Genomic DNA, 230,686 nt, shown 5'->3' with positions numbered 1-230,686 from the left:
GGAGCCCCGGGCCCGGACGGCTCCGGTGCTCCGGGGGGCGGTGGTCCGGATGCGTAATCCGCTGCGGTACCGCGTGTGGTGGACGACCCGGCAGAAGATCGTCACCTCCGTCGTCGTGGGCGCCCTGCTGGTCACGTCCGTCTGGTACGGCGTGGGCCGGCTCACCGCCCCCGAGGACCGCTCCTGCGCGGCGGGAGTCAGCCGCCCGCAGGACAGCGACGAGTGCATCGGGGTGTCCGGTGACGGCTACGACTTCGAACAGCCGCAGCTGACCTCGGTGGCCGCGGCGATCGGCCGGGAGAACCGCTCGCTCAAGGCGGGCGGGTACGCGACCGTGGCACTGCTGCTCCCGCTGACCTCGACCGACACGTCCATGCGGACGAAGGTCCTGCACGAACTCCAGGGCGCGTTCGCCGCGCAGTACCGGGCCAACCACCACGCCAACGGACAGGTGCCGCAGATCCGGGTGGTGCTCGCCAACACCGGGAGCAACAGCCTGCAGTGGGAACCGGTGGTGGCCCGGCTGCGGACGATGACGGACGCCCCGGACCAGCTGCGCGCGGTGTCCGGGGTCGCGATCAGCAGCACGCAGAACAAGGCGGCGGTGAAGAGGCTGACCGACGCCGGGATTCCGGTCGTGGGCACCACGATCACCGCGGACGACATCGCCAACGGCCCGGCCGGCGACCCGTTCCCCGGCTTGGCCCGGGTGTCGCCGACCAACCGGGACGAGGCCCGTGCGCTGGCCTCGTTCGGCGAGGTGAAGGCGGACAGGGCGCTGCTGGTGCAGGACACCCGCAGCGGCGACCACTACACGGACACCCTGAAGTCGGCGTTCAGCACACTGCTGAAGGGGTCGAAGTACGAGCCGCAGCTGTTCACCTCGCGGAAGGACCCGTACGACGAGGGGACGACGGCCAACACCTTCGAGCAGATCACCCATCTGATCTGCGACACGGACGCGGACACGGTGTTCTTCGCCGGCCGGCACGTCCAGCTGCGCCAGTTCGTCAACGCGCTGGGCGCGCGGGGCTGCCAGAGCCGCCGGTTCACGGTGCTCACCGGGGACGAGGGCTCGTATCTGGGCGACGACAAGAAGCTCGACCGGGACGCACTGCGGCGCGAGGTGACCGTCCGCTACGCCTCCTTGGCGCACCCGGACGCCTGGCCCACCGTGGCGGCGGGGAAGAAGCAGCCGACGGGCGGTTCGGCGGCGGACTACCGGGCGTTCGTGGACCTGCTGGCCGAGGTGGGGAAGAAGCCGGCCGGCCCGGTCGGGCCGACCGCGCACGACGACCTGACCGACGGGCAGGTGATCATCGCCCATGACGCGATGACGCTGGCGGTGGCGGGCATCCGGCGGGCGACCACGGACGGCAAGGAGCTGCCGGGTCTTGAGGACGTGGGCGGCCAGTGGCCCCGGGTGAAGGGGTCGCTGCGGGTGCGGGGGGCCAGCGGCTGGATCTGCCTGGACAACCACGGCAACCCGTACAACAAGGCCGTGCCGGTGGTGGAGCTGGCGCCGGACGCGCCGCACCAGCGGTTCGCAGCGCTGGCCTGGCCGGAGGGGAAGCCGCCGGACGCGCGGTGCCTGCCGCCGTCCGCGGCGCCCTGACCGGGAGGACGACGACGGCTGCCCGCCCCCGCCGGAGCGGGGACGGGCAGCCGTGGTGTGTCCGCGGGAGGTCTCAGACGCCGGCGTAGGAGTGCTTGCCGGTGACGAAGATGTTCACGCCGTAGTAGTTGAAGATCCAGCAGCCGAAGGCGATCAGCGCCAGGTAGGCGGCCTTGCGGCCCTTCCAGCCGGCGGTGGCGCGGGCGTGCAGGTAGCAGGCGTACGCGACCCAGGTGATGAAGGACCAGACCTCCTTGGGGTCCCAGCCCCAGTAGCGGCCCCAGGCGTCGCCCGCCCAGATCGCGCCCGCGATGATCGTGAACGTCCACAGCGGGAAGACCGCTGCGTTGATCCGGTACGAGAACTTGTCGAGGCTCGACGCGGACGGCATCCGGGAGAGCACGGACTGGGCGAAGGCGCCCGGCTCCCGGCCGTTGGCGAGCTTGTTCTCGTAGCTGTCGCGGAACAGGTAGATCAGGGTGCCGATGCCGCCGATGAAGAACACGGCGCCGCAGATGATGGCGGTGGAGACGTGGATCCACAGCCAGTACGAGTGCAGCGCGGGCACCAGCTGGTCGCTGGAGGTGTAGAGGACCGTGGTCGCGAGGCCGAGGTCCAGCAGGACGGCGGTGACCAGGATCAGGCCCATCCAGCGGACGTCCTTCTTCAGGGCGAGCAGGATCAGGTACGCCCCGACCGCCACCGTGGAGAAGGTGATGGAGAACTCGTACATGTTGCCCCAGGGGGCGCGCTGCACGGACAGGGCGCGGGCGACGACCCCGCCTGCCTGGACCAGGAAGGCGAGCACGGTCATGGAGACCGCGATCCGCCCGTAGAGGTCGCCCTTGAAGGTGCCGCCCGCGGCACCTGGCCCGTCCGGCACGTCGCGCGAACCGGCCGCGGAGCGGGTGACGATCTTCGGCCGCTCCAGGACGGCGGTGCCGCCCTTCTGGGCGACCTGGACCTTCACCGCGCCGGCGGCGCTCTCGGGCGTCAGCTCGGCGGCGGTGCGGCCGACCTTGCTGCGGGAGCCGAACACCCACTCGGCGATGTGCGCGAAGAAGGCCAGGGTGTAGACGGCCATCGACGAGTAGATCAGCACATTGCTGGTGTGTGCCAGGCTCTCGTTGGTTGCGGCGGCGAGATTCACTTCTCAGCCCCTTCGGAAGGTTCTGCGGAGGACGCGGCGACGACGGGGGTGCCGGAATCCGGATCGGTGTCGGGGTCGGTGTCTGAGCCGGGCGCGGTGGGCGCGACGGCGTTGAGCGTGACCGCGAGATCGGCCAGCTCCTCGGGAAGCTTCGCGGACTCGCTGCGGCCGAGCCCTGCCATTTCGACGACGGTCACACCGTCGCCGCCGCGCACGGCCCGGATCCAGACCCGGCGCCGCTGGATGAAGAGGGAACCGGCGAGTCCGGCGATCGCGCCGATGGCCCCGGTGAGCGCCCAGCCGCTGGCGGGCTGCTCGGAGATCTGGAAGCTGGCCCACTCATGGAGCCCCTCGAAGGTGATCGAGCCGGCGCCGTCGGGCAGCTTCATCGTCTCGCCGACCAGCAGCCGCTGCTTGAGCTGCTTGCCCTTGGAGTCCTTGAACTCCTTCATCTTCGACTTGTCGAGCTGGTAGACGTTCTGCGGCAGTCCGGAGTCGACGCCGAGGGAGCCGTGGTAGCCGTTGAGCGCCAGGACCGGCATGTCGGCGGCCGGGAACTGCGAGAACATCGTGCCCTTGCCGCTGCCGGCGAAGGTCGGCACGAAGAAGGCCTGGAAGCCCAGCTGGTCCTTCTTGCCGCTCTTGTCGCGGTAGCCGTCCATCACCTTGATCGCGCCGGACGAGGTGACGTTGTTGTCGAGGGGCAGCAGCGGCACGGCGGCCTTGTAGACCTCCTTGCCCCTGCCGTCCTTGACGGAGACGACGGGCGCGTAGCCGTGGGCGTTGAGATAGACCTTGGTGCCGTCGACGACGAGGGGCTCGTTGACCTTGATGACGGACTTCTTGTCCTTGCCGTCGACGCCCTCGGAGTACGTGATGTGCGCCTCGTACGTGCGCGGCGTGCCGATCTGCGGGCCGCTGCGCTCGTACGTACCGATGAAGTCGTCGAGGGTGAAGCTGAAGGGGGCCAGCGAGTCGTTGTCGAAGAGCGAGCCGGACTTGAAGTCGTCGTACTGGGTGATCGTGTTGGAGAACCCGTCGCCCTCGACGACGAGCTTGCCGCCCTCGGACTTGAAGAGCTGTCCCCAGGCGAAGGCCACCAGCATCACGATCAGCGCGATGTGGAACATCAGGTTCCCGGCCTCGCGCAGATAGCCCTTCTCGGCGGCGACCGCGTCCCCGTCGACGTGGGCCCGGTAGCGGCGCCTGCGCATCATCTTCAGCGCGGCCTCGTGGACCTCGGCGGGCTCGGCCTCCGTGCGCCAGGTGGTGTACGCGGGCAGCCGGGTCAGGCGCCTGGGTGCGCCCGGCGGGCGGCTGCGCAGCTGGCCGACGAACGTGCCGGTGCGCGGCACGATGCAGCCGATGAGGGAGATGAACAGCAGGATGTAGATCGCGGAGAACCACACCGAGCTGTAGACGTCGAAGAACTGGAGCTTCTCGTAGATCGGCGTGACGGTGGTGTGGAGCCCCTTGAAGGTCTGCACCTTGAGCTCGTCGACGCTGTTCTGCGGGATCAGCGAGCCGGGGATGGCGCCGAGCGACAGCAGGAAGAGCAGGATCAGCGCGACCCGCATGGAGGTGAGCTGGCGCCAGAACCAGCGCGCCCAGCCGATGATCCCCATGGCGGGCAGGCCGGCCAGGGACTCCTCGCGCGGGGCGGTGGAGAGCTGGGAGCCGGCGGCGCCGAGTTCACGGGCGGTCTCCCGGTCCTGCTCCGCGCGCACCTCCCGCTCGTCGGGGCGCTCGCGCTCCTGCGGAGGGTTGGACTTGGTGTTGCTCATCGGAACTCAGATCCCCACCGTGAAGCCGTTGGACCAGCCCTGCAATTCCTGCATCATGCTGCCCCACGCGCCGGTCAGCAGGAGCAGCCCGGTCACGATCATCATGCCGCCGCCGATGCGCATGACCCAGGCGTAGTGGCGCTTGACCCAGCCGAACGCGCCGAGTGCCTTGCGGAAGGCGACGGCGGCGAGGACGAAGGGCAGACCGAGGCCGATGCAGTACGCGACGGTCAGTATCGCCCCGCGTCCGGCGGTGCCCTGGTCCATCGCCAGGATGCTCACCGAGCTCAGCGTCGGCCCGAGGCACGGCGTCCAGCCGATCCCGAAGAGCGCGCCGAGCAGCGGGGCGCCCACCAGGCCGGTCACCGGCTTCTTGTGGATGCGGAACTCGCGCTGGGTCATCCACGGCATCAGGCCCATGAAGAAGACGCCCATGAGGATCATCAGCACGCCGAGGACCTTGGTGAGCGGTCCGCTGTTCTCCTGGAGCGTGTCGCCGAAGTAGCCGAAGAGCGCACCGCCGGAGACGAACACGGCGGTGAAGCCGGCCACGAACAGCGAGGCTCCCGCGACCATGCGGCCCCGCCGGGCGTCGGCCAGGTCGGCGCCGCTGACCCCGGTGACGTAACTGAGGTAGCCGGGGACGAGCGGCAGGACGCAGGGCGAGAAGAAGGAGACGAGCCCGCCGAGCAGGGCGATGGGCAGGGCGACCAGCAGGGCTCCGCTCAGGACCGTCTCGTTCTGCGTGGCGGCGGCGAGGGTGATCACCTGATCACTTCTCCGCGATCAGCGGGTCGATCATCTTGCGCAGCTTGGTGGCGTCGAGCGCGGCCAGGGAGCGGGCGGCGATCTTGCCGTCCCGGTCGATGACGACGGTCGACGGAATGGTCTGCGGGCGGAGCGTGCCCTTGGGGAAGCGGAGCATGAGCTTCCCGGTCGGGTCGTAGAAGCTGGGGTAGGTCACCCCGAAGTCCTGCTCGAAGCTGACCGCCTGGGCCCGCTCCGGGTCCCGGGTGTTGATCCCGAGGAACTGGACGCCCTGGCCCTCGGTGTCCGCGGCGACCTCGGCGAAGTGCTTCGCCTCCGCGCGGCAGGGGCCGCACCACGAGCCCCAGGCGTTCAGGACGACGACCTTGCCCTTGTAGTCGGCGAGGTTCAGCGCCTTGCCCTCCAGGGACTTGCCGTCGAGCTTCGGAGCGGCGGCGCGCTCGCCCCTGGCCACGGTGGAGATTCCGCCACTGCCCGTGACGAAGTGCGTGTCGCCGCCACCACCGGTCTTGTTGTCCGAGCTGCACGCGGTCAGCGTGAGTGCGAGCGCGGCAGCCGCCGCGGGGGCGGCGAGCAGGGTGAAGCGGCGTCGGGATGCGCGGCCATAGCTCATGTGAAAAGTTTCGCATGGCGGTTTCGGGGATCTTGGGCACCCCCCTCGGTGCCCGTAAAGCCCGTTGTCAGGCCTGTTTAAAGAAGGTGTTCCAGCCACCGTCGGGTGCCTGACCGACCTCCAGCGTACGGAGCTTGGCAAGGACCGCCGGGTCCTGGACGTCGAGCCAGTCGACGAACTGCCGGAAGGAGACGAGGCGCACATCGGGCTTCCCCGCGATGTGCTTGAGCACGTCCTCGACGGCATCCATATAGATGCCGCCGTTCCACTCCTCGAAGTGGTTTCCGATGTAGAACGGCGCACGGTTCGTCTCGTACGCGCGCTGGAAACCGTTGATGTACGACTGGGTCGCCTGATCGCGCCAGCCCGGATACCGGGAGGGCATTCCCTTGGTCGAATTCTGCGACTGGTTGGCCAGGATGTTGTAGTCCATCGAGAGCACCTCGAAGGTGTGCCCGGGGAACGGGATGCCCTGGAGGGGCAGGTCCCAGACGTCCATCCGCTTGGTCGGCCACACCTGGGTGCCGCCGGGCGAACTGGCGTCGTAGCGCCAGCCGAGCTTCTTCGCGGTCGGCAGCAGATTGTCCTGTCCGAGCAGACAGGGGGTGCGGCCGCCGATGAGTTCCTTGCGGTAATCGAAAGGCAGCGGGTCGAGGTCGGTCCAGCCGGTGTTGGTGCGCCATTCGGTGACGAAGGAGACCGACTGATCGATTTCGCTCTGCCACTGGGAGGCCGACCAGTTGCCCACCGATCCGGAGCCGCCGCAGAAATGCCCGTTGAAGTGCGTGCCGATCTCATGGCCGTCGAGCCAGGCCTGGCGCACGTTCTTGAGCGTCTCCTTGATGTGACCGTCGGTGAGATAACCGATGTCGGAGGCGCCGATGGGGTTGTTGGGCGGGCGGTAGAGGGTTTTCTTCGATTCGGGCAGCAGATAGAGCCCGGAGAGGAAGAAGGTCATCGCCGCGTCGTGTTCCTTGGCGAGTTCCAGAAAGCGCGGGAAGAGTCCGTTGCCGACCTCGCCGGCACCGTCCCAGGAAAAGATCACGAACTGCGGCGGCTTCTGGCCGGGTTCGAGCGGCACGGGCGCGGACGGCTGGTGCGGCTGCTTCCCGGTGTCGGCGGTGGAACCGTCCCCGATGGAGCGGACGTCCTTCTTCGCGGGTTTGCCCTTGACCGCGCCGTCGGCACCCTTCTCCCCCTTGGCGGGCCCGGACCGGCCCGTATCGGACGAGCCGGACGTACTGCAGCCCGCCACCCCGATGGCGGCCGCGGCCCCAAGTCCGGCTCCGATCAAACCCCTTCGGCTGATGTCGCGCATGCCGTTCCCATCTGCGGTCGTTTTGCCTCAAGTCCATACAAACTGCCAAAGGCTTAGATGGGTGAAGCAACACGAGGGTTCCCCGAATTAGCACACAATTCTTTACGGAACCAGACCCTGGCCATGACCGAACACAAGACCGACCACAAAACCCCCGCAAAAACGGCACGCCGAAACCCCGAACGGCATAATTCCGCCCGGTTGGGTCACAAACGATCAGGAACGGTCCGGGAACACCCAGATAAAGCCCGTCGAGGGGTCCCCCATGCCCGTGAGGTCATGGGGGAGATTGAGGACAAAACGCCCACCGGGTCGCACCCGGGCCCACCACCGGCCACCCCGGGGCGGACCCGAATCCGAAGACCCCCGGCCCAGGGGCCGGCTACGCGCCGAACCCCTTGGACGCCCCCTTCACCGGCTTCGCCCCCGCCAGCAGATGCGCCGGCACCAGATCCCGCGCCGGCTCCGAGTACCCGACGGACACGATCTTGTCGCCCTGGTACGTGAAGCTGGTCAGCGAGGCCAGCGTGCACTGCCGCTTGCGCGGGTCGTGCCACAGCCGCCGCCGCTCCACGAAGCTCCGCACGATCCAGATCGGCAGCTGGTGGCTGACGCACACCGCCTCGTGACCGCGGGCCGCGTCCCGCGCCGCGTCCAGGGCGCCCATCATGCGGACGACCTGCTCGATGTACGGCTCACCCCACGACGGCCGGAACGGATTGGTGAGGTGCTTCCAGTTGTCCGGCTTGCGCAGCGCCCCGTCACCGACACCGAAGGTCTTGCCCTCGAAGACGTTGGCGGCCTCGATCAGCCGCGCGTCGGTCGCGAGGTCCAGCCCGTGCGCCTTGGCGACCGGCGTGGCCGTCTCCTGGGCCCGCTCCAGCGGGGAGGCGACGACATGCGTGATGTCGCGCTTCTCCAGGTGCTCGGCCACCCGGTCGGCCATCTGCCGGCCGAGCTCGGAGAGGTGGTAGCCGGGGCGGCGCCCGTACAGCACGCCCTCCGGGTTGTGCACCTCTCCGTGGCGCATCAGGTGGACGACGGTGATGTCCTTGCGTCCGGTGTCGCTGCTGGTCTCGCTCATGCGGTGGCCTCCGATGCGGCGCGGGCTGCGGCGGGCAGCGCGGCGGCGATCCGCTCGACGGCCCGGGTGTCGTGGGCCGTGGAGACGAACCACGACTCGAAAGCGGACGGCGGGAGGTAGACGCCCTGCGCCAGCAGCGAGTGGAAGAACGGGGTGAAGCGGAAGGACTCCTGCTGCTTGGCGTCGTCGTAGTTGCGGACGGGCCGGTCCGTGAAGAACACGGAGAACATGTTGCTCGCCGCCTGCACGGTGTGGGCGACGCCCTCCTTGTCCAGGGCCTGGCTCACCAGCCCGCGGATCTCCGCGGAGACCGCGTCGACCTTCGCGTACGCGGCGTCGTCGAGCAGGCGCAGCTGGGCGAGTCCGGCGGCGGTGGCGACCGGGTTACCGGACAGCGTGCCCGCCTGGTAGACCGGGCCGGCCGGGGCCAGGTACGCCATCACGTCGGCGCGCCCGCCGAACGCCGCGGCCGGGAAGCCGCCGCCCATGACCTTGCCGAACGTCATCAGGTCGGGCACCACCCCGTCGACGCCGAACCAGCCGGCCTTCGACGTACGGAACCCGGTCATGACCTCGTCGGAGATGTACAGCGCGCCGTTGGCGGCGCAGAGCGCCTTGAGCCCCGCGTTGAAACCGTCCAGCGGCGGCACGACGCCCATGTTGCCCGGCGACGCCTCGGTGATCACACAGGCGATCTCGCCGGGCTGCGCGGCGAAGGCGGCCCGTACGGCCTCCAGGTCGTTGTAGGGCAGCACGATCGTGTCGCCGGCCTGGGCGCCGGTGACCCCCGGCGTGTCCGGCAGACCGAAGGTCGCCACCCCGGACCCGGCGGCGGCGAGCAGCGCGTCGACGTGACCGTGGTAGCAGCCGGCGAACTTCACGATCTTCGCGCGGCCGGTGAAACCGCGGGCGAGGCGGATCGCGGACATGGTCGCCTCGGTGCCGGACGACACCAGCCGTACCTGCTCCACGGGTCCGACCCGGGCCACGATCTCCTCGGCGAGCGCGACCTCGCCCTCACCGGGCGTACCGAACGAGGTGCCGCGGGCGACGGCCTCCTGGACGGCGGCGATCACTTCGGGGTGGGAATGGCCGAGAATCATCGGCCCCCACGAGCACACGAGGTCGACATACTCACGACCGTCGGCATCAGTGAGGTACGGACCGGTGCCGGACACCATGAAGCGGGGCGTACCGCCCACGGCCCGGAAGGCACGTACCGGAGAGTTCACGCCACCGGGCGTCACGAGGGACGCGCGGTCGAAAAGCGTCTGCGAAACTGGGGCGTCATAGGGAAAGCTCACACATGCCATGGTGTCAGAGCCGCGGACGGACTTGCGGACAGGTGTTTCACCGCACGTTCGCGGGGGAGGTCACTGACACGATGATCGGGTTGCGCGGCGGGGGCTGTGTCTCCTAGTTAGTAGTCGGGTGGATGAGATATGCATCGCGGTGGCGGAGTGGGCGAAGGGACCGACGACCTGGGGCCCGAGCCTGCCCGGCGAGGTCGGCACCGGCGCGAGGCTGAGCGCAAGCAGGGCATACAGGCCGGCGGTGCGCAGGTCGGAGCCGGAAGCAGGAGTGGTGGCCGGGTGGGGGTGACCTACAAGTATTTCGGGGCACCCGACGGCGCCACTGCCGCACGCGTGCCCATTTCCATGCGCCCGGAGGAGCTCGGCGGCGACGAGCTCGGCATGGGCGGCATGTTCACCAAGATCAAGCCGGAGACGGTGGCCGCGATGGTCCTCACCGGCATACAGGGCATACCCCTGCACAAGGTCCCGCCGCTGGAGCTGGTCGTCCTGCACCCCGACTACGCGGTGGTCAAGCTCCCCATGACGGTCGTGGACCCGCTGCGCGGCGTGGGCGAGGAGTCCGTGGGCGCGGCCGCCTTCATCTGGTCGACGGTCCCGGACCGCGGCGGCCCGCGTGACGCGTTCAACGTCTACCAACTGCTGCACGAGTGGCAGGACTTCAGCCACCGCCTGCACGACGCGGGGCACCAGGCGTACTGCCTGGTCTGGCCCTGACCCCGCCCCTGGTTCTTCCCGCTCCGGTACGGGCCGGGCCCGTACCGCACCGGGCCGGCCGGGCGCGCCCGCGGGGGGCGGCACCGGTTCCACGCGAGGCCCGCACGAGGCCCGTGCGGCTCCGCCGACCAATCCGGCAGGGCGTTCGCACCGAACCACTCATGTAAGCCGACGCAATCCCGCGGCGGCACAACCGCCACGACGGTCACTCCCCGCCCACCAGGTGAGAACCATGGCACCAACCCGGCAGCTGCTCAGCCGAGACCTTCCCCCGCTCTTCGAGACGCCCGACCTCCCGGGCGCACAGATCCCGGTCCCACAGGGACACTGGTGCCTGGAGAGCGACGCCGACATCTCCGCGGCAAGCCCGGAGACGCAGTCGCCCCCGCCCCCGTCGTCACCCGCGTCACTGCTGCCGTCGCCGTCGCTGCCGCCGTCCCCGTCGCGGTATCCGCACCCGTGTCCGTCGCCGTGGGAACAGGCTCCCGCCGAACGCACACGCCGCTGATCGGCCCTCCGCCGAACACACGGCCCAGAACACGTCACCCAGGGCGCCCACCTGCACGAAGGGCGCCCTTCGGCCATTCATATCCGGCCATTCATTGGCCGAAGAATGATCTTCAGCTGACCTGCCGATCCTGCCGATGCAGGAGGCATCGACACTGAAGGAGGCCTGCCATGGGCGACACTCTGCTGGCTCTGTCCATTCCTGTGCTGGTCTTCGCCAGCGGCATCTACGCGGCATGCGAGAGCTGGTGGCGGCGACGGCACCCCGCGCCGCCGTCCCCGTACACCCATCAGGCGGCCCGGCTGGCCGAGCGCGCGATGCTGGTGGACGCCGAGAGGATCGTGGACGGCGCCTACGAAACCCTCGGCACGCTCTACGACGGCCCGACGGCGACGGACACACACATTCCGGCCACCGGCGTCACGCCCGGGGCGGCTGCCAGTCAGGGTCCCGACCGGTCAGCGCCAGCACCCGCGCGAAGGGGCTAGCCCCGTCCCGTACAGGGAAGGGCTCGCCGAACACCTTCGCCTCCCGCGCCTTCGGAGCCATCCCCTCCAGGGCGGGACCGAGCTCGTCCACCACCGCGGCCTCCGGCTCGAAGTCCTGGCCGGTGGCCCGGGCCAGGTCCCACGCGTGCACGGTCAGGTCGCCGAGCACCATGTGCCCGACCGTCCGGGCCGGGAACCCCCTGGCGCCCGCGGTCCCCTCCTCCGCGCCCGGCGCGGCCCACGCCGCGACCAGCGCGTCCGTCTTCTCGCCGAAGCGCTCCCGCCAGTCGCCGGTGACCGCGTCCGCGACCGCACCGGACTCCGTGTCGTGCCGGGCCCCGAGCGCGGTGAAGTTGACGACCACCTGGACGAGGTGACCGGCCAGGGCACGGACGTCGTACTCCGCACACGGAGTGGGGTCGTCCAGCCGGCTGTCGTCGATGCCGCGGATCACGGGCAGCGCACTGCCCGCCGCCGCATCCAGGAGTTCACTGATCTTCTTCATGACCCGACCATGCATCGGACGGGCCTCCGGGTCTTGAAGAAACGCGACAACCGGGACACGGCCGCGGACGCGATCTAGGATCGGCAGTCATGTCCGGCCCCCGAAGTCCCCGTCGCGACACCCGCGGCATCGTCGACGCCACCGAGCTGTTCACGCACGTGCGCTTCCGGCGCCGCGAGCCGGCCCCCGAGCTGCGCCCGTACCTGGAGCACTACTGGCTGATCGACTGGGACCTGCCCGAGCCGTACGCCTCCCATCTGGTCCCGCACCCCAGCGTCAACCTGGTCTTCGAGCGGTACGCCGGCTGCGGCGACGAGGAGGGCGGGTTCGCGGAGGTCTCGGGCATCGGGCTGGAGCTCTTCACGCAGAAGCTGGAGGGGCGGGGGCGCGTCTGCGGTGTGCAGTTCAGGCCCGGTGGCTTCCGGCCCTTCGCGCCGGACCGGCCGGTGTCGGAGTGGACCGGACGCCGGGTCCCCGCGCCCGAGGTGTTCGAGCCGCCCGCCCCGCCGTCGGCCGTACTGGATCCGGAGCAGGAGGACGCCCGGGTCGCGGCGCTCGACGCCTACCTGCTGGCGCTCGGCCCCGAGCCTGATCCGCAGGCCGACCGGGCGATGGCCCTCGTCGACCTGGTGCGCACCGACCGCACCGTCCGCCGCGTCGACGACCTGGCGCACGCCGAAGGCCTGTCGACGCGGTCGCTGCAACGGCTCTTCGCCACGTACGTGGGCGTCGGCCCCAAGTGGGTCATCCTCCGCTACCGCATCCACGAGGCCCTGGAACGCGCCGAATCGGACCCGGAGGTGGACTGGGCGGGTCTCGCCGCGGACCTCGGCTACAGCGACCAGGCCCACCTGGTCAGGGACTTCACGGCCACGGTGGGCGTACCTCCGACGCTGCTCAGCGCCCGCTGACCCGGCCGGGCGGACGAACGGCCCGCCGGGTGTCGGCGGCGCGTCCTACAGTTCTGGAATGGAGCGCACCACAGCATCATCCGTACGGATCGAGCCCTGGTCGGAGGGCGACCTGGAGCTCCTCCGCCGGGCCAACGCACCGGAGCTGATGGACCACCTCGGCGGCCCCGAGTCCGAGGAGCAGCTCATAGGGCGCCATGGCCGCTATGTGGCGCTGAGCGCGGACCGGACGGGCCGGGGCAGGATGTTCCGCATCGCCCTGCCCGGCGAGGCCGAGGCCGTGGGCACCATCGGCTTCTGGGAGCGCACCTGGCAGGGCCAGGAGGTGTATGAGACGGGGTGGGCGGTCCTCGCGGAGTTCCAGGGCCGCGGCATCGCGTCGGCGGCGACGGCGGCCGTGGTGGAGCAGGCCCGCGCCGAGCACCGGCACCGCTACCTGCACGCCTACCCGTCCGTGGCGAACGCCCCGTCGAACGGGGTGTGCCGCAGGGCGGGCTTCACCCTGATCGGTGAGTGCGAGATCGAGTACCCGCCGGGACATCCCCTGCTGACCAACGACTGGCGCCTGGAACTGCACCCGGGCCGCTGACGGGGCCCGGGAGGACGGGGCCCGGGAGGGAGCCATCCAAAGCGTTTGACGGGCGGGGGCACCTCCTGGATATTTGTCTGCGTCACGCAGCTTATGCGCCACGAAGGCGATCGGTGCGATGCCCTCGTCACCCCGAGACCATCACCGCACCTCACCCCTTCGCCCCGACAGAGGAGATCCACCCCCGTGCCCATCACACCCACCACACCCACCACGCTCGTCACCGGCTCCCGCGGCCGCGTCGGCTCCGCGCTCGTCCGGCTCCTCCACCGAGGAGGCCACTCCGTGCGGGCCGCCTCCCGCCATCACAACGACCTCGTCCTGCCGGCCGGTGTCCCGTCCGTGGCCTGCGATCTCGGCGACCCCGCCACGTTCGCGGCCGCCCTCGACGGCGTCGGCTCCGTCTTCCTCTACGCCGAGCCGTCCCGCATCACCGACTTCCTCGCCGCCGCACGGACCGCCGGCGTCGGGCACATCGTCCTGCTCTCCTCCAGCGCGGTCCTCGCCCCCGACGCCGCGACCAACCCGATCGCGGCCTCCCACCACGCGGTGGAACAGGCCCTGGCCGGCTCGCCCGTCACCGCGACGCTGCTGCGCCCCGGCGCCTTCGCGGGCAACGCCCACCAGTGGGCGGAGTCCTTCCGGTCCGGCCGCACCGTCGAACTGCCCTACCCGCGCAGCCGGACCAGCCCCATCGACGAGGCCGACATCGCCGAGGCGGCGCTCGCCGTCCTCACCGACCCCCGCCTGCAGGGCGCGGCGTACCACCTGACCGGCCCCGCGTCCCTCACCGCCGCCGAGCAGGTCGCGCTCCTGGCCGAGGCGGCGGGCAGGCCCGTCACCGTCGAAACCGTCAGCAGGGACGCCTGGAAGAAGGCCGTGTCGCCCTTCATGCCGGAGGTGATCGCCGAGGGGCTGCTCGACTACTGGGCCGCCACCGAGAAGTCACCCGCCGATGTCACCGGCGACCTGCGGAAACTGACCGGCCGTCCGGCCCGTACGTTCGCCGACTGGGCCACCGGGAACGCCGCCGCCTTCCGCCCCTGACCCGGCGGGCCCGCCCGGTCAATCCCGTGGCCCGCTCCCCCGCCCCGATGGCATCCTGACCGGGTGAACGGACCCGAGATCCACTTCGAAGTCGCCCCCGGACTACGGCTCTTCGTCGCACACAACCGCCGGCAGGGCCGGACCGCCGTGACCACCGACGGATCGTCCACCCTGGGCCACGTCGTGGAATCGCTCGGAATCCCCCTCACCGAGGCCGGACAACTCCTCGTCGACGGACACCCCGTGCCCGTGTCCCATGTCCCCGCGGCCGGCGAACTGGTCGAGGTGCGGGCCGTACGACGTCCGCAGCAGGTGCCGGGCGCGCCCCTGCGATTCCTGCTCGACGTCCACCTCGGCACGCTCGCGCGGCGGCTGCGGCTGCTCGGGGTCGACGCGGCCTACGAGAGCGAGGACATCGGGGACCCCGCACTGGCCACCCGCTCCGCGAAGGAGCGGCGGGTCCTGCTCTCCCGGGACCGGGGGCTGCTGCACCGACGGGAGATCTGGGCGGGGGCGTACGTCTACAGCGACCAACCGGAGGCACAGCTGCGGGACGTACTGGAACGGTTCGCTCCGGCGCTCGCCCCCTGGACGCGGTGCACGGCATGCAACGGACCGCTGACGGCGGCGGACAAGGACTCGGTCGGCGCACGGCTGGAACACGGCACGCAGCGCTCGTACGACGTCTTCGCCCGGTGCACGGAGTGCGACCGGGTCTACTGGCGCGGCGCCCACCACGCCCGCCTGGAGGCGATCGTCACCGAAGCGGTCCGCGACTTCGGCGGCACCGCCGACGCCGGTTAGCAGCGCCGACCACCACCTCTAACCGGCGTCGCCGTCGCGCAGGGTCTCGATCTGGACCGCGCTCAGCTCCACCGTCCGGCGCATATGGGCGATGAGCAGCGCGACCTCGTCGTCGTCGTACGCGTCGAACATGGCGGCCCAGCCGCCGTTCAGCCGCTCCCAGACGGCCCCGAACTCCGCCATCCGCCCGGGCACGGTCTCCACGAGCACCCGCCGCCGGTCCGCCGTGTCCCGGGCGCGGGTCACATAGCCGGCCCGCTCAAGCCGGTCGACGAGCCGGGTCGCCGAGCCCGTGGTGAGCCCGGTCAGCTCGGCGATCCGGCCCGTGGTGACGGGCGCGGCCTCCAGGCCGAGCAGGTTGAGGCACTGCAGATCGGTGGGGTGGAGCCGCAGGTGGTCGGCGACGGCCTGGTTGAAAAGCGCGTAGGCGGCCATGTAGCGGCGCGAGGTGACGGACAGCTCGGCGAGCAGGGCGCTGCGGCGGGGGTCGGGGGACTTCTGCGGCATGCGGAGAGTGTACGAAGCAGACACCGCCCCGCCTCCGCCTCCACCCCTGGCCGGCTCGCCTCCCCCCGGCCGGCTCTACGGCTGCCCGGCGGTCAGATAGCGCTGGATGACGGGTGCGAGCCAGGCGATCAGCTCGTCGCGGTCCATCGACACCGCGGGCTCGATGCGCAGGACGTAGCGCGCGAGCGCCATGCCCAGGAGCTGCGAGGTCACGAGCGCGGCACGGCGTGGCGCCTCGGCGGGGTCGGGGCAGACCGCCGCGGCGACCGGGCCGAGCTGCTCGGCGAAGACGGCGCGCATCCGGCCGGCGCCGGCCTCATTGGTGGCGCCGACCCGGAGCAGGGCGGTGAGCACGTCGTCCCGCTCCCAGCGGTCCAGGAAATGGCCGACGAGAACGGCGCCGATATGCCGGCCGGACACCGCCCCGAGCTCGGGCATCCGCAGGTCGATCACCGAAACGGCGGCGAACAGCCCCTCCTTGTTCCCGTAGTAGCGCATCACCATCGACGGGTCAATGTTCGCGTCACGGGCGATGGAGCGGATGGTGGCGCGCTCGTACCCGTCGGCCGCGAAACGCTCGCGGGCCGCTTCGAGGATCGCGGCCTTCGTGGCATCGGAGCGGCGATGCGTACTGGGAGCTCTTGTCGCCATGCCAACGAATGTAGGCCAACAACCGTTGACACGCCAGCCGTACGGATCTACATTCACCAACAAGCGTTGGCCAACAAGCGTTGACACTCGACCCAGGGGAGACAGCCATGACCAGCAACTCCGAATCCACCACCGGCATCAGCACCACCCCCGACACCGTCGACGTGCTCGTCGTGGGTGCGGGCCCCACCGGACTCCTGCTCGCCGGCGACCTCGCCGCCCAGGGCCTGTCGGTCACCGTCGTCGAGCGCCGGCGCCACGAGGCGGGAAACGTCACCCGGGCCTTCGCTGTCCACGCCCGCACGCTCGAACTGCTCGACACCCGCGGCCTCGCCGACGAGCTGGTCAAGACCGGCACCACACTGACCGGGCTCCGCCTCTTCGGCCGGCTCGGCCTCGACCTGTCGCGGCTGCACACCCGGTTCCCGTTCCTGCTGATCACTCCGCAGTACGAGGTGGAGCACCTGCTGGAGCGCCGCGCCCGCACCACCGGTGTCGACTTCCGGTACGGGGCGGAGCTGACGGACCTGGACCGGACGTCCGGCGCGGACACGGTCACCACCACGATCCGCGCCGCCGACGGCACCCGGACCCCGCTCACCGCCCGCTACGTCGTGGGCACCGACGGGGTGCGCAGCTCGGTGCGCCAGGCCCTCGGACTCCCCTTCCCCGGCGAGTCGGTGATCCGGTCCATCGTCCTGGCCGACGTCAGGCTCACCGAGGAGCCGGCCTCCCTCCTGACGGTCAACGGAGTGGGGGACGCCTTCGCCTTCATCGCACCCTTCGGCGACGGCTGGTACCGCGTGATGGGCTGGGACCGCACCCACCAGGCGGCCGACAGCGACCCGGTCGAGCTGGACGAGCTCCGCGGGATCGCCCGGCGCGCGTTCGGCACCGACTTCGGGATGCACGACGCCCGCTGGATCTCCCGCTTCCACAGCGACGAGCGCCAGGTCCCGGCGTACCGGGTGGGACGCGTCTTCCTCGCCGGCGACGCCGCACACGTCCACTCGCCCGCGGGCGGCCAGGGCATGAACACCGGCCTCCAGGACGCCGCCAACCTCTCCTGGAAGCTGGCCGCCGCGCTGCGGGGGCACACGGCCGGCACCGAGGCGCTCCTGGACAGCTATCACGCCGAGCGCCACCCGGTCGGCACGAAGGTGCTCCGCGCCAGCGGCGCGATCGTCCGCCTCGCGATGGCCCGGAGCCCGCTCCAGCGCACCGTCAGGACGCTGGTCACCCGGGCACTGTCCGTCGTCCGCCCGGCCTCCGACCGCGCCATCGGCATGATCTCCGGCATCGGGATCGCCTACCCGGCACCGCGCGGCGCCCACCGGCTGACCGGGAAGCGCGCACCCGACCTCGACCTGACGGAGGGGCGCCTGCACCAGCTGCTGGCCGAGGGGAAGTTCGTGCTCGTCACCCCGGCCGGGGTACCCACGCCCACGTCACCGGCCCCGCTCCTGCACACCCACTGGACGGGTGACCGGACGACCGTCCTGCTGGTCCGCCCCGACGGCTACATCGCCTGGGCGGGCGAGCGGACCGACCCGGCGGCCCTGACGGCCGCGCTGACCCGATGACCCCCGGCTCAGAAGACGTACTCGTCGCCGGTCGCGGGCGCCAGCACCTCGTGCTCACTGTTCTGCGAGTTCCGGTCCGTCGCCCCGCCGTTCCACACCGTGTCGACCCGGACGACCACCTCCGTCGGCCGGCCCGCGAGCTGCAGTTCGAGGGCGAGCTGCCGCTGCTCGGAGCCGTCCGCGTGCAACTCACCCGTCCGGCACAGCACGGTCGACCGGTCGGCCTGCAGACACTCCTGCGGCAGCTCCTGCCGGCCCGCGAGCGGCACGGAGACCCGCAGCCGCACCGTCACTCCGGCCAGGTCGGAAGGCCCGCGGTTCTCGCTGCGCAACCAGATCCCGAGCCCGCTGCCCCACAGCGAGACATGCCCGTGGTGCGACACATCCGCCTCCGGCGCGATGCTCCGCACCACCGGTGCACCGACGGCCGCCGCCGTCCCGCCCACACCCGGCGCCATCGTCGACGCCATTGCCGCCGCAGCGGCCACCCCCAGCACAGCCTTACGCGTCACTAGCATGCCCTGAAGATACAGATCATCACGAAACATCCATATTTACCCACCGGTTCGGCGCGTCCCGGATCCCGCCCGCCGCAGCCGCCGACCGCCCCGCTGCCTATCCTGGCCCTGTACCGATCAGCTGTCCGAGGAGCACGCCATGGCCGCATCCCCCATCGCCGTCATCACCGGAGCGAGCAGCGGCATCGGTGCCGCGACCGCCCGGCAGCTGGCGGCCGCCGGCTTCCGCGTCGTGCTGACCGCCCGCCGCAAGGACCGCATCGAGGCGCTGGCCGCCGAGATCACCGCCGCGGGCCACGAGGCCACGGCCTACGCCCTGGACGTCACCGACCGTGCCGCGGTCGACGAGTTCGCCACCGCGTTCCGCGGCCTGGCCGTCCTCGTCAACAACGCGGGCGGCGCACTCGGCGCCGACCCCGTCGCCACCGGCGACCCCGCCGACTGGCGCCAGATGTACGAGACCAACGTCATCGGCACGCTCAACGTCACCCAGGCCCTGCTCCCCGCCCTCACCGCGAGCGGCGACGGCACCGTGGTCATCCTCTCCTCGACCGCGGGCTTCTCCGCCTACGAGGGCGGCGGGGGCTACGTGGCCGCCAAGCACGGCGAACACGTCCTGGCCGAGACCCTCCGCCTGGAGATCGTGGGCACCCCGGTCCGCGTCATCGAGGTCGCCCCCGGCATGGTCAAGACGGAGGAGTTCGCCACCACCCGCTTCCGCGGCGACGAGGAGAAGGCCGCCAAGGTCTACGCGGGCGTCGACGCCCCCCTCACCGCCGACGACGTGGCCGACACGATCACCTGGGCCATCACCCGCCCCAGCCACGTGAACATCGACCTCCTGGTGGTCCGCCCCCGCGCCCAGGCCTCCAACTCGAAGGTGCACCGCACGGTCTGACCCGCGCGCAGCCGGGGCGAGAGGACCCCCGTCCCCCTCGCCCCGCCGCCCGCCTCAGCCCTTCACGCAGATGACCTGCTTGAGCTTCGCGACGACCTCGACCAGGTCGCGCTGCTGGTCGATGACCTTCTCGATCGGCTTGTACGCACCCGGGATCTCGTCCACGACGCCGGAGTCCTTGCGGCACTCCACACCCCGCGTCTGCTCCTCCAGGTCCTTCGTCGAGAAGCGGCGCCTGGCGGCGTTCCTGCTCATCTTCCGGCCCGCGCCGTGCGAGGCCGAGTTGAAGGACTTCTCGTTGCCGAGGCCCTTCACGATGTACGAGCCGGTGCCCATGGAGCCCGGGATGATCCCGAAGTCACCGGAGCCGGCCCGGATGGCCCCCTTTCGGGTGACCAGCAGGTCCATGCCGTCGTACCGCTCCTCCGACACGTAGTTGTGGTGACAGGAGATGACCGGTTCGAAGGCCACCTTGGCCTTCTTGAACTCCTTGCGGACCACGTCCTGGAAGAGCGCCATCATCACCGCGCGGTTGTGCTTCGCGTACTCCTGCGCCCAGAAGAGGTCGTTGCGGTAGGCCGCCATCTGCGGGGTGTCCGCGATGAAGACGGCCAGGTCACGGTCGATCAGGTCCTGGTTGTGCGGAAGCTTCTGCGCCTGGCCGATGTGGAAGTCGGCCAGTTCGTTGCCGATGTTCCGGGACCCGGAGTGCAGCATCAGCCAGACCGAGCCGGCCTCGTCGAGACAGAATTCGACGAAGTGGTTCCCCGCTCCGAGCGTTCCCATCTGCTTTGTGGCACGTTCCTGACGGAATTTGACCGCATCGGCGATGCCGTCGAACCGCTCCCAGAAGCCGTCCCAGTCGGTCGCCGCGAGGCCGTGCAGCCGGCCCGGGTCCACCGGGTCCTGGTGCATCCCGCGGCCCACCGGAATGGCCTGCTCGATCCTCGACCGGAGCCGCGACAGGTCCCCGGGCAGGTCGTTGGCGGTCAGTGAGGTCTTCACCGCGGACATTCCGCAGCCGATGTCCACGCCCACCGCCGCCGGGCAGACCGCACCGTGCATCGCGATCACCGAGCCCACCGTGGCGCCCTTGCCGAAGTGGACGTCGGGCATCACGGCCAGGCCCTTGATCCAGGGCAGGGTGGCGACGTTGCGCAACTGCTGCATCGCGACGTCCTCGACCGAAGCCGGGTCGGTCCACATCCGGATGGGAACCTTCGCACCCGGTACCTCTACATACGACATAATTCCTCGATTCCCCCGAAAAGTCTGAAAGCGCAAAACCGGTGCCAAGATCGGCAAATGAGGCGGCCAACCGGCCATCACGGCAGCGCGTGCGATACACATTGTGTCCATCGGCCGCCATCGAGCGGCAACCGTTTTTCGCGCGAAGGGAGCCCAGGACCGTGCGACGAATGGCGTACGTACCCGGCGCCGTGCTGATCGCGGCACTCGTGGCCGGCTGCAGTGCCGGCGACGAAGGCGACGCATCCGCCACCGACAGCAAGCCCGGCACCCTGACCGCCTCCGCCGCACCCCCGGGCAAATACCGCACCCTCCCCGAGGCCTGCCGCTCCATCCCCCTCGCCACCCTGAAGGACCTGCTGCCCGGCGCCGCGCAACTGGCCGAGGCCCAGCAGGAGAAGGTGTTCGAGGGCACGCCCACCGAGACCTTCGACACCGACCGCCGGGTCGGCTGCGGCTGGAAGTCCGACGGCGCCGACGCCTCCCGCAGCATCGTCGTGGACTTCGAGCGCGTCGTCTCGTACGACCCGTCCGTGAGCGACGACGACCGGGCCCGCGAGGTGTACGCGAAGAAGGAGGCCGCGGCGCACCTCCCCTCGGCCTCCGTCGCACCCGGCGACACGGAGAAGGGGGACGCCGCCGGCTCCTCGGAGTCTCCGGCGGACTCCTCCTCGAAGAGCACGGCGGACGCGAGCGCGGACCCGAAGGACGGCACGGACCCGGCCCCGGACCCGCAGGGCAGTACGGACGGCGCGGACACCGGCGGTACGGCCGACGGCGGCACCGAGGACGGCGCGGACGGCGGGCCCGCCGAGAACCTCCAGCCCCGTGTCCTGGACACGCTCGGGGACAGCGCGTTTCTGGACGATCTGCTCACCACGGCAGGTTCCACCGCACAGCACCGCACGGTGAGCGTGGTATTCCGCACATCGAACGTCATCGTCACCATCGAGTACACCGCGCAGCCGGCCCTCGCCACCGAGGTCCCCGACAGCAAGGAACTGCAGGAGAAGGCCCAGGCACTGGGCGAGAACCTGGTCGACAGGTTCAGCGAGTAACCCCGCTCCCGGCGGCCCCGGCGGGTCGCCGGACGCCCCGCGGGGCTCCCGGCCGAGGCGGCATCCGGTGGCCGTCCGTCGTACCGTGGCCCTCCGGAACCACCCGCACGTCCACCGACCCGTCCGCCCACCGACCGTCCGGCAGCCCGACCGCCACGGCCACCCGAGTGAAGGAACCATGCACCGATCAGCTCCGCGACTCACCCGCATACTCGCCTGCGCCGCCGTCCCGGTGATGCTCGTCGTCGCCGGCTGCTCGTCGGACTCCGACGGCAAGAAGGACGACGCCTCGTCCTCGTCCGCCGCACCGGACGCGACGAAGACGGAGGCGGCGGTCGCGCCGGCGAAGTTCGCCGAGCTGCCCGACCCGTGCAAGGCGATCACCGCGAAGACGGTCAAGTCCCTGGTCCCCTCGGCCAAGACCAAGAGCGGCACCCGGGGCAAGACCAGTGACGCCTCCGCCCGCGGCGGCTGCTCCTGGAACGGCCTCGACGACAACGGCGTCAAGGGCTCCCAGTACCGCTGGCTCGACGTCTCCTTCACCCGCTTCGGCTCGGACCAGGCCCTGGGCAGCGGCGCCGACCGCGCCGGGAAGGACTTCACGAAGCAGGTCGCCAAGGCCCAGGCCGCCGAGGGCGCGAAGAAGCTCGTGACCGCACCCGTCAGCGCCATCGGCGACCAGGCGACCAAGATCACGTACGACCTCACCAAGACGGGTGAGGACTTCAAGTACGCGACGGTCGTCGCCCGTACGGGCAACGTCGTCGTCACCCTCAACTACAACGGTGCGGGCTACGCGGGCGCCAAGACCCCCTCGGGCTCCGACGTCCTGGAGGGCGCCGAGAAGGCCGCCAAGGAGGCCGTCGCCGCGGTCGCCGCCGCCAACGGGGGCGGAACGGCGAGCGGATCGCCGAAGCCGTCCCAGTCCGCCGGTTCCGCGGACGACGACTCGGACAAGGACGCGGGCAAGACACCCGCCAAGGCTTCCTCGAAGGCCACCGCCAAGACCACCCGCAAGGCGACCGCCAAGACCTCCGGCTGACGGCGGCGAAGCCCCAACACCCCAGCACACAAGCGGTCTTGCGAAGCCCGGTTCTCACCCGAGAACCGGGCTTCGCCCCTCCCCGCGCAACAGACCGCGCCGGCATGTGCCAGGCTGTGCCCGCCAGAACTCGAAGGCGTCCCGCTGGACCGGACGTCGGAGACGAAGAATTGGGGAGGGGTCGCGGGTGGCCGCGATGCAGCTGACACGCACGCACCGGATACTCATCGGGCTCGTGGTCGCCGGTGCGGTGCTCATCGCAGCGATCGGTTTCGCGGGCTCGTACGCCGCCGTGCGCGAGCTCGCCCAGCAGAAGGGCTTCGGCAACTTCTCGCTCGTCTTCCCGATCGGCATCGACGCCGGCATCTGCGTCCTGCTCGCGCTGGACCTGCTGCTGACGTGGCTGCGCATCCCGTTCCCGCTGCTGCGCCAGACGGCCTGGCTGCTGACCGCGGCGACGATCGCGTTCAACGGCGCGGCGGCCTGGCCCGACCCGCTCGGGGTCGGCATGCACGCCGTGATCCCGGTGCTGTTCGTCGTCTCCGTCGAGGCCGCCCGCCACGCGGTGGGCCGGATCGCCGACATCACGGCCGACAAGCACATGGAAGGGGTCCGCCTCACCCGCTGGCTCCTGTCCCCCGTGCCGACGTTCCGGCTGTGGCGCCGGATGAAGCTGTGGGAGCTGCGCTCCTACGAGCAGGTCATCAAGCTCGAACAGGACCGGCTGATCTACCAGGCCCGCCTCCAGGCCCGCTTCGGCCGCAACTGGCGCCGCAAGGCCCCCGTCGAGTCCCTGATGCCGCTCCGCCTCGCCAAGTACGGCGTCCCGCTCGCCGACACCGGCCCCGCCGGACTCGCCGCCGCGGGCATCGAACCCGCTCTGCTGCCCCCGGCCCCCGCGCAGGCCGCCGTCGCGCAGACCGGCGTCGTGGAGCCGGCCGCCCCGCAGCCCGAGCTCGTGGGCGCGCACCGGCAGGAGCAGTACGCCGAGCCGATTCCCGGGGAGTGGGCCGAGGAGCAGCAGGCCCCGCAGCCCGCCGAGGGCCCCGGTTCGCACGAGAGCCCGTGGTTCGCGGCGCAGGTCCCGGACGGGGCGTACGAGGGTTCGTACAACCCGACGTACGTCGAGGGTCTCGAACCCACCCCGGTCATGATCCCGTCGGGTCCGGGCGGCCGGACCAGGCCGCTGGGCAACGTCGGCACGATCGGCGCCGTCCCCGGCCCCCGCAACGGGCAGGAACAGCCGACCGCGGAGGCGGCCGAGGCCGTCGCGGCACAGCCCCAGGCGCAGGCGCAGTCCCAGGCGCAGATTCCGGTCCAGGAGCAGTTCCCGGTCCAGGAGCCGCAGCCGAAGCCCGTCGTCGAGGCCGCCGACGAGTGGGCCGAGGAGTGGGCGCAGGAGGACGCGGAGTTCAGCGAGATCGCGTACGAGGTCTTCGCCGCGTTCGTGACGCAGCACAGCACGTACCCCAGCATCGAGGTCCTCGACATACACCTGTCGGACGGCCACAACGTGCGGCACCCGCGCAGCGCCGCCCTGCTCCGCCAGCTGATCCAGGGCTTCAAGAACCGCTACCACGCGGAGCTGGAGGCCGACCACATCGCGTGAGCCGGCGAGGCCGCGCCGGCGGCACCCGGCGCGTACGGCGAAGGGCCGCTCCCCACCGTGGGGAGCGGCCCTTCCCGTTCACTCACACACTCATGCGCCGAGCAGCCTGCGCACCCGGTCGGCCCCGACCGCGAGCAGCAGCGTGGGCAGTCGCGGGCCGGTGTCCCGGCTGACCAGCAGCCGGTACAGCAGTGCGAAGAACGACCGCTGGGCCGTCTTCAGCTCGGGCGTCGGCTTGGCGTCGGCCTCCAGACCGGCCAGCACCTTCGGCACGCCGTAGACGAGCGTGGTCAGCCCGTCGAGCGACCAGTGCGTGTCCAGGCCCTCCAGGAGCAGCCGCAGCGACTCGCGTCCCTGCTCGTCCAGCGAGCCGAGGAGTTCCTTGTCCGGCTCGTCGCGGACGATGGTGCGGGCCTCGGCCGGGACCTGGGTGGTGATCCAGTTCTCGGCCCGGTCGAGCCGCGGCCTGACCTCGTCCAGCGAGGTCAGCGGGCTCGACGGGTCGAGCTCGCTGAGGATGCGCAGCGTCTGGTCCTCGGCTCCGGCGGTGATGTCGGCGACCGAGGCGAGGGTGCGGTACGGCAGCGGGCGCGGGGTGCGCGGCAGCTCACCGGCGGCCGTCCCGGTCGCCCGGGAGTGCGCGGCGGCGTCGGCCGGCAGCACGGAGCCGTCGGCGACCTTGCGCTCCAGCGAGTCCCACTCGTCGTAGAGCCGCTGGATCTCCTGGTCGAAGGCGATCTTGAAGGACTGGTTGGGCCTGCGGCGCGCGTACAGCCAGCGCAGCAGCGGCGCCTCCATGATCTTGAGCGCGTCGGCCGGGGTCGGCACGCCGCCCTTGGAGGAGGACATCTTCGCCATGCCGGAGATGCCGACGAAGGCGTACATCGGGCCGATCGGCTGCACTCCGTCGAAGATCTCGCGGACGATCTGGCCGCCGACGACGAACGACGACCCGGGCGAGGAGTGGTCCACCCCGCTCGGTTCGAAGATCACGCCCTCGTAGGCCCAGCGCATCGGCCAGTCGACCTTCCAGACCAGCTTGCCGCGGTTGAACTCCTTGAGCCGGACCGTCTCGGCGAAGCCGCAGTCCGAGCAGGTGTAGTTCAGCTCGGTGCTCTCGTCGTCGTACGACGTGACCGTCGTCAGGTCCTTCTCGCAGTTGCCGCAGTAGGGCTTGTACGGGAAGTAGCCGGCCGAGCCGCCGCTGCCGTCGTCCTCGTTCGCCGCGCCGGAGCCCGCCTCGGCCTCGAGCTCCGCCTCGTCGACCTTCTTCTGCTGCGGCTTCTTGCCGCCGCCGGCCGCCGGGTCCTTCTTGGTCCGGTAGCGGTCCAGGACGGCGTCGATGTCGGCGCGGTGGCGCATCGCGTGCAGGATCTGCTCGCGGTACGTGCCCGCCAGGTACTGCTCCGTCTGGCTGATTCCGTCGTACTCGACGCCGAGCTCGTCCAGGGACGCCGTCATGGCGGCCTTGAAGTGCTCGGCCCAGTTCGGGTACGCGGATCCGGCCGGGGCGGGCACCGAGGTCAGCGGCTTGCCGATGTGCTCGGCCCAGGACGCGTCCACGCCCTCGACCCCGTTCGGCACCTTGCGGAAGCGGTCGTAGTCGTCCCACGAGATCAGGTGCCGGACGGTGTGCCCGCGCCGGCGCACCTCGTCGGCGACCAGGTGCGGGGTCATGACCTCGCGGAGGTTGCCCAGGTGGATCGGTCCCGACGGGGAGAGGCCGGACGCGACGACGACCGGTTTGCCAGGCGCACGACGCTCCGATTCGGCGATGACCTCGTCCGCGAAGCGGGAGACCCAGTCGGTCTCGGTAGTGCTCTGACTCTGAGCCACGGTCGGCACGTCCTTCTCTCTTGTAGGACTCATTGGGGCAGAGGCCATTCTCCCAGGTACCACCCACAGCGCGAAAACGGCTTTACGCCCCGTGGGATACTTGGCGTCATCCCCTGTACTCCTACGGAAACGGCAGCCAGCTGATGGCCTCGGTCAATTCCCTCGCTTCCACGCTCCAGCAGCAGCTGGCGGACGCCCTGACGGCAGCCCTGCCGGATGCCGGTACCGCGGACCCGCTGCTGCGCCGAAGCGACCGGGCCGACTTCCAGGCCAACGGCATCCTGGCGCTCGCGAAGAAGCTCAAGGGCAACCCGCGCGAGCTGGCCGCCCAGGTGACCGGCGCCCTCCCGGCGACGGACCTGATCAAGGACATCGAGGTCTCCGGGCCCGGCTTCCTGAACATCACGCTCTCGGACAGGTCGATCGTCGAGACGCTCGCCGCCCGTGCGGCGGACGCGAGCGGCCGGCTCGGCGTGCCGCACGACAGCGCCGCCGGCACCACCGTCATCGACTACGCCCAGCCGAACGTGGCCAAGGAGATGCACGTCGGTCACCTGCGGTCCGCCGTGATCGGTGACGCGATGGTGCGGATCCTGGAGTTCACCGGTGAGTCCGTCGTCCGGCGGCACCACATCGGCGACTGGGGCACCCAGTTCGGCATGCTCATCCAGTACCTGATCGAGCACCCGGACGAGCTGGACCACCAGGGCGGCGAGGGCGACCAGGCCGACGGCGAGGCCGCCATGTCGTCGCTGAACCGGCTCTACAAGGCCTCGCGGGTGCTGTTCGACTCCGACGAGGAGTTCAAGGCCCGCTCGCGGGACCGGGTGGTCGCGCTCCAGGCCGGTGAGCCGGAGACGCTCGCCATGTGGCAGCGGTTCGTCGACGAGTCGAAGATCTACTTCTACTCGGTCTTCGACAAGCTCGACATGGAGATCAGCGACCCCGACATCGTCGGCGAGTCCGGCTACAACGACATGCTGGAGGAGACCTGCCGGATCCTGGAGGAGACGGGCGTCGCGGTCCGCTCCGAGGGTGCGCTGTGCGTCTTCTTCGACGACGTGAAGGGCCCGGACGGCAACCCGACCCCGCTGATCGTCAAGAAGACGAACGGCGGTTACGGCTACGCGGCGACCGACCTCTCCGCGATCCGCGACCGGGTGCAGAACCTCAAGGCGGACACCCTGCTGTACGTGGTGGACGCGCGGCAGTCCCTGCACTTCAGGATGGTCTTCGAGACGGCCCGCCGGGCCGGCTGGCTGAACGAGGACGTCAAGGCGCACCAGCTCGCCTTCGGCACGGTGCTCGGCAAGGACGGCAAGCCGTTCAAGACCCGTGAGGGTGTCACCATCCGGCTTGAGGACCTGCTGGACGAGGCGGTCGAGCGGGCGACGGCCGTGGTCCGGGAGAAGGCCGGGAAGATCGGCCTGTCCGAGGACGAGATCGTCGAGAACGGCCGGTACGTCGGCATCGGCGCCGTGAAGTACGCGGACCTGTCGACCTCCGCCGTGCGCGACTACAAGTTCGACCTGGACCAGATGGTGTCGCTGCACGGCGACACGTCGGTGTACCTGCAGTACGCGTACGCGCGGATCCGGTCGATCCTGCGCAAGGCGGGCGACGCGAAGCCAGCCGCGCACCCGGAGCTGGAGCTGGCCCCGGCCGAGCGGGCGCTCGGTCTGCACCTGGACCAGTTCGGCGAGGTGCTGTCCGAGGTGGCGGCGGGCTACGAGCCGCACAAGCTGGCCGCGTACCTCTACCAGCTCGCCTCGCACCTCACCACGTTCTACGACCAGTGCCAGGTCCTGAGCGACGAGAACCCGGCCGAGGTCGTCGAGAACCGGCTCTTCCTCGTCGAGCTCACCGCCCGCACCCTGCACCAGGGGATGGCACTGCTCGGCATCAGGACCCCCGAGCGCCTCTGATCACCTCGCGCACCGGCAGACAGAGGGCGGGGCCCGGCACACGGAAGTGTGCCGGGCCCCGCCCTCTTCGCGCCGGCGGCTACTCGGGCCGGCCCAGAGCCCACCCGGAGACGTCCGCCAGCCGGCCGCGCCACAGGGGCAGCCGGAGCGGGGCCGTACCTCCGAAGACGAGCGTGGCGTCCCGCAGATGGATCCAGCGCGGCAGCTGCCGCACGTCCTCCTCGGCCCGCAGCTCGTTGATCCCCTGGTCCACCGTCTCGGGAAACTCCGCGATGAGGTTGGCGCCCTCCCCCTCGACCTGGCGCAGGCTCCTGGCCCAGTCGGCCTTCCACGCCTCGTGGCCGATCACGTCACCGTGCAGCACTCCGGCCGGCACGGTGAGGGTGAGCGGGAGCCCGGAGCGCATCTCCCTGTCGAGGAGCTGGATCAGCAGCTGGAGCTGGAGATCGGGCACGGGCTCGATCACGACCGCGGTCGAGTCCGGCGCGAGTTCGACGGACTCGTTCATGGTGACTTCCCTTCGCAGCGGATCACGTGTGTCAGGCACACCTGCCCGGAAACCGGCGGCGCACGCATTCCTCACCCCCCGTGTTACTCCCCCTGTTCCTCTCCCGTCCCATCCGCGCAGAGAATTCCGGATACACCGCAATGCCCCGGGTACACGGAGGTGGTACCAGCCTCCACTCACGACACACGGGGTGAGAAAAATGACCGACCAATGCGCCGCCGCTCCCCATTCCGTCGCCGGAAGGGAAATCGCGCAGTACTCGGCCCCACCCCGCCGGGCGGCAGAAGCACGCGCGGCCGCCACCGCCTTCGTCGCGCAGCTCAACCCCGCGCCGTCGGCCCGCGCGATCCAGAACCTGCTGCTTCTCTCGTCGGAGCTGGTCACGAACGCGATCCAGCACGCCGGTTCCGTCACCGCCCTCTCCTTCAAGGCGGACAACGGCGCACTGCACGTCCGGGTCGCCGACCCGAGCCCCGCACATCCGCAGTCCCGCGTCCCGGACATGACCGGCCGGACGGGCGGCTTCGGCTGGCCGATGATCCTGCGGCTGGCCCACCGGGTCACCGTCCGTCCGCTCGGCAACGAAGGAAAGATCATTCTTGCCGTGCTGGCTCGCTGACCGCATCGGAATTGCGTCGCGGATTCCACTCGACCGCATGTCTCAACTCATGACGGGCACAAGAGAATTCCAGCACCGAACCGACAATTCAACGGGAGAGTGCAATGACGCATGACAACAGTTCGTACTCCGCCCCCGCCGCCCGGTCCGGCACCAATGGCTTCGCGGTGGCGAGCCTGATCTGCGGCATCATCGGTCTGCTCTTCTTCGGCATCATCCTCGGCCCGGTGGCCATCGTGCTCGGCGTCGTGGCCCTGCGCCAGCAGGCCGCGAGGGGCGGCACCGGCATGGCCAAGGCCGGCCTGGTGCTCGGTGTCATCGACCTGCTGATCGTCGTCGTGCTCATCATCGCGGCCAGCAACGGCGGGTTCAGCTGGTACGTCGGCGGCTGACGCCACCGGCCCCGCACCCCGCCCGACCTGCGAACCTTCCCCCAACAGCCATTGACCGGCCGTCGGCCGGCAGGCGATAGTGACGCGGCCGATCTCTCGTCGGCCGCGTCACCAGGGGTGGGGATCTCATGCAGGACACCGAGGAAGACACGTCGCCCGCAGCGGCGACGGCGGCGGCTCAGGCCGCCCTCAACGGCGGAAGACCCGCCGACGCCCGGGCGCACGCGGCCGCCGCGCTGGAGCGGTACGGCCCCGATCCGGCGCTCTGCCTGCTGCTGGGCCGCGCCCATGTCGTCGAGGACGAGGACGACCACGACGACGAGGCCGAACGCGTCTACCGCCAGGGCCTGGAGGCCTTCCCCGACGACCTGGGTCTGCTCTCCGCGTACGCCGAGCTCTGCCTCGCATCCGACCCGCTCGACCACCCCGGCCGCCACGCCCGGGGCCCCGTGCTGGCGAACCGGATCATCGAACTGGCCCCCGACTCACCCCAGGCGCTGCACGTGGGCCGGCACGCCCGCGGCGAGATCCTGGTCCTCCCGGACGCCGGCAACCCGGCGCCCGCGGTCATCGCCCACATCCAGCGCCATGACGTCCGCGCCGCCCTGGCCGCCGCGCCCGACCTCGCCGACGCCGCCTGGCTGGCCGGCGAGCAGGCCGTCCGGCGCCCCTACGACCGGCGCCTGGCGATCCTCGCCGAGACCCTCGCGGCGCTCGAACGCCCCGGCCGCCGACTGCTCCTGGCCCACGTACGCGCCCCGCTCCCCACCCTGCTCACCGTGGCGGTGCTCGCCGCGACCCTCACGGCCAGCCGGGCCGCGTACCATCTGCCGGCCTGGGTGGCACTGATCGCCGTCCTGCTCTTCGTGCCGGGCGCGATGCTCCGGCGGCTGGAACGGCACGCCCGTGCCCGCGGCCTGGCCCGCCTGCTCACACCCCCGGACGGGGCGGAACTGCCGGACAGCCCGCTGCCACCGCCGCCCGCCTTCAGCTCCCGCGAACTCGTCGTGAACCTGGCGGTCCTGGTCATCGTGGTCTGCTCGGCCGCGTCGCCCCTGCTGTGGACACCCCCGGAGAACACCGACTACCCGCACTACACGGCCACGGCACCGGACACCCTCCTCGGCGCTCCGCTGCTCTCCACGCCGCCGGGCGGGGACGGTGCCGACGCCGAACCGGACACGGTCACGGTCATCCCGGACGACTTCGGACCCGGCACGTTCATCTACGTCTACGGAACCGCCCAGCAGATGGCGGCGAGCAGCGCCGAGCCCCTCGCCTTCGTCTTCGGAGCGACCGGCGATTACCACAACACCCCGACGGACGCGGTCCGTGCGTACGAACAGGGCCTCTCCCGCTCCGAATCGACGATCAACGACGTCTGGGACGCTCCCCCGGGCGCACACGGCGGCCGGCTGCGCTGCGCCGCGTACGCCACCGACGCCGAGGACAAGGGCGCGCACACCGCCTGCACCTGGCTCGACCGGGGCAGCTCCGGCACCATCGTCCTGAACAAGGCCGGACTGGACCGCGACACCGCCGCCGCGATCGCGCGCACGACCCGGGACGCGATCCTCCAGGTGGACACGTCCGGGACCACGCAGGCCGCCGCCCTGACTCCGGTGACGCGGTAGGCGCACCCGTACAGATTTCTTGTACGGGTCGCCCAGGCGTGAAGTACGGGTGCGGGTGGGGATTGGGACCGTATGCACCCCAGGAATCGGCAGCGCAGGAACGCGTCGGCCATGAAGCTCGTGGGCAAACTGGTCGGCCGCTTCCGCGTCGCCTCAGGTCTGACCCAGGCCCAACTGGCCGACCGCGTCAAGGTTCAGGTGGAGACGGTCGCCTCCATCGAACAGGGCCGCCGGGCGCTCCTCCCGGACCTGGCCCTCCAGTTGGACCGGCTCCTGGACACGAAGGGGGCGCTGGAGACGGCGGTGGAGAACATGCCGGAGGTGGACCTGATCCCGGCGTGGGTCGAGCAGTACCTCGACCTGGAACGGGAGGCGCTCGCCCTGTCCTGGTACGACAACCAGGTCATGCCGGGGCTGCTCCAGACCGAGGCCTACGCCCGCGCGGTCTTCCGGAACCGGGTCCCCGTCTTCAGCGAGGAGAAGATCGCGGACCAGACGGCGGCCCGCCTGGAGCGCCAGGAGATTCTGCGGCGCAGCACGCCACCGACGATCAGCTTCGTCATCTGGGAGCCGGTCGTGATGCTTCAACTCGTCGACGACGAGGCGCACTACGAGCAGCTGCACCATCTGCGGCAGTGCGCCGCGCTGCCGGGGATCTGTCTCCAGGTGCTACCTCTGAGCCGCCGGACTCATGCAGGGCTCAACGGCCCCTTCATCCTGCTGGAAACACCGGACTACCAACGCGTCGCGTACTCCGAAACGCAGCGCGGCAGCCTGCTCGTCGCCGACCCCGACGAGGTCAGCATCCTGTCGCAGAAATATGCGATGCTGCGAACTCAGGCCCTCAGCCCCGAAGACTCCGTGGGCCTGCTGGACAGTCTGCTGGGAGAGCAATGAGCACTGCACGCGCGTGGTTCAAGTCCAGCTACAGCGGCGACGAAGGCGGCGCCTGCCTCGAAGTCGCGTACGACTGGCAGAAGTCCAGCCACAGCGGCGACGAAGGCGGCCAGTGCGTCGAGGTCGCCGCCCACCCCGCCGCCGTCCACGTCCGTGACTCCAAGAACCCCGAGGGCCCCGCGCTCAGCCTCGCGCCCGCCGCCTGGGCCGCGTTCACCGGGCACGTCGGGGACCTCGGGCACGTCGGGGTCTGAGCGTGCCGATTGTCAGTGGCGGGCTCTAGGGTTTCCGGTATGGCGACGCTTCCGAATCCGCTCCGTTCCCCGGCCGACGCAGGGCTTCAACTGCCGCCCGGCACCTTCGTAGACGCCACGATCGACGAGGTGTGGCACGAGCCCCTGCTCTGGTACGCGGACGCGCCCGCGGCCCTCGGGACCTGGGCGGCGCTGCGCGCGTCCGGGCGGCCCGTCGGGCTGCTGCCCGTGCTGATCGACGGCGGGATGCGCGACCAGTGGCCCGAGGCCTGGGATCTCGGCCCGGCCAGGACCTCGTATCCCGGCGACCACGACGCGGAAGGGGTCCTGAGCGAGATCTGGGAGGCGTACGCCCCCGAGGAGCTCGGTCTCGACGACTCGGCGGCCGAGTGGCCGGGCCTGGCGCCCGTCCCGGCCGAGGAGGCGACCGAGGACCCCGACGCTTCGTCGGCGGGCCTCGCGGACTTCCTGGCGGACCCGGGCGGCCCGATGACCGGCCTGCGGGCGGCGCTCGTGCCGGCGCGCCGCAGCGCCGACATACCGGCGGCGATCGGCTGGTCGGGACCGCTCAACCATGAGAACGACGTGGCGCGGCTCTGCGCGGTGCTGCGTTCGTGGGAGGACCGGTTCGGGGCGCGGGTCGTGGTGCTCGGGTTCGACACGATGGTCGTCTCGGTGAGCCGCCCCCCGACCACCATCGCCGAATCCGAGGCGCTGGCCGCCGAGCATTTCGCGTTCTGCCCGGACAACATCCAGCAGTCCACGCTGAACAGCCTGGACGCGTACGCGGAGAAGGCCCTGCTCAACCAGCAGACCTGGTCCTTCTGGTGGGACTGAGCGGCTGACGGGCTGGGACGCACGGCCGGTCCGGTGCCGCCGGTACACACGTACAGCGGCACCGCAGCGGCCGCTGTCAGTTGCCCTGCCCCTCCAGCGACTCCGAGATGTCCTCCCACTCGGCCTTGTCCGGCCGGTATTCGTACACGGGCCGGTCCCGCATGCTCGCCGTGCGGAACGGCTTGCCGCCGTCGTCGATGCGCACCGTCCCGCTCCGGCCCCCGCTGGACCACTCCAGCTCCAGGTACCAGGTCACATCGTGGGCCTCCGTGTGCGCGTTGAGGTGGAACACCTCCACGTCGGTGGAGCTCACCCGGTACGGGAAGTTCTTCGCCGGAACGACCCGGCCGGCGTCCTCACCGGCGACCGGCATGGAGACGGGCTGCCGGTCGTCCAGGTCGATGTTGAACGTCTGCGGCACGATGCCGCCGCCGCAGCCCTCCCCCATCGAGAAGGCGGGCCAGTCGTTCGCGGGGGCCTGTGTCACCACGCGGACATGGAGGGCATTCAGCACGACCGCCTCCTGCGAGGCGCCCTGCAGGGTGAGTTCGAGGAGCATGTCGCCCCCGTCCACCCCGCCCAGCTGCGCGGACCAGCTGCGCCGGTCCTGGATCGCGGGCACCGGCGGCATGGAGCGGGGGTCGCGGTCGAGCAGGTAGTACTGCCCGCAGGGCGAGTCCCAGTTGTACGAGCTGATGGTGGCGGTCACCGGCACCCCTTGGGGCGCGGCCGGTTTCCCGCCCTTGCTGTCTGCGCCCTTGGGGGCGGTGGACCTCGTGGCCGTGGCGGACGGGGTCGCGGAGCCGCTGGTCGCGGACGCGGAGGGCTTGGAAGGACTCGGGGACGGAGATCCGCTGCCGCTCCGGCTCGGGGTGGCCGGTGAGTTGGTGCCGGTCCTGTCCATGCCCTCGTCGTGTGTGCGGTCGCCCGTGTAGTTGCTGATCGCCAGTGCGGCGGGAACGGTGAGTGCGACGACCGCGACGGCCGCGAGCAGCACGCGCAGCCGTTTGCCGGACAGCCGGCCGCCCGGGGGCCGCGCGGCAGCCGCCCACCCGGAATCCGGTGTCACGTCCTCGCCCATGGATTCCGGCGCGGCCGCCGCAACCGGTGCCTCCCCCTGCGCCGGCGCAGCTTCCGGCACCGGCACCGGCACCGGCACCGGCTCCGGCTCCGGCTCCGGTTCAACGTCCGCTTGCGGCTCCGTCACCGGGACGGACTTCGTCTCCGGCTCCGGTCCCGGTCCCGGCTCCGGCTCCGGCCGATCCACCACCGCCACCGGCTCGACCGTCCCCGCGGGCTCGTCCCTGCGTGCCGCCCCCCGCCGCTTCGCCTCGTCGGCGAGGATCCACTGCCGGTGCAGCGCCACCAGTTCGTCGGACGACGCACGGCACACCCGCGCGAAGCGTTCGACGGGCGCGTAGTCGTGCGGGACCGCGTCTCCGTTGCAGTACCGGTGGATCGTCGAGGTGCTCATGTGCAGCTTCTGGGCCAGCGCTCCGTAGCTCAGCCCCGAGCGCTGCTTCAGCCCCCTGAGCAATGCGGCGAAGTCCTGGATCTCCGTGCCCACTCTGACCGTTCCCCTCTCCTACCCTCCCGGAACGACGTTCCAGGCAGGTGATGTCCTCGCAGGTCAGAGGCCGTTTTTCCGTTCCGGCGTCCCGTACCGGCCGGCATCCGTTGCCACCGGATCCGCGGGCCGGACACGATGTGGGAACACACCGCAGCGGCACCCCGGAAAGGGCGAGCAGCGCGACTCGTACATCCATCACCTGCCCGTCCCCGGGAGCCGCCGTGCGCACTCGTCCCCGACTCAGCCTGACCGATGCAGTGGCCGCGGGAGTCCTGATCGCCTCTGTCGCGACCGTCATCGCACTCCTGCTGCACCTCTGACCACACGTCATTGTCCAGTACACCGGTCAGCACCCGGCGCACCAAAGCGGCGCCCCACATTCCACAGCACGTTCCGAAACAGCTTCCGCACCACCTTCCGCACAGAAGAGGCCTCTCATGCGTACTGCTCGCTTCCGCCGCGCCGCCCGTACCTCCGCCCTCGGCGCCGTCGCCCTGATCGCCTCGCTGTCGCTGACGGCCTGCCAGGGCGACGACGAGGCGGCCTCCGTCAGCCCCTCCGCGACGGCCGGCTCGTCCTCCCAGTCCCCGGCGGAGAACTCCGGCGCCTCCGGCGACAAGGGCACGGCGGCCCCGGACACCGATCAGGGCAAGGACTCCGCCGGTTCGGGCTCCGGTTCGGGTTCCGGTTCGGGCAAGGGCTCCGGCTCGGGCTCGGGTTCCGGTTCGGGCTCCGGTGACAAGGCGTCCAAGCCCGAGCCGGCGGGCGACGGACAGGCGGCCACGGTGACCTGCACCGGGAAGAACACCAAGCTGTCGATCACCGCGGTGGAGCGGCCGGTCAACCACCTGCTGCTCACGATGACCAACACCGGCTCGAAGGCCTGCAACGCCTACTACTACCCGTACCTGAAGTTCGGCGCGGCCCAGGCGGTCCCGCAGACCTTCGAGGACAGCAAGCCGCAGGCCGTCGCGACGATCAACCCGGGTGAGTCCGTCTACACCGGCGTCATGACCTCGGCGGCCGACGGCAGCGGCTCGGGCGGCTACTCCACCAAGGACCTGAGCGTCAGCTTCCAGAACCGCGACGGCAACTCCGACGGCACCGGCCCCGCGGTCTCCGTGCCGCTGGGCAAGAGCGTGTTCGTGGACAGCAGCCTGAGCGTCACGTACTGGCAGATGAGCATGAACGACGCGCTCACCTACTGAGCCCACCGGACCACTGACGACGGCACGCCTCGATGGGCCCCCTGCCATCGAGGCCATGGCCATGCCCGGGGCGAGGCCGTGGCCGTGACGCAAGGACACTGAGTACGACAACTCATGTGGCGGCCGCGCAGACCGAGTTGACTCGTACACATGCCCGACGACATTCTGACTGCCCCGCAGCCGCGCACCTGGATCGCCGCACTGGTCTCGACGCTGGTGACCCTGCCGCTCGCGGGCCTCGCCCGGTTCTTCGGCGCGCTCTCGCCGATGGCCTGCGACTCCTGCTCGGACGCCCAGTCCGACCGCTTCGACGCCAGTTTCGACCTCGCCTGGCCCCTGCTCTCCGGCGGCCTCGTGCTGTCCCTGCTCCTGCTGTTCACGAGCTGGGTGCTCAGCAGCAGCCGGCCGCCCGCCGCCGTCCCGGTCGCCGTGCTCGCACCCGTCACGGTCGTCGTCACCTACGTGGCGTTCGCCGCGATGATCGACTGGCCCTGAGCAACAACGGCCCGGCCGGGACAGGCCGGGCCGGGAGCTCTAGCGGCGGCCCAGCTTCTGCGCGACCTCCGTCGCCCAGTACGTCAGGATCATCTGCGCGCCCGCCCGGCGGATCCCGGTCAGGCTCTCCAGGATCGCCGCGTCACGGTCGATCCAGCCCTTCTCGGCGGCGGCCTCGATCATCGCGTACTCGCCACTGATCTGGTACGCGGCGACCGGCACGTCCACCGAGTCGGCGACCTTCGCCAGGACGTCGAGGTACGGACCGGCCGGCTTGACCATGACCATGTCCGCGCCCTCCTCCAGGTCGAGCGCCAGCTCGCGCATCGACTCACGGAGGTTGGCCGGGTCCTGCTGGTACGTCTTGCGGTCGCCCTTGAGCGAGGAGCCGACCGCCTCGCGGAACGGGCCGTAGAACGCGGAGGAGTACTTCGCCGTGTACGCGAGGATCGCCACGTCCTCGTAGCCGGTCTGGTCCAGCGCGTCGCGGATCACGCCGACCTGGCCGTCCATCATGCCGCTGGGGCCGACCACATGGGCGCCCGCGTCGGCCTGGACCTGGGCCATCTCCGCGTACCGCTCCAGCGTCGCGTCGTTGTCGACCCGGCCGTCCGCGGTCAGCACACCGCAGTGACCGTGGTCCGTGGTCTCGTCCAGGCAGAGGTCGGACATGACGACGAGATCGTCACCGACCTCCTCGCGCACCGCCCGCAGACCGAGCTGGAGGATGCCCTCCGGGTCGGTGCCCGCCGTGCCGCGGGCGTCCTTCTTCTCGTCCAGCGGCACACCGAACAGCATGATCCCGGAGACGCCCGCCGAGACCGCGTCGACCGCGGCCTTCCGCAGGGTGTCCAGGGTGTGCTGCTGCACGCCGGGCATGGCCGAGATGGCGACCGGCGCGTCGATGCCCTCACGTACGAACGCGGGCAGGATCAGATTCGCCGGGTCGAGCCGTGTCTCGGCGACCATCCGCCGCATCACGGGAGTCGTCCGCAGCCGCCGGGGGCGGGAGCCGGGGAAGTTTCCGTACACAGTCATCCTTCGAGACTAGACCCGTACGCAGCACGCTCTTACCGACACCTCCGCCGGGAAAAGGCGGCGGAAAACGGGGCGGGGCCCGGCCGCTTCACGAGGAAGCGGCCGGGCCCCGCACAGGTCACCCGCAAACGCCGGATCAGGTCGTCGTACGACGCCGCCGCGCGCCCGGACGGCGCTCGCTCGGCCGCGTCACCGGGTCACCGGCCTCCTTCGCCGCGTCCCGGCGCTGCGCACCGAACTCGGCGAGGGCCTCGGCCAGCTTGTGCACCGAGGGTTCCGGGGACAGCACGTCGACGCGCAGGCCGTGCTCCTCGGCGGTCTTCGCCGTGGCCGGGCCGATACACGCGATGACCGTCACGTTGTGCGGCTTGCCGGCGATGCCGACCAGGTTGCGCACGGTCGAGGACGAGGTGAAGAGCACCGCGTCGAAACCGCCGCCCTTGATGGCCTCACGCGTGTCGGCGGGCGGCGGCGAGGCGCGGACCGTGCGGTACGCGGTGACGTCGTCGACCTCCCAGCCGAGCTCGATGAGACCGGCCACCAGCGTCTCGGTGGCGATGTCGGCACGCGGCAGGAAGACCCGGTCGATCGGGTCGAAGACCGGGTCGTACGGCGGCCAGTCCTCCAGCAGACCCGCGGCGGACTGCTCACCCGAGGGCACCAGATCCGGCTTCACACCGAAGTCGACGAGCGCGGCGGCGGTCTGCTCGCCGACGGCCGCGACCTTGATCCCGGCGAAGGCACGGGCGTCCAGCCCGTACTCCTCGAACTTCTCCCGGACCGCCTTCACCGCGTTGACCGAGGTGAACGCGATCCACTCGTAGCGGCCCGTGACCAGGCCCTTGACCGCGCGCTCCATCTGCTGGGGCGTACGCGGCGGCTCGACGGCGATCGTCGGGACCTCGTGCGGCACGGCGCCGTACGAACGCAGCTGGTCGGAGAGCGACGCCGCCTGCTCCTTCGTCCGCGGCACGAGCACCTTCCAGCCGAACATCGGCTTGGACTCGAACCACGCGAGCTGGTCGCGCTGGGCGGCGGAGCTGCGCTCGCCGACCACGGCTATGACGGGCTGGTGCCCGTCCGGGGACGGCAGGATCTTGCCCTGCTTGAAGACCTGGGCGATCGTGCCGAGCGTCGCCGTCCAGGTGCGCTGACGCGTCGTCGTGCCGGCGACGGTCACCGTCAGCGGGGTGTCGGGCTTGCGGCCCGCCGAGACCAGCTCGCCGGCGGCCGCGGCCACCGCGTCGAGCCGCGTCGAGATCACGCACGTGGAATCGCTCGCGCCGACCTCGCTCCAGCAGCGGTCCGAGGCGGTACGGGCGTCGACGAACCGGACGTCCGCGCCCTGCGCGTCACGCAGCGGCACCCCGGCGTACGCGGGCACGCCCACGACGTTGGCGACACCCGGCACGACCTCGAAGGGAATGCCCGCGGCGGCGCAGGCCAGCATCTCGCCGCCCGCGTTCCCGTCCAGGCCGGGGTCACCGGAGACGGCACGGACGACCCGCCTGCCGCCCTTCGCGGCCTCCATGACAAGATTGACCGCATCCCTGAGAACGGGAACACCGGCGGCTGTTGACTGCACGTCAACAACCGTCAGCTCAGGCGTGCTTACGCCTGCCCGCGCATGGCAGCGAACGACGCCGAGAACGTCCGGCTCGGCGACAAGAACGTCCGCGCTCGCAAGCGCCTCGACGGCGCGCAGAGTCAGCAGTCCCGGGTCGCCGGGACCGGCGCCGAGGAAGGTGACGTGCCCTGCGGACAGGACAGGAAAATCGGATGCGGCGGGGCCGGTGGGGCTCAAAGTGCTCGCTCCCCCATAAGACCGGCCGCACCCTTGGCAAGCATGTCGGCCGCGAGTTCGCGACCGAGCGCCGCCGCGTCGTCGTGCGACGTGGGAACGGGACCGGTGGTGGACAGCTGCACGAGCGAGGAACCGTCGGTGGAACCGACGACACCGCGCAGGCGCAGTTCGTTGACAGCCTGACCGTCGGCCAGGAGGTCGGCCAGCGCACCCACGGGTGCGGAGCAGCCGGCCTCCAGGGCGGCGAGCAGGGCACGCTCGGCGGTCACGGCGGCCCGGGTGTACGGGTCGTCGAGCTCGGCGAGCGCGGCGGCGAGGTCCGCGCTGGTTGCAGCGCATTCGATCGCCAGTGCTCCCTGGCCGGGAGCGGGCAGAACGGTGTCGACCGACAGGAAGTCGGTCACCTCACCGCTCCGTCCGAGGCGGCTGAGTCCGGCCGCGGCGAGTACCACCGCGTCCAGTTCACCGCTTCGTACGAATCCGATACGCGTATCGACGTTGCCGCGGATCGGCACGGTCTCTATGTCGAGGCCGTGGCTCCGGGCGTACGCGTTGAGCTGCGCCATGCGGCGCGGCGATCCGGTGCCGATGCGGGCGCCGGGCGGCAGCTGCTCGAAGGTCAGTCCGTCGCGCGCCACCAGTGCGTCGCGCGGGTCCTCGCGCACCGGCACCGCGGCCAGCACGAGGCCCTCGGGCTGGGCGGTCGGCAGGTCCTTCAGCGAGTGGACGGCGAAGTCCACCTCGCCGCGCAGCAGCGCCTCGCGCAGCGCGGCGACGAACACGCCGGTCCCGCCGATCTGCGTGAGGTGCTCCTTGGAGGTGTCCCCGTACGTGGTGATCTCGACGAGCTCGACGGCCCGCCCGGTCACCTCGCTGACCGCGTCGGCCACCAGGCCGGACTGCGCCATCGCCAGCTTGCTGCGCCGGGTCCCCAGCCTCAGCGGCTGGCTGGCCCCCGCGCCCGGGGGTGAGTTGTCGGTCATGACCGCCCTCGATTCGGGTCGTTCAGGTCTGCCCGGGAGACGGCGGCGACCGTCTGCGGGTCGAGGTCGAAGAGTTCCCGCAGTGCGTCTGCGTACCCGGCGCCGCCGGGCTCGCTGGCGAGCTGCTTGACCCGCACGGTGGGCGCGTGCAGGAGCTTGTCGACGACGCGGCGCACGGTCTGCGAGATCTCGGCGCGCTGCTTCTCGTCCAGGTCGGGGAGGCGTCCGTCCAGCCGTGCGATCTCGCCCGCGACCACTCCGGCGGCCATCGTGCGCAGGGCGACGACGGTGGGAGTGATGTGGGCGGCGCGCTGGGCGGCACCGAAGGCGGCGACCTCGTCGGCGACGATGGTGCGCACCTGGTCCACATCGGCGGCCATCGGGGCGTCCGCGGACGCCTCGGCGAGCGACTCGATGTCGACGAGGCGCACACCGTCGAGGCGGGCGGCGCCGCCGTCGATGTCGCGCGGCATGGCGAGGTCCAGCAGGGCGAGGCGGACGGGGCCGGTGGACTGGGCGGGCACGGTGACCCGGCGCACCGCCCTGGCCTGCGCGATCGCGGTGGCGGAACCGTTCTCCACCCAGGCGGCGTGCTGCTGGTCCGGCTCGGCGGACGGCGCCGGCACGGGCGCGACGGGCGCCTCGGCCGCGGCGTCCGTGGCGTCGAAGTCCAGCCCGAGCGCCCCGGCGACGGCCTCGGCGCTCAGCACGATGCCGGTCGCGCCGGTGCAGGAGACCACGACATCGGCACGTGTCAGTTCGTCGGAGACCGCGGCCATCTCCACGGCGTGGGCGGCCACCCCCGTACCGCCGGCCTGGCCCAGGATCTCGACCAGGCGGTCGGCGCGGGCGCGGGTGCGGTTGGCGACGACGATCTCGGAGACGCCGGTTCGGGCCAGGGTCGCGGCGGCCAGCGAGGACATCGAGCCGGCGCCGATCACCAGGGCGCGCTTGCCCTTCGCCCAGGCTCCGGTGTCGCCGCCGTCCGCGAGCTGCTCCAGGCCGAAGGTGACGAGCGACTGCCCGGCCCGGTCGATCCCGGTCTCGCTGTGGGCGCGCTTGCCGACCCGCAGGGCCTGCTGGAACAGGTCGTTCAGCAGCCGGCCGGCGGTGTGGAGCTCCTGCCCCAGCGCCAGCGCGTCCTTGATCTGGCCGAGGATCTGGCCCTCGCCCACGACCATCGAGTCCAGCCCGCAGGCCACCGAGAAGAGGTGGTGGACGGCCCGGTCCTCGTAGTGCACATAGAGATACGGAGTCAGCTCGTCCAGCCCGACCCCGCTGTGCTGGGCGAGCAGGGTGGACAGCTCGGCGACGCCCGCGTGGAACTTGTCCACGTCGGCGTACAGCTCGATGCGGTTGCAGGTGGCGAGGACGGCCGCCTCGACGGCGGGCTCCGCGGCGAGGGTGTCCTGGAGCAGCTTGGCCTGGCTGTCGGCGGCCAGCGCGGCCCGCTCCAGCACGGAGACGGGGGCGCTGCGGTGGCTCAGCCCTACGACGAGAAGACTCATGCCGGCATCACGGCGGGCATGTCCCCGTCGGGTCCCTTCCGGCTGCTGGTCGTGGCGCGCACGGGCGGCGCGGCCGGGTCGGGACCGCCGTCGGCGGCCTCCTCGCCGGCCTTGCGCTGCTCGTGGAAGGCGAGGATCTGCAGCTCGATGGAGAGGTCGACCTTGCGCACGTCGACGCCGTCGGGCACCGAGAGCACGGTCGGGGCGAAGTTCAGGATGGAGGTGACCCCGGCGGCCACGAGCCGGTCGCAGACCTGCTGGGCGGCACCGGGCGGCGTGGTGATCACACCGATCGAGACGCCGTTCTCGCTGATGATGCGGTCCAGGTCGTCGGCGTGCTGGACGGGGATCCCGGCGACGGGCGTGCCGGCCATCGCGGGGTCGGCGTCGATCAGCGCGGCGACCCGGAAACCACGGGAGGCGAAACCGCCGTAGTTGGCGAGCGCGGCGCCGAGGTTACCGATGCCGACGATGGCGACCGGCCAGTCCTGGGTCAGGCCGAGTTCGCGCGAGATCTGGTAGACGAGATACTCGACGTCGTAGCCGACGCCGCGCGTCCCGTACGAACCGAGATAGCTGAAGTCCTTGCGCAGCTTCGCGGAGTTGACCCCCGCCGCCGCGGCGAGCTCCTCGGAGGAGACCGTGGGGACCGAACGCTCGGAGAGCGCGGTCAGCGCGCGGAGATACAGCGGAAGTCGGGCGACGGTGGCCTCGGGAATTCCTCGGCTACGGGTCGCCGGTCGGTGATTTCGGCCAGTTGCCACGGTGCTCCTGCGGGATGAGCGGGGCTGCAGGCGGCCGTATGTCCCAAGACCGCCCCGTCGAATGCAGGCTATGTCTTTGTGAACGCGTGCACAAAGATAGTGTCCGTTTTGTCCGGTCAAAGTGACCGGGGTCACGCGCATCCGTCGCGCGATCCAGGAACCATGGATCGCATCAGCCCGTTGCAGGCCCGAAGGGGGCAAAGCGGTACACACTCCTCACAGCCACGCCCCCGAGACCACTCAAAACGCCCACGATGGTAACCGGGTTTCACTCAGGAAAGCAGCGCGCTGCGCAGTCTTGCCGGGTCCACGCGCCAGAACGTGTGCTGTTCGTTATCTACGAGCACCACGGGGATCTGCTCCCAGTACTCCTTGTACAACTCCTCGTCCCGGGTGATGTCCTTCTCCTCCCAGGACGCCCCGGTCTCCTCGCAGACCGCCCGCACCACCGCCCTGGCGTCGTCGCAGAGGTGACACCCCGGCTTCCCGACCAGGGTCACCACGCGGTCGGCGGGCTTCTTCTTCGTACGACGCAGCAGGGCACTCATGCCTCTTATTCTGCGCCGCCCGCGGACCTCATCCGGCCTTGATCCGATACGCCCGCATTCGCCCGTTTAACACGTCGGCCTCCGAGAGTTCACGCCGCCGCATCCCCGCAGGTCCGGAAGGAGCGGACCGACTGGTTATGCTCACCGCATGGCCGCTCTTGGATGGCTCACACCCCGTAGGCGCTCCGCGACAGCACGGAGCGTGCTGGCAGGCGAAGCGGCGGCGGAGGCAGCACGCAAGTCCTCGCTCGACGCCGAGCAGTCCGCCGGCACCGAGGACGCCGCCGCCTCCGGCGCACCGGAGGAACCCGAGTTCCCCGTCGTCGGCGACGACCGGGCCGCCGCCTTCTTCGACCTCGACAACACCGTCATGCAGGGCGCGGCGATCTTCCACTTCGGCCGCGGGCTGTACAAACGGAAGTTCTTCGAGCGCCGCGAACTCACCCGGTTCGCCTGGCAGCAGGCCTGGTTCAGGCTGGCCGGCGTCGAGGACCCCGAACACATGCAGGACGCCCGCGACAGCGCCCTGTCCATCGTCAAGGGCCACCGCGTCTCCGAACTGATGTCGATCGGCGAGGAGATCTACGACGAGTACATGGCCGACCGCATCTGGCCGGGCACCCGCGCGCTCGCCCAGGCCCACCTCGACGCCGGCCAGAAGGTCTGGCTGGTCACCGCCGCCCCGGTGGAGACCGCCACGATCATCGCCCGCCGGCTCGGCCTGACCGGCGCGCTGGGCACCGTCGCCGAATCGGTCGACGGCGTCTACACCGGACGCCTGGTCGGCGAACCGCTGCACGGCCCCGCGAAGGCCGAGGCGGTACGCGCCCTGGCCGCGGCCGAGGGCCTGGACCTGTCACGCTGCGCGGCGTACAGCGACTCGCACAACGACATCCCGATGCTGTCCCTGGTCGGACACCCGTACGCGATCAACCCGGACACCAAGCTCCGCAAGCACGCCCGCGCCCGGGACTGGCGGCTGCGCGACTACCGGACCGGCCGCAAGGCGGCCAAGGTCGGCATCCCGGCCGCCGCCGGCGTGGGCGCCCTGGCCGGCGGCACCGCCGCGGCCGTCGCCCTGCACCGCCGCCGCCGCTGACACACCGCCGGACGGCCCGCCCCGCGGGCGGTCCGCCGGGGCCGGGCCACGCCCGGCCCCCTGCCGCCAAACGGGACCCCGGACCGGTGACCGCTCCGGCCAGTCGGATTACCCCCACCCGACCACAACCTGTCGCCCCCGCAGGCAGATCCCGAAGTAATTCGATCAATAACCGGTCACGATGTGCTACTTGATGCGTCGCGTAGTCGCTACAGAAGCGACGTAATCGATGATTTGAGCAACTGGGTGTAGCACTGCCTGTACGAAGCGTTATTCTCCTCAGACGCATTCCGGAACCCGCTGCTCACTACGACGAGTGACGGTTTCGCACTGCACGTGATGGAAGCTCTGCCTCTGGGAGTCCCGTGTACCCACACGTCGGGGTTGACGCCTCGGGCCTGGCTACGCTGCGCGCAACGGTCGCCGACCGCTTGCGCGGCTTCGTCCCCACCGCGTACGCCGTACCCGCCTTTGCCACCCCTGCACCTGCCGGCCCCTGCTACGCCCTGGCCGAACGCGGTGCGGCGGTCGGAAGACGCAGCAACCGCGGCGCAACGACCACGTCCACCGTTCGTCGGCCGACCGCCGACAGCGACAGCGCGCGCATGATGGATCTCGTCGAGCGCGCACAGGCCGGTGAGGCTGACGCCTTCGGCCGCCTATACGACCAGTACAGCGACACCGTGTACCGCTACATCTACTACCGGGTGGGCGGCAAGGCGACAGCGGAGGACCTCACGAGTGAGACCTTCCTGCGCGCCCTGCGGCGCATCTCCACCTTCACCTGGCAGGGCCGCGACTTCGGCGCCTGGCTGGTCACCATCGCTCGCAACCTGGTCGCCGACCACTTCAAGTCCAGTCGTTTCCGACTGGAAGTGACCACCGGCGAAATGCTCGACGCCAACGAGGTCGAGCGCAGCCCCGAGGACTCCGTCCTGGAGTCCCTCTCCAATGCCGCACTGCTGCAAGCCGTGCGCCGACTCAACCCCCAGCAGCAGGAGTGCGTGACCCTGCGCTTCCTGCAGGGCCTCTCGGTCGCCGAGACCGCCCGGGTGATGGGCAAGAACGAGGGCGCGATCAAGACCCTGCAGTACCGCGCCGTCCGCACCCTCGCCCGGCTCCTTCCGGACGATGCCCGCTGACCGCACCCCGGGCCGAATCACTCTCGGCGATATGTTCATCACGCACTGGTCCGATCATCTTTCGTGCGTAACCCAAGTGCCGCGCTGCTCGTTGTGCCGGTTGCAGGCCCCCTGTCGTCACGCCATGTCCGCAGACACTCACTCATATGTGTGGAAGCGCTCAAGGCGTGCAACCTTCCGGACCCTCAGGGGAGTCGACCGTCATGACGAGAGGAGGTGCCGCCAGTGATCGCAAACGTTTCGGCACACCGGCGGGCGAACGCCTTCGCCCAGGCCCTGGAGGAGCAGTCGCTCCGCGGTGCGGCGGCCGTACAGCCCGAGGACCCGGCCGACCAGGCCGCCCCCGGACCGCTGTTGGCCCTGGCGAACGGCCTCGGTGAACTACCGAAGCCGGAGTTGGATCCCGAGGTCAAAGTGGTGCAGCGAGCCCAGCTCGTCGCCGCCATGGAGGCCATGTTCGCCGCGGGGGGCGCGTCCGCGGACCCCACGGTTCCCGAACAACGGGGCAAGGGGGCCCACCGGGCCTCCCCACTCCGCAGACTGCGCCCCAGATCGCGCTGGACGAAGGGCCTCGCAGCCGGCGGGCTCACCGTCGGTGTGGCCGCGGGAGCCTTCGGCGGCGTGGCCGCCGCCAGCTCCGACGCCCTCCCCGGTGACTCGCTCTACGGGCTGAAGCGCGGCATGGAGGACATCCACCGGGGCCTCGCCGGCAGCGACACGGACCGCGGCGAGGTCTATCTGGACCAGGCATCGACCCGGCTCAGCGAGGCCCGCAGGCTGATGGAGCGCGCCCGCTCCGGCGACCTGGACCACGAGCAGCTCGGCGAGATCAGACGCACGCTCAACGGCATGACCCACGACGCCACCGAGGGCCACCGCCTCCTCCACGCCGCCTACGAACGGGACGGCACGATCGGCCCGATCCAGACCCTGGACTCCTTCTCCCGCTCCCACCGCGACAGCTGGAGCAGCCTCCGCGACCGCCTCCCCGTACAGCTGACCGACGTCGGCAACCAGGTGAGCTCGGTCTTCGCGGCCATAGACGAAGAGGTCGCGCCGCTGCAGTCCCTGCTGCCGCGCGCCCCGGAGACGAGCGGCGCGGCCCAGGATTCCGGCGCCCCCGGCACCGGCACGGACCCCTCGGCCCGTACCGACACCCCCTCGTCGCCCTCGTCCCCCGGCCGGACGCACGAGAGCAGCAAGGGCAAGGACACCTCCCCGACACCGTCGGACTCCGGCAGCACCCCGGCGGACGGCCTGATCGCGGGCGGCACGGACGGTCTCCTCGACCCTCCCTCGCCGAGCGCCACCAGCCCGTCGAAGGAGACACCGAGCACCACCCCGTCGCCGGACGTCACCCTGCCGCCGCTGATCCCCGGCCTGATCGGCGGACTCGGCATCGACGCCCAGGACGACCGGAACTGACCCACGTCGCCGGACGGGCCGATCGAGCCCGTCCGGCGAACGAGGTCACCCCCGCGCCCGAATCCGGGCGTACCTCAGAAGAACACCGACCTCCGCTGCACCAGCAGCTTGTACAGCGTGTGCTGGATCTGCTCCCGCACCTGATCCGTCAGGTTGAACATCAGCATCGGATCCTCCGCCGCCTCCAGCGGATATCCGTCCGTCTGAATCGGCTCACCGAACTGGATCGTCCACTTCGTCGGCAACGGCACCGCCCCCAGCGGCCCCAGCCACGGGAACGTCGGCGTGATCGGGAAGTACGGCGTGCCCAACAGCCGCGCGAGCGTCCTGGAGTTGCCGATCATCGGGTAGATCTCCTCCGCCCCCACGATCGAGCACGGCACGATCGGCACCCCGGCCCGCAGCGCCGTCGACACGAAACCGCCCCGTCCGAAGCGCTGCAGCTTGTACCGCTCGCCGAACGGCTTCCCGATGCCCTTGAAGCCCTCCGGCATCACCCCGACGACCTCGCCCTGCCGCAGCAGCCGCTCCGCGTCCTCCGCGCACGCCAGCGTGTGCCCCGCCTTGCGGGCCAGCTCGTTGACGACCGGCAGCATGAAGACCAGGTCGGCGGCGAGCAGCCGCAGATGCCGGTCGGCCGGATGGTTGTCGTGCACGGCGACCTGGAGCATCAGCCCGTCCAGCGGCAGCGTCCCCGAGTGGTTGGACACGATGAGCGCCCCGCCGTCCGACGGAATGTTCTCGATGCCCTTCACCTCGACCCGGAAGTACTTCTCGTACACCGGCCGCAGCACCGACATCAGGACCTGGTCGGTGAGTTCCTTGTCGTAGCCGAACTCGTCGACGTCGTAGTCGCCCGTGACCCGCCGGCGCAGGAACGCGAGCCCGCCCGCGATCCGCCGGTCCCAGCCGCCGCCTGCCGCGTCCTCAGGGGCCACCACGGCCTCCTCCGGCTCCTCGGGCGACAGAGCGGCCTCCAGCTGCCCCGGAAGGGCGCTGACGGACCCTGTGCCGCGTCCCGAGGGCCGCCGGCGCGCAGCGCGCGGCAGACCCCCCGACCGCGAACGGTCGTCGTCGAACGGAATGACCTTGGCATCCGCCATCGTCGGTGCGCTCCTCTACCTGGCGCTCGGGGTCGGGTGGGTGTCGCCGTCGGACCCGGTGATCTGCGGGGCCCCGCCGGTCCCGCCGGCGAACGGCATCGCGGCCAGCCGGTCGACGGCCCGGCCCACCGCCTCGGGCGGCAGCAGCCCCGGCCCGCGGCTGCGCGCGAACTCGGCGAACGTCTCCGCCGTGGAGAACCGCGGCCGGAAGCCGAGCGTCTCGCGCATCTGGACCGTGGAGACCACCCTGCCATGGGTGAGCAGCCGGATCTGTTCCGGCGAGAAGTCCGTCATGCCGACGGTACGCAGCGCCTGGCCGACCCAGGTGACCGCGGGTAGCAGCAGCGGCATCGTCGGCCGCCCCAGCCGCCGCGAGCACTGCGACAGCAGCAGCACCCCGTCCCCCGCGATGTTGAACGTCCCGCTGTTCAGCGTCCCGCGCCGCGGTTCACCCGCGGCGATGCCGAGGACGTCGACGACGTCGTCCTCGTGGACGAACTGGAGCCTCGGGTCGTACCCGAACACCGTCGGCAGGACCGGCAGCGACAGATAGTCGGCGAGCGGCGAGTCCGGGTCCGGACCCAGGATGTTCGCGAACCTCAGCACGCACACGGCCACGTCGGGCCGCCGGCGCGCGAAGCCCCGTACGTACCCCTCGACCTCCACCGCGTCCTTCGCGAAACCCCCGCCGGGCAGGGCCCTGGGCGCGGTGGTCTCGTGGAAGACCGCCGGGTCGCGCGGCGCGGAGCCGTACACACCCGTGCTGGACTTCACGACCATCCGCCGCACGGACGGCGCCTTCTGGCAGGCACCGAGCAGCTGCATGGTGCCGATGACGTTGGTCTCCTTGACCGCGGTACGCCCCTGCGGCCCGAGCGCCTTGGCGCTGACGTCCAGGTGGACGACCGTGTCGACGGAGTGCTCGGCGAGGACCCGGGCGATGGCGGGCTGGCGGATGTCCGCGCGGACGAAGACGGCGTCGCCCAGCTGATGCCCGGGCGCGACCGCGTCGACCGCGATCACCCGGTCCACGTCCGGATCACGCTGGATGCGCCGCACGAAGCGGCCGCCCAGCTGCCGGGCCGCTCCCGTGACGAGCACGACCTTCCCCAAGATCAGCGCCTTCCGTCGGTCTCCCGTGAAGTGAGTGGGGGGACTCCTGCGCGGAGCCGTTTCCCCCGGTCGTCACCGTAGCGGTTCGATGTTGCCCTGTGATGACTGCGCGGCGCTCTTCTCCCGCGTCGTGGCCCGAATGTCCGCAGGGTCCGGACAGCACCGCAGCCCTCCCGCCGTGTCGGCGAAAGGGCTGCGGATTTCACGAACTGCGTTCGCTTACTTCTTGTTGCGACGCTGAACGCGCGTGCGCTTGAGCAGCTTGCGGTGCTTCTTCTTGGCCATCCGCTTACGCCGCTTCTTGATAACAGAGCCCACGACTACCCTCGCTCACTTCTTCTTCACTGGTGCGGGGCGTCTGGGCCCACACGACCTACGTCGGCCTAGCCTACCCGCCACCGGGTGAGGGGCGTAATCCGAGGGGAACGTCAGGCCGTCCCCACCCCCACGAACGACTCGCGGAGATACTCGTGAACCGCTTGCTCCGGCACCCGGAAGGACCTGCCCACCCGGATCGCCGGCAGATGACCACTGTGCACCAAGCGGTACACGGTCATCTTCGACACTCGCATGACCGAGGCGACTTCCGCCACGGTCAGAAACTTGACCTCGTTGAGAGGCCTCTCGCTGTCAGCAGCCATGACCCACCTGTACCTTCCGCACCGGACGCGCACCGGCTTCCCCTCCGGTGACTCTTCGTCGTTGTGCGCTCACTCCCCAGATTAGGGGCGGGTGATGCGAGTGGGGAAGAGGAGAGACGATCGGCCGCCTACTGTGACAGACACGCCCGATTGAGTACATAGCGCGTGAGCGGCAGGTAGTACGCGGACCGCACGGCATCGTCGAGCGGAACGGCGACCGCCACCCGGCCCTCCGCCTCACCGACGAACAGCGCAGGATCGTCCGTATCGGCCAGGCCGATCGCCTCGATACCCAGCTGACCTGCCCCGCAGACCCAGCCATGGTCTCCCACGACCAGTTCCGGCAGCGGCCCCCGGGAGTCCGCCGCGGCCTCCAGAGCCACCCTGACCGGCAGGGGTGAGTGGGAGTGTGCGCCGGTACCACCACCGGGCACCCGCACGCCGGGTTCGCGCACCAGCGCGACTCCCCGTACGTAGTCGAGGTTGTACGTGCGTACGCCGAACCGGGTCGTTATGTCGATACATCGCCCCTGCGCCGGGGTGAGTACGGTGCACCCCGCCGCCGACAAGGCGTCTGCCAGCGCTGCGTAGAAACCGAGCAACCGGTGCGGATGTCCCGTCCCGAACAGCACCGGCGCCCGCCGGGCCGCCGCGTCCGACAACCGCCCGGCGAAGGCGTCGAGCCCCGCCAGCGTCCGCTCCGGATCGATCACGTCGGGACCCGAGACATGCGCGGGATCGTCCGAGACCCCGCACCTGTCGGCCATCAGCCGCAGCAGCTCCCGTTCCCCCCAGCCCCGTTCGGGGTCGAGGCCCAGCGTCACCCGCGGATCCCTGGCCGCGAAGAGCCGATAACTCCGCAGACTCGTCTCCCGCGGGGTGGCGACGGACCCGGCAAGCCGGGCCGCCAGCAGATGCGCACGCAGCGCTCCGGTGCTCAACACCCTGCCGATGCTGCCCCACCGACGCCGCCCCTGGGCCAAAACCCGCGTTACGCCCCACAGTTGGCGTAACCCGTGCGTCCCGGCGGCCCGGCCCTCAGGTCAGCAGCCCCCGCAGCGGGAACGCCGCCCGCCGGGTCGCCAGCACCGCCTGGTCCAGCCGGTCCGCCGGGTCGTAACCGTCCTCCCACGCCTTCCACGACGGGGTGCGCCCGTCCGTCATCCGGGCCGGCCCCAGCTGCCGGGTCCGGGCGTAGACCTCGTCCCGCCACGACGACGGGATCACCGACTCCGGGTCCACGGGCGCGTGCGCGGCGATCCCCACCAGATGCGTCCAGGACCGCGGCACCACATCCACCACGGCATAACCGCCCCCGCCGAGCGCCACCCACCGCCCGCCGTCCGCGTACTCATGAGCCAGGTCGTGGCAGGCCGCCATCACGGCCCGCTGCGCGTCCAGCGACACCGCGAGATGGGCCAGCGGGTCCTCGAAGTGCGTATCGGCCCCGTGCTGCGTCACCAGCACCTGCGGCCGGAAGTCCGCCAGCAGCTCCGGCACCACGGCGTGGAACGCCCGCAGCCACCCGGCGTCCCCCGTCCCGGCCGGCAGCGCCACGTTCACCGCACCGCCCTCCCCCGCCCCGGCGCCGGTCTCCTCCGGCCACCCGGTCTGCGGGAACAACGTCCGCGGATGCTCGTGCATCGAGATCGTCAGGACCCGCGGGTCCTCCCAGAACGCCGTCTGCACCCCGTCCCCGTGGTGCACGTCCACATCGACGTACGCGACCCGCTCCGCACCGAGCTCCAACAGCCGCGCGATGGCGAGCGCCGGGTCGTTGTAGATGCAGAAGCCGGCCGCGGCGCCGGGCATCGCGTGATGGAGCCCGCCGGTGAAGTTCACGGCGTGCCCGGTCTCGCCCCGCCACACCGCCTCGGCCGCCGCCACCGACTGCCCGGCGATCAGCGCCGACACCTCGTGCATCCCGGCGAACGCCGGATCGTCCGTCGTCCCGATCCCGTAGCCCTGGTCCGCGGACCGCGGATCGGCGGACGCGGCCCGCACCGCCGCCACGTAGTCCGAGCGGTGCACGAGCCGCAGCGTCGAGTCCCCGGCCGCCTTGGCCGCGACCACGTCCACCGCCCGGTCGAGCCCGAACGCCCGCACCAGCCCCATCGTCAGGGCAAGCCTGACCGGGTCCATCGGATGACTGTCCCCGAAGTCGTAACCCGTTACTGCGTCATCCCACATCAACTGTGCGCGGCCGCTCATGCCCGCCACCGTATCGGGCGGGCTCCGCGCCGAACGACTTGGCGTACACGAGCGTCGCGAGCACCAGCACCATGGGCACGAGCATCGCGCCCCGGTAGCTCCACGCGTCGCCGAGCGCCCCCACCAGGGGCGAGCCGACCAGGAAACCCACGTAGTTGAAGATGTTCAGCCGGGCGATCGCGGTGTCGCTCGCCCCGGGGAACATCCGCCCGGCGGCCGCGAAGGTCTGCGGCACGATCACACAGAGCCCGAGCCCCAGCATGGTGAACCCGAGCATCCCCACCCAGGCACCACCGGCCACGGCCACCACACCGAACCCGGCGGCGGCCAGCACGCTCCCGCCCCGCACCACGGCCACGGCCCCGAACCGCCGCACCCCGAGGTCCCCGACGGCCCGCCCCAGCAGCGTCGTCACCATGTAGACGTTGTACGGGACGGTAGAGAGCTGCTCCGAGCTCCCCAGCACGTCCTGCAGGTACTTCGCGCTCCAGTTGGAGACCGTCGAGTCCCCGATGTACGCGAAGCACATCACCAGACAGAGCGGCATCAGCAGCCGGAAGGACACCGCCCCGGCCTTCCCCCGCTCCTCCCCGCTCCCCAGCTCCTCGTCCTGCTTCCCCTCGACGTACCACCGGCTCCCGATGAACGCGACGGGCAGCAGCACCACGACCGCCGGAAGGTACGAGACCAGCAGCGACAGATCCCAGTGCGCCCCGGCCCACGCCATGGACGCCCCGGCGATCCCGCCCAGGCTGTACGCGGCGTGGAAGCCCAGCATGATGGAACGCCCGTACGCCCGCTGGAGGCTGACCCCCATCATGTTCATGGAGGCGTCCAGCGCACCGACGGACAGCCCGAACACACCGAGCGCCAGGGCCGCCTCCCACACCTCGCTCCCGGCACCGACACCGAGCAGCGCCAGCAGCACAAGCGGCTGCGCCCACCGCAGGACCACCCTGGGCCGCACCCTCGCGACCACCTTTTCGGTGACCACGCTGCCCACACCGGCCAGGATCGGCACCGCGGCGAGGAACACGGGCAGCAGGCCGTCGGATATCCCGTACCGGTCCTGAATGGCGGGGATCCGCGTCACGAGGAGAGCGAACGTGACGCCTTGCACGAAGAAGCTCAACGCAAGGGAGGCTCTGCCGTGCCGCAAACGTGCATCTGTCATGGGCGCGAGCGTAGGGCCAGTTTCTACCCATGGGTAGATGAGTCAGGCAAGCAATTCCGGCAGCTGTCCCATGTCGGAGAAATGCCCGGTCACCCCGGCCAGCCGGTCCGCCGGCATCATCGACGTGAAGCCGTACACGTCCATGCCCGCGGCCCTCGCCGCCTCCACGCCGAGCGGGCTGTCCTCGATGACGACGCACCGCTCGGGCGCGACCCCCATCCGCTCCGCGGCGTACAGGAACAGGTCGGGCGCCGGCTTCCCGCGGCCCACGTCCTCCGCACTGAAGATCCACTCCTCCTCGAACCACTGGTCGAGGCCGGTCTTGTGGTGCCCGACGCGGATCCGCTCGTGGCTCCCCGAGGAGGCGACGCAGTACGGGACGCCTTCGGCGACGAGCTTCCCGAGGACGTCCTCGGCGCCCGGGACGGGTTCCAGCTCCCGCTGGAACGCGGCGAAGATCCGTGAGTGGAGCGTGTCGTCGAAGTCCGCGGGCAGCTTCTCGCCGCCCCTTTCCTCGACGAGGTCGTGTACCCGGTGCACGGCGGCCCCCATGTAGTCCCGGAGGGACTCCTCGTACGAGGTGGGGTGCCCGAGCTCCGTGAGGTAGCCGGCGAGGATGGTGTTGGAGATCGGCTCGCTGTCCACGAGCACACCGTCGTTGTCGAAGATGACCAGTTCGTAGCGCATGCCACGACCTTAAACGGTCAGAACGCAGAAAAGCCCCGTGCCACAAGGGCACGGGGCTCAACCATTTTAAAAGGAGTTCGGCGGCGTCCTACTCTCCCACAGGGTCCCCCCTGCAGTACCATCGGCGCTGAAAGGCTTAGCTTCCGGGTTCGGAATGTAACCGGGCGTTTCCCTAACGCAATGACCACCGAAACACTATGAAATTAACCAACACCGGAACAAAACACGGCCGTTCGTTATTTCAGAACTAACACAGTGGACGCGAGCAACTGAGGACAAGCCCTCGGCCTATTAGTACCAGTCAGCTCCACCCGTTACCGGGCTTCCACATCTGGCCTATCAACCCAGTCGTCTACTGGGAGCCTTAACCAATCAAGTTGGTGGGAATACTCATCTCGAAGCAGGCTTCCCGCTTAGATGCTTTCAGCGGTTATCCTTTCCGAACGTAGCCAACCAGCCATGCCCTTGGCAGGACAACTGGCACACCAGAGGTTCGTCCGTCCCGGTCCTCTCGTACTAGGGACAGCCCTTCTCAATATTCCTACGCGCACAGCGGATAGGGACCGAACTGTCTCACGACGTTCTAAACCCAGCTCGCGTACCGCTTTAATGGGCGAACAGCCCAACCCTTGGGACCGACTCCAGCCCCAGGATGCGACGAGCCGACATCGAGGTGCCAAACCATCCCGTCGATATGGACTCTTGGGGAAGATCAGCCTGTTATCCCCGGGGTACCTTTTATCCGTTGAGCGACAGCGCTTCCACAAGCCACTGCCGGATCACTAGTCCCGACTTTCGTCCCTGCTCGACCCGTCGGTCTCACAGTCAAGCTCCCTTGTGCACTTACACTCAACACCTGATTGCCAACCAGGCTGAGGGAACCTTTGGGCGCCTCCGTTACTCTTTAGGAGGCAACCGCCCCAGTTAAACTACCCATCAGACACTGTCCCTGATCCGGATCACGGACCCAGGTTAGACATCCAGCACGACCAGAGTGGTATTTCAACGACGACTCCACAACCACTGGCGTGGCTGCTTCAAAGTCTCCCACCTATCCTACACAAGCCGAACCGAACACCAATATCAAACTATAGTAAAGGTCCCGGGGTCTTTCCGTCCTGCTGCGCGAAACGAGCATCTTTACTCGTAGTGCAATTTCACCGGGCCTATGGTTGAGACAGTCGAGAAGTCGTTACGCCATTCGTGCAGGTCGGAACTTACCCGACAAGGAATTTCGCTACCTTAGGATGGTTATAGTTACCACCGCCGTTTACTGGCGCTTAAGTTCTCAGCTTCGCCGACCCGAAAGTCAGCTAACCGGTCCCCTTAACGTTCCAGCACCGGGCAGGCGTCAGTCCGTATACATCGCCTTACGGCTTCGCACGGACCTGTGTTTTTAGTAAACAGTCGCTTCTCGCTGGTCTCTGCGGCCACCCCCAGCTCAGGAAGCAAGTTCCCTCACCAGTGATGGCCCCCCTTCTCCCGAAGTTACGGGGGCATTTTGCCGAGTTCCTTAACCATAGTTCACCCGAACGCCTCGGTATTCTCTACCTGACTACCTGAGTCGGTTTAGGGTACGGGCCGCCATGAAACTCGCTAGAGGCTTTTCTCGACAGCATAGGATCATCCACTTCACCACAATCGGCTCGGCATCAGGTCTCAGCCTTAATGTGTGACGGATTTACCTACCACACGGCCTACACCCTTACCCCGGGACTACCACCGCCCGGGCTGGACTACCTTCCTGCGTCACCCCATCGCTTACCTAGTACAAGTCTGGTTCGTCGGCTCCACCACTACCCTCAACTCCGAAGAGATCGGGCCGGCTTCACGGACTTAGCATCGCCTGATTCAGTATTGGGCGTTTCAAAGCGGGTACCGGAATATCAACCGGTTGTCCATCGACTACGCCTGTCGGCCTCGCCTTAGGTCCCGACTTACCCTGGGCAGATCAGCTTGACCCAGGAACCCTTAGTCAATCGGCGCACACGTTTCTCACGTGTGTATCGCTACTCATGCCTGCATTCTCACTCGTGAACCGTCCACAACTCGCTTCCGCGGCTGCTTCACCCGGCACACGACGCTCCCCTACCCATCCCAGCAGGCGTTGGCCCTTAATGCTGGAATGACACGACTTCGGCGGTACGCTTGAGCCCCGCTACATTGTCGGCGCGGAATCACTTGACCAGTGAGCTATTACGCACTCTTTCAAGGGTGGCTGCTTCTAAGCCAACCTCCTGGTTGTCTCTGCGACTCCACATCCTTTCCCACTTAGCGTACGCTTAGGGGCCTTAGTCGATGCTCTGGGCTGTTTCCCTCTCGACCATGGAGCTTATCCCCCACAGTCTCACTGCCGTGCTCTCACTTACCGGCATTCGGAGTTTGGCTAAGGTCAGTAACCCGGTAGGGCCCATCGCCTATCCAGTGCTCTACCTCCGGCAAGAAACACACGACGCTGCACCTAAATGCATTTCGGGGAGAACCAGCTATCACGGAGTTTGATTGGCCTTTCACCCCTAACCACAGGTCATCCCCCAGGTTTTCAACCCTGGTGGGTTCGGTCCTCCACGAAGTCTTACCTCCGCTTCAACCTGCCCATGGCTAGATCACTCCGCTTCGGGTCTTGAGCGCGCTACTAAATCGCCCTATTCGGACTCGCTTTCGCTACGGCTTCCCCACACGGGTTAACCTCGCAACACACCGCAAACTCGCAGGCTCATTCTTCAAAAGGCACGCAGTCACGACGCACCGAGTAAACTCGATGCGCGACGCTCCCACGGCTTGTAGGCACACGGTTTCAGGTACTATTTCACTCCGCTCCCGCGGTACTTTTCACCATTCCCTCACGGTACTATCCGCTATCGGTCACCAGGGAATATTTAGGCTTAACGGGTGGTCCCGCCAGATTCACACGGGATTTCTCGGGCCCCGTGCTACTTGGGTGTCTCTTAAACGAGCCGTTAATGTTTCAGCTACGGGGGTCTTACCCTCTACGCCGGACCTTTCGCATGTCCTTCGCCTACATCAACGGTTTCTGACTCGTCTCACAGCCGGCAGACTATGAAAAAGAGATCCCACAACCCCGCATGCGCAACCCCTGCCGGGTATCACACGCATACGGTTTGGCCTGATCCAGTTTCGCTCGCCACTACTCCCGGAATCACGGTTGTTTTCTCTTCCTGAGGGTACTGAGATGTTTCACTTCCCCTCGTTCCCTCCACACTGCCTATGTGTTCAGCAGCGGGTGACAGCCCATGACGACTGCCGGGTTTCCCCATTCGGACACCCCCGGATCAAAGCTTGGTTGACAGCTCCCCGGGGCCTATCGTGGCCTCCCACGTCCTTCATCGGTTCCTGGTGCCAAGGCATCCACCGTGCGCCCTTAAAAACTTGGCCACAGATGCTCGCGTCCACTGTGCAGTTCTCAAACAACGACCAGCCACCCATCACCCCACCCTTACAGGCGAGTTCACTGGGGCCGGCAACCGAAGGACGACCTTTACGGCCGTACCTTCAGATACCCAACAGCGTGCCCGACCCGACCGATCACCCTCACGTTCCACGCCGAAGCAGTACTAGTGAAAACAACCTGTCGTGCCGAATAGTCAACGTTCCACCCATGAGCAACCAGCACCGAACATTCGCCGGTGTACTGGCCTCTGACCGAACCGAGGTCCGGTAAGAAGTGCTCCTTAGAAAGGAGGTGATCCAGCCGCACCTTCCGGTACGGCTACCTTGTTACGACTTCGTCCCAATCGCCAGTCCCACCTTCGACAGCTCCCTCCCACAAGGGGTTGGGCCACCGGCTTCGGGTGTTACCGACTTTCGTGACGTGACGGGCGGTGTGTACAAGGCCCGGGAACGTATTCACCGCAGCAATGCTGATCTGCGATTACTAGCAACTCCGACTTCATGGGGTCGAGTTGCAGACCCCAATCCGAACTGAGACCGGCTTTTTGAGATTCGCTCCGCCTCGCGGCATCGCAGCTCATTGTACCGGCCATTGTAGCACGTGTGCAGCCCAAGACATAAGGGGCATGATGACTTGACGTCGTCCCCACCTTCCTCCGAGTTGACCCCGGCAGTCTCCTGTGAGTCCCCATCACCCCGAAGGGCATGCTGGCAACACAGAACAAGGGTTGCGCTCGTTGCGGGACTTAACCCAACATCTCACGACACGAGCTGACGACAGCCATGCACCACCTGTCACCCGACCACAAGGGGGGCCGTATCTCTACGGCTTTCCGGGCGATGTCAAGCCTTGGTAAGGTTCTTCGCGTTGCGTCGAATTAAGCCACATGCTCCGCTGCTTGTGCGGGCCCCCGTCAATTCCTTTGAGTTTTAGCCTTGCGGCCGTACTCCCCAGGCGGGGAACTTAATGCGTTAGCTGCGGCACCGACGACGTGGAATGTCGCCAACACCTAGTTCCCAACGTTTACGGCGTGGACTACCAGGGTATCTAATCCTGTTCGCTCCCCACGCTTTCGCTCCTCAGCGTCAGTAATGGCCCAGAGATCCGCCTTCGCCACCGGTGTTCCTCCTGATATCTGCGCATTTCACCGCTACACCAGGAATTCCGATCTCCCCTACCACACTCTAGCCTGCCCGTATCGACTGCAGACCCGGGGTTAAGCCCCGGGCTTTCACAACCGACGCAACAAGCCGCCTACGAGCTCTTTACGCCCAATAATTCCGGACAACGCTTGCGCCCTACGTATTACCGCGGCTGCTGGCACGTAGTTAGCCGGCGCTTCTTCTGCAGGTACCGTCACTTTCGCTTCTTCCCTGCTGAAAGAGGTTTACAACCCGAAGGCCGTCATCCCTCACGCGGCGTCGCTGCATCAGGCTTTCGCCCATTGTGCAATATTCCCCACTGCTGCCTCCCGTAGGAGTCTGGGCCGTGTCTCAGTCCCAGTGTGGCCGGTCGCCCTCTCAGGCCGGCTACCCGTCGTCGCCTTGGTAGGCCATTACCCCACCAACTAGCTGATAGGCCGCGGGCTCATCCTTCACCGCCGGAGCTTTTAACCTTCCCCCATGAGAGAGAAAGTATTATCCGGTATTAGACCCCGTTTCCAGGGCTTGTCCCAGAGTGAAGGGCAGATTGCCCACGTGTTACTCACCCGTTCGCCACTAATCCACCCCGAAGGGCTTCATCGTTCGACTTGCATGTGTTAAGCACGCCGCCAGCGTTCGTCCTGAGCCAGGATCAAACTCTCCGTGAATGTTTTCCCGTAATCGGGTAGACACACACGAGAGCGGAACGGTCAGGTCGGAATAAGACCGACCGTTCACTGTGTCCTCGCTGTGTTCATTGCCTACCAGGCCGGTAAAGGCCTGTTAGGACTTTCAAAGGAACCTCGAACCTGCCGAAGCAGGTCGGGGTATCAACATATCTGGCGTTGACTTTTGGCACGCTGTTGAGTTCTCAAGGAACGGACGCTTCCTTTGTACTCACCCTCTCGGGCTTTCCTCCGGGCGCTTCCCTTCGGTCTTGCGTTTCCGACTCTATCAGACTCTTTCGTGTCCGATTCCCGGTCGAAGCGGGCCTCGCATTTTCCGCTTTCCAGTTCTTCGCTTTCGCGTTTCCCTTTCCGGCGAGTCCGACTCTATCAGATCCTTTCGGGCCTGATTCCCAGTCAGTGGGGCTTGTCTTCCCGGTTGTTGGGCCGTTCCGACGAGTGAGACATTAGCGGATTCCAGGGCCCCGACGCTAATCGGGGTCACGTTCCTTCGAACGCGGATTCCTCATTTCGCATAAGCGCACGCAGAGGCAGGCGACAGCTGTCGCTCGCTCGTTGTGGTTACTGCGGAATGGCTGTCCGGGGACCGACCGAGGTCGGCGCTCACGTCGGACAACTCGGAGCACATTACGGATGCCGAGGGGGTGTGTCAACCCCGGTCGCCGCCGGGGTGCGGTGGAAGGCCAGGCGGTAGTCCCGGGGGCTGGTGCCCAGGTGGGTGGCGAAGTGCTGGCGCATGGTGATCTCGCTGCCGAACCCCGTGCGGCGGGCCACCTCGGGCAGGGGCAGGTCGGTGCGCTCCAGCAGCTTCTGAGCTGCGGCGATGCGCTGGGTGATGAGCCAGCGCAGTGGAGTGGTGCCGGTCGTCGCCTGGAAGTGGCGGGCGAAGGACCGGGAGGACATGCCGGCCCGTGCGGCCAGCTCCGCCACGGTGTGCGGTTCCGCCAGACGGGTCAGGGCGAAGGCCCGTACGGCGGCGAGCGTGTCGGCGTCGCGGTCGGTCTGCGGTGTGGGGTGCTCGATGAACTGGGCCTGCGTGCCGGTACGGAACGGTGCCGTGACCATCGAACGGGCGATCGTCGCCGCGGTCTCGGCGCCATGGGTGTTCCGTACGAGATGGAGGCAGAGGTCGATGCCCGCTGCCGTGCCGGCGGACGTCCAGAGGTTGTCGTCGTGGACGAACAGGGCGTCCGGGACGACGGTCACCTCGGGATGGCGGGTGCGCAGGAGGTCCGTGAGGTTCCAGTGGGTGACGGCACGGCGGCCGTCGAGGAGGCCCGCCTGGGCCAGGGTGAACGCACCTCCGCAGAGCGCGGCGATCGGTGTGGCGCGGGCGTGGGCGCGGCGCAGGGCTTCGAGGACCGGTTCCGGGGCCGGCGTCACATGGTCGTCGAGGCCGGGGACGACGATCAGGTCGGCTCGGGCCAGCCAGTTGAGCGTGCGGTCGGGGGTGAGGGTGAGTCCGCCGCGCAGGGGGATGGGGGCGGTGGTGGCCGCCGTGCGGTGCAGGGCGAAGGGCGGGACTCCGCGGTCCGTGCGGTCCACGCCCCAGACCTCCGTGATCACCGAGACGTCGAACGCGCGGACGCCCGGGAAGGAGACCAGGGCGATCCGGGAGGGGGCTGCGGGGGTTGCGTCGGGCGTCCCGGTGGTGGTGGCCATGGTGGCAGTAAAGCATCGGTCGATGGCTTTCCGACCTCTGGGCGCACGGGTCCGGGCGCGGCAGCATCGTTGTCATGGAGATCGCGGAGAACGCAGCGCTGGTTGTGGTGGACGTACAGCAGGGGTTCGAGGAGGAGGCGTACTGGGGGCCGCGGAACAATCCCTCGGCCGACGAGAACATCGCCGGGCTGATCGACGCCTGGCAGTCGGGCGGGCGGCCGGTCGTGTTCGTACGGCATGACTCGCCGAAGCCGGATTCGCCTTTGCGGGTCGGATATCCGGGAAACGGCTTCAAGGCCTATGTGGAGGAGCGACGGGGGAAGGGCGGCGGGCCCGAGCTGTTCGTGACGAAGAGCGTGAACTCGGCGTTCTACGGATCGCCGGATCTGGGAGCGTGGCTCGGCGAGGCCGGGGTGCGGCAGATCGTGGTGGCCGGGATCCAGACCAACATGTGCGCGGAGACGACTGCGCGGATGGCGGGGAACCTGGGGTACGAGGTGTTCTTCGCGCTCGACGCGACGTACACCTTCGACGGGGTGGGCCCGTGGGGGTGGACGCTCGGGGCGGAGGAGCTGGCGCGGGCCACCGCCGTGTCGTTGCACGGCGGTGGGTTCGCGGAGGTGGTGCGCAGTGCGGAGCTGATCGCTGCCGCCGCCGGGTAGGTCAGCCGTTGCCGGAGGCGAGTTCGCGGCTGCGGTCGCGGGCGGCTTCGAGGGCCGCGATGAGTGCGGCGCGCACGCCGTGGTTCTCCAGCTCACGGATGGCGCTGATGGTGGTGCCGGCCGGGCTGGTGACGGCCTCGCGGAGCTTGACCGGGTGTTCGCCGCTGTCGCGGAGCATCACGGCGGCTCCGATGGCGGCCTGCACGATGAGGTCGTGGGCCTGGGCGCGGGGCAGGCCGAGCAGGATGCCGGCGTCCGTCATCGCCTCGACGAGGAAGTAGAAGTAGGCGGGGCCCGAGCCGGAGAGTGCGGTGGCCGCGTCCTGCTGGGACTCGGGGACGCGCAGGGTCTTGCCCACCCCGCCGAAGATCGCCTCCGTGGTGGCGAGGTGATCGGTGATGGCGTGGCTGCCCGCGGAGATGACGGACATGCCCTCGTCGACCAGGACGGGGGTGTTCGGCATGACCCGCACCACCGGGGTGCCCGGGGTGAGGCGCTCCTCGATGAAGGCGGTCGTGATGCCGGCCGCGGCGCTGATGACCAGGCGGTCGGCGGTGAGGTGGGGGGACAGTTCGTCCAGCAGGCGGCCCATGTCCTGGGGCTTGACCGCGAGGATCAGGATGTCGGCGCGCTTGGCGGCCTCCGCGTTGGTGACCGCGTCGACGCCGTAGCGGTCGTGGAGTTCGGTGGCTCGCTCGGAGCGGCGGGTGGTGACCAGCAGGTTCGCCGGGCGCCAGCCGGCCCGGATCATTCCGCTGAGCAGGGCCTCGCCGATCTTGCCGGTGCCGAGGACTGCAACTGTCTGGGTCATGCGGTTCCCTCCGGGCGGTGCTCACGGTTGCTCGTGCCGCCATCCTCGCACCGGCCCGTCAGGTGGTGCGGCGGCGGAGGGTGGCTGCGCCGAGGGCGAGGACGAGGAGGGCGCAGCCGGCCACGACCACGACGTCGCGGACGAAGTTCCCGGTGATCTCGGTGTGGTGGAGGACCTCGTTCATGCCGTCGACGGCGTACGACATGGGCAGCACGTTCGAGATCGCTTCGAGGACGGGTGCCATCTGGTCGCGGGCGATGAAGAGTCCGCAGAGCAGGAGCTGCGGGAAGATCACGGCCGGCATGAACTGGACGGCCTGGAACTCGGAGGCCGCGAAGGCCGAGACGAACAGGCCGAGGGCCGTGCCGAGCAGCGCGTCGAGCAGGGCGACCAGGAGCAGCAGCCAGGGCGATCCGGTGACGTCGAGGCCGAGGGCCCAGACCGAGATGCCGGTCGCCAGGAGCGACTGGACGATGGCGACGGCTCCGAAGGCGAGGGCGTATCCGGCGATCAGGTCGCCCTTGCCGAGCGGCATGGCGAGGAGCCGTTCCAGGGTGCCCGAGGTGCGTTCGCGCAGGGTGGCGATCGAGGTCACCAGGAACATCGTGATCAGCGGGAAGATGCCGAGGAGCGAGGCGCCGATGGAGTCGAAGGTCCGGGGGCTGCCGTCGAAGACGTAGCGCAGCAGCGTGATCATCACGACCGGGATCAGCAGGAGCAGCGCGATGGTGCGCGGGTCGTGGGTCAGCTGGCGCAGGACGCGGGCCGCGGTGGCGAGGGTGCGGGCGGCGCCGAGTGGCGCGGTGCCGGTGGCCGGGGTGGTCGTGGTGCTCATCGGGCGTTCTCCTGACGGGTGGCGGCCGCGTCGACCAGGTGGAGGAAGGCTTCTTCGACGGTGTCGGTACGGGAGTCCGTGCGCAGGGCCTCGGGGGTGTCGTCGGCGAGGATCTCGCCCTCCCGCATGAGGAGCAGCCGGTGGCAGCGCTCGGCCTCGTCCATCACGTGGGAGGAGACGAGGAGGGTGGTGCCGCGGTCGGCGGCGAGGCTGTGGAAGAGGTTCCAGAGGTCGCGTCGGAGCACCGGGTCGAGGCCGACGGTCGGTTCGTCGAGGACGAGGAGTTCGGGGGTGCCGAGGAGGGCGACGGCGAGGGAGACGCGGGTGTGCTGGCCGCCGGAGAGGGTGCCGGCGAGGGCGTCGGCGTGGCTGGTCAGGTCGACCTCGGTGATGGCGCGGGTGACGGCCGCGCGGCGGTCGTCACGGTGCCGGCGGCCCGGCCGGAGGATCGCGGCGAAGTAGTCGAGGTTCTGCCGGACGGTGAGGTCGGTGTAGACGGACGGTGCCTGGGTGACGTAGCCGATCCGGGGGCGGAGGGTGGGGTGGCCCGCGGGGCTGCCCAGCACGTCGAGGGTGCCGGTGACCTTGGCCTGGGTGCCGACGACGGCTCGCATCAGGGTGGATTTGCCGCAGCCGGAGGGGCCGAGGAGGCCCGTGATCCTGCCGGGTTCGACGGTGAAGTCGAGGCCCTTGAGGACGGTGCGGCTGCCTCGTACGACGGTGAGGCCGCGGGCCTCGATGGCGGCACCCGAAGAATTCATCATGTGATGAATTTTGGTCCCGGCGGGGCGCCGCCGTCAAGGGGGCTCGTTGGGGGCCGGGTCCTTGTTGTGGGGTGCCGCCGGTCCGGGTGCGGGTCTTTGTCCTCAAGCGCCGGACGGGCCGGCTTTGTGCGGGTGCCCCGCGGGGCGGCGCCGTTGCCCGGCGGGTGGGGGTGGGGCCCCTCCGGGGCGTCTCCTCAGAAACTGGCGTGGCAACGCACTCCGTTGCCGGGGCCGGGTAGTACGCCAATTTCCTGCGGGGACGCCCCTGCACGACCCCACCCGACGCCGTCGTGCGCCCGCACCCCCGGTGGCACCACCGGTGGAAGAACCGGGGGTGCGGGCGCACGACGGGCGGGGCCGGGGGCCTGCAGGGGAGTCCCCGCAGGACGACGAACACATACCGGGGTTTCGCTGCGTGGGACTGGAAACGTTCGTCGTTCGAGGAGACGCCCCGGAGGGACCCCGGACCCCCACCCACCAGCGCGGGCGCACCCCGCGGGGCTCGGCACCCCCACCAAGCCCGTCCGGCGCTTGAGGACAAAGACCCCAGCCCCGGACCGGGGCGAACGACACGGGCGCGCGGTCCACCTTCGCCGGGGGCCGGCCTACTTGCGGCGGGGCTTCTTCGCCTTCGCGGTCTTGCGGGCCGCCGGGTTCCCCGTCCGGGACGAGCGGCGCTTCGCGAACCGGGCCTGGGCCGCCTCGTACTCCGCACGCCGCAGCTTCTCGCCCGGCGCCTCGGAGAACGTACGGAAGAAGTACGCGAGCAGCGAGCCGACGAAGCCGATCGTCTTGAGACCGCGCAGCGCGTCCTCGCGGCCCGGGTCGGCCGGGCGGCGGCTGAAGCCCTCCCACGTCCTGCGGAAGGCGATGGCGCTGCAGATCGCGAACATCAGGACGACCAGCAGGCCGACGAAGCCGCCGATGTCGGCGATCTCCAGGCCCTGGAAGGCGAACCGCAGCACGAAGCAGGAGGCGACCGCGGCGGCGAGCGAGCCGATGGCCGCTCCGACGCGGCGGAGCCCGTAGTTGCCGTCGTGCGCGACCCAGGTCGTGCCGAAGAAGCGCAGGGGCTCGGGCTGCGGGCCGGGGGTGGTCGCGGGGGCTCCGGCGGACGCCGTGCCGGAGTCGGTGGCGCCGGGAGCCGTGCCGTCGGGGATGTCGCTGTTCTCGCTCACGAGGTCGATTATCCCAGGGAAGCGCCCCATGTCCGGATCCCTCCCGGGAGGGATGTCCGGCCCCTCCTGGGAGGGACCGGACGGACGAGGGTGGCTCAGCCCAGCTTGGAGACGTCGCGGACGGCGCCGCGGTCCGCGCTCGTCGCCATGGCCGCGTAGGCGCGCAGCGCCGCCGAGACCTTGCGCTCGCGGTTCTTCGGCGCGTACACGCCGTTCAGCGCCTCGCGGCGGGTGGCGAGCTCGGCGTCGGGGACGAGGAGCTCGATCGAGCGGTTCGGGATGTCGATCCGGATCCGGTCGCCGTCCTCGACCAGCGCGATCGTGCCGCCGGACGCCGCCTCGGGCGAGGCGTGCCCGATCGACAGGCCCGACGTGCCGCCGGAGAAGCGGCCGTCGGTCACGAGTGCGCAGGTCTTGCCGAGGCCCCGGCCCTTGAGGAAGGACGTGGGGTAGAGCATCTCCTGCATGCCGGGGCCGCCGCGCGGACCCTCGTAGCGGATGACGACGACGTCGCCGTGCTCGATCTCCTTGCGGAGGATCTTGTCGACGGCCTCCTCCTGCGACTCGCAGACGACCGCCGGGCCCTCGAAGGTCCAGATCGACTCGTCCACGCCGGCCGTCTTCACGACGCAGCCGTCGACGGCGAGGTTCCCCTTGAGGACCGCGAGGCCGCCGTCCTTGGAGTAGGCGTGCGCCACGTCGCGGATGCAGCCGCCCGCGGCGTCCAGGTCGAGGGTGTCCCAGCGCTCGGACTGCGAGAAGGCGGTCGCGGAACGGACACAGCCCGGGGCCGCGTGCCACAGCTCGACGGCCTCGGGGGACGGGGAGCCGCCGCGGATGTCCCAGTTCTTCAGCCACTCGGCGAGCGTGTCGGAGTGCACCGAGTGCACGTCCTCGTTGAGCAGACCGCCGCGGTGCAGCTCACCGAGGAGGGCGGGGATGCCGCCGGCCCGGTGGACGTCCTCCATGTAGTACGTACCGCCGGGGGCCACGTTGGGCGCGACCTTGGACAGGCACGGGACGCGGCGCGAGACCTCGTTGATGTCGTCCAGCCCGTACGGCAGCTGCGCCTCCTCGGCGGCGGCCAGCAGGTGCAGGATCGTGTTGGTCGAGCCGCCCATGGCGATGTCCAGCGCCATCGCGTTGTCGAACGCGGCGCGGGTGCCGATGGCGCGCGGCAGGACCGTCTCGTCGTCCTGCTCGTAGTAGCGCTTGGTGATCTCGACGACCGTGCGGCCGGCCTCCTCGTACAGCGCCTTGCGGGCGGTGTGCGTGGCGAGGACGGAGCCGTTGCCGGGGAGGGAGAGGCCGAGGACCTCGGTCAGGCAGTTCATCGAGTTGGCGGTGAACATGCCGGAACAGCTGCCGCAGGTGGGACAGGCGTTCTCCTCGATACGGAGGATGTCCTCGTCCGAGATGCTCTCGTCGACCGCGTCACTGATGGCGTTGACCAGGTCGAGCTTGCGGACCGTGCCGTCCACGAGGGTGGCCTTGCCGGCCTCCATCGGACCGCCGGAGACGAAGACCGTGGGGATGTTGAGGCGCATCGCGGCCATCAGCATGCCCGGGGTGATCTTGTCGCAGTTCGAGATGCAGATCAGCGCGTCCGCGCAGTGCGCCTCGGCCATGTACTCGACGGAGTCGGCGATCAGGTCACGGGACGGGAGGCTGTACAGCATCCCGGCGTGACCCATCGCGATGCCGTCGTCGACCGCGATGGTGTTGAACTCGCGGGGCACCGCGCCCGCGGCCTTGATCGCCTCGGAGACGATCCGGCCGACGGGGGCGAGGTGGGTGTGGCCCGGGACGAACTCCGTGAAGGAGTTGGCGACCGCGATGATCGGCTTGCCGATGTCCTCGCTCGCTACGCCCGAGGCGCGCATAAGGGCGCGCGCGCCCGCCATGTTGCGGCCGTGGGTGACAGTGCGGGACCTCAGCTGGGGCATCGTCTCTCGCTCCTTCGACAGAAAAGACTGCTTCTGAGCGTACGCCTCCGGTGCCAAGATCTGGACACGGTGTCCGGAATGCGGGATGCGGTGCTCAGGGGGTGGGCGTTTTCGGGGCTCTGCCCCGGACCCCGCTCCTCAATCGCCGGAGGGGCTTTTTCTGCCCCGCGGGCTCACTTGTCGGAGGGGCTCGATGTGCCGGGCCCGTCCGGACCCGTGGAGGGGTCCGTCAGGTAGCGCTGGAGGGTCGGGGCCACCATCGCGATGATCTTCTCCGGGTCCGCCGATGCCAGGGGCTCCGCCCTCAGCACGTACCGCAGCACCGCGATACCCACCATGTGCGAGGCCGCCAGTTCGGCGCGGAAGGTGGCGTCGGGGACGTCCAGCTGTTCCGCGATCCGGCCCAGCAGGCGCCGCAGCACGAAGCCGCGCAGCACCTTCGCCGCCGCCTCGTGGGTCAGGGCCGAGCGCATCACCGCCAGCAGCGGGGCCCGGGACGCCGGGTTCTCCCAGACCGCGACGAAGTAGCGGGCCAGCCGCTCCCCCACGTCCTGCGTGCCCCCGGCCAGGATCGCCGGGATCTCCAGGGCCGGCTCGAAGGAGACCTCGATCGCGGCCGCGAAGACCTCGTCCTTCGTGCCGAAGTAGTGGTGGACCAGAGCCGCGTCCACCTCCGCCGCCTTCGCGATGCCGCGGATCGACGTCTTGTCGTAGCCGCGCTCGGCGAACTCGGTGCGGGCGGCCGCCAGGATGCGGGTGCGCGCGTCCGGGCCCGTCGTCGCCGCGGTGCGGGAGGGGCGGCCCCGGCGCCTGGGGCCCGGGGCTTCGGCACCCGGGGTCATGAGCGCGGCACCTGCGCCGAGGAGGCGAGGTGCAGACGGGTGAAGGCGAGCGCCTCGGCCAGGTCGGCCTCGCGTTCGGCGGTGGACATCGCCCGGCGGGTGTTGACCTCGATGACGACATGGCCGTCGAAGCCGGTACGGGCCAGCCGCTCCAGCAGCTCGGCGCACGGCTGGTCGCCCCGGCCGGGCACCAGGTGCTCGTCCTTCCCGGAGCCCTTGCCGTCGGCCAGGTGGACGTGGGCCAGCCGGTCGCCCATCCGGTCGACCATCGCCATGCCGTCCGTGCGCGCGGTCGAGGTGTGCGACAGGTCGACGGTGAAGTGGCGGTAGTCGTCGTTGGTGACGTCCCAGTCGGGGGCGTACGCGAGCATCTCGCGGTCCCGGTAGCGCCACGGGTACATGTTCTCGACGGCGAACCGGACGTCCGTCTCTTCGGCCATCCGCCAGATGCCGGTGACGAAGTCACGGGCGTAGTTGCGCTGCCACCGGAACGGCGGGTGGACCACGACGGTCGACGCGCCGAGCTTCTCCGCCGCGGCGCGGGCCCGCTGGAGCTTGACCCAGGGATCGGTGGACCAGACCCGCTGCGTGATCAGCAGACAGGGGGCGTGAACGGCGAGTATCGGCACCTGGTGGTAGTCCGAGAGCCGGCGCAGGGCCTCGACGTCCTGGCTGACGGGATCCGTCCAGACCATGACCTCGACGCCGTCGTACCCCAGGCGCGCGGCGATCTCGAAGGCCGTCGCCGTCGACTCCGGATAGACCGAGGCCGTCGACAGGGCGACCTTCGCATCCGGGATGCGCACCACTGGTTCTGCCACGCAGACAGCGTACGGGCAGCGGTGCGCCGCGCCGAGGGAGCCCGGCGGAAAGTGAGAAGGGCCATGGCGGCTGGAGGCCTTCTCAGTTCAGGGCCTCGTCCTCCGTGGACGTCAGATGGTCCAGGCGGCGCAGGATGACTCCCTCGCGCAGCGCCCAGGGGCAGATCTCCAGCTCCTCGACGCCCAGGAGGTCCATCGCGCCCTCCGCGACCAGCGCGCCGGCCAGCAGCTGGGCGGACCGGCCCTCGGAGACGCCCGGCAGGTTCCCGCGCTCCTCGACCGTCATCGCGGCCAGCTTCGGCACCCACTCCTCCAGGGCCTTGCGGCTGAGGGTGCGCTGTACGTGGAGCCCCTCGGTGGACCGTGCCGCGCCCGCGATCCTGGCGAGCTGCTTGAAGGTCTTGGAGGTCGCCACCACGTGGTCGGGGCGGCCGAAGCGGGTGAACTCGCCGACACTGCGGGCGATCCGCGCCCGTACGTGCCGGCGCAGCGCCTTCACCTCGGCCGGGTCCGGCGGATCGCCCGGCAGCCAGCCGGCCGTGAGGCGGCCGGCGCCGAGCGGCAGGGACACGGCGGCGTCCGGCTCCTCGTCGATGCCGTACGCGATCTCCAGCGAACCGCCGCCGATGTCCAGGACCAGCAGCTTGCCCGCGGACCAGCCGAACCAGCGGCGGGCGGCGAGGAAGGTGAGGCGGGCCTCCTCCGCGCCGCTGAGGACGGCGAGGTCGACGCCCGTCTCGTCCTTCACCCGGGCCAGCACCGTGTCGGCGTTGCTCGCCTCCCGTACCGCGGAGGTGGCGAACGCGAGCACGTCCTCGCAGCCCTTGTCCTCCGCGGCCTGGAGGGCGCCGGCGATCGTCGCCACCAGCCGGTCCACGCCGAGCGGGCCGATCGCCCCGTCCGCTTCGAGGAGTTCGGCCAGGCGCAGCTCCGCCTTGTGCGAGTGCGCGGGCAGCGGGCGGGCGCCGGGGTGCGCGTCGACCACCAGCAGATGAACCGTGTTCGACCCCACGTCGAGGACTCCGAGTCTCATGCGCAGAACGCTACTGCGGCCGCGGAGCAGACCGCCCGGCGCATGGGGGTGGGTGAAGGAGCGGGGCCGGGTGCGTGCGGCTGCGGGACGGAGGATCGAGGCCCGGCGGAGCCCTGGTGATGGACGACAACGCGGCAGATGCGCGTGCCCAGCCCCGCGACGCCGCACCCATGCGCCGGTCGGTCTTACTCTTGGCCCGTGCCAAAGACGAAAAAGGCGAAGCCGGGCAAAGTCACGAAGAAGCAGAGAACGAAGCAGGAGATGCAGCAGCCGGAGACAGCGGGACCGGACAGGTCCGACGAGACGGGGATCGACTTCGCACGGGCCTGGGTGGAGTTCCCCGACCCGGCCGACGACGAACAGGTCTTCCGGTGTGATCTGACCTGGCTGACCTCCCGCTGGACCTGCATCTTCGGCAGCGGCTGCCAGGGCATCCAGGCCGGTCGCGCGGACGACGGGTGCTGCACCCTGGGCGCCCACTTCTCGGACGAGGACGACGAGAAGCGGGTGGCCAGGAACGTGGCCCGGCTCACCCCCGACCTGTGGCAGTTCCACGACGTGGGTACGGAGTCGGGCTGGGTCCAGACCGATGACGACGGGGAGCGCCAGACGCGGCGCTGGGAGGGTTCGTGCATCTTCCAGAACCGGCCCGGCTTCGCCGCCGGTGCCGGCTGCTCGCTGCACATCCTGGCGCTGCGGGAGGGCAAGGAGCCCCTGGAGACCAAGCCGGACGTGTGCTGGCAGCTGCCGGTCCGGCGTACGTACGACTGGATCGACCGGCCCGACGACACCCGGGTGCTCCAGGTGACGATCGGTGAGTACGACCGCCGGGGCTGGGGTCCGGGCGGTCACGACCTGCACTGGTGGTGCACGTCGGCGACGTCGGCGCACGGTGCCGGGGAGCCGGTGTACGTGTCCTACCGGCCCGAGCTCACCGAGCTGATGGGCAAGGAGGCGTACGACCGGCTGGTCGAGCTGTGCGAGGAGCGGCTCTCGTCGCTGCTGCCGATGGCGCCGCACCCGGCGGACCCCGCGTAACGCCTGCGGGCCCGCCGCCCCGGGGGTGGCGGGTCCGTCAGTCGGCGGCCGGCGGGGTGCTCGGGCCCTTGCCCGGGTCGGACGGGGACGGGGAGTCGGTCGGGTCCGGGGACGGGCTCGGCTCGCCCGGGTCCGTCGGCGGCCGGGTGCTGCCCGTGGGATCGGGTGTGGGGGTCGGTGTGGGATCCGGGTCCGACGGGGTCGGGTCGGAGGGGACCGGCGGATGCGGATGCGCCGGAGTGCCCGGCAGCGGGGGCCGCGACGGGACTCCGGGGGGCGTCGTCCGTCCTCCGTACCCCCGCATCGCCACGACCGACCCCGACGGGGCGACGACGATCCGTGCCGTCCAGCGTCCGGCCGGCTCGCGGGCGTGGTCCACGAGGACGCGGATCGTGATGCTCCCGCCGGGGGCGAGCTTCCCCGACGTGCTGCTCAGCCGCAGCCAGGTCTGGCCCGTGCCGGCCGACCAGGTGACCGGGCCCGCCTTGGACGCGGTGAGGGTGATCGTCGTCGTGCCGCCGGACGAGCGGGCCTCGACGGTGAGGCGGCCGGCCGCGGTGCCGTCCCGGCCCGGGGCCGCGTCCACGCTGATGACCTCGGCCGAGACGTCCGGGAGTCCGCTGCCGTCCGTGAAGACGGGGCCCGGCTCGGGGCGGGCGTTGCCCGCGTTCTCGTAGTGGCCGTAGGGGTCGTCCCCCCGCCCGTCGTCCGCCTCGGTCGCGGTGACCGCCGAGCCGTCGTGGCCCTCGCCGGTGAGCGGCGCGCCCCGGTAGGCGGACCACAGGGCGATCACCGGAGCGGCGACGACCGTGGCGACGACCGTCGTCGTCATGACCCTCGACCGCAGCCGGTCCCGGCGCGCGGCATGGTCCTTCGGGTCCATCGGGAAGCCTGTGCGGTCGAACCGGGGGGTGGCGGACCGATTCTTCTGATGTTTCTGCGCGTGCATCATCGCCACATAGGCGGAGGGGCGCGGCGCCTCGACGACGGCCAGCGCGGCCGCGGGGGTGACGGCGGCCCCCGGCCAGGGCCCCTGTGCGTCGGCGCGCTCGGCCGCGCGGCGGCAGCGCGGGCAGTCGTCCACATGCCGTACGAGCTCGCGGCGCAGCGTGGCGGAGAGCAGCACGCGGTGGTCGCCGGTGAGCCGGCCGACCGTGGGGCAGTTGCCCGTCTCCACTACGGCGAGGGCGGCCCTGGTCCGTTCCACTTCGCAGGCGGCCGCGGCCAGGAGCTCCCGGGCGGTGGCGAGCTCCAGCCCGAGGACGGCGGCGACGGCGCGCGGGGTGAGCCGGTGGCGCACGGCGAGCTCCAGGGCCTCGCGCTGTTCGGGGGTGGTGCCCGCCGCTTCGGGCCAGGCCAGCTGGGCCAGCTCGCGGCGGTGCGCCTCGACGGCCGCGGGGCTGCCCGCGGGGCCGGGGGGCGGGGAGCCGGCCGGCCGGGGTGCGGACGGGGTGAGGGGTGGTGCGGCCGGGGTTTTCGGGGCGTGTGCGGCGGGGGGCGTGCGCCGGACCGCGCGGGCCGGCGGTGCGACCGGGCCGCGGTGCTCGTCAGTGGGCTGCTTCCTGCGCGCCTGCGGCCCGTCGGACCTGCGGTGCGCCTGGCGGCCCTGCTTCTGCTCGGTGAGCTTGCGCAGGCACATCCACCTGGCCAGCGCGTACAGCCAGGTTTTACGTTCCTCCTCGCCGGTGGGACAGCGCCCGCCCTGCCGCTCCGCCAGCGCGAGCACACTGCCCAGGGCCTCGGTGGCGGCGTCGTGGTCGCAGAGCACCGAGAGGCAGTACGTGAACAGGCCGTCGAGATGCGGCTCGTAACGGGCGGGCGGCTGCTTCGGCGACGGATGGGGCGCGCGGCGCTGCCCCCGGTGTGCGCCGGGGGTGTTCGTGGGGGTCTCCAGCCTGCTGCTCGTCACCTTGCGACCGTAGGCAGCGCGGGGCATACGTCTCGCACCCCTTGAACACTTTTAACCCTTACGGGTGAACGTATCGCTCAATAAGGGACAGGAATCTGCGATTCCGCCCCCGGATCCGCTGTCCGGATTCCGCCCGTGACGCCCTCGGTACCCCTGTCCGGATTCCGTCCGCGGCGCCCCGGAGCCGCTGCCCGCTCCCCGCCGCGGCCCGCGCCGGGCTCCACTGTCCGACCCCACCTATACGGTGGCGCCATGGCCACCCGTACGAAATCCGCGAAGGACCGGCCGTCCTACCGCTGCACCGAATGCGGCTGGACGACCGCCAAGTGGCTCGGCCGCTGCCCCGAATGCCAGGCGTGGGGGACGGTCGAGGAGTTCGGCGGCGCCCCCGCCGTCCGCACCACCGCGGCCGGCCGCGTCTCCACCGCCGCGCTCCCCATCGGCCAGGTCGACAGCCGGCAGGCCACCGCCCGCTCGACCGGTGTCGGCGAGCTGGACCGGGTGCTGGGCGGCGGTCTCGTGCCCGGTGCCGTGGTGCTGCTCGCGGGCGAGCCGGGCGTCGGGAAGTCGACGCTGCTGCTGGACGTCGCGGCCAAGGCGGCGAGCGAGGAGCACCGCACGCTCTACGTCACCGCCGAGGAGTCCGCCAGTCAGGTCCGGATGCGCGCCGACCGGATCCGGGCGATCAACGACCATCTCTATCTGGCGGCGGAGACCGATCTGTCCGCGGTTCTCGGCCATCTGGACGCGGTCAAGCCGTCGCTGCTGGTCCTGGACTCCGTACAGACGGTCGCCTCCCCCGAGATCGAGGGCGCGCCCGGCGGCATGGCCCAGGTCCGCGAGGTCGCGGGGGCGCTGATCCGCGCGTCCAAGGAGCGGGGCATGTCGACCCTGCTGGTCGGCCATGTCACCAAGGACGGCGCGATCGCCGGGCCGCGGCTGCTGGAGCACCTGGTCGACGTGGTGCTGTCCTTCGAGGGTGACCGCCATGCCCGGCTGCGGCTCGTGCGCGGCGTGAAGAACCGCTACGGGGCGACCGACGAGGTCGGCTGCTTCGAGCTCCACGACGAGGGCATCACCGGCCTCGCCGACCCCTCCGGCCTCTTCCTCACCCGGCGTGACGAGCCGGTGCCCGGCACCTGCCTGACCGTGACCCTGGAGGGCAAGCGGCCCCTGGTCGCCGAGGTCCAGGCGCTCACCGTCGACTCCCAGATCCCCTCGCCCCGGCGCACCACCTCGGGTCTGGAGACGTCCCGCGTCTCGATGATGCTGGCCGTCCTGGAGCAGCGCGGCCGGATCAGCTCGCTGGGCAAGCGGGACATCTACAGCGCGACGGTCGGCGGGGTGAAGCTCTCGGAGCCCGCCGCGGACCTCGCGATCGCCCTCGCGCTGGCCAGTGCGGCGAGCGACACACCGCTGCCCAAGAACCTGGTCGCGATCGGCGAGGTGGGTCTCGCGGGCGAGGTCAGACGGGTAACGGGGGTCCAGCGCAGACTGGCCGAGGCACACCGTCTGGGCTTCACCCACGCGCTCGTTCCGACCGATCCGGGGAAGGTCCCGGCCGGTATGAAGGTCACGGAAGTCGCCAACATGGGCGACGCGCTCAGGGTGCTCCCGCGCCGCTCTCGTGCACAGGCCCCACAGGAGGACGGCGCACGCCGGTAGACTTTGCCCTGGTCTCGCCCGTCCGTACGAACGGTATGAGGGACACAGGGTCTTTCGTCCGGATCAGGCCGGGCCGGGGACGGGGTCCGGTGCACACCGGAAACCGCGAGCCCGGCATGATCCACAAAGAGGCCCAAGGGCACCGCAAACCTGTGACCGGAGGAGTGCAGTGGCAGCCAGCGACCGGGCAGCATCGCCCGGAAAGTCCGGCCAAGGCACCGGTAACGAGGCGCTGATGCGCGCCTCGTTGACCGCCGTCGCGCCCGGAATGGCCCTGCGGGACGGCCTGGAGCGCATCCTCCGTGGCAACACCGGAGGCCTGATCGTGCTCGGCATGGACAAGACCGTCGAGTCGATGTGCACGGGCGGCTTCGTGCTGGACGTGGAATTCACCGCGACCCGGCTGCGTGAGCTCGCCAAGCTCGACGGGGCTCTGATCCTCGACAAGGACATGACCAAGATCCTGCGGGCCGGCGTCCAGCTGGTCCCGGACGCCTCGATCTCCACCGAGGAGACGGGCACCCGCCACCGCACCGCGGACCGGGTCTCCAAGCAGTGCAACTTCCCCGTGGTCTCCGTCTCGCAGTCGATGCACCTCATCGCGCTGTACGTGGACGGGGAGCGCCGGGTCCTGGAGGAGTCCGCCGCGATCCTCTCCCGGGCCAACCAGGCTCTCGCCACGCTGGAGCGGTACAAGCTCCGGCTCGACGAGGTCGCGGGCACGCTCTCCGCGCTGGAGATCGAGGACCTGGTGACGGTCCGGGACGTGACGGCGGTCGCCCAGCGGCTGGAGATGGTCCGGCTGATCGCGACCGAGATCGCCGAGTACGTGGTGGAGCTCGGGACCGACGGCCGCCTCCTCTCGCTCCAGCTGGACGAGTTGATCGCCGGGGTCGAGCCGGAGCGCGAGCTGGTGGTGCGCGACTACGTGCCGGAGCCCACGGCGAAGCGCTCGCGCACGGTGGCGGAGGCGCTCACCGAGCTGGACGCGCTGTCCCACACCGAGCTGCTCGAACTCCCGGTGGTGGCAAGGGCGCTGGGGTACAGCGGTTCCCCGGAGACCCTCGACTCGGCGGTGTCGCCGCGCGGTTTCCGGCTGCTGGCGAAGGTGCCGCGGCTGCCCGGGGCGATCATCGACCGGCTGGTGGAGCACTTCGGCGGTCTGCAGAAGCTGCTCGCGGCCAGCGTGGACGATCTCCAGACGGTGGACGGCGTCGGCGAGGCCAGGGCGCGCAGTGTGCGCGAGGGGCTGTCGCGACTGGCCGAGTCGTCGATCCTCGAACGGTACGTGTAGGGGAGTACGCACGAGCGGGGCGCTCACGAGCGCCCCGCCGGCCCTTCCGGGCCCGTCAGTCCTTCGCGAGGACGAACGAGGCGCGCTGCACGGGCTCTCCCGGCGCCTTCGCCTCGACCAGGTACGTACCCGGTCCGGCCTTCCCCGCGGGCGGCGTCGCGCACTTCGGGGCGCTCTTCGCGCGGTCCCACTCGACGGCGTGCTCGACGGTCGCGCCCGCCGGAACCTTCAGGAACACGGCCGCCGCCTTGCGCGGGCAGTCCTTCGAGGACCACACCTCTTCGTCGTCACCGCCGGCCTCCGTGATGGTGAGCACCGCGGCCTTCGGGCCGAAGTCGGCCTTGCACGCGGTCGACGAGGTGTTCTCGGCGATCAGCCGGAACCTCGGCTTCTCGTCGGGTCCGTAGCGCAGTTCGGTCTTGAGGGTCAGCCGCAGCGTGGCGGGCACGCAGTCGGGGAGCGAGGAGCCTGCCGGGACCTGCTGTCCGGCGCTGCCGCCGGCCGTACCGCCCACTCCGCCGCCGGAGCCGGAACCGCCGTCCGTGCCAGCGGCGTTGCCGTCGCCGCCCGTTCCGCTTGAGCCGCCGGAGCCGCCCGCACCGCCGTCCGAACTTCCGCCGCTTCCGCCGTCGTCGCCGCCGGAGCCGCCCGACTCGCCGCCCCCGCCCGGCTGTTCACTGATCGCCGGTCCGGAACCGGAGGGACCGGGAGTGATCGAATCGGTCGGACCCGATCCGGGTGGCCGCGAGTCGTCGTGATTCCCCTTGCCGCCACCGGACGTGACGGCCCATACGATCAGCAACGCGAGCAGCGCAATCAGCGTCGCCGCTACCGCCCTCCGTCGCCAGTAGATGGTGGAGGGAAGCGGACCGATCGGATTACGCAGAGATCCCACGGCGCAAACTGTACGAGAGAACAGCGCCAACTCCCGCCCCACCCGCCGCCATGGGCCGCCGAATTTGCGGATCATCATCCCGGGACGGCCTGTTCCCGCTCCGGACTCCCCCGCGGACACCCTCGGCGTTCGCACGACAGCGGTACGTGACAGCCGTGCGCGACCGGCCGGCCCGGACCGTTCGCCCGTCATGGGGCCAGTTGCCGCAACGGCTCGCGGGGCGTGCCGCCACTTGCCGGAGCGCAGGTCCGGTGGGGCGCGGGACAGAGGGGTGGCCCTATCACTCCAAGGGCTCTTCTGCGGGGCGACACCCCCGTACCCGTGACGTCCGTCTGCCCTTCCGTGCCAGGATCGTCGGTGCGATGACTGCCACGACTGCGACACAGACGCCCCCCGCCTCCCTCCACACCCCTGTGATCGGGTGGTTCGACCAGCACGCCCGCGATCTGCCCTGGCGCCGCCCCGAAGCGGGCGCCTGGGGTGTGATGGTGAGCGAGTTCATGCTGCAGCAGACCCCCGTCAACCGGGTCCTCCCGGTGTACGAGCAGTGGCTGGCCCGCTGGCCGCGCCCCGCCGACCTCGCGGCGGAGCCGCCCGGCGAGGCCGTCCGCGCCTGGGGCCGGCTCGGCTATCCCCGGCGAGCGCTGCGCCTCCACGGGGCCGCCCAGGCAATAGCGGAACGCCATGGCGGAGACGTACCGAGCGAGCACGCCCAGCTGCTCGCCCTGCCCGGCATCGGCGAGTACACGGCGGCGGCCGTGGCCTCGTTCGCCTACCGGCAGCGGCACGCCGTCCTCGACACGAACGTCCGCCGGGTGTTCGCCCGGGCCGCGAGCGGCATCCAGTACCCGCCGAACGCGACCACCGCGGCCGAGCGCAAACTCGCCAGGGCGCTGCTGCCGGAGGAGGACGAGCAGGCGGCACAGTGGGCCGCCGCGACGATGGAGCTCGGGGCCCTCGTCTGCACCGCGAAGAACGAGGACTGCACGCGCTGCCCGATCTCCGGGCAGTGCGCCTGGCGGCTGGCCGGGAAGCCCGCGCACCAGGGGCCCCCGCGCCGCGGCCAGACCTACGCCGGTACGGACCGGCAGGTGCGCGGCAGGCTCCTCGCGGTGTTGCGCGAGTCGGTGACGCCGGTACCGCAGTCGGCACTCGACGCGGTCTGGGAGGAGCCGGTGCAGCGGGCCCGCGCGCTCGACGGCCTGGTCGCCGACGGTCTGGTCGAACCGCTGGCCGGCGGCCAGTACCGGCTGCCGCTGACCTGACCCGACCGGCCCGGCGGGCCTCCCGCCCGCCGGGTGACGGTCCCCGCGGGGCCTTTGTCCCGCTCCTCCCTGCGCTGTTACACAACCGATGGACAGCCGTGCGTCCGCGTACGGCTGCTCCGCACAGCCTCGTGACAACAGCTCCGTAGCGTCACCGACGTCAGCCCGATGACCAGCGGCTGACGGTGGTTCTACGGGGTTTCACGGGGACGGAGGCGGTTGTAATGGCGCAGGGCGAGGTGCTCGGCTTCGAGGAGTACGTACGTACCCGGCAGGACGCACTGCTGCGCAGTGCGCGCCGGCTGGTCCCCGACCCCGTGGACGCGCAGGACCTGCTGCAGACCGCACTGGCCCGCACCTACGGCCGCTGGGACGGCATCGCCGACAAGTCCCTCGCCGACGCCTATCTGCGCCGCGTCATGATCAACACCCGCACCGAGTGGTGGCGGGCGCGCAAGCTGGACGAGGTCCCCACCGAGCAGCTCCCCGACGCCAGCGTCGAGGACGGCACCGAGCAGCGCGCCGACCGCGCCCTGCTGATGGACGTACTCGGCGTCCTGGCTCCCAAGCAGCGCAGCGTGGTCGTGCTGCGACACTGGGAGCAGATGAGCACGGAGGAGACGGCCGCGGCGCTCGGCATGTCGGCCGGTACGGTGAAGAGCACGCTGCACCGCGCGCTGGCGCGACTGCGCCAGGAGCTGGAGAGCAGGGAAGCGGCGGGCCGCGAGGACCGGATCCGGGAGGACCGGGACCGCGCTGTGGCCGGCCGCATCGTGGCGGCCCGTCGGCCGGCACGGTCGCGGACACAGGCAGGGGCGCCCCGGGAGGGGCGTCACGACGAGCGGGGGCGGGAGCGGTGCGCGGCCTGACAGGCAGCGGTGACGACGGCGGCACAGGAGCCGGCGGCGTCACCGGAGGCCCCACGGGGGGCGGGGCCGGCGGCGGGCGGGGACGCCGGCCGGCGGGCTGGGCGGCGAGCAGTACGGCTCTGGCCGGGCTCGCCGTCTTCGGGCTGTTCGCCGTCAGCTGCTCCACCGGCGGCACGGGCACGCGTGACGAGGGGCCTGCGGGCAGCCAGCCGGTCGCCCAGGTCACTCCCAGTTCCACCACACCCTCCACGGCGAAGCCGACGCCCCGGGTCGACGCCGTGAGCCTGCTCAAGGCGGACACCAAGGTCAGCGAGCGGGTCCGGACGGACCTGAGGCCGTGCACCGGTGACGAGTACCCGGTGGACACCTCGTACGGCAGCCTGACCGGCGGCCCCTCCGCCGACGTCGTGGTGAACGTGATGACCTGCGGCGACTCGGTGGGCGTGGGCACGTACGTGTACCGGCCCCGGCCCGACGGCAGGTACGAGAACGTGTTCGCCATCGAGCAGCCCGCGGTCTACGGGACCATCGACCGCGGTGATCTGGTGGTGACGACCCAGGTGTACGGGAAGAAGGACGCGGTCGCCTACCCCTCGGGCGAGGAAGTGGTCACGTACCACTGGGCGAGCAGCCGGTTCAGTGAGCAGGACCGGGTGCACAACGACTTCAACAGAGCCGTCGGAGCCGGAGAAGGGGACTTCCCGGAGCCCGCGGCACCGACGAAGAACTGAGAGCAGTCCGATGGCCGAGACCCATGTCCTGTTCGTCGAGGACGACGACGTCATCCGCGAGGCCACCCAGCTGGCGCTGGAGCGGGACGGCTTCGTGGTCACCGCGATGCCCGACGGCCTGAGCGGCCTGGAGGCGTTCCGGGCCGACCGGCCCGACATCGCGCTGCTCGACGTGATGGTGCCGGGCCTGGACGGGGTCAGCCTCTGCCGGCGCATCCGGGACGAGTCGACCGTTCCCGTGATCATGCTGTCGGCGCGGGCCGACTCGATCGATGTGGTGCTCGGCCTGGAGGCCGGTGCCGACGACTACGTCACCAAGCCGTTCGACGGTGCGGTCCTGGTCGCCAGGATCCGGGCCGTGCTCCGCCGCTTCGGCCATGCGTCGGGCAGCGGTGCGGGCGGCGAGGCCCCGGCGCGGTCCGAGGGCGGTGTGCTGGTCTTCGGTGACCTGGAGATCGACACCGAGGGCATGGAGGTCCGCAGGGGCGGCGAGCAGGTGGCGCTGACCCCGACCGAGATGCGGCTGCTGCTGGAGTTCTCGTCCGCGCCCGGCACGGTGCTCTCCCGGGACAAGCTGCTGGAGCGGGTCTGGGACTACGGCTGGGGCGGTGACACCCGGGTCGTGGACGTCCATGTGCAGCGGCTGCGCACGAAGGTCGGCCAGGACCGCATCGAGACGGTCCGCGGCTTCGGCTACAAGCTCAGGGCATGAGGCGCCTGGCCCTGCGGACGGGCGTCCGCTGGAAGATCAGCATCGCGATCGCGTCGGTCGGCGCCCTGATCGCGGTCGCGCTGAGCCTGGTCGTGCACAACGCCGCCAGGGTCTCGATGCTGGAGAACGCGCGCGAGGTCCAGCTGGAGCGGCTGACCTACGCCCAGCTGCTGTACGAGGCGACGAAGACGAAGAAGGCCGATCCGCGGTTCGGCGCGAAGCTCAACGATCCGACGATGCCGAAGAGCCTGCGCCAGGAGACCCGGCGCAACCGGCGCGCGACGCACGTCGAGGACGGCGGCGGGGTGCCCGACGTGTGGGCGGCCGTACCGCTGGCCAACGGTGACGTGCTCTCGCTGCACACCCGGTTCGCCGACCGGTCCACCACGATCATGGGCGATCTGGACCGGGCCCTGATCATCGGCTCGGTCTCGGTGGTCCTCGGCGGCTCCGCGCTGGGGGTGCTGATCGGCGGCCAGCTCTCGCGCCGGCTGCGCAAGGCGGCGGCCGCGGCGGGGAAGGTCGCGCAGGGCCACACGGACGTACGCGTCAGGGACGCCGTCGGCGGGGTCGTCCGGGACGAGACCGATGAGCTGGCCGGCGCGGTGGACGCCCTGACGGACGCGCTGAACGAGCGGATCGAGGCCGAGCGCCGGGTCACCGCGGACATCGCGCACGAGCTGCGCACCCCCGTGACGGGGCTGCTGACGGCTGCCGAGCTGCTGCCGCCCGGGCGGCCGACCGAGCTCGTACGGGACCGGGCGCAGGCGATGCGCACGCTGGTCGAGGACGTACTGGAAGTGGCCCGGCTGGACAGCGCGTCCGAGCGGGCCGAGCTGCAGGAGATCGCGCTGGGTGAGTTCGTCGGCCGCCGGGTGGCGCTGCTGGACCCGCAGGTGCGGGTGCAGGTGGTCCACGAGTCGTGGGTCAGCACCGATCCGCGCCGGCTGGAGCGCATCCTGGGCAATCTGCTGGGCAACGCAGCCAAGCACGGCTCCACGCCGGTGGAGGTCACGGTCGAGGGCCGGGTGGTGCGCATCCGCGATCACGGTGCGGGGTTCCCGGCGGCGCTGCTGCGGGAGGGGCCGAGCCGCTTCCGTACCGGATCCACCGACCGGGCCGGGCACGGGCACGGGCTGGGGCTGACGATCGCGGCCGGTCAGGCCCGGGTGCTCGGTGCCCGGCTGACCTTCCGCAACGCGGCGCCCGAGGGCGCAGCGGAGGGCGCGGGCGGCGCGATCGCCGTCCTGTGGCTGCCCGAGCACGCACCGACCGACACGGGCAGCTACCCGATGCTGCAGCTGGCCGAGCAGCGCCGCCCGGCCGCGGGCGATGACGCGCATCTGCGTGGCGGGGAGCGGCCGGGCCGCTGAGCGTCCGTACAGCAGGAAGGGGCCCCGGGACGCATGCGTCCCGGGGCCCCTTCACAGGCCGGAGGCTAGACGGCGGCGTCGGTCACCGGGGCGGACTCCGGGCCGGCTCCCCGCAGCGGCACCTCCTTGACGAACACCGCCGCCACCAGGGCGATGAGTCCGACCGAGGCCCCGACCAGGAAGGCGATGTGCGTACCGGACGCCACCGCGTACTCGTACGCCTCGCGCACCGGCACCGGCAGTTTCGCCAGGCTCGCCGCGTCCAGCTGCGCGCCGTGCATGGTGGCGCCCGCGCCACCGCGGGCGGCCATCTCGTCGCTCACCCGTCCGGTGAACAGCGCGCCCATGATGGCGACACCGAAGGAGCTGCCGAGCGTACGGAACAGGGTGGTGGAGGACGAGGCGACGCCCATGTCCTTCAGCTCGACGCTGTTCTGCGCGACGAGCATCGTGATCTGCATCAGGAAGCCCATGCCCGCGCCGAGCACCGCCATGTAGACGCCGGAGGTGAACCGGCTGGTGCCCGTGTCCATGGTGGAGAGCAGGAAGAGTCCGGTGACCATCAGGATCGATCCCACGATCGGGAAGATCTTGTAGCGGCCGCTGCTGGTGGTGATCCGGCCGGCGACCAGCGAGACGATCATCATCGCCAGCAGCATCGGCAGGAGCAGCAGTCCGGAGTTGGTCGCGGACGCGCCCTGGACGGACTGCTGGAACAGCGGCAGGTAGAGCACCGCGCCGAACATCACGAAGCCCGCCATGAAGCCGACCACGGACATCAGGGTGAAGTTGGCGTTGCGGAAGATGTGGAGCGGGATGATCGGCTCGGCGGCCTTGGTCTCCACGAAGACGAAGCCGGCCAGCGAGGCGACGCCGATGGCGATGAGCTCCATGATGACGGCGGAGTTCCAGTCGTACTCCGAGCCGCCCCAGGTGGTCACCAGCACGATCGCGGTGATGCCGACCGTCAGCAGTCCGGCGCCGAGGTAGTCGACCTTCGCCTTGGTGCGTTCCCGCTTGGGCAGGTGCAGCACGATGGTGATCATGGCCAGGGCGACGGCGCCCAGCGGCAGGTTGATGTAGAAGCTCCAGCGCCAGCCGAGGTGGTCGGTGATGGTGCCGCCGACCAGCGGTCCGCCGATCATCGCGATCGCCATCACGCCGGCCATCATGCCCTGGTACTTGCCGCGCTCACGGGGCGGCACGAGATCGCCGATGATCGCCATGACACCGACCATCAGACCGCCGGCACCCAGGCCCTGCACGGCCCGGAAGCCGATCAGCTGGCCCATGTCCTGGGACATGCCGCTGAGGACCGAGCCGATCAGGAAGATCACGATGGACGTGAGGAAGATGCCCTTGCGCCCGTACATGTCGCCGAGCTTGCCCCAGATGGGGGTGGAGGCCGCGGTGGCCAGGGTGTAGGCGGTGACGACCCAGGAGAGGTGTTCGAGACCGCCGAGGTCACCGACGATGGTCGGCATCGCGGTGCCGACGATCAGGTTGTCGAGCATGGCCAGCAGCATGGCGATCATCAGGGCGAGCACCACCACCCGGACGCTGCGCTGCTGCGGCCCCGGTTTTCCCGCCGGTCCGGACGAGGCGTCGTCCGCCTTCCTGTCCGCCGCCTTCATCAGGTCCGCCATGTTCCCCAACTCCCCAGATCCCCGATACCGGACCACTTACTTGCCGCCCGGCTAGTTGACTACACTAGGGGAAAGTAACCCCGTAACTAGCCGGGCGTCAAGTACGTTTTATTGGGAGAGCAGCCATGGGCAGCACGCCACAGCCGCGCCGGGGCAACACCCGTCAGCGCATCCAGGACGTCGCTCTGGAGCTCTTCGCCGAGCAGGGTTACGAGAAGACCTCGCTGCGCGAGATCGCGGAGCACCTCGACGTCACCAAGGCAGCGCTCTACTACCACTTCAAGACCAAGGAAGACATCCTCGTCAGCATCTTCGAGGACCTCAACCGTCCCATCGAGGAGCTGATCGCCTGGGGCGCGACACAGCCGCGCACCCTGGAGACGAAGAAGGAGATCCTCAGCCGCTACAGCGACGCGCTGGCCGGCGCCGCCCCGCTCTTCCGCTTCATGCAGGAGAACCAGGCGACCGTGCGCGACCTGAGTATCGGCGACACGATCAAGGGCCGGATCCTGGGACTCGTCGACCTGATCAAGGATCCCGACGCCCCGCTCACCGATCAGGTGCGCTGCTTCAGCGCACTCTTCACGATGCACGCCGGGATCTTCGCGCTGAGAGACGTCGAAGGCGACCCCGAGGACAAGCGCAAGGCCGTCCTCGAAGTCGCCGTCGAACTGGTCACCCGGGCCCATGACCCGGGTTCCGCCCAGTAGCGTCCCCCGACAGGGGGTGGTGTCGCGGTCGGATCAGACCGAGACGCCCTCCTTGTGCAGGTAGTTGACCGGGTTGACCGCCGAACCGTAGTTCGGGGTGGTGCGGATCTCGAAGTGCAGGTGCGGGCCGCTGGAGTTGCCGGTGTTGCCGGACAGGGCGATCTTCTGGCCCTTCTTCACGTGCTGGCCGATGTGCACCTTGATCTTCGAGAGGTGCGCGTACTGGGAGTACGTGCCGTTGCTGTGCTTGATCACGATGGCGTTGCCGTACGCGGGACCGTCGCCGCCACCGTTCGGGCCGGCCTTCACGATGGTGCCCTTGTGCGCGGCCTCGACCTTGGTGCCGATCGGCACGGCGAAGTCCTGGCCGGAGTGCTTGTGCGACCAGCGGCTGCCGTCGTTGCCGAAGCTGGCGCTCAGCTCGTAGTGGTGGACCGGGGTCTCCCAGCCGAGCTTCGCGGCCCTCTTGGCGGCCGCCTTCTTCTTGGCCGCGGCCTTCTTCTTGGCCGCTTCGGCCTTCTTCGCCGCGGCGTGCTTGGCCGCCTTGCCCTGCGCGACCGCCTGCTGGGCGACCGAGTCGGCGGTGGTGGTGCTCGCCAGGCTCGCGGCGCCGGTGGTACCCGTCGTGCCGGCCGCGAACGCAGCGCCCGCACCGAGAACCATCGACGTCCCCAGGCCGGCTGCCACCACGGCGCCACGGACACGGGAAGCGGACGGGCGGCGGGACTGGAACGTAACGCGCTTCGACATAAGCGGAAGACCTCCGGAGATGACTGGACCCGGCGTTCGTGCCGGGCTGGCCATTCCTTGGTAACCCGGACCCCCGCCGGTGCTCAAACCCCCCATCTACGAAGAAAAGCCGTAGCCGGAGCCCGGGGAATTCGCCGCCGACGGTCCCGGACGGCGGCCTCCGCGCACAGCCGGAAGTCTTCGGCCGGACAGGTTTAACCCCAGTTCGAACCCGACCTAAACGGACACAGCCCCGCCATCCGGGCAGTTCACCCCAAACCCCTGAAGGTCCCGCCGGGCGCAGGGCCGAAGGTCCCGCCCGCGATCATGCCCGTTGCTCCTAAGGCACCTAGTAGGCCTCAAATGGGCTGTGCGCCTTGTCACCGGCGGTGGGACCAAGGGCTGTCCGTTTCGGGACCTTCGGCCTGCAACCGATCGCCGCCCCGCGGCCTCCCCCTGCATGACGGGCAGGCCGGATACCTGCTTCGCGTGCAGGGCCACGAGCCGCTTGGCGCCCCCGTCGTCGCCAGGTTCCACCGCCGCAGTCGCCGCTGCCGTCGTTGCAGGCCCGGCACAGCTTCCCGCTGCCGGTGTGGTGTGCGGTCCGCGGCTACGGGCCGGGAGCGGGCGTGGGTCCGGCCGGAGCCGACGCGAGCGGGAGCGGGCAGGGGCTAGCCGGAGCCGACGCGACCGGGACATCTCCGTGACGCGTGCCGTCACGCTGCACTCCGCAGCAAAGGGCCACGACAGGGGCACAGCAAAGGGCCACAGCAAAAGGGCGGCCCCGGACCGGTGTGAACCGGTCCGGGGCCGCCCCTTCGGACGCTCGGGCGCTAGGCGCCTGTCACGCTTCCTTCGTCATGTTCGGGCCGGCGCCGCCTGCCGCCTGCTCGATCGGAGGGACGTCGGGCAGAGCCGACTTCTCCTCGCCACGGAAGGTGAACTTCTTCTCCTCACCCTCGCCCTCGGTGCCGACGACCACGATGTGACCGGGGCGCAGCTCACCGAAGAGGATCTTCTCGGAGAGGATGTCCTCGATCTCGCGCTGGATCGTCCGGCGCAGCGGCCGGGCGCCCATCACGGGGTCGTAGCCCTTCTTCGCCAGGAGCGACTTCGCTTCCGCGCTGAGCTCGATGCCCATGTCGCGGTCCTTCAGCCGCTCGTCCACCTTGGCGAGCATGAGGTCGACGATCTGGATGATGTCTTCCTCGGTGAGCTGGTGGAAGACGACCGTGTCGTCGACACGGTTGAGGAACTCGGGCCGGAAGTGCTGCTTGAGCTCTTCGTTGACCTTCGTCTTCATCCGCTCGTAGTTCGTCTTCACGTCGCCCTGGGCCGCGAAGCCCAGGTTGAAGCCCTTGGAGATGTCCCGGGTCCCGAGGTTGGTCGTCATGATGATGACCGTGTTCTTGAAGTCCACCACCCGGCCCTGGGAGTCGGTCAGGCGACCGTCCTCCAGGATCTGGAGCAGGGAATTGAAGATATCGGGGTGGGCCTTCTCGACCTCGTCGAAGAGGACGACGGAGAACGGCTTGCGGCGCACCTTCTCGGTGAGCTGGCCGCCCTCCTCGTAACCCACGTAACCGGGGGGAGAGCCGAAGAGACGCGAGACCGTGTGCTTCTCGCTGAACTCCGACATGTCGAGGGCGATCAGCGCGTCCTCGTCACCGAAGAGGAATTCGGCGAGCGTCTTGGAGAGCTCGGTCTTACCGACACCGGACGGACCGGCGAAGATGAACGAGCCACCGGGGCGCTTCGGGTCCTTCAGACCGGCTCGCGTACGGCGGATCGCCTGCGAGAGGGCCTTGATGGCGTCCTTCTGGCCGATGACGCGCTTGTGCAGCTCGTCCTCCATGCGCAGCAGACGGGAGGACTCCTCCTCCGTCAGCTTGAAGACCGGGATGCCGGTCGCGGTGGCGAGGACCTCGGCGATGAGCTCGCCGTCGACCTCGGCCACGACGTCCATGTCGCCGGCCTTCCACTCCTTCTCGCGCTTGGCCTTCGCCGCCAGCAGCTGCTTCTCCTTGTCGCGGAGAGACGCCGCCTTCTCGAAGTCCTGGGAGTCGATGGCCGACTCCTTGTCGCGGCGCACGCCCGCGATCTTCTCGTCGAACTCGCGGAGGTCCGGCGGCGCGGTCATCCGGCGGATGCGCATCCGGGAACCGGCCTCGTCGATCAGGTCGATCGCCTTGTCCGGCAGGAAGCGGTCCGAGATGTACCGGTCGGCCAGCGTCGCGGCCTGGACCAGCGCCTCGTCCGTGATGGACACGCGGTGGTGGGCCTCGTAGCGGTCGCGCAGACCCTTGAGGATCTCGATGGTGTGCTGCAGCGACGGCTCCGCGACCTGGATGGGCTGGAAGCGGCGCTCGAGAGCGGCGTCCTTCTCCAGGTGCTTGCGGTACTCGTCGAGCGTGGTGGCACCGATGGTCTGGAGCTCGCCTCGCGCCAGCATGGGCTTGAGGATGCTCGCCGCGTCGATCGCGCCCTCGGCGGCGCCCGCACCCACCAGGGTGTGGAGCTCGTCGATGAACAGGATGATGTCGCCGCGGGTGCGGATCTCCTTGAGGACCTTCTTCAGGCGCTCCTCGAAGTCACCGCGGTAGCGGGAGCCCGCGACCAGCGCACCGAGGTCGAGGGTGTAGAGGTGCTTGTCCTTGAGGGTCTCGGGCACCTCGCCCTTGACGATGGCCTGCGCCAGGCCCTCGACGACCGCCGTCTTGCCGACGCCGGGCTCGCCGATGAGGACCGGGTTGTTCTTCGTACGGCGGGACAGCACCTGCATGACCCGCTCGATCTCCTTCTCGCGCCCGATGACCGGGTCGAGCTTGGATTCACGAGCGGCCTGGGTGAGGTTCCGGCCGAACTGGTCGAGCACCAGGGACGTGGAGGGCGTGCCCTCCGCGGGGCCGCCGGCTGTGGCGGCCTCCTTGCCTCCCGAGTACCCGGAGAGCAGCTGGATGACCTGCTGGCGGACCCGGTTCAGGTCGGCGCCCAGCTTCACGAGGACCTGGGCTGCGACGCCCTCGCCCTCGCGGATCAGGCCGAGCAGGATGTGCTCGGTGCCGATGTAGTTGTGGCCGAGCTGAAGGGCCTCGCGGAGCGACAGCTCCAGGACCTTCTTGGCTCGGGGAGTGAAGGGGATGTGGCCGGACGGGGCCTGCTGGCCCTGACCGATGATCTCCTCCACCTGCTGGCGGACCGCCTCGAGCGAAATCCCGAGGCTCTCCAGGGCCTTAGCGGCGACACCCTCACCCTCGTGGATCAGGCCCAGGAGGATGTGCTCGGTGCCGATGTAGTTGTGGTTGAGCATCCGGGCTTCTTCCTGAGCCAGGACGACAACCCGCCGCGCGCGGTCGGTGAACCTCTCGAACATCGTTAATCGCTCCTCAGAGCGGTCAGGCAGTAAGGGGTCGGTCCCCTCCCTGTCCTTCCGCAGCTTAGTCCCGCAAGCGGGGACCGCTCATTTCAACTGCCGACACCCGGCCCTGCTTCCCGGGGGATCTGCTGCCCCGAACGCCGACAACTGCTCCAACCCGATGGTGCGAGACGATGTTCCCGCAGGCCAGGCAGATACCCCTATCGCCAGTACGCCGATGGCGAACGTGAGACGTCCGGTGGCTTGCGTGTCGCCCCTCCCCACTAGGGATGTCTTACCCGCAATTACAGACAGTCCATGCGGCGTACGCGGGTTCCCTCCGCTACGGGCGAACATCTTCGTACTCCCGAATGCGCCCGTACGCCCCCAACCCGGACACACTATGCGTTCGATCAAGAACTCTGCGTAACTCCTGGGGTGGATCGGGAGTTCTTCCCACATGGCCCTCACCGTCCCGCCGCCCCGAACCGCGTCCCCCGCAGAGCGGGGTGGCCGCGCCGATGGCCCGTCACGCGACGCGTGGGCCCGGTGGTACGAGGAGGAGCTCGGCTGGGCGACGGCGGGCAGCGCCCCGGTGCGCCTGCTGACCGGGCTGCGGTTCGACGCGCTCGTCGTCCCCGCGGCCGCGGGTCACGCGGCGCTGCGGCGGGTGGGCCGGACCGGTCCTGTGACGTTGACGGGCCGGCGGATGACCCTGCTGGTGGCGCCGGGGAGCGCCGACGAACTGCCCGGGCTGCTCGACTGGCTGGAGTGGGGCGGGGTCGCCCTCGCGATCGGCGCCCTCGGCGCGGGTGGCCGGATCACCGCTCCGCCCCCGCCGGGCCGGCCGGGTCCGCCGGGGGCCGCCGTATGGCTGCGACCCCCCTGTCCACCGCACGAGCAGGGGGAGGAGCCGGTCCTCCCGGCCCTCTCCGGCTTCGGGAGCAGGGGTGGGGATACTCCCGATCTCATCCGGCTCGTGGACGCCGTGGCGACGGAATGCCATCGGGCCCGGTTGATGCGTGCCCGTACGGGACCGCGCACCGGTGGAACGACTGCTCAGCCGTTGGCCTTCTCGTAAGCCTCACGGATGTCCGCGGGAACACGGCCGCGGTCATTCACGCTGTGGCCGTTCTCGCGCGCCCACTTACGGATCTCGGCGGTGTCCTTGTTGCCACCGGGAACGGCGCGGCCCTTGCCACGTCCGGACGCGGCACGGCCACCGGTACGCCGGCCGCTCTTCGCGTAGGGCTCGAGAAGCGTCCGGAGCTTGTCCGCGTTGGTCGTGGTGAGGTCGATCTCGTACGTCTTGCCATCCAGCGCGAACGTGACGGTCTCGTCCGCCTCGCCGCCGTCGAGGTCGTCAACAAGAAGGACCTGAACCTTCTGTGCCACCGGATTTCCTTTCATCGAAAATGGAGTACGCGGAAAGGAAACCGCTTTTCCCCGGAAAACACAAACCCCCGGGAGAGGTTCAGGAGCGCAAGAAGACGGGAAACGTGCGCGATTCGGACATAGGGATCGGGCTTCTTCCGGCGGTCACAGGTGCAGAAGCATCCGGCTGTTGCCCAAGGTGTTCGGCTTCACTCGTTCGAGACCGAGGAACTCCGCGACTCCCTCGTCATAGGAACGCAGCAGCTCGCTGTAGACATCTCCGTCGACCGGAGTCTCTCCGATCTCCACGAAGCCGTGCTTCGCGAAGAAGTCGACTTCGAAGGTGAGACAGAAAACCCGTCGCACACCGAGCCAGCGGGCGGTCTGCAACAACTTGTCCAGGACTTGATGCCCGACTCCGGCACCCTTGATGCTGTGATCGACCGCGAGAGTACGGACTTCGGCCAGGTCTTCCCACATCACATGGAGTGCGCCGCAGCCGATGACCCTGGCGTCCTCGTCGCGTTCGGCGATCCAGAACTCCTGGATGTCCTCGTAAAGCGTCACCGTCGCTTTGTCGAGCAGGATGCCTTCTCGTACGTAGCCGTCGAGGAGACGGCGGACCGAGGCCACATCGCTCGTCCTGGCACGTCGGACGGTGATGGCGACGTTTATAACCGACTCTTCGGTATGGAAATCGGTTCGCGGATGCTCTGAGGACATACCCCGACGCTATCGTCCGGCCTCCGGCCGCGCGTCATCGGCCGCTTCGGCGGTCTCTTCACCCGTCTCTTCGCCGGCCGACGGCACGGCATCCTCGGGAAGAGTGGGCAGAACGATCCGCATGGCGTCCCGGAGGGCCTCACGCTGCTCGGCCGACATCATGCCGAAGAACGCGACCAGCGCGGCGGCGGGGTTGTCACTGCGTGACCAGGCTTCGTTCATCAGCGCGGCCGAGTACGCGGCACGGGTGGAGACCGCCGTATATCGATAAGCGCGGCCGTCCACTTCCCGGCGCACCCAGCCCTTCTGATGGAGATTGTCCATTACCGTCATGACGGTGGTGTAGGCGATGGACCGCTCCTGCTGAAGGTCCTCAAGGACTTCCCGCACGGTGACCGGACGGTTCCATTGCCAGACCCGCGTCATCACGGCGTCTTCCAGCTCTCCCAATTGACGGGGCACAGCGTCACCTTAGTGTCAGATGTCTGGAATGGCCGGTTATTTACACAACGAAAGGGCGCACGGCTCTCTCGGGAGCCGTACGCCCTTCGTACGTGCGGTGTGCGGAAATGCGGGACGGGGAGGTCAGACCCCGTCGGCGCGCGGCGTCTGGTGCGCCGCTTCCGCCCGGGTGATCGCGGCGTCCACGGCCGCGTCCTCCTTGGCCTTGTTCGGCCCGCCCTGGCTCTTGACGATCGTCACGACCAGGCCGATGAAGAAGGCGGCCATCACCACGGGCGGCACAAGCGCGGATACGTAGTCCATGGCGTCCAGAGTAGCGAGCCCTGCCGGGCCCGGTGAAAGGCCCTACCCCGCGGCGCGCTGCTGCGGTGGGGGAACCGGGCGGCGGCGGGGCGGGAAGACCTCCGAGGGCTTCGGCGCCGGGCGCTCGGAGGGCGCCGCCGGACGGGCCGGGGCCGCCGGCGTCCTCGGCTTCTCGGGCTCCGCGACCCGGCCGCCGGGCAGCGCGAGCAGCCGGCTGCGGGGTGCGGGGGCCGTCGCGGGCACCGCCCGTCCGGCGAGGCGGGCCCGCACCGAACGCTCCGCGAGCACCTGGCAGCGCTCCAGGAGCGCCGCGGCGACCGGACCGCCGCGCAGGGCGCGCAGCGCGGCCAGATCCTCGGGGCGGGGGTCGTAACCGGCGGCCAGGGCGTCCTGGAGCAGCTCCAGGTAGCCGCTGAGGGAGCCGGGGAGGGCGTTGCGGTAGCGGACGAGGTCGGCGAGGAGGAAGGCGCGCAGCCGTCCGGCCTCGCCCGCCGCCTCGTCGACGGAGCCCGCCAGCCGGAGGCAGTCCTGGACGTCCTCGTCGGGCAGGGGCGCGGGGTGGAGGGCGATGGCGAGGGCGCGTCGGAGCACTCGCAGCTCGTCCGCACTGAACGCCATACCGCCGCGTGATCCGTAGGGCGTGGGCATAGCGCGACAATACGTGCTAAATGGACAAAATCCGTTTAACTGGCCGTCGGCGGCGCGGCGGCTCCGGTGAGCCACCGCGCCGGGAACCTCCCGGTTCGGGGCCGCGCGGCTACAGGCGCGACACGTTCCGCTCGTACACCAGGCGCAGCCCGATGAGCGTCAGCCAGGGCTCGTGCTCGTCGATGACCGAGGACTCGTTCAGCACCATCGGAGCAAGGCCGCCGGTCGCGATGACGGTGACGTCGTCGGGGTCGGCCGCCAGTTCCTTCTTCATGCGTCCGACGACACCGTCGACCTGGCCGGCGAAGCCGTAGATGATGCCCGCCTGCATGGCCTCGACGGTGTTCTTCCCGATCACGCTGCGCGGCCGGGCCAGTTCGATCTTGCGCAGCTGGGCGCCCTTGACGCCGAGCGCCTCGACCGAGATCTCGATACCGGGCGCGATGACACCGCCGGTGTACTCCCCCCGGGCGGACACCGCGTCGAAGGTGGTGGCCGTGCCGAAGTCGACGACGATCGCCGGACCGCCGTACAGGTCGACGGCGGCGACCGCGTTGATGATGCGGTCCGCGCCGACCTCCTTCGGGTTGTCCATGAGGATCGGCACGCCGGTCTTGATGCCCGGCTCGACGAGGACGGCGGGGACGTCGCCGTAGTAGCGGCGGGTCACCTCGCGCAGCTCGTGCAGGACGGCCGGGACGGTGGAGCAGATGGCGATGCCCTCGATGCCGTCGCCCAGCTCCATGCCCAGCAGCGGGTGCATGCCCATCAGGCCCTGGAGGAGGACCGCGAGCTCGTCCGCGGTGCGCCGTGCGTCGGTGGAGATCCGCCAGTGCTCGACGATCTCCTCACCGTCGAACAGGCCGAGGACCGTGTGGGTGTTGCCGACGTCGATGGTGAGCAGCATCAGGCGCCGGCCCCGTCGGAGTCGCGGAAGTCCAGGCCGATGTCGAGGATCGGCGAGGAGTGGGTCAGCGCGCCGACCGCCAGGTAGTCCACGCCCGCGTCCGCGTACGCGCGGGCGGAGTCCAGGGACAGCCGGCCCGAGGACTCCAGGACCGCGCGGCCGCCGACGAGCGCGACGGCCTCGGCGGTCTGCGACGGGGTGAAGTTGTCCAGCAGGATCAGGTCGGCTCCCGCGTCCAGGACCTCGGTGACCTGCTGCATCGTGTCGACCTCGACCTCGATCGCGAGGTCCGGGAACTCGTCCCTGACCCGCTTGAAGGCCTCGGCGACGCCGCCCGCCGCGATCACGTGGTTGTCCTTGACCAGCGCGGCGTCGGACAGCGACATCCGGTGGTTGACGCCGCCGCCGCAGCGCACCGCGTACTTCTCCAGGGCGCGCAGGCCGGGCGTCGTCTTGCGGGTGTCACGGACCTTGGCCCTGGTGCCCTCCAGCACATCGGCCCAGGCACGGGTGGCGGTCGCGATGCCGGAGAGCCGGCACAGCAGGTTGAGCGCGCTGCGCTCGCCGGTCAGCAGGTCGCGGGTGCGGGTGGTGACCGTCAGCAGCTTCTGCCCGGGGGCGACACGGTCGCCGTCCTCGACGTGCCGCTCGACCTCGAACTCGTCCGTGCAGACGATGGACAGCACGGCCTCGGCGACGCGCAGACCGGCCACGACGCCCGCCTCACGGGCGGTGAAGTCGCCGGTGGCCACCGCGTCCTCGGGGACGGTGGCGACGGTCGTGACGTCCACCCCGCCGTCGAGGTCCTCCTCGATGGCGACGTGCGCGACGTCCTCGACGGTGACCGGGTCCAGGCCCGCCGCGGCCAGGAGCTGGGCGAGCGCGGGGTCCAGTCCGCACTCCAGCGCGTCCAGGTCGTAGCCGTCCTCCCCGCCGCAGCCGCAGCCGTCACCGCAGCCGCCCGCGGCAGGTGCGGGCGCGCCGATCTGGATCAGCGGTACGTCCACGGGTGTGGGGCGCGGATTCTCTTCGGGCGTGCTCACGGTTACGGCTCCTCGGGAGTGGGGTGGGTGGTGCCTGTTGCTGCGCAGTCTGCTGCCCCGGACGGCTGTACGGGCCCGAACGCCTCGGTATCCGTCCGACGGAGGACCAGCTGCCGGTCCGGGGTGAGCCGCACGACGAGATGGCGGCGCCAGTTCTCGTCGTCGCGCTCGGGCCGGTCCTTGCGCCAGTGGCAGCCGCGGGTCTCCTCGCGCTGCCGGGCGGCGGCGACCAGGACCCGGGAGACCAGGAGCAGGTTGGTGACCTCCCAGGCGTCGACGCCGGGCACCGCGGCCTTCGGGTCGGCCGCCCCGGCCCGCAGGGCCGCGCTGCGGTGCAGGTCCTCCAGCTCGTCCGCCGCGGTGACGAGGCTGTCCGCCGAGCGCAGGACACCGGCGCCGCGGGTCATGATGCGCTGGATCGTGGTCCGCGCCTCGGGGGCCATGAGCGGGGAGGGCGCGGGGTCCGTGCTGACGGCCTCGCCCGCGCGGGGCCGCTCCTCGACGATGTCCGCCGCGATGCGCTCGGCGAAGACGAGCCCTTCCAGGAGCGAGTTGGACGCCAGCCGGTTCGCGCCGTGCACCCCGGTGCACGCGACCTCGCCGCAGGCGTACAGGCCGGGCACGGTGGTGCGGCCCCGCAGGTCGGTACGGACGCCACCGGATGCGTGGTGCGCGGCCGGGGCGATCGGTATCGCCTCGGTGACCGGGTCGATGCCGTGGGCCCGGCAGGCGGCCAGGATCGTGGGGAAGCGCTGCTCCCACATCTCGGCGCCGAAGTGGCGGGCGTCGAGGTACATGTGCTCGGTGCCGTGCAGCTGCATCTGGCGGGTGATGGCCTTGGCGACGATGTCGCGCGGGGCCAGCTCCGCCAGTTCGTGCTGCCCGACCATGAACCGCGTCCCGTGCGCGTCGACGAGGTGGGCGCCCTCGCCCCGTACCGCTTCCGAGACGAGCGGCTGCTGGCCCTCGGCGCCGCTGCCGAGGAAGAGGACCGTGGGGTGGAACTGGACGAATTCGAGGTCCGAGACCTCCGCGCCGGCCCGCAGCGCGAGCGCCACCCCGTCGCCGGTGGAGACCGGCGGGTTGGTGGTGGCGGAGAAGACCTGGCCCATGCCACCGGTGGCGAGGACCACCGCGGGGGCGTTGACCGCGCCGACGCCGTCGTGCTGGCCCTCGCCCATGACGTGCAGGGTGACGCCCGCGGTACGGCCCTCGGCGTCGGTGAGGAGGTCGAGCACGAGGGCGTTCTCGACGGTGTGCAGGGCGGCCTCGCGGACCGCTTCGACCAGGGCGCGGGAGATCTCCGCACCGGTCGCGTCGCCGCCCGCGTGGGCGATGCGGCGGCGGTGGTGGCCGCCCTCGCGGGTCAGCGCGATGTCGCCGTCGTCCGTGGTGTCGAAGTGGGCACCGGTGCCGATGAGCCGGCGCACCGCGTCGGGTCCCTCGGTGACCAGGGTGCGCACCGCCGCCTCGTCGCAGAGGCCCGCACCGGCGACCAGGGTGTCGTCCAGGTGCTGCTCGGGGGTGTCGCCCTCGCCGAGCGCGGCAGCGACGCCGCCCTGGGCCCAGCGGGTGGAGCCGTCGTCGAGGCGGGCCTTGGTGACGACGACGGTGGCGAGGCCGGCGGCGGCGCAGCGCAGCGCGGTGGTGAGTCCGGCGACGCCGGAACCGACGACCACGACATCGGCGTCGATGGACCAGCCGGGGGCGGGGGCGGTCAGCCGTATTCCGGTCACGGGGTGGCTCCGAAGGTCAGCGGGATGTTGTCGATGAGGCGGGTGGCGCCCACCCGTGCGGCGACGGCGAGGATCGCGTCGCCCGCGGTGCGGTCGTCGGGGATCTCGGTGAAGTCCGCCGGGTCCACGAGCGCCAGGTAGTCGAGGTCGAGCGGGGGCTGTGCGGACGCCGCGTCGTCCAGGATCGAGCGGGCGGCGGCGCGCACCGCGGCGGGGCCGCCGTCCGGCCGGGCGCGGGCGACGGCCTGGGCGTCGGCGGCCAGTCTGGCCTCGCCGAGCCGGGTGAGCCCGGCGGCCCGGTCCTCCGTGGCCCCGGTGGTCTGCGCGCGGGCGTGCAGCGCCTGCTGGGCGGCGAGCCGGTCCCGGGCCGCGAACAGGGCGCCGGACAGGGCGAGCGCGGTGTGGCGCTCGTGCGGGTCGAGGAAACGGTTGCGGCTGGAGAGCGCGAGCCCGTCCGGCTCCCGGGCCGTCTCCACGCCCACGATCTCCACCGGGAAGTTCAGATCGCGCACCATGCGGCGGATCAGCGCCAGCTGCTGGGCGTCCTTCTGCCCGAAGAAGGCGACGTCGGGACGGGTGAGGTGGAGCATCTTGGCGACGACGGTGAGCATCCCGTCGAAGTGCCCGGGGCGCGAGGCGCCTTCGAGGCGCTCGCCCATCGGGCCCGCCGAGATCCGCACCTGCGGCTCGCCGCCGGGGTAGACCTCGTCGACGGACGGCGCGAACACCGCGTCGGCGCCGGCCGCGCCGGCCACCGAGAGGTCCGCGTCCAGGGTGCGCGGGTAGCGGTCGAGGTCGGCCGCCTCCCCGAACTGGAGCGGGTTGACGAAGACCGTGACGACGACCTGGCCGGCCGGGCCGGCCATCGCGCGTGCGGTGTGGATCAGGGAGGCGTGGCCCTCGTGCAGGGCGCCCATCGTCATGACGACGGCCCGCTCGCCCCGGGACGCGGCGGCCGAGCCGTCCGGCTCCGTGCCGGGGGCGTACGTCGCCAGCTCGGCCGCGGTGCGGAGCAGGGTGGCGGCGGATTCGGTCATCGGGACTCCTCCGGTCCGGTGCCGGTGCTTCCGGCGGTGCCCGGGTCCGCGGAGCCGTCGGCCAGGACGCCGAGCAGGTCCTCTGCGAACTCCGGCTTGAGCATGCCGTGGGCGAGGGCGCGGTCGGCGGTGGCGCGGGCCATCGCGACGTAACCGGCCACCGTCTGCGGGGCGTGCGCGCGCAGCTCCCCGATGTGCGCGGCGACCGTGCCGGCGTCGCCGCGGGCGACCGGGCCGGTCAGCGCGGCGTCACCGGAGCGCAGGGCGTTGTCGAGCGCGGCGCCGAGCAGCGGGCCGAGCATCCGGTCGGGGGCGGCGACCCCCGCCGTGCGCAGCAGCTCCATGGACTGGGCGACCAGGGTGACCAGGTGGTTCGCGCCGAGGGCGAGGGCGGCGTGGTAGAGCGGGCGGGACTCCTCGGCGATCCACTCGGGCTCGCCGCCCATCTCGATGACCAGGGCCTCCGCGGCGAGCCTCAGCGGCTCGGGGGCGGTGACCCCGAAGGAGCAGCCGGCCAGCCGCTGGATGTCCACGGAGGTGCCGGTGAAGGTCATCGCGGGGTGCAGGGCGAGCGGGAGGGCGCCGGCCCGCAGCGCGGGGTCGAGCACCTTCGTCCCGTACCGCCCCGAGGTATGGACGATCAGCTGGCCGGGGCGGACCGCACCGGTCTCGGCGAGGCCCTCGACGAGCCCCGGCAGGGCGTCGTCGGGCACCGTCAGCAGCACCAGTTCGGCGCGCGCCAGGACCTCGGCGGGCGTTACGAGGGGGACGTCGGGAAGCAGGGCCGCGGCGCGGCGCACCGAGGCGTCGGAGACGCCCGACACGGCGACCGGGCGGTGCCCGGCGAGGGCGAGCGAGGCGGCGAGGGCGGGGCCGACACGGCCCGCTCCCACGACGCCGACGGTGAGCCGGGCGGGTCGGTCCCTCGCGTCGAGGGGCTCCTTGGGGGCTGTTGCATTCACGCGGCAGTGGCCTTCCGTTCCAGTCCGCGGGGGGTACCGGACGACTTCTCTGCATGCTACGCCAGCGTTTCGCCCGGGCTTCCGGCTGTCCACAGGCTGTGGGAAACCCCCCGGGGGCGCCCGTAACCCGATGGGCAGGCACTGCGTTCTGCGTGATGATCGTCCCATGGCAGACGAATACGAGCAGGTGCGCGACGAGGCGGCGGACGGGGCCCGGCTCCCGGGCGGACACCGGGACGAGGACGAGGACCGGCAGCGGCTGCGCCGCATCACCGCGTGGCGCCAGGCCGAGCGGATCCTGTCCCGGCCGCCGGTGGACCGGTCGCTCGGCGAGCAGCTGGCGTCCCTGACCGCGGGCGCGGCCACGGTCACCGATCTCGACCGGCCCGCCGACATCTACGGCGACGGCGTCGTCGCCGAGCTGGAGGAGCGGATCGCCGCGCTGCTGGGCACCGAGGCCGCCGTGTTCTTCCCCACCGGGACGATGGCGCAGCAGGTCGCGCTGCGCTGCTGGGCCGGACGCACCGGCAACCCGACGGTGGCCCTGCACCCCCTCGCCCACCCCGAGGTGCACGAGCGCGGTGCCCTGTCGGCCGTCAGCGGGCTGCGCACGGTCCACCCGACGTCCGAGCGGCGGCTGCCCACGGCGGACGAGATCCGCGACTTCGCCGAGCCGTTCGGCACCCTGATGCTGGAGCTGCCGCTGCGCGACGCGGGCTTCGTCCTGCCCACGTGGGAGGAGCTGGAGGCGGTGGTGGCGGCCGCCCGGGAGCGCGACGCGGTGGTGCACTTCGACGGGGCGCGGCTGTGGGAGTGCGTGCCCCGGTTCGGGCGCGGACTGCCGGAGATCGCCGGGCTCGCGGACAGTGTGTACGTGTCGTTCTACAAGACCCTCGGCGGGATCTCCGGGGCGGCGCTCGCCGGTTCCGCCTCGCTGGCCGAGGAGGCCCGCACCTGGCGGCACCGGTACGGCGGCCAGCTGTTCCAGCAGTTCCCGGCGGCGCTCGCCGCGCTGATCGGCCTGGACCGGGAGCTGCCGAAGCTGCCGTCGTACGTGGCGCAGGCGAAGGTGGTCGCCGCGGCGCTGGCCGAGGAGTTCGAGCGGTCCGGCGCCCCGTGGTCCCGGGTGCATCCGGAGCCGCCGCACACCCATCAGTTCCAGGTCTGGCTGCCGTACCCGGCGCAGGTGCTGGACGAGGCGTCCGTGCGGCAGGCGGAGGAGACGGGCGTGGCGCTGTTCCGCAAGTGGTACCCGGCCCCCGCGGGACCGCCCGAGCTGTCGTTCACGGAGGTCACGGTGTCGGAGGCGGCGCTGGAGTGGACGGCGGCGGACGTCCGTACCGCGGCGGCGGACTTCGTGAAGCGGGTGACCGCACAGGGCTGAGCCCCCGCGCCCGGCCCCCGATTGACGGCTGCCGTCAATCGGGGGCCGGGCCGTCGCGCCGACCCCTCACCATGGAGGGGTGAGCGTGACCATCGACATCGCGGGCCTCGGCCCCGGGAGCATCGTCTTCGAGACCTCCCCCCTCGCCGAGCTGGGACTGGCCCTGCACGCGCTCTCCGAGCCCGGGCACCATCCGGGTCTGCACGGCTGGGCGACGGCCACCACCACGGCGCTGGAGCCCGATCTGGCCGACCGGCTGCACGAGGCCGACTTCCTGTGGCGGAACACGTTCTCGGACGTCTTCATGCCGTTCGCGGGGGTCCGTGGCGGCAACGGCAGGACGGGCGCCGACCTGGCCGAGGACCTGGACATCCTGGACCGGCTGGACGACGAGCGGTTCGTCTCCGCCGCCCTGGAGTTCACCTGCGCCAGTCTCTACGGGGCCGGGGCACCCTCGCCCCTCGTCGATCCCGGCATGCGCGCCCGGGCCCTGGACATGGCGGCGGCGCGCGGCCCGCAGCAGACGGAGTTCACCCAGCAGCTGCTGGCCGACCCCGCCTCCGTGCGCCGCTGGATCCGCCGCCTGTTCGAGGACTGCGACCAGGCGTTCTTCGCGGACACCTGGCGGCGGATCCGCGTCCAGCTGGTGGCCGACGCCCGGCACAAGACGGATCTGCTGCGCCACAAGGGGATCGGTGAGGCGATGGGCGCGGTCTCCACCGCGCTCGCCGTCGACGACGACGGGAAGCGGGTCAGCGTCGACAAGCTGACCGAGGGCTCGACCGACGCGACCGACCCGGCCGTCGGCCCCGGACTCACCCTCATCCCGACCAGCTTCGGCTGGCCGCATCTGATGGTGCTGCACGCCCCCGGCTGGCGCCCGGTGATCCACTACCCGGTGCACCGCCCCGAGCTCCCCTCCCCCGCCTCCGTCGAGCTGCTCCAGCTGAGGATGGAGGCGCTGGCCCACCCGATGCGGATGCGGCTGTGCCGCAACATCGCGCGCTCGCCGTACACGACGGGGGAACTCGCCGACTCCAACGGGATCACGTCCCCCGAGGTCTCCCGCCATCTGTCGGTGCTCAAGAAGGCCGGCCTGGTCACGACCCGGCGCCGCGGCCGGTACGTACTGCACCAGCTGGACCTGACCGTGGTGGCGCGGCTCGGCAGCGACTTCCTGGAGGGAATCCTGCGCTGAGGCGGGGTGGTGCAGGGCGCCCGTCTCAGTCGAACCGGATGTGCCGGATGCCCGTCCAGGCCCGCCGCACCCGGTGCCGCAGCGCGCTGTCCGTGTCCGGCAGCAGGGTGAGCCCCGCCGATCCGGCGATCCGGTCGGCGACCCGCGGGACCGTCACCCGGTCGGTACGGATGTGCTCGGCGAACTCCGGGGCCGCGAGCCGCTCCAGGCAGTGGTCCAGCTTCGCCACGGCGAAGCTCTCGCGCTTCAGCCCGCGCCCCAGTCCGCGTTCGCGCAGCCGCCGCAGCACCGTCTCGCGCTCGGCGAGGAGGGCGAAGTGGTGCACGGTGTGCCCGTCCTCGCGCAGCCGTCCGATGATCTCCGCGAAGTAGCCGGGGTCGACCAGGGTCATCGGGGCGATCACCGTGCCGGGATGCCCGTCGAGAGCGAGAGCGAGCATGTCGTGCACGCCTTGCCGCCAGGCCGGCAGATCCTGGAAGTCACCGCGCAGCGCGGGCGGCAGCATCCGGTGCAGACCGAAGCCGACGCGCTCCGGATCGCAGACCACGCTGCCCGGCAGCCGGCGTTGCAGCTCGTACGCCGTCTGTGTTCTGCCGTATCGCCACCGCCGAACGGCCCGTTGATCCACACCAGCCCGGCCACCGCTCAGCCCGTCCCGCCGCCGGCGCGCACCAGCCCGGTCTCGTACGCGAGGACGACGACCTGCACGCGGTCGCGCAGGCCCAGCTTGGTCAGGATGCGGCCGACGTGCGTCTTCACGGTCGCCTCGGAGAGCACCAGGCGCCCCGCGATCTCCCCGTTCGACAGGCCCTGGGCGACCAGCAGCATCACCTCGCGTTCGCGTTCGGTGAGCTTGGCGACGTCCTTGTGCTGGGGTTCGGCCGTACCGCTGGGCAGCAGCGGCGAGAAGCGGTCGAGCAGCCGGCGGGTGGTGGACGGGGCGACGACCGCGTCACCGCTGTGCACGGAACGGATCGCGGCGAGCAGTTCGCCCGGCGGCACGTCCTTGAGCATGAAGCCGCTGGCCCCGGCCTTCAGCCCGGAGAAGGCGTACTCGTCGAGGTCGAACGTCGTCAGGATGAGCACCTTGGGCGCATCGGGCTGCGCGCAGATGCGGCGGGTGGCCTCGACGCCGTCCAGCCTCGGCATGCGCACATCCATCAGCACCACGTCGACGGCGGTGGAACGGAGGTTCTCGATCGCCTCCGCGCCGTCGCCCGCCTCGGCGACGACCTCCATGTCCGGCTGCGCGGCGAGCACCATCCGGAAGCCGGTGCGCAGCAGCACCTGGTCGTCGACGAGCATCACGCGGATCGCCATGGGGTCCCTGTCTCCTGTTCGTTCTGCGGTCGGGTCGGTCGATGGGGCGGCCGCACGGCGTGCGCGGCCTAGCCGGCGGCCTTGAGCGGCAGCAGTGCGCTGATCCGGAATCCGCCGCCGGGCCGCGGTCCGGCGTCCAGCGTGCCGCCGACCATGCCGACCCGTTCGCGCATACCGATCATGCCGTGGCCCGCGCCGTCGGCGCCGCCGTCCTCGTACAGTTCGTGCGCCGCGCCGCGGCCGTCGTCCTCCACCAGCAGGCCGAGCCCGTCGTCGAAGTAGACCAGCCGCACGCTGGCCCCCGCGTTCGGACCGCCGTGCTTGCGGGTGTTGGTCAGGGCCTCCTGCACGATGCGGTACGCCGTCAGCTCGACGCCGCTGGGCAGCGGGCGCGGGGTGCCCTCGATCTTGAAGTCGACGGCCAGACCGGCCGTCCGGACCTGGTCGATCAGGTCCTCGATCTGGTCGACGTCGGGCTGCGGGACGTACTCCCCGCTCTCCCGGGTGTCCCCCGTGCGCAGCACACCGAGCAGCCGCCGCATCTCCGCGAGCGCCTGCCTGCCGGTGCTGGAGATGGTCTCCAGCGCCTGCCGGGCCTGGTCGGGGGCCGCGTCCAGCACGTAGGCGGCGCCGTCGGCCTGCACCACCATCACGGAGACGTTGTGCGCGACGACATCGTGGAGTTCGCGGGCGATACGGGCCCGCTCGGCGGCCACCGCGACCTTCGACTGGGCCTCGCGCTCCCGCTCCAGCCGGGCCGCGCGCTCCTCCAGCTGGTCGAAGTAGGCCCGTCGGGTCCGCATCGAGTCACCGAGCACCCAGGCCAGCACGAACGGCACCGTCATCACGACGACGACGAACACCGACTCCACCCAGCCGCGCGGCGACTCGTCCGGCCAGCGCAGCTGGGAGAGACCCGCCGCAACCAGACTGCAGGCCAGGGCGAGCCGGGACGCCCAGCGCTCCCCGACGGTGGCCACGGTGAAGGTGATCACCAGCATGGCGAAGTTGGCGACGGTCGGGCGGACCCCGAACGCCAGCTGGACGACGCCCATCCCGATGGCGAGCAGCAGCATCTTCTCGGGTGCCCGGCGGCGCAGCGCCACGACGGCGCAGAGACCGAGGACGACCGGCACGACCGCGATGCGCTCGGCGCCGCCGCCGCGGCCGGCATCGCCCACGACGATGGTCATGCCGGAGAGCCCGAGGAGGAAGACCGCCCAGAAGCAGTCGACGCCCGTCGGGTGTCTGCGGATGAAATCGTAGAGGCGCTGCACGTAACCCAGCGTAGGGAAAGGCAAGGGGTGCGTGGGTCAGCCGAAGGGCCGATCCAGGTCCGGAGACCGTACTCCCCAAGGTGGAGACTTGGGAACGTGACGGATGACTGGCGTGGGTGGCAGGAGGCGGCAGAGACCGCTTTGTACGGGGACGAGGGGTTCTACCGGAGCCAGGAAGGGCCCGCGGGACACTTCCGCACCTCCGTGCACGCCTCCCCCCTGTTCGCCGCGGCCGTCGCCCGGCTGCTGGTGCGGACGGCCGCCGGACTCGGGACCGCCGATGTGGACCTGGTGGACGTCGGGGCGGGGCGCGGAGAGCTGTTGGCCGGGGTGCTCGCGGCACTGCCTGCCGAGGGCGGCGAGCACCTCACGGTACGGGCGTACGGCGTGGAGATCGCGGCCCGCCCGCCCGGCCTGGACCCACGGGTGGAGTGGTGCGCGCGGCCGCCGCGGGGCGTGCGGGGGCTGCTGTTCGCCAACGAGTGGCTGGACAACGTGCCGCTGCCGGTCGCCGAGACGGATCAGGACGGCGTCGAGCGGTACGTCCAGGTGCGGACGGCGGACGGGGCGGAGCGGCTGGGCGAGCCGGTGAGCGGGGCCGACCTGCGGTGGCTGCGCCGCTGGTGGCCGTCGGCGGGGCCGGGCTGCCGGGCGGAGATCGGCCGCCCGCGCGACGAGGCGTGGGCGGCCGCGGTGTCCACGCTGGCCGGCGGGCTCGCGGTGGCGGTGGACTACTGCCACGTACGGGAGGAGCGGCCGCCGTTCGGCACGCTGACCGGTTTCCGGGCCGGGCGCGAGGTGCCGCCGGTGCCGGACGGCAGCTGCGACCTCACCGCGCACGTGGCGCTGGACGCGTGCGCGGCGGCGGGCGGACCGGACGCGGAGATCCGCACCCAGCGCGAGGCGCTGCGGGAGCTGGGCGTGGCCGGTGAACGCCCGCCGCTGTCCCTGGCGTCGACGGACCCGGCCCGCTACGTGCGCGCGCTGGCATCGGCGGGCGAGGCGGCTGAACTCACGGCCCGGGGCGGCCTGGGCGACTTCGGCTGGCTGACGCATCGGGTGCCGCTCCCGCCCGGGGGCGTATCCGGCCCCGCCGGCGTTTGAGGCCGGGGTCCGGGGCGGAGCCCCGGGAAGCCGGGCCGCAGGCAATACTGTCGGCATGACGGAGACCACGGTCGGCATCGGCGGCGCAGCGGAAAGCACCGACATGGTGCTCAACATCGGCCCCCAGCACCCCTCCACGCACGGCGTGCTCCGTCTGCGCATCGTCCTGGACGGCGAACGCATCCAGCACGCCGAACCGGTCATCGGCTACATGCACCGCGGCGCGGAGAAGCTCTTCGAGGCCCGCGACTACCGGCAGATCGTGATGCTCGCCAACCGCCACGACTGGCTGTCGGCGTTCTCCAACGAACTGGGCGTCGTGATGGCCGTCGAGCGCATGCTCGCCATGGAGGTCCCGGAGCGCGCGGTCTGGACCCGTACCCTGCTCGCCGAGCTGAACCGGGTCCTCAACCACCTGATGTTCCTCGGCTCGTACCCGCTGGAACTCGGCGGGATCACCCCGGTGTTCTACGCGTTCCGGGAGCGCGAGGAGCTCCAGGCCGTGATGGAGGAGGTCTCCGGCGGCCGGATGCACTACATGTTCAACCGGGTCGGCGGGCTCAAGGAGGACCTCCCGGCGGGCTGGCTCGGCCGTGCCCGGGACGCCGTCGCCTCCGTACGGTCCCGGATGGACGTCTACGACAAGCTGGTGCTCGGCAACGAGATCTTCCGCGGCCGGACCCGCGGGGTGGGCGTCCTGTCGGCCGAGGCGGTGCACGCGTACGGGGTGTCCGGGCCGATCGCCCGCGCCTCGGGCGTCGACTTCGACCTGCGGCGCGACGAGCCGTATCTCGCGTACGGGGAGCTGCGGGACACCCTGAAGGTCGTCACACGGACCGAGGGCGACTGCCTGGCCCGGTTCGAATGCCTGCTGGACCAGACGCACAACGCCCTGGACCTGGCGGACGCCTGCCTGGACCGGATGGCCGACCTGGCGCCCGGTCCGATCAACCAGCGGCTGCCCAAGGTCCTGAAGGCCCCCGAGGGCCACACCTACGCCTGGACCGAGAACCCGCTCGGGGTCAACGGCTACTACCTGGTGTCCAAGGGCGAGAAGACCCCGTACCGGCTGAAGCTGCGCTCCGCCTCGTTCAACAACATCCAGGCGCTCACCGAACTGCTGCCGGGCACGCTCGTCGCCGACATGGTGGCGATTCTCGGTTCGCTGTTCTTCGTCGTCGGCGACATCGACAAGTAGGGCGGCCTCGGCGCGCGGCCGGCCCGCCGAGGATCCGCTAGGAGATCGCGCTGCGCAGCTCCGCCACGTCCAGCTGCTCGGTCTCGTCGTGCGCGGTCAGGTCGATGACCTTGCCGACGGCCCGGTTCTCGGCCGTGCCCGTGCGGTGCGCGGCCAGCGCCTCCTCGCCCACCACGTCGGCGAGGTCCTCGTTCTGTACGGACTCGATCGCGGCGTGCGCCTTCTGCGTACCGAAGAAGTCGAAGCTGCCCTGCGGCACCAGATGACGGCGGGACGCCGCGTACGGCACGACCGCGCTGGCGGCCTGCACCGGGCGCGGGGCGGGCAGCGCCCGGTCCGGCCGGGCCGCGGGCAGGGCGGACTGCGGGCGGCGGTGCTGCTCGGCACCCGGCCGGCCGGTGGATCCGTGCGGGTCCGCGGCCGCCGCGTGCTTCCCCTGCGGCTCCTCCGCCTCCTTGGCGCGTTCGGCGAGATCGCGCTTCCTGGCCGGCTCTGTGGTGCGCCGCGCCTCCTGGAGCGCCCCGTTGCGCGAGAGGTCCTCCAGCGCCTGGGCGGCCCGCAGATAGGCGGAAGGGGTGGGGGTGCTGCGGGCGGCGGGCAGTTCGCGGGGCGGCGCGGCCGCCTCCAGTGCGAGCTGCCGGCGGCTCTCCAGCACGCTGGCGCGCTGGGTCTCGGCGGTGGCGTACCGCCGCAGCAGCGCGGCGTGCTCGCCCCGCAGCCCGGCGAGCTCCACACGCTTGCGGCGCAGCTTCGTCTCCAGGCGGGCACGCAGCTCGCGCGACTCCTCCAGATCCGCTTCCAGTTCCGCCACGCGCTCCTCGGCGCGCCATTCGTCACTGGCGCGGGCGCGCGTCAGTTCCGCGACGCGACGGCCCGCCTCCCGGTCCCAGCTGCGCATCAGATACGCGCCGGTGACGGCGGCGGCGGCCGCGGCGGCGGCCAGTCCGCGCAGGACCAGCGGCTCGGCGAGCAGCCAGGCTCCCGCGGCACAGAGGACCGAGGCCCCGGCGACGGCCGAAGGCGGAAGGATTCTGTGCAGAGGTGGCGAATGGCGATGGCGTCCACGTGGCATGGCCTGAAATTTACCGTGCGTACGGGCCGCTTGGGGGGCCGCCCGGCAATCTGTTCCCCGGCAGTTACCTGACGGCCCCTGAATCACTCATTCCGGCCTTGCGTTCCGGTCCTGCGTTCCGGTCCGCGTTCCGGTCGCGGGCTACTTCTTGATCAGGCCCTTCGACTGAAGGTATTCCTTCGCCACATCGGCGGGCTTGGCGCGCTCGGCGTCGACCTTGCGGTTCAGCTCCGCCAGATCCTGCGTGGTGAGTGCGGAGGTGAGCTTGCCGAGAGCGTCGGCGATGTCCTGGGCGCCGGCGTCCTTGGCATTCAGGACGGGCAGCACGTTGTCCGCGTTCTGGAGCTTCTTGTCGTCCTCCAGGAAGACCAGGCCGAAGGTGTCCAGGACCGCGTCCGTGGTGGTGGTGAGAACCAGCTGGTCCTTCCCGTCCTTGACGGCCTGCTTGGACTGCGGGGTGCCGACTCCCTTGGGGTCGATGCCCGTGACGTCGATGCCGTACGTCTTCTTCAGTCCGGGTGCGCAGAACGGCCGCACCTCGCACTCGTCGCCCGCCGCGATCTTCACCTTGATCTTGGCGGCGCCGAGATCCGAAAGGGTCTTGAGCTTGTTCTTGTCGGCGAATTCCTTGGTGACCGCGAAGGCGTTCTGGTCGACGGCCTGGCCGGCCGGCAGCACCTTCAGCCCGCGCGGAGTGGCGAGCTTCTCCAGGGCGGCGACCGTGGCCGCGGTGTCACCCGATGCGACCGGCTTCGACTCGGCGGCCTTCGCCCCGTTCACCTTGGCGTTGAGGAATTCCGCGATCGTCGCCGCGTATTCGGGGACGACGTCGATCTCGCCCTTCTCCAGCGACGGTTCGTAGAGTTCGCGGTTCTTCACGGTGGTGACCGACGTGCTGTATCCGGCGTCGGAGAGCACTCCGGCGTACAGCTCCGCGAGCACCTTGGACTCGGTGAAGGCCGCGGCGCCGACGACGAGCGAGCCCTTCTTCCCGGAGCCCTTGTCCGTGTCGGACGCGGATCCGCCCTTGTCCTTCTCCAGGCTGTCGCCACCGCAGGCGGCGAGCGAGCCCGCGAGCGCGACGATGCCGATGACCGCGCCGGCTATGCGCGAGGTCCTGCTCATGTTGTTCTCCGTCCACGGCAACGAGGCCATATGCGATAAGCGTTGTGGGTTGTCGGGTGGGTGGCCGGGCGCTCAGGCCGTCCGGCGGCGGCGCAGCGGTGACAGCAGCCGGTCGACGGCGACCAGCGCCGCCTCCACCAGCAGGGCGAGCACGGCGACCAGGAGGGCGCCCGCGACCACCTGCGGGGTGTTGTACGTGTTGAAGCCGGCGGTGATGATCCGGCCGAGGCCGCCCTGTCCGACCATCGCGGCGATCGTCGCGGTGGCCACGACCTGAACCGCGGCCGAACGCAGCCCGGTCATGATCATCGGGTAGGCCAGCGGGAGTTCGACGCGGACGAAGAGCTGCCCGCCCGACATGCCCATCCCCCGCGCGGCCTCCGCCACCGAACGGTCCACCTCCGTCATCCCGACGTAGGCGTTGGTCAGCAGCGGCGGCACGGCGAACAGCACCAGGGCGATGATCGTCGGTATGTATCCCGCGTTGCGCAGGGGCGACACCATGAAGAGGGCCAGCACCGCGAAGACGGGGATCGCCCGGCCCACGTTGGAGATGTTGACGGCCAGCGCGCCCCCCTTCCCGATGTGTCCCAGGTACAGGGCGATGGGCAGCGCGATGGCGCAGGACAGGGCGAGCGCGACCCCGCTGACGTACAGATGCTCGCCGAGCCGGTGGGCCACCCCGCTCTCCCCCGACCAGTTGGCGCCGGTGGTGAGCCAGGTCCAGGCCTCGCCGAGAACTCCCATGGTCAGACCGCCTTCGCCGTGCCGGCCGTGCTCACGGCGTCGTGGGTGGTCCGGATGCGGGTCCAGGGGGTCAGCAGCCGCTGCACGCCGAGCAGCAGCAGGTCCGCGACCACCGCGAGCAGCACACAGAGCACGGAGGCGGCCAGCACCTGGGCCTTGAAGAAGCTCGGCAGGGCGTCGTCGATGAGATTGCCCAGACCGCCCCGGCCGACGATCGACCCGACCGTCGTCAGCGCGATCGTGGACACCGTGGCGATCCGGACGCCCGCCATCAACGCGGGCATCGCGAGCGGCAGTTCGACCTCCCACAGCAGCCGGGCCGGCCCGTACCCCATGCCCCGGGCGGCCTCCTTGGCCTCCTGCGGGACCGATTCCAGGCCCGCCAGGATGTTCCGCACGAGGATGGTCAGCGAATACAGCACGAGTCCGGTGACGACGAGCGCCGCGGAGAGCCCGAACAGGGGCAGCAGCAGCGAGAACATCGCGAGCGAGGGCACGGTGTAGAGCACCGTGGTCAGCCCGAGGACCGGTCCCGCGAAGCGCCTGCTCCGGCGGGCGAGCAGCGCCAGCGGAAAGGCCACGACGACGCCGATCACCACCGAGACCACGGTGATCCAGATGTGCTGGACCGTCGCGTCGGTCAACTCCTGGCTCCGGGAGCGCAGATACTCCCCGCAGATCCAGTCGTTCGTCACCAGGCAGTTCTGTGCGGCCATCCGTCCCCTCCTCCCCGTCGCCCTCTCGTACTGATGTCCGGCGAGCCTATCCTCGACCACTGACAATCGCCGAGGCCGTTGTATTCCAGCAACATGTCCTTCACAGAACACCCTCCACAATGGGGAACCATGATCCGTTTCGAGCACGTCACCAAGCGGTATGCGGACGGCACCACCGCCGTCGACGACCTTTCCTTCGAGGTCGCCGAGGGCGAACTGGTCACGCTCGTCGGACCGTCGGGCTGCGGCAAGACGACCACCATGAAGATGGTGAACCGGCTGATCGAACCGACCGAGGGACGGATATTCCTCGACGGGGACGACATATCCGCCATCGACCCCGTCCAGCTGCGGCGCCGTATCGGCTATGTGATCCAGCAGGTCGGCCTGTTCCCGCACCGCACGGTTCTCGAGAACACCGCGACCGTCCCGCATCTCCTCGGCTGGAAACGCGGAAAGGGGCGCGCACGCGCCGCGGAACTCCTCGATCTGGTCGGACTCGATCCTTCCGTTTATGGCGACCGATATCCGGAACAGCTGTCCGGAGGTCAGCGCCAACGCGTGGGCGTGGCACGCGCATTGGCCGCGGACCCGCCGGTCCTGCTGATGGACGAGCCTTTCGGCGCGGTCGACCCGGTGGTCCGGGAACGCCTGCAGAACGAATTCCTGAGGCTTCAGGCCCAGGTCCGCAAGACCGTGCTGTTCGTCACGCACGACATCGAGGAGGCCGTCCGGCTCGGCGACCGTATCGCCGTCTACGGACAGGGCTCCATCGAGCAGTTCGACTCCCCCGCCACCGTGCTCGGCGCACCCGCCACCGGATACGTCGCGGACTTCGTGGGCGCGGACCGGGGGCTCAAACGCCTCTCGGTCACCCCGATCGAGGAGAGCGACCTCGACCGGCCGCCGGTCGTCCACCTCGACGACCCGCTGGCCAGGGCCACCGAGCGGCTGCGCGCTGACGGGGCGCGGTGGGCCGTGGTGCTGGACGGCGACGGCCATCTGCACGGCTGGATCCCGGCCGGTGACGCGCTCGCCGCCACCAAGGGCACGGTCCGCGAACACGCCCGCCGGATGGAGGCCTGGCTGCCCGTCGGCGCCCCGCTCAAGCAGGCGTTCGCCACCATGCTCCAGCACGACGCCGGATGGATCGCGGTCATCGACGAGGAGGGCGAGGGCCGGTTCCTGGGCGTGCTCACACCGGCCCGGCTCCATGAGGCGCTGCGCCGCTCCGTCAGCGCGGACGACCGGTCCGTGCCGCGCGCCGAGGTGGCCGTGGAGAGCGTGGCGGGCGTGGCGGCGAAGACCGCGGGGCCCTGAGGCGCGCGGCAGGACGAGCGGCGCGCACCAGCCCCGCCGCCCCGGTCAGTTCTCGCTGAGCCGGCTGCTCATCCAGTCCAGGGCCGCGGGGATCTCCCGGCGCCAGGTGTTGAAGTTGTGCCCGCCGCTGGCGAGCACGATCGACGAGACCTGCGCGGGCCGCTTCACCCTGGCCACGAACTCCTGGGTTTCGGCGTAGTTGGACTCGCCGTGGCGGGACGTCGTCACCAGGAAGGACGAGTCGGGCTGCGGCCGGTTCTCCAGCGTCCACAGCAGGTCGGCGCGCTCGCGGGCCCGCCGGTCGCCGTGGAAGAGGTCTCCGGTCGTCGGGTCCTCGGCCGCCTCGTAGTACGCGGAAAGACCCGCGCTCGCCGTGAAGCGGGCCGGATGGTGCAGGCCGATCTTCAGGGCGCAGTAGCCGCCGGTCGAGTTGCCGATGATGCCCCAGTTACGGGCGTGCCGGCCCACGCGGTAGCCGGCCGAGACCGCCGGCGGCAGGTCGTCGGCGAAGAACGTCTCCGTCCGCGGACCGCCCTTTATGTCCACGCACTCGGTGTCCCTCGGCGGCGCCAGCGTCGGCCGCAGCATCACCAGGATCATCGGCTGCGCCCGCCCCGCCCGCACCCGCTCCAGGGCCGTCCGGGGGTATCCGAGCCCCTTGATGAGGTTCTCCGACGTGCCCGGGTAACCGGTCAGCACCACGACCGCGGGGAACTTCCGCCGGGCGTACGCCGGCTGGAAGTACTCCGGCGGCAGGTACACGTACGCCGAGGACTCGATCCCCGAGCGCCGCCCCGCGATCACTACCTTGTCGATCCGGCCGACCGCGGAGGGCCCCGAGCCTCCCGGCACGTCCGGCCGCTGCGTCCCCACCCGGACGATGTTCTTCGCCGCCAGCGTCCCCGCCGCGTGGTCGGTGACCACGCCCAGCTCCTGCTTCTGGCCGAACAGATCCGCCCAGGAGCCGTAGAAGAGGAACGAGTTGTTGGCCATCAGGCCGACCGAGACGAAGACCGCCACCTGCGTCCCCAGCAGCAGCCCCACCCGGCCGAACACGGCGGGGACACTTCGCCGGGCAAGCCTGGGCCAGAGCCAGATCGTGACGGCGAACAGCGCGACGGCCAGCACGATCGCCAGGATCAGCACTGCGTTACCGGTAAGGCCCATGGCGGTTGAACTTTCTTGTCAGGAAATTTCCGGGTGCCGGGTGAACCCGTGGCCCGGAAGCCTCGTCCTAGAGGTCGCACATCGTCCGCAGGGCTCCGGCCGACGGACTCCAAGAATCTCTCGCGGAACCACGGGAAGCGATGTCTGTCACGCTAGATGGGGATAAATCGGGATCGGTTCCGAATGGTGTACGCAAGTTCGTACACGGACCGCGGCCCGAGACCGTACCGGTGCTCGTCGGCACCGCCTGCACCGCCGTCGGCCTGATCGACGTCGCCGCGGGCGTCTTCCCGCGCTTCCGGCACAGCCGGATGCACACCTTCGCCGAAGTCCTCCCCGGGGCCCTCGGCCCCTTCGCCGCCGCCCTCTCACTGAGCGCCGGCGTCCTGCTGCTCCTCCTGGCCCACGGACTGAAGCGGCACAAGCGCCGGGCCTGGCGGGCCGCGGTCGTCCTGCTCCCGGCGGGCGCGGCGGCCCAGTTCGTCTACCGGCACTCGGTCCTGGGCACACTCGTCTCGCTGACGCTCTGCTACCTGCTCGTACGCCACCGGAGTGAATTCGCCGCGCTCCCCGACCCGCGCAGCCGTTGGAGGGCCCTGGCCAACTTCGTGCTGCTCGGCGCGGGTTCGCTCGGGCTCGGTCTGGTCATCGTCAGCGTCCACCCGGGCCGCCTGGTCGGTAACCCCAGCATCGCCGACCGGCTCCAGCACGTGCTGTACGGGCTGTTCGGCTTCGAGGGCCCGGTCGAGTACGCCGGTGTCACCTCCTGGACCGTGGCCTACTCCCTCGGCGCGCTCGGCCTGCTGACCGCCGTCACCACCATCTACTTCGCCTTCCGCCCCGAACACCCGGCCGCCCGGCTCACCGAGGACGACGAGGCACGGCTGCGCGCCCTGCTGGAGCGGCACGGCGGCCGCGACTCGCTCGGCCACTTCGCGCTCCGCCGCGACAAGGCCGTGGTCTTCTCGCCCAGCGGCAAGGCCGCCGTCTGCTACCGGGTGGTGTCCGGCGTGATGCTCGCCAGCGGCGACCCGATCGGCGACGTGGAGGCCTGGCCCGGTGCCATCGAACGCTTCATGGACGAGGCCAGGGCCCACTCCTGGACACCGGCCGTGATGGGCTGCAGCGAGACCGGCGGCGAGGTCTGGACCCGGGAGACCGGTCTCGACGCCCTGGAACTCGGCGACGAGGCGGTGGTCGATGTCGCGGATTTCTCCCTCGCCGGACGCGCCATGCGCAATGTGCGCCAGATGGTGAAGCGCATTGAGCGCGGCGGCTACGAGACCCGGGTCCGGCGGGTGGCCGACATCGGCGAGGCCGAACTGGTCCGCATCCGGCGGGCCGCCGCCGACTGGCGCGGCACCGACAACGAGCGCGGCTTCTCCATGGCGCTCGGCCGGATCGGCGACGGCGCCGACAGGGACTGCTTCGTCGCCACCGCCCACAAGGCCGACGAGCAGGCCGCGGACTCCCCGTACGGCGACCTGAAGGCCGTGCTCCACTTCGTCCCGTGGGGCACCGACGGCATGTCCCTGGACCTCATGCGCCGCGACCGGGCCGCCGACCCCGGCATGAACGAGCTGCTGATCGCCGCTTCCCTCCAGGCCGCGCCCCGGCTCGGCATCACCCGGGTGTCGCTGAACTTCGCGATGTTCCGCTCCGCCCTGGCGCGCGGCGAGAAACTGGGGGCGGGACCGGTGCTGCGGATCTGGCGCGGGCTGCTGGTCTTCCTGTCCCGCTGGTTCCAGATCGAGTCGCTGTACAAGTTCAACGCCAAGTTCCGGCCCCGCTGGGAGCCCCGGTTCGTGGTCTACCGCACCGCCCGCGACCTGCCCCGGATCTCGCTGGCCGCCATGCAGGCGGAGGGCTTCGTGAGCTTCGCCCTCCCCCGCCCGCTCGCCCGCCGGCTCCCGGCAGGCGGCCGGCGCCCCTGCGGGCACGTACGCGCCTCCGGCACCGAGCAGGGCATCCGCCCGGCGTGACCTCCCTCCATACGGGCCTAGGCTGGTCGTATGAGTACGTTGCATGGACGAGGCACGGTCCAGGGCCTGCCGGAGTGGGACCGCTGCGCGGTCATGGGTGTCGTCAACGTGACGCCCGACTCCTTCTCCGACGGGGGCCGCTGGTTCGACACCACGGCGGCCGTCAAGCACGGCCTCGACCTGGTCGGTGAGGGCGCCGACCTGGTCGACGTCGGCGGTGAGTCGACCCGCCCCGGCGCCAGCCGGGTGGACGAGTCCGAGGAGCTGCGGCGCGTGGTCCCCGTGGTCCGCGGCCTCGCCTCCGAAGGGGTCACGGTCTCCGTCGACACCATGCGGGCCCGGGTCGCCGAGCAGGCCGTCGCCGCGGGAGCGGTCCTGGTCAACGACGTGAGCGGCGGACTGGCCGACCCGGACATGGTCCCGGTCGTCGCCGCCGCCGCGGTGCCGTTCGTCGTCATGCACTGGCGCGGCTTCAGCGAGTCCATGAACAGCCGGGCGGTCTACGGGGACGTCGTCGCCGAGGTCGTCGAGGAGCTGCGGACCCGGATGGACGCCGTGGTCGCCGGGGGTGTCGCCCCCGAACGCATCGTGATCGACCCCGGCCTCGGCTTCGCCAAGGACGCCGCGCACGACCTGTCGCTCATCGCCCGCCTGGACGCGCTGCACGGCCTCGGCCGCCCGCTGCTCGTCGCCGCCTCCCGCAAGCGGTTCCTGGGCCATGTACTGGCCGGTGCGGGCACCGCCCCGCCACCCGCCCGCGAGCGCGACGCGGCCACCGCCGCGGTCTCCGCGCTCTCCGCCCGGGCCGGTGCCTGGGCCGTCCGGGTCCACGAGGTACGGGCCACCGCCGACGCCGTGCGGGTCGCCCGCGCGGTCGAGGGAGCCGCGTGAACGAGCCGCAGGACGAGCAGGCCTCCGCCGCCGAGGACATCGAGGCGGTCGAGCGGGCCAACACCGCGTTCTACGAGGCCATGGAGCGCGGGGACCTGGACGAGCTGACCGGGCTCTGGCTGCCCGGCGAGGACCTCACGGTCTCCTGCGTCCACCCCGGCTGGCCGGTGCTCTCCGGCCGCGGCGAGGTGCTGCGCAGTTACGCCCTGATCATGGCGAACACCGAGTACATCCAGTTCTTCCTGACCGACGTCGGGGTCTCCATGACGGGCGACACCGCCCTGGTGACCTGCACCGAGAACATCCTCAGCGGCGGTCCCGCGGAGGAGGGCAGCTCCCTGGGCCCGCTGGTCGGTCAACTGGTCGTCGCGACCAATGTGTTCCGCCGCACTCCGGACGGCTGGAAGCTGTGGTCCCACCACGGCTCGCCCGTACTGGCCGAAACCGGTGAGGAAGAGGACGAAGACTCCTCCTCCTGAGTGGGTACAAGGCCGTTGGAGGCCCAAAAGGCAGCTCGGCGGGGTTGGGACCGGGCACATCCGGGTATCAGCGGCTACCAGTCCCGTGCCGTCGTGTCCATAGCCCCCGCGGGGGAGGACTGTCGGTGCGCGCGGGTAGATTCGGAAACGGGTACCCGGCCGCCCGCACGCGGCCATGTGCCCCTACGACAACAACAGCAGGAGTGATTCGCGTGGATCGTGTCGCGCTGCGCGGCCTCAAGGCCCGTGGGCACCATGGCGTCTTTCCCCGGGAACGGGAAGAGGGACAGACGTTCATCGTGGACCTGGTGCTCGGCCTCGACACCCGCCCCGCGGCAGCCGCCGACGACCTCACGAAGACCGTGCACTACGGCGTGGTCGCCGAGGAGGTCGTCGGTGTGGTCCAGGGCGAACCCGTCGATCTGATCGAGACGCTCGCGGAGCGCATCGCCCAGCAGTGCCTCAAGCACGAAGGCGTCGAGGAGGTGGAGGTCGTGGTCCACAAGCCGGATGCGCCCATCACCGTCCCCTTCGACGACGTCACCGTCACCATCACCCGGAGCCGAGCATGACTGCATTTTCTACCGAGGGGCAGAGCGACCCGACCGTACAGCCGGTTCCCGCCTCCGTGGTCGAGCAGGTGGACGCCGCCGACATCACCCTCTCCAACCCCAAACGGGCCGTGATCTCCCTCGGCTCCAACCTGGGCAACCGGCTGGAGACCCTCCAGGGCGCCATCGACGCCCTGGAGGACACCCCGGGCCTCCGGGTCAAGGCGGTCTCCCCGGTGTACGAGACGGAGCCGTGGGGCGTCGACCCGGGCTCCCAGCCCTCGTACTTCAACGCGGTGATCGTCGTGAAGACGACGCTGCCCCCGTCCTCCCTCCTGGAGCGCGGCCAGGCCATCGAGGAGGCCTTCGACCGGGTCCGTGAGGAGCGCTGGGGGCCGCGCACCATCGACGTCGACATCGTCGCGTACGCCGACGTGGTCTCCGACGACCCGGTGCTCACGCTCCCCCACCCCCGGGCCCGTGAGCGCGCCTTCGTCCTCGCCCCGTGGCACGACGTGGACCCCGAGGCCCAGCTGCCGGGCATCGGCGCGGTATCCGAGCTGCTGGCCGGTGTCGGCCGCGACGGCGTACTGCCCCGGTCCGACCTGGAACTCCGGCTGCCCGAGTAGTCGTTAGGCTCACAGAGACAAGCAGGACCGGCAGGACGGTCCACAGGCGGCGAAGGGCGGCTCACGCGGTGAAGCAACTACGGCTCGGGGTACTGGCCGGCCTCTTCGCCGCCGCCGGGGTGCTGTCCTGGGGCGGCGCCCGCCTCTGGGACTCCCTCGGCACCCTGCCGAGCGTGCCGCTGGCCGCGCCCGTCGTCATCGCCGTGATCGCCGTGGTCCTGCTGGCCACGGCACTGTCCATCCGCGCCCGGCTGCGCGCCCAGCGGGAGCGGCGGCCGGGCGCGAAGGGCGTCGAACCCCTGATGGCGGCCCGTGCCGTGGTCTTCGGCCAGGCCAGTGCCCTCGTCGTCGCCCTGGTCTCCGGGGTGTACGGCGGCACGGGCGTCTTCCTGCTCGGCTCCCTCGATATCCCGCCCCGCCGTGACCAGGCCATCTACGCGGGCTTCGCGGTCCTGGCCGGCATCGCGGTGATCGCGGCGGCGCTGTTCCTGGAGCACGTCTGCAAGCTCCCGGACGACGAGGACGACAACAAGAACGCGGCGGCCGCGTAGACCGCCGCCCGTCCCGCCACCGCCCCGGCCCGGCCGGGGTTCTCAGCGCGCCATGATGAGGCTCATGGCCTCGGCGCGCGTCGCGGGGTCGCGGAGCTGTCCGCGGACCGCCGAGGTCAGGGTCTTCGCCCCGGGCTTGCGGATCCCACGCATCGACATGCACATGTGCTCGCACTCCACGACGACGATCACGCCGCGCGGCTCCAGGATCTCCATCAGGGACTCGGCGATCTGCGTGGTGAGCCGCTCCTGCACCTGCGGCCGGCGGGCGAAGACGTCCACCAGCCGGGCCAGCTTCGACAGCCCGGTGATCTTGCCGGAGGTCGCCGGGATGTACCCGACGTGCGCCACTCCGCGGAACGGCACCAGATGGTGCTCACAGGTGCTGAACACCTCGATGTCCTTGACCAGCACCATCTCGTCGTGGCCGAGGTCGAACGTGGTCGTCAGGACGTCCTCGGGCTCCTGGTACAGGCCCGCGAATATCTCCTTGTACGCCCGTGCCACCCGCCCCGGCGTCTCCCGCAGCCCCTCCCGGTCAGGGTCCTCCCCGACGGCGATCAGGAGCTCGCGTACGGCCGCCTCGGCCCGCTTCTCGTCGAACTCGCCGATCGAACCCTGGCCGTCCAGCGTCACCGGGTCGGTCATCTGTGCCTCGTTCCTCTGAGCTGTCACTGCGTGGACATCCGCGCAGGTGATACGGAAAAGCCGCGCCCCCACAGGCTAAAACCTGGGGGGCGCGGCATCCATTCCGGGCCCGGTGGAGCCTCCGTGACGGGGGCCACACCGGGGTCGGTGTCTAGCTCTCGGGACGCTCCTCGGGGATCGCCTCGGCCGCCGGAACCGTGTCCGTGACCGAGCCGTTCGCCGTGGCGGCGCCGTTGGTGAGGGCGAGCTCCTTCGGGGAGAGCACCGGCGGCCGGGTGGACGGCGTGCGCCGGGCGGAGCCCGTCCACGCCGGACGGGCCGGACGCTTGACGATCGGAGCGAAGATCTCGGCGATCTCCGCCTTGCCGAGGGTCTCCTTCTCAAGGAGCTGGAGAACCAGGGCGTCCAGAACGTCGCGGTTCTCGACGAGGATCTCCCACGCGTCGTTGTGCGCGGTCTCGATGAGCTTCTTGACCTCTTCGTCGACCAGCGCGGCGACCTCTTCCGAGTAGTCGCGCTGGTGGCCCATCTCGCGGCCCACGAAGGGTTCGGTGTTGTCGCCACCGAACTTGATGGCGCCGAGCCGCTCCGTCATGCCGTACTGCGTGACCATCGCGCGGGCCGTTGCGGTGGCCTTCTCGATGTCGTTCGCAGCGCCGGTCGTCGGGTCGTGGAAGACCAGCTCCTCGGCCGCGCGCCCGCCCAGCATGTAAGCCAGCTGGTCGAGCATCTCGTTGCGCGTCGTGGAGTACTTGTCCTCCTCCGGGAGCACCATCGTGTAACCGAGGGCGCGGCCGCGGGAGAGGATCGTGATCTTGTGGACCGGGTCCGACTGAGGTGAGGCCGCCGCGACCAGGGCGTGTCCGCCCTCGTGGTACGCGGTGATCTTCTTCTCCTTCTCGGACATGATCCGGGTCCGCTTCTGCGGACCCGCCACGACGCGGTCGATGGCCTCGTCGAGCATGTTGTTGTCGATCAGCTTCAGATTGCCGCGCGCCGTGAGGAGCGCCGCTTCGTTCAGCACGTTCGACAGGTCGGCACCGGTGAATCCGGGCGTGCGACGGGCGACGGCGCCGAGATCGACGTCCGGCGCGACCGGCTTGCCCTTCTGGTGGACCTTGAGGATCTCCAGACGGCCCTGCATGTCCGGCCGGTCGACCGCGATCTGCCGGTCGAAACGGCCCGGGCGCAGCAGCGCCGGGTCGAGGATGTCCGGCCGGTTCGTGGCGGCGATCAGGATGACGCCGCCCTTCACGTCGAAGCCGTCCATCTCCACGAGCAGTTGGTTCAGCGTCTGCTCGCGCTCGTCGTGTCCGCCGCCCATACCGGCACCGCGGTGCCGGCCGACTGCGTCGATCTCGTCGACGAAGACGATCGCCGGGGCGTTCGCCTTGGCCTGCTCGAAGAGGTCACGGACACGGGAGGCACCGACACCGACGAACATCTCGACGAAGTCGGAACCGGAGATCGAGTAGAACGGGACGCCCGCTTCACCGGCGACGGCGCGTGCGAGCAGCGTCTTGCCCGTACCGGGAGGCCCGTACAGCAGGACACCCTTGGGGATCTTGGCGCCGACGGCCTGGAACTTCGCCGGCTCCTGGAGGAACTCCTTGATCTCGTGGAGTTCCTCGACCGCCTCGTCCGACCCCGCCACATCGGCGAACGTCGTCTTGGGGGTGTCCTTGGTGATCAGCTTGGCCTTGGACTTGCCGAACTGCATGACCTTGGAGCCGCCACCCTGCATCTGGTTCATCAGAAACAGGAAGACGACCACGATGAGGACGAACGGCAGCAGCGAGAAGAGGATCGAGACGAACGGGGACTGCTTCGACGGCGAGACGGTGTAACCCTTGTCGATGTCACCGCTCTCGAACTTCTTCTGCAGCGTGTCGGCGAGCTGGACACCCTGGTTGCCGATGTAGCTCGCCTGGAACTTGCTGCCGGACTCGCCGGAGAGTTTCTGGCCGTCCTTCAGCTCGATCTTGATGATCTGATCGTCACCGGTGGTCAGCTTGGCCTGCTCCACCTGGTTCTTACTGATCGCCTGGATCACCTTGCCGGTGTCCACCGTCTTGTAGCCGCCACCCGAGCCGACGACCTGCATCAACACGACCACGGCGAGGACGGCCAGCACGATCCACATGACCGGCCCACGGAAGTATCGCTTCACGTCCATCCATACGGAGCGAAGTCGCCCCGTCCCTCCTGCCCGTAGGTAAATGCTGCTGTGAGTAAAGACTGTTCTTCGGACGGTACACCGGCATTGTCACCGACGACCGCAGAGGAAGTCTGTCAAACCCGCCTTCGAAGGCTCAACGGCGGGAAATCGGTGAGGGTTCCCCGCAGCCGGGGCGGGTTCGCCGGCGTCGTGCTCAGCCGCCGTAGACGTGCGGGGCGAGGGTGCCGACGAAGGGCAGGTTGCGGTACTTCTCCGCGTAGTCCAGCCCGTAGCCGACGACGAACTCGTTGGGGATGTCGAAGCCGACCCACTTGCAGTCGAGCGCGACCTTCGCCGCGTCCGGCTTGCGCAGCAGGGTGCAGATCTCCAGCGATGCGGGCTCGCGCGAGCCGAGGTTCGACATCAGCCAGGACAGCGTCAGGCCCGAGTCGATGATGTCCTCGACGATCAGGACGTGCTTGCCCTTGATGTCGGTGTCCAGGTCCTTGAGGATCCGGACGACACCGGAGGACTGGGTGCCCGCGCCGTACGACGAGACGGCCATCCAGTCCATGGTGACGGGGGTGGACAGCGCGCGCGCCAGGTCCGCCATGACCATCACCGCGCCCTTGAGGACTCCGACGAGGAGCAGGTCCTTGCCCGCGTACTCCGCGTCGATCTTCGCGGCCAGTTCGACGAGCTTCGCGTCGATCTCTTCCTTGGTGAGGAGCACCGACTGAAGGTCGGTACCCATGTCCTTCTCGTTCACCCGCGTCTCTTTCTTTGCCTGCCGGGTCCGGGGTGGAGTCCCGGGCCTGCGCGGCCGCTCGCCTGCATGTCAGCCGCTTGTGCGTCAGCTCTGCCGAATGACCAGTCTGCCACCCTGCCGCCGGGCTTCGACGCGGCCGGGGAGGTTGATGGCCTGCTGGCCGCGCCAGCCGGTGATGAGGCGGTCGACTTCCTCGATGTGCCGGGCGAAGAGCGAACCGGCCGGGGAGCCCGCCTCTATGGCGGCCCGGCGCAGGACGCGGCGGCGGACGGCGGGCGGCAGCGCGTTGAGCTTGGCGCACTCCAGCCGGCCCGCGTCGTCGCGTACGTCACGTCCGGCCTCGGCGGCCCAGGTGTCGAGGGCGTCGGCGTCGTCGCGGGAGAGCTGGGCCGTACGGGCCAGGGCCTCGACGACTCCTTTGCCCAGCGCCTTCTCCAGGGCGGGCAGGCCCTCGTGGCGCAGCCGGGAGCGGGTGTAGGCGGGGTCGATGTTGTGCGGGTCGTCCCAGACGGGCAGGGACTGGGCCAGACAGGCCGTGCGGGCGGTCTGCCGGTCGAGCTGGAGGAAGGGGCGGCGGTAGCGGCCGGCCGGTCCGGAGGCGGCGGCCATGCCGGACAGGGAGCGGATGCCGGAGCCGCGGGCGAGGCCCAGCAGGACCGTCTCCGCCTGGTCGTCGCGGGTGTGGCCGAGCAGGACGGCGGCGGCGCCGTGGCGCTCGGCCGCGGCGTCCAGGGCCGCGTAGCGGGCGTCGCGGGCGGCGGCCTCGGGTCCGCCGCCGTGGCCGACGTGCACCGCGACCGCCTCGACGGGGTCGAGGTTCATGGCGGCGAGGCGGTCGGCGACCTCGGCGGCGCGGGCGTCGGAGCCGTCCTGGAGGCCGTGGTCGACGGTGATGCCGCCGGCCCGGACGGCGAGTTTGCGGGCCTCGAAGGCGAGGGCGGAGGCGAGCGCCATCGAGTCGGCGCCGCCGGAGCATGCCACCAGTACCAGCGGGGTACCGGGGCGTTCGGGAAGTGCGGCGCGCCGCCTGCCCGCTCCGGCCTCGGCGAGCTCGGGGTGCGGGGCGCGTCCGGTGTGCCCGGTGCGTTCGGTCTGTTCGGAGAATTCGGTGAGTACGTCGTGGAGTACGCGGCGGACCGCCAGGCGTATCGCCGCGACCGCAGGATGGGGACCCATGTCCGGTGCCCTTCGTGAAGTTCTGGAGAGGTGCCTCCGAGTGCCGGGACGGAAAAGAGTGCCGTCACTCAGAGTGCGTCGATGGTGACAGAGCAAAGCCGTTCATCGAGCATTGCACGCCTTCCCATGCCCCTACGGTCCCTCGGATGGGTGATTACCGGCGCGTTGCCCTCGGGTCCCGGGCCCGCGCACGGGCCGTGATCATGACTCTGCCTTACGGTGCACCCTCGCGATCCAGTCCTCCGGCTTGGCGATCTCGGCCTTGGTCGGAAGCGTGTTGGGCGAGGTCCAGACCCGGTTGAAGCCGTCCATCCCGACCTCGTCGACGACGGCGCGCACAAACCTTTCGCCGTCGCGGTACTGGCGCAGTTTGGCGTCGAGCCCGAGGAGCTTGCGCAGCGCCTGGTCGAGGCGGCTCGCGCCGCGCGCCCTGCGCTGCTGGAACTTCTCCCGGATCTCGCCGACGGAGGACACCACCTCGGGGCCGACGCCGTCCATCACGTAGTCGGCGTGCCCCTCCAGCAGGGACATGACCGCGGTGAGGCGGCCGAGGATCTCGCGCTGGGCGGGGGTCTGGACGATCTCGACGAGGCTGCGCCCGCCGTCCTCGCCCTCCTCGCCCTCGGGCCGGCCGCCGGCCAGCGACTGGGCGGCCTCGCGGAGCCGTTCCAGCACCGTCATCGGGTCGACGTCGGTCTCGTCGAGGAATGACTGGATCTCGCCCTGCAGATGGTCGCGGAGCCAGGGCACCGCGGTGAACTGGGTGCGGTGCGTCTCCTCGTGGAGGGCGACCCAGAGGCGGAAGTCGTGCGGGTCGACCTCCAGCTCCCGCTCGACGTGGACGATGTTCGGCGCGACCAGCAGCAGTCGGCCGCCGCCGTCGGCCGACGCGGGGAGCTCACGGGTGGCGGGGGCGAACGTCTCGTACTGGCCGAGGACCCGGGAGGCCAGGAACGACAGCAGCATCCCCACCTCGACACCGGTCACCTTGGAGCCGACCGCGCCGAGCACGGCGCCGCCCGCGCCGCCGCCGCGCCGCTCCTCCATCTTCTCCAGGAGGGGGCGGAGCAGTTCCCGGAAGCCCGCGACGTTCGCCTTGATCCAGCCCGCCCGGTCGACGACCAGGACCGGGGTGTCCTCCGGTTCGGTCCCCTCCGGGATCATCCGGGTGAAGGCGCGGACGTGTTCCTCCGCCGCCTTGGCATGCCTGCGCAGCTCCGCGACGACCTCGCGGGCCTCCTCGCGGCTGATCTCGGGACCCGGCCGTACTAGCCGGGTCGCGGTCGCGACCGCGAGATTCCAGTCGACCATCCCGGCACCACCGATGCTCGTCATGCGTCAACCGTACGTGCTCGGCCCGGAGCGCGGTGAGGTGTTGGGACCTCATTGTCTCCCGGCGGCCAGGGCGGTGGCGAGCGCGTCGAGGGCCGACTGGGCCTCGGCCGGGGCGGTGGTGCCAGAGGCGAGGAAGGCGAACGCGAGCAGCCGGCCGTGCGGGTCGACGACCGTGCCGGAGAGCGTGTTGACGCCGGTGAGAGTGCCGGTCTTGGCGCGGATCAGGCCGGTGCCGCCGGCCTTCGTCGTGTAGCGGCCGCTGAGCGTGCCGCTGAAGCCGGCCACCGGAAGGCCGGTGAGGACGGGGCGCAGTTCGGTGTGGTCCCGGTCGGCGGCGCGGGCCAGGAGACCGGCGAGCAGGGCGGCGGTGACCTTGTCCCGGCGGTCGAGCCCGCTGCCGTCGGCGATGTTCACGCCCTTCAGGGGCAGTCCGAGCTTCTTCAGCTGTGCGGTGACGGCCCGTCGGCCGCCCTTGAAGTCGGCCGCCTCGCCCGTGGCCAGCGCGGTCTGGCGGGCCAGCGCCTCGGCGATGTCGTTGTCGCTGTTGGTCAGCGCCCGCTCGACCAGGGCGGACAGCGGGGCGGAGAGGTGCTTGGCGACCGGCCTGGACTTGGCCGCCGCCCGGCCCGCCTCCGGGCCGTCGGTGGTGGTGATCCCGGCCTCGTCCAGCAGTTCGCCGAAGGCGTCGGCGGCGTCACGGGCCGGGTCGCCGCTGCGTGGCGCGGGCCCGCTGGAGGTGTCGTCGAGCCGTCCCTCGTCGATCATCAGGGCGCTCACGGGAGCGATGTTCTCGTTGGGGCCGATCGGGTGGAGCGCGGGCCCGGAGTAGCCGGAGGTGTCGTACCGCAGCCGCACCGAACGGACCCCGCCGTCCTTCAGGGCGCGGGCGGTGTCGGCGGCCAGGGTGCGCAGGGCGGCCCGGTCGAGGGTGGGGTCGCCGCCGCCGACCAGGGTCACGGTGCGCAGGTCCGCGGAGGCCCGGACTGCCGTGGGGATGCGGTGGGCGGGGCCGAGCGCGGTGAGGGCGGCGACCGTGGTGGCGATCTTGACCGTGGAGGCGGGGGTCATCGGGGTGTCGGCTCCCACCCCGTACAGCCGCCGGCCGGTCGCGGTGTCGATGACGACGGCGCTGCGCCGGGTGCCGAGCGCGGGGTCCTTCAGCAGCGGCGCCAGCACGGAGCGGAGCGCGGCCGCTGCTCCGTCCGGGGCGTCCACGGCGTCCGCCGCCGGCTTGCCGGGTGCGGCGCCGAGGGCGGCGAGCACCGCCGGGGCGCTCGGTGCGGGGGCCGGACCCGCGGGCGCGTCCGGGTCGTGATGTGTGCCACCTGTGGGGGTCCGGGCGGCCGCCCAGTCCTGCTCGGCCTTACGCTGACCCGAGTCCCAGGGACCGGCGGCGAGGACGGCGCCGGCTGCGAGCGCCAGGCCCAGGACGGCGGAAACGGCCGTGAACTGCCAGTTGCTCAGCCCGTTCCGCAGGTCGAGATGGTCCGCCAGGGCTGCCTTGCTCAGCTTGGCGAACGGGTTGATCGACGGTCTTTTCACCGGCTCGGCCACCGTTGACCAGCCCCTTTCGCGAGCACGCATCTCCGTGGGGGACACTTAACCATCAGTCGTATGTGTTGATCATGGAGGAGCCACCCGTGGAGTTCGACGTCGTTATCGAGATCCCGAAGGGTTCGCGGAACAAGTACGAGGTGGATCACGAGACCGGCCGGATCCGCCTGGACCGTCGACTCTTCACCTCGACCAGCTACCCGGCGGACTACGGCTTCGTCGAGAACACCCTCGGCGAGGACGGCGACCCGCTGGACGCGCTGGTCATCCTGGAGGAGCCGACGTTCCCCGGCTGCCTCATCAAGTGCCGCGCGATCGGCATGTTCCGGATGACCGACGAGGCCGGCGGCGACGACAAGCTGCTGTGCGTGCCGGCCTCCGACCCCCGGGTGGAGCACCTGCGCGACATCCACCACGTGTCGGAGTTCGACCGCCTGGAGATCCAGCACTTCTTCGAGGTCTACAAGGACCTGGAGCCCGGCAAGTCCGTCGAGGGCGCCGACTGGGTCGGCCGCGTCGAGGCCGAGGCCGAGATCGAGAACTCGTACAAGCGCCTGGAGGCGCAGGGCGGCGCCCACTGAGGTTCCGCTTACGGTTCTGAGCACGCTGCGGGCGGCACACCTTCACGGGTGTGCCGCCCGTTCGCATGCGCGCCCATGCACGTGGCCATACTGGGCAGGAGCGCATCCGAGGACGCGCAGCCGACGAGGAACGAGGTCGAGTGGTGGCGGAACCGGGCGGTCCCGATGACCAGAAGCCCCAGTCCGACGAGGCGCGCAGCGCCTTCTCCCAGCCCGCGGGGGTGGGCAGGCCGGCACCGGCGTCCGAAGACGACCACCCGACGTCGGAGTTCGCCCTTCCGTCGGGTCTGACCCCCGAGCCGCAGAGTCCGGGCACGGGTTCGGGCTCGGGCACAGGTTCCGCTTCCGCGGCCGGAGCCGACTCGGGCGGCTCCGCCTTCGCCCTGCCGAGCACCTACGACGCCCGGAACTCGCCGCCCGCCTTCACCCCCGCGCACGGCATTCCGATGATCCGGCTGACCAAGGAAGCCCCCTGGCAGGACCGGATGCGCACGATGCTGCGGATGCCGGTCGCCGACCGCCCGGCGCCGGAGCCGGTGCAGAAGCACGACGACGCGGGCCCGGCGGTGCCGCGCGTGCTCGACCTGACGCTGCGTATCGGGGAGCTGCTGCTCGCCGGCGGCGAGGGCGCCGAGGACGTCGAGGCGGCGATGTTCGCCGTGACCCGCAGCTACGGGCTCGACCGCTGCGAGCCGACCGTCACCTTCACGCTGCTGTCCATCTCGCACCAGCCGTCGCTGGTGGAGGACCCGGTGACGGCGAGCCGTACGGTACGCCGCCGGGGCACCGACTACACCCGGCTGGCGGCCGTCTTCCGGCTCATCGACGACATCACCACCGTGGAGGGCGAGGTCTCCCTGGAGGAGGCCTACCGGCGTCTCGCGGAGATCCGCAGGAACCGTCACCCGTACCCGGGCTGGGTGCTCACACTGGCCGCGGGCGGGCTGGCGGGCGCCGCGTCGGTGCTGGTCGGCGGTGGTCCGCTGGTGTTCCTGATCGCGGCGCTCGGCGCGATGCTCGGCGACCGGCTGGCCTGGCTGTGTGCCGGGCGCGGGCTGCCGGAGTTCTACCAGTTCGTGGTGGCGGCGATGCCGCCCGCCGCGATGGGTGTGGCGCTGACCCTCACCCACTGGTCGGACGTACGGCCGTCGGCGGTGATCACCGGTGGGCTGTTCGCGCTGCTGCCGGGGCGGGCCCTGGTCGCGGGTGTGCAGGACGGCCTGACCGGCTACTACATCACCGCCTCCGCCCGGCTGCTGGAGGTCATGTACTTCTTCATCGCGATCGTCGCCGGGGTGCTGCTGGCCCTCTACGGGGGGCTACAGCTGGGTGCCGAGCTGGACCCGGAGGCGCGGCTCATCTCCCACGACCGGCCGGTGGTGCAGATCCTGGCGTCGATGGTGCTGACCCTGGCCTTCGCGATCCTGCTCCAGCAGGAACGGTCCACGGTGCTGGCGGTGACCCTCAACGGCGGCGTGGCCTGGGTCATCTACGGGGCGATGGCCCGGACGGGCAACCTCTCCGCGGTCGCGGCCACCGCCGCGGCGGCTGGGCTCGTCGGGCTGTTCGGGCAGTTGTTCTCGCGCTACCGCTACACCTCGTCGCTGCCGTTCATCACGGCCGCGATCGGTCCGCTGCTGCCCGGCTCGGCCACGTACTTCGGTCTGCTGGGTGTCGCGCAGAACGAGCTGGACCGGGGGCTCGCCTCGCTGTCGACCGCGGTGGCGACGGCGCTGGCCATCGCGATCGGGGTGAACCTGGGAAGCGAGATCTCCCGGCTGTTCATGCGGGTGCCGGGCGCGGTCGGCGGCGCGAACCGCCGCGCGGCCAAGCGGACGCGCGGCTTCTGACGCGAGGCCCCGCGCCCCTTGCGGGCGCCGGGGTCAGCGCTTGGCGTGGCGGCCGCCGCGGCGGCCCGCCGCCGAGCCGCCACCGGCGGGCGGGTCCTGGTCCTCGCGCTCGCCCGCCGCCGCTTCCTTCTTCGCCTTGCCGCGGGCGCGCAGGAACTCGATGCCGATCGGCACGACCGAGATCAGCACGATCAGGACCAGCATCGCCTCGATGTTCTTGTGCACGAACTCGATCTGGCCGAGGCCCGCGCCCAGCAGCGTCACTCCGACGCCCCAGAGGACCCCGCCGATGATGTTGAACGTGATGAACGAGCGGTAGTTCATCCGGCTGACACCGGCGATGATCGGCGTGAACGTCCGCACGATGGGCACGAAGCGGGCCAGGATCAGCGACTTCGGCCCGTACTTCTCGAAGAACTCGTGGGCCTTCTCGACGTTCTCCTGCTTGAAGAGGCGGGAGTCCGGCCGGTTGAAGAGCGAGGGGCCGACCTTGCGGCCGAAGAGGTAGCCCACCTGGTCGCCGATGATCGCCGCCAGGGCGACCAGGACGCAGACCAGCCACAGCGGGGTGTCCAGCTTGCCCGTCGTCACCAGCAGACCCGTGGTGAACAGGAGCGAGTCGCCGGGCAGGAAGAACCCGATCAGCAGCCCGGACTCGGCGAAGACGATGACCAGCACGCCGATCAGCCCGAACTGCCCGATCAGATGGTCCGGGTCCAGCCAGCTGGGTCCGAGCGCAAGCGTATTCAAGGGTCCGGGCTCCAGGATGTGGTCGATGGCGCGGCTGCGTGGCCGCCCAAAGCTATCAACGCCGCGGACCCCCTCCCGGTTCCAGCGGCCCCTGTGGAGATGCACACCGGGTGAACCGGGACAAAAATCGTGCTCAGGAGGTGCCATCCCATGGGCATTGATGATTACGGCGGCGGCCAGGCGGCACAGTCGGATGTGCTGGTCGTCACCACCAATGACGTACCCGGCTATCAGGTGACCCAGGTCATCGGTGAGGTGTTCGGCCTGACCGTGCGCTCCCGCCACCTCGGCAGCCAGATCGGCGCCGGGCTGAAGTCCATGATCGGCGGCGAGCTGAAGGGACTGACCAAGACGCTCGTCGAGACCCGCAACCAGGCCATGGAACGGCTGGTCGAGCAGGCGAAGGCGCGCGGCGCCAACGCGGTGCTGATGATGCGGTTCGACGTGACCGAGGCGGCCGACGTGGGCACGGAGGTCTGTGCGTACGGAACCGCGGCGGTGATCAGCCGGAGCTGAGCGCGCCGTCGTGGGGGCGGGACGGCCCGCCCCCACGACCGCCGGGACAGCTGGGGCGTGTTCTGAAAGTCCCGCCTGCCCGGCGCCACGCCCGCCGTGGCACCTAGGGCCTCTCACCCCGCCGCTCCGCGTTCGCGTCGATCGCGTCGCGCAGGTGCTCGGCCAGGCCCGGCCGCATCGACTCGTAGAACGCCTTGAACTGCGGATCGGCGACGTACATCTCGCCGAGCCCCCGGTGGATCTCGGTCGTGCACTCGTAGAACCAGGTCGTGATGTGGAGCCGGTGCTCCTCGGCGAGGTCCATCGCCCGTACGCCGCCGGCCGGCTCACCCTCCGCCATGAGGGCGTCGTAGCGCTCGCCCCAGGAGGCGACCTCGGCGTGCATCCGCTGCCAGTCCTCCTTGGTGTAGCGGGCGGTCCTGCGCTGCGACTCGGCGTAGGTGCCGGTGCCGCCCCAGCGGCGCTCCGCCTCGTCCGCGTAGCGCTCCGGGTCCTTGTCCCCGAAGACCTCGAACTTCTCCTCGGGCGTGAGGTTGATGCCCATCTTCCGTGCCTCCATGGCTGTCTCGACGGCGGTGGCCATGCGCTGCAGTTCGGCGATCCGGTGCGACAGCAGCTCGTGCCGGCGGCGCAGGTGCTCCTGCGGGTCCGCGTCCGGGTCGTCGAGCAGCGCCGCGATCTCGTCGAGCGGGAAGCCGAGCTCCCGGTAGAACAGGATCTGCTGCAGCCGGTCGAGGTCGGCGTCGCTGTAACGCCGGTGGCCCGCGTGGCTGCGCCCGCCGGGCGAGAGCAGCCCGATGCCGTCGTAGTGGTGCAGGGTGCGCACCGTGACTCCGGCGTATCCGGCGACCTGTCCCACGGAGTGCTCCATGGCGCCCCGCTCCTTCCCTGTGTGGGTACGTGTCCGAGCCTCGGCCCTGACGTGACGTGAGGTGCAAGTCCGAAATGCCGCGAGCACTGCACCATTTGACCGGTTATAGGTCTTTTGCATGGCTATGGTGAGCCGATGGCCACCGATTCGACCGTCTCCGCCGGACCGGCCCCCGCGCGCCGGCTCCTGCTGCTCCTGCTGCCCTCCCTGGCCGTCGGCGTGGTCGCGGCGCTCGTCCTGCTCGGCATCAGTGTGCTCGCCGAGCAGTTGCAGGACGTGCTCTGGGGGACGCTGCCCGACGCCCTGTCGATCGGCCGGTACTCCTCGCTGTGGATGATCGTGATGCTCACCGCGATCGGCCTGGTGACCGGACTGGCCGTCCGGGCGGTGCCCGGCCGGGCCGGTCCCGACCCGGCGACCACCGGGCTCGTCGATCCGCCACTGCCGCCAGGGGTGGTTCCGGGGCTGCTCCTGGTGACGGTCCTGGCGCTGGCGGGCGGGGTCAGCCTGGGGCCGGAGAATCCGATCACCGCGGCCAACATCGCGCTGGCCTACTGGGCGGGCCGCCGGTTCGCACCGGACGCCCCGGCCGAGCTGTGGATCTCGCTCGCCGCCGCGGGCACCATCGGCGCGCTGTTCGGCACCCCGGTCGCCGCCGCCCTGATCCTCTCCGAGACGCTCGCCTCGCGCCCCGGACCCGGCGCGCTCTGGGACCGGCTCTTCGGGCCGCTCGCGGCCGGGGCCGCGGGGGCGCTCACCATGACCCTGGCCGCCCACCCCAGCTTCGACCTCTCGCTGCCCGAGTACCCCGGGGCCCAGTGGGGCGACCTGCTCTCGGCCACCGTGATCGCCTCCGCGGGAGCGGTGCTGGGACTGGCGGCGGTCTACGCCTTCCCGCACGTGCACCGCGTCTTCCGCACCCTGGGGCACCCGGTCCTGGCCATGACCGCGGGCGGACTGCTGCTGGGCCTGCTCGGGGCGCTCGGTGGGCATCTCACCCTGTTCAAGGGCCTGGACGAGGTGAAGGTGCTCGCCGGCGACCCGGACGGCTGGTCGGCCGCCGGTTTCGGCGGCATGGCGGTGGTGAAGACCGCGGCCCTGCTCATCGCGGCGGCCTGCGGCTTCCGGGGCGGCCGGATCTTCCCCGCGGTGTTCGCCGGCGTCGCGCTCGGCCTGTGCGCCCACGCCCTGGTCGACGCCGTCCCGGTATCACTCGCGGTGACCTGCGGGGTGCTCGGCGTCCTGCTCGCCATCACCCGGCAGGGCTGGCTGAGCCTGTTCACGGCCGCGGTACTGGCCTCCGACATGGCGCTGCTCCCCCTGCTGTGCGTCGCCACCCTGCCGGCCTGGCTGCTGGTCACCGGACGGCCGCTGATGCAGCTGCGCGAGGACGGTACGCCGCTGCGCTGAGCCGCCCGGCGCGCCGGACCCACCCACTGTCCGTATCGTCGGAATTCGTCCGCACCGTCGGATTCATCCGGCCTCGCCGATGAGAGCCGAGAAGGGCAGGTCTGCGATGCCGCTCCACAAGGGCTCCGCACACTCCACCGAACCGTCCGACGAACGGCGCAGGCTCGCGCTCAACCCGTTCTTCGGGGAGGCCGACCCGACCGCCGGGATGGAGTCCGCACCGCCCCGGCACAAGCTGCCGGACGGACCGCTGCCGCCCGCCACCGCCTACGGCCTCGTCCATGACGAGCTGATGCTCGACGGCAACTCCCGGCTCAACCTCGCCACCTTCGTCACCACCTGGATGGAGCCCCAGGCCGGTGTGCTGATGGGCGAGTGCCGCGACAAGAACATGATCGACAAGGACGAGTACCCGCGCACCGCCGAACTGGAACGGCGCTGTGTGGCGATGCTCGCCGACCTGTGGAACGCCCCCGACCCCGCCACGGCCGTCGGCTGTTCGACGACCGGGTCCAGCGAGGCCTGCATGCTGGCCGCACTGGCGCTCAAGCGCCGCTGGGCGGCCAGGAACGCCGACCGCTATCCGGCGACCGCCCGGCCCAATCTGGTCATGGGCATCAACGTGCAGGTCTGCTGGGACAAGTTCTGCACCTTCTGGGAGGTCGAGCCGCGTCTCGTCCCGATGGACGGCGACCGCTTCCACCTCGACCCGCAGGCCGCCGCCGACCTCTGCGACGAGAACACCATCGGCGTCGTCGGCATCCTCGGCTCCACCTTCGACGGCAGCTACGAGCCCATCGCCGAGCTCTGCGCGGCCCTCGACGCGCTCCAGGAGCGCACCGGCCTCGACATCCCCGTCCACGTCGACGGAGCGTCGGGCGCGATGGTGGCACCCTTCCTGGACGAGGACCTGGTGTGGGACTTCCGGCTCCCCCGGGTCGCCTCGATCAACACCTCCGGGCACAAGTACGGCCTGGTCTACCCGGGTGTCGGCTGGGCGCTGTGGCGCTCGCCCGCCGAACTGCCCGAGGAGCTCGTCTTCCGGGTGAACTACCTGGGCGGCGACATGCCGACCTTCGCGCTCAACTTCTCCCGGCCGGGCGCCCAGGTCGTCGCGCAGTACTACACCTTCCTGCGGCTGGGCCGGGAGGGATACCGGGCCGTGCAGCAGGCGTCCCGGGACGTGGCCATGGGGCTGGCGCGGAAGATCGAGGAGCTGGGCGACTTCCGTCTGCTCACCCGGGGCGACCAGCTGCCGGTCTTCGCGCTGACCACGAGGCCGGAGGTGACCGCGTACGACGTCTTCGACGTGTCGCGCCGGCTGCGCGAGCGCGGCTGGCTGGTGCCCGCGTACACCTTCCCGGCCGACCGGGAGGACCTCTCCGTCCTCCGGATCGTGTGCCGCAACGGCTTCTCCTCCGACCTGGCGGAACTGCTGCTGGAGGACCTGCGGCTGCTCCTGCCCGAACTGCGCGCCCAGTCACACCCGTTGAGCGCCGAGCACGCACCGGCGACCTCGTTCCACCACTGAGGGCGGTCAGCGTCCGTCGTCGGCGGAGCCGGTCGCGTACGGGTTCTCCTCGCCCTCGGCCAGCACGCCGACGAACGGATCGCCCTCACCGGCGAAGGTGTAGGCCCCGCCCTCGATGCGGTCGATCAGCCCCCGGGTCCACTGCGCACCGGAGTCCGCCGAGTGCACCCACATGTTCATGATCTCGCCGATGTGCCCGATGGACCCGGGTCCCGCCTCGGGTGTGTAGTACTCGGTGACCGAGCGCCGCCACCGGGCGAGGCCGGCCACCCGCTCCTTGAGGAGGGCCACCGCCTCGGCCCGCTCCAGGTCGACGATCCCGCCGAGCCCCGCGGACAGCATGTCGAGCCTCTGGTCGTACGAGGTCAGCGCCGCGCGCAGCAGCGTGAAGTACTCCTCGTCGCCCTGTTCGGTGATCTCGTACTCGGTGCGCGGCGGGCCGCCCACCGTGCTCGGGGCGACCTCGTGGGCGAGCAGGACGCCCTGCTTCGCCATCTGCTTCAGTGCGTGGTAGATCGAGCCCGGCTTGGCGTTGGACCACTCGTGCGCGCCCCAGTACTCCAGGTCGTTGCGGATCTGATAGCCGTGCGCCCGGCCGTGCTGACGCACCGCGCAGAGGACCAGCAACCGGATCGCCGACATACCGCCCACCTCTCTACTCAACTTTGACGAGAGTAGCGGTGCCGTGATCGGGAGCGGGGCAGGGATCCGGGGTCAGAGCGGGAAGTGGCTCCGGCCGTGCTGGATCGAGATCCACTTCTGGGTGGTGAAGGCCTCGACGGTCGCCTCGCCGTTCAGCCGGCCGGTGCCGGAGGCCTTCTCGCCGCCGAACGCGACCAGCGGATCGTCCTGGACGGTGGCGTCGTTGACGTGGAACATCCCGCTGTCGATCCGCTGCGCGAAGCGCACCCCGCGCTCGGCGTCGGCGGTGTGCACCGCGCCGCTGAGCCCGTAGGGGCTGTCGTCGGCGATCCGTACGGCCTCCTCCTCGCCGTCGAACGGGATCAGCAGCGCCACCGGGCCGAAGATCTCCTGGGAGAGCAGCGGGGAGCCGTCCGGCAGGCCGGTGAGGACGGTGGGTTCGACGAGGTTGCCCCGGGTGCGACCGCGGACCAGCGCGGTGGCGCCCTCGGCGAGCGCCTGGTCGACGAGGGCGGTCAGCGCGTCGGCCTGGAAGGTGTTGATGACCGGGCCGATCTGGGTCTCCGGATCGCGCGGGTCGCCGGTCTTGAGCGCGGCCACCCGGGCGGTGAACTTCTCGGTGAACGCGCCGGCCACGGCACGGTCCACCAGGATCCGGTTGGCGGCCATGCAGACCTGGCCCTGATAGACGAAGCGGCTGAAGACGGCGGAGTCGACGGCGTAGTCGATGTCCGCGTCGTCGAGCACCACCAGGGCGCTGTTGCCGCTGAGTTCGAGAATGGTGCGCTTGAAGAGCGCGCCCGCCGTGGCGGCGACATGGCGGCCCACCCGGTCCGATCCGGCGAACGAGATCACCTTGGGCACGGGGTGCTCGATGAACGCGTCGCCTATCTCCGCGATGTCGGTGACGACGACGTTGAGCAGTCCGGCCGGCAGCCCGGCCGCCTCGAAGATCCGGGCGATCAGCCCGCCGCCGGTCACCGGGGCGTTCTGGTTGGGCTTGACGACGACCGCGTTGCCGAGCGCCAGGGCCGGCGCGACGGACTTCATCGTCACCAGGAAGGGGAAGTTGAAGGGGCTGATGACCCCGATGACCCCGACCGGCAGCCGGTAGAGGCGGTTCTCCTTGCCGTCCACCGGGGAGGGCAGGATGCGGCCCTCGGGGTGCAGTGCCTGGTGCGCGGCCTCGCGCAGGAAGGCCTGGGCCGCCGCCAGTTCGTACCGCGCCTTGGCGCGCGTACCGCCCAGTTCGTCGATGACCGCCTCGACGATGTCCTCGGCGAGCTCCTCGGTGATCCGCACCGCCCGCTCCAGCACCGCGCGGCGCTCGTACGGAGTCGCGGCGGCCCAGTCCCGCTGTGCGCGCTCGGCGGCGCGGTAGGCGCGGTCCACTTCGCAGGCCGTGGCGACGGTGATGGCGGCGAGCTTTTCGCCGTTGTAGGGATTGAAATCGATGATGTCCCACGAGCCCGTGCCGGTGCACCATTCACCGTCGATGTACTGGGCGGCCAGCTCGTGGAAGAAGGACATGCGATCCCTTAACTCAGGTGCAGACTCCTGGCGGAACGTCATCGTACTGAAATATCAGGAGAGTTGGAGAAGACCGCGGAGGAGATCCCGGCTCTCCTCGGGGCCCGGGCTCTCCGCGTGGAGCCGCACCATCGCCTTTTCGTACTGGGCGACTTCCTCGGCCTTGTCCAGATAGAGCGCACTTGTCAGCTGCTCCAAATAGACAATGTCCGACAGATCGGATTCCGGGAATCGCAGCATCGTAAAGGCGCCGCTCTCGCCCGCGTGGCCGCCGAAACTGAAGGGCATCACCTGGAGCGTGATGTTCGGCTGTTCCGACATTTCGATCAGATGCCGCAATTGGGTGCGCATCACTTCGCGCCCGCCGTACGGGCGGCGCAGCGCCGCCTCGTCGAGCACGGCGTGGAAGCGGGGGGCCCGCTCCGAGACGAGGGCCTTCTGCCGCTCCAGCCGCAGGGCGACCCGGCGGTCGATCTCGGCGGCGGGGGCGCCGCGCATGCCCCGGGAGACGACCGCGTGCGCATAGTCCTCGGTCTGCAACAGACCGTGCACGAACTGGACTTCGTAGATCCGGATGAGCGAGGCCGCACCCTCCAGGCCGATGTACGTCTGGAACCAGCCGGGCAGTACGTCCCCGAAACTGTGCCACCAGCCCGCCACGTTGGCCTCACGGGCCAGGCCGAGCAGGGAGTCGCGCTCCGCCTCGTCCGTGACTCCGTAGAGCGTGAGCAGGTCCTCGACATCCCTGGCCTTGAAGCTCACCCGTCCCAACTCCATGCGGCTGATCTTCGATTCGGAAGCCCGGATGGAGTAGCCGGCCGCCTCACGGGTGATACCTCGTGAGTCCCGCAGCCGCCTGAGCTGTGAGCCCAGAAGGATGCGCCGCACCACGGATCCGCTCGACTCGCCTGCCGCCACCGGTCCAACCCTCCCCATCGCTTCCTGCGGGCATCGGGGTCCCCCCGGAACCCCAAGTGCCGGATTCTGCCATCAAAACGCTTCAGCCCGTACTCATTCGATTACGGAAATGAGAAGACTTCCCGGCGACCCGAAAACTCCGCACGGGAAGAAATGAGCAAGAACCGGCACGGGATCGGACAGGTCAGGCGCGTGCACGTGCATCTGCCCTTGCATCTGCTCTGCGCATTCGGAACCATGGAGCTCGCGCACCTGCGTGCTCGTTCGTGTTGTGCCGCTGTACGCGTGTACCCGCAGTACCGATACAGCCGCGAATCCCGGGAGTGCTTCGCATGGGGACGAATGGATCGACGATGCTCGAGCCGTTACGGCAGGGGCTTCCCCCCATCGATCCCTCCGACGTCTCCGGATCGGCCACCTGCTCCCTGCCGCCCCGCTACGAGGCCGTGGGCGGGGCCAGGCAGTTCACCCGGGCGACCCTGAGCGGCTGGGGTCTCAGCGAGCGCTTCGACGACGTCGCACTCGTCGTCTCCGAACTCGTCACCAACGCCCTGCGGCACGCGCTGCCCGCCGACACCCCGCGCGAACCCCAGGACCCGCCCGTACGGCTGCACTTGATGCGCTGGACCTCGCGGCTGGTGTGCGCGGTGCGCGATCCCAGCCAGGAGAGCCCGGTCGCGTCGGAGGCCCCGGACTCGGCCGAGTCGGGCCGCGGTCTGTTCCTGGTGGAGTCCTTCAGCGACTGCTGGGGCTGGCACCCTTCACCCGTACTGAGTACGGAGAGTGCCGCCGGCGGACCGGCGCCGCGCGGAAAGGTCGTCTGGGCGCTCTTCCGGCTGTCCGACCCGGTGTGACACACGAGTTGACGCGACGGCTGACGCGGACCGGCGCACGGACCGGATCACGCGCGGACGCACGGGTGGAGAAGTGACGCACCGGCAGGAGGCGCTCAGGCCTCGGCTATGAGGTGGTCGAACTCCCCGTCCTTCACACCCAGCAGCAGGGCCTCTATCTCCGCGGGCGTATAGACGAGCGCCGGCCCGTCGGGGTGACGCGAATTGCGCATCGCCACATCTCCTCCGGGCAGCTTCGCGAACTCCACGCAGGATCCCTGTGAGTTGCTGTGTCTGCTCTTCTGCCAGACGACTCCGCGAAGCTCTGTGGCCGCCATGCCGTTGTACACGTGGTGCACAGGACGCTCCCCGAGTTGCAAGGTGCAAGTGTCAACTGTCTCGGATCATAGCTGTGTTCAATTTCCCGCGCATGAGCGGATGCACCGGCAGATGCACGTGCACGCGGGGTGTTCCCTCGGTTACTCATTCCCCCGGAGGAGAAGACGGGCGAAGGCGCTGTTCGGCTCCCGATTCCGGGAGTTGACCGTTCCTCACCGGATGCGACTCACTGGTAGCTTGAACGGTCATTCGTCATCCAGGGGGAATTCGGCATGTACAAACTCGCACGTACCGGTGCACTCGTCGCCACCGGCCTGCTGACCGCTCTCGCCCTCACCGGGTGCGGCAGCGACGGCGACAAGGACGGCGCGGACAAGAGCTCCGGCCCCACCGCGACCCCGGCGCCCGGCGGCAGCGCCGACTCCGGCTCCGGATCGGGCGGCGGCGACAGCGGCTCCACCGGTGATCTCAAGGCGCTGGAGGGCGCCTGGGCCGGGCAGACCGGCGGCAAGGCCGTGGTGCTGTCCGTCGCATCCGGGAAGGCCGTCGTCGTCGCCGAGTCCCATGTCTGCTCGGGCACCGCCAAGGACATGGGAGGCAAGCCGATGCTGGCACTCACCTGTGCCGACGGCGACAAGGACCGGACCATGGGAGCCATCGAGTCCAACGACGGCAAGACCGTCGTCGTCTCGTGGGACGGCGGCACCAAGGACACGCTCGCCAAGACGGACGCCGACTCGCTGGAGGGGCTGCCCGACCTGCCGACCCCGTAAGGCGGGCCCGCTGTTCCGTCCGTCCGACGGGCCCTAAGGGCTGTCGGACGGGCGGGGCTGCGAGGACCGTGGACCGCTGTCCAGGCCGTCGGAGAACTCCTCCAGGGCCTGGAGCAGCAGATCGGCCCCGTTCCGCACGACGGGGTCCGTCCCCCCGCCGGGCTCCCGGTCCGCCTCGTCCCACCGCTCCAGCGCCTCCCGGACCGCCTCCCAGTCCGGCACCCGCCGCTCCCGCACCGCCTTCGCGCCCTGTTCGGTGGCCCGGCGCAGCGCCTCGGCCAGCGGGGCGGCCGCCGGTACGGGCGTGGCGCCGGTCTCCGGGAGGTGCGCCTCCATCAGCATCGCCACCCGGCCGAGCTGGGCGAGCGCGTGCTGGGTGGCGTCGGCGGTCGCGTGCGACAGGCCGCGGTGGCGGACCGGTTCGAGCTGGGCGGTGGCGACCGCCTCCTGCCAGGCGACGCGGGCGTTGCGGGTGGCGAGCAGGGCCTGGCGGACGTCGTCGTGGCCGCGGTCGGCCGGGTCGGCGTACTGGTCGACGACCGAGGCCGCGTACCGCCCGTCCTCCTTCAGCCAGTCGCCGAGCCGGCCGCGCAGCCGCGGGGTCTCCCACGCCGGGTAGACGGCGTACGAGATCATCGCGAGGAGCCCGCCGACGAGGGTGAGGAGCACCCGTTCGAACACGGTCTGCGAGAGGTCGTCGCCTGCCATCCCGAGCAGGAAGACCACGTACCCGGCGACGCAGGCCTGGCCGACGGCGTAACCGGTGCGCATCAGCAGGTACATCAGCAGCGCGCAGCCCACGGCGAGCACCGCGGACGGGCCGGTGCCCGGCTGGGCCGTCTGGACGATCGCGCTGGCCACGAAGACCCCGACGACGGTGCCGCCGAAGCGCGCCACGGAGCGTGAGTAGGTCTGGGAGAACTCCGGCCGCATCACCATGACGGCCGCCATCGGCACCCAGTAGCCGTGGCCGTACGGCAGGGCCAGGCCCAGCAGATAGCCGACGGCGGCGACGACGGAGACCCGGATCGCGTGCCGCAGGATCGGGGAGCCGTGGTGCAGTTCGCGGCGCATCGAGCCGGCCACGACCGGGACCAGCCGCATCAGGGTGGGCCGCCGGTGGTGCTCGGCGGTGACCCGGCCGGTGCGGCCGGCCTCGATGGCGTCGGCGGCCTCCTCGGCCCCGGCCCGCTCCTCCTTCGTGCCGTCGCCCTCGGCCGCCTCGATGACGTCGGAGAGCAGGGCGGCCAGCCGGTCGGCGGCGCGGAGCGGGGGGCCGGTGAGCAGTGCGCCGGTGTCGGGGGTCTTCAGCGCGGCGACGGCGGGCGCGGGGAGCCGCACCGGGTCGCCGTGGCGGATGGCCCGCGCGGCCGCGTCGAGCAGGGAGCCGGCGGCGGCCAGGAGCTCACGGACCCGGTCGCGCTCCGGCCCCTCGGCCGGCACGCCCATCGCGGGGTCGGCGAGCGAGGCGAGCACCGGCCGGATCCGCTCGGCGACCCCGCGTGATCCGTGCAGTTCGGCCGGGCGGCGGCGGGCCTGGCGCGCGGTGACGGCGGCGGCCCTGCGGGCCTCCATCAGGGGGACCGGGTCGAACTGGGCGACCGGGTCGTGGCGCAGCCTGCGGGCGTAGTCGGCCTCGGCGGCGAGCGCGTCGGCCAGGGCGTCGCGCTGGGCACCCCATCTGCGGACGGGGAACAGCACGATCAGCGCGGCCTGGACCACCCCTCCGAACATGATCATCACGCCGTGCAGGGCCGCCGCCGCGACGGAGGTGGGCAGCGTGACCGTCACCAGCATGATCGCGACGTTGGACGCGGCGATGATGCCGCCCGTGGGACCCGCCGCCCAGGCCAGCCCGGCGAGGAAGGTCCAGAGCACCAGCAGGGCCATGAAGAGCGGGAGGTGGGAGCCGGTGACATAGCCGAGGAACGTGGACATGCCGAGGCTGAAGCCGGAGACCAGGGCGAGTACGGGCCGGGGGCGCCAGCTGCGCTGGAAGGTGGCGATCGCCGCCTGGTACGCGCCGAACGCGGAGCTGGCCGCGACCACCGGCCCGAAGAGGGCGAGGCTCACCCCGATCACCAGGGCGAGACCGGCCGCGCCGCGAACGGCGATCAGCGGTTCGAGACGCGTCCTCTCGATCGTCAGCCCCGAGCGGGCGGTCTCCCTCAGCGCCCGGAGCCAGCTCATGCCCAGAGCCTAACCGGATTTACCGATATGCCCGAGTTGTCGGGCGCGCTCGGGCGGTACGGGACGGAGCGGCGGGCGGATCTCGTCCGGCTTCGGGCGGTACCGAGCAGGACCGCAACCGGACCTGTCCGACACCGGGCGGAACCGAGCACGACCACAACCGGACCTCTCCGGCACCGGGCGGTACGGACAGGCTCCCCCAGCCGGCCGCACGCCTCAGCCGGGGATCTCCGGCGTGTTCCCCGGTCCCCTCCCGCCCATCCGCGCCCGGTCGGCCGCCGCCGTCCCATGGGTCCAGCCGTCCAGGTCGGTGGCGCCGCGGACCCGGGTGCTCGTGGTCTCGGGGAACATCTTCTCGGCGGTGTCCGTGACCGCCACGTCCCGGGCGGCCAGCACCGGCAGCAGTCCCGCGCCGGTCCCGGCGGACGGCGTGCCGGCGGTGGCCCCCTCGGCGTCGGCCTCGGCGGTGGCACGGGCGGTGCCGTCGGCCAGCCTGCGGCCGAGCCGCTGCGCGTAGGCCATCAGGAACGACTGCCGGAAGGTCTTGGTCCGTTTGCGGCCGCCCGCCCGCTGGCCCGCTTCGGCCCGGGTCATCGCGGCCGTGCCCTGCACCAGCAAGGAGGTGTGGAGCAGTTCCACCGCCTCCAGGTCCGCCTCGAAGCCGACGACCGTGGAGAAGCCGAGGTCGCTGTTCCACACGGCCCGGCAGCGGTTCGCGGAGGCGATGGCGTCGAGCAGGATCGCCTTGGCCGTCTCGTACGGGGCGTCCACGCCGATCCGGCAGGCGCCCGGCACGCTGCCGCTGTGCGTACGGGCGGCGAGCAGCGCCTCGTCGATGCTGTGCCGGGCCATCAGCTCCTGCGCCTTGGTGGTGAGCGCCTCCGCCTCCTCGGGAAATCCGGTCGCCTCGGCCTTGGCCAGCAGGGCACGGATCCGGGTGAGCATGCGCGGTTCGTCGGGCGCGGGCGGCAGGTGCAGGGTGTCGCGCATCGCGCCGGGCGGCGGCCCGACCGGTTCGACGGCGGGCAGCCGGAGCAGCAGCCGGTAGAGCCCCAGCAGCGCGGAGGCGTACGAGAAGCGGTCGGGCCGGCCGGCCGGCGGCGGGGCGGGCAGCTCGTCCAGCTGGGCCTGCCAGCGGGGCGGCAGCACCTCGTAGCGGCGGACCTCCGCACGGACCAGCCCGGCGGCCAGGCCGGCCGCGTGCTCGTCGCGTTCGCGGCGGACGATGCGCAGGAGGTCGGCCGGCAGCCAGCCCCGGTCCCAGGCGCGCCGGACGAACTCCTCGCCGCGGCGCGCCAGCTCCGCGTCGGAGTCGGGGTCGGCGGCGAGGAGGGACGCGCCGGTGTCGAGACCGGCGTCGCCGTCCGAGTAAAGGGCCGCCGCGAATGCCTGGTCGATCACCGGTTCCATGGGGTCAGGGTAGGCAGGGCCGGCTCACCGGAATTCATCCACACCCTGTGGACAACTTTCACCGAACAGTCGGACCCTGCACAGATCCGCCCCGGAACCGGCTCCCGCCCGCCGTCGACGCCCCCGGCCACCGACCGTCAGCCCCGTGTCACGGCAGCAGGACGATCTTGCCGCGCACGTGCCCCGCCTCGCTCAGTTCCTGGGCCCGGGCCGCGTCGTTGAGCGGGAGGGCTTCGGCGACGGGCACTCTCAGCGCGCCCTCGGCCGCGAGCCGGGCGTGCTCGGCCAGCCGCTCCCGGGACCGGGAGCCGCCGCCGGAGAAGGCCACCCCGTGCTTGGCCGCGTCCGGGTCGGCGATGGTGACGATCCGGTCCGTGGTGCCGCCACGCAGTTCGATGGAGTCCGGCAGGGCGCCGCGCCCCGCCGCGTCGAAGACCGCGTCCACACCCTGGGGAGCGATCTCGCGCACCCGGCCGACGAGCCCGTCGCCGTACTCCACCGGGGTGGCGCCGATCACCCGCAGGTAGTCGTGGTTGCCCGCGGACGCGGTACCGATCACGGTGGCGCCGCGGGCCGCCGCCAGCTGGACCGCGGCCGATCCGACGGCTCCGGCCGCCCCGTGCAGCAGCAGCGTGTCGCCCTCGGCCACGGCGAGCTCGTCGAGGACGCGCTGGGCGGTGTTGGTCGCGATGGTCAGGGCGGCCGCGTCCGGCCAGCTCAGATCCGCGGGCTTGGGGGCCACGAGCGACGCGTCGGCCAGGGCGTACTCGGCGTACGACCCGGTGGCGCTCCAGCCCAGCACCTCGTCGCCCACCGCCACATCGGTGACCCCTGCGCCGGTCACGTCGACCACCCCGGCGAACTCGACGCCCGGAACCGCCGGGAGCGACGTCGGGAACACGTCCTCCATCCAGCCGCGCCGGATCTTGTAGTCCATCGGGTTGACCGCGGCGGCCCGGACCTTCACCCGCACCTGCCCGGGACCGGGGTGCGGGTCCTCGACGCGGGCCGGATGCAGCACCTCGGGCCCGCCGAACTCCTCGAAAACGATCGCTTCCATCGTGTCGTCTGCCTCCTCGGTGGGATGAGCCGAACCTGATCCTTTCAGCCGACGCCCCCACGCGCCCGGCGCTGCGCTGTCAGTGCCGGGTGCCAGACTCGGCCATATGACCGAACGCTGGGCGGTGGCCGTCACGGAGAGCGGTGGCGCGCGCCTCGCCCCGCTGGACCCCACCGGCCTGCCCACGGCCCCGGCCGTGACCGAGCCGGACCTGGTCGAAGCCGTCCGCTCAAGGCCCGGAGTCACCCGCTGGGTGTGGCGTTCGACCGCCGAGATCTACCCCCGGCTGCTGGCCGCCGGAGTGCCCGTCGCGCGCTGTTACGACGTCGAGGTCGCCGAGTCCCTCCTGCTGGGACACGCGGGCCGGCTCGGCGAGCCCCGCTCCGCCGCGGCCGCGCACGCCCGGCTGCGCCACGCCCCGGTGCCGGCCGACCCGCCGCCGCGCTCCGCCGTCCCGGGCTCCCAGTCCTCCCTGTTCGAGCCGACGTCCGGGACGGAGCTGCCCTTCGATGCCCTGCTCCAGGTGTACGCGGACCAGCTCGCCCGGCACGACACCACGGAACACCCCGGCCGGATGAGGCTGCTGACGGCCGCCGAGTCCGCCGGCATGCTGGTCGCCACGGAGATGAACCGCTCGGGTCTGCCCTGGCGGGCCGACGTCCACCGGGAGCTGCTGCACGACCTCCTGGGCGAGAGGTACGCGGGCGGCGGCGAGCCGCGGAGGCTGGCCGAGCTGGCGGACGAGGTGTCGGCCGCGTTCGGCCGCAGGGTGCGCCCGGACCTCCCCGCCGATGTGGTGAAGGCCTTCGCGCAGGCGGGCATCAAGGTGCGGTCGACCCGCCGCTGGGAGCTGGAGGAGCTGGACCATCCGGCGGTGGAGCCGCTCATCCGGTACAAGAAGCTGTACCGGATCTGGACAGCGCACGGCTGGAGCTGGCTCCAGGACTGGGTCCGCGACGGCCGCTTCCGCCCCGAGTACCAGCCGGGCGGCACGGTCAGCGGCCGCTGGACGACCAACGGCGGCGGGGCACTGCAGATCCCCAAGGTGATCCGGCAGGCGGTGGTCGCCGACGAGGGCTGGCGCCTCGTCGTCGCGGACGCCGACCAGATGGAGCCGCGGGTGCTGGCCGCGATCTCCCGCGACCGGGGCCTGATGGAGGTGGCCGGACACGACGGCGACCTCTACACCGCGCTGTCCGACCGCGCGTTCCACGGCGACCGCGACCACGCCAAGATCGCGCTGCTCGGTGCCGTCTACGGCCAGACCTCGGGGGACGGCCTGAAGAATCTCGCCGCCCTGCGCCGGAGGTTCCCGCACGCGGTGGCCTATGTCGACGACGCCGCGAAGGCGGGCGAGGAGGGCCGTCTCGTACGGACCTGGCTGGGCCGCACCAGCCCGCCCGCGGCCGGCAGCGGGGACGACGGAGAGGCGGGCATCCCGCAGGAGAGCGACGTGCCGCCGGCCGACGGCTCCGCACCGGCGGACGGCCGGTTCAACCCGGGCTACGGCTACGCCTCGTCCGACGCCCGTGCGCGCGGCCGCTTCACCCGCAACTTCGTGGTGCAGGGCAGCGCCGCCGACTGGGCACTGCTGCTCCTGGCCGCGCTGCGCCAGTCGATCGCGGCGGCCGGGCTCCGGGCCGAGCTGGTCTTCTTCCAGCACGACGAGGTGATCGTGCACTGCCCCCGGGAGGAGGCCGGGACCGTCGTGGAGGCGATCCGGGCGGCCGGTGAACTGGCCGGGCGGACCGCCTTCGGCGATACACCGGTGCGCTTCCCGTTCACCACGGCGGTGGTGGAGCGGTACGCGGACGCGAAGTGACCCGGCGCCCATGCCGCCGGACGGCTGAACGGCCTTGCGGTTGAACGGCCTCGCGGCGGCACGGCGGAGGACGGGAAGGGCCCGGGCCGGAAGACCTCCGGCCCGGGCCGGCGCGACGCGTGCCCCGGGAAGAGAGCCCGGGGCACGCGGGCGCGGCGGTGGTGCCCCGCCGGTCTGCCCGTCTACCCGCGCTCCCACAGCGCGGGGACGTTCGGCGGCTCCCAGCCGGTCAGGGCGGTGTGAGCCTGCAGACAGCGGTAGCCGACCCCGCCGTACGTGACGCGGTCGCCCGCGTTGTAGGACGCCCCGGGTGCCCAGCCGCCGCCCGGACCGGGCGGGTCCGTCGGGCCGGTGGGCGGATCGGTCGGGTCCGTCGGGTCCTGGGCGACGTCGAGGACGAAGTCGAACGTCCCCTCCTTCCCGGAGCCCACGGACCGGACGTTCATCAGGAGCGCCGGGTCGTAGAGAGTGTCGGTGTTGTTGCGCGGTTCGCCGGGGAAGTACAGCTGCGTGGTGAGGATGCCCGAGCCGGGCGCCTGGGCCTTCACATGGATGTGCCGGGTGCGCCCGGGGTACAGCCCCGCCACGACGGTGGTGAGGCTGAAGGCCCCGGACGCGTCGGTGAACTGGTGGCCGCGGAAGGCGTATCCGCTCATGTCGTACGCACCGTTGGTGTCGGCCTGCCAGAAGTCCAGGAGCACGCCCGGGACGGGCCGGCACTCCCGGCCGAAGACATAGCCGCTGACCGTGAGCGGGACCCCGGGGGTTCCGGCGGTCACCAGGCTGCTGCGCAGCGGGGAGTTGGGCTTGAAGTACGGCCCCTCCATCTGGTCGTGCGTGGGGCCGTCGCCGTCGTCGCAGTCCGGCGTCGGGGCGAGCGGCGCCCCGGTGGAACCGGCATCGCGGGCCAGCGCGACCCCGCCCCCGGCGAGCAGCGGGGCGGCGGAGGCGACGAGGGCGGCCTTGAGGAGGGTCTTGCGGCTGATCCGCCGGCCTGCGGCGGACGGGCCGGCGGCGGAACGGTCGCCGTCGGCGCCGTCGGCCGGGCCGGGGTTCGGGACGGGAGTCATGGCTGATTCCTCTGGGTGGTGGGGGAAGGCACGTGCGGGTGCGAGGGGCCGGGGGCCGAGGTCGGGGCTCGGCCCCCGGACCCGTTCCGCCGTCTCCGGAGGGGTTCGGCCGGGCTGCCCGTGTTACACGGACTGCCAGAGCGCCGGGACGTTCGGCGGCGTCCAGCCGGGCTGCGCCTGGTGCCCCTGGAGGCAGCGGTAACGGCCGGAGCCGTACGTCACGACGTCACCGGCCGTGTACGTCGTCCCGGCGGCCCAGCTGCCGCCCGGCTCGGTCGGCGGGTCCGTCGGCGGATCGGTCGGGGTGCCGCTGGTGACCAGGGTGAGTCCGTACGCCTGGAGCGCGGGGTTCACCGGCTGGAAGTACGTCGTGCCCCCCTGGGAGCAGTTGCCGGAGCCGCCGGAGGTGACGCCCTGGGCCTGGCTGCCGGAGACGAACGAGCCGCCGGAGTCGCCCGGTTCGGCGCACACGTTGGTGCGGGTCACCCCGGAGACGGTGCCCTCCTGGTAGGTGACGCTGCTGTTGCGCTGCTGGACCGTGCCGCAGTGCCAGCCGGTCGTCGAGCCGGAGCGGCAGACCGACGAACCCTCCAGCGCCTCGGTGGAACCGGTGACCGTCACATCGCCGTTGCCGTACCCGTTCACCAGCGGGCGCGGGGTCCAGCCGGTGTTCGTGGCGACCCAGGAGTAGTCGCGGCCGGGGAAGGTGGAGCCCTGGAAGGAGCCCTGGGCCTGCTGGTTGTAGCCGCTGGTGCTGACACCGGGGGTGCCGCAGTGCCCGGCGCTGACGAAGCCGCTCTGGGTGCCGCGCCTGACGGGGAAGCCGATGGAGCAGCGCCCGGAGCCGTTCATGTAGTACGCGTCCCCGCCGCGCAGATCCGCGAACGTGCGCGGTTGCCCGGCGGACTGAGTGACCGTCACCAGATCGCGTGCGACACCGGCGGCGGCGAGGAAGGTGTCGGCGGCGGAGCTCCGGCCGGCCTGGACGACGACCCGGTTGGTGCGGACGTCGACGTACCAGGCGGGCACGTCCTCCGGCGCCTTGCGCAGCGCCACCCGGTCGAGGGCGGCCTTGGCGGAGGTCAGTTCGGCCAGGCTGTGGCCGACGACGACGGCCCGGGCGCCCGCCTCGGTGATCCGGCCGGTGTCAGCGGCGTCGGTCGTGGCGACGGTCAGCTCCGCCGTCCCGGCGCCCACCGTGGCGCCGGCGAATCCGGTGCCGAGCGAGTCGCGCAGCCCGGCGGCCACGGCGGCCGCGCGGGACTCGTTGCCGATCCGTTTCCGCGCCTGGGCCTCCGTGAGGCCGAGGTCGCGCTGCATGGCCTTCAGCAGGCCGGGCGAGAGGTGGTCCGCCCCGGCGGCGGGGACGCGGGGGGAGGGGTCGGCGGATGCGGTGCCGGTCAGCCCGGCGAGCGCGAGCACGCCGACGGCCACGGTGGCGGTACACGCGGCCAGTACACGTCTGCGGAGCATGGATCTCTCCACGGAACTCTCCTTGACTTCGGGGGAATTGCCGCCAACGTAGCCGCGTACACGTCAGCTCCAGGAGATCCCGTCCGCCCCATCGCATCACGTTATGGGGCAGTCCTGACCGGCCGCGATGCGGCGAAACACGCGCGTACGACCTCCCCGCGCACAGCCCGCCCGAGTAGGTTCCTCTCATGCGAATAGGCCAGATGCTGGGCAGCGGGCGCGACGCCGACGTATACGAACTGGACGAGCAGTGGGTCCTGCGGCGCTACCGCGACGGCTTGGACGCCTCCCGCGAACTGCCCGTCATGTCGTATCTGTCGGCATCCGGCTATCCGGTCCCCCGGCTCGGCCCGCAGCCCGCGTCGGCCGGCCCCGGCGATCTGGTCCTGCAGCGGCTGACCGGGCCGACGATGCTGGAGTCCCTGCTCTCCGGCGACACCGACGGCGACGAGGGCTCCGCCCTGCTGGCCCGGCTGCTCGCCGAGCTGCACACCGTCCCGGCCCGGGTCTCGCCGGATCCCGAGGACCGGATCCTCCACCTCGACCTGCATCCGGACAACGTGATGCTGACCGCCGACGGCCCGGTGGTGATCGACTGGAGCAACAGCGAGGAGGGGCCGCCGGCCCTGGACCGTGCCATGTCGGCGCTGATCCTGGCGCAGGTGGCGGTCGACCGGGACGGCCCGGGGGCGGACGGCGCCCGCGAGCTGCTGACCGCGCTGATGCCGCGCCTCGCGGAGGACGGCGGCGTCCCGGCCGCGCACCTCGCCGACGCCGCGGCCCGCCGGGCCGTCAACCCGACGATGAGTCCGGCCGAACGGGACCTCATCGGCGAGGCGGTGGCCCTGGTCACCGCACTCTCCGGCTGAGATCCCCGTACCGCCGGACCCCCGGACTACTCCCGCGTGCCCGCCAGTTCGACCGGCCGGGTGCGCAGGGCGAGCGCTGCGGGCAGCACCGCGAAGACCACGGCCAGCAGCGCGCTCACCGCGAGGACGAGGCCCAGCGTCTCCCACGGGACCACGACGGCCGAGTGGACGCCGAGCCGTCCGAGGGCGGTCCGTACGGCGGCCAGGTCCAGCGCGGCCACCGCCCCGCCGAGCACGGCGCCCACCCCCACCACGACCAGCGCCTCCGCCCCGACCAGCCGCAGCACCTGCGCCTTCGTCGCCCCGGCGAGCCGCAGCACCGCCAGGTCGCGCACCCGGTCGGCGGTGGCCATCACCTGGGTGTTGGCGAGCGCGATGCCCGTGTAGACGAGCGCGATGAGAAGGATCATCAGCAGGCCGGTACGGGTGTTCTCCCCGGTCCGCCGGACGCTCTCCGCCGCCCGGCCGGCCCCGGTCCGCACCTCGGCGCCCGTGTCCCGGCCTGCCGCGTACAACTCCTTCGCGACGGCCGAACGGTCCGCCCAGCCCCGCACCCTGACGTCGATCCGGTCGACGGCGGCGCCGCCCGCGTTGCGCGGGGTCACGTACACCCCGTTGTTCCCGGTGCCGGTGCTCAGCACGGCCGCCACCCGAAGGGTGACCTTGCGGCCGTCGGCCAGCCAGACGCCGACGCGCTCGCCGACCGTCGTGGTCAGCCACTCCTCGTTGACGACGACGGAGCCGTCGTCGAGTCCGGACAGGCTCCCCGCCACCACCGGCAGCGCGGACACCGCCGCCGCGTCGGCCGGGTCCACCGCCCTGGCCTCGGAGCGGACCAGCGCCGTGCCCTCCTCCAGCACGGTCACGGAGGTGGACCGCGAGACGCTGACCACGACGCCCGGGATCCGCCGGACCCGCTCGACGAACCGCGGGGAGAGCGCGCCACCGTCACGGCCCGCCGTGGCCACGAAGTCCGCGGTGACCTGGGTGCGCGCCTCGGTGGCCCTGGCCTCACCGAGCGTCGCCGTCGTGCCCATGAGCGAGGCGGCCAGCGCCACCGTGACGATCACGGGGGCGGCCACGGCGGCGGTCCTGCGCAGTCCGGCGGAGGCGTTCTCCCTCGCCAGTACACCAGTGGCGCCCGGCAGTTGCGCCGGAAGCCAGGTGAGGAGGCGGGTGACGGGCCGCACGAGAACAGGTGCGAAGAGAGCGAACCCGACGATCAGCAGCATCGGCTGGGTGAGGTAGGTCTTGCGCTTGAGGAGGCTGCCGGGATCATGGACGAGCGCGACGGCCGCCAGCACCACCCCGGTCAGCAGGACTGCGGCGCCCAGCACCACCCGGCTCAGCGGCATCGCACCGCTGTCGACGGCGGATTCGCGCAGCGCCTCGGCCGGCCCCACCTTCCCGGCCCGGCGCGAGGCGGCGACCGCACCGGCCAGCGCCACGGCCAGTCCGGTCCAGAAGGCGGTGTGCAGCGGCCAGTTCTGGTCACCGACGGCGAACCAGCGGGGCGCGATCCCCTTCCCCACCATCCAGGAGGCGAGCCGCGGCGCGCCGAGGGCACCCAGCCGGCAGCCCGCGGCCGACGCGAACACGCCGATGACGGCCGCTTCGGCGTACACCGTGCGCCGCACCTGACCGGGGGTCGCGCCCGCCGTGCGCAACAGGCCGAACTCGCGGCGGCGCTGGGCGACAGCGAAGGAGAAGGTCGAGGCGACGACGAACACGGAGACGAAGGCGGTGATGCCGGCGGCCGTGCCCAGCAGCGCGTTGACGGAGACCAGCGCCTCGGCGTCGCGGTCCGGGTCGGGATCGGCCCGGCGCCGGTCGTCGCCGGTGAGGACCACCATCCGGTCCTCCTTGTCCACGACCGCGCGCACCGCGGCCGGGTCGGCGTGCACCACCAGGGCGTCGACGGCCGGGGAGATCCGGGCGGCCTCGGCCGCGGTGAAGAACACTGCGGTCTCGAACCCCGCGGACCGGACCGTGCCGACGACGGTCCCGGTGGCGATGGACCGCGGGGTCGTGACCGTGATCCGGTCCCCCGTACGCACCTGTGACCGTGGCCCCGCGGTGACGACCACCTCGCCGGGGGCGGCCGGGGCCCGCCCGGCGGCCAGCCGGTAGGGGGCGGCCGCCGCGACCGGCCACGGATGCCCGACCACCTCACCGGCACCGCTGCCGCCGTCGAGGTCCGCGCCGCCGACCGAGACGGGGAACGTACGGTCCTCGACGGTACGGCCGAGCTCCGCCAGCGAGTTGGCGAGCGCCGCCGAGACGGGCCGGGGCGAGGTCAGCTCCTGCGTCCGGACACCGATCGGTGTCGGCACCCGCAGCAGGTCCGCGCCCCGGACCACGACCGGGGCCGCGGCGAACCGCTCCGGCCCGTGGTGCGGTGCGCCGAACGTGGCGGCGAGCGCGAGACCGGTCATGGCGACGATCCCGACACCGAGGGCCAGCGCGAGGAAGGAGCCGACGAACGTGACCCAGCGGGTCCGGATGCCGCGCAGCACGAGGCTCAGCACGGGACCGCCGCCATCCGCGTCATGCGCGCCGCGACCTGCTCGGCGGATGGGGAGGCCAGCTCGTCCCGCACCCGGCCGTCGGCCAGGAACAGCACCCGGTCCGCACAGGAGGCGGCGACCGGGTCGTGCGTCACCATGATCACGGTCTGACCGCCGTCCACCATGGTCCGCAGCAGGCTCAGCACCTGCTGCCCGGTCGTCGAGTCCAGGGCGCCGGTGGGCTCGTCGCCGAACAGCACATCGGGCCGGGTGACCAGGGCGCGGGCCAGGGCCACGCGCTGCTGCTGGCCGCCGGACAGCTCGCTGGGCCGGTGCCCGGCCCGGTCGCGCAGCCCCACCCGCTCCAGTACGCCGAGGACCTCGGCCCGCTTCGGCCGGCGGCCGGCCAGCCGCAGCGGCAGGGCGACGTTCTGCTCGGCACTGAGCGAGGGGAGCAGGTTGAACGCCTGGAAGACGAAGCCGATCCGGGTGCGGCGCAGCAGCGTCAGCTTCCGCTCGCTGAGCCCGGTCAGTTCGGTGTCGCCGAGGAACACCTGGCCGCCCGTGGGCCGGTCGAGGCCGGCGGTGCACTGGAGCAACGTCGACTTGCCGGAGCCGGACGGCCCCATGACGGCGGTGAACGTGCCCCGGGGAACGTCGAGGCTGACCCCGTGCAGCGCGGTCACCGCGCCGGTGTTCCTGCCGTAGGACCTGGTGACCGAACGGAGCCGGACAGCTGCTTGATTCATGGCCACCACTCAACCGGCGCCGCTCCCGCGCCACATCGCAGCGAACGGGAGTCCCCGGGGTGGAGCCAGCTCCACCCCACGGCTCCACCCCGCCGGGTGGTCTGCCTCCCCGTGCCCGGCCTACCGTTCCCCCCATGCCCTCCTCCGCCGCTGACCCCCTGCCCTCCCCGGGCCTGTGGCAGGCCCTGCGACAGCGCCGCTACCTGCGTAGCGCCTGGCCGTGGCGCGCCACGCTCTACCTGCTGACGAGCGTGCCCCTGGGCCTCGCGAACCTCACCGCGCTCCTCCTCCTGGCCGTCGCCGGCAGCGCACTGAGCGTGCTCCTGATCGGCATCCCGCTGCTCCTCACGCTCGTGCTCGCGGGCATACCGGTGGCCGCAGTGGAGCGGCGCAGACTGCGCCTGCTCGACCCCCGCCCCCTCGCCCCGGCGCACCGCGACCCGGACGGCACCGGCCTCTCGTCCTGGCTCCGCACCCGCCTCCGGGAACGCGCCACCTGGCGGGAGCTGGGCTACGCGCTGCTGTTCGCCCTGGTGCTGTGGCCCCTGGAGGCCCTGGCCGTCGGGACCGCCCTAGTCATCTGCGGCGGCCTGATCGCCGCTCCGGTGATGCTGGCGGCGAACGGCGGCGAGGAGGCCCGCGTACTGAAGATCTGGCTGATCCACTCCCCTCCGCCCGCCGTCGCGGCCCTGCTCGCCGGACTCGTGCTGCTGCCCCTGTTCGCGTATCCGCTGGGGGCGCTGGCGGCCGGCCGGGCCGAGCTGACCCGGCAGCTGCTCCGCGCACCGGAGGCCGGACTGGACTCGCGGATCAGGGAGTTGGGACGCTCCCGGATGCGTCTGGTGGACGCCTTCGAGGCGGAGCGCCGCCGGATCGAGCGCGATCTGCACGACGGCGCGCAGCAGCGGCTCGTCGCCCTGTCCATGACGCTCGGACTGGCCCGGCTGGAGAGCCCGGCCGAACCGCTGGCCGGGCTGCTGGCCAAGGCGCACAAGGAGGCCGGGGTCGCGCTGGCGGAGATCAGGGAACTCATCCGGGGCATCCACCCCCAGGTCCTCACCGACCGCGGACTCGCGGCGGCGGTGGAGGACATCGCGGACCGCTCGGTGATCCCGGTGGACGTGGAGTTCGCCCTGCCGGACCGGCTGCCCCAGGCGGTCGAGACGGCCGTGTACTTCGCGGTCTGCGAGGCACTGGCCAATGTGGCCAAGCACAGCGGGGCGGAGCGGGCCCGGGTGAGCGGCCGGACGGAGAAGGGCCGGCTGGTGGTGGAGGTGTACGACGACGGGGCGGGCGGCGCCGACACCGGCGGCGGTACGGGACTTCAGGGCGTGGCCGACCGCGTCTCGGTGCTCGACGGCCGCCTGCTACTGTCCAGTCCGCCCGGCGGGCCCACGGTGTTCCGACTGCAGGTCCCCATGTCACCTGCGGAAACAAGGACGTGAGCGTGCGCATCGTACTGGCCGAGGACAGTGTGCTCCTGCGGGAGGGACTGATCGGCCTGCTGGAACGGTTCGGCCATCAGGTGGTGGCGGGCGCCGGCACGGCCGACGAGCTGATCGCGGCGGTGGCCGAGCACGGCCCGGACATCGTGGTGACCGATGTCCGCATGCCGCCGGGCTTCTCCGACGAGGGGCTGCGGGCCGCGATCGAACTGCGCATCCGGCAGCCCGGGCTGCCCATCCTCGTACTCAGTCAGTACGTCCAGCGCACGTACGCCGAGGACCTGCTCGACTCCTCGGACGGTACGGGCGTCGGCTACCTGCTCAAGGAACGCATCGGCGACGTCGAGGAGTTCATCGACGCCCTGCACCGGGTCGCGGCCGGGAACACGGTCGTGGACCCCGAGGTGGTCCGCCAGCTCATCCGCCGCCGCCGGGCCCCCCTCTCCCGGCTGACCGCGCGCGAGCAGGAGGTGCTGGCCCTGATGGCGGAGGGCAGGTCCAACGCGTCGGTCGCCGCGGCGTTGACGGTCAGCGAGGGCACGGTCAGCAAGCACTTCGGCAGCATCCTCGGCAAGCTCGACCTGTCGCTGGACGACACCACGAACCGCCGGGTGCTGGCGGTACTGGCGTATCTGCGGGGGTGACCAGGCCCCGACCGGACCGCGAGGCGGTACGGAGACGGGCGACGGATACGGGTGACAGCTGACGGCTCTGACGGCTGACGGCTGACGGCTGACGGAGACCGTCTCTCTTTCTCTCTCCGAACGCGGTCACGGCGGCCCGTAGACGGCGGCCAGTTCGGACGCGAGTTCCGCGAGCCGTGCGCGGGCGGCCGCCGGTTCGAGGATCTCGACCCGCGACCCCAGACCGGCCAGCTGCGCGGCCAGCACCTCTGCCGACGGCCCGTCCACCTCGATCCCGAGCCACCCGTCGGCGACCGCCGGACCGATGATGCGCAGCCGGGCGCCGAACAGCCGTTGCAGGACGCCTTCGGCACCGGCCTCGGCCCGCCCGCGCACCGTCACCGCGTACATCCGGTCCTCCATCACCGCGGCGAGGGAGCGCCAGGCCGTGGCGAGGTCGAAGCCGTCCGGCCGCACGACCGGTTCCCCCGTCGCCGCCACGGAGGTGACCCGGCTGAGCCGGAAAGCCCGCAGCCCGCTCTCCGTGCCGGCGACGAGATACGAGACGCCGGCCTTCGAGGCGATCCCGAGCGGATGCACGGTCCGCTCACCGGCGGGCCTGCCGGGTGTCGCGTAGCCCATCCTGACCTGCACCCCGTCGACCACGGCGCGCTGGAGCGCACCGAGTTGGGGCTCATCCGCCGTCACGGCGGTGCGCGACCAGTCGGTGGCGTCGGCGACCCCCGCGCGCACCGCCGCCTCGGCGCCCGGGCGCAACGGCGTGGGCAGGGCCCGCACCAGCTTCCGCAGGGCGGTGCGGAGTTCGGGCGACGCGGAGGACGGACCGGCGAGCAGGAAGAGCGCCCGGCTCTCGTCGGCGGTCAGTCCGGTGAGGTCGGTACGGGCTCCGCCCACGAGGGACCAGCCCCCGCCGCGCCCCCGCTGCGAGTAGACGGGGATCCCGGCGGCCGCGAGCGCCTCCAGGTCGCGGCGGGCCGTGCGTTCGGCCACGTCGAGTTCGGCCGCGACCTGGGCGACGGTGACCCGGCCACGTACCTGGAGGAACAGCAGCAGCGCCACCAGACGATCAGCTCTCATGCCGGAGATTCTCCTGGGAAAACTGGCCAGAAGGTGGCCAGTTCAGCTTTCAGGATGAGGTCATGACCGAAGCGGCGGCAGCTCGCGGCGCACAGGTCTCCCATCGGCCCATTCAACGAAGGAACGTGAACTCATGATCGTGGTGACCGGAGCCACCGGAAACGTCGGACGCCCGCTCGTCGAGGCACTCGCGGCAGCCGGCCGGCAGGTGACGGCCGTGTCGCGGAATGCCGCCGCGGGTCCCGGCGCCGCACCGGCGCAGGTGCGGCATCACCGCGCGGACCTCGCGTCCCCCGAAAGCCTGCGCCCCGCACTCGACGGCGCCGAGGCGCTGTTCCTGCACGACACCGGCGCGGGCGCGCACCTGCTGAACGTGCCGGCCATCCTGGACGCGGCGAAAGCGGGCGGCGTGGCCCGTATCGTCCTGCTGTCCTCCCAGGGAGTCGCCACCCGGCCGCAGTCCGCCTCGCACGGCGCCGCGGGCCGGGCCATGGAGGAGGCGGTACGGCAGTCGGGCGCGGACTGGACGATCCTGCGCCCCGGAGGCTTCGCCTCCAACGCCTACGCCTGGGCCGAACCGGTCCGCACGCACCGGACGGTGGCCGCACCCTTCGGCGATGTGGGCCTGCCGGTCGTCGACCCGGCCGACATCGCCGACGTGGCGGCCATCGCGCTGTACGAGGACGGCCACGCCGGAGCGACGTACGAACTGACCGGCCCCGCCCTCACCACGCCCAGGCAACGGGCCCGCACCCTGGCCGACCTGCTCGGCGAACGGGTCGACTTCGTCGAGCAGACGGCCGACGAAGCACGGGCGCAGATGCGGCGGTTCATGCCCGACCCGGTGATCGACACCACCCTCGCGATCCTCGGCGAACCCACCCCCGCCGAACAGCGGATCAGCCCGGTGACGGAACAGCTCCTCGCCCGCCCGGCCCGCACGTTCGCCGACTGGGCCGGACGCAACATCGCGGCCTTCAGGTAACCGCAAGGGCCGCAGAAGAGAGGAGAAGCCGGTGCACCGGAGGGGTACACCGGCCGGGCGCGGGCGGCCGGACATGAAAAAGCCCCAGGTCACGGCGAGTGAGTCCTGGGGCTGATCCGAGCCGCCTTCGGGATTCGAACCCGAGACCTACGCATTACGAGTGCGTTGCTCTGGCCAACTGAGCTAAGGCGGCACGCGCTGTCGCACCATGGTGCGGTCAGCAGCGTCGCCAAGTCTACACAGTTTCGGAGGGTGCTCCGTACCGGCCCGTCGTGCGGCTGTATGCCCAGGTCAGTGGGGTGCCCCGGCGGCGGGCCGGAGGCCGGGCGGGCGGGGTCAGGAGCACTTCTTGCCGTCGGCCGGCGGGGTGCCCTCCAGGAGGTAGGTGTTGATCGCCGTGTCGATGCAGTCGCTGCCGCGGCCGTACGCCGTGTGCCCGTCGCCCTCGTAGGTGAGGAGGGTGCCGGACGAGAGCTGGCCGGCGAGGGACTGGGCCCACTTGTACGGGGTCGCCGGGTCGCGGGTGGTGCCGACGACCACGATCGGGGCGGCGCCCTCGGCCTTGATCCGGTGCGGGGTGCCGGTGGCGGGGACCGGCCAGTAGGCGCAGTTCAGGGAGGCCCAGGCGAAGCCCTTGCCGAAGACCGGGGAGGCCTTCTCGAAGGTGGGGAGGGCCTGGGTGACCGCCTCGGAGGTGGCGAAGGCGGGCGGGAGGTCGAGGCAGTTCACGGCAGCGTTGGCGTACATGAGATTCGCGTACGTACCGTTCGGCTCGCGCTCGTAGTAGCTGTCGGCCAGGGCGAGCAGGCCCGATCCGTCGCCCGCCCGGGCAGCGGTGAGCGCCTCGCGGAGCTGGGGCCAGGCCGTCTCGTCGTACATCGCGGCGATGACGCCGGTGGTGGCGAGGGACTCGCCGAGCTTCCGGGACTCGCCCGTGGGGATCGGCTTCGCGTCGAGGTCGCTGAACAGCTTCTTCAGGTTGGTCGCCGCGTCGGCTGCGGATGTCGTGCCGAGCGGGCAGTCCGCCTTCTTCACGCAGTCCTGGGCGAAGGACTGGAAGGCGGTCTCGAAGCCCGCCGTCTGGTCGCGGTTCATGTCGACCGATGCCAGCGAGGGGTCCATCGCGCCGTCGAGGACGAGCCGGCCCACCCGCCCGGGGAAGAGCTCGGCGTACGTCGCGCCCAGGAAGGTGCCGTACGAGGCGCCGACGTAGTGCAGCTGCTCGTCACCGAGCAGGGCGCGCAGCATGTCCATGTCGCGGGCCGTGTCCACGGTCGAGACGTGCGGCAGGATCTCGCCCGAGCGCTGCTCGCAGCCCGTGGCGAACTTCTTGAACGCACCGCTCAGCTTCGTGACCTCGACCGCGTCGTCCGGCGTCTGGTCGACCTGGGTGTAGGCGTCCATCTGCGAACCGGTGAGACATTCGACGGGTTCGCTGCGCGCCACCCCGCGCGGATCGATGGCGACCATGTCGTAGCGGGCGCGCACCTGCGCCGGGTAGCCGATCGCGGCATAGCCCTGGAGATAGCCGATGGCGGATCCGCCGGGACCTCCCGGGTTCACCAGGAGGGAGCCGATCCGCTTGCCCGGTCCGGTGGCCTTCTTCCGGGACACCGCCAGCTTGATCTCGTCGCCGTCCGGCTTCGCGTAGTCGAGCGGCGCCTTCATCGTGGTGCACTGGAATCCGCTGACACCGCAGTCCCGCCAGCTCAGGTGCTGGCCGTAGAACGACTTCAGCGCTGTCGGCACGGCGGACGGAGAGGCCGAGGCCGCCTGCGCCGGGGACGAGGCGCCCGAAGTCGAACTTCCGCTGCTGCAGCCGGAGATGAGGAGGCCGGCTGTGCCGAGCGCGAGGGCGAGGGTGCGGAACGGGCGCCTGGTGTCCATGTCCGGAGCGTAGCCGCCGGGCGACGACTCATCCGATTCCCTGCTCTTTCGGGTGATTCGGTGAGCGGCCTGCCGGGAGCGTCAGCCCGCCCGCAGCGCCATCGTCATCGCCTCCACCGCGAGCAGCGGGGCCACATTCCGGTCCAGCGCCCGGCGGCAGGCGCCCACCGCCTCGATCCGGCGCAGGGTGCGCTCGGGCGTGGACGAGCGCACGATCCGGTCGAGGGAATCCTGCGCGTCGGCGTTGGCGATGGCGATGCGCGAGCCCAGCTGCAGGGCGAGCACATCGCGGTAGAACCCGGTCAGTTCGGTGAGGGCCAGATCGAGGCTGTCGCGCTGCGTACGCGTCTTGCGGCGCTTCTGCCGGTCCTCCAGCTCCTTCATCACCCCTGCGGTGCCACGCGGCATCCGGCCCCCGGCGGAGGCGCCGAGCGCGGCCTTCATGTCCTCCGTCTCCTTGACGTCGACATCCTCCGAGGCCTGCTTCGCGTCGTCCGTGGCGGTGTCGATCAGCTCCTGCGCGGCCTTCAGACAGCCCCCGATGTCCTCGACGCGCAGCGGCAGCTTCAGGACGGCCGCCCGGCGGGCGCGGGCCCGCTCGTCGGTGGCGAGGCGACGGGCCCTGCCGATGTGTCCCTGGGTGGCCCGGGCTGCGGCGGCGGCCCGCTCCGGCTCGATGCCGTCCCGCCGGATCAGCACATCCGCTACGGCGTCGACCGACGGAGTGCGCAGGGTGAGATGGCGGCAGCGGGAACGGATCGTGGGCAGCACGTCCTCCAGCGAGGGCGCGCAGAGCAGCCACACCGTGCGCGGCGCGGGCTCCTCGACCGCCTTCAGCAGCACATTGCCCGCGCCCTCGGTGAGGCGGTCGGCGTCCTCCATGACGATGACCTGCCACCGTCCGACGGCCGGCGAGAGCTGGGCGCGGCGGACTAGCTCGCGGGTCTCCTTCACACCGATGGACAGCAGATCGGTGCGGATCACGTCGACGTCGGCGTGTGTCCCGATGAGGCTCGTGTGACAGCCGTCGCAGAAACCGCAGCCCGGTGCCCCGCCCAGGGCACGGTCCGGGCTGGTGCACTGCAGCGACGCGGCGAAGGCCCGGGCGGCGGTGGACCGCCCGGAGCCCGGCGGGCCGGTGAACAGCCAGGCATGGGTCATCTTCGAGCCGGGCGGCACCGGCTCCCCCGTGGCCTGGGCGGTGACCAGCGCGTCGGCATCCCTGGCGGCGGCAGCGAGCTGCTCCTGCACGCGGTCCTGGCCGACCAGGTCGTCCCATACGGACATCGGTCACCGCCCTTCCGTGGTGTGCGGCTCTCGTCACGGCTGTCGCCGTGGCGTTCGTCGATCCGGCTTTCCCCTGGCCTCCCATTGTGAGGGACGCGTCTGACAATCCCGGCGGACGGACTGCCGGGACCTCACCGATGCGCCGATACGGCGATACGGCGGAGGCCGGACTCCGGAACGCCGATGGCCCCGCGCCTGTTCGCGCGGGACCATCGGCGTACTCGGTACTCGGTACTCGCTCGGTACTCGATACCGTCAGCGGCGCGGGCGGCGCCCCCGGCCGGTGGACCCGGGGTCCTCGTCGTCGTGGTCACCGAGCAGTTCGTCGGCCAGCGTGGGCAGATCGTCCAGCGGAGTCTCCTCCGCCCAGTCGGGACGCGGCCGCCGCGACCGGCCCGAATGCTGCTCCTGCTCCCGCTGCTCCCGGTCCGCGTGCGGATCGGTGATCTGCGGCAGCTCACGGGTGCGTTCGTTCTCGCCCTCAGGTGCGGAGCCCGCTGAGCGCTCGTCCCGGAAGATGCCGCGCGGCACCCGGTCGGCGGGGTCGGCGTCCCGTACCGGCGGCAGCACCGCCGTCTCGTCCGCGGCACCGGACGGCCCGGACGGATCGGAGACCTTCGGGATCATCGCCGTCTCGGCCTCGTCGGACGGCCAGGGCGCGGACGGGGCCGCGTGCCGAGTCCGTCCCCGGCCGGAGGACGGATCCACCGGAGAGGGCACCGGCTGAGTGATCTCGTTCGGGTTCACGATCGGGGTCGGCACCGTCAGCTCGTTGTCCGGAACGGAAGACGAGGACGAGGACGACGACGAGGACGAGGACGAGGACGAGGACGTGGAAGACGCAGACGGCTCGGAATGCGGCGCGGACCGCGAGGTCCGGGCACGCGAAGCCTCCGCCGCAGCAGCGGCCTCGGCCGCCTCTGCCTCGGCTTCCGCCTGGGCCGCGGCCGCCTGGGCCCGCGCACTCTCCGCCGCGGCCGCGGCATCGGCCTCCGCCTGCCTGCGAGCGGCCTCGGCCCTCAGCAGGGCCTCCTCCGCCTTGCGCTGCTTCTCCAGCCGCTTGGCCTCGGCCTCCTGACGGAGCCGGGCCTCCTCCTCGGCCTGGCGGCGCAGCCGCGCCTGCTCCGCCTCGCGGGCGGCCTCCTCCGCTTCGAGCCTGACCCGCTCCTCCTCGGCGCGCTGCCGCGCCTCCTCCGCACGCTGACGGGCCTCCTCCGCCTGGCGTTCGGCCTCGCGGCGGCGCGCTTCCTCCTCCTCGCGGCGCTTGCGCTCCGCCTCCTCGGCGCGGAGCTTGGCGAGCTGCTCCTGCCGTTCGCGCTCCAGGCGCTCTTCCTCCGCCTTGCGCGCGGCCTCCTCCTCGGCGAGGCGACGGGCCTCCTCCTCGGCGGCCTTGCGCGCCTCCTCCCGGGCCCTGATCTCGGCCTCGGAGAGCGGAAGGAGCTGGTCGAGCCGGTGACGTACGACCGTGGTGATCGACTCCGGTTCCTGGCCGGCGTCCACCACCAGGTAGCGCGTCGGGTCGGCGGCGGCCAGCGTCAGGAAGCCGGAACGCACCCGGTTGTGGAATTCGAGCGGCTCGGACTCCAGCCGGTCGGGCGCCTCGGTGAACCGTTCCCGCGCGGTCTCCGGGGAGACGTCCAGAAGCACGGTCAGATGCGGTACGAGGCCGCTCGTCGCCCAGCGCGAGATCCGGGCGATCTCGGTCGGCGCGAGATCACGGCCCGCGCCCTGGTAGGCGACGGACGAGTCGATGTAGCGGTCGGAGATGACGATCGCGCCGCGCTCCAGCGCCGGACGCACGACCGAGTCGACGTGCTCGGCGCGGTCGGCGGCGTACAGCAGTGCCTCGGCCCGGTTGGAGAGCCCGGCCGACGAAACGTCGAGCAGGATCGAGCGCAGCCGCTTGCCGACGGGGGTCGCGCCCGGTTCACGGGTGACGACGACCTCGTGGCCCTTGGCGCGGATCCAGTCGGCGAGCGCTTCGACCTGGGTGGACTTGCCCGCTCCGTCGCCGCCCTCCAGGGCGAGGAAGAAGCCGGTCGCGGCGGGGGCGACCGCCGGGTCGCCGCCACGCAGCGCCTCCCGCAGATCACGGCGCAGCGGCACTCCAGAACGGTCGTCCGTCTTCGCGAGGACGATCGCGGCGACCGGCAGCAGCAGGGCGCCGATCAGCATCAGGGTGAAGGCCGCGCCACCGTGCGCGAAGACGAAGTCCCCCGCGGTCAGCCGGTGGGTTCCTATGGCGGCGGCCACCAGGGGGCCGCCGACCGCGCCGAGCGCGATCAGGACCCGGACGACGGCCTGGAGGTGTTCGGCGGTGCGGGTCCGGCGGGATTCCTCGGTCTCCTGGTCGACGAGGACATGGCCGGTGTTGGCGGCGACACCCGCCGCGTATCCGGCGAGCACGGCGATCAGGACGACGGTCGCCGTGTCCGGCACCAGGCCCATCGCAAGGAGCGCGACCCCGGTGACGGCGGTGGCCAGGGAGAGCAGCCGGCGGCGCGACAGGGCCGGCAGCACCTTCTGCGCGGTACGGATGCCGACGCCCGTGCCGCCGGTCAGGGCGAGGATCAGCAGGGCGAAGGTGGCGGGGCCACCACCCAGGTCGGTGGCGTGCAGGACGGCGACGGCGGCCGCGGCCGCGATCGCTCCGGCGACGGCGGCACAGGTCGCGACGATCAGCGGTACGGCGCCGGTGCGGCCCTTGTCCGGTCCGCTGCCGGCGGACGGCCGGCGCAGCCCCTCCAGGGGCGAGCGCGGCCGGGGCGTCGGCGAACCGGGCAGTTCCAGGAAGTACAGGGTGGAGATGGAGGCGGAGAACAGCCCGGCCGCGACGTACGAGCCGAGGGCCGCCTGGTGGAAGGAGAACCACTCCAGGCCCGAGCCCAGCAGATTGCCGATCAGTGTGGCGACCAGCAGCACGGCGGCGGCGACGGGAACGGCGGCGAAGTCGGTCCGCAGGGAGAGCCTGCGCAGCGCGTCCAGGTGATCCGGCAGCGGGCGCACCGCGGCGCCCTCGATCGGCGGCGCGGGCAGCAGCGCGGGCGCCGCCCCGTCCTTCGCGATCGTCCACAGCCGCTCACCGGCGCCGGTGACGAAGACGGTGATGAGGATCATCAGGAGCGCCCTGTCGGGCATCCAGTCGATCCACAGCGGCGCGACGACCAGCAGCGCGAGCCGCAGCCCGTCGGCGCCGATCATCAGCCACCGCCGGTCGAGCGGCCCTCCCGGCGCCGTCAGGGCCGTCAACGGCCCCAGGAGTACGGCTCCGAAGAGCAGGGTGGAAATAATCCGGGCCCCGAACACGGCGGCGACGGCGAAGGCCGCCCCGCGGTATCCGGATCCGAATGAGCCCTCAAGGACCGCCGCTTGCAGCGACAGCAACACCAGCACGAGAAGGGCGAGTGCATCGCCGGTACTGCCGACGAGCTGGGCGCTCCACAACCGCTTCAGCGGGGGAACACGCAACAGGGCTCGTACGGCGCGCTCGCGTGAGTCTGCGGCAAGTGTGTCGGAGGTGGGGCTCACGACCGTTGGCTGCTCGGCTCGCGTCATCCGCCCAGCCTATCGGGAGCAAGCCGGTGCCCGCGGTCCGCGTCCGAACATACGACCGCAGCGGCCTCCGCGGGGGTTCTCTCCCCGCGCCTCCGGGGTCCTTTCCCCGCCCCCTCCGGGGTCCCGTCCCCGCCCCTCCGGGGTCCCTTCCCTGCCCCCTCAGGGTCCCTTCCCCCAGCCCTTCGGGAGCGAGACCCTCCAGCCTTTCCGGAGCGCCTCCCAGCCCCTCCGGCGTTTGAGGAGCGGGGGCCCGGGGGCAGAGCCCCCGGTTTCGGGAAGGGGCGGGGAGGGGACAAGGCCCGCCGCAGGCGCGCCACCCGCCCCCGTCCACACCCACCCACCCACTCACCCACCCGCCCCGGAACACGGCAACGCCGGGCGGCCCGGACACTCGTCCAGCCCACCCGGCGTTCAGGAACCCGGAAGGTCAGTCCTCCGAAGACACCGAGGAAGACGCGGAAGTCGCCGTCTTCTTGGCCGCGGACTTCTTCACCGCGGTCGTCGTCTTCTTCGCGGCAGTGGTCTTCTTCGCCGCGGTCTTCTTCGTGGCCGTAGCCGTCTTCTTCGCCGCCGTCGCCTTCTTGGCAGGCGCCTTCTTCGCCGGAGCCTTCTTCGCCGTCTTCTTCTTGGCCGGCCCCTTGGCCCGCTTCTCGGCGAGCAGCTCGTAGCCGCGCTCCGGAGTGATGTCCTCGACGCTGTCGTCGGTCCGCAGCGTCGCGTTCGTCTCGCCGTCGGTGACGTACGCGCCGAAGCGCCCGTCCTTGACGACGACCGGAGCCCCGCTCACCGGGTCCGTGCCCAGCTCCTTCAGCGGCGGCTTCGCCGCGGCCCGCCCGCGCTGCTTCGGCTGGGCGTAGATGGCGAGGGCCTCTTCGAGGGTGATGTCGAAGAGCTGGTCCTCGGAGGTCAGCGACCGCGAGTCCGTGCCCTTCTTCAGGTACGGGCCGTAGCGGCCGTTCTGCGCGGTGATCTCGACACCCTCGGCGTCCTCACCGACCACACGCGGCAGCGACATCAGCTTCAGCGCGTCGGCCAGCGTCACCGTGTCCAGCGACATCGACTTGAACAGCGAGGCCGTCCGCGGCTTCACCGCGTTCTTGCCGGTCTTCGGCGTGCCCTCGGGCAGCACCTCGGTGACGTACGGACCGTAGCGCCCGTCCTTGGCGATGATCTGGTTCCCGCTCACCGGGTCCGCACCGAGCTCGAAGTCGCCGCTCGGCTTGGCCAGCAGCTCCTCCGCGTACTCGACGGACAGCTCGTCGGGTGCCAGGTCCTCGGGGACGTCCGCGCGCTGGTGCCCCTCGGAGTCCTTCTCGCCGCGCTCGATGTACGGGCCGTAGCGGCCGACGCGGAGCTTGATGTCGTTGCCGACGGGGAACGAGGAGATCTCCCGGGCGTCGATCGCACCGAGGTCGGTGACGAGCTCCTTGAGACCGCCGAGGTGGTCGCCGTCGCCGTTGCCCGCGTCGGAGGCCTTTCCGGCACCGGCCGCGTCGTCACCGGCCTGCGCACCGAAGTAGAACCGCTTCAGCCACGGCACGGACTGGGCCTCGCCCCGCGCGATGCGGTCGAGGTCGTCCTCCATGCGGGCCGTGAAGTCGTAGTCGACGAGCCGGCCGAAGTGCTTCTCCAGCAGGTTGACCACGGCGAACGACAGGAAGGACGGGACGAGCGCCGTGCCCTTCTTGAACACGTACCCGCGGTCGAGGATCGTCCCGATGATCGAGGCGTACGTCGACGGGCGGCCGATCTCGCGCTCTTCCAGCTCCTTGACCAGCGAGGCCTCGGTGTAGCGGGCCGGCGGCTTGGTGGCGTGGCCGTCGACGGTGACCTCGTCGGCGGTCAGCGCGTCGCCCTCGGCGACCTGCGGCAGCCGGCGCTCACGGTCGTCGAGCTCGGCGTTCGGGTCGTCGGCGCCTTCGACGTACGCCTTCATGAAGCCGTGGAAGGTGATCGTCTTGCCGGACGCGGAGAACTCGGCGTCCCGGCCGTCGCTCGCCCGGCCGCCGATCTTGACGGTGACGGAGTTACCGACCGCGTCCTTCATCTGGGAGGCGACGGTCCGCTTCCAGATCAGCTCGTAGAGCCGGAACTGGTCACCGGTGAGACCGGTCTCGGCAGGGGTGCGGAAGCGGTCGCCGGAGGGGCGGATCGCCTCGTGCGCCTCCTGCGCGTTCTTGACCTTGCCGGCGTACGTGCGCGGCTTGTCCGGCAGGTAATTGGCGCCGTACAGCTGCGTGACCTGGGCCCGGGCCGCGGAGATCGCGGTGTCCGAGAGGGTCGTGGAGTCGGTACGCATATAGGTGATGAAGCCGTTCTCGTACAGCTTCTGCGCGACCTGCATGGTGGCCTTGGCCCCGAAGCCCAGCTTCCGGCTCGCCTCCTGCTGGAGGGTCGTCGTACGGAACGGAGCGTACGGGGAGCGGCGGTACGGCTTCGACTCGACGGACCGCACGGCGAACGTGGACTCGGCGAGCGCGGCGGCCAGCGCCCGGGCGTTCGTCTCGTCCAGGTGCAGGGTCTGCGCGGACCCGGCCTTGAGCTGCCCGTCGGGACCGAAGTCACGGCCCTGGGCGATGCGGCGCCCGTCGACCGCGCTGAGGCGGGCGGTGAGCGTCGAGGGGTCGGAGGCGTCACCGGAGCGGCCGGTGGCGAAAGTGCCGGTCAGGTCCCAGTACTCGGCGGAGCGGAAGGCGATGCGCTCGCGCTCCCGCTCGACGACGAGGCGGGTGGCGACGGACTGGACACGGCCCGCCGACAGCCGGGGCATGACCTTCTTCCACAGGACCGGCGAGACCTCGTAGCCGTAGAGGCGGTCGAGGATGCGTCGGGTCTCCTGGGCGTCGACCATGCGCTGGTTGAGCTCGCGCGGGTTGGCGACGGCGGCCCGGATCGCGTCCTTGGTGATCTCGTGGAAGACCATCCGGTGGACCGGGACCTTGGGCTTGAGGACTTCCTGCAGGTGCCACGCGATGGCTTCGCCCTCGCGGTCCTCATCGGTGGCGAGGAAGAGTTCGTCGGACTCGGCCAGCAGCTGCTTGAGCTTCCTGACCTGGGCCTTCTTGTCGGCGTTGACGACGTAGATGGGCTGGAAGTCGTTCTCCACGTCGACGCCGAGGCGGCGCACCTCGCCGGTGTACTCGTCCGGCACCTCGGCGGCGCCGTTCGGGAGGTCGCGGATGTGCCCGACGCTCGCCTCGACGACGTATCCGGGGCCGAGATAGCCCTTGATCGTCTTCGCCTTGGCAGGCGACTCGACGATGACGAGTCGGCGGCCGCCCTGTGCGGTCTCGCTGGTCGGGGACAACTTCGCTCTTCTCTCCGGTCGACGCTCGGTGGGCATCAGGGCAGCGCGATGGCGCTGCCGACAGTGCTGTCGCTGCGGAGTGTGACGGTACAACCCGCCCCCGTGTCAAACGGCAAAAGCCCGCAACGGCCACTCGAACGGTAACCCGACTTCCGCCATTCCTGCCGCCCGGCCCGCTCGGTCCGCCGCGCGCACGGCCGCTGCCTGCGGGTTTCGGCGGCGCTGTGGCTGCCCTGCGGGGGCCGGGGGCGAGAGGGGGGCGGTCCGGGCGTGTTCCGGGCGGCGCGGGCGATCGGAGCCGGGGCGGGCCCGGGTGAGGTGGGGTTCAGATGCGGGTGACGCACCACACCCCGAGGACGAGGAAAAGTACGCCGAACAGAGTGGCGAGTGCGGTGGAGACGACGGGGCTCACCCCGTGCGCCACCGGCGCACGGTGCAGCACGCGCGCCCCTGTCCACAGCAGCAAGGCGGCACCGAACAGCGCGAACGCCGCTCCGGCGAGGACTGCAGGTCCGCTCTCCATACCCGTACGCCTCCCTGTCCCCGGCCCGGCGCGGCCCGGCGCGCCTTTCGGGGGGAGGCTCCCACCACGGAACGTCGCGGACGCGAACTCCGGGTGAACAGCCCGAGCCGAGCCCAGCTGAGCCGAGCCGAGACCGCCGGGCCATGGCCGAATTCACATCACGCCGCTCACATCACGCCACACACATCACGCAGCTCGCATCACCCAGCGCGCACCCCCACTCGCATCCCCCGCTCACATCCCCCGCTCACATCACGTGCTCACATCACGTCGAGGGTCGCGCGCCGCCGGCTTCCCCGTTCGAACACCGCCAGCAGCACCAGGGCGAGCAGCACGTATCCCGCCCCTGTCGCGAGTTCGGCGGCGATGCCCCGGCCGTCGAGGCCGCCACCGGCGGACAACTGACGGGCGGCATCGGCCGCGTGGGTCATCGGCAGGACGTCGCCGACGCTCCGCATCCAGTCCGGGAGGTTCTCCCGGGGCACGTTCGCGCCGGTCAGGAGCAGGAGTGCGGAACTGGCCACGTTCGAGATGAGGAAGACATCGCGGAACCGCAGCCCCAGCGCACCCAGCGCGAGCCCGAAGGCGGAGCATCCGGCCGCAGCCGCGAGCAGGACCGCTGCCAGTCCGGGCAGGGACCCAACCGGAATCCGGAGCCCCAGCAGAAGGCAGGCCGCGGTGAGCGTGAAGACGCTGATGACAAGGCCGTTCAGTACATACGGCAGGGCGCGTCCGAACCAGAGCGGAGCACGATTCCGGGGGCTCAGCAGTACGGCGCCGAGCGTCCCGTACCGGCGCTCGTTGGCGACGGCCATCGTGCCGCCGTACACACAGGCGGTCGACGCGGAGACGACCGCGTTGCCGAGCAGATAGAACTGGTCGTCGGCGACCTGGAGCTGCCGCCCCAGGAAGACGAAGAAGAGCAACTGCAGCAGAGGCCCGACCAGCAGGGTGCCGATGAACATGGGCGGTGTCGTCCAGTTGAACAACGCCCGGTAGGACAGGGCACCTCCGATGACGACGAGCCGCAGTGCAGAAACGATCCTCCGCCGAAGGCCAGGGCTGGGGGCGAGGTCGCGGCCGGGGTCGAGGCCGGGGTCGAGGGTGGCGGTGAAGGCAGGGGCTGGGGCGGGCATGCGGGACAACTCCTGGTGTGGGCGGGCGGGGGCGTCAGGGTTGAGCGTCGAGGTACGCGTCCGAGACGTCGCGGGAGGCTCAGGCGAGGGAGAGAGTGGCGGCGGCCCGCGCACGTTGTTCGACGCGCCCCAGGACCATGACCGCGACCAGCGCGTACAGCGTGCCGAGGGCGAGGGCCACGGCCATCGGGACCAGCACACCGGCGGTTCCCGCCCCGCCGGACGTCGCCGCGTGCACCGCGCGCGAGCCCCAGGTGGTGGGCAGCGCCCAGGAGACCGGACGCGTCCAGTCCGGCAGCACGGTGACGGGCACGAGCATCCCGGACAGCAGCCACACGGGGGCGTCCAGCGGGTTGGCGAGCGCGTTGGCGTTGCGCAACAGCACGAAGGTGGCGGCAAGCAACAGCCCCATCATCCCGAGCGACAGGACGCACACGGGGACGGCGACCAGGAAGAGCAGCGGGTGCGCGAAGTCGAGCGGCACATCGAACAGGACGGCCCCCCAGATCACCGTCGCCCCCATCGCGTAGGTGCCGATGACGGCGGTGGCCAGGGTGATCGGCAGCAGGACCAGCCAGAGCGGCGTGGGCGAGGCGACCAGCGTCTCCAGCGTGCCGAGCCAGCGCTGGTTCTGCACGGCACCGCCGGATCCGAAGAGCACCGATGACCAGATGCCCATCAGCCCCGCACCGACGGCCGCCGTGAGCAGCCGGTCGGGGTCGTCGGAGGCGCGGAAGAGATAGACGGCGAGGGTCGCGTACACCAGGGGGACGAGCACGGCGAAGGTGATTTCGAGCGGTGAACGGCTCATGTACGTGACGTGCGTACGCACACCGACGACGGTAAGGCGCAGCGCCCGGGCACCGGTCATGCCGCAGCCTCGATCCCGTCAGCACGCCCGGCACCCGCGTCCGCACCCGCGTCCGCATCCGCATCCGCACCGGGATCCGCACCTGGACCCGGATCCTCGGCCGTTCGCGCTCCCGAATCCCCTCCCGCGTCCGCGTCCTCCTCCGCGTCCGCCTCCGCATCCGCTTCCTCGACGATCGCGATGTAGGCGTCCTCCAGCGTGGGTTCACGCGTGTCGACCCGTCCGACCCTGACCCCGTCGAGCGCCGCCAGGACCTGGGTGTGCAGCTCCGCGCCACGTTCGGTCTGCACGATGACGGCCTGTCGGCTCCCCCGGTCCTCGGCCGCCACTCCGTGCACGCCCGCCAGGGCCCGGATGCGGTCGAGGTGTTCCTCGCCCGCGCCGTACGCCTCGATCTCCAGGATGCCCCGCTCCTGGACCCTGGACTTGAGCCGGTCCGGGGTGCCCAGTGCGCGGATCGTGCCGCCGGCGATGACCGCGATCCGGTCGCACAGTTCATCCGCCTCGGCCATGTAATGGGTGGTCAGCAGCACGGTGGTGCCCCCGGCTCGCAGATCGGCGACCGTGCGCCGCAGATCCCGCGCCGCCACCGGGTCGACCCCGATGGACGGTTCGTCGAGGAACAGCACATCGGGCCGGTGCAGCAGTCCGCGCGCGATGTGCAGCCGCTGCCGCATCCCGCGCGAATACCCCTCGACGCGCTCCTTCTCCCGGCCGGCGAGGCCCACCAGGTCGAGCAGTTCGGCGATCCGCCGTTTCTGGTCGCGCGGCTCGACGGCGTACAGCTCGGCGAAGTAGCGCAGGTTGTCGAGGGCGGAGAGCCGGTCGTACAGCCCCCGGTCGCCGCCGAAGACGTAACCGATCCTGCGGCGCACGGCGACGGGGTCGGTCGCCACGTCGTGGCCCAGCACCCGTGCGGTGCCGGAGGTGGGCAGCAGCAGGGTGTTGAGCATCTTGATGGTGGTGGTCTTCCCCGCGCCGTTGGGCCCGAGGAGTCCGAAGAGCTCGCCGCGTGCCACCTCGAAGGTGACTCCGCGCACGGCCTCTGTCTCGGTACGGCGCGGCCGCAGGAAGCCGGTCCGGCTGATGTAGGTGCGGCGCAGGTTCTTCGCCTCGATCGCAAGCATGCCGGGGACGCTAGGCCCCGCCACGAACCGCCCGCCATCAATTCGGGGGCCACCGAATCGTCCCGCGCCCGCCCCGCCGGATACCGGCTCCCGGTTCCCGGTTCCTCAGGACACCGCGCGCAGCACGTCCTCCCCGGAGAGCAGCGCGAGCAGGGCCCGGCCGGTGTCCGTGAGCTGGTAGTACACGCTGCGGCCGATCCGGTGCCTGGTGACCACATCCGCCTCGGAGAGGACCGACAGGTGCTCGGAGACCGTGCTCGGCGCGAGCCCCAGCCGGTCGGCTATCCCGGCCGTGGTCAGCGGCCCGCCCAGCTGCCGCAGGACCGAGGCGCGGCCGCGGCCCAGCAGCAGACCGAGCCGGTCGCCGCTCTCGGCGCGCTCCGCCGGCCGCTCGCGCAGCGCGCCCGCGCCACGGGCCTGGAAGGAGACCGTCAGGACCTCGGGGTCGTCGGTGGAGTAGAGCCGGCAGCCCTCGGCGAAGACCAGCGGGACGAGGAGCAGCCTCCGCTCGCCCGCCCGGTACTCCGCGTCGATGTGCTTCGTCAGCTCAAGGACGGGCGGCGTCCACTTGGCGCGGCTCTCCAGGCCGGTGAAGAGCGCGTCGATGCCCTCGGTGGCGAAGGTCCGGGCGCGGATGAGGACCTCGTCCTCGACGAGTCGGCGCATGGTGGGCCAGTGCGCGGCCATCGCGCCTTCCCAGTACGCGGTGTACGCATCGGCGAGGTCCGCGCAGGCCCCTTCGGGATCCACCACGTAGGGACGGATACGGGGGTGGTCCTCAAGGCCCGCATAGTGCTCGGCGATCCCCGCCCGTACGACATCGGCCGGCGTCGTACGGACCGTCTCCAGCTCCGCCTCGACCGACGTGGCCCCCACCGGGCGCGGCAGCAGGAAGTCCGGGAAGGTGTTCGGCCCGTCGATCAGCAGCCGCAGCGCATGCGTACGGTCGTCCTCCCGCAGCACCTCGCGGGCGCGCACCACCCATTCCTCGTAGGGCCGCGAGGGGGTGCGGTGCGGCATGGTCAGATGCAGGCTGCAGAACGCGTCCCACAGCGGGCTGATGGCGATCCGCGTCGCCCCGAGCGACGCCTCGTCGAGCTCGATCCGGATCATCCGGCCGCCCGCCCGGCCGGGGGCAAGGGCTCCAGGAAGCCCTCCTCGACCAGCAGCCGGATCGCCTGCGGGGTGCGGTCGCGCAGCAGCACCGGGTCCTCGTTCATCAGCTGGGCGATCGCGTCCAGGATCCGGCCGGCGGGCAGCGATCCGTCGCACACGCCCGCGAAGCCCGCTCCGACGGCGTCGACCTTCGTCGCACGCCGCATGCCGCGGTTCTGACGCAGCACCACGTGCTCGGGGTCCTCCGCTCCCGGCAGCCCCACCTGTTCCTGCACGACCTCGGCGGCGAGGGTGAAGTGCGCGGCCAGCAGCGCCGCGTCGTCCTGCTCCCGCAGATAGTCCTGCCGGGCGAAGTGCGCCTCGACGGCCGGTCCGAGCGGCTGCTCCACCGCGTGCGGCCACTCCTCGATCACGATCGAGGGCTCCCCGGCGGCGGCCGCGGCGGATTTCCGCAGCGTGATCCAGCCGAAGCCGACGCCCTTCGTCCCCCGGGCCTCGAACTCGTCCAGCCAGGCGTCGTACCGCGCGGCGTACTCCGCGGGGTCCGTGCGGTGGTCGCCGCTGTCGCGCAGCCACAGCTCCGCGTACTGGGTGATGTCCTGCACCTCGCGCTGCACGATCCAGGCGTCGCAGCCGCGCGGCACCCAGGACCGCAGCCGGTCCTGCCACTCCTCGTCCTCGGTGTGCTGCCAGTTGGCCAGGAAGTGGGCGTACCCACCGTCGTTGAGCCGGTCTCCGGTCTGCTGCACCAGGGTCCGGCACAGGTCGTCGCCCGCCATGCCACCGTCGCGGTAGGTGAGGCGGGCGCCGGGCGAGATGACGAAGGGCGGATTGGAGACGATCAGGTCGTACGTCTCGGTGCCGACCGGCTCGTACAGGGAGCCCTCACGCAGGTCGGCCGGGGCAGCGCCGGACAGGGCGAGGGTGAGCCGGGTGAATTCGAGGGCACGCGGGTTGAGGTCGGTGGCGGTGACCCGGGTGGCGTGCTGCGAGGCGTGGAGCGCCTGGATGCCGGAGCCCGTACCGACGTCCAGGGCGGAGGCGACGGGCCTGCGGACGGTGATCCCGGCGAGGGTGGTGGAGGCCCCGCCGATCCCGAGGACGACGCCCTCCTCGTGCGAGCCGATCCCGCCGGCACCGCCGACGGCGCAGCCCAGGTCGGAGACGATGAACCAGTCCTGGTCCTCCGGCCCGCTGTACGGACGTACGTCGACGGTCGCCCGTACCTCGCCGTCCGCCTCGGTCAGCCAGCCGTCCGCGACACATTCCTCGAGCGGCAGCACGGCGGCGGCCCGCCCGGCCGGGACGGGCCGCTGGAGCAGGAAGAGGCGCACGAGCGTGTCGAGTGGCGCCTCGCCCCGGGTCGCGCGCAGGGCCGGGACCGTCTCGCTGCGGGCGAGCGCGGCGTAGGCAGGGGCACCGAGCAGGTCCAGGAGCCCGTCGGCGGTGAAGGCGGCGGCGAGCAGGGCTTCGCGGAGCCGGGTCGTGTGGTCTGCTGCAGGAAGGCTGGTCTTACTCACATGACCCATTGTGAGGGCTCCCACTGACAACGGCAGCGGCCCGGCAGCCCCTCAGGGGCGCCGGGCCGGTCGTACGTCCGCCGGTCGCGGTCGTACAGCTGCTCGTCAGGGGTCTGCGGCGACGGCCGGCGGCCTGCCGGGGTTACGACTTCTTGCTGGGCGAGGCGGACGGCTCCTTGGAGGACGACGCCTCCTTCGGAGCGCCGTCCGAGGGCGCCGCCGAGGCGGTCGGCTTCTGGCAGCCCTTCTGCTTGGCCATCGCGGTGCCGACCTCGCCGGACTGGAGCTTCTTCAGCGCCTGGTCACCGTTGGTGCTGATCTTGTTCAGTTCGTCCGCGATGCCCTTGAGGCCGTCGGCGAACTCCGCCTGGTCCTTCGTGTCGAGGTCGTCGACCTTCTTCTGCAGATTCGCGTAGGCCACCGAGGAGGCGTTGAGCTCCTTCACGGCCTCCTTCTGCGTGGTCTCACCGTCGTCCACCGGCGGCGGACCCGCCGAGTCGACGGCCGAGCCCAGCGCCTTGTACGCCTGCGAGATCTGCTGGAAGGCGGCCGAGTCGGTCTTCTGGACGTCGGCGGGCTTGCTGTTGTCGGCGGTCTGCTGCTGGATGGAGGCGTTGGCGTTCGCGATCTTCTGCAGCTGGGGCTGGACCTGGTCACAGACCTTCTTGGCCCAGTCGTTCACCTTGTTGTCGCTGTCGTCGCTGCAGCCCGACAGCGTAAGTACCAGTACCGCACCGCCGGACAGCGCGGCCGCAAGCTTCTTGTTCACCGGATTGGTCCCTTCCAAGGCTCTCGGCCCCGGAACTTACACGCCGAGCGCCCTCCGTCCGGGTGCCGGGCGTCCGGTGGATGCCCTTTTGCAGCCATTTGCACCAAGCGAAATGAGGGAGATACAACTCACCCGCACGGCCCCCGAGCGCGGGAACGCCTGCACGAATCATCACCCGGCGGAGGTAACGCCGGACGGACGCGGCATCAGATGACCGCGCCCGTCCGCCTTCTGACCGAGGGTCTCTCAGGACGCTCTCCGCGAGCAGCGCCGCCGAGGTCCGGTCCGGCCCTGACCGACGAGGACCGGCCAGGTCACCCCACGGCCGCGGGGTCGGCCGGGCGAGCCGGACCACCTCCGTCCGCGCCACCGGAATCGTCCTCGTCCCCCACGGCGATCCCGCGCCGCTTGGAGACGTAGACCGCACCGACGATGACCACGACGGCCACCGTCGCCACCACCGCACGCACCCCCGCGCTCGCGTCCTCGCCGTAGCTGAACTGCACCACCGCGGGGGCGATGAGCAGCGCCACCAGGTTCATCACCTTGAGCAAGGGGTTGATCGCCGGCCCGGCCGTGTCCTTGAACGGATCGCCGACCGTGTCCCCGATGACCGTCGCGGCATGGGCATCGCTCCCCTTGCCGCCGTAATGACCGTCCTCAACGAGCTTCTTGGCGTTGTCCCAGGCACCGCCGGAGTTGGCGAGGAAGACGGCCATCAGCGTCCCGGTGCCGATAGCACCCGCCAGATACGAGCCGAGCGCCCCGACCCCGAAGGTGAATCCGACCGCGATCGGCGCCAGTACCGCCAGCAGTCCGGGGGTGGCCAGCTCGCGCAGCGCGTCCTTGGTGCAGATGTCGACCACGCGCCCGTACTCCGGCTTCTCCGTGTAGTCCATGATCCCGGGGTGCTCGCGGAACTGCCGCCGCACCTCGTAGACAACCGCGCCCGCGGAGCGGGACACCGCGTTGATGGCCAGTCCGGAGAAGAGGAAGACCACCGCGGCGCCGAGGATCAGGCCCACCAGGTTGTTGGGCTGCGAGATGTCCAGGCTCAGCCCCATCTCACCCGCCGAGGCGCCGACGTCGTCGACCGCGGTGGCGATCGCGTCACGGTACGAGCCGAAGAGCGCCGCCGCCGCCAGGACGGCGGTGGCGATGGCGATGCCCTTGGTGATGGCCTTGGTGGTGTTGCCCACGGCGTCCAGGTCGGTGAGGACCTGAGCGCCGGCGCCGGTGACATCGCCGGACATCTCGGCGATGCCCTGCGCGTTGTCGGAGACCGGACCGAAGGTGTCCATCGCGACGATGACCCCGACGGTCGTGAGCAGTCCCGTCCCGGCCAGCGCCACCGCGAAGAGCGCCAGCATGATCGACGTACCGCCGAGCAGGAACGCCCCGTAGACGCCGAGCCCGATCAGCAGCGCGGTGTAGACGGCGGATTCCAGGCCGATGGAGATGCCGGCGAGCACGACGGTGGCCGGCCCGGTCAGCGAGGACTTGCCGATGTCCCTGACGGGCCGCCGGGTGGTCTCGGTGAAGTAGCCGGTCAGCTGCTGGATCAGGGCGGCGAGCACGATGCCGATCGCCACCGCGACCAGCGCGAAGACCCGCGGATCGCCTCCGTGCGAGGTGATGGACGCGTCGGTGACTCCGTCAAGCCCGGCGTACGAGGACGGCAGGTAGACGAAGACGGCGACGGCCACCAGGACGAGCGAGATGACCGCGGAGATGAAGAATCCACGGTTGATGGCGGTCATGCCGCTGCGGTCGGTGCGCCGAGGGGCGACCGCGAAGATGCCGATCATCGCGGTGAGCACACCGATCGCCGGAACGATCAGGGGGAAGGCCAGTCCCGCGTCGCCGAAGGCGGCCTTGCCGAGGATCAGCGCCGCGACCAGCGTGACCGCGTACGACTCGAAGAGGTCGGCCGCCATGCCCGCGCAGTCCCCGACGTTGTCGCCCACGTTGTCGGCGATCGTCGCGGCGTTGCGGGGGTCGTCCTCGGGGATGCCCTGTTCCACCTTGCCGACCAGGTCGGCACCGACGTCGGCGGCCTTGGTGAAGATGCCCCCACCGACCCTCATGAACATCGCGATCAGTGCCGCGCCGAGCCCGAAGCCCTCCAGGACCTTGGGCGCGTCGGCGGCATAGACGAGCACCACGCAGGAGGCACCCAGGAGTCCCAGTCCCACCGTGATCATGCCGACCACGCCACCCGTGCGAAATGCGATCTTCATCGCTTTGTGCGAAACGGTGGTGAGATCCTTTTCCGGTTCGCCTTCCGCCGGGGTCGCCTCACGCGCGGCGGCGGCCACCCGGACATTGCTCCTTACGGCCAGCCGCATACCGATGTATCCGGTGGCTGCCGAGAAAAGCGCACCCACCAGGAAGAACACCGAACGGCCCGCACGCTGCGACCAGTTGTCGGCCGGGAGCAGCAGTAGCAGGAAGAAGACGACGACGGCGAAGACACCGACCGTGCGCAACTGCCGGGCCAGATAGGCATTCGCGCCTTCCTGGACGGCCGCCGCGATCTCCTTCATGCGCTCGGTGCCCTCGCCCGCCGCCAGCACCTGGCGTACCAGCAGCTGGGCGACGATCAGTGCAGCGACGGCGACGACCGCGACGACGATCACGATGACGCGGTTGTCATCCGTGAGTACCGCGGCCGCGAGAGTGGTGGGTGGGTCGGAAAGTGCGGAAAACTGCGTCAGTTCTGCCAGTGGTGTGGTGCCGAACCCCGCCATACGTCCTCCTTGACGCTCAGCGCTCAAGACGTGGACGGATTGTAGGGAGCGGAACACGATCAAAACAGTGCGCGGTAAATGTGATTGACCTTCATCCACCGAACGGCAATTGATCGCGTTCGCTGCCTGGACCGAATGCAGTAATGGGGCAGAGGCATTGTCCGGAGATCACTGATCAAGCAGAAACGAAAAAAGGCCCTGCTCAGCAGGGCCCAGTGGGGTCTCGGAATAGTGGATCACAGCGACCGGCCGGGGTCGCCGGGACGCCCCGACCGCCCCGGGAGACGCGCCCCGCCTCAGCGAAGAACGGTCCCGTCGAAGAGACGCTTCGAGGGAGCGCGGGCTCAGGGAAGCGCCGCGCGGGCTCGGGGAAGCGTGGGCCTAGGGGAGCGCCGCGCGGGCTCGGGGAAGCGAAGCCCGGGCTCGGGGGAGCGCCGCTTCAGGGAAGAACGATGGCCGGTGTCTTCGGCCAGCTCATACGGATCACTCCGCCGTCCGCACCGGACCGGACCTCCACGTCGTCGACGAGACCGCTGATGACCGCGAGGCCCATCTCGTCCTCACCGTCGCCGTCCGGCTCGTCCGCTGCCGCTCCGGGCGTGGCGTCATGGCGCCCGGAGGCACCGCCGGGCACGGAGCCGTCGGCTCCCGGGCCGGGCACCTCGTCGCCGACCTCGATGGAAAAGGACTTCTCCTCCTCGATCAGGATGACCGTCACCGGCGCGGTGATGCCGTGGCTGCGGTGCAGTCCGACGGCACGGCTGCAGGCCTCGCCCACGGCGAGCCTGACCTCGTCGAGCACGGCCTCGTCGACCCCTGCCCGGCGCGCCACGGCAGCCGCCACGAGGCGGGCCGTTCTGACGTGTTCGGGCTGGGCGCTGAAGCGGAGTTCAACGGTGGCCATGCAATCCCCCTCGAACGTACGTGTGTGCATCGGCAGAAGCCGGGCGGGCGGCCCGGTACCCCTGACCCCGTGTGCGAAAGCCGCCGACTCGGCCGGCCCGCCACTCGGACCGACTCGACCACTCGGCCGACACCGCAGGCCCATCCGGCCGACGGACGAAGCCCGGCCACCCTCCGACAGCCACCGAACGGCTGACGGCTGGACCCGATCATCGCGTGTGCGACCGGTTGCCGGATGAAATCAGCCGGTGAACCGCCGAACGGGTGACAGCAGGCCACCGGGGTGACCTGCCACCGAAGAACGGCTGCCGTCGCCCCGGAAGTCAGATCGGTCCGGACCGTCATCGCCCCGACCGCCGCCGGACCGGCTGCAGAGCCGGTCCGACCGCGGGCGGTACGTCAGTCGGTTGCCGCCACGGCCTCATCGACCGTGGTGTGAATCGGGAACACCTTGGTCAGACCGGTGATCCGGAAAATCTTGAGAATGCGCTCCTGGTTGCACACCAGGCGCAGCGAGCCCTCATGGGCTCGAACGCGCTTCAAGCCGCCCACGAGCACGCCGAGGCCGGTGGAGTCGAGGAAGTCGACACCTTCCATGTCGACAACCAAGTGGTAGCTGCCGTCATTCACCAACTCGACCAACTGCTCGCGCAGCTTGGGCGCGGTATACACATCAATCTCGCCACCGACCTCGACGACCGTACGGTCGCCACCAGGGCCGGACACATTGCGAGTCGACAAGGACAGGTCCACGGATCCTCCAGCACCTTGCTATCGAGCGGTCGCCCCTCGGTCTCCCCGACGGAGCCAGGGGACGGATCGCCAGCCGCGATGGCATTCAATCACTTACCAGCAGCCATGCACGACGCCTTGGGACCATTGTCCGTCTCGCCAGTGACACACTCGGTGCCGATGGCCAAGAATCACCGCCCCAGTCGACCGCCCGAGAACGGGGGCTCCCGCCCCTCTCCCGACGTGGTCCTCGACCGGCTCGCCGCAGGGGCGAGCCGGTCCGCGCGCATCACTCATACGGAGCACTTGCCCCCGCGTACGGGAACCCATGCCATCTGGCCCGATCGCATCCGTCCGGAAGTGATCGCCGCCATCCAGAAGGCCGGCATCGACCATCCCTGGGCCCACCAGGCCGCCGCGGCTGAGCACGCGCTGGACGGCGAATCGGTCGTGATCGCCACGGGGACGGCGTCGGGCAAGTCGCTGGCTTACCTCGCGCCGGTCCTCAGCGCCCTCCTGGACGGCTCCGAGGCCCCCAACGGCCGTGGAGCGACCGCGCTCTATCTCGCGCCCACCAAGGCCCTGGCCGCCGACCAGCGGCGCTCGGTGAAAGAACTCTCGGCTCCGTTGGGCAACGGGATCCGGCCCGCGGTCTACGACGGCGACACTCCCGTCGAGGAACGCGAATGGGTGCGCCAGTACGCCAACTACGTCCTCACCAATCCCGACATGCTGCACCGCGGGATACTCCCGTCCCACCCTCGCTGGTCCTCCTTCCTGCGCGCCCTGCGCTATGTCGTCATCGACGAGTGCCACACCTACCGGGGCGTCTTCGGGTCCCATGTCGCCCAGGTCGTCCGCCGGCTCCGCCGCCTGTGCGCCCGCTACGGCGCGGATCCGGTCTTCCTCCTCGCGTCCGCCACCTCCGCGGAGCCCTCCGTCGCGGCCGGCCGTCTCACCGGCCTCCCGGTCACGGAGGTCGCCGACGACGCCTCCCCGCGCGGCGAACTGGTCTTCGCCCTGTGGGAGCCGCCCCTGACCGACCTGCACGGCGAGAAGGGCGCCCCCGTACGCCGTACCGCCACGGCCGAGACCGCCGACCTGCTCACCGACCTGACCGTGCAGGGCGTGCGCTCGGTCGCGTTCGTACGCTCTCGGCGCGGCGCCGAGCTCATCTCCGTCATCGCCAAGGAACGCCTCGCCGAGATCGACCGCTCCCTGCCCGCTCGTGTCGCCGCCTACCGCGGGGGCTACCTCCCCGAGGAACGCCGCGCCCTGGAGCGCGCGCTGCACTCCGGCAGCCTGCTCGGCCTGGCCGCGACGACCGCCCTCGAGCTCGGCATCGACGTCTCCGGCCTGGATGCCGTCGTCATCGCTGGATATCCCGGCACCAGAGCCTCGCTGTGGCAGCAGGCCGGTCGCGCCGGACGGGCCGGACAGGGCGCCCTCGCCATCCTGGTGGCCCGTGACGACCCGCTGGACACCTTCCTCGTCCACCACCCCGAAGCGCTGTTCCAGCAGCCCGTGGAGTCGACCGTCCTCGACCCGGACAACCCGTACGTCCTGGCGCCCCATCTGTGCGCCGCCGCGGCGGAGCTGCCGCTCACCGACTCCGACCTGGCTCTCTTCGGCCCCACCGTGGCCGAACTGCTGCCGCAGCTGGAAGCCGCGAAACTGCTCCGCAAACGCGCATCGGGCTGGCACTGGACCCGCCGCGAACGGGCCGCCGATCTCACCGACATCCGAGGCGAGGGCGGCCGGCCCGTCCAGATCGTCGAGGAGGGCACCGGCAGGCTGCTGGGCACCGTCGACGAGTCCGCCGCGCACGCCGCCGTCCACGAGGGCGCCGTCCACCTCCACCAGGGCCGCACCTACCTCGTCCGGAAACTGGATCTGGAGGACTCCGTGGCGCTGGTCGAGGAGGCCGTCCCGCCGTACTCGACGACCGCACGCGACACCACCGCCATCGCCGTCCTGGAGACCGACACCGAGATCCCGTGGGGCGACGGACGGCTCTGTTACGGCTCCGTCGAGGTGACCAATCAGGTCGTCTCCTTCCTCCGTCGCAGACTGATCACCGGCGAGGTCCTCGGCGAGACCAAACTGGACCTGCCGCCCCGCACCCTGCGCACCCGTGCCGTGTGGTGGACGGTCACCCAGGACCAGCTCGACACGGCGCGGATCAACCCGGAGGTCCTCGGCGGCGCGCTGCACGCCGCCGAGCACGCGTCGATCGGGATGCTGCCGCTCTTCGCCACCTGCGACCGCTGGGACATCGGCGGCGTATCCGTACCGCTGCATCCGGACACCCTGCTGCCGACCGTCTTCGTGTACGACGGCCACCCGGGCGGTGCCGGCTTCGCGGAACGCGCCTTCCACACCGCGCGCGGCTGGCTGACCGCCACCCGCCAGGCGATCGCGTCGTGCGAGTGCGAAGCCGGCTGCCCGTCGTGCATCCAGTCCCCCAAGTGCGGCAATGGCAACGAGCCCCTGCACAAACGAGGCGCCATCCGCCTGCTCACGGAGCTCCTCCGATCGGCCCCGCCCGACCCGGGTGAGGCTGTTGGAGTGAGTGGGCCTGGCGGAGCGACTGGGCCGGGTGAACTGGGTGGGTCAGGTGAGCCGGGTGAGTCGGGTGAGTCGGCGGAACCGGACTCTCCTGGAGCCCCCACGTCTCCGCGGGCCTAACCGGCCCGGCGGGCGCCGCTGATGGCGGACCTGCCCGGGATCTGACCTCCGGCGTGTACGGCCCATCACGCACCCTGGCCGTGACGTCGGCGATCTCCCCCTGAACGCTGCACCGCACGATCAAGGCCCCCTGCGCCCCGGCCACCTCCCGGGCCGACCGGCAGGCGGCAGCCGCTCCCTCCAGCGCCCGATCCGCTGCCGCAAGGGCGGCCAGGTCGGCGGCGCCCCCGGCCCGGTGCCGGGCCACCACCGCCTGTCCGAGTGCCAGGACCACCGCGAACACCACGCACAGCGTCGCCGTGGTCACCGCGGCGAACACCGTCGCCAGCCCCTCGTCGCGGCGCAGACGGCCCGTGCGCGGCCCCAGCGGCCCCGCGAACGGCCTCGGGAACTCCCGCCTCAGGAACAGCTCCCGCAGCGGCCCCAGGACCGGCCTCGCCTCTTGCCTCAGTACGGGCCTCCGAGGCCGGGAGCGCGTCACGGCACCGCCCCCACCGTGTCCTCGGCCGCCGCCGCAGCTTCGGCGCTCAACGTCACGGCCAGCGGCCCGGGGCCGGGCGTCGGCGCCGTCACGCTGACTCTCCACAGGTCCCCGGCCCGCTCCACCTGGACCCGTGCCCGGCCGGGCGCCGCCGAGAGGGCGGTCTCCCTCACCTGTGCCTCCGGCTCGGAGCGAGCTGCCGCCCGTGCACCTGCCCGCGCCGCGTCCACACACCGAATCTGGGCCGACGCCGCCATCAGCGCCCACAGCAGAGCGAGGGCGAAGATCACCAGCACCGGGATCGTCATGGCCGCCTCGGCCGTCACAGCCCCCTGATCGCCGCACCTCCGCTTCTTGCAGCGCCGCTCTCTGCACGTGCGCTCCCCGCGCCGCCGCCCTCCGCACTGCCTCGCAGGCGCTGCCGCCTTCCGCGCCGGTCTCTGCCTCACGGCCCCGGGCCCCGAGTACGCCAGCACCCCAGTCGCATCCGTCACATCCGCCGCATCCATCGCCCCCTCAGAATTTCGCATCGAGTGCGTCCTTCAGAAGCGACTGCAGCTGCGCCATGACCGGCGCGCTGGTGACCACCTTGTAGAGCACCGCGGCAAACGCACAGGCCGCAATCGTCCCGACCGCGTACTCGGACGTCGTCATTCCGCGGTCCGCCCGACCCACCCGATCCGTCCACGCCCTGCATGCCGTGCTTCGCACCCGGACCACGGCATTTCGCACCCAGTGCACGCCTTTTCGCATCACTTCGAACCCCCGTGAATACTATTTTCCCTGGATAAACTGGTCTTATCTAGCGTTTCTGGGCTGTCAAGACTGCAGCAGTCCCCCTGCCAGTCCGATCACCACAGGCGCTACCCCCACGCTCAGAAAGGCAGGGAGGAAGCAGAGCCCGACCGGTGCGGTGATCAACACAGCGGCCCGTTGGGCCCGCGCCACCGCAGCGCTCACCCGCTCGGCCCGCATCGCCTCGGCCAGCCTCGCGACGGGCTCCGCCGCGGGAGCACCGGTCGCCCCGGCTCGGTCCAGGCAGCGCGCCAGCGCAGCTGCACCCGGTACCTCGCCGAACCTCCCCCAGGCGAGGGCGGGATCGCCACCGAGCCGGATCTCCGCCGCCGTGCGTGCCAGTGGCTCGCCGACCGGCCCGCCCAGCGACTGCCCCACCGCCTCGGCCGCCTCCCTCGGACCGGCTCCGGCGGACAGGCAGGCCGCCAGCAGATCGGCCGCCAGCGGAAGCTGACGCAGGGACTCCGCAGTTCGCGCCGCCTCCTCGGCAGCGGCTCGTGCTGCCGGCCCGAGCCGAGCACGCTGCCACCGCCAGAGCCCGTAGCCCGCCGCCAGACCCACGGCCCATCCCGCGGGACCCCCCAGCAGAATCCAGCCCGTCGGCACCGCACCCAGCACCGCCGACCACTGCCCGACTCCGAAGCCGCCACCCGGCAATCGCATCCGACCCGTTGGCCGCGTCTGACTCAGCTGGCTCGTCTGACCAATCAAGGTCATCTGGCCCATCAGGCTCGTCTGGCTCACCCGGTCCACACCGGACGCCCGGGCCCACCGGCCCCGCCGAGCCGCAGCCCTCACCCCGGACCCCGGGGTTCCAGGGGCGTCGGCAAAAAGCACCAGGCCGCGTCGTCGCACCCGCCGCCCGGTCCGGCGTCGCGCCAGGGCGAGTGCCGGCTGGACGCACGCACCCAGCAACAACCCCACCGTCCCCACCCTGTGGACGACTTCACCGACCAGGGCGCTCATGCCGCTTCCGCCTTACGGACGATCCGAGCCGCCCAGACGATGCCGGCCGCTTCCAGCAATCCACCCATCACCAGACAGGCCAGCCCGGCCGTGCTGTGCAGCAGAACCCTCAACGGATCAGCCCCGAGCGCGGATCCGAGTCCGATGCCCAGCACCGGCAGCAGGGCCAGCACCACCACCGTCGACCACGCCCCGGCCAACTGGGCCCGCAGCTCTTCCCGCCGACACCGCTCGGCCCGTAACGCACCCTCCAGGCGGTCCAGTCCGGCCGCGAGTCCGGCCCCGCCGTCCGCCGCCACCCGCCAGCAGGCGGCCACCCCCGCGAGCCCTTCCAGCCCCGGCTCGCACGCCGCCTGGCCCAGGGCGGTCGGGACATCGCCCCCGAACCGTGCCGCCGCCGACACCCCCGCTCCGGCCGCACCCATCGCCCCCGTGCTCTGGACCGCGACCAGCAACGCCCGCCCCGGCTCCTGGCCTGCCCTCAGTTCACCCACCACCGCGCCGCACAGGTCCACCACCCCATCGGCCCGGCGCTCCAGGTCCTTACGCAGCTCCCTCCCCCGCAGCCACCGCCGCACCAACGGCACCGCGACCAGGCCCGCGATCACCGGCAGCACGGACTCACCGAGCGCAGCCAGCACCAGCGCCACCGGCAGGCACAACCACTCCCGCCGCCCCCTCAGCCACACACGACACCGGCTCACGCCGTGCTCCCAGCCCTTTCGAAGAGCCGCATCCGTCAGCCCTGCGACGAACAACACCCGTGCTCTACGGAGTCGTTGACTCCGTGCGACCACCACGAGCCAGGCCGCAGCGCCCGCACACAACGCGGCCGCGTGCACCACTTCCGGCACTCCCACCGGCGTGCCCCCGCTCATCGTTCGCCCCCGATCAGAGAGCGCAGCCGCTCCCAGCCCCGCTCCCGCTCGAATCCGGATGCACCCCAGCGCAGTGCCGGGACGGTGACCACCAGGCCGGCCGCATCCCGTTCCAGCACCTGGATCTCGGAGATCCTTCGCCGGCCGGACCGGTCCCGTACGAGATGGACCACCACCGACAGCGCCGCCGCCAACTGGCTGTGCAGGGCGGTCCGGTCCAGGCCGGCGGAGGTCCCCAGGGCCTCCAGCCGGGCCGGGACATGCTCGGCCGCATTCGCGTGAACCGTTCCGCAGCCGCCCTCGTGGCCTGTGTTCAGAGCTGCCAGCAGCTCGGTGACCTCGGCCCCTCGCACCTCTCCGACCACCAGCCTGTCGGGGCGCATGCGCAGCGCCTGTCGCACCAGGTCCCGGAGGGTCACCCGGCCGGCGCCTTCCTGGTTCGCCGGGCGCGATTCGAGGCGCACCACGTGCGGATGGTCGGGACGAAGTTCTGCCGAGTCCTCGGCGAGCACGATCCGCTCCTGCTCCCCCACGGCACCCAGCAGACTGGAGAGGAGCGTTGTCTTGCCCGCACCCGTCCCCCCGCTGATGAGGTAGGACACCCGGGCCTCGACCAGGGCCCGCAGCACCCGGTCGCCGCCCGGCGGTACCGTGCCCGCCGCGACCAGTTCCCTCAGCGAGAAGGCCTTCGGCCGGACCACCCGGAGGGACAGGCACGTCGACCCGACCGACACCGGCGGCAGCACGGCATGCATCCGGGTCCCGTCCGGAAGCCGTGCGTCCACCCAGGGCCTGGCGTCGTCCAGGCGCCGCCCCGCAACGGCCGCGAGCCGCTGCGCGAGCCTGCGGACCGCGGCCGCGTCGGCGAAGGTCACCGAGGTGATTTCGAGCCCGCCGCCCCGGTCCACCCACACCCGGTCGGGTGCGGACACCAGGACATCCGTGACCGCGGGGTCGGCGAGGAGCGGTTCCAGCACTCCGGTCCCCACCAGCTCGCCTCGCAACTCGTCCGCCGTCCCCAACACTTCGGCGTCCCCGAGCAGCCTCCCCTGGGCCCGTAACGCGGCCGCCACCCCCGCAGGGGTCGGCGCGGCCCCGCTCTGCGCCAGCCGCCGCCGCACCGCGTCCAGCAGCGCCTCCGTCATGACGCCCCGCCCGCGGTCTGGCCCCCGGCCCCCTCGCCGGCGAGCGCGCGGTCCCAGAAGGCCGAACAGAACCTGGCGAGCGGCCCCCGGGGACTTCCGCCGGGCGGCTCGCCCATGTCCTGCTCGGCCAGCAGACCCGGCTCCAGCGGGAGTTCACCGGCCAGCGGAAGCCCTATGGCACTGGCCACCCACTGTTCGTCGAGGCCGGATGCGTACGGCCCGCGCGCCACGACGCGGAGATCTCCCAGCACCATCCCGGCCATCGACGCCACCCGTTTCGCCGCCGCGACCGCACGCAACTCACCCGGCACCACCAAGAGTCCGAGGTCCAGTTGCGCCAGGGCTTCGGCCACCGCCTCATCGATCCGGCGCGGCAGATCGACCACCACCACCCCGCCGAGCCTGCGCGCGGCCCCGAGGACCGCCTGCATGGCCTGCGGCGGAATGACCACCCAGTCGTCACGCCCCCAGCTGAGCACGCGCAGCCCGTGCAGAGCCGGCAGCGACTCCTCCAGGGCGCCGCCCCCGACCCGCCCCTTCGAATGGGCGAAATCAGGCCACCTCATCCCCTCGGCCCGCTCGCCGCCGAGCAGCACGTCGATGCCGCCGCCCAGCGGGTCGCCGTCGATCAGCATGGTCCGCCTTCCGGCCCTGGCCGCGGTCACAGCGAGCGCGCAGGCCAGCGTGGACGCGCCGGCGCCGCCCCGGCCACCGATCACCCCCACGGTCAGGGCGGGACGGCCGACCCCCTCGGCCGCATTGGCGATCTGATCGACCAGCCAGTTCTCCGAATCGGGTAGCCGCAGCACATACTCGGCCCCGATCTCCACGGCCCTGCGCCACACATCGGGCGCATCCTGATCCCGTCCGACGAGCATCACGCCCCGCCTGCGGGCCGCTCCACGGCACCGCGCCGCCGCATCGTCCCCCACGAGAACCATGGGAGCCTGCTCCCATCCGCCTCGGCGCTCGGGCAGGGTGTGATGGACCTCGGGCTCCGCCCCTGCCGCCGCGCACAGCCTCAGCAGATCGTCGAGCAGGTCCACATCCTCGGTCACGATCAAGGGTCCGCCCCGTCGCGCCTCGGCCGCCGGCAGACGATCCCGTGCACTGGATTCAGCCACGATCTCCGCCCCCTTCTTCACTCACCTTCACCGCGGTCCGCGGTGTTCTCGCAACGTTCCGAGAACGGTGATTCCGGAACCCGTGGACTTCACGGGTGGAATCACGGTGCAGCGCTTCGGGAAATCGTGTGGATCTTGGTCCAGAACTGTGGACATCTCCACCGTTGTGAATAACTCGGTAGCTCATACCGGGGACTTCCGGAGAGCACCCCTTCCGTTACGCACCGTGACGACGCATGCTGGTGCGAGTCGAACACGGATGTGGGCCATCGCGGCCGAGGAGGAGGAGAGATGCTTGATTCCGAACAGCAGAACCGCGTCCGGACATGCGACGACCCCCGCCGGGGGGGAGAGCGGGGGTCGTCCCCACGGCCGACTCGGGGGGGGGAGGAGTCGGACCGGGTTAGCACGGTCGCGAACGATCCGTGACTTCCATGGTGTACCCGAGCGCCTTCTCAGGCAAACCCACGCGCCGGGGTTTACGCCGAATGGTGGGCCCCTATGCTCTGCCTTGTGGAAAACCGCTTCTTGCCGCGCACGGCCGCCTTCTTTGACCTGGACAAGACGGTCATTGCGAAGTCTTCGACGCTGACCTTCAGCAAGTCCTTCTACCAAGGCGGGCTGATCAACCGCCGCGCCGTACTGCGCACTGCGTACGCGCAGTTCGTCTTCCTCGCCGGGGGCGCAGATCACGACCAGATGGAGCGGATGCGTGAATACCTCTCATCGCTCTGCAAGGGCTGGAACGTGCAGCAGGTGAAGGAAATTGTCGCCGAGACCCTGCACGACCTGATCGACCCGATCATCTACGACGAGGCTGCGACGCTCATTGAGGAGCACCACACCGCCGGACGCGATGTGGTCATCGTCTCCACATCGGGCGCCGAGGTCGTGGAACCCATCGGCGAGCTACTGGGCGCCGACCGCGTCGTCGCCACACGCATGGTCGTCGGCGACGACGGATGCTTCACCGGCGAGGTGGAGTACTACGCGTACGGCCCGACGAAGGCCGAGGCCATCAGGGCACTCGCCGTATCGGAAGGCTATGACCTCGCCCGCTGCTACGCGTACAGCGATTCGGCGACCGATGTGCCGATGCTGGAGTCCGTCGGCCATCCGCACGCGGTCAATCCGGACCGTGCGTTGCGCCGCGAGGCCACTCTCCGGGAATGGCCGATTCTCGTCTTCGACCGCCCGGTCCGGCTCAAGCAACGCCTGCCCTCACTCTCCATGCCGCCACGACCTGCGCTCATGGCCGCGGCAGCGGTGGGTGCGGCCGCCATCACAGCGGGCCTCGTCTGGTACACCGCCCGGCGTCGCGCGGCCACAGCCTCTGCATGACGTCGGCATGACATTGACCTGAGTCGACCAGCCGACCCTGCGCAGCGGGCCCTACCTCGCCACCCCGCGCAGAGCCGGCGTCGTGAGTGCCACGCAGCGCCGAGCGCGCCACACCACCTCTAGCCGGGTGGTCCACCTCGGGACAGTCCCGCCCCTGGCCCGTCCCACGGCGACCCGAAATCACGGCTTTCACATTGGACCGACTCGTCCGTAATTGAACCTAAAAGTAAAGAAGTGTGGCCAGCACTACCGCTCTACCGGCCCCTGGAGTACAAAGGACTCAACGGCCCGCGAGACCAAGGACATCCGTGAGGATGACCTGTTTACGCAGACAAGGCCCCACGGACCGCGCATGAAAACCGGGCACCCACGCGACGTCGACCCGTCGATTACGGGCCAGCCGCACCAGGGACGGGCAAAGTACCCGACCTGATGGGCATATATCGAGGACGCTTGGTAACTGGGTGGACATGCCAGCGGCGGTACCGAGGACGGTACCGCCGCAACCCTTTTCACCGGGCATGAAGCCGCCCCGCCGGCAGGGACGAAGCCGCCCCCGCCACCGAGGGGCCCCGTCGCCTCCCGCTACGCGGCTCCGCGCTGAAGCGCCTCGCACACCGCCGTCGACTCCCTGACGCCCAGTTCCGCCGCGCGTCCGCAGTGTGCGATCCAGGCGGCCATGCCCTCCGGCGCTCCTGACAGGTATCCCTCGAATGCCGCGACGTAAGCCGCCCGCCCCTGCTCGGCGTGGCCGACCTCGGCCGGGCAGATCGCCTTGGGATCCAGGCCGCTCCCGATCAGCACGATCCGTTCCGCGGTCCGCGCCACAAGACCGTTGTACGAACCGAAGGGGCGCAGGGCCAGCAGTTCGCCGTGCACGACGGCGGCCGTCACCAGAGCGGGTGCCTCACTCCCCGAAAGAATGAGTCCGCTGAGGCCTTCGAGCCGCCCCGCGACCTCGTCGGCGCCCGGCAAAGGCGCCTCGATCAGCGGCTCGTCCACCGGCTCGCCCGCAAGCCGGGGCCGGCCGACCGCGTCGTCGGGCGCAGCCCCCCCGGCCGCGACCAGATGCAGCCTCGCGAGGACGCGCAGGGGCGACTGCCGCCAGATGGAGAGCAGTTGCCCCGCTTCGGCCGTCAACCGCAGGGCCGCCCCGATCACGTGAGCCTCACCCTCACCGCTGAAGTCGGTGCGGCGGCGTACCTCTTCGAGGTTCCAGTCCGCGCCGGAGAGCGCAGCCGACCCCCGGGCGCCCCGCAGGGCCGCCTCAGCGGTCACCTCGTTGCTGCGCCGCCGCATGACGCGGTGGCCATATACCCGGTCGACAGCCTTGCGTACGGAGTCCACCGCATCGGTCACACCTGGCAGGGTGCCCAGAGTGGCGAGCGGGTCCGATGAAGTCGTACTCATAAGTAGCGAGGCTACGCGCCACTTGCACACCCACCGGCCCGGAGTGGCCTTCTTCACGAACTTCGACAGCGGAACGCATTCATACCGCTACCCTAGGTGAACATGAAGATCGCTTTCGTAGGGAAGGGCGGCAGCGGCAAGACCACGCTGTCCTCGCTCTTCATCCGCCACCTTGCCGCCAATGAAGCTCACGTCGTCGCGGTGGACGCCGACATCAACCAACACCTCGGGGCCGCGCTCGGCCTCGACGAGGAGGAGGCTGCCGCACTGCCCGCCATGGGAGCGCAGCTGCCCCTGATCAAGGAGTACCTGCGCGGCAGCAATCCCCGCATCGCATCGGCCGAGACGATGATCAAGACGACGCCGCCGGGTGAGGGTTCCCGGCTGCTGCGGGTGTGCGAGGACAACCCGGTCTACGACGCCTGCGCCCGCACGGTCGGGCTCGACGACGGGGACATCCGGCTGATGGCCACGGGACCGTTCACCGAGTCCGATCTGGGTGTGGCCTGCTACCACTCCAAGGTCGGCGCGGTCGAGCTGTGCCTCAACCATCTCGTCGACGGTCCCGAGGAGTACGTCGTGGTCGACATGACCGCGGGTTCGGACTCGTTCGCCTCCGGGATGTTCACCCGGTTCGACATGACGTTCCTGGTCGCCGAGCCGACCCGTAAGGGCGTCTCGGTCTACCGCCAGTACAAGGAGTACGCACGGGACTTCGGCGTCGCGCTGAAGGTCGTCGGCAACAAGGTGCAGGGCGAGGACGACCTGGAGTTCCTCCGCTCCGAGGTCGGCGAGGACCTGCTGGTCACCATCGGCCACTCCGACTGGGTGCGGGCCATGGAGAAGGGGCGCCCCGCCCGCTTCGAACTGCTGGAGGCCGACAACCGAATGGCGCTGCAGGCACTGCAGGACGCCGCGGAGGACTCGTACGGCCGACGGGACTGGGACCGGTACACGCGACAGATGGTGCACTTCCATTTGAAGAACGCCGAGAGCTGGGGCAATGCCAAGACCGGGGCCGACCTGGCCGCCCAGGTCGACCCCTCTTTCGTGCTCGACGAGCGGTACACCCGCGTAGGGGCCGGTCAGCCAGCCTGAGCGACCGGAGCCGGCCGACTCCCTGAGCGCGGCCGGCCCCGATGCCTGTCCGGCCACAACCGGCCGGGCAGGCACCGACGCGGCCGGACAGAGCAACGGCGCGGCCGGGCAGGCAACGGCCAACCTGACAGGTCCTGATGGCCGGCCTCCATCGGGCAGGCCCTAGTGGTCGGCAGCCTTCCCCGCCGACCCGGCCTCCGCCTTCGTCTTCGCCTCTGCACTGTCCTGACCCTCACCCCGGCCCTTGCCGGCGCTCCCGGCGCCGCCGAGGAACGACGCCCAGCTGGTCCCCGGCGCCTTCCCGACCTTCAGCGTGCCGAGCTTCGCGAGCGCCGCGGGGTCCTGCGCGTCCAGCCAGTCCGCCAGCTGCTTGAAGGACACGCAGCGCACGCCCTCCTTGGTACACACCGTCTCGATCGTCTCCTCGATGGCGCGCATGTACGTGCCGCCGTTCCAGGATTCGAAGTGGTTGCCGATGATCAGGGGAGCCCGGTTCCCGTCGTACGCGCGGTCGAAGGCCTGGAGGAGACCGTCCCGCATCTGGTCGCCCCAGTACTCGTGCTGGTCCGGGTCGCCCTGCGTCGTACCGGACTGGTTGAACATGAAGTTGTAGTCCATCGACAGGGTCTCGAACTCCCGCCCCGGCACCGGGACGAGCTGCATCGAGAGGTCCCAGACGCCGTCCTTCTTCTTCGGCCAGACCTGGTCGTTGACCCCGCTGGAGTCGTAGCGGAAGCCCATCGAGCGTGCCGCCGCGACCATGTTCTTCTGCCCCTCCAGGCAGGGGGTCCGGCCGCCGATCAGCTCCTTGTCGTAGTCGAAGGGCAGCGACTTCTCGTCCTTGAGATCCGGGTCGTTCGTCTTCCAGCCCTTCACGAAGGACTTGGCCTGGCTGATCTCGCTCTTCCACTCGTCGACGGACCAGGTGCCGACGCCACCGTCCTTGCCGCAGAAGTGGCCGTTGAAGTGGGTGCCGATCTCGTTGCCGTCCTCCCAGGCGCCACGGACCTGGGTGAGGGTGTCGCGGATGCCCTCGGTGTCGTTGAAGCCGATGTCCGAGCTGCCCGCGTTGTGCTTGGGCGGGTCGTAGAGCGCGCGCTTCGCCTCCGGAAGCAGGTACACGCCGCTGAGGAAGTACGTCATGCTCGCGTCGTACTTCTTGCCCACCTCACGGAAGTGCGAGAAGAGCCGCTGGCTGTCCTCACCCGCGCCGTCCCACGAGAACACCACGAACTGCGGGGGCTTCTGACCGGGCGCCAGGCGTTGAGCGGTCGGCTGTTTCGGCTGGGCCCCCGTGAAGGAGGTGGAACCGTCGCCGATGAGCCGGAACACACTCTTGGGGGCCGACTCGGCAGCCTTCTTCTTGCCCCCTGCCGCACCGTTAGCAGCGCCGTTCGCGGAGCCGTTCGCAGCACCCGGACCGGATCCGCTCGAAACGGAGCCCGCACCGGAGCAGCCGGCCACTGCCGCCACCAGCGCAACGGCCATGACACCCAAGGCGGTCCTCTTCGTGGCGGCCATCATCCGCCCACCCTCTTCCTTGCAGGTAACTTGCGCTGACGTGCCGAACGGCGCGGTCAAAGTCGCACGCACTGCACACAAATTCGGGCGACAGGCCGCATGAAAAGCTGCCTATTCACTGGAACGGGTGCTCGAATGGCCCATTTGCCCTTAATCCTGGACACAGATCTTTACTCTCCATTACGATCTGTTTACTGAGAGTTGAGATATCCCGCCGCTGCACGCCGTGACCCACGGCCGCGTCCCCACGTTCCGCGACCGCGCTGCCCCGGAGGAGACGGGAAACATGTCTGCCTGCGTCCCCACTCGTCATGACCATTCGCCCCGCAGTTCGCGCCCTCCCCGTTCCTCGGGAGTGAAGCGACCTCACAGCCCGCCACCGCCGCACCGCGGTGGACGATTCCGCATCTCGGGCGCCGACCTGTCCGCGTCGATCACTGTCTTCCTTCTCGCCGTCCCCATGTCGCTCGGCCTGGCCGTCGCCATGGACGCCCCGCTGGAGGCCGGCCTCATCTCCGCCGCGGTCGGCGGCATCGTCGCCGGACTTCTCGGCGGCACACCCCTCCAGGTCTCCGGCCCGTCCGCCGGACTGACCGTGGTGACAGCCGAGTTGATCCAGATCTACGGCTGGCGCACCACCTGCGCGATCACCATCGGCGCCGGTCTGCTGCAGATCGTGCTGGGCTCGCTGCGGACCGCGCGCAGCGCCCTCGCCGTCAGCCCCGCCATCGTGCACGGCACCCTTGCCGGCATCGGTGTGGCGATCGCGCTCGCGCAGCTGCACATCGTGCTCGGCGGTTCCCCGGAGAGCTCGGCCGTCTCCAACGCCCTGCATCTGCCCGCCCAATTGGAGCGGGTGGGGCCGGCCGCACCACTGATCGGCGGACTCACCGTCGCGATCCTGGTGCTGTGGCCGCGCCTTCCCGGACGGGCTGGGCGGATCATGCGCCGGGTCCCGGCCGCCCTGGCCTCCGTGGTCATGGCGACCGCGGTGGCCGCGGTCGCGGCACCCTCGATCGCCCGGGTCGATCTGCCGTCCTGGCGCTCGCACGCCCTGCCCGAAATGCCTCAGGGGCCCGTGCTCGGCCTGGCCACAGCGGTGTTCACGATGATGCTGGTGGCCAGCCTGGAATCCATGCTCGCCGCCGTCGCCGTGGACAAGCTGGCTGCCGACCGGACGCGCGAGCAGTCGACCAGACTCGCCGCAAGGTCAGCCTCGCCTGCCACATCTCTCACGTCCGCTGACAGCGAGTCCCCCGAGAGCGCCGCCGACAGCCCCGGCGCCGCCTCCCCCCAGACCACACTCCCGGTCAAGCGCTCCGACCTCGACCGGGAACTACGCGCACAAGGCATCGCCAACACCGTCTCCGGCCTTCTCGGCGGACTGGCGGTCTCGGGCGGCGCGGTGCGCAGCTCGGCGAACGTACGGGCCGGAGCGACCGGACGCGCCTCCACGGTGCTGCACGGCGTCTGGGTCCTGGTCGCCACCGGTCTGCTGGTCACCGCACTGGAGTGGATCCCGCTGGCCGCCCTGGGCGCGCTCGTGATGGTGGTCGGCATCCAGATGGTGAACTTCGCTCACATCCGGAACGTCCACAGGCACCGGGAGTTCCTGGTGTACGGCGCGACGATCACGGGCGTGCTGCTCTTCGGCGTGCTCAAGGGCGTGGCGATCGGGATCGCCGTGGCGGTGGCCGTCGCCCTGCACCGGCTGGCCCGGACCCGGATCACCGTGTCCGAGCAGAACGGCCGGCATCTGGTGGCCGTACGGGGCCAGTTGACCTTCCTGGCTGTCCCCCGTCTCAGCAGAGCGCTGGGTCAGTTGCCTCACGATGCCGACGTGATCGTCGAGTTGGACGGCTTCTTCATGGATCACGCGGCGTACGAGATGATCCAGGACTGGAGCAACGCCCATGCCGCCCACGGCGGCCGGGTCGACTTCACCGGCCGGTTCGGAGGCCGCATCGCCGAGCCCGCATCCGCGGCACACTCCTGCTGCCGGCCCTGGACTCCCTGGCGCAACCACCACTGCCACGACCAGGCCCCCGGCATCGGCACCAACACCGGCACAACGGAACAGCCGGCACCAACACCGGCACCGGATCAGGACGGCGGCACGCCCCGGGCCGCCCACACCTCCGGCACGCCCGCCTCCGAAGCCTCCGACCATGCAGGCCAGTCCGAGCCCGAGTCCGAGCCCCAGTCCCATCCGGGGCAAGGGCCAGAAACCGACCCGGCTCGCACACCGGACCACGGACCGAGCCTCGGGCTGAACCACGGGCCGTCCCGCGAACCGGACCAAGAATCCGGCCAAGGACGGGACCGCGGACCATCCCACGGACAGGACGCCCCACCAGCGCCCAACGCCGAGCACGAGCCCAGTGAGCAGGAGCCCGGGAAGCACGAGCCCGGGAAGCAACACCAGCCCGAGAAGGCAGACGCCTTCACGCCCGACCACTCGGCGGCGGCCCGGCCGCGCACGGCCGGCGATCACCGTCTGGTCAGTGGCCTCAGCTCGTTCCAGCGCAACACGGCACCGCTGGTCCGTGAGGAGCTGGCGAGACTCGCCCGGGAGGGGCAGAGCCCCTCGCAGCTGTTCATCACCTGCGCGGATTCACGCCTTGTGACGAGCATGATCACGGCAAGTGGCCCGGGCGATCTGTTCACCGTGCGCAACATCGGCAACCTGGTGCCGCCGCCCTCGTCCGAGGCCGGTGACCACTCGGTCGGTGCGGCCATCGAGTACGCGGTGGACGTGCTGGGAGTCGAGTCCATCACCGTCTGCGGACACTCCGGCTGCGGCGCGATGAACGCGCTGCTGGGCGCCAGGCCGGACAGCACGGAAAGCTCGCTCTGGCGCTGGCTCCGGCACGGGTTCCCCAGCCTGGAGAGGATGGCCTCGCGGGACCGTGCATGGGCCCGGATCTCCGGTCGGCTGCCCGCCGATGCGCTGGAGCAGCTGTGCCTCACCAACGTGGTCCAGCAACTCGACCATCTGCGGGCCCATCCATCCGTGGCACGCCGCCTCGCGGAAGGAACCCTCCAGCTCCACGGGATGTACTTCCATGTGGCCGAGGCGCAGTCGTATCTGCTGACCGACGGGGCGGGTACGGGCAATGAGCCCGACGCGGTGTTCGACCCGATCAGCGCGTCCGCATCTGCCTCCCCGGGCGATCCGGCCAATCCGTCTGACCCATCTGATCCAGCTGCCCCATCCGATCCGGCCCATCCATCCGGTCCGGCCCATCCGACCGATCCAGCCGATTCGCCCGATCCGACCGCGTTGGCCGGGGTCGCCGAGCTGGCACGTACAGGTTCCTGAACCACATCACCCTTGGGTCCGTGAGACCTTGTGGTCCCGCTTCCGCGTCACCGCACAGCCACGACGTGCACCATCCGCACCATCGCATCACCCCGCCGCGGAAGCGGGATCGTGCCCCCATACACGAAAGCACAGGTCTAAACCAATTCCCGGCAGACACTTGTCACCCGGCCTTTGGCCTGATGAGCTATGCCCCGGGACACAACGGACACCCTGGGAATGGGAGATGTCGTGAGCAACGAAAGCTTGGCCAATCTGCTTCGTGAGGAGCGGCGGTTCGCACCGCCTGCCGATCTGGCCGCGAACGCCAATGTCACTGCGGAGGCGTACGAGCAGGCCGAGGCGGACCGGCTGGGCTTCTGGGCCGAGCAGGCCCGCCGCCTGACCTGGGCCACCGAGCCGACCGAGACGCTCGACTGGAGCAACCCGCCCTTCGCGAAGTGGTTCGCGGACGGCAAACTCAACGTCGCGTACAACTGCGTGGACCGCCACGTCGAGGCGGGCAACGGCGACCGGGTCGCCATCCACTTCGAGGGCGAGCCCGGCGACAACCGTGCCATCACCTACGCCGAGCTGAAGGACGAGGTCTCCCGCGCGGCGAACGCGCTGACCGAGCTCGGTGTCGGCAAGGGCGACCGGGTCGCCGTCTACCTGCCGATGATCCCCGAGGCCGCCGTCGCGATGCTGGCCTGCGCCCGCATCGGTGCCGCGCACTCGGTGGTCTTCGGCGGCTTCTCCGCCGACGCCATCGCCGCCCGCATCCAGGACGCGGACGCGAAGGTCGTCATCACCTCCGACGGCGGCTACCGCCGCGGCAAGCCCTCCGCGCTCAAGCCGGCCGTCGACGACGCCGTCTCGCGTATCGAGAGCGTCGAGCACGTCCTGGTCGTGCGCCGCACCGGTCAGGACACCGCGTGGACCGAGGGACGCGACGTCTGGTGGCACGAGATCACCGCACGCCAGTCGACCGAGCACACCCCCGAAGCCTTCGAGGCCGAGCAGCCGCTGTTCATCCTCTACACCTCGGGCACCACCGGGAAGCCCAAGGGCATCCTGCACACCTCCGGCGGCTACCTCACCCAGGCGGCCTACACCCACCACGCGGTCTTCGACCTCAAGCCGGAAACCGACGTCTACTGGTGCACCGCCGACATCGGCTGGGTCACCGGTCACTCCTACATCGTCTACGGACCGCTGGCCAACGGCGCGACGCAGGTCATGTACGAGGGCACCCCCGACACCCCGCACCAGGGGCGTTTCTGGGAGATCGTCCAGAAGTACGGCGTGAGCATTCTCTACACCGCGCCGACCGCGATCCGCACGTTCATGAAGTGGGGTGACGACATCCCCGCCAAGTTCGACCTGAGCAGCCTGAGGGTCCTGGGCTCGGTCGGTGAGCCGATCAACCCCGAGGCGTGGATGTGGTACCGCAAGCACATCGGTGCCGACAAGTGCCCCATCGTCGACACCTGGTGGCAGACCGAGACCGGCGCGATGATGATCTCGCCGCTCCCCGGCGTCACCGAGACCAAGCCCGGCAGCGCCCAGCGCGCCCTGCCCGGCATCAGTGCCACCGTCGTCGACGACGAAGCCCGTGAGGTCCCCGACGGCGGAGGCGGCTACCTCGTCCTCACCGAGCCGTGGCCCTCCATGCTCCGCACCATCTGGGGCGACGACCAGCGCTTCCTCGACACCTACTGGTCGCGCTTCGAGGGCAAGTACTTCGCGGGCGACGGCGCCAAGAAGGACGAGGACGGCGACATCTGGCTCCTGGGCCGCGTCGACGACGTCATGCTCGTGTCCGGGCACAACATCTCGACCACCGAGGTCGAGTCCGCCCTCGTGTCGCACCCGGCCGTCGCCGAAGCCGCCGTGGTCGGCGCCGCCGACGAGACGACCGGCCAGGCCATCGTCGCCTTCGTCATCCTGCGCGGCACCGCCACCGCATCCGACGACCTCGTCGCCGAACTCCGCAACCACGTCGGCACCACCCTCGGCCCCATCGCCAAGCCCAAGCGGATCATGCCGGTCGCGGAACTCCCCAAGACCCGCTCCGGCAAGATCATGCGACGCCTCCTGCGCGACGTCGCCGAGAACCGGGCCCTGGGAGACGTCACCACACTGACCGACTCCTCGGTCATGGACCTCATCCAGACCCAGCTGCCGTCGGCCTCCTCCGAGGACTGAGAACCGGCAAGCGGCACACACCCCGAAGGGCATCCGGCGACGCGCCGGATGCCCTTCGGGCATTTAGGGTGAAGATCACCGGTCACAGCCCCGCACACCCCGGGTACAGTGGCAGCTGATCAATAAAACGATAAGAAATCTCCACAGGGTGTGCCGGGAAGTCTGGTCGGCAAGTGCATCAGCCATGCCATCGCTGCCGTACCGACCCGGAGGTCTCACCCCGTGGCCACGCCCACCCCCGCACCCCCCTCCCCCCGTCGCACCTTCCTGGGCCGGCTGTCGCTCCCCGAGCGGAACTACCTCGCAGAAGCCCTGCGTACGGAGACCGTCGGCGGAGTCATCCTGCTGGCCGCCGCCGTCGCCGCGCTGGTCTGGGCGAACACCTTCGCGTCGAGCTACTCGACGGTCAGCCACTTCCACTTCGGACCGGAGGCACTCGGCCTCCATCTCTCCGTGGCGCACTGGGCGGCCGACGGACTGCTCGCGGTCTTCTTCTTCGTGGCGGGTGTCGAGCTCAAGCGGGAACTCGTCGCGGGTGAACTGCGCGACCCCAAGGCGGCCGCCCTGCCGGTCGTCGCAGCGCTGTGCGGCATGGCCGTGCCGGCCGTCGTCTACACCCTGGGGAACGTGATCGGCGGCGGTTCCATGGACGGCTGGGCCGTCCCCACGGCCACCGACATCGCCTTCGCGCTCGCCGTCCTCGCCGTCCTCGGCACCTCGCTGCCGTCCGCGCTCCGCGCCTTCCTGCTGACCCTCGCCGTCGTCGACGACCTCTTCGCGATCCTGATCATCGCGGTGTTCTTCACCGAGAACATCGACTTCGTCGCACTCATCGGCGCCTTCGTCGGCCTGGGCGTCTTCTATCTGCTGCTGCGCCTCAACGTGCGCGGCTGGTACGTCTACGTACCGCTCGCCCTGGTCATCTGGGGGCTGATGTACAACAGCGGCATCCACGCCACCATCGCCGGTGTCGCCATGGGCCTGATGCTGCGCTGCACGCGACGCACCGGCGAGGACCACTCCCCCGGCGAACGCATCGAGCACCTGGTCCGCCCGCTCTCGGCCGGCTTCGCGGTGCCCGTGTTCGCGCTGTTCTCCGCCGGGGTCTCCCTCTCCGGCGGCGCGCTGGCCGGCGTCTTCAACCGGCCCGAAACGCTCGGCGTCGTTCTGGGACTTGTCGTCGGCAAGACGCTGGGCATCTTCGGCGGTACGTGGCTGGCCACCCGGTTCACCAAGGCGGAGCTGAACAAGGAACTGGCCTGGGCCGATGTCCTCGCCGTCGCCGCCCTGGCCGGCATCGGCTTCACCGTCTCGCTGCTGATCGGGGAGCTCGCCTTCGCCGGAGACGACGACATGATCAACGAGGTCAAGGCGTCGGTTCTCATCGGCTCGCTCATTGCGGCCGTAGTCTCCGGTGTACTGCTCAAACTGCGGGTACGCAGATACCGGGCGCTGTTCGACGCCGAGGAGCTCGACGAGGACGCGTCCGGGGTACCGGACATCTACGAACAGGACGATCCGGAGTACCACCTGCGGATGGCCGCGCTGTACGAGAGGAAGGCGGCCGAGCACCGCCGCCTTGCCCAACTGGCGGGGGCAGCGAGCAGCAAGCCGGACAGTCCGGCATGATCTGACATCGGATGTGTTGAACAGGAGAGGGAGTCAGGGATGAGCGACCCCGGCAATTACGCGGGCAGCGCCGACCGCAGTCTCGGCCAGCTGGTCGCCTCGGCGACGGCCGAAATGTCGGCGCTGGTGCACGACGAGATTGCCCTGGCCAAGGCCGAGGTGCGACAGGACGTCAAGCGCGGCGTCATCGGCAGCGCGGCGTTCCTCGTCACGGGCGTGCTGATTCTGTTCGCCATCCCGGTGCTGAGCTTCGCGGCCGCGTACGGAATCCACAACCTGGGACTCGGCCTCGCCTGGTCGTTCCTGATCGTGGGCGGTGCGTTCATCCTTCTGGGGATCCTGCTCGCGCTGTTCGGCTACGCCAAGTTCAAGAAGGTCAAGCCGCCGGAGAAGTCCATCGCCTCGGCCAAGCAGACCGCCGCCGTCCTGCAGGGGGTCAAGCCCCACCCGCGGGCGAGTGTCGGCGCCGACGCGATCCTGCCGGCGGGCGGCAGCACACTTGCGGACAAGGCCATCGAGAACCGTCCGGTCCAGGACAAGGCGTCGGTTGTGGCACGCTCATCCACATGACGGTCCCCGATTCCAGCGCACTCGGCCCGGTGGGCCCGGACGACCGGGCGGATCACGAGAAGCCGGCCGGCCCCGCCGAGCCCGCCCCCGCACCGGTCCCCGGCGGTCCGGCGGGCCCCGCGGCCGCGTCCGGCGGGCCTGTCCGCCTCGACGGCCCCTGGACCCACCGGGACGTCGCGGCCAACGGCGCCCGCTTCCACATCGCCGAGATGGGTGAAGGGCCACTGGTCCTCCTCCTGCACGGCTTCCCGCAGTTCTGGTGGACCTGGCGCCACCAGCTCCCCGCGCTCGCCGAGGCGGGCTTCCGGGCCGTGGCGATGGACCTGCGCGGCGTGGGCGGCAGCGACCGCACCCCGCGCGGTTACGACCCCGCCAACCTGGCGCTGGACATCACCGGCGTGATCCGCTCGCTCGGCGAACCGGACGCCGCCCTGGTCGGCCACGACATGGGCGGCTATCTGGCCTGGACCGCGGCGGTGATGCGCCCGAAGCTGGTGCGCCGGCTGGTGGTCTCCTCGATGCCGCATCCGCGGCGGTGGCGCTCGTCGATGCTCTCCGACTTCGCCCAGTCCCGCGCGGGCTCGTACATCTGGGGCTTCCAGAGGCCCTGGGTGCCGGAGCGTCAGCTCGTGGCGGACGACGCCGCGTTGGTCGGCCGGCTGATCCGCGACTGGGCGGGGCCGGGCACGGCGGACTTCCCCGACGACGCGGCTCTGGACGTCTACCGACGCGCCATGTCCATCCCGTCGACGGCGCACTGCTCGGTCGAGCCGTATCGCTGGATGGTGCGCTCGCTGGCCCGCCCGGACGGCATCCAGTTCAACCGGCGCATGAAGCGGCCGGTGCGGGTGCCGACGCTGCATCTGCACGGTTCACTCGATCCGGCCGTCCGTACCCGGAGCTCGGCGGGGTCCGGCGAGTACGTCGAGGCACCGTACCGCTGGCGACTTTTCGACGGTCTGGGGCACTTCCCCCACGAGGAGGATCCGGCCGGGTTCTCGGCCGAACTCATCAGCTGGCTCAAGGATTCCGAGCCCGACCGTTAGCCGATGGGCACACACGTCCTACGAACAGCCACTTGCCTGGCGCATAGGCCAATTGGCTGGCGGATGGGCGATTACCGACCATGAGGCACGGGCAGACGTCCGGGTATGGGCTGGACGCACGACTTCGGTGACGCAGCACGCAATCGTCGCTCGACCGCCACGGCGGTTCCGGGCACTCATGAGGGGGGCGGCCTCCAGGGCCGGGTGCACGCTATGCATGTTCTGCATGATCCCCGGCTCGGCATTCCGCGCATCCTCCGCCGCAGGGCCCGCTGGGTCTCGGCGCGGCTGCGTCATCCGCGCGGATGACGCAGGGGTTCCCCGGAGGTCCGCGCAGGCTGCCGAGGGCTCCCCGGGCCCGCCCGGCCCCTAGAGCGCGCACCCCTGGCTGTCGACCTGCTGGTTGGCCGTACGGCCCTGCGTGATGTCCTGCCGGATCTCGTCGGCGGTGAGCGCGTAGCCGGTGTCGGGGTCGTCGAGCGACTTGGCGAAGACGACTCCGTACACCTTGCCCTCGGGGGTCAGCAGCGGTCCGCCGGAGTTCCCCTGACGGACCGTCGTGTAGAGGGAGTACACATCGCGGCGGACGGTGCCCCGGTGGTAGATGTCGGGGCCGTTCGCGTCGATCCGGGCGCGGACCCGCGCGGAGCGCACGTCGTACGAGCCGTTCTCCGGGAAGCCCGCGACGATCGCGCTGTTCCCGGTGGCGGCGTCGTGGTCGGTGTCGGTGAACTGCAGCGGCTTCGCGTCGAGGTCCGGTACGTCGAGTACGGCGATGTCGCGCTGCCAGTCGTAGAGGACGACCTTCGCGTCGTACAGCCGTCCCTGGCCGCCGATCTGCACGGTCGGCTCGTCGACCCCGCCGACGACGTGGGCGTTGGTCATCACCCGGCGGTCGGAGAAGACGAAGCCGGTGCCTTCGAGGACCTTGCCGCAACTCGGGGCCGTACCGACGACCTTGACGATGGACTCCTTGGCCCGGGCCGCGACGGGGCTGCCCGCGAGGGCCGGGTCGGGGGCCCTGACCTCGGTGATCGGCTCGTTGGCGAACGGGCTGAAGACCTGCGGGAAACCGTTCTGCGCCAGGACCGAGGAGAAGTCCGTGAACCAGGTGGAGGCCTGGGGCGGCATAACTCGGGAGATGCCGAGCAGGACCGAGGAGTTCCGGACCTCCTTGCCCAGCGTCGGCAGCGACGTACCCGCAAGGGCGGAGCCGATGAGCCAGGCCACCAGCAGCATCGCGACGACGTTCACCAGGGCACCGCCGGTCGCGTCGAGGGCGCGCGCGGGCGACCACGTGATGTACCGGCGGAGCTTGTTGCCCAGGTGGGTGGTGAAGGCCTGGCCCACCGAGGCGCACACGATCACGATGACGACCGCGACGATGGCGGCGGTCGAGGAGACCTCCGAGCCGTCCGTCAGCTGGTCCCACAGAACCGGCAGCAGATAGACGGCGACGAGTCCGCCGCCCAGGAACCCGATCACCGACAGAATGCCGACGACGAACCCCTGGCGGTACCCGATGACCGCGAACCACACGGCGCCGGCCAGCAGCAGGATGTCCAGCACGTTCACCGTCAATAGCCTCGCAGATTCGTCACCGGGCCCGTACGTCTCCCCGTGGCCGGGAGGGCCCGGAGCAGCGGAGCACGGGAGTCAGCCTGTCATGAGCGCCAGTCGAGCGGCACCTGCTTGGCCCTGTCCCAGGGGCGCTCCCAGCCCGCGAAGTGCAGAATCCGGTCGATCACCCCGGCCGTGAACCCCCATACGAGTGCGGATTCGACCAGAAATGCCGGGCCCCGGTGGCCGCTGGGATGGACGGTCGTCACCCGGTTGGCCGGATCCGTGAGATCCGCCACGGGGACCGTGAAGACCCGGGCGGTCTCGCCGGGATCCACGACGCCGACCGGGCTGGGCGAGCGCCACCAGCCGAGGACGGGCGTCACCACGAAGCTGCTCACCGGGATGTAGAGGCGGGGCAGCACACCGAAGAGCTGCACTCCGTGCGGATCGAGGCCGGTCTCCTCCTCGGCCTCGCGCAGCGCGGCCCGGAGCGGTCCCGTCGTCGCCTGGTCGCCGTCCTCGGGATCCAGGGAGCCGCCGGGGAACGAGGGCTGCCCCGGGTGGGAACGCAGGCTTCCGGCGCGCTCCATCAGGAGCAGCTCGGGCCCGCGCGCGCCCTCGCCGAACAGGATGAGCACGGCGGACTGCCGGCCGGCACCGCTCTCGGGCGGCAGGAATCTGCTGAGCTGCTGCGGCTCGATGGTCCGCGCCGCCCGGGCGACGGGGTCCAGCCAGCCGGGCAGGCCCTCGGTCGTGACGGCGATCGCGGCCTCGCGTCCGGCCGCCGCACCGGCCTGGGCCGATGCGGCGGTGATGGCCGCTTCCGTGCTGTGTTCATGCGTCTTCATAGGCACCCCTCGTCTCTCAACGCCTGTCCCCGCGGTTTTCGTTCCGGAGCGCCTCGCCTGATCGGTCAGCCGGCGCCCAGGGCGGGGGCGGGTATGCCCGGGTAGTCCGGCGGCGGGCTCAGCCGCTGGCCCGGCTGGCCGCCCATCTCGTACTTCAGGAGCTTCCGGGCCTTCTCGGGATCGGTCTCGCCCTCGCCGTACGAAGGACAGAGCGGGGCGATCGGGCAGGCGCCGCAGGCGGGCTTGCGGGCGTGGCAGATGCGGCGGCCGTGGAAGACGACCCGGTGCGAGAGCATCGTCCACTCGCTCTTGGGGAAGATCTCCGCGATCTCCGCCTCGACCTTCTCCGGGTCCTCCTGCTCGGTCCACTTCCAGCGGCGGACGAGCCGGCCGAAGTGGGTGTCGACCGTGATGCCGGGAACGCCGAAGGCGTTGCCGAGGACGACGTTGGCGGTCTTGCGGCCGACCCCCGGCAGCGTCACGAGATCCGCGAGGCGCCCGGGCACCTCGCCGCCGAAATTGTCCCGGAGGGCCGTGGAGAGGCCCATCAGCGACTTCGTCTTGGCCCGGAAGAAGCCGGTCGGCCGAATGATCTCTTCCATTTCCTCCGGCACGGCGGCGGCCATGTCCTCGGGGGTGGGGTAGGCGGCGAAGAGCGCGGGGGTGGTCTGGTTGACCCTCAGGTCGGTGGTCTGGGCGGAGAGGACCGTGGCGACGAGGAGCTCGAAGGGGTTCCTGAAGTCCAGCTCGGGATGGGCGTACGGATAGACCTCGGCGAGTTCGCGGTTGATCCGGCGGGCCCTGCGGACCATGGCCAGGTGCGATTCCGGCTTGGCCTTCCCGGCCGCTTTCGGCGCCGGGGCCGCCTTCGACCGCCCGCCTCCGGACTTGGCGGACGTGGACGGCTTGGCGGGCTTGGCCTTCCCCGTCGCCTCGGTCTTCGCTGCCGCCTTGGCCTTCCCCGTCGCCTCGGTCTTCGCTGCCGCCTTGGCCTTCCCTGACGCCGTGGACGTCTTTGCCGCCTCGGCCTTCCCTGACGCCGTCGACGCCTCCGCCGCCTTGGACTTCGCCCGCGTGGCCGAGTCCGTGCCGCCCGCTCGCCCCGCCGGGCGTTTTGTCGTCTTTTTCAGACCCTCTGCACCCTGTTCGCCCACAGCGGAATTACGGCCTTCCGACACCCCATCAGCCCCTTTGGCCTGCACTCTCACCGGCGATCTGGACACCCGGCCAGCCTAGAGCCCAGCACTGACATCCGCCCCGGTCACCGGTGATCCGCCCCCAATCGGCCCCCTGCCGTACGCTCCGGCACGCGCGTGCGTCAAACTGGTTTGTGATTGATCGCACTGTTTTACCGTCCGGCATGATGGGGACCACGGTTCCCTGAACAGGCCGACAAGGAGAGAACTCGTGGACGACGTTCTGCGGCGCGCCCCGCTTTTCGCGGCGCTCGATGACGAGCAGGCCGCGGAGCTCCGCGCCTCGATGAGTGAGGTGACCCTCGCGCGCGGAGACGCGCTGTTCCACGAGGGTGACCCGGGCGACCGCCTCTATGTGGTCACCGAGGGCAAGGTGAAGCTCCACCGCACCTCCCCCGACGGGCGCGAGAACATGCTGGCGGTCCTCGGCCCCGGCGAGCTGATCGGTGAGCTGTCGCTCTTCGACCCGGGCCCGCGCACCGCCACCGCCACCGCGCTGACCGAGGTCAAGCTCCTCGGCCTCGGCCACGGCGACCTTCAGCCCTGGCTGAACGTCCGCCCCGAGGTGGCCACGGCCCTGCTGCGCGCCGTCGCCCGGCGCCTGCGCAAGACCAACGACCAGATGTCCGACCTGGTCTTCTCCGACGTGCCGGGCCGCGTCGCCCGCGCCCTCCTCGACCTGTCGCGCCGCTTCGGCGTCCAGTCGGAGGAAGGTATCCACGTCGTGCACGACCTGACGCAGGAGGAGCTCGCCCAGCTGGTCGGCGCCTCCCGCGAGACGGTCAACAAGGCCCTCGCCGACTTCGCCGGCCGCGGCTGGCTGCGGCTGGAGGCCCGCGCGGTGATCCTGCTGGACGTGGAGCGGCTGGCCAAGCGGTCCCGCTGACCGTCGCCGTACGCAACGTCCGAGGGGCCCCGCCGACACCGGCGGGGCCCCTCGCGCATACCGTCCCGGCACGGCCGCCCGTCAGATCAGCCCGTGCTCCCGCAGATAGTCCAGCTGCGCCCGCACCGACAGCTCGGCCGCCGGCCACAGGGACCGGTCCACGTCCGCGTACACATGCGCCACCACCTGCGACGACGTCAGGTAGCCGGACTCCACGGCCGTCTCCACCTGCGCCAGCCGGTTCGCCCGGTGCGCCAGGTAGAACTCGACCGCGCCCTGCGCGTCGTCCAGCACCGGGCCGTGTCCCGGCAGCACCGTCTGCACCCCGTCGTCGACCGTCATCGAGCGCAGCCGCCGCAGCGAGTCGAGGTAGTCCCCCAGCCGCCCGTCGGGGTGGGCCACCAGCGTCGTACCGCGCCCGAGGATCGTGTCCCCCGTCAGCACCGCGCGGTCGGCGGGCAGATGGAAGGAGAGCGAGTCCGCGGTGTGGCCAGGGGTCGGCACCACGTACATCTCCAGGCCGCCGGTCGTGATCACGTCACCCGTGCCCAGGCCCTCGTCGCCGAGGCGCAGCTCCGGGTCCAGGGCCCGCACCTTCGTCCGGGTCAGCTCGGCGAACCGGCCCGCGCCCTCCGCGTGGTCGGGATGCCCGTGGGTGAGGAGCGTGAGCGCGATCCGGCGCCCCGCCCGCTCGGCGGTGTCGATGACGGCCCGCAGATGGGTCTCGTCGAGCGGCCCCGGGTCGATGACCACCGCGAGGTCCGAGTCCGGTTCGGCGACGATCCAGGTGTTGGTGCCGTCCAGGGTCATCGCCGACGCGTTGGGTGCGAGGACGTTGAATGTACGGGCCGTGGCCGCCCCGGAGATCACGCCGCCGCGCGGCTGGCCCGGCAGCAGTGCCGCGTCGCTCATGCCGCACCGCCCCCGGCGCCGCCCGCGGGGATGTGTTTGGTGAACTCCTCGTGCCCCGGCCAGCTCAGCACCAGCTCGTCGCCCTCCAGACGGGCCTGTGCGAGCACGGGGGTGAGGTCCTGGCCCGACGCCGCCTCCAGCGCCTGCGCGGCGGAGGCGTACGGCCTGAGCGTGCGCAGCGTGGAGACCGTCGGCGGCATCATCAGCAGCTCACCGCGGTCGTAACCGTCGGCCGCCTCGCCCGGAGCGATCCACACCGTGCGGTCGGCCTCCGTCGAGGCGTTGCGGGTGCGCTGGCCGGCCGGGAGCGCGGCGACGAAGAACCAGGTGTCGTAGCGGCGCGGTTCGAACTCCGGAGTGATCCAGCGCGCCCACGCGCCGAGCAGGTCGGAGCGCAGCACCAGCCCGCGGCGGTCGAGGAAATCGGCGAACGACAGCTCCCGCGCGACCAGTGCCTCCCGCTCGGCCTCCCAGTCCGCGCCGGTGGTATCCGTGACGACCGTGCCGGCGGTCGGGCCCGCGAGCAGGACGCCCGCCTCCTCGTACGTCTCGCGGACCGCCGCGCAGACGATCGCCTGCGCCTCGGCCGGCGTACCGACACCGAGCCGCCGCGCCCAGACCTCCACCGCGGGTCCGGCCCAGCGGACGAGCCGGTCGTCGTCCCGCGGGTCGACCCCGCCACCCGGATAGGCGTACGCACCTCCGGCAAAGGCCATCGAGGTGCGCCGGCGCAGCATGTGGACCGTGGGTCCGCCCCCGGTACCCGCGGCGGCGTCCCGGAGCAGCATCACGGTGGCGGCCCGCCGGGGGGCCGCGGCCGTCAGTTCGCCGGTGGCGAGGGCCCGGATCCGGTCGGGCCATTCCGGTGGGTACCACTGACCATTGGACATGGCCGGAGGCTATCCGGAACAGCGAGGATGTTCGAGGGGGACGGGGATCCGTACATGCCCCGTACACAGAGCCTGCCGTGCGCGGGAGTCCTCTGCGACGCGAGCGCCGTGCACCGCTCCGTCGGCACGGAGCCGGCCCTGCGCGGGAGTCCCGCACCCAGTCCCGTACGCAGCTGATCCCGCCCGGTCGTCACGACCGGGCGGGATCAGAACGGCGCGGCCGGTGTCGGACACCGGCTGCGGTACGGCTTCGGTACGGGGTTCGGCTCAGGCTCCGGTCAGCTCGACCTGGACCTCGACCTCGACGGGCGCGTCCAGCGGCAGCACGGCGACACCGACGGCGCTGCGGGCGTGGACGCCCTTGTCGCCGAGGACCGCGCCGAGCAGCTCGCTCGCCCCGTTGATCACGGCGGGCTGACCGGTGAAGTCGGTGGCCGAGGCGACGAAGCCGACGACCTTCACGACGCGCGCGATCCGGTCCAGGTCGCCCGCGACCGACTTCACGGCGGCCAGCGCGTTGAGCGCGCAGGTCTTCGCCAGCTCCTTGGCCTCGTCGGGCGTGACCTCCGCGCCGACCTTGCCGGTGACGGCGAGCTTGCCGTCCACCATCGGCAGCTGGCCCGAGGTGTACACGTACACCCCGGACTGCACGGCCGGCTGGTACGAGGCCAGCGGCGGCACGACGTCGGGCAGGGCCAGTCCGAGCTCGGCGAGCTTCGCCTCGACGGCGCCCGCCACTACTGCTTCGCCCGCTTCAGGTAGGCCACGAGCTGCTCGGGGTTGTTCGGGCCGGGAACGACCTGGACCAGCTCCCAGCCGTCCTCGCCCCAGGTGTCCAGAATCTGCTTGGTCGCGTGCACGAGAAGGGGCACGGTCGCGTATTCCCACTTGGTCATGGCCCGACTGTAATGCCTGCGCAATCCCTTGCACGCGCAGCCTCGTGCGTAGCCTGCGGTGCGACTGGTTAGGCTCGAATACGTGAGCAGGTTCCAGGTCGTCAGCGGCAAGGGCGGTACCGGTAAGACCACGGTCGCCGCCGCCCTCGCGCTCGCCCTCGCGACCGAGGGCAGGCGCACCCTCCTCGTCGAGGTCGAGGGCAGACAGGGCATCGCCCAGCTCTTCGAGGCGGAGTCCCTCCCCTACGAGGAGCGCAAGATCGCCGTAGCGCCGGGCGGCGGCGAGGTGTACGCACTGGCGATCGACGCCGAGCGCGCCCTCCTCGACTACCTCCAGATGTTCTACAAACTCGGCAGCGCGGGCCGGGCGCTCAAGAAACTCGGCGCGATCGACTTCGCCACCACCATCGCGCCCGGCGTCCGGGACGTCCTGCTCACGGGCAAGGCGTGCGAGGCGGTGCGCCGCAAGGACAAGCGGAACCGGTTCGTCTATGACTACGTGATCATGGACGCCCCGCCGACCGGCCGCATCACCCGCTTCCTCAACGTGAACGACGAGGTGGCGGGCCTGGCCCGGATCGGCCCGATACACAATCAGGCGCAGGCCGTGATGCGGGTGCTGAAGTCCCCCGAGACCGCGGTGCACCTGGTGACCCTGCTGGAGGAGATGCCGGTCCAGGAGACCGCCGACGGCATCGCGGAGCTGCGGGCCGCCGAGCTGCCGGTGGGCCGGGTGATCGTGAACATGGTGCGCCCGCACCTGCTGGACGAGGACGCGTTGCGCACCGCCGCGGGCGGCCGGCGCAAGGAGATCGCCAAGACCCTCACCCGGGCCGGTGTGACCGGCTCCGCCGGGCTCGTACGCCCCCTGGTCGAGCAGGCGGCCGAGCACGCCCAGCGGGTGGAGCTGGAGCGTGAGCAGCGCGCCGTGCTGGCGGGTCTGGGACTCGCGGGGTACGAACTCCCGTTGATCGGTGAGGGCGTGGATCCGGCCGGGCTGTACGAGCTGGCGGTCGAGCTCCGCAAGCAGGGTGTGGGCGAAGGGGCGGCGGAAGCGGAACAAGGGGTGGGTTCATGACAGCGGACGCGGACACCGGCACGGAAACGGATACGGGCGCGGACACCGAGGATGCGGCCGCGGGCACGGCCGCCTCTCCCGCCCTGGACACCGACGCCCTCCTCGACGACCCGGACATCCGGATCGTCGTGTGCTGCGGCTCGGGCGGCGTGGGCAAGACGACGACCGCGGCGGCCCTCGGCGTACGCGCGGCGGAACGCGGCCGCAAGGTCGTCGTCCTCACCATCGACCCGGCCCGCAGGCTCGCCCAGTCCATGGGCATCGACTCCCTGGACAACATCCCGCGCCGGGTGGAGGGCGTCGGGACGCCGGGCTCCGGCGAGCTGCACGCCATGATGCTCGACATGAAGCGGACCTTCGACGAGATCGTCGAGGCGCACGCGGACGGCGAGCGGGCCCGCGCGATCCTGGAGAACCCCTTCTACCAGTCCCTGTCGGCCGGTTTCGCGGGCACGCAGGAGTACATGGCGATGGAGAAGCTCGGCCAGCTGCGGGCGCGCGACACCTGGGACCTGATCGTCGTCGACACCCCGCCGTCGCGGTCCGCGCTGGACTTCCTGGACGCGCCGAAGCGGCTGGGCTCGTTCCTGGACGGGAAGTTCATCAAGCTGCTGATGGCTCCGGCGAAGATGGGCGGCCGGGCCGGAATGAAGTTCCTCAACGTGGGCATGTCGATGATGACCGGGACGCTGGGCAAACTGCTCGGCGGCCAGTTCCTGCGTGATGTGCAGACCTTCGTCGCCGCGATGGACACCATGTTCGGCGGGTTCCGCACCCGCGCCGACGCCACGTACAAGCTCCTCCAGGCACCCGGCACGGCGTTCCTCGTCGTCGCGACGCCCGAGCGGGACGCGCTCCGCGAGGCGGCGTACTTCGTGGAGCGGCTGGCCGCGGAGGACATGCCGCTGGCGGGTCTGGTCCTCAACCGGGTGCACGGCAGTGACGCCGCCCGGCTCTCCGCGGAGCGCGCGCTGGCCGCCGCGGAAAATCTTGAGGCCGACGGCATTGTGGATCAGGGGGCCGGGAAGGCTGGACTTCGTGAGCCCGCCGACTCCCCCGCGGCCGGTTCCGCACCGACCACGGACACCCCTGGAGCCGCCACCCCCGAACAGCCCGAGCACGCCTCGGAGCACGAGCCCGCCGGCGCCCGCGCCGGAGAGGCCCCCGCAGTCGAGGGCGACACGCCTGCGGACGCCGTGACCGTCGAACAGCTGACGGCAGGTCTGTTGCGTCTGCATGCCGAACGGATGCAGGTGGTCGCGCGCGAACAGCGCACACGCGACCGCTTCACCGCGCTGCATCCCGAGGTGGCCGTGACCGCGGTGGCCGCGCTCCCCGGAGATGTCCATGACCTCGCAGGGCTGCGGGCCATCGGGGACCGGCTCGCGACCGGTTCCGCCTCGGCCGGAGCTGCGTAGTCCCCTCGTCCGTCCTGCCGCCCGGGGCTACCCCACGGCGGCGAACGTCTCGTGCAGTTCGTCGTCCTCCAGCCCGATCGCCACGGGCAGGATGCCCGTGGACCGCTCGTACTCGCTGCGTGCGGTCTCCAGCAGCCGGCGCCAGGACGTGACGGTCGGGCGCCTGCGCAGCAGTGCGCGGCGCTCCCGCTCGGTCATTCCGCCCCACACGCCGAATTCGACGCGATTGTCCAGCGCATCGGCCAGGCACTCGGTCCGCACCGGACATCCGGTGCACACCGCCTTGGCCCTGTTCTGCGCTGCCCCTTGTACGAACAGTTCATCCGGATCGGTAGTGCGGCAGGCTGCCTGCGCACTCCAGTCGGTTACCCAGCCCATCCCGGCGCCGTCCTCTCCCGAATCGAGGCTCCCCCACGGCGGAAGCGGCATATTCACCGCTGCCAGTTGAGGACGTTACGGAAGGTGGCGACAGCACAACACCCCCTTCGGGCCCAATCTTGAATGGCCCGAACGGACTATGCGTATGCGGCAGATCACCCAGGGGAGTGAGGTGAGGACATGCGCGACTATCCCGGAAGAATCGGGACAGTTCACCTGAGTCACAACGGACTTTCGATGACACAAGAGGCGAATTCGGGAGCGCCTGAACTCGTGGCCGGGTCGTGCACAGGGTCATGCAGGGGGGTTGATACGAAACCGGACTGCTGTGACAGTTGAGAGCAGCTTAGGCCAAGGCATATACGTGTGTCCGGCGAATGAGAACGTAGGCTGCCCCCATGCCAAAGAAGCGCTCGGGCGGGGGTCTCACGACGACCCAGCAGGCCGCCAAGTTCCTCGGTGTCGCCGCACTCTCCGGAGTGGTCCTGGCGGGCATCGCGCTGCCGGCCGCCGGAGCACTGGGTCTCGCCGCCAAGGGAACGGTCGACGGATTCGACGAGATCCCGGCCAATCTGAAGACTCCGCCGCTCAGCCAGCGCACCACGATCCTGGACAACCAGGGCGGCCAGATCGCCACGGTCTACTCACGGGACCGCACCGTGGTGCCGCTGACGAAGATCTCCCCGTACATGCAGAAGGCGATCATCGCCATCGAGGACGCCCGCTTCTACGAGCACGGCGCGGTCGACCTCAAGGGCATCCTGCGCGCGATGAACCGCAACGTACAAGCGGGCGGGACCGCGCAGGGCGCGTCGACCCTCACCCAGCAGTACGTGAAGAACGTCTTCGTCGAGGAGGCCGGCGACGACCCGGCCAAGGTCGCCGAGGCCACCCAGCAGACGCTGGGCCGCAAGGTCCAGGAGCTGAAGTACGCGATCCAGGTCGAGGAAGAACTCGGCAAGAAGAAGATCCTGGAGAACTACCTCAACATCACCTTCTTCGGGCAGCAGGCGTACGGGGTCGAGGCGGCCTCCCAGCGCTACTTCTCCAAGTCGGCGAAGGACCTGAAGCTGGAGGAGGCGGCGCTGCTGGCCGGCATCGTGCAGTCGCCCAGCCGCTACGACCCCGTCAACGACACGGAGGAGGCGACCAAGCGTCGCAACACCGTGATCCAGCGGATGGCCGATGTCGGGGACATCTCGCAGGAGGAGGCCACCAAGGCCCAGGAGACCCCGATCAAGCTGAAGGTGAAGCGGCCGAAGAACGGCTGCATCACCGCGGTGAGCGGGTCCGGCTTCTTCTGCGACTACGTACGCCAGATCGTCACGAGCGACCCGGCCTTCGGCAAGACCGCGAAGGACCGCGCCAAGCTCTGGGCGACCGGCGGCCTGACCATCAAGACGACCCTGGACCCGCGGTCCCAGGCCGCCTCCAACGAGGCCGCGACCTCCCGGGTCAACGAGACCGACAAGGTCGCCGCGTCGGTCGTCCAGGTACAGCCCGGCACCGGCCAGATCCTGGCGATGGCCCAGTCCCGCCCGTACGGACTGGACCAGTCCAAGCACCAGACCGTGCTGAACCTCTCCGTCGACAACAAGATGGGCGGCAGCTACGCCGGCTTCCAGGTCGGGTCGACCTTCAAGCCGATCACCGCCGCCGCCGCACTGGAGAAGGGCATCAGCCCGGCGCAGAGCTTCACCACGCCTTCCTCGATCACCCTCCCCGCCGACGCCTTCCACACCTGCGACGGCCAGGCCGCGGACACCATCCCGTGGGACGTGGAGAACGAGACGGAGTCGGAGAAGGGCACCTTCGACATGACCAGCGCGCTGGGCAAGTCGATCAACACCTACTTCGCCAAGCTGGAGGAGAAGGCCGGCCTCTGCGAGACGCTCACCATGGCGAAGAAGGTCGGCTACGACCGCGGCGACAACAAGCCGCTGCTGCAGAACCCCGCCACCACCCTCGGCGGCCAGGAGTCGACACCGCTGGCCATGGCCTCGGTGTACGCCACCTTCGCCAACCGCGGGAAGTACTGCTCCCCGGTCGCGATCCTGTCGGTGACCAAGCCGGACGGCGGCAAGATCGACGTACCGAAGTCGACGTGCCGGGACGCCATGAGCGAGCACACGGCCGACACCATCAACCAGATGCTCAAGGGCGTCGTCGAGGACGGCACCGGTACGGCGGCCGGCCTCAGCGACCGTGACAACGCGGGCAAGACCGGTACGACCGACGAGCGCAAGAACGCCTGGTTCGTCGGCTACACCCCGAACCTGTCCACGGCGGTGTGGGTCGGCAGCGACGGCTCCCACCAGGTCCCGATGAGCAACATCACCATCGGCGGCCAGTACTACGAGGACGTCTGCGGTGGCTGTCTGCCGGGCCCGATCTGGCGCACGGCGATGACGGGCTCCCTGAACGCCTCGGAGACTCCGGCCTTCACCCCGGTCGACGTACCGCGGGCGAAGCCCAAGGAGGACAAGGACAAGGACAAGAAGGGCCGCGACAAGAACAAGCCGGGCGAGGGCGACGACAAGCCCGGCGACGACAGCCCCTTCCCCGGCATCAGCATTCCGCCGAACCTGATCGGCGGAAACGACGGCGACGGCCGCGGTCAGCAGGACGGCGGGACGAACGGCCCCTGAGCCGCTTCCTCCGCACGGCACGCATGAAGGTGGGGCGCCCCTCGTACGAGGTGCGCCCCACCTTCATGTCCGCCTGCTGTACGCCTGTCCGCCCGCTGTACGCGCGGCCTCAGCCGGCGAGGAGCTTCTTCACCGCGGCGGCCACCCGGCCGCCCTCGGCGCGCCCCGCGACCTTCGGGTTCACGATCTTCATGACGGCGCCCATCGCCCGCGGCCCCTCGGCCCCGGCGGCCTTCGCCTCGTCGACGGCGGACGCCACGATCGCGGTCAGCTCGTCGTCACTCAGTTGCTGCGGGAGGTAGGCGTCGAGCAGCTCGCCCTCCCGCTTCTCCCGCTCGGCCTGCTCGGTCCGGCCGCCCTTGGCGAAGGCCTCCGCCGCCTCGCGGCGCTTCTTGGCCTCCTTGGCGATCACCTTCTGCACCTCGTCGTCGGAGAGTTCGCGGGCCGTCTTGCCGCCGACCTCCTCCTTGGTGATCGCGGTGAGGGTCAGCCGGAGCGTGGACGAGGTCAGCTCGTCGCGCGCCTTCATGGCCGTGGTGAGGTCTTCCTTGAGCTTGGACTTGAGCGTGGTCATGGGGTGATTGTGGCAGGTGCGGGGTACCCGCCGCCCGCCGGTTTTCCTGCGGGCACGCCCTGTCTGCGACGATGGGCGCATGCGCGCACGCTACGGAGTACCCCTGAAAATCACGGCGGTCACCGCCGCGGCCGGCGCCGCCGGTCTCGCCTACGCGGCCGGATTCGAGGCCCGCTCGTTCCGCCTGCGACGGATCACCGTCCCGGTACTCCCGCACGGAGCCCGCCCGTTGCGCGTTCTGCAGGTTTCCGACGTGCACATGGTCTGCGGCCAGCGCAAGAAGCGCGCCTGGCTGCAGTCCCTGGCCGGACTGCGCCCGGACTTCGTCGTGAACACCGGCGACAACCTCTCGGACCCGGAGGCCGTACCGGAGCTGCTCGACGCGCTCGGCCCGCTGATGGAGTTCCCGGGCGTCTACGTCTTCGGCTCCAACGACTACTACGGCCCCAAGCTCCGCAACCCCGTCCGCTACCTCTTCGAGAAGGCCGCGGGCAAGCACGGGCTCAACGGGAACGCCCCGGCGGTCGGCGTCATCCACAACCCGTGGCAGCCGATGCGGGACGCCTTCGACGACGCGGGCTGGCTGAACCTGTCCAACATGCGCGGCCGCCTCAAGATCGACGGCCTGGAGCTGGCCTTCACCGGCCTCGACGACCCGCACATCAAGCGCGACCGCTACGCCGAGGTCGCGGGCGGCCCCGAGACGGGCGCCGACCTCTCCATCGGCGTGGTCCACGCCCCCTACCTGCGCTCCCTCGACGCCTTCACCGCGGACGGCTACCCCCTGATCCTGGCCGGCCACACCCACGGCGGCCAGGTGTGCATCCCCTTCTACGGCGCCCTGGTCACCAACTGCGACCTGGACACGGACCGGGTCAAGGGCCTCTCCTCCCACACGGCCGACGGCCACCGCGCGTACCTCCACGTCTCGGCCGGCTGCGGCGCGAACCGCTACACCCCGGTCCGCTTCGCCTGCCCCCCGGAAGCGACCCTGCTGACGCTGACGGCACGGGACGCGTGACCGGGGCACCCCCCGATCGGCACAAAAAGCGGATTTCGTCTCCGGGCGCCGGTGGGCTAAAGTAATCGATGTCGCCGGGAGACCGGCGGCGATCGGGGTGTAGCGCAGCTTGGCAGCGCGCTTCGTTCGGGACGAAGAGGTCGTGGGTTCAAATCCCGCCACCCCGACAGCCGTAAGACCAGGTCAGGGGCCTGATCCACTTTGTGGATCAGGCCCCTGAGTGGTTTCCTGGGGTGTCTTGGGAGCCGTTTGGGAGCCAAGTACGGGAAGGCGGCTCCCAAGGCCCCGGCGCTGGAAGGGGCAGCCACCGCGCAGCAAGACGTTCAGACTCCCCTATCTCGAAGGGGTCGCACTGAGCGGGCCCTCGACAGAGAATGCAGTACGGTCGCGCTCATACGGGTAGGCACAGAGAGGAGGGTTCATGTCGTACGAACCGAAGCTCGCAGCGGCGCTGTCGGGCGCGACGATGGCCCAGCTCTCTCACTGGCGTCACGCCTCAGGCGCAGGAGGCGCAGTCCTCGTCCCAGAGATCTCGGCTACACGGCCCATCCTGTACTCCTTCCGAGATGTCGTTGCACTGCGAACCTGCGTGCGCCTCCGGCAGGAGACCTCGCTGCAGCGGATCCGTCGCGCAGTGGACTCCCTCAGGGACGATCTGGGCGAGCGAGAGCACCTCTCGGCCTACCAGCTCGTCACCGACGGGGGCACGGTGTATCTGGCCGATCCTGACCATGCCGTCGACCTGATCGGCCGCAAGGGTGGCAAAAGCAACCTCGTCATCCACCAGCTCGTCGATGTCCTAGCCCCGTTCTACCGGAACGGCCGGCACATTCCCGACCTGCTGTCCCCCCGCCCAGATGTCGCCGTGGATCCATCCGTACGCGGCGGTGAGCCGGTAATCCGTGGCACTCGCGTCCCCGCAGCCGAGGTCGCGGCCCTGATCCGAGATGGAATTCGTCCGGAGCAGATCGCCGACTTCTTCCCCGGGGTCAGCGCCGGAGCAGCACTTGAAGCAACCGACTTCACCGATTACGTCGACAGCTACACCGGAACGCCAACCGGTGCAGGCGCAGGTGCGAGCCGAGGCGCCGCTTGAAGCTGCTGCTCGACGAGAACGTGCCACGCCCTATGGCCGACATCGTCCGCATCCTTCTCAAGGCTCATGACGTCCTGCACGTGCATGACCTGCCCGGATGGGCTGGCACCAAAGACATCAAGCTGTTCGAGAAGGCCCGCGCTGAAGGCTTCGACGCAGTCCTCACCAACGACACCAAACAGATGAGCCGGCACCTTGAAGTCGCGGCGATCGCTGCATCCGGGCTCCATCGGATCGAGTACCGACAGAACAACAAGCACGGCGGGCTGGTCGGCCTGGGCTCGGCCATCGCCACGGTTTGCGCGGGTCTCCCCCACGCTCTGGCCGAGCTATCGGTCGCAGACGGCCAACGCCTGGTCTCCCTCACCTCTGTCGACCCAACTCGCGCCACCCGTGTCCGCACCGTCGATCCTCAGGTGGACGCACCCAAATTCTGGCCCACGGGCTGACCCGCAGCTGACCCGCAACGGCTGTTCCAACCGCGCCGCGACTCCAAGTTGCAGACGCGATGCCGTGCTCACGCAAAGCCGGCCTTCGCAGCCTCGAGTACCTTCTTGTTCGGGCTGGAGAAGATGGCGTAGATGTTGTCGACTGCGGCGGTCGAGCGAAGCGTCAGTCGTGTGCGTCCCGACTGGGCGCTCGGGACGACCGTGATCGTGAGCTCGCCCCAGGTCGGGAACTTTCTGTACGTGCCCGTCACCTGCCCGAGGTCTGCGAGTGTCCGCACGTCCTTGAACCCTGCCGTAATGAGGCCCTGTTCGCAGCGGGTAAGCCACTCCTCGCGCTGCCCCGCGACCACGAGGACCTCCTCCATGCTCTTACGGATTGCCACGTGACTCCTCCAGAGGGCGGACCATTCATTCGGCTCAGCCGGAGCATGACAGTTTCGAGCTCGCGTGGGCCTCCTTTTGTGAGCGGTGCGCGCAGCCGAGCCGAGTGTCTGGAGGGGGGACCCCGCCACTTACGCTCTGGGCGTCCGGCGCACGGGGGGCGCCGTGGGTCATCTCTTCACCGTCGACGACCGGACGGCCACACCCCCTCCGCGTAGCCCTGCCCCGCCCAGCTCTCGCCGCGATGGAAGACACACAGCACACTCGAAGAGGGCGGCCAAGCTAGTCCCGGACGGGTGGGGGACCTTGACCCAAGGCCGTGGTAACAAGGCCCGCGTGGGCCCACGGCTCGGCGATGCATGGGCATTGCCGAGCCCAAGCCCAACTATTACCGCATCTGAGCCAGGAGCTGTACGGCCAGGTCAGCGCATGTTCTACCCCTCCCCAGACGCTGACGCCACATCAGCACCGCTCGCCCATAGGCCCAACATCAGGACGTTGACCTGCGTCGATACGGCTACATATCAGCTTCCAGCAGATCCTCAATGATTAGACCGAAACGCGGTTAATAGTGCAGGACGCGCGTACTCTCGCGGTTATCGCGTGAAGCGCACCCATCTGATATCAGGAGTAGCGAGATGCCCAAGGGTCACAAGTGTCCGGTTTGCGGTACCCAGACACTGCATCCGACCAGCACCAATCGCCTGAAGTGCTCGAAGTGCGACTCGACCTTCCTCAAGAGTGTGATCGTCGGCAACTGACGTCCACGGGTGTTCATGGCCCGGATGGTCACGGGAGCCTGCAGTCAAGCGTTTGAGCATCAGGAGCAGTTGCCGGGCGAGGGACTCCTCAAGCGAATGCGTCGCGGTGCGAAGCAACGAGACGTTCAGGGTTCGCCCGTCCAAGGCCCAGACGTACAGGGCGACCGGGTGCCCCTCGCCATCCCTCAGCAGTTCCCGCCGCCAAAGGATCTGATCGTTGACAAAGCCCTTGAGTCGCGCTTCGAAGGCCGATCCGTTGTCACTGTCCGCCTGGTCGAAGAAGGCGACCAGTTCTCCCTCTCCGCCCGGCGTCACCTCGCCTGCCGAGAACGGTGTGCCCAAGAGGTCCTTGGGCCGGTAGAGCTGCGCCTGACGCAGCTCATCTACGTGGAGAGTCACCACGGAGGGAACGACTACCTTGACGCCAGCAACGGCCCAGGCGGTGTCGGACAGCCGAGCCAGCACCGGGTCGCGGGTCACCAGAATCTGAAGCCCGGCGCAGGACGTCTCGGCCACGTATTTCAGCCTGCTCTGCATCTTTGCGTCAATCGGTAGTTCTGGCAGATCCTTCTCGACCGCTTCCAGAAGTTCCTTGTGGCGAGCAGCCACGGCCTCCGGAACGGGGGTGATCTGCCGCAGACCTGGCAAACCAGCACGCTGATGTTGCCGCGCGGTTCGATCGGTGACATCTCGCACGTCGTGAAGCAACTGTGGTGTGAACGCGAGCTCAATCAGATCGGCAAGCCATCCGGCTTCAAGAGCACGTGATTCCTCGATATCGGACGCGGTGCCACTACCTCGAAGGCCGGCAAAAACGCTGTGGTCCACAGTCACCACCGCCAGGGCGTCGCTCTGGACGTCCGCGAACAAGTCCTGGTGCCCCAAGTCAAGCCACCAAGTGTCCAGGGTCTCCTGGTCTCTGCCGCGCCCCAGCCCCTCGCCAAGGGGTACAAAGCCCAGGCTGGTCCACATCCCGCTGAGTTCGTAGTCACGCCGGCACCTGGCCCTGATCCCCAGCCGCTCCGGGTGCCGCTCGCAGATGGTCTGAATCAGTGAGCGGGCGATGCCCTTGCTTCGGTGTTCCTCGGGCAGGCAGAGATGCGCAAGGCGCACATGGGTGCTGCGCTTCGGCAGCCCGAACAGTGCATACCCGACGACCTCGTTCCCTTCCACAGCAACGAGAAGACCGCCATCCTCGGCAGCCGCTCGATAGGCGGGTGGCGTGAGCAGCCCCAGCCACTTGGTGTATCGGTCCCCCAGGGCCACAACCGCGCCAAGCAGATCGGTTTGCTCACCGGACACCGGCAGCACCGTGATCGCCATCGACTCCCCCTCCGTGTCGGCCCTACCGAATGTGGCCGATCACTAGCCCAGTGCATACCCACGCAACCGGGCTTGGGTAGACCCTTTTTGATCTTTTTCGCAGTTGGCTACCCCTTGACTGTCCCGCTTGAATTCCACCGTTCCGTCCTGGAACGAGGCTGCGGCCGACTCCAACTCAGGAGCAGGGACACCAAAGCCACTAGGCACCAGTCCCCCTTGTTGGACGCCATCATGTTCGGACGTGCGGTCGCTCCACCCGGCCCCACTGAACCCTCCCGCCAGACAAACCCAGGCAGTCACTTTGAGTATCCGTACGGATGCTTTAAGTGCTCGACAGGCGGCATGATCGCTCCCGTGCGCCACAAACGGAGAGGAGCCGGAGTGAAGCGGTCGCGGCAGCGGCATGGCCGAAATCGGGCAAGCAAGAGGGGACACAGGGGGGTGAGCGACAAGGCCGCCCCAGGTCTCATGGCGCCCAGCCGGAACAACAGTGCGCCCCGCGTCGGCTATCTCGTTGTCCACGGAGTCGGCAACCAGCACCGGGGTATCGGCTCGGGACGTTCCGTCCTGCACCACATGGGTCGGGGCATCGTGGACCCGATCGCCAAGGCTCATGGCTCGTCATCGGTTACATGGACCGAGACACCAGAGAACAGAGGAAGTACTGCCGAATGGCCGTTGGGCACCCCTGCCCACGCTGCTGTTCGTATCACCGCTCTCGGCCAGAAGACTAAAACGGTGCTTATCGCGGAAGCAGTGTGGGCCGACCGCTTCCGTCGCCCGCCGTGGTACCTGCGGTGGCTACTGACTGTGGGTTACGTGGTGTTGAGCCTGCCCGCAGTGCTTCTGCTGGTAGGTCCGGACCGCCGCGACCGCAGCATCTGGGAGTCCACTGGGGCCTCGTGCAGGCGGACCTTCCTGAGACCCCTCAGCGACGGACTGCGGCCAGGCGCCTTCCTCGTCAGTCCGGACTTTCGCCACGTCGCCCGCATGGGTTGGCGGTTCCTGACTTTGCTTGTACTCCTGGCCGCATTCAAAGAGCTGCTCACGGAACACCCCCGGTGGACCGTCGGCTGTGCCGCCGTTCTGATCGGCCTCCTGTGTACGCGGCTGAATGTCGCAGACCACGTGATCATGGCTGCTGCACGGAGCCAGGAGCGAGAGAAACTGCTCGACTTCCTGGAAGAACGGCTGCGGTGGATGCAGGCGCATTGCGACGAGATTGTGATTGTCGCTCACTCGCAGGGAGGCTTCCTGGCCCACCAGCTCATGACTCGCGACGGGGGCCGCAACCAGTCAAAGGTGATGCGGCTGGTGGGAGTCGGATCGGGCCTCAAGCCCATCCGGCTCCTCCAGCAGCTCCGGCGCCCGCTTGTTTGGGCAGTGGCATGGATGCTGCCCACCGCGTCCCTATGCCTGGCATGGGGGGCTTCGCCGCTTATCGAGCCGAGCAGTTCCGAGATCGCAGCGGGCATGCTGATGTACTTGGAGGCGACGATGCCTGCCCTGGTAGTGCCGCTGGGCGCACAGTCCCCCGAGTTCACGTCAGCGATGCTGGACAGCGTGGCTGAATCGATGAGACAAGTTCAGTTCGGCCTTCTCTTTCTGGGTGACATGCCCTGGGAACGGTGGGCGGCGATTGCGGTGAGTGCGGCGCTAACGCTCGCGTGTGGGCTGACCATCAGGTTCCGTATCCGCCCCACGGCGGAGAGGCTCTTTGCCCTGCCACCGTCCAACGGCCCGCAGCAACTGGAGTGGGAGGAGTACAGCAGCCAGCACGACATGGTGGGCAGGATGCTGTTGCCCACACTTCCACGCGGTGTGGAGCAGGAGGCCACGCCGGTACTCGGCCATCCGCTCGGCGATCACACGAGGTACTTCGATGACGATGGACTACTCACACGCCACCTGGCAGCCCGACTGCTTGCCGACGTCGAGTCCTCAACTCACCAAAGCCTCGGCGCGAGCCGGTGGGCGGAGACCGTGGCCCGATACGAACGAGCCCTGCGGAAGCAACATGATCGAAGGCGGTGCTTCCAAGGAGTTCTCATGCTGTGGGTGGCAGCAGGCTCCCTGACTCCCCGCATGGCGCGAGGAGCGACCCTCGTCGACGCGGTCGTCGGCAGCTGGCAGGTGCTCGCGGCGGCGACGGTGTTACTCAGCGCCGCATTCACTTGGCGGGGACGGAGGAGCCATCGGAAACTTGTTGCCATGCTCGACGCCGAACTGAGAGGTGAACCGCAGCCAGCACCATCAGTCACGATCGTGGCTCCCCAGCACAGGGCGGCTGCAACCCTGGCGTTGGCGATTGGCGCCGTGGTCTCCTTCTTGGGAGCCCTGGGATTGACCATGCTGTCAGGGCTACAGCCAGCTTGGAACGTCCGATCACCTGGCGCGCCCATGATCGCTGCCTTCACCCTCGCAGCCCTTGCTGCCGCGACCGGCTCTGGCTACCGGGTGCGGCGAGCCTGGATTGCCGGCGCAGGACTCTTTGCCTGTCTCCCAGCGCTGGCCTCCAGCGGCCCTCTCGGCTCCACTGCGCCCGCGTGGGCGAAAGCTCCCGGAGGGCCGCTCGCTGCCACGGTCCTGGTGACATTGACGCTCGCGCTGGTCAGTTTGAGCAGGGCACGCCTGGTCCATCTCCCAGAAGCTTCATCCAACTGCTCACCCTCAGTTCCCACAGCGGGGAAAGCGTTGCCGCACTCTAGGCGGAGCGCAGATGATGTGGAATCCGGAGTTCGCGCCGGAGGCAGGCTAGCGGGCGCACCGAGGATCACCCGCTAAAAGCCGCGCCTTCATGCCAATGATGCTCGACCCAGGCTGCTCAAGAAGGAAGCACGGTGCCGGAGCATACGCTCCGGCACCGCAGTGAGGAGTCGCCCCCTTGGAACAGGATGCAGCCCCGCAGGCCACCCCTGCCCTGGGAGCCGTTTGGGAGCCAACCCACTCCCCAAGCCCCAGCCACACCGCGCAAGACCAATCGGGACCACGCTTCTGACCAGGGAAAACGCCATCCGTAATGATCAGAGCAGTAACCGGCCCTCATTCGGGACGAAGAGGTCGTGGGTTCAAATCCCGCCACCCCGACAGCCGTAAGTCCAGGTCAGGGGCCTGATCCACTTGGTGGATCAGGCCCCTGAGTGGCTTCCGGAGATCGTTTGGGAGAGAGCCGGGGAAGATCTTGCTCGACCCTCTCCCGGGCCGTCCCCGCGGATCCTGAGCTCAGGCTGCGATCGACTCCCACAAGGCGGCCGTGGTCTCGTCCAGTGAGGCGAAGCGGTCGTTGATGCGCTTGAGTACGGACGGTGCGGCAGTCGCCTCGAAGCGGAGGGCGAGGACGCCCATGGCCTGCCAGTCGCGGAGGGCCTTCTCGTGCAGGCGGAGCGTGTGGGCCGAGGCGCCCGCTGCTCGCAGGGAGCCTTCCATCAGGGTCAGCGCGGGTACCGCGTAGAGCACCGTGCTGTGGTGGAAGAGCCGCCGGGCGGCGTGCGTCGCGCGGTCCGGGGTGTCGGTGAAGCACTCCTCGCACAGTTGCCGGTAGCGCCGGATGGCGGAGTGGAACCGCTCCTCCTCGGCGAAGCGCCTGGCCTGGCTCACGAGCGCGTTGCTCAGGTCCGGCTCCGCGCCGTCGGTCGATGCGGTGAGCGTCCGTTCGTCGGTGACGGCGTAGAAGTAGCCCATGCCGTCGTGGGCCTCGCTCCTGATGTGGTCGCCGGCGGCCCGTTCCAGGTCGGTGATCGCGAGCCGGGCCCGGCAGGCGAACGGCTTCAGGTCGACCACCAGGCAGTCCAGTACGTCCACCGACAGCCGGTCGTCGGCGAGGGAGTCGAGGACGACGGCGTGCAGATAGGGGGCGTTGTCACGGTAGACGTCGGCATAGGCCAGGTGAGCCGTGTTGACCCAGACCACGACGCCCTCGTACTCCTCGATCAGGGACGCCAGTTGACCGGCGACGTCACGGACGTCGATGGGCTTCTTGTGCACGGCGAAGCCGCAGTTCCGCATCCCGAGGGCGCCCGTCTCCTCGACCGGGAAGATGTACTCCGGATAGCCCGCCTCGTCGAGGCCGGCCTGGAACAGATAGCCGCTCCCGCGTTCGAACACGGTCTTTTCCTCGACCGGGCGGCCCCGCATCACGCTCAGCCGCGCGTAGCTGCCGGTGAGGCAGTTGACGGCCGTCTCGTCGTAACGCTCCAGGACATGGCTCTTCACCGGTGCTCCCGCCCTGCTCGTCGGCCCCGCGCTTCCGGCGTGCGCCACGTCGCGCCGACACGTGTCGCCCGTCCCGGGAAGGCGCATGGCCGAGGCGGTCTCGGGTTGATCGACAGAGGCAGGCTCAGGCATGCGTTCTCGTCCGTTCGGGATTCGGCTGTGTGTCCACGGGGCGCCGGGGCAACTCGATGAGGGTCGGTCGCAGTTCGGTGACGGCGGCGGCGAGCAGACGGCCGTCGGCGCTCGCCCAGTCCAGGACGTGCCGGTCCGCGTCGGCGTCCGCGAGGGCCGACACGTCGGTGTGCCGGAGCGTCCCGATCGCGGCCTCGCCCACTTTGATCAGTGCCTCCTTGCGCACCCAGAACCGCAGAAAGGCGCGGCCGGGGTCGTCCGAGGCGTCCACCGTCCGCAGTTCGGCCGCGCTCAGCACGCGGCGGGCGACCCGTTCGTCGACGGGCGTGGCATCGGCGGTGCTCTCGATGTCGACGCCGGTCCTGCCCCGGCCCGCTGCGGCGGCTACGGCACCGCGCGTGTGGGAGAGGCTCACGCCCAGCTCCGGCCACTCCGGCAGGAAGGGTCTGCCGTGGTCCGGTGCCAGGCACTCGTCGCACGTCTGCCGGAGCTCCAGGCGGTGCGCCGGCTCGCCGGTCAGCCGCGCCGCGCACACCCGTACGAGGATGTGGGCGGCGAGGTAGTCCGCCCTCGCCCCGTCGGTGGGCAGCCGAGCGGCGCGGCGGCGCTCCCACGGGCCGAGGGGCACGTCGGACCACAGCCGCAGGACGTCCTGGCTGCGGCCGGTCATGACCACCGGCCGCGCCGTCGGGACGCGCCTAGACACGATCGCGAACCGCCGTGGCCAGCAGGCCCGCGATGGCTCGCGCGGGCCGTGCGGACATCATGGTGAGGTGGCTGCAGTCGATACGGTGCTCGACGACGCTGCCGGTGACGTACGGCCCCCAGGCCTCGGCCACCGGAACGTCACGGGCCGGTTCCTGGTCGGCGGTGAACATCACCAGGTCCCCGGTGAAGCGGTCCGGATCGAAGACGCCGCGCAGCCGGTTGAGGTTGATGACGATGCGCAGCAGCCGGTCGGAATCCGGCACGATGTCGCGTACGGAAGCGAACTCCTTCTCCAGCTGCCGGGCGTGCGCGGGCGTGGAGAGTATGGCCGGGTCCGCGACCAGGGTCGTGTCCATCATCGCCAGCAGCTCGACCTCCTCCCCGGCCTGTTGCAGTCTGGTGGCCATGGCGTGTGCCGCGAGGCCGCCGAAGGACCAGCCGAGCAGCCGGTACGGTCCGTGCGGACGGATGGAGCGGACCAGGCCGAGGTAGTCGTCCACCAGCTCGTCGAAGGTCTCCGGCAGCGGCTCGTCACCGATGATGCCGCGCGCCTGTATCCCGTAGAGGGGCTGGTCCCGACCGAGGCCGCGCATCAGGGGGCCGTAGGCCCAGCACAGCGCGAACCCCGGGTGGATGCAGAACAGCGGGGGCTCGGTCCCGCCGGTCCGCAGGGGCAGCAGGGCGGCGAAGTCCGCGTCGTTGCCCTGCCCGGTCACGATGTTCCGGCAAGGACGGCGCAGACCCGTTCGGCGAAGTCCTTGATCGTCTCGTCCGTCGTCGCGGCCGACAGGTACATCGGTTCCTCGACATCCGGTGCCAGGTGGTAGCCGGCCTCGCGCATCCCCGCGTAGAGGCGGGTGTAGGCCTGGTGGTCCTGTTTGGCCACATCCTCCTTGCCCACGACGGCGGTTGTCTGCGGTACGAAGATGAAGGCGAAGATGCTCCCCGTCCTCGTGAAGACGAAGTCCAGCCCGGTGGCCGCTCGGTGCCGCTCGATCTCGGCCTCCAGCAGAGCGCCCTTGCGTTCGAGCTCCTCGTAGAAGCCGGGCTGCGCCAGCACGTCCAGCGTGGCCAGACCTGCCGCCATCGTCAGCGGGTTGCCCGCGAGTGTGCCGCCCTGAAGAACCCGTTCCTCGTCGAGCAGCGCCATGACGTCCTGCCGCCCGCCGAAGGCGCCGACGGGGGTGCCGCCACCGATGATCTTGCCGAAGGCGGTGAGGTCCGGCTCCACGCCGAGCGCGACACCGGCCGGTCCGAAGCCGAGCCGGAAGCCGGTGATGACCTCGTCGAAGACGAGCAGGGCGCCCTCACGGCTGCAGACGCGGCGCAGGTCCGCCAGGAAGCCGGGCTGCGGCAGCACCAGGGACATGTTGCAGGCGACGGGCTCGATGCACACCGCGGCGATCTCGCCGGGGTGGCGGGCGAACAGCCGCTCGACGCTCTCGATGTCGTTGTAGTCCGCCACGAGGTTGGAGCGCATGGCGTCCGGGTCGAGGCCCGCGGCGCGCATCCGCGTCTCGTCCTTGTTCTGGACCAGGTCGAAGTGCCCGTGGTAGCCACCGGTGAAGCGCATGATCCGGGTGCGCCCCGTGTAGGCGCGGGACAGCCGGACCACCGACATCATGGCCTCGGTGCCCGAGCAGACGAAGCGCAGCTGCTCCAGGTGTGCGGCGGTGGCAGTGATGCGCTCGGCCAGCTCGGCCTCCTGCGGACAGAAGGTGCCGAACAGGGTTCCCTTCGCCGCCTGCCGCGCGATCGCCCGGCTGACGGTCTCCGGCGCGTGGCCGAGGATCAGCGGGCCGAAGCCGTACATGAAGTCGACGTACCGCGTGCCGTCGACGTCGTGCAGGTACTGGCCGTGGGACTCGGCCACGACCAGCGGATCGGCCTCGACGTTGCGGCAGGCCCGCAGGGGCGAACTCGCTCCGATGGGAATGACCTTGCGGGCCCGCTCGATCTCCGGCCTCATGACTGCTTCTCCACTTCGGTCTCGATGACGCAATCGGTGAGCAGAATGTCCAGCAGCGCCTCGGCGTCCTCCCGGGTCTCCCGCGAGAAGTAGGCGGTCAGGACGGTTTCGAAGTTCAGCGGCGGGGCGAGGACGAACTGGCCGTCCTGCCGGTGCAGCAGGACCGTGGTGACGTCGTTCTTCCGGCACACTTCCACCGCACGCCCGGTGTTGCGCAGAAAGCCGCTCCGCTCGATCGGTGCATCGAATTCCAGAGCCACCCGATGGTGCGTGGCGCGGGGTTCGAGGGGCTCCCGGCCGAGCCGGTGGAGCAAGTCGTAGGCGTCCATGCCGGTGCAGATGCTCAGCTGCTGGTACGTCGTCGTGCCGCCGCCGCACAGGCGGGGAGCGATCTCGAGGATGTACAGCCGGCCCTCGCCGTCGAACCTGAACTCGGCGTGGAAGGGCGACTCGTCCAGGCCGAGGGCGGGCACCACCGTGTCGAGCAGGGCCTTGAACCTCGCGCCCTTCTCCTCGTCGAACGGCTCGGTGAGGTAGGCGATTTCGTGGAACAGCGGTCCGACGAGATCGGGCAGCTTGCGGTGCAGTTGCAGGGGCAGCACCCGGCCACCGCTGATCATGCCGTCGACCGCGTACTCCTTGCCGTCGAGGTACTCCTCGGCGAGCAGCACGCTCTTGCCCGTGCTCTCCTTCAGGACCGTGCAGACGCGCTTGGTCTGGATGAGCGCCTTGGCGAATCCCGCGGGGTCGTCCACCTTGACGACACCCGCGCTGTAGAAGCCGTTGGACGGCTTGAGCACCAGCGGGAAGCGCAGGCCGGCTTCGGTCACCAGGGCCAGTGCCTCGGGTGCCCGCAGCGAGGGCGAGAGCTCGATGTGCCGGGTGATGTGGTCGCGGATCGCGGGGTGCGCCTTGAACAGGGTCTTGTCCGTCAGGCTCAGCAGGGTGTCGATGTCGCGTGCGGGCAGGCCGAGTTCCGTACGCAGGAGCTCCAGCTGGATCTGGTATCCGTCGTGGAAGGAGACGACATCGTCGACATCGGACAGGTCCAGGGTGTCCCGGGCACTGTCGGCGACGGTGCGCTGCCAGTCGGCCCGGTCGATTCCGGCCAGTCGTGGCGGAGCGAGGAACCGCACATCGAAGCCACGCTCGGCCGCGTAGTCGATGTAGTCGCGGCAGTCTTCCTCGTGCCCGAGGATCAGCACATTCACAGGCGTCTCAACTCTCCTCAGCAACAGGGGTCGGCGGTGCGGTGTCAGACGGCTTCCGGAACCGCCGCCACTTTCACGAGTGCGTTCTCCCGGCCCGCGACGGCCCGGCGGATACGCCAGAAGCACACGGCGGCGATCACGGCCTCGAAGGCCGAGTAGACCGCCCAGACGAGCGGGAGCAGTCCCGTCTCGCCGCGATGGGTCAGAGTGATCAGACAGATGGTGGGGACACTGAGTCCCCACATCACCACCACGCGGGCCAGGAACCCGAACCTGGCGAGCCCGAAGCAGTCCAGGACCGCGGTGGCGACGATGGAGAACATGAACGCGATCGCGTAGGTCCACAGCATGCGGGACGTGTCGACGGCGCTGCCGACGGCCGCCGCTTCCACCTGGTCGAGGCCGAAGGGGTACAGGAGCAGCTTCGGCGTGACGATCTGGAGGAACACGATCAGCCCGACATACACGCCGGCGACACCCAGGGTGACCCGCACGATGTGCGGCACGCGGTCATGGCGCCCCGCGCCGAGCGCGTTGCCGCAGAGCACGTTGCAGCCCAGGGCCAAGCCGATGGGCGGGATGACGGCCACGTAGTTCAGCGAGACGGCGACGTTGTTGGCGGCCAGCGCCACCGGGCCGAGGACACCGGCCAGCCAGACGAAGGACGTGTTGCCGAGCTCGTCGAGTCCGGCCCCGCCACCCGACGGGGCACCCCTGCGCAGCCGCAGCCACAGCTTCTCGGTGATCGCGCGCACCCCCTGCCCGAGCAGGCGGAGGAAGCTCACGAAGAAGCCCTTGGGCAGGCAGATCGCGTATCCGGCGAACATGACGCCGACCGCGACGAGCGTGCCGATGGCCGAACCGCGCATCCCCATCTCCGGCAGCCCGAAGCGTCCGAACACGAGGCCGGGGATCACGACGATGCCGACGGCTTGACCGATGAGGCCCACGGTCATGGGGACCCTGGTGCGGGCCGTGCCGTTGAAGTACGAGGACATGGCCATGTTCAGGGCCATCACGGCGCCGTAGCTGGTGGACAGCGTCAGGAACTGCGACTCCAGGGCCCTGATGTGGGCCGGCTGTCCGCTCAGGTCGGGCACCCGGGCCACCAGCGGGGTGGTGGCGAGGAGCACGATGGCGAGGATCAGCGCCAGCAGAAGCCCGTTGGCACCCTCCTCCATGGTGGCGTCCCGGTCCTTGCGGCCGTGCGCCTGGGCCACGTACGACCGGGTGATGCCCACCGTCCCGGTGATCACCATGATCAGGGTGCCCGCCGTGAAGACCGCCGGCCCCGAGGCCTTCAGGGTGTCCTCCGAGTACCGGGCCAGGCAGATCCGGTCGACGAGCATCATGATCAGGTTGCCGGCCATGCCCAGCATCAGCGGCAGGGAGACCCGGACGACCTCCCGGGTCGTCTCCAGGTCCAGGCGAACCCGCGGTCCGGCCATCAACTCTCCTCGGGCAATGGGCGACTGGGACCACTCACTCTGCCAGTCCGGATTCCTGCAGAAGGGTCAGCACGCTCTTCACCAGCGCCTCTCGTCCGGTCAGGTCGAACGGCAGGGTGTCGCCGACATCCAGCATCGTGTCGAGCCGCTCCTCCAGGCCGACCAGGAAGCGCATCTGGTCGAGTGAGCTGACGACGATCCGGTCGGGTTCCGAGTCGGCCGGGACGTCGCGGGCCGCCGCGAGCTGTCCGAGAAGGTCGTTCACGACCACGGTGATGTCTTCCATGGCACTCACATCTCAGTCGGGGTGTCGGCGGTGATCAGGTCCGGGTCCGCGGGAGCCGCCTCTGTCGGCAGCAGACCGTGCGCGAGCAGGGCGTAGGCCAGCCGGTCGAGACCGATGCCGGCACAGCAGGTGGCCTCGATCCCCGCCGCCTCGCGCAGCCCGAAGGCGTCCGCGAAGACTTCGCCGTGGGCGTTGACGCTGGCCACCGACAGCTCGCCCTCGGCCAGGGGCACCCGTACCTCGAACTTGCTGCCGTTGAGCAGCTGCGCGTCCCTGGACAACGAGGGGTCGTCACCGAAGAAGGCGTCGGAAGCGCTGACCACCCGGTGCGGCAGACCGAGAGACACGAAGAAGCGGCAGAAGGAGTCGAGCAGCCGGTCGAACTCCGCCCGCACCTCCTCGCTCCGCCCGAGGCGCACGAGTTCGAACATCCGGAACTCCGCGAGCCGCGTCGCGTTGTGGTTGTGCGCCTCGTGCCGGAAGACCGGTCCCTCAATGGCGAACAGGTCCGTGCCGTGACGCCGGCGCAGTTCCAGCGCGTTGGAGTAGACGTGGTAGCAGGTCACCGGGTTGAGGACGAGGTCCGACGGTTCGTAGAACGAGGCGAGCGCCTCGCTCTGTCCGGGCCGCAGCCGGGAGACGGTGACCCCGTCCCAGTAGTCCGGTCTGATCCGGGACACCGCGTTCACCAGGTTGGGGAACTTCCGGTAGTAGCCCGCGCGGAGCAGGACCTCGCGCGGGATCTGCGCCGAACCGGTGAGCCGTGGCGCGTCGAAGTCGGCGGCGACCCGTTCGTACACGAGCTGCCGGGTCCGTTCCAGGGCGTCGTTCCACTCCGGTCCCTGGAGGTAGGTGCCCCCGCTGATCGCGATCCGGTCGTCGGCCGGTGGCAGACTTACCGGCCGCGCGGCCCCGGCGGCGGGTCCGTGCTCCGCGATCACACGGACGGGTACGTCCCGGTGCCCGCGCAGGAAGTGCCGGACGATGTCGCTCAGTTCGAGCTCGGTGAGACTGCCGCCGACCTCGACCAGGACGCCCTCGTCCTCTTGGCGCACCAGGACGGCGTCGGAGCCGTAGTAGAAGGCGAGCGCCTTCCGCAGTTCATCGGCGGACGCTGCCGTGACAGCACGTTTGTGGTGATAGCGCACCAACACTGTGCACCTCTCTGGATGCGAGTCTGTCTCGGACGGTCAGATGCGGTGGCGCATGGGGACCCAGTCGGTGAGCACGATGGCGCGCTCACCGGGCCCGGCGTCGGGCCCCTTGCGGATGGGGCCCACGTAGTGGCTGACGAGATGGTCGGTCACGGCGTAGGTCTCCAGTGGCCGGTTCATCTGGAACTCCGCGAGCCGGTCCGCCGGGGGCACGTCCTCCGGCTGCTTGCCCCGGTAGGCGGGCGTGGCGATGACGTTGTTCCCGCCCTCGGCGTTGTGCTTGTAGATCAGATGGGCGAAGACATAGGGCTCGCCGTCCTGGTGGAGCTCGTTGGGCGAGGAGACGGCCTCCCTGCCGTCGTCCTCGATGTGCAGCTTGATCAGGTGCACGCCGACGAACAGCGGCCAGACCCGGTCGTCCTCGCTCCAGCGGGTCTGCTCGAAGTCGAACTGGACCATGTCGAGCAACAGTTGGTTGGCGCACGACTCGTCGGAGATGGCGGCCAGGTCGCGTACGACTCCCGGGTACTCGGGGTTGTGGTCGCCCTGGTAGTAACCGTGCATCCCGTTGCTGCGCTGGGACTCGGTGGCCGGCATCCAGCTGAACTCCCTGGACCAGGGCAGGAACAGTCCGCGCGCGTAGCGGCGGTAGCGTCCGGAGCCCGGCGCGTAGGGGTCGGCGGGCAGTTCGTCGTACGCCGCGCGCAGGGTCCGGTAGTTGTCGTCGTTCTCGGTGATGCCGAAGTGCTCTGCCAGGTCGTACCTTGCGTGTCCGTTGATGGACAGCTCTGTACCTGCTGTGGGCATGACGAAGTCCCCCTGTGTGGAAAGGCCCCTTTGACGAGGTTGCGGACGGTGCGGTGGTGGGCGGACTTCAACTGCCGTCGGGAGTCAGCCAGATGCCGAAGAGGTGGAGATCGGGGTTGACCGGGAGCTCCAGCCGGGTACAGGGCGCCGGTTCGGAAAGTCGTACGGTGGCCAGCCAGATCCGGGGCTGTGCCTTGCGCTGGGTCCGGCCGCCGATGTCGTAGAGGAAGTCGGCCTCGGCGAACAGGGTGCTGTCCTCGGCCGGCTGCCGGGACAGGAAGTCGGCCAGCCTTAACCGGACCGGAGTGACGGTCCCGTCGTCGCCGTGCAGCCGGAAGACCCCGGCGGTGGTTCCGCCGGACGCCACGCCCGCGACCCGCACCGCGGTCACCCGCGCGAGTGCGCCGACGTCCACGGTCTGGCCTTCGCACGCCACGTTGTCCGGTTCACCCTCGCCCCACTGGGCGGGGAGCCCGAGGGCGGTGGCAGCGGCATCGAGTCCGCTTGTGGAGAAGGCGCGGCCGAAGCCGTCGAGCCCCTCGGCCACGATCAGCGAACGGGCGAGGCACCCGGCGTTGTTGCGGTGCGGTGCGAGATCGAGGGCGACGCCGTCCACGAGGGGCGGAAGGGGGAGCGGTGTGTTCATGGGGTGGCTCCCGACCTGCCGGTCCGCGCGCCGGCCGCCTCCAGATTCGCCGTGGCATCAGCCAGCCGCGATTCCAACTGCTTGCGGAAGGTTCCGGCGCGCGGATTGGCGGCGCCCATCGCGCCCAGCCTCATGATCAGGTTCCGGATCGCCAGTACGTCGTCCGCGGCAAGCTCCACGTGCTCGTACGGGACCGGCGAGTCCGTTTCCGCCCGGAGGTGACGGGCGAACCAGCGCAGCGTGTGGTGGTACCACCACAGTCCGAGCGGCAGCCGCTGTCCCAGGCCCCACCCGGACTGGCCGGCGGTGCTCGCGCGCCCACGGGAGGCGACCCGTTCCAGATAGTCGTCGAGCCCGTCCCGCAGGGCGCCGACCAGCTCGGTGCCGCTGAGCCACTCGCTCCCCGGGCCGGTCAACTGCCAAGCCAGCTGGGATGGTTCGTAGGTGAACGGGTCGGCCGCACGCAGCTCGTACCACGCCTGGCCCAGGTCACTACCGTGCATCGCCGCACGGAGGTCGGTGGCCGGGATCTCGCCGTCGAAGTGGATGACGTCTCCGAGGTCCCTGATCCCCACCGTGCCCTCGTCGCGGTCCGGGCTGTGCAGCGCGACCACGTGCAGTGCATGGATGCGGCCCTGTCCGGGCCAGTAGTGGGGAAGGTGGAAGTAGTCGGCGGCCACCGCGATCGTGCGGCCCTCGTCCAGGGCGTGCTCGGCCTCCCGCCAGTCCTCCGCCGCGCCGACGGGGTGACGCACCAGCGAGTAGCCGCTTCTGCGGAGGGACTCCCCGAGCGGCTCGACCGGGTCTGCGAACTTCAGCAGTCCCTCGTCGTCGAGGCGCGCGGAGGTGGCGGCATTCCTGCCGAGCGCGGCAACCGGGTCCGCCGTGGGGTCCACGGACCTCAGCACGGCCGCGAACGACGAGTGGTAGCAGCTGGGATCGGTGAGCTGTGGACTTTCGGACACTCTTCTCCCACCTCGGTCATGCGGATGAAGGGCAGGCGGAACCGTCGCACGGAGGATTGGGGGGTGTGCGTCGCTGATCTGTGATCGCGTTACCGCTGTCACAAGACACTACGGGCCGGGCATGGGGCCGACAACCAGCCGATTCGGGTATGGCTACCTGAGCGTTAACCCTGCCGCTCCACCAGGCCGCCCCTCCGTCTCCCCCGTGCGCGGGGGCGGTGTCCGGGTACGCCGACGAGCCCCCGGCCAGTCGTGGCCGGGGGCTGTGAGTCCGGTGAATCGGGGGGCGGTGCGTCGGAGGTCGGTGCGTCGGTGCTTCGGTGCTTCGGTGCTTCGGGACGTGTCAGCGTCCGCGGTAGGGGGTCTCGTGCTGGGGGCCGTCCGTGAGGAACGCGGTGACGGCACGGCGGTGGTCCTCGGTTCGGGTGACCTTCGCCGCCAGCGCCGGCAGCATCCTGTCCGCCGCCGGCACCCCGCCGTCCAGGAAGGAGCGCACCACCGCCTTGGTCGCCGCGTGCGCCCGCGTGGGACCCTCGGCCAGACGCAGCGCGTACGCATGGGCGTCGGCGTGGAAGGTCGACTGCCCGAACAGGGCGTTCACCACGCCCCACTGGGCCAGCGTCGACCCGCGGTACAGCTCACCCGTCATGACGAGTTCGCGGGCCCTGGAGGGTCCGGCACGCTGCGCCAGGCGCTGGGTGCCGCCCATCGCCGGGGTGAAACCCACCCGCTGCTCGACGAGTCCGAACCGGGCCCCTTCGGTGGCGACCACGAGGTCGCAGGCCAGGGCCAGTTCGAAGGCGGCGGTGAGCGTCAGCGAGTGTGCGGCGAACACCGTGGGACAGGGCAGCCGCTCGAGCTCCTGGGTGATACCCATCCGTTGGCGCCAGAACTCCTCGGCCTCGGCCGGATCCATCCGGGCGAAGACGTCCACATCGACGCCGGCGCTGACGACGCGCCCCTCCGCCCGGACGAGCAGGGCTCGCGGCGGATCGGCTGCGAGCCGCCGCACGGCGTCGTCCCAGGCACTCCACATGGCCGCGTCGAACAGATTCAGCGGCGGGCTGTCCATCGTCAGCACGGCCAGCGGACCGTCCCTGGTCAGCCGCAGCGGCCCGGCCGTGTCAGCGGACCCGGCCGCCGCCCCGGGTGCGGCTGTCACGACGGGTGCGGCCGCCTCTCCCGGCCCGGCTGTCACGACGGGCTCCGGAAGACGGCGATGGCGTTGTTGCCGCCGAACCCGAAGGCGTTGCTCTGCACGTACCGCATCCCCGGCATGGCCAACGGCGCACCGGTGACCAGGTTCATGCCGGGCTCCACATCCGCCGGATCGACGGCTGTGGGCGGGACCAGCCGGTGCCTCAGGCTGAGGCAGGCGGCGACCGCGCCCGCGGCTCCGGCGGCCCCCATGAGGTGGCCGATGGTGCCCTTGACCGCGGTGACGGCCGCCCGCGGGTACTGCTCGGCGAACAGCTCCCCCTCGATGGCGTCGTTGGCCCGGCTGCCCGTGCCGTGGGCGAAGATCACGTCGATGTCGTCCGCCTCGAGCCCCGCCTCCGACAGCGCGAGGCGGTGGCAGGCGGCGACACCCGCGCGGTCGGGTGCGGTCGGGTGGCTGGCGTCGTTCCCTACGGACGAGGCGAGCAGCTCGGCGTACGGTTCCTGCCCGTCCCGCAGGGCGCGCTCGGTCTGCAGGACCAGGATGCCGGCCCCCTCCGACGGTGTGACGTAGCGCCTGCTCCTCGTGAACGGGCGGCACGGTGTCGGGCCGATCGCCTGGAGGCTGCTGAAGCCGATGATGTTCTTCACCGAGTACGGATCGCAGCCGCCCACCACGGCGACGTCCGTGACACCGGCCCGGAGCATCTCGATGGCACAGGAAAGCGCCACGTTGGCCGAGGCGCAGGTGTTCTGCACGACGAACGCCGGGCCTGCGGCGCCGACGGAGCGGGCCACCCCGTCGGAGATCGAGCAACTGCGGAAGCTGTCCGCCCCGGCCCCGCGGCCGGCCACGGCGTCCTCCAAGG

203 protein-coding genes, 2 tRNA genes, 3 rRNA genes and 2 pseudogenes (2 of these 210 running past the window's edge) are annotated in these 230,686 nt (G+C 70.7%); 78 read left to right on the top strand and 132 right to left on the bottom strand.

Features of this window, described 5'->3' with window-relative positions:
- Both OG521_22715 and OG521_22710 read left to right on the top strand, forming a co-directional pair.
- Positions 1-57, top strand: the 3' end of a protein-coding gene (locus OG521_22715; GenBank protein ID WUW23441.1) for a hypothetical protein. It extends 2,061 nt beyond the left edge of the window; only the last 57 of its 2,118 coding nucleotides appear in the window; its start codon lies beyond the left edge, outside the window; it ends in the stop codon at positions 55-57.
- Positions 50-1,615 carry a hypothetical protein gene (locus OG521_22710; GenBank protein ID WUW23440.1) on the top strand — a complete coding sequence of 522 codons (1,566 nt, stop codon included), beginning with the start codon at positions 50-52 and terminating at the stop codon, positions 1,613-1,615. Before OG521_22715 ends, OG521_22710 begins: the two co-directional genes overlap by 8 nt.
- 73 nt (positions 1,616-1,688) lie before the next feature.
- On the opposite strand, the gene ccsB is transcribed toward OG521_22710, so the two are convergent.
- The 7 genes from ccsB to hemL all read right to left on the bottom strand — a co-directional run bounded on the left by ccsB (position 1,689) and on the right by hemL (position 9,636).
- The gene (gene ccsB / locus OG521_22705; protein WUW23439.1) at positions 1,689-2,765 is read right to left on the bottom strand and encodes a c-type cytochrome biogenesis protein CcsB; all 1,077 of its coding nucleotides are present in this window, start codon (positions 2,763-2,765) and stop codon (positions 1,689-1,691) included.
- Positions 2,762-4,549: a cytochrome c biogenesis protein ResB gene (locus OG521_22700; GenBank protein ID WUW23438.1), complete on the bottom strand. Its 1,788-nt coding sequence runs from the start codon at positions 4,547-4,549 to the stop codon at positions 2,762-2,764. The genes ccsB and OG521_22700 overlap by 4 nt, the downstream gene beginning before the upstream one ends.
- Before the next feature lie 6 nt (positions 4,550-4,555).
- Positions 4,556-5,317 (bottom strand): cytochrome c biogenesis protein CcdA, encoded by a 762-nt coding sequence (locus tag OG521_22695; GenBank protein WUW23437.1) that lies wholly within the window; start codon positions 5,315-5,317, stop codon positions 4,556-4,558.
- A 4-nt stretch (positions 5,318-5,321) separates the two neighbouring features.
- Positions 5,322-5,930 (bottom strand): TlpA family protein disulfide reductase, encoded by a 609-nt coding sequence (locus OG521_22690; GenBank protein ID WUW23436.1) that lies wholly within the window; start codon positions 5,928-5,930, stop codon positions 5,322-5,324.
- A gap of 67 nt (positions 5,931-5,997) precedes the next feature.
- Entirely contained in the window at positions 5,998-7,248 is a 1,251-nt protein-coding gene (locus tag OG521_22685) for a hypothetical protein (GenBank protein WUW23435.1), read from the bottom strand.
- A gap of 382 nt (positions 7,249-7,630) precedes the next feature.
- On the bottom strand, positions 7,631-8,332 hold the full coding sequence (locus tag OG521_22680; GenBank protein ID WUW23434.1) for a histidine phosphatase family protein: 702 nt from the start codon (positions 8,330-8,332) through the stop codon (positions 7,631-7,633).
- Positions 8,329-9,636 carry a glutamate-1-semialdehyde 2,1-aminomutase gene (gene hemL / locus OG521_22675; GenBank protein WUW23433.1) on the bottom strand — a complete coding sequence of 436 codons (1,308 nt, stop codon included), beginning with the start codon at positions 9,634-9,636 and terminating at the stop codon, positions 8,329-8,331. Before hemL ends, OG521_22680 begins: the two co-directional genes overlap by 4 nt.
- Positions 9,637-9,774: 138 nt before the next feature.
- Here hemL and OG521_22670 point away from each other — a divergent pair, with 138 nt between their 5' ends.
- Together OG521_22670 and OG521_22665 are read left to right on the top strand one after the other, a co-directional pair.
- Positions 9,775-10,362 carry a hypothetical protein gene (locus OG521_22670; protein ID WUW23432.1) on the top strand — a complete coding sequence of 196 codons (588 nt, stop codon included), beginning with the start codon at positions 9,775-9,777 and terminating at the stop codon, positions 10,360-10,362.
- Between the two features lie 678 nt (positions 10,363-11,040).
- The gene (locus tag OG521_22665) at positions 11,041-11,358 is read left to right on the top strand and encodes a hypothetical protein (GenBank protein WUW23431.1); all 318 of its coding nucleotides are present in this window, start codon (positions 11,041-11,043) and stop codon (positions 11,356-11,358) included.
- Here the strand turns inward: OG521_22665 and OG521_22660 are convergent.
- Complete coding sequence (locus OG521_22660; GenBank protein ID WUW23430.1) at positions 11,291-11,863, bottom strand: TIGR03086 family metal-binding protein; 573 nt, start codon at positions 11,861-11,863, stop codon at positions 11,291-11,293. The genes OG521_22665 and OG521_22660 overlap by 68 nt on opposite strands.
- Before the next feature lie 89 nt (positions 11,864-11,952).
- Here OG521_22660 and OG521_22655 point away from each other — a divergent pair, with 89 nt between their 5' ends.
- From OG521_22655 to OG521_22640, 4 genes are all read left to right on the top strand, one after another.
- A complete protein-coding gene (locus OG521_22655; GenBank protein WUW23429.1) occupies positions 11,953-12,774 on the top strand; it encodes a helix-turn-helix domain-containing protein in 822 nt (273 codons plus the stop codon).
- 58 nt (positions 12,775-12,832) lie between these two features.
- Positions 12,833-13,363: a GNAT family N-acetyltransferase gene (locus tag OG521_22650; protein ID WUW23428.1), complete on the top strand. Its 531-nt coding sequence runs from the start codon at positions 12,833-12,835 to the stop codon at positions 13,361-13,363.
- A gap of 186 nt (positions 13,364-13,549) precedes the next feature.
- On the top strand, positions 13,550-14,410 hold the full coding sequence (locus tag OG521_22645) for an NAD(P)H-binding protein (GenBank protein ID WUW23427.1): 861 nt from the start codon (positions 13,550-13,552) through the stop codon (positions 14,408-14,410).
- A gap of 63 nt (positions 14,411-14,473) precedes the next feature.
- On the top strand, positions 14,474-15,214 hold the full coding sequence (locus OG521_22640; protein ID WUW23426.1) for a Mut7-C ubiquitin/RNAse domain-containing protein: 741 nt from the start codon (positions 14,474-14,476) through the stop codon (positions 15,212-15,214).
- Between the two features lie 18 nt (positions 15,215-15,232).
- Here OG521_22640 and OG521_22635 read toward each other — a convergent pair whose 3' ends face one another.
- On the bottom strand, positions 15,233-15,721 hold the full coding sequence (locus tag OG521_22635) for a MarR family transcriptional regulator (GenBank protein WUW23425.1): 489 nt from the start codon (positions 15,719-15,721) through the stop codon (positions 15,233-15,235).
- 75 nt (positions 15,722-15,796) lie between these two features.
- Positions 15,797-16,372 carry a TetR family transcriptional regulator gene (locus OG521_22630; protein WUW23424.1) on the bottom strand — a complete coding sequence of 192 codons (576 nt, stop codon included), beginning with the start codon at positions 16,370-16,372 and terminating at the stop codon, positions 15,797-15,799.
- A gap of 107 nt (positions 16,373-16,479) precedes the next feature.
- On the opposite strand from OG521_22630, the gene OG521_22625 reads away from it, so the two are divergent.
- The gene (locus OG521_22625; GenBank protein ID WUW23423.1) at positions 16,480-17,955 is read left to right on the top strand and encodes an FAD-dependent monooxygenase; all 1,476 of its coding nucleotides are present in this window, start codon (positions 16,480-16,482) and stop codon (positions 17,953-17,955) included.
- 8 nt (positions 17,956-17,963) lie between these two features.
- Here the strand turns inward: OG521_22625 and OG521_22620 are convergent, their stop codons facing one another.
- Positions 17,964-18,473 carry a hypothetical protein gene (locus OG521_22620; protein WUW23422.1) on the bottom strand — a complete coding sequence of 170 codons (510 nt, stop codon included), beginning with the start codon at positions 18,471-18,473 and terminating at the stop codon, positions 17,964-17,966.
- Between the two features lie 139 nt (positions 18,474-18,612).
- Here OG521_22620 and OG521_22615 point away from each other — a divergent pair, with 139 nt between their 5' ends.
- Complete coding sequence (locus tag OG521_22615; GenBank protein WUW23421.1) at positions 18,613-19,371, top strand: SDR family oxidoreductase; 759 nt, start codon at positions 18,613-18,615, stop codon at positions 19,369-19,371.
- A gap of 54 nt (positions 19,372-19,425) precedes the next feature.
- Here OG521_22615 and OG521_22610 read toward each other — a convergent pair whose 3' ends face one another.
- Positions 19,426-20,619: an RtcB family protein gene (locus OG521_22610; protein WUW23420.1), complete on the bottom strand. Its 1,194-nt coding sequence runs from the start codon at positions 20,617-20,619 to the stop codon at positions 19,426-19,428.
- A gap of 170 nt (positions 20,620-20,789) precedes the next feature.
- Between OG521_22610 and OG521_22605 the strand changes: the two genes are divergently transcribed.
- From OG521_22605 to OG521_22595, 3 genes are all read left to right on the top strand, one after another.
- Positions 20,790-21,677 carry a DUF3558 domain-containing protein gene (locus OG521_22605; GenBank protein ID WUW23419.1) on the top strand — a complete coding sequence of 296 codons (888 nt, stop codon included), beginning with the start codon at positions 20,790-20,792 and terminating at the stop codon, positions 21,675-21,677.
- Between the two features lie 178 nt (positions 21,678-21,855).
- Entirely contained in the window at positions 21,856-22,719 is an 864-nt protein-coding gene (locus OG521_22600; protein WUW23418.1) for a DUF3558 domain-containing protein, read from the top strand.
- Between the two features lie 187 nt (positions 22,720-22,906).
- Positions 22,907-24,328: a DUF2637 domain-containing protein gene (locus OG521_22595; GenBank protein ID WUW23417.1), complete on the top strand. Its 1,422-nt coding sequence runs from the start codon at positions 22,907-22,909 to the stop codon at positions 24,326-24,328.
- A gap of 90 nt (positions 24,329-24,418) precedes the next feature.
- On the opposite strand, the gene lysS is transcribed toward OG521_22595, so the two are convergent.
- The gene (gene lysS / locus OG521_22590; GenBank protein WUW26765.1) at positions 24,419-26,173 is read right to left on the bottom strand and encodes a lysine--tRNA ligase; all 1,755 of its coding nucleotides are present in this window, start codon (positions 26,171-26,173) and stop codon (positions 24,419-24,421) included.
- Positions 26,174-26,307: 134 nt separating this feature from the next.
- Here lysS and argS point away from each other — a divergent pair, with 134 nt between their 5' ends.
- Positions 26,308-28,089 (top strand): arginine--tRNA ligase, encoded by a 1,782-nt coding sequence (gene argS, locus OG521_22585; protein WUW23416.1) that lies wholly within the window; start codon positions 26,308-26,310, stop codon positions 28,087-28,089.
- Positions 28,090-28,168: 79 nt separating this feature from the next.
- On the opposite strand, the gene OG521_22580 is transcribed toward argS, so the two are convergent.
- The gene (locus OG521_22580; GenBank protein ID WUW23415.1) at positions 28,169-28,597 is read right to left on the bottom strand and encodes a hypothetical protein; all 429 of its coding nucleotides are present in this window, start codon (positions 28,595-28,597) and stop codon (positions 28,169-28,171) included.
- Between the two features lie 199 nt (positions 28,598-28,796).
- On the opposite strand from OG521_22580, the gene OG521_22575 reads away from it, so the two are divergent.
- The 6 genes from OG521_22575 to OG521_22550 all read left to right on the top strand — a co-directional run bounded on the left by OG521_22575 (position 28,797) and on the right by OG521_22550 (position 33,230).
- Complete coding sequence (locus OG521_22575) at positions 28,797-29,216, top strand: ATP-binding protein (protein WUW23414.1); 420 nt, start codon at positions 28,797-28,799, stop codon at positions 29,214-29,216.
- Positions 29,217-29,320: 104 nt separating this feature from the next.
- Positions 29,321-29,608, top strand: coding sequence for a DUF4190 domain-containing protein (locus OG521_22570; protein ID WUW23413.1), 288 nt, complete (start codon positions 29,321-29,323; stop codon positions 29,606-29,608).
- Between the two features lie 128 nt (positions 29,609-29,736).
- On the top strand, positions 29,737-31,242 hold the full coding sequence (locus OG521_22565; protein WUW23412.1) for a hypothetical protein: 1,506 nt from the start codon (positions 29,737-29,739) through the stop codon (positions 31,240-31,242).
- A 111-nt stretch (positions 31,243-31,353) separates the two neighbouring features.
- A complete protein-coding gene (locus OG521_22560) occupies positions 31,354-32,139 on the top strand; it encodes a helix-turn-helix transcriptional regulator (GenBank protein WUW23411.1) in 786 nt (261 codons plus the stop codon).
- Positions 32,136-32,393 carry a DUF397 domain-containing protein gene (locus OG521_22555; GenBank protein ID WUW23410.1) on the top strand — a complete coding sequence of 86 codons (258 nt, stop codon included), beginning with the start codon at positions 32,136-32,138 and terminating at the stop codon, positions 32,391-32,393. The genes OG521_22560 and OG521_22555 overlap by 4 nt, the downstream gene beginning before the upstream one ends.
- A 39-nt stretch (positions 32,394-32,432) precedes the next feature.
- Entirely contained in the window at positions 32,433-33,230 is a 798-nt protein-coding gene (locus OG521_22550; protein WUW23409.1) for a DUF4253 domain-containing protein, read from the top strand.
- 76 nt (positions 33,231-33,306) lie between these two features.
- Here OG521_22550 and OG521_22545 read toward each other — a convergent pair whose 3' ends face one another.
- Complete coding sequence (locus tag OG521_22545) at positions 33,307-34,797, bottom strand: helix-turn-helix domain-containing protein (protein WUW23408.1); 1,491 nt, start codon at positions 34,795-34,797, stop codon at positions 33,307-33,309.
- A 440-nt stretch (positions 34,798-35,237) separates the two neighbouring features.
- On the opposite strand from OG521_22545, the gene OG521_22540 reads away from it, so the two are divergent.
- Both OG521_22540 and OG521_22535 read left to right on the top strand, forming a co-directional pair.
- Positions 35,238-36,008 (top strand): DUF4232 domain-containing protein, encoded by a 771-nt coding sequence (locus tag OG521_22540; GenBank protein ID WUW23407.1) that lies wholly within the window; start codon positions 35,238-35,240, stop codon positions 36,006-36,008.
- 150 nt (positions 36,009-36,158) lie between these two features.
- Positions 36,159-36,503, top strand: a complete 345-nt coding sequence (locus tag OG521_22535; GenBank protein WUW23406.1) for a hypothetical protein — start codon at positions 36,159-36,161, stop codon at positions 36,501-36,503.
- A 39-nt stretch (positions 36,504-36,542) separates the two neighbouring features.
- Here OG521_22535 and hemB read toward each other — a convergent pair whose 3' ends face one another.
- The 6 genes from hemB to OG521_22505 form a co-directional block, all read right to left on the bottom strand.
- On the bottom strand, positions 36,543-37,541 hold the full coding sequence (gene hemB / locus OG521_22530; protein ID WUW23405.1) for a porphobilinogen synthase: 999 nt from the start codon (positions 37,539-37,541) through the stop codon (positions 36,543-36,545).
- Positions 37,542-37,677: 136 nt separating this feature from the next.
- Entirely contained in the window at positions 37,678-39,345 is a 1,668-nt protein-coding gene (locus OG521_22525) for a bifunctional uroporphyrinogen-III C-methyltransferase/uroporphyrinogen-III synthase (protein ID WUW23404.1), read from the bottom strand.
- Positions 39,342-40,328: a hydroxymethylbilane synthase gene (gene hemC, locus OG521_22520; GenBank protein ID WUW23403.1), complete on the bottom strand. Its 987-nt coding sequence runs from the start codon at positions 40,326-40,328 to the stop codon at positions 39,342-39,344. The genes OG521_22525 and hemC overlap by 4 nt, the downstream gene beginning before the upstream one ends.
- A complete protein-coding gene (locus OG521_22515; protein ID WUW23402.1) occupies positions 40,325-41,836 on the bottom strand; it encodes a glutamyl-tRNA reductase in 1,512 nt (503 codons plus the stop codon). The genes hemC and OG521_22515 overlap by 4 nt, the downstream gene beginning before the upstream one ends.
- Positions 41,833-42,600 (bottom strand): redox-sensing transcriptional repressor Rex, encoded by a 768-nt coding sequence (locus OG521_22510; protein ID WUW23401.1) that lies wholly within the window; start codon positions 42,598-42,600, stop codon positions 41,833-41,835. The genes OG521_22515 and OG521_22510 overlap by 4 nt, the downstream gene beginning before the upstream one ends.
- Positions 42,601-42,872: 272 nt before the next feature.
- On the bottom strand, positions 42,873-43,148 hold the full coding sequence (locus tag OG521_22505) for a glutaredoxin family protein (protein ID WUW23400.1): 276 nt from the start codon (positions 43,146-43,148) through the stop codon (positions 42,873-42,875).
- Positions 43,149-43,296: 148 nt separating this feature from the next.
- On the opposite strand from OG521_22505, the gene OG521_22500 reads away from it, so the two are divergent.
- From OG521_22500 to OG521_22490, 3 genes are all read left to right on the top strand, one after another.
- Entirely contained in the window at positions 43,297-44,247 is a 951-nt protein-coding gene (locus OG521_22500) for an HAD-IB family hydrolase (protein ID WUW23399.1), read from the top strand.
- A gap of 365 nt (positions 44,248-44,612) precedes the next feature.
- Entirely contained in the window at positions 44,613-45,389 is a 777-nt protein-coding gene (locus OG521_22495; GenBank protein WUW23398.1) for a sigma-70 family RNA polymerase sigma factor, read from the top strand.
- Between the two features lie 225 nt (positions 45,390-45,614).
- Positions 45,615-46,814 (top strand): DUF5667 domain-containing protein, encoded by a 1,200-nt coding sequence (locus OG521_22490; protein ID WUW23397.1) that lies wholly within the window; start codon positions 45,615-45,617, stop codon positions 46,812-46,814.
- A 74-nt stretch (positions 46,815-46,888) separates the two neighbouring features.
- Here the strand turns inward: OG521_22490 and OG521_22485 are convergent, their stop codons facing one another.
- The 12 genes from OG521_22485 to OG521_22430 form a co-directional block, all read right to left on the bottom strand.
- A complete protein-coding gene (locus OG521_22485) occupies positions 46,889-47,917 on the bottom strand; it encodes an acyltransferase family protein (GenBank protein ID WUW23396.1) in 1,029 nt (342 codons plus the stop codon).
- Between the two features lie 15 nt (positions 47,918-47,932).
- A complete protein-coding gene (locus OG521_22480) occupies positions 47,933-49,030 on the bottom strand; it encodes an NAD-dependent epimerase/dehydratase family protein (protein ID WUW23395.1) in 1,098 nt (365 codons plus the stop codon).
- 219 nt (positions 49,031-49,249) lie between these two features.
- Positions 49,250-49,348, bottom strand: a complete 99-nt coding sequence (locus tag OG521_22475; protein WUW23394.1) for an AURKAIP1/COX24 domain-containing protein — start codon at positions 49,346-49,348, stop codon at positions 49,250-49,252.
- Between the two features lie 110 nt (positions 49,349-49,458).
- Entirely contained in the window at positions 49,459-49,671 is a 213-nt protein-coding gene (locus OG521_22470) for a helix-turn-helix domain-containing protein (protein ID WUW23393.1), read from the bottom strand.
- Between the two features lie 128 nt (positions 49,672-49,799).
- Positions 49,800-50,615, bottom strand: coding sequence for a phosphatase (locus OG521_22465; GenBank protein WUW23392.1), 816 nt, complete (start codon positions 50,613-50,615; stop codon positions 49,800-49,802).
- Positions 50,616-50,709: 94 nt separating this feature from the next.
- Entirely contained in the window at positions 50,710-51,882 is a 1,173-nt protein-coding gene (locus tag OG521_22460; protein ID WUW23391.1) for an acetoin utilization protein AcuC, read from the bottom strand.
- Positions 51,851-53,056 carry an MFS transporter gene (locus OG521_22455; GenBank protein WUW23390.1) on the bottom strand — a complete coding sequence of 402 codons (1,206 nt, stop codon included), beginning with the start codon at positions 53,054-53,056 and terminating at the stop codon, positions 51,851-51,853. Before OG521_22455 ends, OG521_22460 begins: the two co-directional genes overlap by 32 nt.
- Before the next feature lie 42 nt (positions 53,057-53,098).
- Positions 53,099-53,743, bottom strand: coding sequence for an HAD family hydrolase (locus OG521_22450; protein WUW23389.1), 645 nt, complete (start codon positions 53,741-53,743; stop codon positions 53,099-53,101).
- A 75-nt stretch (positions 53,744-53,818) separates the two neighbouring features.
- Positions 53,819-53,935 (bottom strand): 5S ribosomal RNA (rrf, locus tag OG521_22445).
- Between the two features lie 79 nt (positions 53,936-54,014).
- Positions 54,015-57,139 (bottom strand): 23S ribosomal RNA (locus tag OG521_22440).
- Between the two features lie 300 nt (positions 57,140-57,439).
- Positions 57,440-58,965, bottom strand: a 16S ribosomal RNA gene (locus tag OG521_22435).
- Together the 16S, 23S and 5S rRNA genes form the textbook arrangement of a ribosomal RNA operon.
- Before the next feature lie 645 nt (positions 58,966-59,610).
- On the bottom strand, positions 59,611-60,645 hold the full coding sequence (locus tag OG521_22430) for a helix-turn-helix domain-containing protein (protein WUW23388.1): 1,035 nt from the start codon (positions 60,643-60,645) through the stop codon (positions 59,611-59,613).
- Between the two features lie 74 nt (positions 60,646-60,719).
- Between OG521_22430 and OG521_22425 the strand changes: the two genes are divergently transcribed.
- Complete coding sequence (locus tag OG521_22425) at positions 60,720-61,307, top strand: cysteine hydrolase (GenBank protein ID WUW23387.1); 588 nt, start codon at positions 60,720-60,722, stop codon at positions 61,305-61,307.
- Between the two features lies 1 nt (position 61,308).
- Here OG521_22425 and proC read toward each other — a convergent pair whose 3' ends face one another.
- From proC to OG521_22385, 8 genes are all read right to left on the bottom strand, one after another.
- The gene (gene proC, locus OG521_22420; GenBank protein ID WUW23386.1) at positions 61,309-62,118 is read right to left on the bottom strand and encodes a pyrroline-5-carboxylate reductase; all 810 of its coding nucleotides are present in this window, start codon (positions 62,116-62,118) and stop codon (positions 61,309-61,311) included.
- Positions 62,119-62,176: 58 nt separating this feature from the next.
- Positions 62,177-62,953 carry an ABC transporter permease gene (locus OG521_22415; GenBank protein ID WUW23385.1) on the bottom strand — a complete coding sequence of 259 codons (777 nt, stop codon included), beginning with the start codon at positions 62,951-62,953 and terminating at the stop codon, positions 62,177-62,179.
- Positions 62,950-63,717 (bottom strand): ABC transporter ATP-binding protein, encoded by a 768-nt coding sequence (locus OG521_22410; protein ID WUW23384.1) that lies wholly within the window; start codon positions 63,715-63,717, stop codon positions 62,950-62,952. Before OG521_22410 ends, OG521_22415 begins: the two co-directional genes overlap by 4 nt.
- 605 nt (positions 63,718-64,322) lie before the next feature.
- The gene (locus OG521_22405) at positions 64,323-64,895 is read right to left on the bottom strand and encodes a hypothetical protein (protein ID WUW23383.1); all 573 of its coding nucleotides are present in this window, start codon (positions 64,893-64,895) and stop codon (positions 64,323-64,325) included.
- 95 nt (positions 64,896-64,990) lie between these two features.
- The gene (gene ilvD / locus OG521_22400; GenBank protein WUW23382.1) at positions 64,991-66,841 is read right to left on the bottom strand and encodes a dihydroxy-acid dehydratase; all 1,851 of its coding nucleotides are present in this window, start codon (positions 66,839-66,841) and stop codon (positions 64,991-64,993) included.
- A gap of 173 nt (positions 66,842-67,014) precedes the next feature.
- Positions 67,015-67,683: a TetR family transcriptional regulator gene (locus tag OG521_22395; GenBank protein ID WUW23381.1), complete on the bottom strand. Its 669-nt coding sequence runs from the start codon at positions 67,681-67,683 to the stop codon at positions 67,015-67,017.
- Positions 67,680-68,489, bottom strand: coding sequence for a sugar phosphate isomerase/epimerase (locus OG521_22390; GenBank protein WUW26764.1), 810 nt, complete (start codon positions 68,487-68,489; stop codon positions 67,680-67,682). The genes OG521_22395 and OG521_22390 overlap by 4 nt, the downstream gene beginning before the upstream one ends.
- Positions 68,490-68,586: 97 nt before the next feature.
- Positions 68,587-69,537: a Ppx/GppA family phosphatase gene (locus tag OG521_22385; GenBank protein WUW23380.1), complete on the bottom strand. Its 951-nt coding sequence runs from the start codon at positions 69,535-69,537 to the stop codon at positions 68,587-68,589.
- 198 nt (positions 69,538-69,735) lie between these two features.
- On the opposite strand from OG521_22385, the gene OG521_22380 reads away from it, so the two are divergent.
- On the top strand, positions 69,736-70,575 hold the full coding sequence (locus OG521_22380; protein ID WUW23379.1) for a hypothetical protein: 840 nt from the start codon (positions 69,736-69,738) through the stop codon (positions 70,573-70,575).
- A gap of 37 nt (positions 70,576-70,612) precedes the next feature.
- Here the strand turns inward: OG521_22380 and OG521_22375 are convergent, their stop codons facing one another.
- A complete protein-coding gene (locus OG521_22375; protein WUW23378.1) occupies positions 70,613-72,484 on the bottom strand; it encodes a hypothetical protein in 1,872 nt (623 codons plus the stop codon).
- Between the two features lie 252 nt (positions 72,485-72,736).
- Between OG521_22375 and radA the strand changes: the two genes are divergently transcribed.
- Entirely contained in the window at positions 72,737-74,149 is a 1,413-nt protein-coding gene (gene radA, locus OG521_22370) for a DNA repair protein RadA (GenBank protein ID WUW23377.1), read from the top strand.
- A gap of 169 nt (positions 74,150-74,318) precedes the next feature.
- Entirely contained in the window at positions 74,319-75,443 is a 1,125-nt protein-coding gene (disA, locus tag OG521_22365; protein WUW23376.1) for a DNA integrity scanning diadenylate cyclase DisA, read from the top strand.
- Positions 75,444-75,498: 55 nt separating this feature from the next.
- Here disA and OG521_22360 read toward each other — a convergent pair whose 3' ends face one another.
- Complete coding sequence (locus tag OG521_22360) at positions 75,499-76,296, bottom strand: hypothetical protein (protein WUW26763.1); 798 nt, start codon at positions 76,294-76,296, stop codon at positions 75,499-75,501.
- 404 nt (positions 76,297-76,700) lie between these two features.
- Here OG521_22360 and OG521_22355 point away from each other — a divergent pair, with 404 nt between their 5' ends.
- From OG521_22355 to OG521_22335, 5 genes are all read left to right on the top strand, one after another.
- A complete protein-coding gene (locus OG521_22355) occupies positions 76,701-77,603 on the top strand; it encodes an A/G-specific adenine glycosylase (GenBank protein WUW23375.1) in 903 nt (300 codons plus the stop codon).
- A gap of 224 nt (positions 77,604-77,827) precedes the next feature.
- Positions 77,828-78,472 carry a SigE family RNA polymerase sigma factor gene (locus OG521_22350; protein WUW23374.1) on the top strand — a complete coding sequence of 215 codons (645 nt, stop codon included), beginning with the start codon at positions 77,828-77,830 and terminating at the stop codon, positions 78,470-78,472.
- Positions 78,460-79,203: a hypothetical protein gene (locus OG521_22345; GenBank protein WUW23373.1), complete on the top strand. Its 744-nt coding sequence runs from the start codon at positions 78,460-78,462 to the stop codon at positions 79,201-79,203. Before OG521_22350 ends, OG521_22345 begins: the two co-directional genes overlap by 13 nt.
- A gap of 10 nt (positions 79,204-79,213) precedes the next feature.
- Positions 79,214-79,915: a response regulator transcription factor gene (locus OG521_22340; GenBank protein ID WUW23372.1), complete on the top strand. Its 702-nt coding sequence runs from the start codon at positions 79,214-79,216 to the stop codon at positions 79,913-79,915.
- On the top strand, positions 79,912-81,288 hold the full coding sequence (locus OG521_22335; GenBank protein ID WUW23371.1) for a HAMP domain-containing histidine kinase: 1,377 nt from the start codon (positions 79,912-79,914) through the stop codon (positions 81,286-81,288). The genes OG521_22340 and OG521_22335 overlap by 4 nt, the downstream gene beginning before the upstream one ends.
- Before the next feature lie 65 nt (positions 81,289-81,353).
- On the opposite strand, the gene OG521_22330 is transcribed toward OG521_22335, so the two are convergent.
- Positions 81,354-82,934: an MFS transporter gene (locus OG521_22330; GenBank protein ID WUW23370.1), complete on the bottom strand. Its 1,581-nt coding sequence runs from the start codon at positions 82,932-82,934 to the stop codon at positions 81,354-81,356.
- Positions 82,935-83,059: 125 nt separating this feature from the next.
- On the opposite strand from OG521_22330, the gene OG521_22325 reads away from it, so the two are divergent.
- Positions 83,060-83,644, top strand: a complete 585-nt coding sequence (locus tag OG521_22325; protein ID WUW23369.1) for a TetR/AcrR family transcriptional regulator — start codon at positions 83,060-83,062, stop codon at positions 83,642-83,644.
- A gap of 33 nt (positions 83,645-83,677) precedes the next feature.
- Here the strand turns inward: OG521_22325 and OG521_22320 are convergent, their stop codons facing one another.
- Both OG521_22320 and OG521_22315 read right to left on the bottom strand, forming a co-directional pair.
- Positions 83,678-84,394, bottom strand: a complete 717-nt coding sequence (locus tag OG521_22320) for a M23 family metallopeptidase (protein WUW23368.1) — start codon at positions 84,392-84,394, stop codon at positions 83,678-83,680.
- Between the two features lie 823 nt (positions 84,395-85,217).
- On the bottom strand, positions 85,218-87,746 hold the full coding sequence (locus OG521_22315) for an ATP-dependent Clp protease ATP-binding subunit (protein ID WUW23367.1): 2,529 nt from the start codon (positions 87,744-87,746) through the stop codon (positions 85,218-85,220).
- A gap of 442 nt (positions 87,747-88,188) precedes the next feature.
- On the opposite strand from OG521_22315, the gene OG521_22310 reads away from it, so the two are divergent.
- Entirely contained in the window at positions 88,189-88,809 is a 621-nt protein-coding gene (locus OG521_22310) for an SCO3374 family protein (GenBank protein ID WUW23366.1), read from the top strand.
- On the opposite strand, the gene OG521_22305 is transcribed toward OG521_22310, so the two are convergent.
- The 10 genes from OG521_22305 to OG521_22260 form a co-directional block, all read right to left on the bottom strand.
- A complete protein-coding gene (locus tag OG521_22305) occupies positions 88,788-89,123 on the bottom strand; it encodes an Lsr2 family protein (GenBank protein WUW23365.1) in 336 nt (111 codons plus the stop codon). The genes OG521_22310 and OG521_22305 overlap by 22 nt on opposite strands.
- A 144-nt stretch (positions 89,124-89,267) precedes the next feature.
- Positions 89,268-89,825 (bottom strand): amino-acid N-acetyltransferase, encoded by a 558-nt coding sequence (locus OG521_22300; GenBank protein WUW23364.1) that lies wholly within the window; start codon positions 89,823-89,825, stop codon positions 89,268-89,270.
- A gap of 9 nt (positions 89,826-89,834) precedes the next feature.
- Positions 89,835-90,287, bottom strand: coding sequence for a BlaI/MecI/CopY family transcriptional regulator (locus OG521_22295; protein WUW23363.1), 453 nt, complete (start codon positions 90,285-90,287; stop codon positions 89,835-89,837).
- A 123-nt stretch (positions 90,288-90,410) separates the two neighbouring features.
- A complete protein-coding gene (locus OG521_22290; GenBank protein ID WUW23362.1) occupies positions 90,411-90,590 on the bottom strand; it encodes a hypothetical protein in 180 nt (59 codons plus the stop codon).
- Between the two features lie 42 nt (positions 90,591-90,632).
- Positions 90,633-91,208 carry a hypothetical protein gene (locus OG521_22285; GenBank protein ID WUW26762.1) on the bottom strand — a complete coding sequence of 192 codons (576 nt, stop codon included), beginning with the start codon at positions 91,206-91,208 and terminating at the stop codon, positions 90,633-90,635.
- A gap of 139 nt (positions 91,209-91,347) precedes the next feature.
- On the bottom strand, positions 91,348-92,145 hold the full coding sequence (locus OG521_22280) for a type III pantothenate kinase (GenBank protein WUW23361.1): 798 nt from the start codon (positions 92,143-92,145) through the stop codon (positions 91,348-91,350).
- On the bottom strand, positions 92,145-93,188 hold the full coding sequence (gene nadC, locus OG521_22275; protein WUW23360.1) for a carboxylating nicotinate-nucleotide diphosphorylase: 1,044 nt from the start codon (positions 93,186-93,188) through the stop codon (positions 92,145-92,147). The genes OG521_22280 and nadC overlap by 1 nt, the downstream gene beginning before the upstream one ends.
- A gap of 2 nt (positions 93,189-93,190) precedes the next feature.
- Positions 93,191-94,924, bottom strand: a complete 1,734-nt coding sequence (locus OG521_22270) for an L-aspartate oxidase (GenBank protein WUW23359.1) — start codon at positions 94,922-94,924, stop codon at positions 93,191-93,193.
- The gene (panC, locus tag OG521_22265) at positions 94,921-95,961 is read right to left on the bottom strand and encodes a pantoate--beta-alanine ligase (protein WUW23358.1); all 1,041 of its coding nucleotides are present in this window, start codon (positions 95,959-95,961) and stop codon (positions 94,921-94,923) included. Before panC ends, OG521_22270 begins: the two co-directional genes overlap by 4 nt.
- Complete coding sequence (locus OG521_22260; GenBank protein ID WUW23357.1) at positions 95,958-96,923, bottom strand: DUF2520 domain-containing protein; 966 nt, start codon at positions 96,921-96,923, stop codon at positions 95,958-95,960. Before OG521_22260 ends, panC begins: the two co-directional genes overlap by 4 nt.
- 166 nt (positions 96,924-97,089) lie before the next feature.
- Between OG521_22260 and OG521_22255 the strand changes: the two genes are divergently transcribed.
- Positions 97,090-98,307, top strand: coding sequence for a beta-eliminating lyase-related protein (locus OG521_22255; GenBank protein ID WUW23356.1), 1,218 nt, complete (start codon positions 97,090-97,092; stop codon positions 98,305-98,307).
- Positions 98,308-98,392: 85 nt separating this feature from the next.
- Positions 98,393-99,505: a DUF5937 family protein gene (locus OG521_22250; protein WUW23355.1), complete on the top strand. Its 1,113-nt coding sequence runs from the start codon at positions 98,393-98,395 to the stop codon at positions 99,503-99,505.
- 25 nt (positions 99,506-99,530) lie between these two features.
- Here OG521_22250 and OG521_22245 read toward each other — a convergent pair.
- The 3 genes and pseudogenes from OG521_22245 to OG521_22235 form a co-directional block, all read right to left on the bottom strand.
- Positions 99,531-100,138, bottom strand: a pseudogene (locus OG521_22245) (ATP-binding protein).
- Between the two features lie 12 nt (positions 100,139-100,150).
- Positions 100,151-100,825, bottom strand: a complete 675-nt coding sequence (locus tag OG521_22240; GenBank protein ID WUW23354.1) for a response regulator transcription factor — start codon at positions 100,823-100,825, stop codon at positions 100,151-100,153.
- Between the two features lie 68 nt (positions 100,826-100,893).
- Positions 100,894-102,102: a sensor histidine kinase gene (locus OG521_22235; GenBank protein ID WUW23353.1), complete on the bottom strand. Its 1,209-nt coding sequence runs from the start codon at positions 102,100-102,102 to the stop codon at positions 100,894-100,896.
- 96 nt (positions 102,103-102,198) lie between these two features.
- Between OG521_22235 and OG521_22230 the strand changes: the two genes are divergently transcribed.
- Together OG521_22230 and OG521_22225 are read left to right on the top strand one after the other, a co-directional pair.
- On the top strand, positions 102,199-103,206 hold the full coding sequence (locus OG521_22230; protein WUW23352.1) for an SAM-dependent methyltransferase: 1,008 nt from the start codon (positions 102,199-102,201) through the stop codon (positions 103,204-103,206).
- A gap of 55 nt (positions 103,207-103,261) precedes the next feature.
- Positions 103,262-104,404 carry an NADH-quinone oxidoreductase subunit D gene (locus OG521_22225; GenBank protein ID WUW23351.1) on the top strand — a complete coding sequence of 381 codons (1,143 nt, stop codon included), beginning with the start codon at positions 103,262-103,264 and terminating at the stop codon, positions 104,402-104,404.
- A gap of 37 nt (positions 104,405-104,441) precedes the next feature.
- Here OG521_22225 and OG521_22220 read toward each other — a convergent pair whose 3' ends face one another.
- The 4 genes from OG521_22220 to OG521_22205 form a co-directional block, all read right to left on the bottom strand.
- On the bottom strand, positions 104,442-105,476 hold the full coding sequence (locus OG521_22220) for a hypothetical protein (GenBank protein WUW23350.1): 1,035 nt from the start codon (positions 105,474-105,476) through the stop codon (positions 104,442-104,444).
- A 141-nt stretch (positions 105,477-105,617) separates the two neighbouring features.
- Positions 105,618-106,601: an ABC transporter substrate-binding protein gene (locus OG521_22215; GenBank protein ID WUW23349.1), complete on the bottom strand. Its 984-nt coding sequence runs from the start codon at positions 106,599-106,601 to the stop codon at positions 105,618-105,620.
- Positions 106,602-106,673: 72 nt separating this feature from the next.
- Positions 106,674-107,348, bottom strand: a complete 675-nt coding sequence (locus OG521_22210) for an ABC transporter permease (GenBank protein WUW23348.1) — start codon at positions 107,346-107,348, stop codon at positions 106,674-106,676.
- Positions 107,349-107,350: 2 nt separating this feature from the next.
- The gene (locus OG521_22205) at positions 107,351-108,064 is read right to left on the bottom strand and encodes an ABC transporter permease (protein WUW23347.1); all 714 of its coding nucleotides are present in this window, start codon (positions 108,062-108,064) and stop codon (positions 107,351-107,353) included.
- A 129-nt stretch (positions 108,065-108,193) separates the two neighbouring features.
- Here OG521_22205 and OG521_22200 point away from each other — a divergent pair, with 129 nt between their 5' ends.
- Complete coding sequence (locus OG521_22200; protein ID WUW23346.1) at positions 108,194-109,384, top strand: betaine/proline/choline family ABC transporter ATP-binding protein; 1,191 nt, start codon at positions 108,194-108,196, stop codon at positions 109,382-109,384.
- Positions 109,385-109,429: 45 nt separating this feature from the next.
- On the opposite strand, the gene OG521_22195 is transcribed toward OG521_22200, so the two are convergent.
- Positions 109,430-110,551: an alpha/beta hydrolase-fold protein gene (locus OG521_22195; GenBank protein ID WUW23345.1), complete on the bottom strand. Its 1,122-nt coding sequence runs from the start codon at positions 110,549-110,551 to the stop codon at positions 109,430-109,432.
- 140 nt (positions 110,552-110,691) lie between these two features.
- Here OG521_22195 and OG521_22190 point away from each other — a divergent pair, with 140 nt between their 5' ends.
- The 6 genes from OG521_22190 to OG521_22165 all read left to right on the top strand — a co-directional run bounded on the left by OG521_22190 (position 110,692) and on the right by OG521_22165 (position 115,634).
- Positions 110,692-112,533 (top strand): phosphatidylglycerol lysyltransferase domain-containing protein, encoded by a 1,842-nt coding sequence (locus OG521_22190; protein WUW23344.1) that lies wholly within the window; start codon positions 110,692-110,694, stop codon positions 112,531-112,533.
- 93 nt (positions 112,534-112,626) lie between these two features.
- Complete coding sequence (gene folP / locus OG521_22185; GenBank protein WUW26761.1) at positions 112,627-113,424, top strand: dihydropteroate synthase; 798 nt, start codon at positions 112,627-112,629, stop codon at positions 113,422-113,424.
- Positions 113,421-113,903 carry a nuclear transport factor 2 family protein gene (locus OG521_22180; protein ID WUW23343.1) on the top strand — a complete coding sequence of 161 codons (483 nt, stop codon included), beginning with the start codon at positions 113,421-113,423 and terminating at the stop codon, positions 113,901-113,903. The genes folP and OG521_22180 overlap by 4 nt, the downstream gene beginning before the upstream one ends.
- Positions 113,904-114,115: 212 nt before the next feature.
- Positions 114,116-114,475 (top strand): dihydroneopterin aldolase, encoded by a 360-nt coding sequence (gene folB / locus OG521_22175; GenBank protein WUW23342.1) that lies wholly within the window; start codon positions 114,116-114,118, stop codon positions 114,473-114,475.
- Positions 114,472-115,083 (top strand): 2-amino-4-hydroxy-6-hydroxymethyldihydropteridine diphosphokinase, encoded by a 612-nt coding sequence (gene folK, locus OG521_22170; protein WUW23341.1) that lies wholly within the window; start codon positions 114,472-114,474, stop codon positions 115,081-115,083. The genes folB and folK overlap by 4 nt, the downstream gene beginning before the upstream one ends.
- A 68-nt stretch (positions 115,084-115,151) precedes the next feature.
- Positions 115,152-115,634, top strand: a complete 483-nt coding sequence (locus tag OG521_22165; protein ID WUW23340.1) for a DUF3180 domain-containing protein — start codon at positions 115,152-115,154, stop codon at positions 115,632-115,634.
- A 42-nt stretch (positions 115,635-115,676) separates the two neighbouring features.
- Here the strand turns inward: OG521_22165 and folE are convergent, their stop codons facing one another.
- The 6 genes from folE to dacB all read right to left on the bottom strand — a co-directional run bounded on the left by folE (position 115,677) and on the right by dacB (position 123,274).
- On the bottom strand, positions 115,677-116,282 hold the full coding sequence (folE, locus tag OG521_22160) for a GTP cyclohydrolase I FolE (protein WUW23339.1): 606 nt from the start codon (positions 116,280-116,282) through the stop codon (positions 115,677-115,679).
- 151 nt (positions 116,283-116,433) lie between these two features.
- Positions 116,434-118,458: an ATP-dependent zinc metalloprotease FtsH gene (gene ftsH, locus OG521_22155; protein ID WUW23338.1), complete on the bottom strand. Its 2,025-nt coding sequence runs from the start codon at positions 118,456-118,458 to the stop codon at positions 116,434-116,436.
- Between the two features lie 196 nt (positions 118,459-118,654).
- Positions 118,655-119,194, bottom strand: coding sequence for a hypoxanthine phosphoribosyltransferase (gene hpt / locus OG521_22150; GenBank protein WUW26760.1), 540 nt, complete (start codon positions 119,192-119,194; stop codon positions 118,655-118,657).
- Positions 119,195-119,293: 99 nt separating this feature from the next.
- Positions 119,294-120,385: a tRNA lysidine(34) synthetase TilS gene (gene tilS, locus OG521_22145; GenBank protein ID WUW23337.1), complete on the bottom strand. Its 1,092-nt coding sequence runs from the start codon at positions 120,383-120,385 to the stop codon at positions 119,294-119,296.
- A gap of 201 nt (positions 120,386-120,586) precedes the next feature.
- The gene (locus OG521_22140; GenBank protein ID WUW23336.1) at positions 120,587-121,720 is read right to left on the bottom strand and encodes a zinc-dependent metalloprotease; all 1,134 of its coding nucleotides are present in this window, start codon (positions 121,718-121,720) and stop codon (positions 120,587-120,589) included.
- 48 nt (positions 121,721-121,768) lie between these two features.
- Positions 121,769-123,274 carry a D-alanyl-D-alanine carboxypeptidase/D-alanyl-D-alanine-endopeptidase gene (gene dacB, locus OG521_22135; protein ID WUW23335.1) on the bottom strand — a complete coding sequence of 502 codons (1,506 nt, stop codon included), beginning with the start codon at positions 123,272-123,274 and terminating at the stop codon, positions 121,769-121,771.
- Positions 123,275-123,360: 86 nt separating this feature from the next.
- Here dacB and OG521_22130 point away from each other — a divergent pair, with 86 nt between their 5' ends.
- Both OG521_22130 and OG521_22125 read left to right on the top strand, forming a co-directional pair.
- Positions 123,361-123,855: an inorganic diphosphatase gene (locus tag OG521_22130; GenBank protein WUW23334.1), complete on the top strand. Its 495-nt coding sequence runs from the start codon at positions 123,361-123,363 to the stop codon at positions 123,853-123,855.
- Positions 123,856-123,995: 140 nt separating this feature from the next.
- Complete coding sequence (locus OG521_22125; GenBank protein WUW23333.1) at positions 123,996-125,705, top strand: threonine/serine exporter family protein; 1,710 nt, start codon at positions 123,996-123,998, stop codon at positions 125,703-125,705.
- A 33-nt stretch (positions 125,706-125,738) separates the two neighbouring features.
- On the opposite strand, the gene OG521_22120 is transcribed toward OG521_22125, so the two are convergent.
- On the bottom strand, positions 125,739-126,455 hold the full coding sequence (locus OG521_22120) for a VTT domain-containing protein (protein ID WUW23332.1): 717 nt from the start codon (positions 126,453-126,455) through the stop codon (positions 125,739-125,741).
- A gap of 150 nt (positions 126,456-126,605) precedes the next feature.
- On the opposite strand from OG521_22120, the gene OG521_22115 reads away from it, so the two are divergent.
- Positions 126,606-126,971, top strand: coding sequence for a YbjQ family protein (locus OG521_22115; GenBank protein ID WUW23331.1), 366 nt, complete (start codon positions 126,606-126,608; stop codon positions 126,969-126,971).
- Between the two features lie 103 nt (positions 126,972-127,074).
- Here OG521_22115 and OG521_22110 read toward each other — a convergent pair whose 3' ends face one another.
- Positions 127,075-127,842: a MerR family transcriptional regulator gene (locus tag OG521_22110; GenBank protein ID WUW23330.1), complete on the bottom strand. Its 768-nt coding sequence runs from the start codon at positions 127,840-127,842 to the stop codon at positions 127,075-127,077.
- 135 nt (positions 127,843-127,977) lie between these two features.
- Here OG521_22110 and OG521_22105 point away from each other — a divergent pair, with 135 nt between their 5' ends.
- Positions 127,978-129,252 carry an ion channel protein gene (locus OG521_22105; protein WUW23329.1) on the top strand — a complete coding sequence of 425 codons (1,275 nt, stop codon included), beginning with the start codon at positions 127,978-127,980 and terminating at the stop codon, positions 129,250-129,252.
- Positions 129,253-129,358: 106 nt separating this feature from the next.
- Positions 129,359-130,783, top strand: a complete 1,425-nt coding sequence (locus OG521_22100; protein WUW23328.1) for a glutamate decarboxylase — start codon at positions 129,359-129,361, stop codon at positions 130,781-130,783.
- Positions 130,784-130,789: 6 nt separating this feature from the next.
- On the opposite strand, the gene OG521_22095 is transcribed toward OG521_22100, so the two are convergent.
- From OG521_22095 to OG521_22085, 3 genes are all read right to left on the bottom strand, one after another.
- Positions 130,790-131,425 (bottom strand): PadR family transcriptional regulator, encoded by a 636-nt coding sequence (locus OG521_22095; GenBank protein WUW23327.1) that lies wholly within the window; start codon positions 131,423-131,425, stop codon positions 130,790-130,792.
- 72 nt (positions 131,426-131,497) lie between these two features.
- On the bottom strand, positions 131,498-132,955 hold the full coding sequence (locus OG521_22090) for an aldehyde dehydrogenase family protein (protein WUW23326.1): 1,458 nt from the start codon (positions 132,953-132,955) through the stop codon (positions 131,498-131,500).
- A 54-nt stretch (positions 132,956-133,009) separates the two neighbouring features.
- Complete coding sequence (locus OG521_22085) at positions 133,010-133,891, bottom strand: helix-turn-helix domain-containing protein (protein ID WUW23325.1); 882 nt, start codon at positions 133,889-133,891, stop codon at positions 133,010-133,012.
- 335 nt (positions 133,892-134,226) lie between these two features.
- On the opposite strand from OG521_22085, the gene OG521_22080 reads away from it, so the two are divergent.
- The gene (locus OG521_22080; protein ID WUW23324.1) at positions 134,227-134,727 is read left to right on the top strand and encodes an ATP-binding protein; all 501 of its coding nucleotides are present in this window, start codon (positions 134,227-134,229) and stop codon (positions 134,725-134,727) included.
- Between the two features lie 95 nt (positions 134,728-134,822).
- On the opposite strand, the gene OG521_22075 is transcribed toward OG521_22080, so the two are convergent.
- On the bottom strand, positions 134,823-135,065 hold the full coding sequence (locus OG521_22075; GenBank protein WUW23323.1) for a DUF397 domain-containing protein: 243 nt from the start codon (positions 135,063-135,065) through the stop codon (positions 134,823-134,825).
- Positions 135,066-135,317: 252 nt separating this feature from the next.
- Here OG521_22075 and OG521_22070 point away from each other — a divergent pair, with 252 nt between their 5' ends.
- Positions 135,318-135,818 carry a hypothetical protein gene (locus OG521_22070; GenBank protein WUW23322.1) on the top strand — a complete coding sequence of 167 codons (501 nt, stop codon included), beginning with the start codon at positions 135,318-135,320 and terminating at the stop codon, positions 135,816-135,818.
- Between the two features lie 33 nt (positions 135,819-135,851).
- Here the strand turns inward: OG521_22070 and OG521_22065 are convergent, their stop codons facing one another.
- The 3 genes from OG521_22065 to OG521_22055 all read right to left on the bottom strand — a co-directional run bounded on the left by OG521_22065 (position 135,852) and on the right by OG521_22055 (position 140,478).
- Entirely contained in the window at positions 135,852-138,008 is a 2,157-nt protein-coding gene (locus OG521_22065; protein ID WUW23321.1) for an FUSC family protein, read from the bottom strand.
- A gap of 216 nt (positions 138,009-138,224) precedes the next feature.
- On the bottom strand, positions 138,225-139,418 hold the full coding sequence (locus tag OG521_22060) for a DUF2786 domain-containing protein (protein WUW23320.1): 1,194 nt from the start codon (positions 139,416-139,418) through the stop codon (positions 138,225-138,227).
- A 148-nt stretch (positions 139,419-139,566) separates the two neighbouring features.
- The gene (locus OG521_22055) at positions 139,567-140,478 is read right to left on the bottom strand and encodes an NADP-dependent oxidoreductase (protein ID WUW23319.1); all 912 of its coding nucleotides are present in this window, start codon (positions 140,476-140,478) and stop codon (positions 139,567-139,569) included.
- Positions 140,479-140,584: 106 nt separating this feature from the next.
- On the opposite strand from OG521_22055, the gene OG521_22050 reads away from it, so the two are divergent.
- The gene (locus OG521_22050) at positions 140,585-142,300 is read left to right on the top strand and encodes a bifunctional 3'-5' exonuclease/DNA polymerase (protein ID WUW23318.1); all 1,716 of its coding nucleotides are present in this window, start codon (positions 140,585-140,587) and stop codon (positions 142,298-142,300) included.
- Between the two features lie 182 nt (positions 142,301-142,482).
- Here OG521_22050 and OG521_22045 read toward each other — a convergent pair whose 3' ends face one another.
- Positions 142,483-143,370, bottom strand: coding sequence for a dioxygenase (locus OG521_22045; GenBank protein WUW23317.1), 888 nt, complete (start codon positions 143,368-143,370; stop codon positions 142,483-142,485).
- A gap of 123 nt (positions 143,371-143,493) precedes the next feature.
- A complete protein-coding gene (locus OG521_22040) occupies positions 143,494-144,843 on the bottom strand; it encodes an alpha-lytic protease prodomain-containing protein (protein WUW23316.1) in 1,350 nt (449 codons plus the stop codon).
- A 188-nt stretch (positions 144,844-145,031) separates the two neighbouring features.
- On the opposite strand from OG521_22040, the gene OG521_22035 reads away from it, so the two are divergent.
- Positions 145,032-145,712, top strand: a complete 681-nt coding sequence (locus tag OG521_22035) for an aminoglycoside phosphotransferase family protein (GenBank protein WUW23315.1) — start codon at positions 145,032-145,034, stop codon at positions 145,710-145,712.
- Between the two features lie 26 nt (positions 145,713-145,738).
- Here the strand turns inward: OG521_22035 and OG521_22030 are convergent, their stop codons facing one another.
- Both OG521_22030 and OG521_22025 read right to left on the bottom strand, forming a co-directional pair.
- Positions 145,739-148,240, bottom strand: a complete 2,502-nt coding sequence (locus OG521_22030; protein WUW23314.1) for an ABC transporter permease — start codon at positions 148,238-148,240, stop codon at positions 145,739-145,741.
- Positions 148,234-148,968, bottom strand: coding sequence for an ABC transporter ATP-binding protein (locus OG521_22025; protein WUW23313.1), 735 nt, complete (start codon positions 148,966-148,968; stop codon positions 148,234-148,236). The genes OG521_22030 and OG521_22025 overlap by 7 nt, the downstream gene beginning before the upstream one ends.
- A 134-nt stretch (positions 148,969-149,102) precedes the next feature.
- Here OG521_22025 and OG521_22020 point away from each other — a divergent pair, with 134 nt between their 5' ends.
- Together OG521_22020 and OG521_22015 are read left to right on the top strand one after the other, a co-directional pair.
- Positions 149,103-150,413, top strand: a complete 1,311-nt coding sequence (locus OG521_22020; GenBank protein ID WUW23312.1) for a sensor domain-containing protein — start codon at positions 149,103-149,105, stop codon at positions 150,411-150,413.
- A 2-nt stretch (positions 150,414-150,415) separates the two neighbouring features.
- Entirely contained in the window at positions 150,416-151,057 is a 642-nt protein-coding gene (locus tag OG521_22015; GenBank protein WUW23311.1) for a response regulator transcription factor, read from the top strand.
- A gap of 126 nt (positions 151,058-151,183) precedes the next feature.
- On the opposite strand, the gene OG521_22010 is transcribed toward OG521_22015, so the two are convergent.
- Positions 151,184-152,134: a WYL domain-containing protein gene (locus OG521_22010; protein WUW23310.1), complete on the bottom strand. Its 951-nt coding sequence runs from the start codon at positions 152,132-152,134 to the stop codon at positions 151,184-151,186.
- A 133-nt stretch (positions 152,135-152,267) separates the two neighbouring features.
- Here OG521_22010 and OG521_22005 point away from each other — a divergent pair, with 133 nt between their 5' ends.
- Positions 152,268-153,119 carry an NAD(P)H-binding protein gene (locus OG521_22005; protein ID WUW23309.1) on the top strand — a complete coding sequence of 284 codons (852 nt, stop codon included), beginning with the start codon at positions 152,268-152,270 and terminating at the stop codon, positions 153,117-153,119.
- Positions 153,120-153,238: 119 nt separating this feature from the next.
- Here OG521_22005 and OG521_22000 read toward each other — a convergent pair.
- The 15 genes from OG521_22000 to OG521_21930 form a co-directional block, all read right to left on the bottom strand.
- Positions 153,239-153,312, bottom strand: a tRNA-Thr gene (locus OG521_22000).
- A gap of 143 nt (positions 153,313-153,455) precedes the next feature.
- Positions 153,456-155,006: an alpha/beta hydrolase gene (locus OG521_21995; protein WUW23308.1), complete on the bottom strand. Its 1,551-nt coding sequence runs from the start codon at positions 155,004-155,006 to the stop codon at positions 153,456-153,458.
- Between the two features lie 81 nt (positions 155,007-155,087).
- A complete protein-coding gene (locus OG521_21990) occupies positions 155,088-156,293 on the bottom strand; it encodes a DNA polymerase III subunit delta' (GenBank protein ID WUW23307.1) in 1,206 nt (401 codons plus the stop codon).
- 255 nt (positions 156,294-156,548) lie between these two features.
- On the bottom strand, positions 156,549-159,848 hold the full coding sequence (gene tmk / locus OG521_21985) for a dTMP kinase (GenBank protein WUW23306.1): 3,300 nt from the start codon (positions 159,846-159,848) through the stop codon (positions 156,549-156,551).
- Positions 159,849-160,275: 427 nt separating this feature from the next.
- The gene (topA, locus tag OG521_21980) at positions 160,276-163,155 is read right to left on the bottom strand and encodes a type I DNA topoisomerase (GenBank protein WUW23305.1); all 2,880 of its coding nucleotides are present in this window, start codon (positions 163,153-163,155) and stop codon (positions 160,276-160,278) included.
- Between the two features lie 325 nt (positions 163,156-163,480).
- Positions 163,481-163,678, bottom strand: a complete 198-nt coding sequence (locus OG521_21975) for a hypothetical protein (protein WUW23304.1) — start codon at positions 163,676-163,678, stop codon at positions 163,481-163,483.
- Positions 163,679-163,938: 260 nt separating this feature from the next.
- Entirely contained in the window at positions 163,939-164,814 is an 876-nt protein-coding gene (locus OG521_21970; protein ID WUW23303.1) for an ABC transporter permease, read from the bottom strand.
- 79 nt (positions 164,815-164,893) lie between these two features.
- Positions 164,894-165,646 carry an ABC transporter permease gene (locus tag OG521_21965; GenBank protein WUW23302.1) on the bottom strand — a complete coding sequence of 251 codons (753 nt, stop codon included), beginning with the start codon at positions 165,644-165,646 and terminating at the stop codon, positions 164,894-164,896.
- Positions 165,647-165,681: 35 nt separating this feature from the next.
- Positions 165,682-166,812 (bottom strand): ABC transporter ATP-binding protein, encoded by a 1,131-nt coding sequence (locus OG521_21960; protein WUW23301.1) that lies wholly within the window; start codon positions 166,810-166,812, stop codon positions 165,682-165,684.
- Positions 166,813-166,917: 105 nt separating this feature from the next.
- On the bottom strand, positions 166,918-167,925 hold the full coding sequence (locus OG521_21955; GenBank protein ID WUW23300.1) for a helix-turn-helix domain-containing protein: 1,008 nt from the start codon (positions 167,923-167,925) through the stop codon (positions 166,918-166,920).
- Positions 167,922-169,448, bottom strand: a complete 1,527-nt coding sequence (locus OG521_21950) for a class I SAM-dependent methyltransferase (GenBank protein ID WUW23299.1) — start codon at positions 169,446-169,448, stop codon at positions 167,922-167,924. Before OG521_21950 ends, OG521_21955 begins: the two co-directional genes overlap by 4 nt.
- A gap of 142 nt (positions 169,449-169,590) precedes the next feature.
- Complete coding sequence (locus OG521_21945) at positions 169,591-170,217, bottom strand: small secreted protein (GenBank protein ID WUW23298.1); 627 nt, start codon at positions 170,215-170,217, stop codon at positions 169,591-169,593.
- A gap of 314 nt (positions 170,218-170,531) precedes the next feature.
- A complete protein-coding gene (locus tag OG521_21940) occupies positions 170,532-172,967 on the bottom strand; it encodes a sodium-translocating pyrophosphatase (GenBank protein WUW23297.1) in 2,436 nt (811 codons plus the stop codon).
- Between the two features lie 439 nt (positions 172,968-173,406).
- Positions 173,407-173,871 carry an ATP-binding protein gene (locus OG521_21935; protein ID WUW23296.1) on the bottom strand — a complete coding sequence of 155 codons (465 nt, stop codon included), beginning with the start codon at positions 173,869-173,871 and terminating at the stop codon, positions 173,407-173,409.
- Between the two features lie 398 nt (positions 173,872-174,269).
- A complete protein-coding gene (locus tag OG521_21930; GenBank protein WUW23295.1) occupies positions 174,270-174,623 on the bottom strand; it encodes an STAS domain-containing protein in 354 nt (117 codons plus the stop codon).
- A 78-nt stretch (positions 174,624-174,701) separates the two neighbouring features.
- Here OG521_21930 and OG521_21925 point away from each other — a divergent pair, with 78 nt between their 5' ends.
- Positions 174,702-177,290 carry a DEAD/DEAH box helicase gene (locus tag OG521_21925; GenBank protein WUW23294.1) on the top strand — a complete coding sequence of 863 codons (2,589 nt, stop codon included), beginning with the start codon at positions 174,702-174,704 and terminating at the stop codon, positions 177,288-177,290.
- Positions 177,291-177,312: 22 nt separating this feature from the next.
- On the opposite strand, the pseudogene OG521_21920 reads toward OG521_21925, so the two are convergent.
- The 7 genes and pseudogenes from OG521_21920 to OG521_21890 all read right to left on the bottom strand — a co-directional run bounded on the left by OG521_21920 (position 177,313) and on the right by OG521_21890 (position 182,613).
- A pseudogene (locus tag OG521_21920) lies at positions 177,313-177,636 on the bottom strand (flp pilus-assembly TadE/G-like family protein).
- A gap of 131 nt (positions 177,637-177,767) precedes the next feature.
- Positions 177,768-178,097 carry a pilus assembly protein gene (locus OG521_21915; protein WUW23293.1) on the bottom strand — a complete coding sequence of 110 codons (330 nt, stop codon included), beginning with the start codon at positions 178,095-178,097 and terminating at the stop codon, positions 177,768-177,770.
- Positions 178,098-178,287: 190 nt separating this feature from the next.
- The gene (locus OG521_21910) at positions 178,288-178,524 is read right to left on the bottom strand and encodes a DUF4244 domain-containing protein (GenBank protein ID WUW23292.1); all 237 of its coding nucleotides are present in this window, start codon (positions 178,522-178,524) and stop codon (positions 178,288-178,290) included.
- Between the two features lie 66 nt (positions 178,525-178,590).
- Positions 178,591-179,532, bottom strand: a complete 942-nt coding sequence (locus OG521_21905) for a type II secretion system F family protein (protein WUW23291.1) — start codon at positions 179,530-179,532, stop codon at positions 178,591-178,593.
- Positions 179,529-180,410 carry a type II secretion system F family protein gene (locus OG521_21900; protein WUW23290.1) on the bottom strand — a complete coding sequence of 294 codons (882 nt, stop codon included), beginning with the start codon at positions 180,408-180,410 and terminating at the stop codon, positions 179,529-179,531. The genes OG521_21905 and OG521_21900 overlap by 4 nt, the downstream gene beginning before the upstream one ends.
- On the bottom strand, positions 180,407-181,555 hold the full coding sequence (locus OG521_21895) for a TadA family conjugal transfer-associated ATPase (protein ID WUW23289.1): 1,149 nt from the start codon (positions 181,553-181,555) through the stop codon (positions 180,407-180,409). The genes OG521_21900 and OG521_21895 overlap by 4 nt, the downstream gene beginning before the upstream one ends.
- A complete protein-coding gene (locus OG521_21890) occupies positions 181,552-182,613 on the bottom strand; it encodes a CpaE-like family protein (GenBank protein WUW23288.1) in 1,062 nt (353 codons plus the stop codon). The genes OG521_21895 and OG521_21890 overlap by 4 nt, the downstream gene beginning before the upstream one ends.
- Before the next feature lie 567 nt (positions 182,614-183,180).
- On the opposite strand from OG521_21890, the gene OG521_21885 reads away from it, so the two are divergent.
- Positions 183,181-184,020, top strand: a complete 840-nt coding sequence (locus tag OG521_21885) for an HAD-IB family hydrolase (protein ID WUW23287.1) — start codon at positions 183,181-183,183, stop codon at positions 184,018-184,020.
- A 585-nt stretch (positions 184,021-184,605) separates the two neighbouring features.
- On the opposite strand, the gene OG521_21880 is transcribed toward OG521_21885, so the two are convergent.
- Complete coding sequence (locus OG521_21880) at positions 184,606-185,430, bottom strand: oxidoreductase (protein ID WUW23286.1); 825 nt, start codon at positions 185,428-185,430, stop codon at positions 184,606-184,608.
- Between the two features lie 102 nt (positions 185,431-185,532).
- On the opposite strand from OG521_21880, the gene OG521_21875 reads away from it, so the two are divergent.
- On the top strand, positions 185,533-186,528 hold the full coding sequence (locus OG521_21875) for an ATP-binding protein (GenBank protein WUW23285.1): 996 nt from the start codon (positions 185,533-185,535) through the stop codon (positions 186,526-186,528).
- Between the two features lie 162 nt (positions 186,529-186,690).
- Here the strand turns inward: OG521_21875 and OG521_21870 are convergent, their stop codons facing one another.
- Positions 186,691-188,052, bottom strand: a complete 1,362-nt coding sequence (locus OG521_21870; protein WUW23284.1) for a hypothetical protein — start codon at positions 188,050-188,052, stop codon at positions 186,691-186,693.
- 283 nt (positions 188,053-188,335) lie between these two features.
- On the opposite strand from OG521_21870, the gene OG521_21865 reads away from it, so the two are divergent.
- The 6 genes from OG521_21865 (at position 188,336) to OG521_21840 (ending at position 197,112) form a co-directional block, all read left to right on the top strand.
- Positions 188,336-191,371, top strand: coding sequence for a SulP family inorganic anion transporter (locus OG521_21865; GenBank protein ID WUW23283.1), 3,036 nt, complete (start codon positions 188,336-188,338; stop codon positions 191,369-191,371).
- Positions 191,372-191,560: 189 nt separating this feature from the next.
- The gene (gene acs, locus OG521_21860) at positions 191,561-193,558 is read left to right on the top strand and encodes an acetate--CoA ligase (GenBank protein ID WUW23282.1); all 1,998 of its coding nucleotides are present in this window, start codon (positions 191,561-191,563) and stop codon (positions 193,556-193,558) included.
- A 222-nt stretch (positions 193,559-193,780) separates the two neighbouring features.
- Entirely contained in the window at positions 193,781-195,187 is a 1,407-nt protein-coding gene (gene nhaA, locus OG521_21855) for a Na+/H+ antiporter NhaA (GenBank protein ID WUW23281.1), read from the top strand.
- Between the two features lie 39 nt (positions 195,188-195,226).
- Entirely contained in the window at positions 195,227-195,757 is a 531-nt protein-coding gene (locus OG521_21850; GenBank protein ID WUW23280.1) for a phage holin family protein, read from the top strand.
- On the top strand, positions 195,754-196,803 hold the full coding sequence (locus tag OG521_21845) for an alpha/beta hydrolase (protein WUW23279.1): 1,050 nt from the start codon (positions 195,754-195,756) through the stop codon (positions 196,801-196,803). Before OG521_21850 ends, OG521_21845 begins: the two co-directional genes overlap by 4 nt.
- 105 nt (positions 196,804-196,908) lie before the next feature.
- On the top strand, positions 196,909-197,112 hold the full coding sequence (locus tag OG521_21840) for a hypothetical protein (GenBank protein ID WUW23278.1): 204 nt from the start codon (positions 196,909-196,911) through the stop codon (positions 197,110-197,112).
- 60 nt (positions 197,113-197,172) lie between these two features.
- Here the strand turns inward: OG521_21840 and OG521_21835 are convergent, their stop codons facing one another.
- The 3 genes from OG521_21835 to nth all read right to left on the bottom strand — a co-directional run bounded on the left by OG521_21835 (position 197,173) and on the right by nth (position 200,368).
- Positions 197,173-198,378, bottom strand: coding sequence for a MarP family serine protease (locus OG521_21835; GenBank protein WUW23277.1), 1,206 nt, complete (start codon positions 198,376-198,378; stop codon positions 197,173-197,175).
- A gap of 89 nt (positions 198,379-198,467) precedes the next feature.
- Positions 198,468-199,214: a CoA pyrophosphatase gene (locus OG521_21830; GenBank protein WUW23276.1), complete on the bottom strand. Its 747-nt coding sequence runs from the start codon at positions 199,212-199,214 to the stop codon at positions 198,468-198,470.
- A 65-nt stretch (positions 199,215-199,279) separates the two neighbouring features.
- Positions 199,280-200,368, bottom strand: a complete 1,089-nt coding sequence (gene nth / locus OG521_21825) for an endonuclease III (protein WUW23275.1) — start codon at positions 200,366-200,368, stop codon at positions 199,280-199,282.
- Between the two features lie 253 nt (positions 200,369-200,621).
- Between nth and OG521_21820 the strand changes: the two genes are divergently transcribed.
- Positions 200,622-201,296, top strand: coding sequence for a Crp/Fnr family transcriptional regulator (locus tag OG521_21820; protein ID WUW23274.1), 675 nt, complete (start codon positions 200,622-200,624; stop codon positions 201,294-201,296).
- Positions 201,297-201,377: 81 nt separating this feature from the next.
- Here OG521_21820 and OG521_21815 read toward each other — a convergent pair whose 3' ends face one another.
- The gene (locus tag OG521_21815; GenBank protein ID WUW23273.1) at positions 201,378-202,208 is read right to left on the bottom strand and encodes an MBL fold metallo-hydrolase; all 831 of its coding nucleotides are present in this window, start codon (positions 202,206-202,208) and stop codon (positions 201,378-201,380) included.
- Complete coding sequence (locus OG521_21810; GenBank protein ID WUW23272.1) at positions 202,205-203,098, bottom strand: NUDIX hydrolase; 894 nt, start codon at positions 203,096-203,098, stop codon at positions 202,205-202,207. The genes OG521_21815 and OG521_21810 overlap by 4 nt, the downstream gene beginning before the upstream one ends.
- A gap of 54 nt (positions 203,099-203,152) precedes the next feature.
- Between OG521_21810 and OG521_21805 the strand changes: the two genes are divergently transcribed.
- Positions 203,153-203,275 (top strand): hypothetical protein, encoded by a 123-nt coding sequence (locus tag OG521_21805; GenBank protein ID WUW23271.1) that lies wholly within the window; start codon positions 203,153-203,155, stop codon positions 203,273-203,275.
- A 90-nt stretch (positions 203,276-203,365) separates the two neighbouring features.
- On the opposite strand, the gene OG521_21800 is transcribed toward OG521_21805, so the two are convergent.
- Positions 203,366-203,836, bottom strand: a complete 471-nt coding sequence (locus tag OG521_21800; protein ID WUW23270.1) for a RidA family protein — start codon at positions 203,834-203,836, stop codon at positions 203,366-203,368.
- Positions 203,836-203,994 carry a DUF4177 domain-containing protein gene (locus tag OG521_21795; protein ID WUW23269.1) on the bottom strand — a complete coding sequence of 53 codons (159 nt, stop codon included), beginning with the start codon at positions 203,992-203,994 and terminating at the stop codon, positions 203,836-203,838. The genes OG521_21800 and OG521_21795 overlap by 1 nt, the downstream gene beginning before the upstream one ends.
- Positions 203,995-204,076: 82 nt before the next feature.
- Here OG521_21795 and OG521_21790 point away from each other — a divergent pair, with 82 nt between their 5' ends.
- Entirely contained in the window at positions 204,077-205,072 is a 996-nt protein-coding gene (locus tag OG521_21790) for an AAA family ATPase (GenBank protein ID WUW23268.1), read from the top strand.
- A complete protein-coding gene (locus OG521_21785; protein ID WUW23267.1) occupies positions 205,069-206,490 on the top strand; it encodes an ArsA family ATPase in 1,422 nt (473 codons plus the stop codon). Before OG521_21790 ends, OG521_21785 begins: the two co-directional genes overlap by 4 nt.
- Before the next feature lie 27 nt (positions 206,491-206,517).
- Here OG521_21785 and OG521_21780 read toward each other — a convergent pair whose 3' ends face one another.
- Positions 206,518-206,868 carry a WhiB family transcriptional regulator gene (locus OG521_21780; protein WUW23266.1) on the bottom strand — a complete coding sequence of 117 codons (351 nt, stop codon included), beginning with the start codon at positions 206,866-206,868 and terminating at the stop codon, positions 206,518-206,520.
- Between the two features lie 398 nt (positions 206,869-207,266).
- On the opposite strand from OG521_21780, the gene OG521_21775 reads away from it, so the two are divergent.
- Complete coding sequence (locus OG521_21775) at positions 207,267-209,516, top strand: transglycosylase domain-containing protein (protein ID WUW23265.1); 2,250 nt, start codon at positions 207,267-207,269, stop codon at positions 209,514-209,516.
- 109 nt (positions 209,517-209,625) lie between these two features.
- Here OG521_21775 and OG521_21770 read toward each other — a convergent pair whose 3' ends face one another.
- Complete coding sequence (locus OG521_21770) at positions 209,626-210,090, bottom strand: GatB/YqeY domain-containing protein (protein ID WUW23264.1); 465 nt, start codon at positions 210,088-210,090, stop codon at positions 209,626-209,628.
- 79 nt (positions 210,091-210,169) lie between these two features.
- Between OG521_21770 and OG521_21765 the strand changes: the two genes are divergently transcribed.
- The 4 genes from OG521_21765 to OG521_21750 all read left to right on the top strand — a co-directional run bounded on the left by OG521_21765 (position 210,170) and on the right by OG521_21750 (position 212,656).
- Positions 210,170-211,111 carry a metallophosphoesterase gene (locus OG521_21765; GenBank protein ID WUW23263.1) on the top strand — a complete coding sequence of 314 codons (942 nt, stop codon included), beginning with the start codon at positions 210,170-210,172 and terminating at the stop codon, positions 211,109-211,111.
- Between the two features lie 93 nt (positions 211,112-211,204).
- Positions 211,205-211,278, top strand: a tRNA-Pro gene (locus OG521_21760).
- 254 nt (positions 211,279-211,532) lie between these two features.
- Positions 211,533-212,207 (top strand): DUF433 domain-containing protein, encoded by a 675-nt coding sequence (locus tag OG521_21755; GenBank protein WUW23262.1) that lies wholly within the window; start codon positions 211,533-211,535, stop codon positions 212,205-212,207.
- Entirely contained in the window at positions 212,204-212,656 is a 453-nt protein-coding gene (locus OG521_21750; protein WUW23261.1) for a DUF5615 family PIN-like protein, read from the top strand. The genes OG521_21755 and OG521_21750 overlap by 4 nt, the downstream gene beginning before the upstream one ends.
- A gap of 68 nt (positions 212,657-212,724) precedes the next feature.
- Here the strand turns inward: OG521_21750 and OG521_21745 are convergent, their stop codons facing one another.
- Together OG521_21745 and OG521_21740 are read right to left on the bottom strand one after the other, a co-directional pair.
- Positions 212,725-213,039 carry a hypothetical protein gene (locus OG521_21745; GenBank protein WUW23260.1) on the bottom strand — a complete coding sequence of 105 codons (315 nt, stop codon included), beginning with the start codon at positions 213,037-213,039 and terminating at the stop codon, positions 212,725-212,727.
- 594 nt (positions 213,040-213,633) lie between these two features.
- Positions 213,634-215,121, bottom strand: a complete 1,488-nt coding sequence (locus OG521_21740) for a GNAT family N-acetyltransferase (GenBank protein WUW23259.1) — start codon at positions 215,119-215,121, stop codon at positions 213,634-213,636.
- A gap of 738 nt (positions 215,122-215,859) precedes the next feature.
- On the opposite strand from OG521_21740, the gene OG521_21735 reads away from it, so the two are divergent.
- Positions 215,860-217,905: a hypothetical protein gene (locus tag OG521_21735; protein WUW23258.1), complete on the top strand. Its 2,046-nt coding sequence runs from the start codon at positions 215,860-215,862 to the stop codon at positions 217,903-217,905.
- A gap of 438 nt (positions 217,906-218,343) precedes the next feature.
- On the opposite strand, the gene OG521_21730 is transcribed toward OG521_21735, so the two are convergent.
- The 13 genes from OG521_21730 to OG521_21670 form a co-directional block, all read right to left on the bottom strand.
- The gene (locus tag OG521_21730; GenBank protein WUW23257.1) at positions 218,344-219,333 is read right to left on the bottom strand and encodes a hypothetical protein; all 990 of its coding nucleotides are present in this window, start codon (positions 219,331-219,333) and stop codon (positions 218,344-218,346) included.
- A 124-nt stretch (positions 219,334-219,457) separates the two neighbouring features.
- Entirely contained in the window at positions 219,458-220,135 is a 678-nt protein-coding gene (locus OG521_21725) for a 4'-phosphopantetheinyl transferase superfamily protein (protein ID WUW23256.1), read from the bottom strand.
- 28 nt (positions 220,136-220,163) lie between these two features.
- A complete protein-coding gene (locus OG521_21720) occupies positions 220,164-220,889 on the bottom strand; it encodes an alpha/beta fold hydrolase (GenBank protein WUW23255.1) in 726 nt (241 codons plus the stop codon).
- Positions 220,886-222,142 carry a glutamate-1-semialdehyde 2,1-aminomutase gene (locus OG521_21715; GenBank protein WUW23254.1) on the bottom strand — a complete coding sequence of 419 codons (1,257 nt, stop codon included), beginning with the start codon at positions 222,140-222,142 and terminating at the stop codon, positions 220,886-220,888. Before OG521_21715 ends, OG521_21720 begins: the two co-directional genes overlap by 4 nt.
- On the bottom strand, positions 222,139-223,353 hold the full coding sequence (locus OG521_21710) for an ATP-grasp domain-containing protein (GenBank protein WUW23253.1): 1,215 nt from the start codon (positions 223,351-223,353) through the stop codon (positions 222,139-222,141). Before OG521_21710 ends, OG521_21715 begins: the two co-directional genes overlap by 4 nt.
- A gap of 44 nt (positions 223,354-223,397) precedes the next feature.
- On the bottom strand, positions 223,398-224,801 hold the full coding sequence (locus OG521_21705) for an MATE family efflux transporter (GenBank protein WUW23252.1): 1,404 nt from the start codon (positions 224,799-224,801) through the stop codon (positions 223,398-223,400).
- A 34-nt stretch (positions 224,802-224,835) separates the two neighbouring features.
- The gene (locus tag OG521_21700; protein WUW23251.1) at positions 224,836-225,087 is read right to left on the bottom strand and encodes a hypothetical protein; all 252 of its coding nucleotides are present in this window, start codon (positions 225,085-225,087) and stop codon (positions 224,836-224,838) included.
- 5 nt (positions 225,088-225,092) lie between these two features.
- Entirely contained in the window at positions 225,093-226,235 is a 1,143-nt protein-coding gene (locus OG521_21695; GenBank protein ID WUW23250.1) for a hypothetical protein, read from the bottom strand.
- A 42-nt stretch (positions 226,236-226,277) separates the two neighbouring features.
- Positions 226,278-227,048, bottom strand: a complete 771-nt coding sequence (locus tag OG521_21690; protein ID WUW23249.1) for a 2OG-Fe dioxygenase family protein — start codon at positions 227,046-227,048, stop codon at positions 226,278-226,280.
- 67 nt (positions 227,049-227,115) lie between these two features.
- A complete protein-coding gene (locus OG521_21685) occupies positions 227,116-227,694 on the bottom strand; it encodes a hypothetical protein (protein ID WUW23248.1) in 579 nt (192 codons plus the stop codon).
- Positions 227,691-228,659, bottom strand: a complete 969-nt coding sequence (locus OG521_21680) for a BtrH N-terminal domain-containing protein (GenBank protein WUW23247.1) — start codon at positions 228,657-228,659, stop codon at positions 227,691-227,693. The genes OG521_21685 and OG521_21680 overlap by 4 nt, the downstream gene beginning before the upstream one ends.
- A 343-nt stretch (positions 228,660-229,002) precedes the next feature.
- Positions 229,003-229,857, bottom strand: coding sequence for an enoyl-CoA hydratase/isomerase family protein (locus OG521_21675; GenBank protein ID WUW23246.1), 855 nt, complete (start codon positions 229,855-229,857; stop codon positions 229,003-229,005).
- Positions 229,854-230,686 carry the 3' portion of a hypothetical protein gene (locus OG521_21670; GenBank protein ID WUW23245.1) on the bottom strand. 355 nt of this gene lie beyond the right edge of the window, so 833 of the gene's 1,188 nt are visible here — the last part of the coding sequence; its start codon lies beyond the right edge, outside the window — the gene reads right to left on this strand; it ends in the stop codon at positions 229,854-229,856. Before OG521_21670 ends, OG521_21675 begins: the two co-directional genes overlap by 4 nt.

Source organism: Streptomyces sp. NBC_01463 (assembly GCA_036227345.1).
In the GTDB taxonomy this organism is placed as follows: Bacteria; Actinomycetota; Actinomycetes; order Streptomycetales; family Streptomycetaceae; genus Streptomyces.
This window is presented reverse-complemented; position numbering and strand designations above follow the sequence as displayed.

What these genes read in the sequence shown, in the direction of transcription:
- OG521_22710 (WUW23440.1), top strand. Translation starts at nt 50, where the DNA reads ATGCGTAATCCGCTGCGGTACCGCGTGTGGTGGACGACCCGGCAGAAG.
- OG521_22700 (WUW23438.1), bottom strand. Translation starts at nt 4,549, where the DNA reads ATGAGCAACACCAAGTCCAACCCTCCGCAGGAGCGCGAGCGCCCCGAC.
- OG521_22690 (WUW23436.1), bottom strand. Translation starts at nt 5,930, where the DNA reads ATGAGCTATGGCCGCGCATCCCGACGCCGCTTCACCCTGCTCGCCGCC.
- OG521_22685 (WUW23435.1), bottom strand. Translation starts at nt 7,248, where the DNA reads ATGCGCGACATCAGCCGAAGGGGTTTGATCGGAGCCGGACTTGGGGCC.
- OG521_22680 (WUW23434.1), bottom strand. Translation starts at nt 8,332, where the DNA reads ATGAGCGAGACCAGCAGCGACACCGGACGCAAGGACATCACCGTCGTC.
- OG521_22670 (WUW23432.1), top strand. Translation starts at nt 9,775, where the DNA reads ATGCATCGCGGTGGCGGAGTGGGCGAAGGGACCGACGACCTGGGGCCC.
- OG521_22665 (WUW23431.1), top strand. Translation starts at nt 11,041, where the DNA reads ATGGGCGACACTCTGCTGGCTCTGTCCATTCCTGTGCTGGTCTTCGCC.
- OG521_22660 (WUW23430.1), bottom strand. Translation starts at nt 11,863, where the DNA reads ATGAAGAAGATCAGTGAACTCCTGGATGCGGCGGCGGGCAGTGCGCTG.
- OG521_22655 (WUW23429.1), top strand. Translation starts at nt 11,953, where the DNA reads ATGTCCGGCCCCCGAAGTCCCCGTCGCGACACCCGCGGCATCGTCGAC.
- OG521_22650 (WUW23428.1), top strand. Translation starts at nt 12,833, where the DNA reads ATGGAGCGCACCACAGCATCATCCGTACGGATCGAGCCCTGGTCGGAG.
- OG521_22635 (WUW23425.1), bottom strand. Translation starts at nt 15,721, where the DNA reads ATGCCGCAGAAGTCCCCCGACCCCCGCCGCAGCGCCCTGCTCGCCGAG.
- OG521_22630 (WUW23424.1), bottom strand. Translation starts at nt 16,372, where the DNA reads ATGGCGACAAGAGCTCCCAGTACGCATCGCCGCTCCGATGCCACGAAG.
- OG521_22625 (WUW23423.1), top strand. Translation starts at nt 16,480, where the DNA reads ATGACCAGCAACTCCGAATCCACCACCGGCATCAGCACCACCCCCGAC.
- OG521_22620 (WUW23422.1), bottom strand. Translation starts at nt 18,473, where the DNA reads ATGCTAGTGACGCGTAAGGCTGTGCTGGGGGTGGCCGCTGCGGCGGCA.
- OG521_22615 (WUW23421.1), top strand. Translation starts at nt 18,613, where the DNA reads ATGGCCGCATCCCCCATCGCCGTCATCACCGGAGCGAGCAGCGGCATC.
- OG521_22610 (WUW23420.1), bottom strand. Translation starts at nt 20,619, where the DNA reads ATGTCGTATGTAGAGGTACCGGGTGCGAAGGTTCCCATCCGGATGTGG.
- OG521_22605 (WUW23419.1), top strand. Translation starts at nt 20,790, where the DNA reads ATGGCGTACGTACCCGGCGCCGTGCTGATCGCGGCACTCGTGGCCGGC.
- OG521_22600 (WUW23418.1), top strand. Translation starts at nt 21,856, where the DNA reads ATGCACCGATCAGCTCCGCGACTCACCCGCATACTCGCCTGCGCCGCC.
- argS (WUW23416.1), top strand. Translation starts at nt 26,308, where the DNA reads ATGGCCTCGGTCAATTCCCTCGCTTCCACGCTCCAGCAGCAGCTGGCG.
- OG521_22580 (WUW23415.1), bottom strand. Translation starts at nt 28,597, where the DNA reads ATGAACGAGTCCGTCGAACTCGCGCCGGACTCGACCGCGGTCGTGATC.
- OG521_22575 (WUW23414.1), top strand. Translation starts at nt 28,797, where the DNA reads ATGACCGACCAATGCGCCGCCGCTCCCCATTCCGTCGCCGGAAGGGAA.
- OG521_22570 (WUW23413.1), top strand. Translation starts at nt 29,321, where the DNA reads ATGACGCATGACAACAGTTCGTACTCCGCCCCCGCCGCCCGGTCCGGC.
- OG521_22565 (WUW23412.1), top strand. Translation starts at nt 29,737, where the DNA reads ATGCAGGACACCGAGGAAGACACGTCGCCCGCAGCGGCGACGGCGGCG.
- OG521_22560 (WUW23411.1), top strand. Translation starts at nt 31,354, where the DNA reads ATGAAGCTCGTGGGCAAACTGGTCGGCCGCTTCCGCGTCGCCTCAGGT.
- OG521_22555 (WUW23410.1), top strand. Translation starts at nt 32,136, where the DNA reads ATGAGCACTGCACGCGCGTGGTTCAAGTCCAGCTACAGCGGCGACGAA.
- OG521_22550 (WUW23409.1), top strand. Translation starts at nt 32,433, where the DNA reads ATGGCGACGCTTCCGAATCCGCTCCGTTCCCCGGCCGACGCAGGGCTT.
- OG521_22540 (WUW23407.1), top strand. Translation starts at nt 35,238, where the DNA reads ATGCGTACTGCTCGCTTCCGCCGCGCCGCCCGTACCTCCGCCCTCGGC.
- OG521_22535 (WUW23406.1), top strand. Translation starts at nt 36,159, where the DNA reads ATGCCCGACGACATTCTGACTGCCCCGCAGCCGCGCACCTGGATCGCC.
- hemB (WUW23405.1), bottom strand. Translation starts at nt 37,541, where the DNA reads ATGACTGTGTACGGAAACTTCCCCGGCTCCCGCCCCCGGCGGCTGCGG.
- hemC (WUW23403.1), bottom strand. Translation starts at nt 40,328, where the DNA reads ATGACCGACAACTCACCCCCGGGCGCGGGGGCCAGCCAGCCGCTGAGG.
- OG521_22515 (WUW23402.1), bottom strand. Translation starts at nt 41,836, where the DNA reads ATGAGTCTTCTCGTCGTAGGGCTGAGCCACCGCAGCGCCCCCGTCTCC.
- OG521_22505 (WUW23400.1), bottom strand. Translation starts at nt 43,148, where the DNA reads ATGAGTGCCCTGCTGCGTCGTACGAAGAAGAAGCCCGCCGACCGCGTG.
- OG521_22500 (WUW23399.1), top strand. Translation starts at nt 43,297, where the DNA reads ATGGCCGCTCTTGGATGGCTCACACCCCGTAGGCGCTCCGCGACAGCA.
- OG521_22485 (WUW23396.1), bottom strand. Translation starts at nt 47,917, where the DNA reads ATGGCGGATGCCAAGGTCATTCCGTTCGACGACGACCGTTCGCGGTCG.
- OG521_22470 (WUW23393.1), bottom strand. Translation starts at nt 49,671, where the DNA reads ATGGCTGCTGACAGCGAGAGGCCTCTCAACGAGGTCAAGTTTCTGACC.
- OG521_22460 (WUW23391.1), bottom strand. Translation starts at nt 51,882, where the DNA reads ATGAGCGGCCGCGCACAGTTGATGTGGGATGACGCAGTAACGGGTTAC.
- OG521_22455 (WUW23390.1), bottom strand. Translation starts at nt 53,056, where the DNA reads ATGACAGATGCACGTTTGCGGCACGGCAGAGCCTCCCTTGCGTTGAGC.
- OG521_22450 (WUW23389.1), bottom strand. Translation starts at nt 53,743, where the DNA reads ATGCGCTACGAACTGGTCATCTTCGACAACGACGGTGTGCTCGTGGAC.
- OG521_22430 (WUW23388.1), bottom strand. Translation starts at nt 60,645, where the DNA reads ATGGCCACCACCACCGGGACGCCCGACGCAACCCCCGCAGCCCCCTCC.
- OG521_22425 (WUW23387.1), top strand. Translation starts at nt 60,720, where the DNA reads ATGGAGATCGCGGAGAACGCAGCGCTGGTTGTGGTGGACGTACAGCAG.
- proC (WUW23386.1), bottom strand. Translation starts at nt 62,118, where the DNA reads ATGACCCAGACAGTTGCAGTCCTCGGCACCGGCAAGATCGGCGAGGCC.
- OG521_22415 (WUW23385.1), bottom strand. Translation starts at nt 62,953, where the DNA reads ATGAGCACCACGACCACCCCGGCCACCGGCACCGCGCCACTCGGCGCC.
- OG521_22410 (WUW23384.1), bottom strand. Translation starts at nt 63,717, where the DNA reads ATGATGAATTCTTCGGGTGCCGCCATCGAGGCCCGCGGCCTCACCGTC.
- ilvD (WUW23382.1), bottom strand. Translation starts at nt 66,841, where the DNA reads ATGCCCCAGCTGAGGTCCCGCACTGTCACCCACGGCCGCAACATGGCG.
- OG521_22395 (WUW23381.1), bottom strand. Translation starts at nt 67,683, where the DNA reads ATGACCCCGGGTGCCGAAGCCCCGGGCCCCAGGCGCCGGGGCCGCCCC.
- OG521_22385 (WUW23380.1), bottom strand. Translation starts at nt 69,537, where the DNA reads ATGAGACTCGGAGTCCTCGACGTGGGGTCGAACACGGTTCATCTGCTG.
- radA (WUW23377.1), top strand. Translation starts at nt 72,737, where the DNA reads ATGGCCACCCGTACGAAATCCGCGAAGGACCGGCCGTCCTACCGCTGC.
- OG521_22355 (WUW23375.1), top strand. Translation starts at nt 76,701, where the DNA reads ATGACTGCCACGACTGCGACACAGACGCCCCCCGCCTCCCTCCACACC.
- OG521_22350 (WUW23374.1), top strand. Translation starts at nt 77,828, where the DNA reads ATGGCGCAGGGCGAGGTGCTCGGCTTCGAGGAGTACGTACGTACCCGG.
- OG521_22340 (WUW23372.1), top strand. Translation starts at nt 79,214, where the DNA reads ATGGCCGAGACCCATGTCCTGTTCGTCGAGGACGACGACGTCATCCGC.
- OG521_22335 (WUW23371.1), top strand. Translation starts at nt 79,912, where the DNA reads ATGAGGCGCCTGGCCCTGCGGACGGGCGTCCGCTGGAAGATCAGCATC.
- OG521_22330 (WUW23370.1), bottom strand. Translation starts at nt 82,934, where the DNA reads ATGGCGGACCTGATGAAGGCGGCGGACAGGAAGGCGGACGACGCCTCG.
- OG521_22325 (WUW23369.1), top strand. Translation starts at nt 83,060, where the DNA reads ATGGGCAGCACGCCACAGCCGCGCCGGGGCAACACCCGTCAGCGCATC.
- OG521_22320 (WUW23368.1), bottom strand. Translation starts at nt 84,394, where the DNA reads ATGTCGAAGCGCGTTACGTTCCAGTCCCGCCGCCCGTCCGCTTCCCGT.
- OG521_22315 (WUW23367.1), bottom strand. Translation starts at nt 87,746, where the DNA reads ATGTTCGAGAGGTTCACCGACCGCGCGCGGCGGGTTGTCGTCCTGGCT.
- OG521_22310 (WUW23366.1), top strand. Translation starts at nt 88,189, where the DNA reads ATGGCCCTCACCGTCCCGCCGCCCCGAACCGCGTCCCCCGCAGAGCGG.
- OG521_22300 (WUW23364.1), bottom strand. Translation starts at nt 89,825, where the DNA reads ATGTCCTCAGAGCATCCGCGAACCGATTTCCATACCGAAGAGTCGGTT.
- OG521_22290 (WUW23362.1), bottom strand. Translation starts at nt 90,590, where the DNA reads ATGGACTACGTATCCGCGCTTGTGCCGCCCGTGGTGATGGCCGCCTTC.
- OG521_22285 (WUW26762.1), bottom strand. Translation starts at nt 91,208, where the DNA reads ATGGCGTTCAGTGCGGACGAGCTGCGAGTGCTCCGACGCGCCCTCGCC.
- OG521_22280 (WUW23361.1), bottom strand. Translation starts at nt 92,145, where the DNA reads ATGCTGCTCACCATCGACGTCGGCAACACCCACACGGTCCTCGGCCTG.
- panC (WUW23358.1), bottom strand. Translation starts at nt 95,961, where the DNA reads ATGACCGAATCCGCCGCCACCCTGCTCCGCACCGCGGCCGAGCTGGCG.
- OG521_22255 (WUW23356.1), top strand. Translation starts at nt 97,090, where the DNA reads ATGGCAGACGAATACGAGCAGGTGCGCGACGAGGCGGCGGACGGGGCC.
- OG521_22240 (WUW23354.1), bottom strand. Translation starts at nt 100,825, where the DNA reads ATGGCGATCCGCGTGATGCTCGTCGACGACCAGGTGCTGCTGCGCACC.
- OG521_22225 (WUW23351.1), top strand. Translation starts at nt 103,262, where the DNA reads ATGACGGAGACCACGGTCGGCATCGGCGGCGCAGCGGAAAGCACCGAC.
- OG521_22220 (WUW23350.1), bottom strand. Translation starts at nt 105,476, where the DNA reads ATGCCACGTGGACGCCATCGCCATTCGCCACCTCTGCACAGAATCCTT.
- OG521_22215 (WUW23349.1), bottom strand. Translation starts at nt 106,601, where the DNA reads ATGAGCAGGACCTCGCGCATAGCCGGCGCGGTCATCGGCATCGTCGCG.
- OG521_22210 (WUW23348.1), bottom strand. Translation starts at nt 107,348, where the DNA reads ATGGGAGTTCTCGGCGAGGCCTGGACCTGGCTCACCACCGGCGCCAAC.
- OG521_22205 (WUW23347.1), bottom strand. Translation starts at nt 108,064, where the DNA reads ATGGCCGCACAGAACTGCCTGGTGACGAACGACTGGATCTGCGGGGAG.
- OG521_22200 (WUW23346.1), top strand. Translation starts at nt 108,194, where the DNA reads ATGATCCGTTTCGAGCACGTCACCAAGCGGTATGCGGACGGCACCACC.
- OG521_22195 (WUW23345.1), bottom strand. Translation starts at nt 110,551, where the DNA reads ATGGGCCTTACCGGTAACGCAGTGCTGATCCTGGCGATCGTGCTGGCC.
- OG521_22190 (WUW23344.1), top strand. Translation starts at nt 110,692, where the DNA reads ATGTCTGTCACGCTAGATGGGGATAAATCGGGATCGGTTCCGAATGGT.
- folP (WUW26761.1), top strand. Translation starts at nt 112,627, where the DNA reads ATGGGTGTCGTCAACGTGACGCCCGACTCCTTCTCCGACGGGGGCCGC.
- folK (WUW23341.1), top strand. Translation starts at nt 114,472, where the DNA reads ATGACTGCATTTTCTACCGAGGGGCAGAGCGACCCGACCGTACAGCCG.
- folE (WUW23339.1), bottom strand. Translation starts at nt 116,282, where the DNA reads ATGACCGACCCGGTGACGCTGGACGGCCAGGGTTCGATCGGCGAGTTC.
- ftsH (WUW23338.1), bottom strand. Translation starts at nt 118,458, where the DNA reads ATGGACGTGAAGCGATACTTCCGTGGGCCGGTCATGTGGATCGTGCTG.
- hpt (WUW26760.1), bottom strand. Translation starts at nt 119,194, where the DNA reads ATGGGTACCGACCTTCAGTCGGTGCTCCTCACCAAGGAAGAGATCGAC.
- tilS (WUW23337.1), bottom strand. Translation starts at nt 120,385, where the DNA reads ATGGGTCCCCATCCTGCGGTCGCGGCGATACGCCTGGCGGTCCGCCGC.
- OG521_22140 (WUW23336.1), bottom strand. Translation starts at nt 121,720, where the DNA reads ATGACGAGCATCGGTGGTGCCGGGATGGTCGACTGGAATCTCGCGGTC.
- OG521_22115 (WUW23331.1), top strand. Translation starts at nt 126,606, where the DNA reads ATGGGCATTGATGATTACGGCGGCGGCCAGGCGGCACAGTCGGATGTG.
- OG521_22110 (WUW23330.1), bottom strand. Translation starts at nt 127,842, where the DNA reads ATGGAGCACTCCGTGGGACAGGTCGCCGGATACGCCGGAGTCACGGTG.
- OG521_22105 (WUW23329.1), top strand. Translation starts at nt 127,978, where the DNA reads ATGGCCACCGATTCGACCGTCTCCGCCGGACCGGCCCCCGCGCGCCGG.
- OG521_22100 (WUW23328.1), top strand. Translation starts at nt 129,359, where the DNA reads ATGCCGCTCCACAAGGGCTCCGCACACTCCACCGAACCGTCCGACGAA.
- OG521_22095 (WUW23327.1), bottom strand. Translation starts at nt 131,425, where the DNA reads ATGTCGGCGATCCGGTTGCTGGTCCTCTGCGCGGTGCGTCAGCACGGC.
- OG521_22090 (WUW23326.1), bottom strand. Translation starts at nt 132,955, where the DNA reads ATGTCCTTCTTCCACGAGCTGGCCGCCCAGTACATCGACGGTGAATGG.
- OG521_22085 (WUW23325.1), bottom strand. Translation starts at nt 133,891, where the DNA reads ATGGGGAGGGTTGGACCGGTGGCGGCAGGCGAGTCGAGCGGATCCGTG.
- OG521_22080 (WUW23324.1), top strand. Translation starts at nt 134,227, where the DNA reads ATGCTCGAGCCGTTACGGCAGGGGCTTCCCCCCATCGATCCCTCCGAC.
- OG521_22070 (WUW23322.1), top strand. Translation starts at nt 135,318, where the DNA reads ATGTACAAACTCGCACGTACCGGTGCACTCGTCGCCACCGGCCTGCTG.
- OG521_22065 (WUW23321.1), bottom strand. Translation starts at nt 138,008, where the DNA reads ATGAGCTGGCTCCGGGCGCTGAGGGAGACCGCCCGCTCGGGGCTGACG.
- OG521_22060 (WUW23320.1), bottom strand. Translation starts at nt 139,418, where the DNA reads ATGGAACCGGTGATCGACCAGGCATTCGCGGCGGCCCTTTACTCGGAC.
- OG521_22055 (WUW23319.1), bottom strand. Translation starts at nt 140,478, where the DNA reads ATGGAAGCGATCGTTTTCGAGGAGTTCGGCGGGCCCGAGGTGCTGCAT.
- OG521_22050 (WUW23318.1), top strand. Translation starts at nt 140,585, where the DNA reads ATGACCGAACGCTGGGCGGTGGCCGTCACGGAGAGCGGTGGCGCGCGC.
- OG521_22045 (WUW23317.1), bottom strand. Translation starts at nt 143,370, where the DNA reads ATGACTCCCGTCCCGAACCCCGGCCCGGCCGACGGCGCCGACGGCGAC.
- OG521_22040 (WUW23316.1), bottom strand. Translation starts at nt 144,843, where the DNA reads ATGCTCCGCAGACGTGTACTGGCCGCGTGTACCGCCACCGTGGCCGTC.
- OG521_22035 (WUW23315.1), top strand. Translation starts at nt 145,032, where the DNA reads ATGCGAATAGGCCAGATGCTGGGCAGCGGGCGCGACGCCGACGTATAC.
- OG521_22025 (WUW23313.1), bottom strand. Translation starts at nt 148,968, where the DNA reads ATGAATCAAGCAGCTGTCCGGCTCCGTTCGGTCACCAGGTCCTACGGC.
- OG521_22020 (WUW23312.1), top strand. Translation starts at nt 149,103, where the DNA reads ATGCCCTCCTCCGCCGCTGACCCCCTGCCCTCCCCGGGCCTGTGGCAG.
- OG521_22010 (WUW23310.1), bottom strand. Translation starts at nt 152,134, where the DNA reads ATGAGAGCTGATCGTCTGGTGGCGCTGCTGCTGTTCCTCCAGGTACGT.
- OG521_22005 (WUW23309.1), top strand. Translation starts at nt 152,268, where the DNA reads ATGATCGTGGTGACCGGAGCCACCGGAAACGTCGGACGCCCGCTCGTC.
- OG521_21995 (WUW23308.1), bottom strand. Translation starts at nt 155,006, where the DNA reads ATGGACACCAGGCGCCCGTTCCGCACCCTCGCCCTCGCGCTCGGCACA.
- OG521_21990 (WUW23307.1), bottom strand. Translation starts at nt 156,293, where the DNA reads ATGTCCGTATGGGACGACCTGGTCGGCCAGGACCGCGTGCAGGAGCAG.
- tmk (WUW23306.1), bottom strand. Translation starts at nt 159,848, where the DNA reads ATGACGCGAGCCGAGCAGCCAACGGTCGTGAGCCCCACCTCCGACACA.
- OG521_21975 (WUW23304.1), bottom strand. Translation starts at nt 163,678, where the DNA reads ATGGAGAGCGGACCTGCAGTCCTCGCCGGAGCGGCGTTCGCGCTGTTC.
- OG521_21970 (WUW23303.1), bottom strand. Translation starts at nt 164,814, where the DNA reads ATGCCCGCCCCAGCCCCTGCCTTCACCGCCACCCTCGACCCCGGCCTC.
- OG521_21960 (WUW23301.1), bottom strand. Translation starts at nt 166,812, where the DNA reads ATGCTTGCGATCGAGGCGAAGAACCTGCGCCGCACCTACATCAGCCGG.
- OG521_21955 (WUW23300.1), bottom strand. Translation starts at nt 167,925, where the DNA reads ATGATCCGGATCGAGCTCGACGAGGCGTCGCTCGGGGCGACGCGGATC.
- OG521_21940 (WUW23297.1), bottom strand. Translation starts at nt 172,967, where the DNA reads ATGGCGGGGTTCGGCACCACACCACTGGCAGAACTGACGCAGTTTTCC.
- OG521_21935 (WUW23296.1), bottom strand. Translation starts at nt 173,871, where the DNA reads ATGGCCACCGTTGAACTCCGCTTCAGCGCCCAGCCCGAACACGTCAGA.
- OG521_21925 (WUW23294.1), top strand. Translation starts at nt 174,702, where the DNA reads ATGGCATTCAATCACTTACCAGCAGCCATGCACGACGCCTTGGGACCA.
- OG521_21910 (WUW23292.1), bottom strand. Translation starts at nt 178,524, where the DNA reads ATGCGAAAAGGCGTGCACTGGGTGCGAAATGCCGTGGTCCGGGTGCGA.
- OG521_21905 (WUW23291.1), bottom strand. Translation starts at nt 179,532, where the DNA reads ATGAGCGCCCTGGTCGGTGAAGTCGTCCACAGGGTGGGGACGGTGGGG.
- OG521_21900 (WUW23290.1), bottom strand. Translation starts at nt 180,410, where the DNA reads ATGAGCGGGGGCACGCCGGTGGGAGTGCCGGAAGTGGTGCACGCGGCC.
- OG521_21895 (WUW23289.1), bottom strand. Translation starts at nt 181,555, where the DNA reads ATGACGGAGGCGCTGCTGGACGCGGTGCGGCGGCGGCTGGCGCAGAGC.
- OG521_21885 (WUW23287.1), top strand. Translation starts at nt 183,181, where the DNA reads ATGCTCTGCCTTGTGGAAAACCGCTTCTTGCCGCGCACGGCCGCCTTC.
- OG521_21880 (WUW23286.1), bottom strand. Translation starts at nt 185,430, where the DNA reads ATGAGTACGACTTCATCGGACCCGCTCGCCACTCTGGGCACCCTGCCA.
- OG521_21875 (WUW23285.1), top strand. Translation starts at nt 185,533, where the DNA reads ATGAAGATCGCTTTCGTAGGGAAGGGCGGCAGCGGCAAGACCACGCTG.
- OG521_21870 (WUW23284.1), bottom strand. Translation starts at nt 188,052, where the DNA reads ATGATGGCCGCCACGAAGAGGACCGCCTTGGGTGTCATGGCCGTTGCG.
- OG521_21865 (WUW23283.1), top strand. Translation starts at nt 188,336, where the DNA reads ATGTCTGCCTGCGTCCCCACTCGTCATGACCATTCGCCCCGCAGTTCG.
- acs (WUW23282.1), top strand. Translation starts at nt 191,561, where the DNA reads ATGCCCCGGGACACAACGGACACCCTGGGAATGGGAGATGTCGTGAGC.
- OG521_21850 (WUW23280.1), top strand. Translation starts at nt 195,227, where the DNA reads ATGAGCGACCCCGGCAATTACGCGGGCAGCGCCGACCGCAGTCTCGGC.
- OG521_21845 (WUW23279.1), top strand. Translation starts at nt 195,754, where the DNA reads ATGACGGTCCCCGATTCCAGCGCACTCGGCCCGGTGGGCCCGGACGAC.
- OG521_21840 (WUW23278.1), top strand. Translation starts at nt 196,909, where the DNA reads ATGGGCTGGACGCACGACTTCGGTGACGCAGCACGCAATCGTCGCTCG.
- OG521_21830 (WUW23276.1), bottom strand. Translation starts at nt 199,214, where the DNA reads ATGAAGACGCATGAACACAGCACGGAAGCGGCCATCACCGCCGCATCG.
- OG521_21815 (WUW23273.1), bottom strand. Translation starts at nt 202,208, where the DNA reads ATGAGCGACGCGGCACTGCTGCCGGGCCAGCCGCGCGGCGGCGTGATC.
- OG521_21810 (WUW23272.1), bottom strand. Translation starts at nt 203,098, where the DNA reads ATGTCCAATGGTCAGTGGTACCCACCGGAATGGCCCGACCGGATCCGG.
- OG521_21805 (WUW23271.1), top strand. Translation starts at nt 203,153, where the DNA reads ATGCCCCGTACACAGAGCCTGCCGTGCGCGGGAGTCCTCTGCGACGCG.
- OG521_21795 (WUW23269.1), bottom strand. Translation starts at nt 203,994, where the DNA reads ATGACCAAGTGGGAATACGCGACCGTGCCCCTTCTCGTGCACGCGACC.
- OG521_21785 (WUW23267.1), top strand. Translation starts at nt 205,069, where the DNA reads ATGACAGCGGACGCGGACACCGGCACGGAAACGGATACGGGCGCGGAC.
- OG521_21780 (WUW23266.1), bottom strand. Translation starts at nt 206,868, where the DNA reads ATGGGCTGGGTAACCGACTGGAGTGCGCAGGCAGCCTGCCGCACTACC.
- OG521_21775 (WUW23265.1), top strand. Translation starts at nt 207,267, where the DNA reads ATGCCAAAGAAGCGCTCGGGCGGGGGTCTCACGACGACCCAGCAGGCC.
- OG521_21770 (WUW23264.1), bottom strand. Translation starts at nt 210,090, where the DNA reads ATGACCACGCTCAAGTCCAAGCTCAAGGAAGACCTCACCACGGCCATG.
- OG521_21765 (WUW23263.1), top strand. Translation starts at nt 210,170, where the DNA reads ATGCGCGCACGCTACGGAGTACCCCTGAAAATCACGGCGGTCACCGCC.
- OG521_21755 (WUW23262.1), top strand. Translation starts at nt 211,533, where the DNA reads ATGTCGTACGAACCGAAGCTCGCAGCGGCGCTGTCGGGCGCGACGATG.
- OG521_21740 (WUW23259.1), bottom strand. Translation starts at nt 215,121, where the DNA reads ATGGCGATCACGGTGCTGCCGGTGTCCGGTGAGCAAACCGATCTGCTT.
- OG521_21725 (WUW23256.1), bottom strand. Translation starts at nt 220,135, where the DNA reads ATGACCGGCCGCAGCCAGGACGTCCTGCGGCTGTGGTCCGACGTGCCC.
- OG521_21715 (WUW23254.1), bottom strand. Translation starts at nt 222,142, where the DNA reads ATGAGGCCGGAGATCGAGCGGGCCCGCAAGGTCATTCCCATCGGAGCG.
- OG521_21705 (WUW23252.1), bottom strand. Translation starts at nt 224,801, where the DNA reads ATGGCCGGACCGCGGGTTCGCCTGGACCTGGAGACGACCCGGGAGGTC.
- OG521_21700 (WUW23251.1), bottom strand. Translation starts at nt 225,087, where the DNA reads ATGGAAGACATCACCGTGGTCGTGAACGACCTTCTCGGACAGCTCGCG.
- OG521_21690 (WUW23249.1), bottom strand. Translation starts at nt 227,048, where the DNA reads ATGCCCACAGCAGGTACAGAGCTGTCCATCAACGGACACGCAAGGTAC.
- OG521_21685 (WUW23248.1), bottom strand. Translation starts at nt 227,694, where the DNA reads ATGAACACACCGCTCCCCCTTCCGCCCCTCGTGGACGGCGTCGCCCTC.